Here is a 224298-nt window from a genome sequence, read left to right on the forward strand (position 1 = left end):
GCGCGGGCTGCACCCCGGCCAAGCGATGCTGGTGCAGGTCACTGGCCATGCCGAAGACGGCAAGGCCGTGCCCGTGACCGACCGCGTCTTGTTCAAAAGCCGCTATGCCATCATCACCCCCGGGGCCCCCGGCCGCAACATCTCGCGCCAGATCGAGGACGAGGAGGAGCGCGACCGCCTGGCTGGCATCGCGCACGAGGCGATGGAGGGGGCTGACGAGGCTGCCTTCGGGCTGATCTTGCGGTCGTCCGCCGAGGGCGCGGACGCCGACGATATCTATGACGATATTCAGGAAATGCTGGATCTGGCCATCGCTGTGATGGCCGATGCCGAGGGCGACACCCCCGAGGCGCTGACCGAAGGCGACGGCCCCCATACTGTTGCGTGGCGCGAATGGTCCGCCCCCGAAGTCGAGACAACCGAGGGCGGTTTTGCACGCAACGGCGTCGATCAAATGATCGACGATCTGGCGCGGCCCTATGTCGAAATCGGCGAAGGCACGATGTATGTCGAAACCACCCGTGCGCTGGTGGCGGTCGATGTGAACACCGGCGGCGATACCTCGCCCGCAGCCGCGCTGAAGGCAAACCTTGCCGCCGCGCGCAACCTGCCCCGCGCGCTGCGCCTGCGCGGCCTTGGCGGGCAAATCGCGGTCGACTTCGCCCCGATGTCGAAAGCCCACCGAAAGCAGGTCGAACAAAGCCTGCGCGCGTCGTTCAAGCTGGACGCGGTCGAAACCAGCCTTGTAGGCTGGACGACAATGGGCCTGTTCGAATTGCAGCGCAAACGCGAACGCCTGCCGCTGTCGCAACTATTGGGGGACTAAGCTTTGGCCAAATGTCCAATCTGCGCGAAGGACGCCGTCGCCGCCTTCCGCCCCTTCTGCTCGGCGCGATGCGCCGACGTTGATCTGGGGCGCTGGCTGGGTGGCAACTACCGCATCGCCTCGGAAGACGCGGACGAGCAGAAAGAGGCCCTGCAAGAAATGGACGCGCTGATCGAAAGCCAGCTGAACGCGACCAAACATTAAGCCGCGTTCAGGGCCGGGTTAGGCCCAATCCCACGTGATGGTAAATTTCGCCATCACGTCCCGCAGGACGGCTTCCTTTAGCGCGGGACCCTTGCCGATAAAGGCGACGAGGCCGCGCTTACGATCTTCTTCGACCGCAACCACGCTGGCATCCACCCCCTCGGCGGCGAAGGCGCGGTTCAGCACGCGGGCAATCGCAAGCTTGCGCAGCGCGGGTTTGAATACCTTGCCGACCGCTGTTTTCGGCAATTCCGGCAGAACCTCGATATATTTCGGCACGGCGGCCCGCTCGTGAATGGTGGCTTTGGCATGGGCCATCAAGGCCTCGACCGTCACGTCCGCGCCCGAAACCAGCTCCACATAGGCACAGGGCAACTCGCCCGCGTGGGGGTCGGGTTGGCCGATCGCGCCGACGAAAGCCACGTCGGGGTGCGCCGCTAGCGCCGATTCGATCTCGGCGGGGTCGATATTGTGACCGCCGCGAATAATCAGGTCTTTGGACCGGCCAGTGATGAACAGGTAGCCGTCTTCGTCCAATTTCCCCAAATCGCCGGTGCGCAAGAAGGCTGGCGCCCCCGTGCGATCGGGGTAATACAGGTCGGCGTTCTTGGCGGCCTCGGTATAGGTGTGGCCTCCATAGACGCCGGGGCTTGCGACACAAATCTCGCCCACCTCGCCGGTCACGCATTGCATCTGCGTGACGGGATCGACGATTTTAACCTGTGTATGCGGCACAGGCAGCCCAACCGAGCCCGATTTCTTCGGCCCGCGTGGCGGGTTCACGGCAATCAGGCAGGTCGCCTCGGTCATGCCGTAGCCTTCACAAATGCTCAGCCCGGCCGCCGCTTCGAACCGGCGGTAAAGTTCAACCGGCAGAGCCGCCGAGCCGGAAATCGCCAACTGCAAGCTGGAAATATCGGCGTTGACAGGCCGCTGCATCAGCGCCGAAATGGCGGTCGGGACGGTGATTAGGAAGGTCGCACGATAGCGTTCGATCAGCTTCCAGAAATTGTCGAACACGCCCTTGCCGCGATAGCCCGCAGGTGTCGGCATCACCAGTTCGGCCCCCGATGCCGTGGCCATCCCCAAGACGACAACCGCGCCAAACACGTGGAACAGCGGCAGTGGGCACATCATCACATCGCGTTCGTTGAACAAGATGTGCGCGCCAACCCACGCGTTATAAAGGATACCAGAAAAGCGTTGCTGCGCGACCTTCGGCAGGCCCGTGGTGCCGCCCGTGTGAAAATAGGATGCAACGCGGTCGGTGGCGGGCGCATCGAACGCCAGCTGCGTTCCCTGCCCCGCCAAAGCGGTAGGAAAATCAAGTACCTGCGCTTGGTGCGCCACATCCATCTTTGGCCGCATGAAGCCCGCGATGATGCGCTTGAACCATGGCAGATAGCGCGCCAGATCCACCTCGATCACATGGGTCACGTTAGGCACATCGCGCAGCGCGGCGGCAGTTTTTTGCGCGACATCCGCCCCCGGCATCGTCTTCAGCGTGACGACGACCTTCGCACCCGTCTCGCGCAGGATGCCAGCAATCTGTTCCGCCTCGAGCAGCGGGTTGATCGGGCAGACGATACCAGCCGCCTGCGCCCCGAAATAGCTGACAACCATTTCATTGCAATTGGGCAGCACCGTCGCGACCACGTCGGTTTCGCCAATACCCAAGCTGCGAAACAGGTTGGCCGCTTGCGCGACCTGGTCGCGCAGCTGCGCCCAAGTCAGCGTCTCGGCCCGCGCACGAGGGCCGGATGTCAGCTGGAACGTCACCCCGCGCCGTGCGCCAAAACGTGTCGCAGCGCGGTCGACCAGATGCCACGTCGTGGTCGGAAAATCGGTGGGCGGCCATGGGGTTTCGGCGGCAATCGCAACGGAATCCGCTGCCGATATGAATTGAACCATGGCTGGCCCTCCGGTCAGTGTCGTTTAGGCGGCGTCTGCGGCAATAAATTGCAGGCGCGCCAGACGCGCATAAAGCCCGTCTTCGGCGACCAAGGTATCATGCGTGCCCTGCGCGACAAGCTTGCCGCCCTCGAACACCAAGATACGGTCGGCGCGCTTCACCGTCGCCAGACGGTGCGCGACGATCAACGTGGTGCGCCCCTTGGCCAGATGGTCGACCGCACGCTGCACGGCAGCCTCGCTTTCGGCATCAAGGGCCGAGGTCGCCTCGTCCAGCAACAGCACCGGCGCGTCGCGCAAAATCGCGCGGGCGATGGCGATCCGCTGGCGCTGACCACCCGACAGCATAATGCCGCGTTCGCCCACATAGGTGTCATACCCCTCGGGCAGCGCCATCAGGAAGTCGTGCGCGGCGGCAGCGCGGGCTGCGGCCTCCACCTCGGCATCAGATGCTTCGGGGCGGCCAAAGCGGATATTCTCGCGCGCGGTGGCGGCGAAAATCGCAGGATCTTGCGGAACCAGTGCCATTTGGGCGCGAAAATCGGCCCGCTTCATCGCCCGCAGGTCGACATCGCCAAACCGGATCGCGCCGCTTTGCGGGTCGTAGAACCGCTCGAGCAGTTGGATCACGGTCGTCTTGCCAGCGCCCGACGGGCCAACAAGCGCCACAGTCTCGCCCGGTTGGATAATGAAGCTGACGTTGTCGAGCGACGCCGTATCGGGGCGGGCCGGATAGGAAAACCCGACAGCATCGAAATGCAGCGACACCGCGCCCAAATTGGGGGCGACCACCGGCTGTTCGGGGTCGTTGACGGTATCTTCGGTCTGAAGCAGCTCGACCAAACGCTCGGTCGCACCGGCAGCGCGTTGTAATTCGCCCCAGACTTCGGTCAGCGCGCCGGCGGCGCCAGCGACCATGATGGCCAGTACGACGAACTGCACCAGTTCGCCCACCGACATGCGCCCTGCACGCACGTCATGCGCCCCGATCCACAGCACACAAACAACGCCAGCAAAAATCAGGAACATGACCACGGCCGTCATCGCCGCGCGGGTGCTGATACGCCCGCGCGCTGACTGGAAGGCGGCTTCGGTCACGTCGCCGAATGCGGCGCGGCTGGGGGCTTCGTGCGTGAAGGTCTGCACGGTTTGCGCGGCCAACAGTTGTTCCGACGCCTGCCCTGCCGACTTTGCGATCAGCTCCTGATTCTCGCGTGCGAGACCGCGCAAGCGCCGCCCCAGCAACACGATCGGCACCACGACCAGCGGCACCACCAGCATCACCAGCAGCGTCAGTTTCGCAGCCGAGACAAACAGCAGCGCGAGGCCACCAACCAGCATAATCGCATTGCGCAGCGCCGACGAGACCGACCCGCCGATGACCGACTGGATCAGCGTCGTATCGGTGGTGATGCGCGACAGCACCTCGCCGGTCAGGATGCGCTCGTAAAACGCGGGGCTCATCGCGATCATGCGGTCGAAGACGGCCTTGCGGATATCCGCAATGACCCGCTCGCCCAGACGCGTGACCAGATAGAACCGCGCGGCTGACCCGACGGCCAACAACCCGGCAACGCCCAGCGCCAGCAGAAAATACCCATCCAGCACGGCGACGTTTTCGGCGCTGAACCCATCGACGACATTGCGCGCGGCAAGCGGCAGGGCCAGCGACACCAGCGCGGTCAGAACAAGCGCGCCCAGCGCCCCCAGCAACGCAGTGCGATAGGGGCGCAAGAACGGCCACAGCGCCCGCAGCGCCCGCACATTGCGCGACGTCGGGCGGTCGGGTTGGGGTCCGCGCGCCATTAGCCGGCCAGCCGTGTCAGGTCAGCCACACCCAGACAAATTGTCCGGATTCGGCTAAGCAAATTCAACCGGTTACGGCGCACGACCGTGTTGTCGCTGTTCACTTGCACGGCGGCAAAGAACGCGTCAATCGGGGCGCGCAGCGCGGCCATCGCTTGCATGGCGGCGGCAAAATCCTCGGCCTGCATCGCGAGGGCGATGGGCGCTTCGGCGGCATCAAGGGCCGCAAACAGGGCCTTTTCGCTGTCAACTTCAGCAAAAGCGGGGTCCGCGCCGAAGGAATATTCGACGCCATCCTTGGCCTCGGCCTGCGTCAGGATGTTGTTCGCACGCTTGAACCCTTGGACAAGGTTTTCGCCGTCGTCAGTCTTCATGAAGGCCTGCAGCGCACGCGCGCGGCGGACCAACAAATCCAGATCGTCGTTGCCCGGCATGGCAAGGCAGGCGTCGATCACGTCATGGGACAGCCCCTCGTCCTTCAGGAACACCTTGAGGCGGTCGTGGAAGAACGACAGCAGGCTTTCGGCGGTTGCGGTCGCATCACCTTGCGTGCCCAGCGCGGCGTAGTTGGCAGCCAGAGGCGCTTGCAGCGTGTGCAGCAGCGGCAGGCGCAGGCCGTTGACCAGTACCAGACGGATCACACCCAGCGCGGCGCGGCGCAGCGCGAAGGGGTCTTTCGATCCCGTCGGCTTTTCGTCCATCGCCCAGAACCCAGTCAGCGTGTCCAGCTTATCGGCCAGTGCGACGGCGACCGAGACAGGCTCGCTGGGCACAGCGTCATCGGGGCCAAGGGGCTGGTAGTGCCCCTTGCATGCATTCGCGACCGCATCGGGCAGGCCCGCCGCGCGTGCATAATAGCCGCCCATCGTGCCTTGCAACTCGGGGAACTCGCCCACCATTTCGGACCGCAGGTCGACCTTGGCGACACGCGCGGCTAGGGCGGCTTCGCCAGCGTCGGCGCCCACCACAGGGGCGAGTGCCGTGGCCAAGGCCTCGATCCGCGCGATGCGGGCGGCTTGGCTTCCCAGACGGTTGTGGAAAGTCACTTGCGCAAGACCCGCGCCCATCCCCTCCATACCCGTGCGTTCGATCACGCGCAGGTCGTTTTCCCAGAAGAACCGCGCGTCAGACAGGCGGGCTGACAGCACTTTGCCGTTGCCCTTCAAAATCGTCGCGCCCTCGTCTGCAGTCAGAATGTTGGCGACGGTGATGAACGCCTCGATGCGGCCGGTGGCGGGGTTGCGCACCGAGAAAAACTTCTGATGCTCGCGCATCGAGGTTTGCAGCACCTCGGACGGCAGGCCAAGGAAAGCCGCGCCAATCGGGCCCATCAGCACGACCGGCCATTCGACCAGACCGGCGACTTCGGCCAGCAAGCCCTTGTCCTCGACAACCTCCAGCCCTTGGGCGAAGGCGGCTTGGGTGGCGTCGTGCCAGATCGTCGCCGCGCGCTCGTCGGCGCGCAGCATCACGTGCGCGGCTTTCAGCTTTGCCTCGTAATCGTCAAAGCCCGTTACCGTGATCGCGCCCGGGGCCATGAAGCGGTGGCCGCGGGTGGTATTGCTGGCCACGATGCCGTCGATGTCTAGCGCGACCGACTGGCCGTCGAACAGGCAGATGATGGAATGCAAGGGACGCACCCAGCGCAAATTGCCCGAGCCCCACCGCATCGCCTTGGGCCACGGGAAGGTGCGAATGGCGTTTTCCAGCACTTCAGCGATAATCGCAGGCGCGGCGCGGCCTGGCTTTTCGGTCACAGCGTAATAGACTTCCGCGCCCTTTTCGGCGCGAACTTCCAATTGCTCCAACGCCAAACCGCTCGCGCGCAAAAAACCCTGCACTGCCGCATCAGGTGCGCCGACACGGGGGCCTTTGCGTTCCTCGCGCACGGCGCGCGATTCGGCGGTCAGGCCCGACAGGGTCAGAACCAGACGGCGCGGCGTCGAAAAGGCGGCGGCCCCTTCATACGTCAGGCCCGCATCGACCAGACCATCTGTGACCAGACGGCGCAAATCCTCGGCAGCGCGGGTCTGCATGCGCGCGGGGATTTCCTCGGAAAAGATTTCGATCAGCAAGTCAGCCATGGTCATACTTCCGGTGCAGGGGGGCAGCCTTCGGGTGCGGCTTCGCCGTCATACACGACTTCGCCGCAGTGGTTCATCTGTTGCCATGCAAAGGCGCGTCCATCGGGCATGATGGCGACAACGCGGTCGATGCCGTAGTGGATGTTTTCCTGCCACAGATAGGCCTGCGCGACGCCCGATTCCAACGCCTCGCCCACTTCGCGCGCGTCGAAACAGTCAAACCAGCTGGGCCCAACCAAGGGGGATGCCCCCTCGTACCGCGCGAAGCTGGCACTGATTTCCGCAGGCGGCGCCGAAGCGCTGAAACACGCCCGAAAGCGCAACGGGCTGGAATCGCTGTCGATGGCGCGCATACCAGTCACCGGCAGCTCGGCGGCGGTGCCGTCGACCTTCACCAGCATGACAGGGCCGACGTCTTCGGGGGCCAGCGTTTCGTAATAGGCGTAGACCTGCGTGTAGTACATGACCCCGCCGAAAATCAGGGCGAACAGCAGCATCCCGACCAATACGCTGCGGGCAACTATCTTGTTGTTCATGCTTGGAATCCTGCGGCATCGGTGCGCACGAAGGCATCGGCGCATGCCTTGGCCAATGCACGGACACGCCCGATATAGGCTTGGCGCTCGGTCACGGAAATCACGCCGCGCGCGTCAAGCAGATTGAAAAGATGGCTGGCCTTGATGCATTGGTCATAGGCGGGGTGCACCATGATGATCCGCTTGCCGGTTTTGGGGTCGATCTCGGGCTGATCCAGCAGCGCCTTACACTCGGCCTCGGCATCCTCGAAATGGCGCAGCAGCTTGTCGGTGTTCGCCGCATCGAAGTTGTGGCGCGAATATTCTTCCTCGGTCTGGCGGAAGACATCGCCATAGGTCAGCGGGACGGCGGCTGCAGGATCGTTGTACGGCATGTCCATCACGTGATCGACACCCAGCACATACATCGCCAGCCGCTCAAGCCCGTAGGTCAGCTCGCCTGGGACAGGTTTGCAATCATACCCGCCGACTTGCTGGAAATAGGTAAACTGCGACACTTCCATCCCGTCGCACCAGACTTCCCAGCCCAGACCCCACGCGCCCAGCGTCGGGCTTTCCCAGTCATCCTCGACAAAGCGCACATCGTGCAGGCCGGTGTCGATGCCGATCGCGTCAAGGCTGCCAAGGTACAGCTCTTGCAGATTGGCGGGGCTGGGCTTCATCAGCACCTGAAACTGGTAATAGTGCTGCAGACGGTTCGGGTTCTCGCCATAGCGCCCATCGGTCGGCCGGCGCGAGGGCTGCACATAGGCCGCAGCCCAAGGCTTGCTGCCCAGCGCGCGCAGCGTGGTTGCGGGGTGGAACGTACCTGCCCCGACTTCCATGTCATAGGGTTGCAGCACGGCGCAGCCTTGGGCCGCCCAATAGTTCTGCAGCCTCAGGATAATCTCCTGAAAGGATCGGGGGGCGCCGGTCTTTGTCATCGCAACCTCGGGATTTCTGGATGCATCGGGTCTTTGCACGCCGCGTGGCGCAGGATTTACAGCCGTTTCCATATTGCGCGCAGGCCAAAGGGTCAATGAAGCGCGCGCGTATCGCTGCTTTTGGGGCTGGCGGGGCGCGATCATCCGGCTAGATTGCCGCCACACCGACCCGAGGAATACCGATGCCCCCCCTGCGCGCCACTTCGCCCGACCTGTCCCGCCTTTGGCGCAAACTGGCCCTGTCGATCATCTTATGTGCAGCCGCGCTGCTGGCCGCCCACCGCGATGCGGCGGCACAAGATGGCCCCGCGTGGGTGCAGATCGAGGCGCAGCCGACCCTCGCCATGGCGCAGCAACGGGTGCGCGCCTATTCGGGCGGCCTTCCCGATGTATCGGGCTGGACGCTGCCCAGCGGGTGGTATGCCATCGTTCTGGGGCCCTACACCCGCAGCGATGCGACGGCCTACCTTGCCCAACTGCTGCGCGACCGCGCGGCCCCGAACGACAGCTACATCGTCGACGGCAGCCAGTTTCGCCAACAATTCTGGCCTATCGGCAGCGGCGCAGACCTCACGCCGCGCCCGCTACCGGCGGCTAGCGCTGTGGTGGCGCCGCCCCCTGCTGTGGAGCCTCCCGTAGAAACGGACCCTGCCGAGACGGTCGAGACCGCGTTGGCCAGTGAAAACCTGCTGGATCGCGCGGCCAAGCAGGCCATCCAGTCGGCTTTGGCCGACGCCGGTGTTTACAGCGGCGCAATCGACGGCCTGTTCGGGCGCGGCACGCGCGATGCGATGACCGCGTGGCAAACCCAGCGCGGCAGCGCCCCGACAGGCGTTCTGACCAGCGCCGAGCGTGACGCGCTGATCACCGATTACAACGCGATTCTCGCCCCGCTTGGCCTGACGCTGACGCGCGATACCGCCGCGGGCATTGAAATCGAGATCCCCACCGCAGTCGTCGCAGCGCGGGACGCAACGCCGCCCTTCGCGCTGTGGCAAGCGACCGACAGCCCCGCCGCAGTTCTGCTGATCTCGCAATCAGGCGACAGCGCGCGTCTTGCCAGCCTTGCCGCTGAACTGGGAGCGTTGCCCGTCGTGCCTGCGGGCGCGCGGGTACAGCGCAGCGGCCCGTCGCTGCTGATCGAGGGGGCGGACGCCCAGCGGCGGATTCATCTGCAAGCCACCGCGCGCGACGGGGTGATCAAGGGATTCGCGCTGGTGTGGCCGACAGGTGATGACCGTGTGTTCGGCCGGCTGCTGGCGCGTATGCAGGCCAGCTACCGCGTTCTGCCCGGCACGCTTGATCACGGGGCGACCAGCAACAGCACCACCCCGCCTGTAGACACGACAATCGATACGCCGCGCGTGCTGCAGGCGGGGGTCTACGTCAACGCGCAGGGCGAAGTTGCCACCGCAGCCGCGCCGTTGGCCCAATGCACCCGCTTTGTGCTGGGCGGCGACCGGCCCGCAACCCTGCGCCGCGCGGCAGGCGGTGTCGCGATCGTTGCCCCGGCGACGCCCAGCGCGCCCGCCGCTGTCGCGCGATTTGCAGCCCCCGCAGCAGGTGACACCGCCGCAGTCGTCGCGGGGTTTTCGGCGGGTACCGTCTTGGCGCAGGCCAGCACAACACCCGCGCGTGCGCAAATGCTGGCACAGACGGACACAACTGCGACGCAACTGCGGATATCCGCGCAAACCGGCAGCGGCGACATCGGCGGCCCCGTTCTGGACGGGGCCGGATCGGTCATCGGGCTGCTGGTGCCCACCAGCGACAACGCAAGCGGCGCTGCATCAGCGGTGTCGGCTACGACCGTCGCAGCCTTTGCCGGTGCGGCGCTGGATGCTGGCCCGCACCCCGCCATCGCCGCTGGCGCGGTGGCGCAAATTGCCCGCGCAATCACCGTGCAGGTGGCATGCTGGTAAGCGAGCCGCTTGACCGGCACGGTGGCACATGCCTAATGCGCCTATGGTTGACGAGCCCGATGCCCCACCCCCGCATGACACCAACGACGCGCCCCGCCCTGCGCGGCGGCGCAGCCGCACGGCCGCCCCTGCCGAAGGCGGATCTGAAAAAGTCGCGCCCGTGAAAAAGGCCTCCGCAAAAAAGGCTAGCCCGCGCAAGTCCGGCGCGCGCAAGGCAAGCAAGGCCCCGCCGCGCGCGGGCACATGGGCGCTGCGCGCAGCCAAGGCCATAGGCTTGGCGGCGGCGGGCCTTGTCGTCGTGTTTGTCGCACTGACCATGATCTTCGCAGTCGTTCGCCCGCCAACCACGCCCTACATGCTGGCCGAATCCGTCCGTCAGGGCGGCGTTCGCCATACATGGGTGCCGATGGACCGGATCGCCCCCGCCATGGCGCTGTCGGCCGTCGCAGCCGAGGATGCGAATTTCTGCCGTCACTGGGGCCTCGATCTGGACGCGATCCGCACCGCCATCGATTCGCGTCTGGGCGGCGCATCGACGATCAGCCAGCAGGTGGTGAAGAACGTCTTTCTGTGGCACGGTCGCAACTGGGCGCGCAAATCGCTCGAGGCGGTCATGACCCCCGTGGTCGAGCTGTTCTGGTCCAAGCGGCGCATTTTGGAAGTCTATCTGAACGTCGCCGAATTCGACACCGGCGTCTTCGGGGTCGAGGCGGCAGCGCAGCACTACTTTGGCCGCTCGGCGGCGGATTTGACCAACCGTCAAGCCGCTTTGCTGGCAGCCATTTTGCCCAACCCCAAAGAACGCTCGCCCGTTGACCCCAGCGCCTTCGTCAACCGCCGCGCCAACGCCATCGCCGACGGCGCTGCGACAATTCGCGGAACCGCACGGGCCAGTTGTTTCATGTAAAGCCGCCGCGCGCCTATTGATCGCGCGGCCCATTCGCTGCATTCAGTGCAGACCCGCCCACTGGAGTGCCCGATCCGCCATGACACGCTTGTATCATTTCCCCCTTTCGCCGTTTTGCCGCAAAGTGCGCCTGTGCCTGGGCGAAAAGCGTATCGAGGTCGAGCTGGTCGAGGAGCGCTACTGGGAACAATCGCCCGAACTGCTGCGACGCAACCCCGCTGGCAAAGTGCCGGTGCTGAAGTTGGAAAACCGCTTTCTGACCGAAAGCACTGCGATCTGCGAATATATCGAAGACATCTTCCCCACCCCGCCCCTGATGCCCCGAGACCCCGAGGCCAAGTACGAAGTGCGCCGCCTAATCGGCTGGTTCGACGACAAGTTCTACCAAGAGGTCACGAACAAACTGCTGACGGAACGCATCTTCAAAAAGGTGCAAGGCGGCGGCTACCCCGATTCGACGCGCATCAAGGAAGGCGCGCGGGCGATCAAATATCACATCGATTACCTGCACTGGCTGCTGGAAAGCCGTCGCTGGCTGGCCGGGAATGAAATGACGCTGGCCGATTTCACCGCCGCCGCGCATCTGTCCTGCCTCGATTACATTTCCGACGTCGACTGGAACCGGTCGGATCTGGTGCGCGAATGGTATGCCAAGATCAAATCGCGCCCCGCGTTCCGCGGTTTGCTGGCCGACCAGATCCCCAGCTTCCTGCCCGCCCCGCACTATGCCGACCTCGACTTCTGAAACCCTGAAACAGCGCCTGCATGCCGAGGCGCTGTCGGCGGGTTTCGTCGCCATGGGCATCTGCCGCCCCGATAGCGTCCGCAAAGATGGCGAGGGTCTGCGCGCCTTCGTCGCCGAAGGGCTGCACGGCGAGATGCAATGGCTGGAAGACCGAATCGACTGGCGCGCCGACCCTACTGCCCTGTGGCCGGAAGCCCGCTCGGTCATCATGCTGGCCGAAAGCTACGCCCCGACCTACAATCCGCTTTCGGCATTGGAAGACCCCACACGCGGCGCGATCAGCGTTTATGCACAGGGCAAAGACTACCACGATCTGGTGAAAAAACGCCTGAAGCGCGTGGGCCGTTGGCTGATCGAACAAGCGCCGGGCAGCGAAATCAAAGTCTTCGTCGACACGGCGCCGGTCATGGAACGCCCCCTTGCGCGCGAGGCTGGTTTGGGCTGGACCGGCAAACATGGCTGCATCCTGTCGCGCAACTTCGGCAACTGGGTGTTCCTCGGGTGCATCTTCACCACGTTGGAACTGGAGCCCGACGCCCCCGTGCGCCCCAGCTGCGGCAGCTGCACATCGTGCCTCGACATTTGCCCGACGCAGGCCTTCATCGGGCCGGGGCGGCTGGATCCGCGTAAATGCGTGTCATATCTGACGATCGAAAGCAGCCAGCCCGTGCCGCTGGAGCTGCGGTCGAAAATGGGCAACCGCATCTATGGCTGCGACGATTGCCTTGCCATATGCCCGTGGAACAAATTCGCCGTCGCCGCCAGCGATGCGCGCTATCACGGCGATGTCGGCAACCCGCCCTTGGCCGAGCTGGCGCAGCTGGATGACACCAGCTTTCGCGCGCGTTTTTCCGGCAGCCCGATCAAGCGCATTGGCGTGAATAAATTCCTGCGCAACGTGATGTATGCCATCGGCAATTCAGCCCGCCCCGAATTGATCCCCTCAGCGCAGGCGCATGTGCTGGCGGATGACCCCGTTCTGCGCGACGCCGCGCAATGGGCGGTTGCACGCCTGCGCGGCTGACCTTGCACCTTTGGCCGATGCGCCTTATAGGTCGGCCCCTATTATTTTGGCCTTTGGGGGATGCGTGGTGATTGAAACACCCTTCTACCTGATCGACCGCACGAAACTTTCGCGCAACCTTCAGATCATCAACCGCCTGCGTGCTTTGTCAGGTGCGAAAACGCTGCTGGCGTTGAAATGCTTTGCCACATGGCCGGTCTTTGACCAGCTGTCGGCCGAGATGGACGGCACCACGTCGTCCTCGCTGTACGAGCTACGCTTGGGCCGCGAGAAGTTCGGCAAGGAAACCCATGCCTATTCCGTCGCATGGTCGGATAACGAGATCAACGAGGCAGTCAGCTACGCCGACAAGATCATCTTCAACTCGATCGGCCAACTGACGCGGTTCGAGGCTGCCTCGGCCGGGATCGCGCGCGGCCTACGCCTGAACCCGCGTTTTTCGACCAGCGGTTTCGATCTGGCCGACCCCGCGCGCCCGTTCTCGCGCCTTGGCGAATGGGATGTGGACAAGATCCGCGCCGTCCTTCCGCTGATCTCGGGCGTGATGATCCATTACAACTGCGAAAACGGCGATTACGACCTGTTCGACAGCCAGTTGACGCGCATCGAGGCCGAGTTTGGCGACATCCTGCGCCAGTTGGATTGGGTCAGCCTTGGCGGCGGCATCCACTTCACCGGCGAGGGCTACCCGCTGGAAAAACTTGCCGCGCGCCTCAAGGCCTTTGCGCAGAACATGGGCGTGCAGGTCTATCTGGAGCCGGGCGAGGCGACCATCACCAACACCACCTCGCTAGAGGTGACGGTGCTGGACATCCTGAACAACGGCAAAGATCTGGCCATCGTCGACAGCTCGGTCGAGGCGCATATGCTGGATCTGTTGATCTACCGCACCACTGCCAAGATGGAGACATCGGGCCAATACGCCTATCAAATCGCCGGAAAATCCTGCCTCGCGGGTGATATTTTCGGTGACTTCACCTTCCCGCAGCCGCTGCAGGTGGGCGATCGCATTTCGATTGCCGATGCCGCCGGTTACACAATGGTCAAGAAAAACTGGTTCAACGGCGTGAAGATGCCGTCCATCGTCATCCGCGAACTGGATGGCAGCTTGACTGTTGCACGTGAATTCGGCTTTGCCGACTATGCCTCCAGCCTCGGCTGAGTGGGGCCCTTCCCTCTGTCCTTAAAGGAGACGGTTCGAAGTGAAAAAGAACGTCCTAATTATCGGCGCCGGTGGCGTCGCCCAAGTTGTCGCGCATAAATGCGCGCAAAATAACGATCGTCTTGGCGATCTGCACATCGCCTCGCGCACCAAGGCCAAATGCGATGCGATCATTCAAAGCGTGACCGACAAGGGCGCGATGAAGGTGGCGGGCAGCTTTACCGCGCACAGCATCGACGCGATGGACACGGCTGCCGTCGCCGCGCTGATCCGCGACACCGGCGCGCAAATCGTGATTAACGTCGGCTCGGCCTTCGTGAACATGTATGTGCTAGAGGCCTGCATCCAGACCGGCGCCGCCTATCTGGACACCGCCATCCACGAAGACCCCGCCAAAATCTGCGAGATCCCGCCGTGGTATGGCAATTACGAATGGAAGCGCCGCGCGGATTGCGCCGCTGCGGGCGTCACCGCGATTCTGGGCGTCGGGTTTGATCCGGGCGTGGTGAACGCCTATGCCCGTCTGGCCGCCGACGACTATCTGGATACGATCTACAGCATCGACATCGTCGACATCAACGCAGGCAGCCACGGCCGTTGGTTCTCGACCAACTTCGACCCCGAAATCAACTTCCGCGAATTCACCGGCACGGTCTATTCGTGGCAGAACGGCGCGTGGCAGACGAACAAGATGTTCGAGGTCGGCAAAGAATGGGACATGCCCGTCGTCGGCACCCAAAAAGCCTATCTGACCGGCCATGACGAGGTTCACTCGTTGTCGGCCCGCTACCCCGATGCGGATGTGCGTTTCTGGATGGGCTTTGGCGATCACTACATCAACGTGTTCACCGTGCTGAACAACCTTGGCCTGCTGTCGGAAAGGCCGGTGAAAACCGCCGAAGGGCTGGAAGTCGTGCCGCTGAAAGTGGTCAAGGCAGTGCTGCCTGACCCGTCCAGTTTGGCCCCCGACTATACCGGCAAGACCTGCATCGGTGACTTCGTGCGCGGCACCAAAGACGGCGCCCCCGCCGAGGTGTTCATCTACAATATCGCCGACCACGAGGAAGCCTATGCCGAGACCGGCGCACAGGGCATTTCCTACACCGCAGGCGTGCCCCCCGTGGCTGCTGCCCTGCTGGTGGCCGATGGCACGTGGGACGTGAAAACGATGGCCAACGTCGAGGAACTGGACCCCAAGCCGTTCCTGAACCTGTTGAACCAGATGGGCCTGCCCAACCGCATCAAGGATGCAAAAGGCGACCGCGCCCTCAGCTTCTGATACCAAAAGGCCCCCGCTTCGGGGGCCTTTTTTACATCCGCGTTTACAGCGGGTCGGTGCGGAAAAGCTGCACCTTCAGCCCGCCGTTAGCCACCACCGTCCCCGAAGGCAAGAACGGCAGCCCCGTCGCTTTGGCCAATCCGCTGTCCGACGTGATGATGCCAACCTGCCAGCCTTTGAAACGCTCGCTCAGCACCTTGCCCATCGCGCCGTACAGGCCGAACAGCGTCTTCTTCTCGCCAATGCGCGCGCCATAGGGCGGGTTGATGATGACCAAACCGGCAGGCCCCTCGGGCGGGGTGATGTCGGAAATGGATTTGGTCTCGAATGTCGTCACTTCGCCCACACCCGCGCGGGCCGCATTATCGCGGCTCATGCGGATGGCCCCAGCATCGCGATCGCTGCCATAGAAGCGCAAATCGGTGCGCCGCCCGCCCGCCTTCAGCCCCGCCAGCGCGGCGCGATCAAATTCGGCCAGTTGTTCAAAGGCAAAGCTGCGCGCGCGGCCAGCGGGCAGATCCATCGCCACCTCGGCCGCCTCGATCACCAGCGTCCCCGACCCGCACATGGGGTCCAGCACCGGCATCTGCCCGTGGTAGCCGCATTGGCGCAGGAACAGCGCGGCCAGCGTCTCGCGCATGGGGGCCTTGTTCACGGCCTGCTTGTGGCCACGCTTGTGCAGCGACTCACCCGTCGTATCGACGGAAATCGTCACCAGATCATCCTCGATCCGCACTTTGATGGTGATGGGCGCGTCTTGCGCAATGGGCGCGCCCAGCGTTTCGCGGATGGCGGTTTCCACGCGCTGCGCAGCGGCACCCGCGTGGTAAATCTTGGACTTTACGGTCACCGCCTCGACCTTGACGGGAACATCCGCGCGCAGCAGCTGGTCCCACGCGATTTTGCGGGCGCGCTTATCCAACTGCGCCAAGTGCATCGCACGAAACGACGCGATCCGCGCCAGCACACGCACGGCGCCGCGCAGCTTAACATTGGCCCGCCAAACTGCGGGCCAGCCGCCTTCCACCGTCACGCCGCCCGGAATGGTGCCCGTCACGTTCAGGCCCAGCGCGCGGGCCTCGTCGGCCAGCACGTCCTCAAGCCCGGGGGCAGTCACCAAGAATATTTCATCAATCGCAATCATGACAGCGCCGCCGTCACTTCGACTTCAACCAGAAACTCGGGGCGCGTGAACCCCGTGACGATCAGCAAGGTCGAGGCAGGTTTCACGGGCGCATCGGCCAGCCACTCGTCACGCGCTTGCATGTAGGCAGCAAAATCCTCGCGCCGGGTGACGAAGCCCGCCACGCGGATCGCATGCTGCGGGCCAAGGCCCGCCTCGGCCAAGATCGCGCCGCAGTTGGCAAAACAGATCCGCGCCTGTTCCAGCACGTCGGGCGGCGCGACATCGTCGGGGCCAACCCCCAGCTGGCCGGATGTGACGACCAGTTTTTGCGGCGCATCCACCGCCACACCCGATGAATAGTGACCAAAGGGCGGCCGGATCGTCTTGGGTTCTAGCGGTTTCATGGCATTCTCCAATTGAACGGGTGTCTGTGATGCGCCGCGCGCCAGAAATCAAGGCCCGTTGCGACACCGATGACAAATCAATCGCAGCGCGGGCGATCTGCACAAATTTTAACACCAGATCAGATGACTCGGTAGCAAGGCACCAGCAGACCTTGCGGCAGGCGTCATTCGCGTTCAATCAACATATAACCGACCTAACGCTCGATAATCGATCAAATGCCCTATAGATACTGGTCCGACCTGCGCGCACCCGACTTCACACCCGCTTTGGCAGGGGCCGTCGCGCTGCTGCCCGTGGGCGCGACAGAACAACACGGGCCCCACTTGCCGCTGAATACCGACACGCTGCTGGCCACCGAAATGGCGGAACTATCCGCCGCCGCCGCGAACAGCGCTGACGTGTTGATCCTGCCGACGATTGCCGTCGCCAAATCTGACGAACACATCCACTTCCCCGGCACGCTGACGCTGGATGGCCCGACGCTGCTGAGCGTGCTGGAGCAAATCGGCGCAAGCGTTGCCCGCGCGGGCATCAAGCGGCTGGTGTGCATCAACGCCCATGGCGGCAACGTGCCCGCGCTGCAGATGCTGGTGCGTAGCCTGCGCATTCAACACGACATACTGGCCGTCACTGCCGGTTGGATTGGAATGGGTTTTCCCGAAGGCACCGTATCACCGCGCGAGCAGGCCGAGGGGATCCACGGCGGTCTGGTCGAAACGGCAGCGATGCTGCATTTCCGCCCCGATCTGGTCGATATGACACAGGCGCAGCACTTCGTGCCCGCTTCGGCAGCGGTCGCGCAAAGCAATAGCGTGCTGCGCATGATGGGCAGCGTGACAACCGGATGGTGTGCCGAGGACCTGCACCCCGCAGGCGCTGCGGGCGATGCCGCCAGCGCGACGGCGGCCCTTGGGGCGCAGTTGGTGGCACATTCCGCCGCGCGTTTCGGAACACTTCTGGACGAAGTGGCCGCGCACCCGCTGCCCGGGAGTGCGGCATGAACCGCATTTTCCAAAACGCACGCATCCCCGCCGCGCTTTGCCCGAACCTGACCGGTACCGATGTCGGCGAGGGCCTGATCCAGCTGGATCTGCACATTGCGAACGGCCTTATCAGCTCCGAACCGGTTCAGGGCGAAACCGAGGATCTAAACGGACGCATCGTTCTGCCGTGTTTTGTCGATATGCACGTGCATTTGGACAAAACCTACACCGCCAAACGCGCGGGCGTCAGCAAAACGGGGCTAGAGGAAGCCGTGCAACTGGCCATGGCCGACGCCCCGAACCGCACCCGGGCCGATCTGGACGCGCGGCTGGAACGCGCCGCTGCCGCCGCCTACCAGCGCGGCACAATCGCGCTACGCTCGCACACCGACAGCATGTTGGCCCCCGCCGACAACCCCGCGTGGCAAGCACTGGTCGCGCTGCAAGATCGCTGGGGCGGCAAGCTCACCATCCAACCCGTCGCCCTCATGCGGATCGAGCGCGCGGCCTCGGACGATTTTGCCGACCGCTGCGCGCAGATTGCGGCCACTGGCGGCGTCGTCGGGGGGTATATCTCCTCGGACGCATGCCCGCCTGCGGTGATTGACCGCTTTTTCACCACCGCCGCCGCCGCGGGGCTGGATGTGGATTTCCACGTCGACGAGACCATCGACCCCGCCGCAAACGGGATCGAGGCGGTGCTGGACGCGCTGGACCGCACAGGGTTTACCGGTCGCGTTACCCTCAGCCACTGCTGCAAGCTGTCGGCGATTGCACCAGATGCTGCCCAACCCATCATCAACCGCATGGCCGACGCTGGCGTGCATGTCGTCAGCCTGCCCATGTCGAACGCCTTCCTGATGGGCCGCGCCCCCGGCCAACTGTCGCCCCTGCGCGGCATGACGCGCGTGCAGGAACTGCGCGCGGCGGGCATTCCGGTCAGCTTTGCATCGGACAACGTGCAAGACCCGTTCTTCGCCTACGGCGGCTACGACATGCTGGAGGTGATGCGTAACGCACTGCTGCTGGGTCAGCTAGAGGGCGCGCCGCAAAACTGGATCACCGCCGCCACTGCACAGCCCGCCGCGACTATGGGCCTGCCGCTGGGCACCATCCAGACAGGCCGCGCAGCCGATTTGATCATTTTCGACGCGACAGACTGGGCCGACCTGTTCTCGCGCGCGCACGAAGACCGCCGCGTGCTGCGCAGCGGCAGCCCGATTAGAAAGGACTTGGCATGAACCTCGACGCCTTCCGCGCCGCGATCGACGGGATCGAGGTCGAAGACCGCCCCAATATCGTGCGCCTGAAAAGCCGCGACTTTTTCTGGTATTCGCCGATCCTGAAACGCCAGTTGGACGGGTTTGTCGGCGATCTGGTGGTGTCCCCCAAGGACGAGGACGAGGTTGTCCGCATCCTCGCCGCCGCCTATGCAAATGACGTGCCAGTCACCGTGCGCGGCGGGGGCACCGGCAACTACGGGCAATCCATGCCGCTGCAGGGCGGCGTGGTGCTGCACACCAACAAGCTGGTCGGCATCACCCAGCTGGGCGAGGACACCGTCACCGCCCGCGCGGGCACCATCATCGAACATATCGAACACCATCTGCGCGAACACGGCCGCGAGATCCGCCTGTTCCCCTCGACTACGGCCTCGGCCAGCATTGGCGGGTTCATCGCGGGGGGATCGTCCGGCGTCGGCGCGATCCGGTGGGGCGGACTGCGCAACCCCGCAAACATCCGTCGCGTGCGGCTGGTCACGATGGAAGAAACGCCCCGCATTCTGGATCTGACGGGCGAGGATATTCACAAAGCCGCCCATGCGTATGGCGTGAACGGCGTGATGACGGAAATCGAAATTCCGGTCGATCCCAGCAGCGACTGGGTCGATGTCATGGTCACCACCCCCGATTTTGCGGGCGCGAATGATCTGGCGATCAGCCTTGGGGAAAACACGGCCGTCCTGCTGCGGATGCTGTCCTCCTTTGCCGCGCCCATCCCCGAGCTGTTCTTTCAGCGCTTCCGCCCCTTCGTCGGCACCGGCCGCGGCGTGATCGCCGCCATGGTTCGGCGCGAGGATCTGCCCGCCTTCACCGCGCATCTGGCCCAATGGCCAACCGCCGAACTGGTCTATCGCGCCGATCAGGCCGACCCTGCCCTGCGTCTGCCCGCCGTGTTTGAAATGGCGTGGAACCACACCACGCTGCGCGCCATCAAAACCGACCCCGGCCTGACCTATCTGCAAATGATGTTCCCGCGCGATGCGATGGCCGAAACCATCGCCGCGCTGGACACACATTTCGGCGACGAAATCATGCTGCACTTTGAATTCACCCGCTTTTCGGGCGTCGTCAGCCCCGTCGCCATGCCCATCATCCGCTTTAGCACCGAGGAGCGGCTGGAGGCCCTGATCGCCGCGCTGGAGCGTGATTTCGGCATTACCGTCTTCAATCCCCATCGCGTCACGTTGGAGGAAGGCGGCATGAAGCGCACCGATATTTCCCAGCTGGAGTTCAAGCGCCAAACCGACCCCAAAGGCCTGATGAACCCCGGCAAGATGATCGCCTGGACCCACCCCGATTGGCAGCCCGAAGCTGGCAAATCCTTCCTGTTCCAAGAGTAACGCCATGAAAGTTCACGTCATTTACGCCCACCCGCAGGAAGACAGCTTCAACGCCGCCCTGCACCGCACAGTGGTCGACAGCCTGCGCGAGGCCGGCCACGAGGTTGACGACCTCGACCTGTATAAAGACGGCTTCAACCCTGTACTGTCGCGGCACGACCGCGATACTTACCACGATGTCCCCGCCAACCGCGCGCTGGTCGATGACTATGTCCGCCGACTGGAAAGCTGCGATGCGCTGGTGCTGTGCCACCCTGTCTGGAGCTTTGGCTGGCCCGCGATTCTCAAGGGGTATATCGACCGCGTGTTTATCCCCGATGTGTCGTTCAAACTGCGCGACGGCCAGATGGGCCCCGGGTTGATGAACATCAAAAAACTGGCGACCGTGACGACATATGGCTCGAAAAAGTGGCGCGCGTGGTTCTTGGGTGACCCGCCGCGCAAGAACGGCACGCGTTTCCTTCGCGTCGTGTGTAACCCGCTGGTCAAGGTCAGCTACCATGCGCTGTATGACATGAACAACGTGACCCGTGCCGATACCGACGCCTATCTGGCCAAGGTGCGCCAAGCCATGCTGAAGTTCTAAGGGGGAATGCCCGTGACCGACCTAGCGACGGAAAAGCCAGATCTTGCCACGCTGGCCCTGCGTTTCGACAATGTGTCGATGCAATACCCTGATGGCACCGTAGCGTTGCAAGACGTCGACCTGACGATCCGGCGGGGCGAGTTCGTCTCTGTGGTCGGCCCGTCGGGATGTGGCAAGTCCACCTTGCTGAAACTGGCCTCTGGCCTCGAGGAACATACCGGCGGCGAGATCCGCGTCGACCGCTCGAACCTCGGCTACACGTTTCAGGATGCGACGCTGCTGCCGTGGCGCACCGTTTTGCCCAACGTCGAGCTGCTGATGGAACTGCGCGGCGTCCCCCCCGAGGAACGCCGCAAGATCGCGCTGGAACAGATTGAACTGGTCGGCCTGAAAGGGTTTGAAAACCACTACCCTAAACGCCTGTCGGGCGGCATGAAAATGCGGGCGTCGCTGGCACGGTCCCTGGCGCTGAACCCCGCTGTGTTCATGTTCGACGAACCCTTTGGCGCGCTGGATGAAATCACCCGCGAGCGGCTGAATGACGAGTTGATCGCCCTTTATCTGCGCAACGGTTTTACCGGCATGTTCATCACCCATTCGATCCCCGAAGCGGTTTACATGTCGTCGCGCGTGATCGTGATGAGCCGCCGCCCCGGCCGCATCATCGCGGATTTCGACATTCCCTTTGCCTACCCCCGCCAGCCCGAGCTGCGCTATGACCCCGAATTCAGCCGCATTGCCGGCGAAGTTTCGGTTGCCCTGCGCCACGCCATCGAGGATTGAGCCATGACCGATATCGCCCCCAAGATCCGCACCGAGGCCTATGCCCCCACCCCGGTCGCCCCGCCCAAAACCCCTGCGCAAAAGGTCATGGCGACTTTTCTGCCCCCGCTGATCATGGGGGTGATTGTGGTGGTGACCTATTGGCTGGTGCGTGAAAGCCTGCCTGCCCACCGTCAATTCCTGATGCCCTCGGCCATCGGCATGTGGGACAAGGCCCTGTCCCGCCCCGAAGTCTGGGCGGAACTCGGCAGCCGCAGCCTGACCACGCTGATCATCGCGCTGACGGGCCTCGCGTTCTCGATCCCGATCGGCATGGCACTGGGGATCATCATGTTCCGTTTTTACGTGATGGAACGCGCCGTCTATCCCTTCCTTGTCGCGCTGCAATCCATTCCGATCATGGCGATCATTCCGTTGATCCAATCGGCGCTGGGTTTCGGGTTTATGCCCAAGGTACTGATCGTGATCCTGTTCACCTTCTTCGCCATCCCCACCACGCTGCTGCTGGGCCTGAAAAGCCTCGACCAAGGCGTGCTGAACCTGTTCCGCCTGCAAGGCGCCAGCTGGACGACGATGCTATGGAAAGCGGGCCTTCCCTCGTCCGCCCCCGCGCTGTTTGCCGGCTTCCGCATCTCGACCAGCATGGCCGTCATCGCGGCTGTCACGTCAGAGCTGTTCTTTATGGCAGGTCGCGGCGGTTTGGGGCAGATGCTGGTCAACGCCAAGACCGACTTCAAATACGAACAGATGTATGCTGCGCTGATTGCCTCGGCCTCGTTGTCGATCGGGATTTTCGTGGTGTTCACGCTGGTCGGAAACAAGATTTTCGCCAGCTGGCACGAGACCGCTGAACGCAAAAGCTGACGAAAAGGCCCATTCGGGCGAAGACCTGAAGACCTCCCTCATCCAACAGGAAACGCTGATGAAACGCATTCTTACTGCACTGATGGCGACGACGACCGCTTTTGCGGGCGCTGCGGCCTCGGCTGGCGAATTTGCAACCGCCAATTACACCACCCCGCTGGCAGATGTCTGCCCCAGCCCGTTCTACATCCAAAAAGACTGGCTGGCGCAGGCTGAACACGGCGGCCTTTACCAGATGATCGGGTCGGGCGGCACGATGGAATCGGGCGTCTATCGCGGCCCGCTGGGCTCGACCGGTATTGAGCTGGCGATCCTAGAAGGCGGCGGCGGCATCGGCCTTGGCGATGGCGAGACGGCCTATTCATCGCTGTTCAACGGCAACTCGAAGGCGGGCGTCATTCCGCACCTCGGCTTCCAAGAACTGGATAACGCGTTCATCTTCTCGAACATGTTTCCGGTCGTGGGCGTTTATGTGCCGCTGGACATCGCCCCTTCGGGCCTGATCTGGGACGAAGGCACTTACCCTGAAGGCTTCCATTCGGTCGATGACCTGAAGGAATTCGGCGCGTCGGGCAAAGGCATGATCTATGTCTCGACCATCACGCGCACCTTCGGGCTGTGGCTGGTGAACCAAGGCGTCCCGCGCGAGGCATTCGTCGAGGGCTACCGTGGCGATCTGGAAAACTTCGTCGCCAACAACGGCACGTGGTTGAACCAAGGCTTTGTTACCACCGAGGTCTTCAACCTGTCGAACGGTATGAACTGGGCGAAGCCCGTAGATGCGGTCACTGTGAATGATCTGGGATATCCGGTGATCACGGGGATGCTGTCCGTCGCCCAACCGCGTTTGGAAGAACTATCGCCCTGCCTTGAAAAGCTGGTGCCGATCATGCAGCAAGCCGCGATCGACTACATCACCGACCCTGCCGAGGTGAACCAAGTGATCGCCGACTTCACCGAGGGTGGCTATTCTGCCAGCTGGTGGCGTTCGGGCGTTGATCTGAATGCCTTCTCGGCTGCGGCCCAAAAAGAACGCGGCATCGTCGGGAATGGCACAAACGACACCATCGGCGATTTCGATATGGATCGCGTGGCCGCCATGTTCGATCTGGTCAAACCCATGTTGGACGATCGTGCAAACCCCGATGTCACGATTGACGATGTCGTGACGAACCGCTTTATCGATCCTTCGATCGGGCTGAAGTAATGGCTGTGCTGCTGGATGGCGACGCATTGGCAGCCCGCCTGCGTCAGGAAATGGCTGCGCGCGTTGCCGCCAGCGGCATTCGTCCGGTCATGGCGACCGTGCTGGTCGGGACAGACCCGGCCAGCGAATCCTATGTCGCACGCAAGCACCAAGACTGCGCTGAAATCGGGATCGAGGCACTGAACATCCGCCTGCCAGAACAGGCGACCCCCGCCGATGTTCTGGCTGAAGTCGCGCGGTTGAACGCCGATCTGGATGTCGATGGCTTCTTCGTGCAGTTTCCCCTGCCCCCCGGCCACGATGAACAGGCGGTGGCGGCGGCCATCGACCCTGCAAAAGATATCGACGGGCTGCACCCCGAAAATCTAGGGCGACTGATTACCGGCAGGGGCGGCATTCCGCCCTGCACCCCGATGGCGGTGCTGGCGTTGCTGCGTGGCTACGGTATCGCTTTGGCGGGCCAGCATGTGGTGATCATCGGCCGTGGGCTGCTGGTCGGGCGCCCGCTGGCCATGCTGCTGTCAGCCCCCGGCATCGACGCCAGCGTCACCTTGCTGCACAGCAAAACGCCCGATCTGGCAACCTTCACCCGCAGCGCCGACATCGTCATCGCAGCGGCGGGCCACCCCGCGCTGGTGACCGCCGAAATGATCCGCGTTGGGGCGACGGTGGTTGGCGTCGGCATCACCTATGGCGATGACGGCGCGATGGTGTCGGACATTGCAGCCGATGTCGCGGGCAAAGCCGGTGCCGTCACCCCGCCCCATGGCTCGGTCGGGCCGCTGACGCGCGCTATGCTGCTGCAAAACGTCATCAACATCGCACAACAGCAGGCCGACCATGTCAGCGCTTGACGAAAACCGCGCCATGTTCGACGAGGACAAGGAAATCTCGCTGACCTTCGCGCGCGGCCTCGATCTGATCGAGGCCTTCGCTGGCGGCGAGCGCCGCCTGTCTATCCCCGAATTGGCGGCCCGCACCGATATGAACCGCACGGTCGTCCGCCGCCTTGTGCGCACGTTGGAAAAGAAGGGCTACGCCAAGGCCGATCGCGGCGTGTACGAGCTGACGCCCCACATCCTGCGCCTGATCCGTGGCTTTATCGAGGGGCGCAGCCTGCCTCAGATCGTACACCCCCTGCTGCGCGCCGCCGCCGAGGATATCGGCGAGAGCGTATCTTTCGCCATGTTGGATGATACCGAGGCCGTCTATGTCGCCCACGCCTTTCTGCCCGCGCGATTCACGTTGAACATGGTCACAGTGGGCAGCCGCGCGCCGCTGCTGCCCACCGCTGTCGGCCGCGTCATTCTGGCCTTCCTGCCTGATGTTGAACGCGCCAGCACCCTCGCCCGTCTGCCCAGCCAAGCGCACACGCCGCAGACCGAAACCGACGATGCAAAGCTGGCGCAGATTCTGGCCGACTGCCGCCGCTTGGGCTACTGCCTATCGGACGGTGAATATGTCGATGGCGTCGCATCATTGGCCGTGCCGGTGTTTGATGGCATGCGCCGTGTCACCGGCGCGCTGTCGATCATCTTCCCGACGAACGGGCACGACGCGGTGGAAATTGCAGGTCGACTGGCCCCCCGTATGCAAGCGACCGCGTCGGCCTTGGGCAGTGCGCTGCAATGACCACGATTTTCACAGGCTTCGCGCTGGCCGATAGTATTCTGGCCGATGTCGCCGCCGCCGTGCAGGCACTGGGGCGCGCCCCGGTTTGTGTCACGCTGCATGACCCCGCAAACGGCCCCGCCCGCGCCTATCTGGCCCGCCAAATCGATCTGGCCCGCGCGGCAGGCATTACCCTGCGCGCCGAAAGCTATGCCGACGCTCCGCTGGACCAGCTTGCCGAACTGGCGGCTGACCCCGGCCTCGACGCGGTGGCGACGCTGTTTCCGCTGCCCCCCGGACTGACCCCTGCCTTGGCCGCCAGTGCCATTGGGCCACAAAAAGACGTCGACGGGCAGCACCCGCTGCTGGCGGGGCCCCTGCTGCTGGGCGAAGGCACGCCGCGTCCCGCCGCAACCGCAATGGCCAGCCTGCTGTGCGCGCGCGCCATTTTGGGCGATCTGCGCGGGCAGAACGTTACAATCATCGGCGCCTCGCGCCTGATCGGGCGGCCGCTGTCGATGCTGCTGACTGATGCGGGCGCGACCGTGACGCTGTGCCATATCGACACGCGCGACCTGCCCGCCCACACGCGCGCAGCCGATCTGGTGATTTCGGCTGCCGGCGTCGCGGGCCTGCTGGGGCGTGACCACATCGCCCAAGGCGGCCGCGTGCTGGACTTGGCGATCATTCCCAAAGACGGCGGCTTGATCGGCGATGCCGATCTGGCCGACCTGATGGGCCATGCGGCGATTGTCTCGCATGTGCCGAACGGGGTCGGGCCTGTCACCGCGGCCTGCCTTTTAAACAACATCGTCGCGGCCGCGCGCGGCGGCGATGCGCTTTAACCCAATAAAACCAACAGGGACCAAAAATGAAAAAGCTGATTGCCCCCTTCATCGTCGCCGCCATGACAGCGGCCCCCGCCCTTGCCGCCGAAGTGCGCCCGGGCGTGTTCTTCGATGGCACGCTCGAGACCGAAGGCACCCAGCGTGCGACGATGCAGAACCTGATTTTCGACATCGCAACCGCATGGGCCGTTTGCGACCGCGACGCGATGGCCAATGCCATCACCGACGACGTGTCGTTCTCGTACCCGACCAGCGCGGTGAACGGCCGCGAGGCGATGATGGCCGACCTTGAGGCATTCTGCGGCGCCGCCACCGACACCAGCCTCTATTTCCCTGCCGACGCCTTCTACATCGACACCGAAACCGGCCGCATCGCCGCCGAGGTGCAGTTCCGCACCTTCCAGCGCGGCAACCGCCAAGTGGTGAACGATGTCTGGATCGCGCATGTGGCCGACGACAAGGTAAACGTCATCAAGGAATATCTGGATGGCCGCGTGAAAGACCTGCAGGCGCTGGGTGTGCTTGAGCTGGAAGAAAGCCCCGAATTCCTGACCCCATGGCCCTCGCGCACCGATAAATGGGCAAGCTGCTTCCCCATCGTGCGTGCCGCCCCGATCAACGACTGCGTGGAATAACGGCCTCGGCCCGCCTGCTATGCGTGGCGGCGGGCCACCACCAACCCCAGAATGATAACCAGCGCCCCGCCAAGGGTGTAAAGTGTGGGGATCTCGTCAAAAAAGGTGTAGCCCATGATGGTCGCGAAAATCAGCGACAGGTACCCTAGCGGCGCAAGCCGCGTTGCGGGCGCCAGTTGATAGCCCCGCAAATAGCAATACTGCGCGACCTGCGCGATAATGCCTATTCCCAACAGCAGCGGCAGCTGGCCGATTGAGACAGGTTGCCAGACCAACATCGCCGGAATGGCGGTAAACAGCGTCAGCCCCAGCGTGTAAAAGACCATCATCACTGTCGTATTCTCGCCCTTCAGCGCGCGGGTCTGGATGGTGGCCATCGCGCCGAACAAGATCGCGCCACCCGCAAAAAGGTAGCCAAGGCCAAGGTCTTCCTCGCCAAACCCTGTCAGCCGGGGCAGCAGCATGACGCCCACCCCCAACAAGCCCAGCGCCGCGCCGCACCACCGCCAGCCCGTCACCCGCTCGCCAAGTAAAAAGATGGCCATAACCATTACGACCAGCGGGCGCAAAAACCCGATGGCATTGGCCGTCGCCAGCGGCAAAATCGTCAGCGCCCCCCAGTTGCTCGATAGCGCGACGGCGTTGCAGGTCACGCGCAGCACATTGCGCTTGGCGTTACGCGTCTGCCGGATGGCCGCCCAGTTACGCCATACCAGCGGCAGCACCGCGACCAGCCCCACAAGCGAGCGGAAGAAGACCATCTGCACCGCCGGAAAATCGGCACCGCCCTTCTTCACCAGTACCGTCATGCTGCTGACCAAAGCCATATCCAGCAGAACCCATAGCATGCCCTGCCGCACGTCGGCGGCAGGGGTATCGTCAGCCATCAAGGGGCGCGCCTCGGCCATTTCAGGCAGGCTGGATCAGGTTCGCCATCAACCGGAACGCGCCGGGCACCAGACGATCCATCTGGTGGTGCAGCACAAGCGCACAATGCGTGTGCCGCCCTTCCCCGACGCGCCCTGTCACCAGCGACCCCAGCAGGGGTTGTTCATCAGGGTCGGACATCGCCAGCAGTGGCTGGTAGACGTCGTCCCACGACGACAGGAAGTAAAGCCCGCGTTCCTTATCCCAGCCGTCAAAATCGGCGTGGGTGATGGGGTTCGGGCCAGCCAGCAGGTCATGGTCAGGTTCGAGAATCGTCACTGGCGCATTCGGGCGAGTGACGCGCCACCGCAGCGACGGACTGTCGACGACCATGCGGGCGGGTGTTGTCTCGTCGGGCTTCCAGTTGTCCCACGGGCGGTGGTAGAGGGTCACCAGATTGCCCCCCGCCTGCACCCATTCCCGCAGATCAGCGGTCGCATCGGCCAAATCGGGGCGCAGACCAAAGGTGAAGATCCCGACAACAATCGTGTCGAAGCCCGCAAAGCCGTTCGCCCGCGCCAGATCAAAGGCGGCTACGTCCAGATCGACCACATCCGCGCCCATGCGTTGCAGCCACAATCCAACGCGGTCGGCCCCGCCGCCGACATAGCCAACGCGGCCCTCGGGCATCTTCAGATCAAGGGCCAGAATATCGACACCTGCGGGCGTCACTTGGGTGAGGCGACCGATGTGCGCATAGGAAATCGGCTTCGCCTGCCAGCCGGGCTGCCCCGCGACCGAGATCGGCAGGCGCAACTTGCCCGCCCCCAACGCGCCGGGCGTCAGCGTGACCTTGCCGTCCGCCGCCGCGACATTCAGGCCGTCGATCTGGCCGAACGCAACACCGCCGTCGGGCGCGTTGCCAGTCACCGCGAAGCTGACCGGCTGCGGCTGCGCCAGATTGATCAGCACAGCATCGGCCGAAGGCGTCACCGAATACGCCGGTTGCAGCAGCGGTTCTTCCTCGAGATCAAGCGGAAGGGTGAAGGCGATACTGTCGACCCGCAGGTTGATGCTGGCGGACAAAATGCCGTTGCCGCCCATGCGCGTCCAGCCGGGCAGATAGCGGCTGCTGGGCGACTGATCTGCGGGTACGGCCAGCGTGATCAGGTGCAGGCCATCAGCCTCGACCGCGCCGCCGCGTTGGGGAATACCCTCGGCACCCACGCCTTGCACTGTGGCAGCGCCGGGGTTGACCCACACGGCCAGTGTCGCGCTGCGGCCTGGCACCAGCGGGTCTTGCAGCCATGCGGTTGCATCAACGCCCGCGGCCAGCGCCAGCGCGGCCTCGACCTCGGCGATTTTGCGGGTGATGCGGTGGCCGTGGGCAGCGGCAAAGTCAGGCGCCAACGGCACGCTGAGCGCGGCATGCGCGGCGGCTAGCGCTGCAATCATCGGGCCTTCGTGCGGGAACGCGGCGCGGGCGGCGTCTATTTGCGCGGCGGCGGTCTGCAGCGTGTCGGGCGCGCCAGCGACGGCCGCCAGTTGCGCCAGAGTTGCGGGCAGATTGTCCAGCACGTCATCCTCGGGGGCGGCGCCGTGCAGCGGCCATTGCACACGCGGCAGCGCACGCCAGTGCCCCATACCTTGCGAGGCATGGTAGCCGCGCGAGACTTCGCCCAGCTGATCATAGCGCATGCCGGTAACGGGGTCGGTGCCCGGCGCATGCACCATCACCGTCGTCGCGGGAGGCGGCAGTTCATCGTCATATGTCTCGCCGCCGCCCGACCACGCGGGCAGGTAGAATTTCGCAACCTGCCACGGGGCAAGTCCGTCCATCTCGTAGGCGGGGTCGGCAGCCAGCGCGAGGGCGGCCTCGGCGGCCTCGGTCATGGCGCGGTGGTGGCCATGTTGGCCGGGCACATCAAGGAAGGTCGGGATCACGATGTCGGGGCGGTATTCGCGGTAGGCCCGCACCAGCCGGTCGATCACGCGCTGGCGACCCCAGCGTTCCAGCGTGTCTTTGCCGTCCTTGGAAAACCCAAAGTCGTGGACAGGATCAACCGGCCCATGCCCCAGCCATGCAACATCGGCGTCAATGGCGCGGGCCGCTTCCTCCATCTCGCGCGAGCGGACGAGGCCGAGCGCCGCGCCGCGTTCGGGCCCGAGCGCATTCTGCCCCCCCTCGCCGCGCGTCGAGCAAGCCACGACCACCCGCATCCCGCGCCCCGCGCTAAACCACGCGAGCAGGCCGGTTTGTTCGTCATCGGGGTGGGCACCCGTGTTCATCATCGTAACCGTCGATTGCAGGCGGCCCAGCGCGCGGGCAAGACGTGCCAGTCGCGGCTGCGCGGCGCGGCGGAAAAGGCGGGAACGGTCAGTCAGCATGGTCTTCTTCCTCAGGTCCTGTTGTCGTGCCGCAGTTCCGCGGCTGTATTATGATCAAGCAAAGGCATAGCCGCCGCGCCCAACGCGGCGGTATAGGGGCCGGTGTGCCCCAAAATGACCCGCGACAGGCTGCGCGCCTGACGGCTGGAAACGGTCACGGGCAAAGGGTTCAGATGGTCGATCAGCGCGTTCAGCACAGGGCGCGGCATCAGCCCACCCAAGGTGATCGTTTCGGGGTCGAACAGGTTTTCGACCAGCGCCAGCAGCGGCGACAGGTGGTCGGCGGCCTGACGCACCCATGCCAGCAGCGGCGGGTCGGTTTCTGGGTCAAGGCCCGTCAGCAGATCAAGGTCGGACACGTCCGGCCCGCGCGTCTCGCGCAGAAAGTCCCACAAAGCAAAGACCGAGGTGCGATCCTCGACCGGAACGGCGGGGCCACCGTCGCGCGGGGGCAGAACCAGCTGCCCAATTTCACCCGCGTTGCCGAACGCGCCGCGCAGCGGGCGTCCGTCGTGTATGATCCCAAGGCCCAGACCGACCCCGAAATAGACATGGCAGAAATCGCGCAGCGCCCGCCCTGCGCCGTGCAGGCTTTCGTAAACCGCGGCGGCGGTTGCATCATTTTCGTGCATCACGGTGGAAATGCCGGTCACATCACGAATCATCGCGGCAGGATCGCGGCCAGCCCACCCCTTCAAGGTTGCAGGGCCGACAGCGCTTATACCCTCAATCTCGAACGGGCCGGGCATCACGACGCCCATGCCGATAATCGCGGGCGATCCGGTCTCGGCCCCCAACAGCGCGATCTGCTGTTGCAGCGCAGCCATCACCGGGCCGGGGGTCGTGTCGGCCAGCGGAACAATGCTGCGCGCGCGCAGCCCCCCCGTCAGCCCCTGAAAAACGGTGACCAAGTGGCCCGCCGCAATTTCCACCCCCAAGCTGACAGGCCCCTGAGGATTCAAAGAAAACTGGCGTGCAGGTTGGCCACGGCCCGCCCGCAGGCGGCCCATTTCGATGACCAACCCTTCGTCCAGCAGTTCCTCGATAATATTGCCCACCGCCTGCTGGGTCAGGCGCGTGTGACGCGCCATGGCGGCGCGACCGATCTCGCCATGCTCGCGCAGCAGCCCCAGCACGAGGCTGCGGTTGTGGGCGCGGTTGCGCTCGGGGTTGGCCCCGATGGCACGCTGGGGCTTGGGCGGGTTGGCGTCGTCGGTTGTCATAGCGGAATTACCCCGGTTTTGCCGCGAGAATCACCGCGGTGCCCTGCCGTCTTGCCAATAAAGACAGATGCTTTGAACCCCGCGGCAGCAATTGCATTCCATTTGACTGCACCGCGAAAGGTATAGAATCACAAAAATAACTCAAGTGAATTAAGTTATTGACAAACGACCCGCCGATCCCCGACCATACCGCTTGGACTGGCCTCTTTTGCGGCCACCAACAACAACCTATGCCGGACCGAAATCTCGGAACCGGCTATTTCGGAGGAATGAAGACGATGCGTACACTGTCGAAGATCGCGGCGCTGGCCAGTGGCGTCAGCTTCCTGTCGGTCGGGGCAGCCTCGGCTGTCGAGATCGAATATTGGCAATATGTTTTTGATACACGCGTGGCTGCCGTCGATCAGCTGATCGAGAATTTCCAGGCCGCGAACCCCGATATCACCGTCAAACACGTCACCTTCCCCTACGCGGATTACCAAACCCGCGTTGTCGCTGGCACGATGGCCGGCCAAGGCCCCGACGTGATGCAGTTCTTCTACGGCTGGCTAGACAACTTTATCGCGCAAGATCTGGTCCAACCCCTGGACCCTGCTGTCTTCCAGACGGCCGAAATCGAAGCGGACTTCTTCCCGATCGTCTCGGCAATGGAACGTGATGGCGCGTATTATGGCCTGCCCACTGCTGTGCGTTCGCTGGCGTTGTTCTACAACAAAGACCGCATGGCCGCCTTTGGCCTTGACCCCGAAAGCCCCCCCGCCACGCTCGACGAGCTGATCGCCCAAGCGAAAGCCTCGACCGAGCGCGACGCAGCCGGCAACTACACCTCGATCGGCCTGACAATCGAAATGGGCGGGCAAGATCACCAATGGTGGCGCGAGGCGCTGGTGCGCCAATTCGGCGGCGAGCCCTATGACGCTGACGGCAACGTGGCCTACACATCCGATGCAGGCAAAGCGGCGTTCCAATGGTACACCGATTTGGCGAATGTCGAACATGTCGGCGCGCCGGGTTTCATGGACGAAGGCCAAGCCGCCTTTAAAGCGGGCCTTGCCACCTTCACCATCGACGGAACCTTCCGTCTGGGCGCGTTTGCACCCAACCCATTCGAATGGGGCGTGACCGAACTGCCCGCCAACGACGAAGGCGTGCGCGGCAACTATTCGTCCTACTTCGCCAACGGCATCGGTGCCGATGTCGAGGGCGAAGAGCTGGAAGCAGCCCAGAAGTTCTTGGCTTACCTGTCCTCGGACGAAGCCATGCAGGTGTGGCTGGACGTCGTGGGCGAGCTGCCCGCCCGCCGCGCTGCGGCCCTTACCGACGAAAATCTGGCAAACCCGATCTATGGCCCGTTCCTGCGCGGTCTGGAATACGCGCACACCACCCGCTTCTACGACGAAGCCGGTCAGCGCAAGGTCATGCTGGATGCGGCCAACCGCGTCTTCTTGGAAGGTATGAACCCGGGCGAAGCCCTGGACATTGCCGGCCGCGAAGAACAAGCCATCATCGACGAACTGCGCTAAGGCGAAGGCTAGATGTCAGTGACAGATCAAAAGGGGGCGGCAGAGCGCCGCCCCGGCCTCTGGAGCAATATGGGGATCCGCACAAAACACGTGCTGTGGGCTTGGGCTTTCCTTGCCATCCCCGTCCTGTTCTATGTCGTTATCCGCTTCTATCCCACGCTGGACGCGTTCTGGCTGTCGCTGACAGACGGCAACATCCGGCGGGGCCCGAAATTCATCGGACTTGAAAACTACACCAAGCTGTTTTCGGACCCTGCCTTTTGGAAAGTATTCAAAAACACCTTCCTCTATCTGATAATCGGCACGCCGATCTCGCTGCTGGTGTCGTTCACGATTGCCTACTACCTTGATCGTGTCCGGTTCATGCACGGCTTTATCCGCGCGCTGTATTTTCTGCCCTATCTGACGACCGCAGCGGCCATGGGCTGGGTGTGGCGGTTCCTTTACCAGCCGGTGCCGATCGGGTTGATCAACTCGTTCCTGACATGGCTGGGGTTTGACCAGCAACCGTTCCTGCGCTCGACCGATCAGGCGCTGTTTGCGGCGACCATTCCGGCCATCTGGGCGGGGCTCGGGTTTCAGATCATCATCTTTATGGCAGGTTTGCGGGCCATTCCGTCCTCGTTCTACGAGGCTGCGCGGATCGATGGCCTTGGCGAATTTGCAATCCTGCGCAAGATCACCCTGCCCTTACTGAAACCGACCACCATCTTCCTTGTCGTGCTGTCGTCCATCGGCTTCCTGCGCATTTTCGACCAAGTGCAATCGCTGACCGCGAATGACCCCGGCGGCCCGCTGGATTCGACGAAACCCCTGGTGATGATGATTTATCAGACCGCATTCTCCAGCTTCAAAATGGGCTATGCCTCGGCGCAGACGGTTGTTCTGTTCCTGGTGCTGCTGCTGATTTCGCTGCTGCAACTGTGGCTGTTGAGGGACAAGAAATGAGCGCGGCGACGCAAGAACTAGCGGCGAACACCCGCAACATCCGCCCCGGCCGGATCATCACATGGACGCTGCTGTTTTTGGGCGGCTTCGTTATGGCGCTGCCGATCCTTTACATGTTTTCGACATCGCTAAAGCCCGCGTCGGCCACGTTCGACCTGCGGCTGATCCCTGCGGTTCCGACGCTGGACAACTACATCGACATTCTGAAAGACGGCCGTTTTATCAAATGGTTCTGGAATTCGATGATCATTGCGGTGGCGGTCACGCTGTCGAACGTTTTCTTCGATAGCCTTGTCGGCTACACGCTGGCCAAGTTCGACTTCCGCGGCAAGAACATCGTCTTCATCGGCATCTTGTCGACCCTGATGATCCCCACCGAAATGCTGGTGATCCCGTGGTATATGATGTCGGCAAAACTGGGCTGGCTGGACACGCACTGGGGCATCATGTTCCCCGGTATGATGACCGCCTTCGGCACCTTCTTGATGAAGCAATTCTTTGAGGGCGTCCCGAACGACTTCCTAGAGGCGGCGCGCGTCGACGGGCTAAACGAGTTCACCATCTGGTGGAAAATCGCGATGCCCATGGTGGTTCCGGCCCTGTCGGCGCTGGCGATCTTCACCTTCCTTGGCAACTGGACATCGTTCCTGTGGCCGCTGATTTCGACGAAATCGCCCGATCTTTATACGCTGCCGGTCGGCCTCAACTCCTTCGCCGTGGGCGAGGCTGTGAAATGGGAACGCATCATGACGGGTGCCGCGCTGGCGACCATCCCGACCCTGCTGGTGTTCCTGGCGCTGCAACGCTTTATCGTGCGCGGCGTGATGCTGGCTGGTCTGAAAGGCTAACACGATGGCAAATCTGCAAGACCCGCGCCTGACCGACACATCGGGCTTCCCCGATCCGGTCTACAAAGAAACCGTGTTGCGGCCCCTGTTCGATGGGGCCAAGACGCACCACGTCGCCGCCTTTGGCGCCATCGACCGCGCCCATCTGGTGATGCTGGCCGAAACCGGCATCCTGACGCCCGAACAAGCCGGCAAGATCGCTGTCGCCCGCGCCGCGCTGGATGACGAGATCGACCCAGCCACGCTGGTCTACACCGGCGAGGTCGAGGATTACTTCTTCCTTGTCGAAAAGGAACTGAAGGTCCGCGTCGGTGCGGAATTGGGGGGGCGTCTACACACCGCCCGCTCGCGCAACGACATCGACCATACGCTGTTCAAACTTGGCCTGCGCGCGCGCCTGAACGTGCTGATCGGCCAAGCCATCGCGCTGCACGGCGCCATCGTGAAAAAGGCCGAAGCCGAGGCGGACACCCTGATCGTGGCTTATACCCACGGCCAGCCTGCCCAACCCTCGACCTTGGGACACTATCTGTCCGCCATGGCCGAAGTGCTGGCCCGCGACATCCAGCGCCTGTTCGAGGCGTACCGGATCGTCAACCTCTCGCCCATGGGCGCGGCGGCGATCACGACCTCGGGCTTTCCGATCAACCGCGAACGCGTGGCGGAGCTGCTGGGCTTTGCCGCACCCTTGCAGAATTCCTATTCCTGCATCGCGGGCGTCGATTACATCACGTCGACCTACAGCGCGATTGAACTGCTGTTCCTGCACTTGGGCCGCCCCATCCAAGACCTGCAATTCTGGACCAGCTTCGAGGTTGGCCAGATCTATGTGCCGAATGCACTGGTGCAGATCAGCTCGATCATGCCGCAAAAGCGCAATCCGGTGCCGATCGAACACCTGCGTCATCTGGCTAGCCAAACCGTGGGCCGCGCCCACACGATGCTGACCATCATGCATAACACCCCCTTCACCGACATGAACGACAGCGAAGGGGAAACGCAGGAAACCGGCTACCAAGCCTTTGCCACCGCCGCGCGCGTGCTGGAATTGCTGACCGCGCTGATCGCGCAAATCAGCGTCGACCCGGCGCGCGTTGCCAACAACATCCGCCGCTCGTGCATTACCATCACCGAACTGGCCGATAGCGTCGTCCGCCGCGAGGGGCTGTCCTTCCGCGAAGGGCACGAGATTGCTGCAGCCGTGGCCAAGGCTGTCGTCGCCGCGCAAGGTGATCTGGGAACCGATGGCTACGCGCCCTTCTTGGACGCCTTCCGTCACGCCACGGGCCGCGACCCCGAAATCGACGCTGCCGCCTTTGCCGAGATCACCTCGCCCGAATATTTCGTGGCGGTGCGTGATCGCACCGGCGGCCCTGCCCCCGCTGCGATGGCCAAGGCAATCGCGGGCTATAAGACACAGAACGCTGCCTTCGCGGCAGACCTAGAAACCTTTATCGCGACGCAAGCGGCCGCAGATGCCCAGCTTGCAACCGCGTTCAACCTGTTGAAGGAAGCTGCCTGATGGCCAAGATTGAACTGGAAGGTCTGGTCAAGGATTACGGCAAGGTTCGTGCCGTCCACGGCATCGACCTGCAGATCGAAGACGGCGAGTTCGTGGTGTTTGTCGGCCCCTCGGGGTGCGGCAAGTCGACCACGCTGCGCATGATCGCGGGGCTCGAGGATATCTCGGGCGGCGCGCTGAAAATCGGCGGCAAGGTCGTCAACCAGCTGGAGCCTAAGCAGCGCAACATCGCGATGGTGTTTCAAAACTACGCGATCTACCCGCATATGACCGTCGGCCAAAACATCGGCTTCGGCCTTTATACGTCAAAGTTGCCCAAGGCGGAAAAAGACCGCCTTGTCCGCGAGGCCGGCGAGACGCTGGGCTTGACGCCCTATCTGGACCGCCGCCCCGCCGCGCTTTCGGGCGGCCAGCGTCAACGTGTGGCTATCGGCCGCGCGATGGTGCGCAGCCCTGCCGCGTTCCTGTTCGACGAACCGCTGTCGAACTTGGATGCGCAGCTGCGCGGCCAGATGCGGATTGAGATCAAGCGCTTGCACCAGCGCCTTGGCACGACAATCGTTTACGTGACCCACGATCAGGTCGAAGCCATGACCATGGCCGACAAGATCGTCGTCATGCGCGACGGGCGTATCTTGCAGGTTGGCAGCCCACTGGATCTGTATGAAAATCCAGTCGATGTGTTCACCGCTCGCTTCATCGGCAGCCCGTCGATGAACGTGGTCGACGGTGTATCCGATGGTGCGAACCTGACGCTGGGCCAAAGCGTGCTGCAAGGCGCGGGCACGGGCGTTGCTACTGGCGCGGTCAAGGTCGGCCTGCGCCCGCACGACCTGAAGGTCGGCGTTCCGGGCGACATGCAGCTAGAGGCGACCGTAACCGCGATCGAACCCTTGGGCGCAGAAACGCTGGTGCACCTTGATGTTGCGGGCCAAGCGCTGATGGGTTCCGCCCCCGGCCGCAGCCTGCCGCAAGTCGGCAGCACCGTCACCGCATCGGTCGCACGCGGGGCGTTGTACCTGTTCGATGCGCAAACCGAAAAGGCGATGGGCCGCGCATGACTGTACTGAAGCGCGGCGACGGGGTGCTCTGCCTTGGCCGCATCTATGCCGACCTCGCCTTTGCCGACCTCGACGCCCCACCCACACCGGGGCGCGAGGTTTACGCAGACAGCTTCAGCCTGACACCGGGCGGGGGCGCCGTGATCACGGCGGCCCACCTGCTTGATTTGGGACAGCCGACGCACTTGCTGGCGCGTCTTGGCACCGACCCCATCGCAGAGGCCGTGGCCGCGCAGTTCCGCCCCCTCGGGTTGGATCTGACCTATGTCGAGCGCGCGCCCGACGCAGGACCACAGCTGACCGTGGCCATCGTTACCCCCGAGGACCGCGCCTTCATCACACGGCGGAGCCCGCGCGGTGTTCCGCGTGATGCGGTGGCAGCCCTAGGTACGCACGGCATCGGCCATTTGCATATCGCCGAATACGCGACTTTGGCCGAGGCGCCGGAACTGCTGGCTGCTGCAAAGGCCGCGGGCCTGACGGTGTCGGTAGACCCCAGCTGGGACGAAAGCCTGATCCGCGGCGACGGTCTGCTGGCCGCCTGCGCCGGCACCGACATTTTCTTCCCGAACATGGAAGAAGCCGTCGCCCTGACTGGCTTGTCGGACGCCACCGCCGCGCTGAATGCCTTGGCGGTGCACTTCCCGATTGTCGCGTTGAAATGCGGCAGTTCGGGCGCGATGCTGGCGCATGGCGGGCAGGTTTACACGGCAAGCGCGCCCAAGATCACCGTCGTCGACACCATAGGCGCGGGGGACTCGTTCAATGCAGGATTCCTGCAGGCATGGCTGGGCGGTGACACACCGCAGGGCTGCCTGAACCGTGCGGTTCAGCGCGGCACGCAATCGGTGATGGCAGCGGGTGGCACGGGCTGCATCGCGGTGCGCCCCGCCCCGACCGCAGTGGCGATTTAGATCGCCTTACCCCACGTGGATGCGCTCGTTCGGGTAGCGCACGCGTGGGGGCAATTGCGTGGCAAGGAAGAACCCCAGCGTCAGCGGCCCCAAGCGTCCGATGAACATGATTGCCATAATTACGGCACGCCCAAAATCATTCAGATCGCCCGTATAATTGCGCGACAGGCCGGTGGTGCTGAAGGCGCTGGCAACCTCGAACGCGATGTCCAGAAACTGGCCGTCATGCGATAGGCTGAGCAAAAACACCCCGCAGAAGACCAGTATCAAACTGACTGCAACCAAGGCCATTACCTTCAAAATCTGGTCATGGTCGATGCCGCGCCCGAAGATATGTAACTGCGTCTGACGGCGGAAAAACGCGATGGTCGCCAGAATCATCACGGCAAACGTCGTCACCTTGATCCCCCCCGCCGTCGAGGTCGCGCCCCCGCCAATTAGCATCAGCGCGATGAACAGCATGGATGTGCTGTCGTGAATGCCGCCGATGTCGACTGTGTTGAACCCCGCCGTGCGCGGCGTAACCCCTTGAAACCAGCTAGCAGCGATACGCGGCCATGTGCCATCCAGCGCACCCAGCGTCAGCGGATTGGTCCATTCCAGTGCGGCAAACATCACCACCGACCATGGGATCAGCACCGCCGTCCCGACCAGCATGATGCGCGTGTTCAGCGAAAACGCCCGCCAGCGCCGCCGGTAAATCACATCGTGCAGCACGAAATACCCGATGCCGCCCGTGATAAACAGCGCCGGCACGACGATGTTCACCACCGGATCATCAACATATGGCACCAGCCCCTGCCGAAAAATGGAAAAACCCGCGTTATTGAAAGCGCCGATCCCGTGGAAAATCGCAGCCCACAGCCCCGGCCAAAACCCCAGGTCGGGGATAAAGCTGAGGCAGAGCAGCGCAATCCCCACCCCCTCGAAAATGAAAACGACCCGCGCGATCTGCCGCACAAGCCGTCCGACCCGCCACAATGCATTCTGCTTCATATCCTCGCGCAAGTACGCCTCGCCGGTCAGGCCAACGGGGCGGCCCAGCACATCAAGGATCAAGACGGCAAAGGTCATTAGCCCCAGCCCGCCCAGCTGCACCAGCACCAGCAAAATCGCCTGTCCGAACAATGTCAGCTGGCTGCCCACGTCGATCACCGCAAGCCCGGTCACGGTTACAGCCGATGTCGCCATAAAGGCTGTATCAGACCACCGCAAACCACCGGTATGGGCGACCGGTAATTGCAACAGGGCCGCGCCCAGCGCGATCGTCGCTGCATATATTCCCGCCACGACAATAGGCGGCGGCAGCAGGAAAAAACGCGCAAGACCGCGCTGGATCGCCGGCGACATAACCGTCAGAGCCTATCCGAAAAAGCTTGCAGCGCGACGCGGCGCCCCAAAAGAACCAGCTTGTCCCCGCGCATCAGCTTTTGATCATGTTCGGTCATATCAAGCTGCGCAGTCCCGCGCATTATTGCCAGCAAGCGCGGCTCGTCCCGCCCGACCAGCCCCAAACTGCGCACCGAACTCCCCTCCAACGCTTGGGGCAGTTCGATGCTGACGACATTAAATCCGTTCCCCAGGCTGACATAGTCCTGCACGACGGGGTTGTTCAGCATCTGGGCAATGTGGCGGCCCATTTCCTGTTCGGGCAGAATGACGCGGTCGGCCCCCAGCTTGGCCAATATGCGGTGATGCACGCGGCTTGCAGCCTTCACCCACAGCGTCTCGACCCCCAACAAACGCAGGTTCATCGTCGCCAGAATGCTGGCCTCGATGCTGCTGCCGATAGCGACCAAAGCCACATCATAGCGGTCGATGCCTGCCTCGCGCAGGGCAGCCTCGTCTGTTGCATCCAAAATGACGACAGATGACAGAACAGGGGCCATTTGCGCCACGCGCCGCTCGTCCAGATCGACACCGATCACGCGGTTGCCGAACCGCGCCAGTTCCGATGCGACCGCCGCGCCAAACGCGCCCAGCCCGATCACAGCAAAAGCATGCTCTGTCCGTGCCACAATGATTTTCCTTATGGAATTTCGCCCTTACGCTAACGGCAATGTGCCGCTTTTACTGGGCAGTATCAACCTGCTTGGCAGGGATGCCCGTCGCATTCAGAACTTATAAGATGGTACGGGTGGTCGGACTCGAACCGACACTCCTCTCGGAAGCAGATTTTGAATCTGCCGCGTCTACCATTCCACCACACCCGCGTTATCAACGCATTTAGCCGCCCCCAGATCAGAGATCAACCAGATTTATCGCTATTCCCAGCATCCCAGCAGTTGACCATAGGTCTGGTGCGCCAACAGGCCGCGCAAGGCGGGCTGGTCGGTCGCATCCAGATAGGCCGCCGTGGCCGGGGCGATGAAAACAGGTCGCCAACCCGCGCAGCCCGCCTCGGTACGGGCGCAGGCGCTAAGGGCGATCACCGCTGCGGCGGATAAGGCCGCTTTTGAGCGCCAACGCCAGTAAATCGGTTTGGGTTGCAATCGCATCTTCCACCTCGTTGCGTTGGGTTTGGGCGCGGGTTACCGCCGCGGTGCGGGCAGCAGCAGCAGCGGCGCGCGCCGCGCGTACCCCGCGCCAATGCCCCCACACCGCGCCAACCAGCGCCAGAATCAGGCCCGTCAGAACGTCGCGCATCACGTGCGCCACCCAAAGCGCTTGGCGAGGGCATAATAGCCCTCGGCCGCAGCGGCGATGATCGCGCCCAGCGCGATCGCCAGCAGATCTGCCAGTTCGGGGTCGTTTGCGATCAGCATGGCGCCTTCGCGCGGGGCCAAGCCATAGGTGATCATGGCAGCTGCGATGTAGCGCAGCAAAATACGTGCAAGCGGCGCGGCATTCATGCGACTTTCCCTTTCATAAAGAAGCTCAACAGAACCGATATCCATGACACGCGGCGCGGGGCGGCATCTTGCAACGCCGCGTGGTAATCGCGCGCCAGTGCCGCGATTTCGTCTGCACGGTCGGTACCGTTCACAACGCGGCGCGCCCCGATGAAATCATGTCGCGCCGCGGTGATGAATTGGTCCAGCCGCTGGTTAGTAAACCAGCCCTCGCACATGCCGCGCACCAAGATGCGCGCCGCGATATCGGGCTGCATCGCCCGGGCGGGGTCGCGCGTCAGATCGCAGCCCAGCAAGTGCCCTGCTTTGCGATAGTTCGCCTCCCACGTCAGCTGTACGAAGCCGCGCCCGTGCCACGGATAATAACGCAGGTTTTTCCGGCGCCAGGTGTCGGATAACCAATAGGCCTCCTCGACAGGCAACATGGTTTTGTTCGTCTCCCACAGGGCGGTCGCCATCACGTAGGCGGTCTGCGCCGTGGTCAGCCGCGCCTTGCGGCAGTAGTCTAAAATACGCGCGCTCTCGCCGCGTGTCAGATCGACAGTCATCACCGCCCCCATGCGTTATGGGGAAAAACTAGCGGCCAGCCGTAAAAACCCGCCTGCCCGCCCGCGCGTTGCGCCAAACAACGGCTTTTCCTGCCCGACCACCCGACTTATAGAAGGGGCCTGAAACACTAACGCCGGATGAGCAAAATGACCTACACGCCAAAGTCGGATTTCCTGGCCGTGATGATCGAGCGCGGCTATCTTGCCGATTGCACCGATTTCGCCGCACTGGACGCAACCCTGACCCGTCAGGTTGTACCGGCTTATATTGGCTACGACGCGACCGCCGCGTCGTTGCACGTAGGGCATCTGCTGAACATCATGATGCTGCGCTGGCTGCAAAAGACCGGCCACAAGCCGATCACCCTGATGGGCGGCGGCACGACCAAGGTGGGCGACCCCAGCTTCCGCAGCGACGAGCGCCCCCTGCTGACCCCCGAAAAAATCGACGAGAATATCGCCGGCATGCAGCAGGTGTTCAGCCGCTACCTGCGTTATGACGACAGCGCCACAGGCGCGCTGATGCTGAACAACGCGGAATGGCTGGACAACCTGAACTACCTCGAATTCTTGCGCGATATCGGCCGCCACTTCAGCGTCAACCGCATGCTGTCGTTCGAATCCGTCAAGTCGCGGCTGGATCGGGAACAATCGCTGTCGTTCCTTGAATTCAACTACATGATCCTGCAGGCCTACGACTTCCTTGAGCTGAACGACCGCTACGGCTGCATGCTGCAGATGGGCGGCTCGGACCAGTGGGGCAATATCATCAACGGGATCGATCTGACCCGTCGCGTGTCGGACAAGGAAATCTACGGCCTGACCTCGCCGCTGCTGACCACGTCGGACGGGAAGAAGATGGGCAAGTCGGCCAATGGCGCCGTCTGGCTGCGCGGTGAAATGCTGTCGTCCTACGAATTCTGGCAGTTCTGGCGCAACTCGACCGACGCCGATGTGGGCCGTTTCCTGAAGCTCTACACCGACCTGCCCGTCGATGAATGCGACCGTTTGGGTAACCTTGGCGGGTCCGAAATCAACGCCGCCAAGATCATCCTCGCGAACGAGGTCACCACCTTGCTGCACGGGGCCGAAGCCGCCGCCGCCGCCGAGGCCACTGCTCGCGCCGTGTTTGAAAACGGCGGTGTTGGTGACGACCTGCCGCAGCTGGCCCTGACCGCCGCCGAAGTGTCCGACGGCATCAGCCTTGCGCAGCTTGTCGTTCGCTCGGGTCTGGCCAAAACGGGCAAAGACGGCAAACGCCTGATCAGCGAAGGCGGCTTGAAAGTGAACGACGAGACCTGCGTTGACGCAGGCCGCATGTTCACCGCCAGCGACTTTGCAACGCCGGTCAAACTCTCGGCCGGCAAAAAGCGCCACGCGCTGGTCAGCGTCGCTTGAACAGGGGGGATGCGCGATGCCACGTTCAATCTTGGCCCGATGTGAGGCCCAAGGCCTGCGCCTGACCGAGCAGCGCCGCACCATCGCGCGCATCCTCGAAACCGCCGACGATCACCCCGACGTGGCTGAACTGCACAGCCGCGCTGTGGCGATCGACGCGGGTATTTCCATCGCAACCGTCTATCGCACCGTCAAATTGCTAGAGGAATCGGGCATTTTGGAACGGCACGAATTCGGCGACGGTCGCGCCCGTTACGAGGATGCCGAGCGCGACCACCACGACCACCTGATCGACATCCACTCGGGCGAGGTCGTCGAATTCATCGACCCCGAAATCGAGGCCCTGCAAGAAGCCATCGCCCGCAAGCTGGGCTACCGCCTGATCGGGCACCGTCTGGAACTTTACGGCCTGCGCGACGATCAATCCCCCGAAAAGAAGAACTGAATTGAACAACTTCCACGCAGCGCTGCTGCTGACCCTCGCGATGGCGGGTTTCGCCATCGAAGACGCCATGTTCAAGGTTGCAGCGGCCGATCTGCCACAGGGAACCTTGCTGACACTGGTGGGCTTTCTGGGGGCGCTGCTGCTGGCCATCGTCGCGTGGCGCAAGGGCGAGCGAGTTATTTCGCCCACCTTCTTCCACCCTATCGTCATCATTCGCAATCTGGCCGAACTTGCCGGCACCGCTTGCATGGTGATGGCAATCACCACCGCGCCGCTGACACTGGCAACCGCGGTCGCCCAGGCGCTGCCGCTGGCGGTGATGGTGGGCGCTGCGATTTTCCTCGGCGAACAAATCGGCTGGCGGCGCTGGATCGCCGTCTGCGTCGGCTTTGCGGGCGTCATGGTGATCTTGCGCCCCGGCACCCACGGGTTCGACATCCACGCCTTATGGGCTGTGGGGGCCGTCATCGGCCTTGCAGTGCGCGATGTATCCACGCGGTGCATCCCACCGCATATTTCCTCGTCGGCGCTGGCCACGTGGGGCTTCACATGCTCGGGCTGTGCCGGCCTGATGATAGCCGCAGCGCAAGGGCAACTGCCGATGCCCCAAGGCACACAGTGGCTGCCGATCCTGCTGGCGGTCGTCTCGGGCATCGCGGCCTATCTGGCGCTGATCATCTCCTCGCGCATCGGCGAATTGTCCGCGGTCATCCCGTTCCGCTACACGCGGCTGCTGTTTGCAATGATTCTGGCGATCCTGATTTTCCACGAACGCCCCGACATCTGGACCCTTGTCGGATCCGCTATGATCGTCGGCTCGGGGCTCTACGCCCTCTACCGCGAGCGCAAACGGATGCGCAGCATGATGGGCTAAGCGCTAACGGTGCCGCGAAGGCACTTTTCTGCCCGCCCGATGCGCGCTAATGAACCTGCAACACAGGCGCCAACGGGAGTTTTTGCCATGAGCAGCATCGTCGACATCCAAGCCCGCGAAATTCTGGACAGCCGGGGAAACCCCACTGTCGAAGTAGATGTTCTGCTGGAAAGCGGCGCGTTTGGCCGCGCCGCAGTCCCCTCGGGCGCATCGACCGGCGCCCACGAGGCGGTTGAAAAGCGCGACGGCGACAAGTCGCGCTACGCCGGCAAAGGCGTTCTGGAAGCCGTCGCCGCCGTCAATGGCGAGCTGGCTGAAGAACTGATCGGCCTTGATGCGACCGAGCAAGAAGACATCGACGCCCTGATGATCGAAATTGACGGCACCCCTAACAAGGGCCGCTTGGGCGCAAACGCGATTTTGGGCGTCTCGCTGGCTGTTGCGAAAGCTGCATCGGAATTCACCAACCAGCCGCTCTATCGCTATATCGGCGGCACGTCGGCCCGCACCCTGCCCGTCCCGATGATGAACATCATCAACGGCGGCGAACACGCCGACAACCCGATCGATTTCCAAGAATTCATGATCATGCCGGTCGCCGCGGACAACATCCGCGACGCGATCCGCATGGGCGCCGAGGTGTTCCACACGCTGAAGAAAGAGCTGCACCAAGCGGGCCTGTCGACCGGCATCGGTGACGAAGGCGGCTTCGCCCCGAACATCGCCTCGACCCGCGAAGCGCTGGATTTCATCCTGCGCGCGATTGAAAAGACGGGCTACACCCCCGGCCGTGACATCTACCTTGCGCTGGACTGTGCCTCGACAGAATACTTCAAAGACGGTAAATACGTCCTGTCCGGCGAGAATCTGACCCTGACGCCTGAAGAAAACGCCGACTATCTGGCCAAGCTGGTCGCCGACTACCCGATCATCTCGATCGAAGACGGTATGGCCGAGGATGACTGGGCCGGCTGGAAACTGCTGACCGACAAAATCGGCAGCAAAGTTCAACTGGTGGGCGACGATCTGTTTGTGACCAACCCCGCTCGCCTGTCGGACGGGATCGATCAAGGTGTTGCCAACTCGCTGCTGGTCAAGGTCAACCAGATCGGTACCCTGTCGGAAACGCTGCGCGCCGTCGATATGGCCCACCGTGCCCGCTACACCGCCGTGATGTCGCACCGTTCGGGCGAGACCGAGGACACAACCATCGCCGATCTGGCCGTGGCCACCAACTGCGGCCAAATTAAAACTGGGTCGCTGTCGCGCTCGGATCGTCTGGCGAAATACAACCAACTGATCCGCATCGAAGAAATGCTGGGTGCGGGTGCAGTGTTCGCTGGCCGCAGCATCCTGCGCTGATGCGAGCCGAGGAGATCATCGCGACGCTTGGCCTCCAGCCCCACCCTGAAGGGGGCTGGTACCGCCAAACGTGGCGCAGCGACGTGACTGATGCTGATGGCCGCCCCACAGGCACCGCCATCCACTTCCTGCTGCAAGCGGGCGAGGTCAGCCACTGGCACAAGGTCGATGCAGCCGAAATATGGCTGTATCACGCTGGTGCACCGCTGACGCTGTCGATGGCCGCCGACACCAATGGCCCTGCGGTCGACCACACCCTTGGCGCCGACCTGCAAGCGGGCCAAGCGCCCCAATTGATCGTGCCGCCGCACCACTGGCAGGCCGCGCGCGCGCAGGGCGACTGGACGCTGGTCAGCTGCACCGTCAGCCCCGGCTTCAGCTTTGACCGCTGGGAACTGGCCGCCCCCGGCTTTGACATCCCCCGCTAGCGGATCCAGAGGCGACGCCCCGACGTCGCCTCGACCGTATCCAGCCGCAGCCCCGCATTGGTAATAATCCCTGCGACAGCACCGCTTGCGCGTAACACGGTTTTATCGAACACAGTGCAATCGCCCAGCGGCGGCAAATCATGCGCGGCGACAACAATATCAGCCCCCCCACAATCCTGCGCGGCCCGCGCCGCCACGGCTGTTGTCAGGTGCAAGACGCGCTGCCCCGCGACCACAATCGTCGCCCGCCCGTCACCCACCACCCAACCCACGCGCGCAGCTGCATCGGCCTGCGATATAATTTCGCCGTCAGACCGCAACCAGTTGGCGGCGGCATAGCCCGCCCCGCGCGGCTTTGAAAACACCCGACCCTCGGCCCCCAAAACAGCCACCGCCGCCCCGTCGCCCGCAATCAACAGCGCAGGCCGCGCGGTTAGCCCCCACAGGACCAGTGCAGCGGCAACCACCGGCAAACCCAACCACCTGCCCCACCCACGCCAGAGGATGACAAACAATCCGCCCAACGTCATCAGCGGCAATACCGCTGGCTGGGGCGTCTGCACCGCAGACACGGCAAAGGGCCAGCTGGCGATCCACGCCGCGACCCACAAAATCCACCGCGTTCCCTGCGCCGCGACCCACAGCGCTACAGGCCCCACCCCCAGCGGCCACAGCACCAGCGCCAGCACACCCGCGGGCATGACAAGAAAGCTCATCGCGGCCTCGGCCAGCATGTTTGCGGGCAGGCTGTAGTGCGATATCCGGTTGAAGCTGGCGGCCGCATAGGGCGCCGTGGCGACCCCCGCCACCAGCGACACGGCCGCTGGCAGCAGCACCCACCCCATCGCGCGCCAGCGGCGCAGGCCGGGCCAGCGGTGCTGCGTATGGCGTAGCGCATCGAACAGCACCACCAGCCCCACAACCGCCGCGAAAGACATCTGAAAGCCTGCGTTCAGCACAGCCTCGGGGCGCATGAGCAGCACCAGCGTCGCCGCGATGGCCACGGTGTTCAACGAGATGGCCCGCCGGTCGATCAACACCGCCCCCAGCGAAACCGCGACGGTGATGAAGGCGCGTTCGGTCGCAATGTCGCGCCCCGCCAAGGCCAAATAGAAAGCGGCGACCGGCAAGGCGACCGCAGCCGCGATCTTTTTCGACGACACCCGCAGCGCCAGCGGCGGCACCAGCGCAACAGCCCCCCGCACCAACGCAAAAACGAATGCCGCCAGCAGCGCCATATGAACGCCCGAGATCGACACCAGATGGTAAAGGCTGGTGTCGCGCATCCACTGGTTCACCTCGGGCGACAAGCCCTGCCGGTCGCCTGTCAACACCGCCGCCAAAAAGCCGCCCGCATCCCCCGCCACATGGGCGCGAATCGCGCCGGATAAGATCATACGCACCCGCTCGATCAGCAGCGCGCCGTCTTGCGGCGGATATGCGGTGACAGCGGGGGTCTGGGTGCTACCGACGGCACCCAGACCCTCGAACCACGCATAGCGGCGAAAATCGAAGCCGTGCGGCTCGGGGGGGCCGTTGGGCGGCGTCAAACGCGCGGTCATCATCACGACCGTCCCCGGTGTCTGTTGAAAGAACCCCTGCCGCCCAGCAAGGCTAATCCGGACCTGTGCGGGCACATCCTGCGGGGCAATCCTATCCAACACCACATTGTCCAGCGTCAGGCGCATCGCACCCGCCTGATTCGCGTCAATGTCGATGATGCGGCCCATGACAGGGCCGTAATAATCGCGCGTCAGCACCGGTGCAGCCACAAGGTGCCCCCGCACCCCCGCCAGCGCGAACCCGAGGGCCAGCAACAGCACGGCGACGCCGAACATTCGCGCTGCCCCGCGCGGCACGCACAGCGCGCCCGCCCCCAGAAGGCAGGCGGCGTAAAGCGCGACGGGCGGCTCGAACGGCAGGGCCAGCCATATGGCCATACCGGCCCCCAGCAGCACCGGCACCCACGGCAACAGACTGCCACGTTGTTCGTCGATCACGCGCGCCAGCGCATCGCGAAAGGCCGCGCCCCGCACTTGTTATCGGCCCCCAAGGTGACTATGCCCAATGGTGAAAACGCTAGTCCGTTCTTGGTTAGCAAATCCTTAACGCGCCTGCTGCGCAGCGAATAAAACAAGGCTGTCCCCGATGTCCGACACCAAACCCGTCGTCACCCGCTTTGCCCCCTCGCCCACCGGATCGCTGCATATCGGCGGCGCGCGCACGGCGCTGTTCAACTGGCTGTTCGCGCGCGGGCGCGGCGGTAAATTCCTGCTGCGGATCGAGGACACCGACCGCAGCCGCTCGACCCCCGAAAACACCGCCGAAATTCTGGCGGGCCTGACGTGGTTGGGGATCGATTGGGACGGCGAGCCGATCAGCCAGTTCGAGCGCGCCCCCCGCCATGCCGAGGTCGCGCGCGAACTGCTGGCGAGCGGCAAAGCCTACAAATGCTTTTCGACGACCGAAGAAATCGAAGCCTTCCGCGAACAGGCCCGGGCTGAGGGCAAGTCGACGCTGTTCCGCTCGCCTTGGCGCGATGTGCCTGAAAGCGAACACCCGGACCTGCCCTTCGTCATTCGTATCAAAGCCCCGCAAGACGGCGCCCAAACCATCACCGACCAAGTTCAGGGCGAAGTGACCATCGGCAATGACCAGATGGACGATATGGTCATGCTGCGCTCGGACGGCACTCCGGTCTATATGCTGGCCGTGGTGGTCGATGATCATGATATGGGCGTCACGCATGTCATCCGCGGCGACGACCACCTGACCAACGCGTTCCGTCAAAAGATGATCTACGACGCGATGGGCTGGGATTTTCCCGTCATGGCGCACATTCCGCTGATTTTCGGGCCCGACGGGAAAAAGCTGTCGAAACGGCACGGCGCGACGGCCGCCGCCGAATACCAAGCCATGGGCTACCCCGCCGCCGGCATGCGCAACTACCTGACCCGCTTGGGTTGGAGCCATGGCGATGCCGAATTCTTTACCGATGCCGAGGCGCGCGCTTGGTTCGATCTGGAAGGCATCGGCAAATCACCCGCCCGTTTCGACACCAAAAAGCTGGAACACCTGTGCGGTATGCATATCGCCCGCAGCGATGACGCCGATCTGGTCGCCCAAATCAAGGGATATTTGGCCAAAATCGGCGCCGCGCCCCTGACAGATGCGCAAGCCGACGGGCTGCTGCGCGCGATGTATACCCTGAAGGAACGCGCCAAAACCTTCCCCGAATTGCTGGAAAAGGCTCATTTCGTCCTGACCCAACGCCCTATCGTCCCCGACGAGAAAGCGGCGGCGGCCCTCGATACTGTATCCCGTGGCATACTGAACGAATTGACGCAGCTGTTGCCGGATGTTAGCTGGGAACGCGACACGCTTGAAACGCTGGTCGCCGAGGTTGCCGAAAAGCATGGAACCAAGCTGGGCAAGATTGCAGCCCCCTTGCGAACAGCGCTTGCCGGGCGCAGCGTAAGCCCAAGCGTATTCGACATGATGCTGATTCTGGGCCGCACGGAATCGACCGCGCGCCTGGCCGAGGCCTCGTCCTAAACAGGGGTTACTTTGCTTTGTGGCAGGGTAATCCAGCCACAGCTGCAGCAGGGCATTTCGCCCTGTCTGCAGTCCCAGCAAGGGGAACCCGAATGGCCGACAACAAGACTGCCAAGCTGACGATCGACGATCAAAGCTTCGATTTGCCAATCCTGCACCCGACCAGCGGGCCGGACGTGATCGACATTCGAAAGCTGTACGGCCAGGCGGGCGTTTTCACCTACGACCCGGGTTTTACATCAACCGCGGCCTGCGATTCCGCCATTACCTTCATTGACGGTGACAACGGCGTTCTGACCCACCGCGGCTACCCGATCGAACAACTGGCGACCGAATCCCACTTCCTCGAGGTGGCTTACCTGCTGCTTTATGGCGAATTGCCGACCCCCAAACAGCAACAAGATTTCGAGACCATGGTGACGCGTCACACCATGATCCACGAACAGATGCAGTATTTCTTCCGTGGCTTCCGCCGTGACGCCCACCCGATGGCCACGATGGTCGGTGTGGTTGGGGCGCTATCGGCGTTCTACCACGATTCGACCGACATCAACGACGCGCACCACCGCGAAGTCGCCTCGATACGGCTGATCGCCAAGATGCCGACAATCGCCGCGATGGCCTACAAATATTCGATCGGCCAGCCCTTCGTTTACCCGCGCAACGACTTGGATTATGCGGCGAACTTCCTGCACATGTGCTTCGCCGTCCCGGCCGAGCCCTATCAGGTAAACCCCGTCATCGCCCGCGCGATGGACCGCATCTTCACGCTGCATGCCGACCACGAACAAAACGCCTCGACCTCGACAGTGCGCCTTGCCTCCAGCTCGGGGGCGAACCCGTTTGCCTGTATCGCGGCGGGTATCGCATGTCTGTGGGGCCCCGCACACGGCGGCGCAAACCAAGCCTGCCTTGAAATGCTGCGCGAGATCAGCACCGTCGACCGCATTCCCGAATACATCGCCAAGGCGAAAGACAAGAACGACCCCTTCCGCCTGATGGGCTTCGGCCACCGCGTCTACAAGAACTTCGATCCCCGCGCGAAGATCATGAAGGAAACCGCGGACGAGGTTCTGGCCCTGCTGGGGGTCGAGAACAACCCGACCTTGCAAGTGGCCAAGGAACTGGAAGCCATCGCCCTGCAAGACCCCTACTTCATCGAAAAGAAGCTCTACCCCAACGTCGACTTCTATTCGGGCATCATCCTCGAGGCGATCGGCTTCCCGACATCGATGTTCACGCCGATCTTTGCGCTGGCGCGCACCGTCGGCTGGATTTCGCAGTGGAAGGAACAGCTGGCCGACCCGCAATTGAAAATTGGTCGTCCGCGCCAGCTGTACATGGGCGACGATGTCCGCAAGTTCGTCCCGATCAACGACCGCTAAAACAAAAAGGGCGCCGCGAGGCGCCCTTTTTTAACAGGATCGGCTACTTCAGCAGCTCGTCCAAACGCTTCTTCTCGTCCTCGGTCAACGGCGGTGCTGCCTCGGCACGCGCGCGGCGACGAATGGCGATGACAGCAACCCCCAGCGCCATCAGGAACATCGCGGGCGCTGCGCCCCACAGCACGTTGTTCATGCCCCCCATGCGCGGGCGCAGCAGCACATACTCGCCATAGCGTGCGACGATGTGGTCAATCGCCTCGGCATCGGTGTCACCGGCAACCAACCGCTCGCGCACTAGCAGGCGCAGATCGCGGGCAAGTTGCGCGTTGGAATCGTCGATATTCTCGTTCTGGCACACAAGGCAGCGCAAACCCGCGCTGATGTGGCGGGCCCGCGCCTCTAGCCCGGGGTCGGACAGCACCTCGTCCGGCTGGACGGCCCAGACGGGGCTTGCCACAGCGAGACACAAAGACAGGGCAAGAACGATGCGCTTCATTCCGCAGGTACCCCGCGCGGGCGAGCCTGCTTGGCCGCACCAGCGGCAACACGCAGGCGGCGGTCCGACAGCGAAATGCCGCCCCCGACAGCCATCAGCATCGCGCCCAGCCACAGCCAGTTCACGAAGGGCTTGATGTAGGTGCGCATGGCATGGCCACCATCAGCCTGCGGATCGCCCAGCACCACATAGACATCGCGCAGCAGGTTGCTGCTGATGCCAGCTTCGGTCGTGGGCATACCCGCAAATACATAGAAGCGCTTTTCGGGGTGCAAGGTGGTCACGGGGCGGCCGTCTTGGCTAACCTCGATATCCGCCATGCGAGTGATGTAGTTCGGGCCATCCAGATCATGCACGCCGGTCATGACGAAGGTGTAGTCACCGACGTTATAACTCTCGCCTACTTGAACGACACGGATGTCCTCTTTCAACAGCGAGAGGCTGAGGGCAATACCCAAAATAGTGACGCCGAATCCGATATGCGCAAAGGCTTTGCCCCAATCGGCGCGCGGCAGCCGCGTCAAGCGCTGCAAGCGCCCGCCAATCGTGCCACGCCCGGTACGGGCCCATGTGTCCAGCACCGTCGCCGCGACAACCCACGTGCCGATCAGAACGCCGACCGGCCCCAGCATCGAATGGCCACCCGTGACAACCCACGTCAGGGCCATCAGCGCAAAGGCCAACACAGCCGCGCCCCACAACTGCTGCAAGGCTTTGCTCAGCGTGCCACGCTTCCACGCCAGCACGGACCCGATGGGCAAAATCACCGAAAGGGCAATCATGAAAGGGGTAAAGGCGGCGTTGAAGAACGGCGGGCCGACCGACACCGTGCGACCGGCGATTTCGGTGATCAGCGGCCAGATCGTGCCTATCAGCACCACAAACGCGGCAACGGCCAACAGCACGTTGTTCATCACCAGCGCGGATTCGCGGCTGACCAAGCTAAAGATGCCCTTCGCCTCCATCGCACTGGCGCGGGCGGCATACAGCGTCAAGCCGCCGCCAAGGAAGAAGCCCAAGATCAGCAAGATCACCGTGCCGCGCGCCGGATCGGACGCAAAGGCGTGGACAGATGTCAGCGTGCCCGAGCGCACGATAAACGTGCCCAGCAACGAGAAGCCAAAGGCCAAGATTGCCAGCAGGATCGTCCAGCTCTTCAGCGCCTCGCGCTTTTCAACCACGATGGCCGAATGCAGCAGCGCCGCGCCGATCAGCCACGGCATGAAGGAAGCATTTTCGACCGGGTCCCAGAACCAGAAGCCGCCCCAGCCCAATTCGTAATAGGCCCACCAGCTGCCCAGCGCGATACCGACGGTCAGGAACGACCAAGCGGCCAGCGTCCACGGGCGCACCCAGCGGCCCCATGCGGCATCAACCTTCCCCTCGATAAGCGCTGCAATTGCAAAAGAAAACGCGATCGAAAAGCCGACATAGCCCAAGTACAGAAACGGCGGGTGGAACGCTAGGCCGGGGTCTTGCAGCAGCGGGTTCAAATCCTGCCCGTTCAGCGGCGCAATAGGCATCCGTTCAAACGGGTTCGACGTGAACAAGGTAAAGCCGTAAAACGCGACAGAGATCGAAGCCTGTACAGCCAAAACGCGCGCCTTCAGGCGTTCGGGCAGATATTGGCCAAACCACGCGACCGCCGCGCCGAAAATGGCCAAGATCAGCAACCACAGCAGCATCGAGCCCTCGTGGTTGCCCCACACGCCCGATATTTTGTAGATCAGCGGCTTGTCGGTGTGCGAGTTCATCACCACCAGCTTGACCGAGAAATCGGATGTCACGAACGCCCACGTCAGCGCAGCAAAGGCAAATGCCGTCAGCAGCACCTGCGCGGTCGCGGCAGGCGTTGCAAAGCGCATCCAGCCTTGCCAGCCTTTTTGCGCGCCAATCATCGGTACGATCATCTGCAAAACCGCCACGGCGAAGGCGAGTATCAGGGCAAATTGTCCCAGTTCGACTGTCATTGGATGTCCCCTACTGCCGCGGCTGCGTCAGCTTTCATTGGCGTCGTGATAGACACCTTGTTCTTTCAGCGCGTCCACGACTTCCTTGGGCATATAGCTTTCATCGTGTTTCGCCAAAATCTCGATCGCCTCGAAGCGCCCGTTGATATAGCGCCCTTGGGCGACCACGCCCTCGCCCTCGCCGAACAGATCGGGCAAGATGCCGGTATAGGCCACAGGCACCGCGGCGCCGCCATCGGTCACGCTAAATGTAATCGACGTGCCTTGTCCGCGCACTAGCGACCCTTCCTCGACCAGACCGCCGATACGGAACAGTTCATTCTCGGACGGGGGCTCGGCCAAAACCTGCGTGGGCGAGCGAAAGAAACTAATCCCGTCGCGCATGGCATAGCCGATCAAGCCCGTCGACAGCGCCAACGCGATTACCGCTACTGCGATAATCTGAATCCGGCGCTGCTTTTTCAGTCCTCTCATGCCAGCCATGACACAACCCTTTCGATTACGGAAAAATCGGGGCCAGCATCAGGCCCGTCGTCTCGTCCAGCCCCAACATCAGGTTGGCGTTTTGCACAGCCTGCCCCGAGGAGCCCTTGTTCAAGTTATCCAGCGTCGACACCACCAACACCCGTCCCGAGATACGGTCGGCGGTGACGCCGATGTGGCAGAAGTTCGACCCTTGCACATGCGACATCGCGGGCAGTTGGCCAAAGGGCAGCACCACGACGAACGGCTCGTCCGCATAGCGCTGCGCCAGCGCGTCATAAACGGCCTGCGCATCGCCCTTCAGATAGATCGTCGCCAAGATACCGCGATTAACGGGCACCAGATGCGGAGTGAAAACGATCCGCACAGGGCGACCGGCAATGGCCGAAAACTCTTGATCGAATTCCGACAGATGGCGGTGCTTGCCGCCTTGCGAATAACCGGCGACATCTTCCGAGCGTTCGGCAAACAGCATGTTTTCTTTCAGACTGCGGCCCGCACCCGAAACGCCGTTCTTCAAATCGCAGATGATCTCGTCCAGATCGATGACGCCAGCCTCGATCAGCGGGCGCAGCGCGAATTGCACGGTCGCGGCATTACAGCCCGTGCCGGCCACCAAACGCGCAGATTTGATGTCGTCGCGGTAAAATTCGGTCAGGCCGTAGACGGCCTCTTTCTGCAAATCTAGCGCCACGTGGGGGGCGCCGTACCATTTCTCATACTCAGCCGGATCGCGCAGACGGAAATCGGCCCCCAGATCGACGATCTTCAGATGCGTTGGCAGCTGCGCAACCAGCGCTTGGCTAAGGCCGTGCGGCAGCGCGCAGAACACCAGATCGATACCGGAAAAATCGATTTCGCCCGTTTGCACCAGTTGCGGCAGATCCAAGTGGCGCAGATGCGGGAACACGTCCCCCATCGCCATACCTGCCTTGCGGTCAGCCGACAGCGCCACAATACGCAGTTCGGGATGGGTGGCGATAATACGCACCAATTCGGCACCGGTATACCCGGATGCCCCCAAAATCGCGACGTTGAACGGCATGGCTTCCCCTTTGTTAGGCTGTGGCGGGCAGTTCTGCCCCCTGCATTACGTCAGCATGGTGCCCCCCGCAACCGCAGCGGGGCCACATTACCGTCAGGCTTTCTGAAAGTTGATCGGGCGATGCAAAAACTGAATCGCATGTGTCGACACCCGCGCTGGGTCGCCGGTGGTCAAAAATTTACTCTCTGTGCCGGGGCCAACCATTTCGGGATGGCGCGCCAGATAATCGGCCAGCGATTCGGCAACCAGCTTGGCCTGCGAGAACACCTCGACCCCCTCGCCCAGCGCGTCACGGAAGATATCCTCCATCAGCGGGTAATGGGTGCAGCCCAAAATGGCGGCATCGGGGCGCGGCATCTTGCGCTTCAGCGCCTCGACATGGCTGCGCACCAGCGCTTCGGCCAAGATCAGGTCACCCTCTTCAATCGCATCGACAACCCCGCCGCAGGCCTGCCCCTCGACATCGACGCCAATGGCGCGAAACGCCAATTCACGCTGGAACGCGCGACTTGCAACTGTTGCCGGCGTGGCAAACAGCGCGACGTGCTTTACGGCGACCTCGTGCGGGGGGGAATTGTCGCCCCACTGCCGCTCGGTCAGCGCCTCGATCAGGGGCACAAACACACCCAAAACCCGTTTACCCTCGGGGACCCAGTTTTCCTGCATCCGCTTCAGCGCCGCAGCCGAGGCGGTGTTGCAAGCCAAAATCACCAGATCGCAGCCTTGGTCGAACAGCTTTTGCGTGGCGGCGACGGTTAGGTTGTAGATGTCGTCCGATGTCCGCACGCCATAGGGCGCGTGGGCATTGTCGCCAAAATACACCAAGGGCAGGTCGGGCAATCGCTGCGAAATCGCATTAAGAACCGTCAAACCACCCAAGCCGCTGTCAAATACGCCAACCGCCATTGCTGCGCCCTCCATAGGCCAAACAGGGCCACATCTGCGCCCCGCAGCGCGGCCTTTTCGCACCACATATGCGCCTTGTGGCGGAAAATCCATCACCCCGCGCGCAACGCCTATCATGAATTCGCTGCCTTGACGTGGAAATCATGTTTTTTTCAGTGATTTCGACTATATATGCGTATCAAGAGGGAAAAGACGGGGGGAGGCGATGGACTGGGACAAGTTGCGGATATTTCATGCCGTTGCCGATGCAGGTAGCTTGACGCATGCGGGCGATACCCTGCACCTCAGTCAATCCGCCGTCTCGCGCCAGATCCGCGCGCTGGAAGAAACGCTAGGCACCACGCTGTTCCACCGCCATGCGCGTGGGTTGATCCTGACAGAACAGGGCGAGCTGTTGTTCGACGCCACGCGCAGCATGAACAAGCGGCTGGAAGCCGCCGCCGCCCGCATCCGCGATTCCGAGGATGGTGTCTTCGGCACGCTGAAAGTGACTACGACCACCGGCTTTGGTACGATGTGGCTGGCGCCGCGACTGGGTAAGCTCTACGCCCAATATCCCGACCTGAAAATCGACCTGATCCTTGAGGAGCGGATCCTTGATCTGCCCATGCGCGAGGCCGACGTTGCGATCCGGCTGAAAGAGCCAAGTCAAGCCGATGTCATCCGTAAAAGGTTAATGGCGGTGCGCATGCGCCTTTATGCGACCCCCGAATATCTGGCGAACATGCCGCCCATCAACCGGCTGGAGGATATCGCCCAGCACCGCCTGATCTGCCAGAATATCAACTCGCCCCAACCCGTGGCCGCCATCGCGCTGGGACAAAAGCTGTTGTCGTTCGAAGTGACATCGACCCTGACGGTCAACACCTATTACGGGGTTCTGCAAGGTGTGCTGGCAAACATCGGCATCGGCATTTTGCCCGATTACGTCACCGAGGACAGCCCTAACCTGTGCCGCGTCCTGCCCTATGTCGAATCGAGCGAGATCCCCGTCTTCATCGCCTACGCCGAGGAACTGCGCCAATCTCGCCGGATCGCCGCTTTCCGCGACTTCGTACAAGATGAACTGATCGCTCACCGCCGCAAGTTGCGCGAATCTGCGCCGCCAGCCGACGCGGTGCCCGATTAACCCCGCCCTTTCAGCAAAAAAGTGACATCTAAATGACAAGACACTTGCGCCAAGTGCATGGCTGCATTGCAGGAATGCACTAGCCCGACCCCTTGCCCATTCATACTTCGCCACCTATTTCATCACTCGAAGGCGATGGTGCTGCAAGGCTCATCATCTTCATACCTCCCTGTTGGACTGAGCCGGGCCTATTTATAGCCCGGCTTTTTTTTGTCTTGTTGACGCTGGGCGCTTCCCCTTTGGGCCTCCCTCGCCTAATAGGCCTGCATGCAGCAGCCTTGGGGGAAGTACCATGACGGCCGAGCCAACAATCACACCTGAACTGATCGCATCCCACGGGCTGAAGCCCGATGAATACGACCGTATTCTGGAGATCATCGGCCGCACGCCCAGCTTTACAGAACTCGGCATTTTTTCGGCCATGTGGAACGAGCATTGCTCGTACAAATCCTCGAAAAAGTGGCTGCGCACACTGCACACCACGGGCAAACAAGTCATCTGCGGCCCGGGCGAAAACGCGGGCGTGGTCGACATCGGCGATGGTCAGGCGCTGGTGTTCAAAATGGAAAGCCACAACCACCCCAGCTATATCGAGCCCTACCAGGGTGCGGGCACCGGGGTTGGCGGCATTCTACGCGACGTGTTTACCATGGGCGCGCGCCCGATGGCCGCGATGAATGCCCTGTCGTTCGGCACGCCGGACCACCCCAAAACCCGCCAGCTGGTCGAAGGTGTGGTCGCGGGCATCGGCGGCTATGGCAACGCATTCGGCGTGCCCACTGTGGCCGGCGAAGTGCGCTTTGACCCCGCCTATAACGGCAACTGCCTTGTGAATGCGTTTGCTGCGGGCCTTGCCGATGCCGACCGTATTTTCTACTCGGCGGCCTCGGGCGTAGGGATGCCGGTGGTTTACCTTGGCGCAAAGACCGGCCGCGACGGCGTTGGCGGCGCGACCATGGCCAGCGCGGAATTCGACGACACGATCGAGGAAAAGCGCCCCACCGTCCAAGTCGGCGACCCCTTTACCGAAAAGCGCCTGATGGAAGCCTGTATGGAGCTGATGGCATCGGATGCTGTCATCTCGATCCAAGACATGGGCGCGGCGGGCCTGACGTGTTCGGCAGTGGAAATGGGCGACAAGGGCGGCCTTGGCATTCGCCTTGACCTTGAACTGGTCCCCGTACGCGAAACCGGCATGACCGCGTATGAAATGATGCTGTCCGAAAGCCAAGAACGCATGCTGATGGTGCTGAAGCCCGAAGGCGAGGCCGAGGCCCGTGCGATTTTTGAAAAGTGGGATCTGGATTTCGCCATCGTTGGCGAGACGATTGCCGAAGACCGCTTCCTCATCATGCTGAACGGCGCCATCAAGGCCGACCTGCCGCTATCCAAGCTGGCCTCTAGCGCGCCGGAATACGACCGCCCTTGGGTGCCCACCCCCGCCGCAGCGTCCTTGGCCGATGTGCCCGAAATCACCCCCATCGCGGGCCTGACCGCGCTGATCGCATCGCCCAACCACGCCAGCAAGGCATGGGTCTGGTCGCAATACGACCATCAGGTCGGCGCAGATACCATCCGCGTGCCGGGCCTTGGCGCGGGCGTCGTGCGTGTGCACGGCACCACCAAAGCCGTCGCTTTCACTTCGGATGTGACGCCGCGCTATGTCAAAGCGAACCCTGTCGAGGGTGGCAAGCAGGCCGTTGCCGAAGCCTATCGCAACCTGATCGCCGTCGGTGCAACCCCGCTAGCCACCACCGACAACCTGAACTTCGGCAACCCTGAAAAGCCGCAGATCATGGGGCAGCTGGTCGGCGCAATCGAAGGCATCGGTGCCGCCTGCCGCGCGCTCGACTTCCCGATCGTGTCGGGCAACGTGTCGCTATACAACGAAACCGACGGCAGCGCGATTTTGCCCACCCCCACCATCGGCGGCGTCGGTCTGATCGCCGACATCGACAAGATGATCACTGGCCCCGCGCAGGCGGGCGATGTGCTGATCATGGTGGGTCGTCACGGCCACCACCTCGGCCAATCCGCCCTGCTGCTTGAGGCGTTCGGACGCACCGACGGCGACGCCCCCGAGGTTGATCTGGACGAGGAAGCCCTGCACGGCCAGTTCATCCTGACCCACCGCATGCGCATCCGCGCCTGCACCGACATCGCGGACGGCGGCCTTGCGCTGGCTGCATTTGAAATGGCAGCAGCAGCAGGTGTCGGCGTTGACGTTGCTGCCGAAGAAACCGGACTGCTGTTCGGTGAAGATCAGGGCCGCTACTTGCTAGCCGTGCCGCGCGACCAAGTGGCCGCGCTGGTCGATGGCGCCGCAGGTGACGGAATTCCTTGCGTTATTTACGGCCACTTCGGCGGCGACAAGGTCACCTTCGGCACCGATAGCGCGCCGCTGGCCGCACTGGTCGACACCTATGCCACCAGTTTTGCCGCTAAACTCGGCCTCTAAGCCCATTGCCCGAAGCCCGGCTGATCCCTAAATTGGGATCAGCTAACATGCAGGAGCCCGCCATATGGCCATTGAAGCACCGGAAATCGAAGCGCTGATCCGCGCATCCTTTCCTGCCGCACAGATCACCATCACCGATCTGGCCGGAGACGGAAACCACTGGGCCGCCGAAGTCATCGATGAAAGCTTCCGCGGCCTCAACCGCGTGCAGCAGCAACGCGCAGTATACGCCGCCTTGAAAGAGCAGATGGAGGGGGCGAACGGCGCCCTTCACGCCCTTGCCCTGACCACCAAGGCACCGGACTGAGGCCAAAAGGCCCCGCACCCACACACAGGATACCCAAGATGAGCGACGAAGCCCTTAACCAGATCCGCCAGACCATTGCCGACAATGATGTCGTGCTGTTCATGAAGGGCACCAAGATGATGCCGCAATGCGGGTTTTCCAGCCGCATCGCCAGCGTGCTGAACTTCATGGGCATCGAATATGCCGATGTCGACGTGCTGGCCGATGCCGACATCCGCCAAGGTATCAAGGATTTCTCGGACTGGCCGACCATCCCGCAGCTTTATGTCAAAGGCGAATTCGTCGGCGGCTGCGACATTGTCACCGAAATGGTGCTGTCGGGTGAACTCGATACCCTGTTCGACACCCAAGGCATCGCCTACAACAAAGACTCGGCGAACAAGATCCGCGAAGCGAACGCCTAAGGTCTTCGCGATACGCACCTATGTAAAAGGCCGGGCATGACCCGGCCTTTTTTACGCCTGCTGCGCAGCGATGCGGCCTTCGGCCTCGCGCACAATGGCTTCGACCCGATCGACCAGCGCCTCATAGGCGGCGATCATATCCTCGGGGATCACCTCGACCTGCACTTCGACGGGGACTTCAACAGGCACCGGCACTTCGACCTGAACCTCGACAGGTACCTGCACCTCAACGATCCGCTCGACCTCTACCTTCTCGACGCGCGCGGGGGCGGCCAGACGGGCCTCCAGCGTGCCGACTTGATGGCGCAGGGACACCAGCTCATCCTCTAGCGCGCCGGTGCGGTCGGCCAGCATCAGGCCCGCCATCAACAGCATCCGCGCTTCGGGCATGCGGCCCAGCTGCGCGGCAAAGGCCTGCGCTTCGGCATCCAGCCGCGCGCCGGCGCTGGTGACGAACTGTTCCTCGCCCGCGTTGCAGGCCACTTCGAATTGGCGATTGCCGACGGATATCACCACGTGCGACATCAGTTTTCCTCCTCGGCATCAAGCTGGCGCGGCGCGCTACGGCCCGCGTTGGCAACCAGCGGGCGCAACCCCGCGATCACGGCAGAAACTTCGGCCAGATCGGCAGCACGATTGGCCTGCAATGCGGCAATTTCAGCCTCCATCGCGCGGTTGACCAGCGCGGGATCGGCCACATTCGCGGACAGGCTGGCCCGCAATTCTTCGGTAATGGCGCGCAATTCGGCGTTCGATTGGCGCAAACGATACAGCTCGTCGTCAATCTCGGCCAAACGCCCGCCTTGCGCGGCAAGTTGCTGCTCGACCACAGCCAGACGCTCGCGCTCGGCAGCAAGGTGCGCTTCCAGCCGCGCAACGCGGCTTTCGGCGTCATAAAGGGCGGCCTCAATCTCGGGGGTATCGGCGGGGTATGCAGGCGCGGGGGCACGGTCCATCAGCTGCGCCATACGCGTCAGTGCAGCGTTCACACGCCCCACAGCGGCGGCGATGCGCTGTTCCCCCGACAGCAGCGGGCGATCGTCACTGTCTTGTATCATCCCTGCCCCTATCATCCCTGACCCGTGTTCCATTTCAGCGTGTGATGCAGCATTCGGGCGGCCTTCAACTTCAGCATTCAAGTCCTTGCATTAGATCATGATTGCCACGGCCGCGCAAACCCCGCCAGCATTGTGCGCGCAGTTTGGCATGCTTTTGCGACAGGATCAAACTGCGGTTACCCTTGATCTGCGCCCGCTGGCTGGTATGACGGTTGGAACGCCGTTCCCCGATGTAAGGATCACTGCCTTGGATATCGCAGCCCTGCGCGCCGCACACCCTGACCACTGGATGAAGGCCGCCGCCATCCGTACCCTGACGCTGGATGCCGTCGCCGCCGCCAACTCCGGCCACTCCGGCATGCCGATGGGCATGGCCGACGTCGCGACCGTTCTGTTCGAAAAGCACCTGCGCTTTGACCCCAAAGCCCCGCGCTGGGCCGACCGCGACCGGTTCATCCTGTCTGCTGGCCACGGCTCTATGCTGGTCTATGCGCTGATGTATCTGACCGGCTACGAAGACATTACCTTGCAGCAAATCAAGGACTTCCGCCAATGGGGCGCCCGCACCGCCGGCCACCCCGAATACGGCCACGCCGCCGGGATCGAAACGACGACCGGCCCGCTGGGTCAGGGCATCGCCAATTCGGTCGGCTTCGCCATCGCCGAAGAACACCTACGCGCCCGTTTCGGCACCAGCCTGATCAACCACTATACCTATGTCATCGCGGGTGACGGCTGCCTGATGGAAGGCATCAGCCAAGAGGCGATCGCCCTGGCCGGCAAGCAAGAGCTGTCGCACCTGATCGTATTTTGGGACAACAACGGCATCACTATCGACGGCAAGGTCGAAATTGCCGACATCACCAACCAGCCTGCCCGCTTTGCCGCATCCGGCTGGCATGTGCAGGAAATCGACGGTCACGACCCCGTTGCCATCGACGCGGCCATTATCGCGGCGAAAAAGGACAAGCGCCCCTCGATGATTGCGTGCAAAACGCATATCGCGCTGGGCTCGTCGGCTCAGGACACATCGAAAGGCCACGGCGCGCTGACCGATGCCAAGCTGATCGCCGACACCAAGGCCGCCTATGGCTGGACAGCCGCCGCTTTCGAAGTTCCCGCGCCCATCAAAGCCGAATGGGAAGCCATGGGCGCGCGCGGCGCAACTGCCCGCACCGAGTGGGAAGCCCGCTTCAACACCCTGTCCGACGCCAAAAAGGCCGATTTTGAGCGGATCTTCCGCATGGAAGCCCCCAAGGCGCTGTCGGCCAAGATCCGCGCCCTGAAAAAAGACGTCAGCGCCAGCGCCCCGAAAGTCGCGACGCGCAAGTCTTCGGAAATGGTCCTCGAGGTCGTGAACCCGATCATGAAGGAAACCATCGGCGGCTCGGCCGACCTCACCGGGTCGAACAACACGCTGACCAAAGATCTGGGCACGTTCGGCCCCGACAATCGCAAGGGCCGCTACGTCTATTTCGGCATCCGCGAACACGGCATGGCCGCCGCGATGAACGGCATGGTCTTGCACGGCGGCGTGCGCCCGTATGGCGGCACGTTCATGGCGTTCACCGACTATGCCCGCGGCGCGATGCGTTTGTCGGCACTGATGGGTGTACCGACGATCTACGTCATGACGCACGATTCCATCGGCCTTGGTGAAGACGGCCCGACCCACCAACCGGTCGAACATCTGTCGATGCTGCGCGCAACGCCGAACACCTATGTCTTCCGCCCCGCCGACACGGTTGAAACCGCCGAGGCTTGGGAAATCGCGCTGACCTCGACCACCACCCCGTCTGTGCTGGCGCTGTCGCGTCAGAATCTGCCGACCGTGCGCACGGCCCATACCAGCACCAACCTGACCGCCAAGGGCGCCTATGTGCTGGCCGAAGCGACCGGCAAGCGCCAAGTCATCTTGATGGCGTCCGGCTCGGAAGTAGAAGTCGCGATGGCGGCCCGCACGCAGCTGGAAGCGGCTGGCATCGGCACGCGCGTTGTCTCGGTACCCTCGATGGAACTGTTCCGCGCGCAGGACGAAGCCTACCGCAAGCGCGTGCTGCCCGCAGGCCCCGCGCGCATCGCGATCGAGGCTGGCGTGCGCCAAAGCTGGGACTGGTTGCTGCTGGGCGAGCGTGGCCGCGAGGCGAAAGCGGCTTTCGTCGGGATGGAGGGCTTCGGAGCCTCGGCCCCGGCCGAGCTGCTGTTTGAAAAGTTCGGCATTACGGCGGCCAATGTCACCGCAAAAGCCAAGGCCCTGCTGGGCTAAAAAAACGGCCCCGCGCATCACCTGCGCGGGGCCTTTGCTTTAGTGGGCCTTGCGCAGGAACGGCGCGGTGACGGCCACCACGACCAACCCGACTGCTAGGCCGATGATACCATCAAGCAGCGCGGTCACGAGCCATTCCACAAACCCTTGCGCTGCCGACAGCGCCTGCCCCGCAGCGACCGCCGCGTGGTGGATAGCATTGTAGACCACCGGCCAGCCCATTTCAGACGCGCCATGCGTCAAAATATTGCCGCCCACCCACAGCATCGCCAACGTCCCTACGAAGGACAGAACGCTCAGCACCTTGGGCATACCGCGCAGCAAGGTGCGGCCAAAGGCGCGCGTCGCCGCCAGACGGCCATTGCGGTTCAACGCCGCGCCGATGTCGTCGGCCTTCACAATCAGCGCCACGCCGCCGTAGACAAGGGCCGTAATCGCCAAACCGACGGCGGCCAGAATCACGGCCTCCATCCAGATGGTGTCGGTTTCCAACACGGAAAGCGAGACGACCATGATCTCGGCCGAGAGGATCAAGTCGGTTTTAATCGCCCCCGCGACGCGGGTTTCCTCTAGCTGGGCCGGATCGCCGCTGTCGACCTCGGCCTGGGCATGATCGGCGGCGGGGCGGAAGTAGTGCAAAACCTTCTCGGCGCCCTCATAGCACAGATACAACCCGCCCAGCATCAGCAGCGGCGTGATGATCCACGGCGCGAAGTAGTTTAGCACCAACAAAATCGGCAGCAAAATAACCAATTTGTTACGGATCGACCCTTTGGCGATGCGCCAAATCATAGGCAATTCGCGGCTGGCCGAAAACCCGTGAACATATTTCGGCGTCACCGCAGCATCGTCGATCACCAACCCGGCTGCCTTCGTCCCCGCCTTTAATGACTGCGCCGCCACATCGTCGATCGAGGCAGCAGCCACCTTGGCAATGGCCGCCACATCATCCAACAAAGCCAACAATCCGCTCATGCCTGCGCTCCGTTTCAGATAAAATTCACAAAGGGTGCAATTGACTGCAACTCCTCCTTCCCCTCAGCTTGGCATCGCGCGTAAAAGAAAGCCATGACGAACAAACTCGCCATCATCTTCGGATCGGTCATTCTGCTGTTGTTGGCCGCGGATCTTCTGTTCAATCAGGGGATTGCGACGATTTTTCTGGGGCGGCGCTTCCTTGATCTGCTGCACTGGGTCGAGTTTTGGCGTTAACATGGGGCGCAAGACGCCCGCGCGGTTGACCTTTCGCAGGAAATCGCAAAGGTGACCGCAACGCGGGCATTCCGCCCGCTGCTACCGTCAAAAGAGGGTTCAAAATGGCTGTGAAAGTGGCGATTAACGGCTTCGGCCGCATCGGGCGCAACGTCTTGCGGGCGATCATTGAATCGGGCCGCACCGATATCGAGGTTGTCGCGATCAACGACCTTGGCCCGGTCGAAACGAACGCGCACCTGCTGCGTTACGATTCGGTCCATGGCCGCTTCCCCGGCACCGTGACGACCACCGCCGACACGATCGACGCCGGCCGTGGCCCGATCCGCGTGACCGCTATCCGCAACCCGGCCGAATTGCCCTGGGGCGATGTCGACATCGCGCTGGAATGCACTGGCATCTTCACCGACGCCGACAAAGCCAAGATCCACCTTGAAAACGGATCACAGCGCGTGCTGGTTTCGGCCCCCTCGACCGGTGCCGACAAGACCATCGTGTTCGGCGTAAACGATGCCACGCTGACCGCCGAAGACCTGATCGTGTCGAACGCGTCGTGCACCACCAACTGCCTGTCGCCTGTCGCCAAAGTGTTGAACGACACCATCGGTATCACCAAAGGCTTCATGACCACGGTGCACAGCTACACCGGTGACCAGCCGACGCTGGATACCATGCACAAAGACCTGTACCGCGCACGCGCAGCGGCGCTTTCAATGATCCCGACCTCGACCGGCGCGGCCAAAGCTGTAGGCCTGGTGCTGCCCGAACTGAAGGGCAAGCTTGACGGCGTATCGATCCGCGTGCCGACGCCGAACGTGTCGGTCGTCGACCTGACGTTCGAAGCCGCCCGCCCGACCACCGTCGAGGAAGTGAACGCCGCCATCATCGCCGCCGCTGACGGCCCGTTGAAGGGCATTCTGGGCTACACCCACGAGCCGCTGGTCTCGAGCGACTTCAACCACGACTCGCATTCGTCGGTTTTCGCGCTGGACCAAACAAAGGTGCTGGACGGTAACATGGTGCGCATCCTGTCGTGGTACGACAACGAATGGGGTTTCTCGAACCGCATGTCGGACACGGCTGTCGCCATTGGCAAGCTGATCTGAGACCGGCGCTAGGGTGTCTTGCGGGGCACCCTAGCCCAACTTTTCCCGCAGCGCTTGCGCGACGCCTGCGGGGACAAACGCGGTGACATCGCCGCCTAGCCGCGCCACCTCTTTCACCAAACGCGATGCGACGGCCTGATGCTGCGGGGCGGCCATCAGAAAAGCGGTTTCAATCGCAGGCGACAGCACGGCGTTCATGGCGGCCATCGGCGCCTCGTATTCGAAATCCGCACCCGAGCGCAGCCCGCGTATGATTACCTGCGCCCCTACATCGCGCGCGAAATCCACCAACAACGTCTCGAACGGTTGCACGGTAATGCGCGCGGCTGCGCCATCCGGCAAATCCGTAACCTCGGCCTGCAGCAGCGCCACGCGTTCAGCCAGCGTGAACAACGGCCCCTTGCCCGCATTCACCGCCACGCCGATCACCAAATGATCCACCACGCGCAGCGCCCGCGTGATGATGTCGAGATGCCCGAATGTGACGGGGTCGAACGTGCCGGGGTACAGGCCTGTGCGCATGGGTGCCTCTCTGTCTGACAGCTTGTTGCTACTGCACTGCGGGCGGCGCTGCAACTTCGGGCAGCGCCGAAGCCGACGCTGCGGCACATCCCGTGAATCTGTGGACTTATCCCGCAGGGGCCGCCAACATACCCGCGACGGGCGCGCCGCGCCCTACGGTATATCATCGCAGAACGCACGAGGGTTTCATGAAGGCGATTATCATTGGTGCGGGCATGGGCGGCCTCTGCGCCGGCATCGCGCTGCGCCGCATTGGTCACAACGTCGAAATCTATGAACGCGTGCGCGACATTCGCCCGGTTGGCGCGGCCCTTTCGCTGTGGTCGAACGGCGTGAAGTGCCTGAACTATCTGGGGCTGGAACAGCAGGTCCGCGCTTTGGGGGGCCAGATGGACAGCATGGCCTACCTCGAGGGGCACAGCGGCCAAACCATGACCGCCTTCGACCTGTCGCCGGTTTATAACACCGCCGGCCAGCGCGCCTACCCCGTGGCCCGCGCCGAGCTGCAATCCATGCTGATGGACGAATTCGGCCGAGACAACATCCACCTCGGCCGCGCCGTGACCGAGGTCTGGCAAGAGGGCGACACGGTTTTCGCCCGTTTTGCCGATGGCGAAATAGTCAGCGGCGACTACCTGATCGGCGCCGATGGCGCGCATTCGATTATCCGCAGCCATGTCTTGGGCGAAGTGCTGCCGCGCGATTACGCGGGCTATGTCAACTTCAACGGCCTTGTGGCGATTGACGAAACCATCGCCCCCGCCGACCGCTGGACGACATTCGTCGCCGAGGGCAAGCGGGCCTCGGTCATGCCCGTGTCCGAGGGGCGGTTCTACTTTTTCTTCGACGTGCCGATGCCCGCCGGTGTCGCGATGGACCGCAGCGCCTATAAAGACGAGCTGCGCCAGCAATTCGCCAAATTCGCGCCGCCCGTTCAGCGGCTGATCGACGCGATCGAACCCGAACGCACCAACCGTGTCGAAATTTTCGACATCACGCCCTTCAACACATGGACCAAGGGGCGCATCGCGCTGCTGGGCGATGCCGCGCACAACACCAGCCCCGACATCGGGCAAGGCGGCTGCATGGCGATGGAGGACGCCGTCGCGCTGGCGATTTCGCTGCAAACCAATACGCTGGGTGTCGAGGATGCGCTGGTGCGTTACCAGAACCGCCGTGCGCCCCGCGCGGGCGAATGGGTGCTGCGCGCCCGCCGCCGCGCCGCCGAAACCCACGGGTTCGACATGGCCGTCACGCAGCAATGGTACGATGGTCTTTGGAAGGAAGACGGCAGCCGCATCATGAAGGGCTTGCTGTCCAATATCGAGGGTGGCCCGCTCGACTAAAATGGAAAGGGGCGCCATGGGCGCCCCGATAATCGTTAGTCGGCAAATGCGTCGGGGTTCGCGGCGCGGGCCATATGGTCCAACACGGCGTTCACGAACCGTGCTTCCTTGGGATCATCGGCAAACGCCGTGGCGATATCCATATATTCCACGATCACCACTTTGGGCGGCGTCTCCTTCAGCATCAACTCGGCCCCGGCGGCGCGGAACAGCGCCCGCAAGGTCGGGTCGATACGTGCGATCGGCCATTTAGTCACCAGCGCGCGGTCGGTCATCTGGTCGATCTGCGCTTGGTTGGTCACCGCATCATTCACCAAGGTGCGGAATAGCGGCGCATCGCCCTCGACGAATTCCTCGCCGTCCAGCTCGGCGCCGAAACGGAAATCTTCAAACTCGCGCGTCACGCGCGCGGCGGAAATATCGGCCGCTTCCATCTGGAACAACGCTTGCACCGCGTACAGCCGCGCGGCCGAGCGCATCCGGCGTTGTTCATCACGATTCGTGCTCACGGGATACCTCTTTGCGTCAATCCTACAGGGGCCGTCCCTTGCCCCATTCGGCAAGCAAGGTCAACGCCCGGCACCCGCCGACCAGAAGCTTTGTCCAGAAATGAACCCGGCCAGCCCTGCTGCCGCCATCACCTCGCGCTCGTGGTCGGTCTCGCCGATCATCAGCACGGCATCGCCGGGCAGGCCTTGCGCCATCAACCATCCTTTCATGTCGCCGCGCATCTGCCCCCAGCTTTCGCCAAAACGTGGCAGGTCAAGCTGCGATACCGCCCCCATCCGCGCCGCCAGCCCGTCAATCATGCGGCCAGACAGCCCCAGATGCGGCTGCGCAGCGCTGGCGCGCAGCTGCCCCAACTGTACGGGCTCGATCGCTTGGCCCGTGCGGAACACGCCCAGCGCGTTCGATGAATACAGGAACGCCACCAAATCGCGCCCCGTCGTGGCCCGCACACCGGCATAGGTTTTATAGGGAAGCCCCAGTGCCTTGGCGCGCGCAACGCGCTGGCGCACGACCTCAATCGGCAGGGCGCCGCCGCCCAGCAATTCGCGCCGCGCAGCGCGCCAGCAGTGGCGTAGAAAACCGTCGCCCTGCGCCGGGCCGCCGTTGTGTCCGATACCCGCCATAATCGATTACTTCCCTCTAAACCAGCGCGACATCCCTGCCCGCCGCGCGTCGACACGCTTGTCCAGACGATCCAGCGCCGGCTTCAGGCGCCGGTCGCGGAAACGAATAACGCGGGCAGTGATCGCCCAAACGACCGCAACCAGCAGCGTCAGGAAGATAATATTGAACCACGGGATGATTCGCGTATCGGGCCCAGGCACTTCCCAAACCTTCACGGCGTTCGGGAAGATGGTCAAAAACTGGTTACGCCAACCATAGTGGCGCACAGCCACCCATCGCGGCGCGTCGGCGGTAGAGACCATATTCGCGACCTGCGCCTGCATATCGAAGGCGCTGAATTTGTAATACGGCGGCCAGCCCCAGCCGGTGTCTTCGTTGCGGAAGACCTTCTCGCGGCCGTTGGGCAGGGCCGTGTTGATGAAGAACACGTCCCTCACCTCGCGCGAGCCGCTGCCCGGCTCGGCATTCGACCAAAAAATCGCATTCATACCCGGCGTGACACGGCGGTTTTCGGTGCCGATCACCCGCACGATATCGTGGCGCGGCAGGTTGTAATGCAACACCCCGCCGACCATTAGGGCGAGCAGCAGGACCAACACCCACTTCACTATTTTCAGCATTGCTCGCCCTTCCTTCAGCCGTTACCCGCGCCCCGAAACCGAAGCCAGCTCGTCAGCGCGGTGACCGGACTCGCCATTGAACAGCTCTTCGGGGGTGATGATGTAAGGGGCGAGCTCGATCCCGCGGTTGGCCATCGCGGCCCCTTCGATCCGAACCGATTCGTTATAGCTGCGGATAATCACGCGGGTGCTGTTCGGCACCATCTCATACAGGTGGATGATGTCGTGGTTGAATAGGCGGATACAGCCGGCAGAACCCGAATTACCAATCGATTCCAGATCGTTGGTGCCGTGAATACGGTAGTAGGTGTCGCGGCCACCGCGATACAGATACAACGCGCGGGCCCCCAGCGGGCTGGCCAGACCACCGGGCACGCCGCGGCGGAAGGGTTCGTACAGTTCGGGATCGCGGCGCAACATGTTGGCGGTCGGCGTCCAACCCGGCCACTTGGCCTTGCGCTGGATCACGGTCTCGCCGCGCAGGCCCAGACCTTCGATACCGACGCCAATCGGATAGCGCCATGCCATGCCGTCGGGCAGTACCCAGTAAAGAAACTTTGCGTTCGGGTCGATTTCGATCGTGCCGGCGCGCTGCGTTCCCGGATATGCGATCAGCATGCGCCGGTTAACACCTTGCAGATAGCGCGGGGGAATCGGCGGCAGACGGAAGCCCTCATCCTCAAGCAATCCATATCCCTCGACGATCTGGGACACGGGAATACCGGCGATCTGTTCTTCAGGTTGCGCTGCAATTTCAGGCACTTGCGCGCAAGCGGCCACGAGGGAGAATCCGCCGAGTGCGGCCAAAGCCGACCGACGGGAGAAAACGGGCTGTGCAAGTGTCATACGATCTCGCCTTGGACTAGGTAACGACTCGGTTAATATCAAGTTACGCGTCGGCGGCAAACCGCGGTAGTGACGGCTTGCCAACGTATCCCGTGCCAGAGTCTTGTCGGCACAAGATGGCCTATCAGTTGCCATGATTGCAAGAACTTGATTTTCAGCCGTTTTTAAAGCGCCAGCCAGTCAGTTGCACCATCACTCAGGCTCGGCCACGCCCGCACGCCGGCGCGCGGCGAAAAATCCGCGCAGCAGCGCCTCGGCCTCGGGCGCAGAAAAATCGCCATATATTTCAGGGCGATGATGGCACTGTGGGTGTGAAAACACTCTCGCGCCATGCACGACACCGCCCGATTTCGGATCGTCGGCCCCGTAATAAAGCCGCGCAATACGCGCCGCCGCAATGGTGCCCGCGCAGATGGGGCATGGCTCTAGTGTCACGTAAAGGTCATGCCCCACCAAGCGCTCGGACCCGATCTGCGCGCATGCCGCGCGGATCGCCAGCACCTCGGCATGGGCGGTCGGGTCCGAAAGTTCGCGCGTGCGATTCCCTGCGCGCGCCACAACTTGCCCTGCAGGGTCGATCACAACCGCCCCAACCGGCACCTCGCCGCGCATCGCGGCCAAGCGGGCTTCCTCCAGCGCTAGGCTCATGTAAGATCGGAACTGCATTCTTTCTTCATGACCCCACGCGGATCGCTCTGGCAAGGGCAAAGACAAAGCAGTAAGAGGCGCGAATGAATCAGGACCCCACCATTCCCCCGACAGATACCCCTGCAGCCGCAACCGACGCCACGGAAACCCCCAAGGCATCGGACACCAAAGCGACAGCAGAAGACGCCGCCCCCGAAGGCGACCGTATTGCAAAGGCGCTCTCGCGCGCGGGCGTTGCCTCGCGCCGCGATGTTGAGCGTATGATCATTGACGGCCGCGTCAGCGTCAACGGCAAGGTCATCACCTCGCCCGCGACCAACGTGACCGCCCGCGACCGTTTGGCCGTCGACGGCCAGCCCGTTGCCGCTGCCGAGCCGCCGCGCCTATGGCTTTACCACAAGCCCAGCGGCCTTGTGACGACCAACAAGGACGAACTGGGCCGCGACACCGTTTTCGACCACCTGCCCGAAGACATGCCCCGCGTCATGACTGTCGGCCGCCTTGACCTGACATCCGAAGGGTTGTTGCTGCTGACCAACGATGGCGAGGTGAAGCGCAAGCTGGAGCTGCCGACGACCGGCTGGCTGCGCCGCTACCGTGTGCGTATCAACGGCGACGTGACCGAGCCTGATCTGGCCCCCCTGCGCGCCGGCATCACCGTCGATGACGTGGTCTACCAGCCGATGGAGGTCGCCCTCGACCGCAAGCAGGGCGCGAACGCTTGGCTGACAGTTGGCCTGCGCGAAGGCAAGAACCGCGAAATCCGCCGCGTGATGGAAGCCATCGGCTTCGTGGTGAACCGCCTGATCCGCGTATCGTACGGGCCGTTCCAGCTCGGCACGCTCGAGCCCGGCGCCGTGCAGGAAGTGCGGCGCAAGATCCTGCGCGATCAGCTTGGCCTTGATATGGACGAGCCCGAATTGCAGCGCGACCGCCGCGTGATGCGCAATGGCCAGAAGCCTGCCCCCGCCGCCAAGGGCCGCCGCCCCGCGCCGGTCGATGACGGCGAGGAAGGTTTCAGCCGCCCGGGCTTCAGCCGTGGCAGCGCATTCTCGTCGCGCACCGCGACCCCGCGCCCCCCGCGCGAGGATGACGACCGTGGCCGCGGCGGCTACGACCGCAAGCCGCGCAGCGATCGGCCGAGCGGCGATCGGTTTGGTAATGACCGGTTTGGCAGCGATCGACCCCGTGCTGAGCGCCCCACAGGCGACAGACCGCGCTTCGACAAACCCCGCGGTGACCGCCCAACGGGCGACCGGCCGCGTAGCGACAAGCCGTTCGGCGAACGCAAGTCCTTCGACAAGCCGCGTTTCGACAAGCCGCGCGAAGATCGCCCCTATGGCGAGCGCCCCCGCTTTGACAAACCCCGCGACGAGCGCCCGCAGGGCGAGCAATCGCGTTTTGGCAAACCGCGCTTCGACCGTAAACCCGACGGCGACCGGCCTTATGGCGACCGTAATCGCGAGGGCGGCAATCGCGATTTCAAACCGCGTGGAGACCGGCCCACAGGCGACCGCCCGTTCGGTGACCGTAACCGCGAGGGCGGTGACCGTGGTTTCAAGCCGCGTGGCGATTTCAAACCGCGCGGCGACCGGCCCACAGGCGACCGCCCCTTCGGTGACCGTAACCGCGAAGGTGGTGACCGTGGCTTCAAGCCGCGTGGCGATTTCAAACCGCGCGGCGACAAACCCACAGGCGACCGCCCCTTCGGTGACCGCAACCGCGAGGGCGGCGACCGTGGCTTCAAACCCCGTGGCGAGTTCAAGCCGCGCGGCGACAAACCCGCAGGCGACCGCCCCTTCGGTGACCGCAACCGCGAGGGCGGCGACCGTGGCTTCAAACCCCGTGGCGAGTTCAAGCCGCGCGGTGATGGTGACAAGCGTGGGTCGTTCAGCAAGGGCCCCCGCAGCGATGGGCCCCGTTCTAACGGCCCACGTCAAGATGGCCCGCGCACCGACGGGCCGCGTCGCCCGCCCAAGCCGCGTAGCCGCGACTAAATACAAAAGGCACCCTTCGGGGTGCCTTTTGTGCGTAAAGGCGCCAATTTACGCATGATGTGCCTTGCCGTTTCGCCGTAACACCCTAATTTCGAAACATGAGTGGGCGCTGGCCCCGCAGGGTGAGGACGACGAATGCCACGGACTTTACGAACAGCCTGTTACGGACTGCTGGTTGCACTGCTGTTTGGCGTCTCCCTCGGCTGGATCGGGGGCTGATTATGGCACGTGAATACGGTGGAAAATACTCGCCCACGCCCCATGATGACGACAAGATCCCCGGCGCGAAAGCCGCGCTGCGCGACGCACGCGCCGAAACCCGGCGCGTCGACAAGGCGGGGGCACGGGCGAACGTGCTGTTCATCCCGGCGTTTATCGTCGCGATTTTGTCGCTAGGGCGCGGTGCGCTGGGGATGGCTGCGGGCCTGTCGGGTGCCGCGTTCATCTTGCTGGCCGCTTGGCTGATGCGCGAAGGGCTGCGCGCCGAAGCCGCCTACGATGCCCGTACCATCGCGCGCCGCCCCGCAATCCCGCGCAAGATCATGGCGGCGGTGGGCTTTGGCCTTGGCACGGCGTTGATGGCAATCTCCGCCGGCACGGCGCCAGTATTCGGCGTAGTCTACGGCGTGATTGCCAGCGTACTGACGTTGGGCGCGTTCGGCGTTGACCCGCTGCGCGACAAGCGCGCCGAAGGGATTGATGCCTTTCAACAAAACCGCGTGGCGCGCATCGTGGACGAGGCCGAAAGCTACCTCGGCGTGATGCAGGGGCAGATCACCACGTTGAACGACCGCGCCCTGACCGCCAAGGTCGAGGGGGTCGCCCTGTCCGCTCGCCGCATGATCCGCACGGTCGAGGAAGACCCGCGCGATCTCACGGCTGCCCGCAAATTCTTGGGCGTCTATCTGATGGGTGCGCGTGATGCGACGGTGAAATTTGTCGACCTCTATCGGCGCACACGTGATACAACTGCCCGCACCGATTACGAGACGTTGCTGGACGACCTGCAGACCCAATTCACCGCCTCGACCACGCGCATGCTTAGCGATGGCCGTGCGGATATGGATATAGAAATCAAAGTCCTGCGCGAGCGGTTGCAGCGCGAAGGCATCCCCACCGAATAACCCCCTTGAACGAGGTTCCCATGTCAGAAACCATCCGCGAGGCCGCAGCCGCGACGCTGCAAGATGTAGCGAAAGTCACTGCGACCATCCTGCCCGAGCCCGCTGCCGAGATTGTCCCCTTGGCCCAAGCAGACAGCGCGAAATCGGACGAGATCCGCAAGCGTATGGCCGAAATCGACATGACGGAAACGCAGTCGATCATCGGTTTCGGCTCGCGCGCGCAGGCTGAACTGCAAACAATCAGCCAAGCCATGCTGCAGGGCGTGAAGAACAAAGACGTGGGCCCCGCAGGCGACAGCCTGCGCGATATGGTGACCACCATCCGCGGCTTTTCGGTCAGCGAGCTGGATGTGCGACGCGAGCAAAGCTGGTGGGAAAAGCTGCTGGGCCGCGCCGCGCCGATGGCCAAATTCGTTGCCCGCTTCGAGGAAGTCCAAGGCCAGATCGACAAGATTTCCGATGATCTCCTCAAGCATGAACACGTGCTGCTGAAAGACATCGAGAGCCTCGACATGCTCTACGAGAAGACCCTCGATTTCTATAACGAACTGGCGGTTTATATCGCCGCAGGTGATGAAAAGCTGGCCGAGTTGGACAGCACCGTCATCCCCGCCAAAGAGGCCGAGGCCAACGCCGCGCCCGAGGATCAAGCCATCCTGAAAGCGCAGGAACTGCGCGACCTGCGCGCCGCCCGCGACGATCTGGAACGCCGCGTGCACGACCTGAAGCTGACACGGCAGGTCACGATGCAGTCGCTGCCCTCGATCCGCCTTGTGCAGGAAAACGACAAGTCGCTGGTCACAAAGATCAACTCGACCTTGGTCAACACAGTGCCCCTGTGGGAAACCCAGCTGGCGCAAGCCGTGACGATCCAGCGCTCATCCGAGGCTGCGAAGGCCGTCAAAGCCGCGAACGATCTGACCAACGATCTGCTGACCAAGAACGCCGAACACCTGCGCGAGGCCAACAAGGCGATCCGCACCGAGATCGAGCGCGGCGTCTTCGATATCGAGGCTGTGAAGGCGGCGAACGCCAACCTGATCGCCACGATCAACGAAAGCCTGCAAATCGCCGACGAAGGCAAAGCCAAGCGCGCCGCAGCCGAGGCTGACCTGCAGCGCCTCGAGGCGGATCTGCGCGATACGCTGGTGTCGGCCAAAGCCCGCACGGCCCCGACGGCCTGATGCAAACGCGCGGGCGGCCTTTTACCTATGGGATGGCAGGGCTTCTGGCCCTGCCTTTCGTTGCCGCCTGCACCCCCACCCCCCCTGCGCCCGAGGCACCGCCCACCCCTGCGGTCGCACCCGCGTTGCCGCCTGCGCGCCCCGCGCAACCCGCCGTCGTCGCCCCATCGGCGACCAGCCAGGCGCTGGCGCAATACTATCGCCGCCTGCAAAACGATCTGCTGGCGCGCAACCTGCTGCGCACCGATGGCGGGCCCGAGGTCGATATTACCGACACGATTCTGGCCCGTAACTTCATTCGCATCGCGCTTTACGACGAATATGCCGACCTCGGCAGCCGTTTTTCGCCAAACACGACAGAATCGCGCCTGCGTCGCTGGGAACAGCCGGTGCGCTACCAGATGGTTTTCGGCCAAACCGTGCCAAGGGCGCAGCGCAACAAGGATCAGGCCGAGGTATCGGCCTATTTCGGGCGATTGCAAAATATCACCGGCCTTCAGATCGAACAGTCGGACGACCCGAACTACCTTGTGATGTTTCTGGGCGAGGACGACAGACCGGGCGCGGCAGCCCAACTGCGCACATTCATTCCCGGCATCAGCGAAAGCGCATTGCTGGCACTGATGCACCCCGACCGCAGCACGCTGTGTCTGGTGATCGCGTTTGCCGATGCCTCCAGCAACTACACGTACAGCCGCGCCGTCGCCCTGATCCGCGCCGAACACCCCGACCGTATGCGCAGCGCCTGCATCCACGAGGAGCTGGCCCAAGGCCTTGGGCTCGCCAATGACGACGTGACCGTGCGCCCGTCGATCTTCAACGATAGCGAGGAATTCGCCCTGCTGACCCTGCAGGACGAAATGATGCTGAAAATCCTGTACGACCGCAGGCTGCGGCCCGGCATGACCATCGATCAGGCCACGCCCATCGTGCGCCAAATCGCAACCGAGATTATCTCGCCGCCCCCGGTTTGAAGCCGCGGCGCAGACGCAACCGAAGGAGACCCCCATGGGCATTCTTGATTTCCTGTCCGGCCAGTTCATCGACGTCATCCACTGGACGGACGACACCCGCGACACCATGGTCTGGCGTTTCGAACGCGAGGGCCACGAGATCAAATACGGCGCCAAGCTGACGGTGCGCGAAGGGCAGTCGGCGGTGTTCATCCACGAAGGGCAGCTGGCCGATGTGTTCGGCCCCGGGCTTTATATGTTGGAAACCAACAACATGCCCATCATGACCAGCCTGCAGCACTGGGATCATGGCTTTAAGTCACCCTTCAAAAGCGAAGTCTATTTCGTCAATACGACCCGCTTCAACGACCTGAAATGGGGCACCAAAAACCCCATCATGTGCCGCGACCCCGAGTTCGGCCCGGTACGTTTGCGCGCATTCGGCAGCTTCTCGATGCGGGTCAGCGACCCCGCCAAATTCATCCGCGAGATCGTCGGAACCGACGGCGAGTTCACCACCGATGAAATCAGCCTGCAAATACGCAACGTTGTGGTGCAGGCGGTCAGCCGTATTTTGGCGGGCAGCCAGATCCCTGTGCTGGACATGGCCGCAAATACGGCTGATCTGGGCAAGATGATCACCAACGCCATCGCCCCGATTGTGGCCGAATATGGGCTGATCATCCCCGAGTTTTATATCGAAAACATCTCGCTTCCCGAAGAGGTCGAGAAGGTGCTGGACAAGCGCACCTCGATGGGAATCGTCGGCGATCTGAACCGCTATGCCCAGTTCTCGGCGGCCGAGGCGATGACCGCTGCCGCATCAAACCCCGGCGCTGCCGGTGCAGGCATGGGCATGGGGATCGGCATCGGCATGGGGGGCGGAATCGCTGGCCCGTGGGGCACCGCGCCGCAGGCCACTACGGCTGCGCCGCCCCCGCCGCCGCCCGCCGATCAGGTCTGGCACTTGGCTAAAAACGGCCAGACAACGGGCCCGTTCTCGCGCGCCGATCTGGGGCGCATGGCCCAAAATGGCGAGCTGACACGTGAAACACATGTTTGGACCGCCGGCCAAGACGGCTGGAAACGCGCCGAGGAGGTCAACCAGTTGGCCCAGCTGTTCACCATCCAACCGCCGCCGCCCCCACCCGGCGTCTAACATGTTTCGGCGGGCGGTCACGCCCGCCACCCCCAACGACGCAGCCAGATCATGACCGACATTCCCAATATTCCGCGCCGCGGCCGCAGCACTGCCCCTGATTCCGCCCCCGAGGAGCACCGCTTCCCATGCGAGCAATGCGGCGCGAACCTGACGTTTGCCCCCGGCCAAACCGAACTGCGCTGCGCGCATTGCGGGCACGTGCAGCGCATCTCGCACACCGGTAATTTCGAAGAAGCGCTGCGCGAACTGGACTATAACCTCGTCATCAAAAATCTGGTGCGCGACGCCGAATTCGAAGTCACCAAATTCATCACCTGCCCCAATTGTGGCGCGCGCAGCGAATTCAAGGAAGGCACGCATGCGGCGCTGTGTCCGTTCTGCGCAACCCCCGTGGTCACCGATACCGGCAGCCACCGGCAAATCAAACCACAGGCGCTGGTGCCCTTTGCGCTGGATGAAAACGCAGCGCGGCAGTCGATGACGAAATGGCTGGGTAGTCTCTGGCTCGCCCCCAACGGCTTGCAGGAATACGCCCGCAAAGGGCGCGCGATGTCGGGCATCTATGTGCCCTATTGGACATTCGATTCGAACACGCACAGCCAATACACCGGACGCCGCGGCGATATTTATTACGAGACCCGCACCGTCATGCGCGACGGCAAACGCCAGACCGAACAGGTCCAGAAGATCCGCTGGACGTCTGTGCGCGGGCGCGTCGCGCGCAGCTTCGACGATGTGCTAGTGCTGGCCGAAAACGCGCTACCCCGTGCCTATACCGACGCGCTCGAACCATGGGACCTGTCGGCGCTGGTTCCTTATGATCCGCAGTTTCTGTCGGGCTTTCGCGCCGAGGGATACGAGATCGACCCCGAGGGCGGCTTCAGCATCGGGCAACAAAAGATGCGCAACGTGATCGAACAGGACGTGCGGCGCGATATCGGGGGCGACCGCCAACAGGTCGATCAGCTGCACACCGAATTCAACGATGTCACATTAAAGCATATTCTGCTGCCCATCTGGGTTGCGGCTTACAAATACCGTGACAAAACCTATCGCTTCGTCGTCAATGCCCAAACCGGCAAGGTCAAGGGCGAGCGTCCATGGTCGCCGTGGAAGATCTTTTTCCTTGTGCTGGGGCTGGCCATTCTGGCCGCCGGCGTCGTTTATCTGGGCCAGAATAGTTGAGGCAAACATGATCCTGTGCTGCGGCGATTGCCTGATCGACATGCTGCCCACCACCGACACGGCGGGCCGCGATGCCTATGTGCCGACGGTTGGCGGCGCGGCCTTGAATACCGCCATCGCGCTGGGGCGGCTGGGCACGCCGGTCGGCATGTTTACGGGCCTATCGCATGACCCCTTCGGGCAGATGCTGCACGACCATGCCACTGGCGAGGGGGTCGATATGCGCCACGCCGCTCGCCGCCCGCTGCCGACTACGCTGGCCTTTGCCCACCTAATCGACGGCCGCGCCGTCTATTCCTTTCACGACGAAAACACCGCCGGCCGCATGATCGCGCAAAGCGATATCCCCAGTGCCCCTGCACGCGCCTACCTGTTTGGCGGCATCTCGTTGGCCTACGATCCCTGCGGCGCGGTGTTCGAGGCGTTTCAGGAACAAGTGTCTGCGACCGCCGTAACCATGCTGGACGTCAATATCCGCCCCAGCCTGTTCTCCTCGGGCCTTGTCACGGATGAGGCAGCCTATCGCGCGCGGCTGGATCGCATGATCGCCCGCGCCGATATCGTCAAGCTCAGCGAGGACGATCTTGCTTGGCTTTCGGGCCCTGCCGATGTGGCAGCCGAGGCGCAGCGCATTTTGGACATGGGCCCGAAACTGGTACTGCTGACAATGGACAGCCGCGGGGCGCGGGGCTTCAGCGCCTGCGGTGGCCGCGTCGCCGTGGCCGCCCTGAAGATTGCACAGGTGGTCGACACCATCGGCGCGGGCGATACCTTCAACGCGGGCGCGCTGGCCTATCTGTTCGATGCGGGCCTCCTCAGCAAAGAAGGTCTTGCCACTTTGTCGGCCGAGGATTTGCACGCCGCGATGCTGCAGGCCAGCCGCACGGCCGGCTACTGCGTCTCGCATGCCGGCGCGAACGGCCCGACGCGGGAACAGCTATGCGCGCTGTAATCCAACGCGTCAGCGCCGCAAGCGTCAGCGTCGATGGATCTGTCATTGGCCAGATCGAAGCGGGCTTGCTGATTCTGGTCTGCGCGATGAAGGGTGACGACGATACCGCCCCCGCGCGCCTTGCGGCCAAAATCTCGCGGTTGCGGGTGTTTCGCGATGATGCAGGGAAGATGAACCTGTCGCTGGCCGATACGGGCGGCGCGGCGCTGATCGTCAGTCAATTCACACTCGCCGCGAATACCGCCAAGGGCAACCGCCCCGGCTTTTCCGATGCCGCCCCGCCCGAGCGCGGCAATGCGCTCTACGAATCGTTCGTGACAGCCTGCCGCGCGCTGCAAATACCCTGCGCGACGGGCCAGTTTGGGGCCGACATGCAAGTCAGCCTGACCAATGACGGCCCCGTAACCTTCTGGGTCGAGGTTTAGGCAGTCAGCCCCTCGGGCTCGGGCAAAGCGTGGCGGCGGCAAAAAGCCGTCAGCGTGTTTGCCAGCAGGCACGCAATGGTCATCGGCCCGACACCGCCCGGAACAGGCGTAATCGCACCGGCCACGGCGGCGCAGCTGTCGAAATCGCAGTCGCCCACCAGTTTGGCCTTCTCGGCGCCGGCAGGTTGGACGCGGTTGATCCCCACATCAATAACCACCGCGCCGGGTTTGATCCAATCGCCTTTGACCATCTCGGGGCGGCCCACGGCGGCAACCACAATATCGGCACGGCGGACAACATCGGGCAAGTTCGCGGTGCGTGAATGGGCCACTGTGACGGTACAGCCATCGCGCAGCAGCAGGTTCGCCATCGGCTTGCCGACGATATTGCTGCGCCCGATGACCACCGCGTCGCGCCCTTCCAGCGTGCCCAGCGTATCGCGCAGCAGCATCAGACAGCCCAGCGGCGTGCAGGGCACCATGGCCTTTTGGCCCGTCACCAGCTTGCCCACGTTATCGATATGAAACCCGTCCACGTCTTTTGCGGAATCAATCGCATTAATCACCGCCTCGGCGTTCATATGCGCCGGCAGCGGCAGCTGGACCAATATCCCGTCGACGGCCGGATCGGCGTTCAACTGCGCGATCAGCGCCAGCAGATCGGCTTCCGCAGTCTCGGCGGCGAGCTTGTGTTCAAAGCTGTTCATGCCAACTTCAACCGTCTGGCGGTTCTTGTTGCGCACATAGACCTGACTGGCAGGGTCTTCGCCGACCAGTACCACCGCAAGGCCGGGCACCTGCCCTGTCGCGGCTTTGGCGGCAGCAACTTGCGTCGCTACCTGCGCGCGCACAACGGCCGCAAAGGCCTTTCCGTCGATGATCGTGGCGCTCATGCCCCGTCTCCCTTTCCCAGAACAACCTCTTCACGCGCGATCGACCAATCGATCAACCGCCGCCAGAGGTCCTCAACCAACGCGTCATCCAAGCCTTTTGCGCGCGCATGCGCACGCACATTGCGCACAACCTCTTCCACACGCGCATCAATGCGGGCGGGCAAACCCTCAGTGGGCTTCAGGACGACGGCGCGGTCGATCAGCGTGGCGCGATACGCCAAATCGGCCACGATCTGCGCATCCAGCCGATCAATCTCGGCCCGCAGCGCGCGCATGTTCGTAAGGGTAACCGGATCTTTCATCTGTCCCTCGGCCCTGCCTGATGTTGTCTTCCCCTAGCGCAGGCACGCGACGCGGACAAGAAAAAGGGCCGCGTAAAGCGGCCCTTTGTCATCAAGCGGTCGGTTCGGGTTCAAGCCCCGTGTCGTTTTCACGGCGCGGGCGGGTTTTAGGCACAGCCGTGACCGAGGATGGTGCCGGGCCGGTGCCGTCATCATCACTGCCGCCAATCGGCAAGCCACGCATCACCCGCCCGATCTCCTCGCCGGTTAGCGTCTCATGCTCCAACAAGCCGTTCGCCAAGCGGTCGAACTCCTCGTAGTTATCCAGAATGATCTGGCGCGCATTGACGTAACCTTCGTCGATAATTCGCTTCACCTCTTCCTCGATCAGCTCTTTCGTATGAGCCGAAATCGAGAGGCCACCTGCACTACCGCCACCTTGGTAGCCGGCATGTGCCTCGGCGTAGTCGATGTTGCCGACCTTGTCCGACATGCCCCAACGCATCACCATGGCGCGCGCCAGCGACGAGGCCTGCTGAATATCACCCGCAGGGCCAGAGGAGACGTTTTCCTCGCCATACTTGATGATCTCGGCAGCTTTGCCGGCCATCGTCATAGCGATTTTCTGTTCGGCTTCTTCCTTGTGGTAGTTCAGCTTGTCGATTTCGGGCAGGCTGACGACCATCCCCAGCGCACCGCCACGCGGCACGATTGTGGCTTTATAGACAGGGTCACACTTCGGCAGCTTCAGCCCGACGATCGCGTGGCCAGCCTCGTGGAAAGCGGTCTTTTCCTTCTGGTCCTGCGTCATCGCCATCGAGCGACGCTCGACACCCATCATCACCTTGTCCTTGGCGTTTTCGAAATCGATCATCCCGACAAAGCGGCGGCCAGCGCGCGCGGCCAGCAGTGCCGCCTCGTTCACCAGGTTCATCAGCTCGGCCCCTGAGAAACCGGGCGTGCCGCGCGCGATGATGCGCAGGTCGACATCTGGGCCCAGCGGCACCTTGCGGGCGTGAACCGACAGAATCTTTTCGCGGCCTTTGATGTCGGGGTTCGAAACATGGATCGTCCGGTCGAAACGACCCGGGCGCAGCAGCGCAGGGTCCAGCACATCGCGGCGGTTGGTCGCGGCGATGATGATGATGCCCTCGTTAGCCTCAAAACCGTCCATCTCGACCAGCAGCTGGTTCAGGGTTTGCTCGCGTTCGTCATTCCCGCCGCCATAGCCCACGCCGCGCGCACGGCCGACGGCGTCGATTTCGTCGATGAACAAAATGCAAGGCGCATTCTTTTTGGCTTGTTCGAACATGTCGCGCACGCGGCTTGCGCCGACACCCACGAACATTTCGACAAAGTCCGACCCCGAAATACTGAAGAACGGTACACCAGCCTCGCCCGCAATCGCGCGCGCCAGCAGCGTTTTACCGGTACCGGGCGGGCCTACCAGCAGGGCACCCTTGGGAATTTTGCCGCCCAAGCGGCTGAATTTTTGCGGATTGCGCAAAAATTCGACGATTTCTTCCAGCTCTTCTTGCGCTTCGTCGATACCGGCAACATCGTCAAACGTCACGCGCCCCTGCTTTTCGGTCAGCAGCTTGGCACGCGACTTGCCAAAGCCCATCGCACCGCCTTTGCCGCCGCCTTGCATGCGGTTCATGAAATAGATCCACACACCGATCAGCAGCACAAACGGCAGCATCGACAGCAGGAAAGCCTGCAGGGTCGATTGTTCTTGGCTGCGCGCCTCGAACGGGATGTTCTTTTCCAGCAGCATTTGCGTAGTCTGCGCATCGGACGGGCGGATCGTACTGATCTGACGGCCATCCGTGGTGCGATAGACAACTTGTTCGCCGTTCAGCGTCACGCTGGTGACATTTCCGGCGTCGACTGCCGCGACAAAATCGGAATAGCGCGGGCTGTTCGCCGCACTGTTGCCGTTGTCGCCTTGAAACACTTGAAACAACCCAAGCAGCAACAGGAAGATAACGACAATAAAACCGATATTCCGAGCGTTACCCAAAAACCTTCTCCCTTGATCGCAGCCTTGGCGCGCAATTGCCCCGGCCCAGTAATTGCTGCTTAAGATAAGCCTGCAGAACCGATGTTCAATGCGAAACCCGCGTCATTCTGAAGTTGCGCACCAGTTCGAGGGTCCATTTCGCCTCTGGTTGTAACAATGGGGCGGCAATCATCCGCCCATCTTGCCAGATTGCAGGGCCGCTAATCAGCGCCGCACGGGAAAACCCGCTGCGGCGCCACGCCGGAAATTGCGAAATCGCTGCGCCCAAGGGCGCGATAACTTCGTCGCCCAGCGAAGACGCGGGTGTCACTACACCCCACCTGCCATCGAAAACTTGGCCGAGCGGGACCGGTCCGGCTGCCACCGCAGCAGGTTCCCGTGCGATTCGCAGAACGCGCGCGCCCGATGAAAAGACGCACCCGCCCAAGGTGCGGCGCCCCGCCCCATCCGCCAATGCTTGCGCCACCGCCGACAGCGCCGCGCCGCGCGGCGGGTAGCCTGCACCCGCGATCCAATCCACGGCCTGCATCAACAGGCGGCGGCGTAGCGCGTCGGGCAGACTGCGGTAGGTATCCAGCGGCACCACTACCTCGCCCGCCGCAGTCGTCGCATCGCCGATAGCCGTACCCAGCGCCCAATCCAGCGCGGCGCGTTCAGACGACAGATGCGCGGCGGTGCTGGCGATGCTGGCCGCATCGATACCCGCCTGTTCCAGTGCGGGCAAAACTTGCCGCACTTTGACGCGCTGGTAATGCGGGTCGGCGTTGCTCGGATCATCCACCCACGCTTGCCCCTGCGCTTGCAGCCACGCGCGCAACGCGGTGCGGCTGCAACCCAAAAACGGGCGATAGAAGGTGACGCTGCCCTGCGTCCAGCTATCGCGCATTGCGGCCAGACCGTCGATGCCCGCGCTGCGCCCCAGATTCATCAAAAATGTCTCGGCCAAATCCTCACGGTTGTGGGCGACGACAACGGCTGCGATCCCTGTGCGCTGCGCCCAACCCTTCAGCAAGGCATAGCGCGCGGCCCGCGCGCGGGCCGACAAATTGCCCGCGCCGTCGTCAGCGTTCCACGACAATATCTGATGCTGGATGCCACGCGCCGCGCACAGCCTACCCACACCCTCGGCTTCCGCCAGCGATGCGGCGCGTAGCCCATGGTCTACGGTCGCTGCAAAAACGCGCCCGGCTGCCACCGCGTGCAGCGCCAGCAGCGCCGCCAGCGAATCACCGCCGCCCGACACCGCGACGCCTATCGGCCCGCTGTGGCCGGCCGCAAAATCCGCAGCCGCCCGCGAGACAGCGCGCAGGCCAGCCTCGTCAGCCACAGTTCAAGGTTTGCATAGCGGATTGCGCATCGGCGATTGCAGGATCGCCCGGAAAGCGCGTTGCGACTTCGGCCAGCGTCAGGCACGCATCCGCGCCCTGCCCGATACGCCCCAATGCTTGCCCAAGCCGAACCAAGGCTTGCGGCGCTGTGCCGCCATCAGGCGCACCGGCGAAGCTTTCCAGATAGGCGCGGGCGGCATCGCTCAGCTGGCCCATGCCTTCCAACGCCTCGCCCTGCTTCAGCATCGCCTCGGCAGTCAGTTCCCCACCCGGGTAGGCCGTGACATAGGCCGCAAAACCGTCAGCGGCCGTGCGAAAGTCACCTTGCGCGAGCGCCTCCGACGCCCGCGCGAAATCGGCCTGTTCGCCAACGGCCATTTGGCCGGACCCGCCAGACGGTGCGGTTTGGGAAGGTGTCGTTGCAGACGGCGCATTGCCACCCAGCGGCGGCGTCGCGCCAAGACTGCCGATGTCGCAGTTCGGCTCCAGCTCGCACAGGCGGAATTCCAGATCGCCGATGCGGTTGGTGCCATCGCTGACAACACGATTGATGCGGTACTCCAGCTCCTCGCTCTTGGCGGTGACCTGTTGCAGCGCTTGTTCGATCGAATCCATCCGCGCCAGCGGCGTGCTGCCCGCGACACCGCTAGTCAGCGCGCCCGAGGTCGCCAATTCCGACCGCAGGCTGGACACTTCAGCCGACAAAGCCGTCAACTGCTGGCGAATATCGCCCAGTGTCGCCGCGTCTTGCGCGGCGACAGCCAACGGCGCTGCCGTCAAACACATGGCTAATGCTGCAGAACGCAACATATCGCTTGCCCCTTTCGGCCTAGCTGATGCCACCGGCCGAGATCACCGTCACGGCGCGGCGGTTCTGCGAATAGCAGCTTTGGTCCGAACACAGCGCAACCGGGCGCTCTTTACCGTAGCTGACGGTGCGGATGCGGTTTGCGCTGATCCCGCGCGAGATCAGGTATTCGCGGACCGAGTTGGCGCGGCGCGCGCCCAAGGCCACGTTGTATTCGCGCGTGCCCTGCTCGTCGGCGTGACCTTCGATGACGATGCCGTACTGGCTGTTGGTCGACAGCCACTGCGCTTGGCCGTTCAGCACCTGCATCGCCTCGGGCGAGACGCTGGACTGGTCGACGGCAAACAGCACACGGTCACCAATGGTCTGCGCGAAATACGCGGTGCTGCGCGGGTCGCTGGCATCGCCCAGACCCGATTGGCCGACGCCACCCGCGCCATAGGCGCCGTTCGCACCATAGGGGCTGTTCGCGCTGCCATCATTGGCGAAACGGTCGGGGCGGGTACAAGCAGACACGGCAAGGGCCGAAATCATCAGGCCGGCGATCAGGAATTTATTCATAACGTTAACCTTTTTTGCGGCACTTTCCCGACCGCGTGAAGAAGGATAGCGCGGACAGGTTAGCATAGCTGCACCCATCCGCAAAGACGCATCACGGCTGCAGCGGGCCCCAGCTGGGGTCGGACGCAAAGCCGCCTGTCGCCACTTGGCGCAAGTTGCGTCCCGAAATATCAACCGAATAGATCGAAGGGCCACCGTTTTCGCCCTGCGTTTCGCGCGTAAACATCAATACGCGGCCGTTAGGGGCCCATGTGGGGCCTTCATCCAGGAACGACGATGTCAGCAGGCGCTCTTCCGAGCCATCCGTGCGCATCACGCCAATGTGAAAACGACCACCCTCTTGTTTGGTAAACGCGATCAAGTCTCCGCGCGGACTCCAGACCGGGGTGCCGTAGCGGCCACTGCCGAACGAAATGCGCTGCGCTTCGCCGCCGTTGGACGACATGATGTAAAGCTGGCTTCCGCCCGAGCGGTCACTCTCGAACACGATCCGGCTGCCATCGGGCGAGAAGGACGGCGATGTCTCAATCGACGGCGCATTGGTCAGGCGGGTATGGGCGCCATTGCGAATATCGGTGCGGAAAATGTCGGTATTGCCGCCATTGGCCAGCGAATAAATCACGCTGCCACCATCCAGCGAGAACCGCGGCGAGAACGCCATTTCACCCGCTTCGGTCGGCAGTTGGCGCGCGCTGGCGCTGGCCACGTCCAACAGGTTAATCCGCGGCGAGCCAGACTGGTAGCTGGTGTACAAGATGCGATCGCCCGTCGCCGAGAAGCGCGGTGCCATCACCAGCGCGCTCGCGTCGGTCAGGTACTGCACGTTCGCGCCGTCGTAATCCATGATGCCGATGCGCTTGGCGCGGTTGTTTTTCGGGCCGCTTTCCGAGACGAACACAACACGGCTGTCGAAATAGCCGGTCTCGCCCGTAATACGGCTGTAGACGGCATCCGCGACCTTGTGGGCCATCCGGCGCCAGCCTTGAACGCTGCCGTTGAACTGCAGCCCCTGCCCCTGTTCGACACCCGAATAGATGTCATAAAGGCGGAACTTCACCGTCAACTGACCACCACTAACCGACACGGCACCGGTGATCAGGCCCTGCACGTTGATCGCGCGCCAATCGGGGTAGGCTACGGCCTGATCGAACACGCTGTGCTGGCTGATAAAGGACGATGGCGGAACTTCGCGGAACAGGCCGGAATTCACCAGATCCTGCGCGACAAGACGGCTGATCTGGTTGGCGACATCAGCCGCACCACCGGTTTCGGCCTGAAAAGTCGGCACCGCGATCGGCAGCGGTTCGATCACACCCTGAGTGATGGTGATCCGCAGCGGAGACTGCGCCATCACCGGCACGGCAGCCAGCGGCCCGGCGAAGGCTGCGGCCAATACAAGCGCCATGAACTTGTTCATACTGCGTTTCCTCACTAACCCGCGCACATGGCGGGCACCTTACATTTCACGTTACCGCAGCCGCATCTGGCTGGGGTCGAAATCCATCACAATATTCTGCCAACTCTCGTATTTGTCAGCAGGCATCCGGTATCCGTCGCCTTGGCAGCGCAAAATCGCGCGTCGCGCGGCCTCGAAGGCGGCCTGTTCGGCGGCCCCGCTGCCGTTGCTTTCGACCAGACGCACCTGATTGCCAACCACGCGCCCGCTACGGTCCAACTCGAACGCGACGGCGACGGTGACTTGCCCCGACATTGCGCCAGCATCAACACTCCAGCAGCCTTGCACGGCAACGCGCAGGGCATCCTGCTCGGCACCCGTCAGCGGGGCGGCGCCCGGGGTCGGCGATGCGGCGGGGGTATCTTGCGCGGCATTCAGCGCGGCCATGATGTCGTCGTTGCTGGTGCTGGGCGCAGCGGCGGTCGACTGGGGCGGCGTAGCAGCGGCCGATGATTGCGTGCTTGTCGTCTCGCTTTGCGTTGGCGCCGTGGCAATCTGGCGCGGGCGGTTCTGCGGGCGCGGCACGTTCACAGGGGCCGCGGCGGGGCGGTCAGCCTCTGTCACGGTTTGGGTCGTGGCTTCCTCGGGGGCGGTCTGCTCTTGCGCCTCGGTCACCTCGGTCGGCGTCGCGGCATCGGGCGAGACCGCCTGTTGCACCTCGGGCGCAGTTTGCGCGTCAACGGGGGGCGCAGGCGCAGCCTCGGGGGCGATGCGCTGCGCGGGGCGCGGCACCGGACGCGGTGCGACGGCCGCATCTGTGGCACCCGCGTCGGGCGCGGGCGGCGTCGGCTGCGATTCCACCACCTGCGGGGCGACCTGCGGCGCGGTGGGCGTCGCATCGGGCACCGGCACGGCGGGCTGCGTCACTTGGGGCGCCAGATCGGGGGTTGGCACGGCCTCGGGGGCGGCCTCGGGCGTCGGGACAGCCTCGCTAGGTGTGGGTGCGGGGGCGTCGACCGGCGGGGTATCGGGGCGCGTGGGCGGCACCGGCGCGGTGGGCGAGACAGGCTCGCTGCTCGCCGCTTCGGTCTGGCCGACCTCGGTTTGCACCTGCGGGACGCTGTTGGCCACCATCTGGTCGAACTGCTCGCCCGAAATCACCGAGACATCGGGAAAGGTGAATTCCAGCGGATCGGACGCCAAGCGCAGGCCGAACACCATCCAGACGATCAGGCCAACGTGCCCGACCACCGAAACCTTGGCGCCGATTGTATTGAAGCCCAGACGCTCCACCAGATTGATCCGTTTCTACTCGGACGCGGGGGCGAAAGTGGTGCCGCCCGTGTCGGTCACAAGGCCAATATTCGAGAACCCGCCCGCATTGAGCGCGCCCATCACCTGCGCCACCATATCCCAGCTGTTCGCACCATCGGCGCGCAGATAGATCCGGTCGCTGGCGCGTTCACCCGCAATTGCCTGAAGGCGGGCAACCAGTTCCGAAGGTGCAACTTCGGTATTCTGGATCATCACCAAACCATCCGAGGTGATGGTGACGGACAGCGGTTCTTCTTGCTCGATCGGCAGGGCCGAGGCTTCCGTCTTGGGCAGTTCAACCGGCACACCCACCGTCATCAGCGGGGCCGCCACCATGAACACGATCAGCAGCACCAACATCACGTCGACGAAGGGCGTGATGTTGATCTCGGACATCGTCCCACCGCGGCGATGGCGCCGTCCACGCCGACCGCCCCCGCCGCCACCCGATTTCATGACACCCGCGCCCATCGATCAAGCGTCCAATTGGCGCGAAAGGATGGTGGCGAATTCATCGGCGAACACTTCGTGCGTCGCCGTAATCCGGTCGGCATCGGTCGAGAATTTGTTGAAGAAGATCACCGCCGGAATAGCCGCAACCAACCCCAGCCCCGTCGCGAAAAGCGCTTCCGAGATACCGGGCGCCACAACGGCAAGGTTGGTATTCTGCTGCTCGGCAATTTCCACAAAGGCGTTCATGATGCCCCAGACAGTACCGAACAGCCCCACGAATGGCGCGGTCGAGCCGACGGTGGCCAGAACGGGCAGACCTTTTTGCAGCTTTTCGGATTCTTTGCCGATAACCACATCCATCGCGCGTTCAATCCGCTGCAACGCGCCGGGGATCAGCGCACCATCAGTGCGATGGCTGCGCCGCCATTCACCCATACCGGCCGCAAAAATACGCTGGCTGGCGCCATCGGGGTTCGGGCCAATCTGCTGATACAGCATATCAAGCGGTTCGCCCGACCAGAACGCGCGGTCGAAGGCGTCAGCCTCGGCCTTGGCGCGGTGGTACTGGATGTATTTGTCGATAACGACCGCCCAACACCAGACAGAGGCCACTACCAGCAAGACCATCACAAGCTTGACGATCAGCGTCGCGCGGGCGAACAACGCCCACATCGTAAGGTCGGATGAAATTTCCATGTCTCTGCTCTGCTTACAGCGGGGTGCAGCCATCTTCGGGCCAGCTTGCCTTCGTATATAGCGTAAAGACGCGCCGCAATCCAATGGACAAAAGCGAAACCGGCAGGCATTCGCGCAAATGTCAGCCCGCGCTACAGCGCCGCACGCAAGGCTGCGGGCAAACGCACCGGAGCACCGCGCCCGTCCATCGCCACCAAGGTGACCCGCGCCTGAAACAGCGCGGCATCCGCACGGCTGACGGTTTGATCCAAGACCAGCCGCGCCGGGGTCACGGCATGCAGCGCTGTGGTAACCGTCAGTTCATCCTCGAACCGCGCGGGGGCCAGATAGTCGGCCTCGATGCGCCGCACGGCAAAGACAACACCCGCCTCGTCCTTCAACTGGCGCTGGTCGACGCCAAGGCTGCGGACCCATTCGCTGCGTGCACGCTCGATAAATTTCAAATAGTTAGCGTAGTAGACGATACCGGCCATATCCGTATCTTCATAGTAAACGCGGCAATGGAACTGATGCATCCTAAGCCCCCAAGCGCGCGGCCAGCCGCAGCGCATGGCTGGGGTCGCGCGCAACATCGGGCATGACCGGATCATAGGCGGCGCGAATGACGCCAGCCAGATGCGGGTGCACGACCAACCCTGTCCCAGCCTCGGCCAATGTCGTCGCCAAGGCCCCATCGGCCCACGGCAAAACCGCGCGCACCGCCTGATCCAACGCCAGCGCCTCGGCCGAGGGGCCCTCGCCATCTGCGCCAATGCGCAAAAATGCGAAACAGGCGCGAATCGCCCCGTCCGGTTCGAATCGGAACAGGCGATAGGCACCGGCGTCTTGCGCAATCAAACGCGGCAACACGTCCGCCAACTCGGGAATCAACGCGGCGATCTCGGCGGATTCGGCCAGTTCCGCCCAATCGCGCAGCACGAACAGCATAAAGTTCGCGCCCTGATCTGGGTCGGTTTCCGCAAAACCGTGACCCGCCAATGCGGCCACAACCTCGATCGCGCCTTTGAATACCGGCAGGCTTTCATCCGCCAACCCGAAAATCACCGGCACCCACGGGCGACGCCAGCGGGCAAAAGCATAGGTGCCATCGGGACGGGTGAACAAAGGTGCAATGTCAGTCATATCAGCCAAACAGATCAGATTGCGGGCGCGGCGGTTCCAGCCCGATGTGCCGCCACGCGGCCAAAGTCAACATGCGCCCGCGCGGGCTGCGCTGGATCAAACCTTGCTGCAGCAGATAAGGCTCGATCACCTCCTCAATCGCGTCGCGGCTTTCCGACAGCGCAGCGGCGATAGTTTCGATCCCTACCGGCCCCCCGGTAAACGTGTCGCCGATCATGTTCAGATAGCGCCTGTCGGCCCCGTCCAACCCCAGATCATCAACCCCTAGTCGCGTCAGGGCCATATCGGCCAGTTCGCGGGTGATGCGACCATCCCCCTCGACCAGCGCGAAATCGACGACACGGCGCAGCAACCGCCCCGCGATGCGCGGCGTGCCGCGAGCGCGGCGGGCGATCTCGCGCGCGCCGTCTTCGTCTGCGGGCACACCCAACAGACGCGCGCCGCGCCGGACAATCAGATTCAGTTCCTCGATGGTATAAAACTCCAACCGCGTCGGAATCCCAAAACGGTCGCGCAGCGGCGTGGTCAGCAGGCCCAACCGCGTCGTCGCCCCCACCAGCGTAAAGGGCTGCAAATCGATCCGCACCGTCCGCGCAGCCGGCCCCTCGCCGATCACCAGATCGAGGGCGAAATCCTCCATCGCGGGGTAGAGCACTTCCTCGACGACCGGCGAAAGGCGGTGGATCTCGTCAATAAACAGCACATCGCGCGCCTCGAGGTTGGTCAGAATCGCCGCCAGATCGCCGGGCTTGGCCAACACCGGCCCCGATGTCATGCGAAACCCCACGCCCAATTCGCGCGCCATAATCTGCGCCAGCGTGGTCTTCCCAAGGCCGGGCGGCCCGTGGAACAGGGTGTGGTCCATCGCCTCGCCACGGCGGCGCGCGCTTTCGATGAAAATACGCAAGTTCGCCCGCGCCTCGGCCTGCCCCACGAATTCATCCAACCCCTGCGGACGCAAGGCGCGGTCGGGCGCATCGTCAGGCAGCGGGTCGGGGCGCAAGGTGGGGTCGGATTCGATCATCACTTAAACCTTCGCGCTTAGGCCTTGGGGGCCAGCAATTTCAGGGCCGCGCGAATCAGCGCGGCGCTGTCGGCGTCGGGCGCCTCGCCCGCGGCTTGCGCGACGGCGGCGGCGGCATCAGATGGCCCGTAGCCCAAATTCCCCAGCGCCGACAGCGCATCACCCTGCGCGTTCACGGCATCCGCCGCCGGTTTTGCCGCGCGTCTGGGCTTGGTGGCGGGTGCCTCATTCTCGATCACCTCGGCCAATGGGGCAGTATGACCGCCGCCCATCGCCATGACCGCAGGGGCTTTGCCCTTCAGTTCCATCACGACGCGCTGCGCTGTTTTCGGGCCGATCCCCTTGGCTTTGGCAATGCTGGACCAATCGCCAAGCGCGATGGCCCGCGACAGGCCGTCACCGCCCAGCGCGCTCATAATCGCCAGGGCCGCTTTGGCACCCACCCCCTGCACGCCCATCAGCAAGCGATGCCATTCCTTTTCCACGCGCGAGGTAAAGCCGAACAGCTGCAACAGATCCTCGCGCACCAGCAGATCGGTATAAAGCGCGGCTTCCTCGCCCACGCCCGGCAGCGCAGTCCGCACCCTGTCCGAGACATAGACTATGTAGCCGACGCCCCGCACATCCAGCAGAATATGATCCAGCTCTTTCTCGATAATGCGCCCAGACAGCCAGCCAATCATCCCCGCACCCTTGCGCTATCGCGCGATTGCGCGCGTGAAATTGCGGCCTGCAAATGGCCCGCACTTTGCATGTGATGCGCGTGGCAGATGGCAATGGCAAGCGCATCGGCGGCGTCCACCCCCTTCAGCTGCACGCCAGGCAGGTGCAAACGCACCATATGTTCGACCTGCGCCTTATCGGCATGGCCAACGCCGACGATGGCTTTCTTAACCGCATTGGGGGCGTATTCGCCCACCGTCAGCCCCGCCTGCGCGGGGACCAACAGCGCAATGGCGCGGGCCTGCCCCAGCTTTAGCGTCGCGACGGCGTCGCGGTTGACGAAGGTATTCTCGACCGCGGCGGTATCGGGCGCATGGGCGGCAATGACGGCGGTCATCTGATGGTGCAGCGACAACAGCCGCGCGGCCAAATCATCGCCAGCCGAATGGCAGATCCCGTTGGCCACATGGCTGATCCGCGTCCCCTCGACCGAGATGACACCCCACCCCATGTTGCGCAGGCCCGGATCGATCCCCAATACACGCATACCACCGCCCTGTCTTATGTCCTGAATGATGACTAGCACAAATAGCGAACACAGGCCAAGGCGCGAAATGGCCCATCCGCAAGCCTTTGATTCCACAACCCATCACAGAGCGTGATGTGTCGTATAAATTTCGCACAGTATTTACACGATGATATGCAAGGCGTGCATAATAACTATGCGGTTTAAGAACTAGTCGCCTGCACAGATCCGCACTATCTCGGCGCCATCAAAGGAACACAACATCGCCGCAGCGCGGCACCCATCGCAGGCAAATCGGCCTGCACACACAACACAGGATCAAGGCCATGGCCGCTACGCAAATCAACACCGCTTATGTCTCGGGCAACTCGAACTTCTTCGCACGCTTGGTGCAACGGATCGCTGCTTGGAACGAAATGCGCCAAACCCGCATCGCTCTGATGTCGCTGTCGGACCACGAGTTGGCTGACATCGGCCTGACGCACGCCGACATCGACGCCATCGTCAGCGGCAAGCTGGCCCGCTAATCGCGCGCCACACGCCCGAGCATTTAAGCTCAAAAAATTCAAGGCCGCTCCCTTCGGGTGAGCGGCCTTTCATGTTTTTAACCCTTACAGATCCAGCATTTCCTGCAATCGCGCATAGGTCTGCTGGGTCTCATCCGTCCAATCCGCCCCCTTGGCGCGGAATAGCGTCGCCTGACTGGCCAGAATCGGCGGCTCGGACAGGATTTTCAGGCCATTCGCACGCAACGTCTCGCCGGTCGAGGTGATGTCGGCGATCGCCTCGGCGGTCTCGTTCTTGACCGTCCCCTCGGTCGCGCCTTGGCTGTCGACCAGTTGGTAGTCGGCAATATCATGCAGCTGCATGTATTCACGCACCAAGCGGTGGTACTTGGTGGCGATCCGCAGGCGAAAGCCATGCTCGCGGCGAAAGGCGGCGGCAACCGAATCAAGGTCGTCAAGCGTCTCGACATCGACCCAGTGGCTGGGCACGGCGATAATCAGATCGGCATGACCAAAGCCCAGCGGTGCCAATTCCTCGACCTGTGCCGGCCAATTGGCCACCTTTTCGCGCAGAACGTCGGTGCCAGTCACACCCAGATGGATGCGGCCCGCCGCCAATTCCTGCGGAATCTCGCCCGCAGATAGCAACACAACCTCGACCCCGCCCAAGCCTTCGGCGACGGCGGCATAGTCGCGATCCGACCCTGCGCGACGCAAACGCAAGCCGCGCGCGCCGAACCAGTCAAAGGTCTTTTCCATCAGCCGCCCCTTGGACGGCACACCCAATTTCAGTGCCATACCCTAGGCCCCCTTCAGCCCGACGATGATTTCGGGGCGAATCACGCCGCCCACGGCGGGCACGGCGCGGCCCTGCCCCAGCACGCGGGTCAGCGCGTCATAGCGCCCCCCCGTGGCCACCGGCGGAAAATGACGCCCAGCGGCATAAAGGCCAAAGACGAAACCGTCGTAATACTCCAGCGCGGTGCGGCCAAAGGTCGTCTCGAACGCCACCTCGGACAGATCAACCCCGCGCGCGGTCAACGCATCCAAACGCAACGCGAGCCGATCGACCGCAGCCGCGATGCCGTCAAAGCGGGCGGCAATCGCGCGCAACTCGGCCAACGCTTGCGGAACGGGGGCGGCTACGGCCAGAATCTCGTCAAACAGCGCCATTTGATGGGCCGGAATCGGCGGGGTCAGCGCGTCTTCGCGCAGCGCATCAAGGCGGTCGGTGACCTCGTCCGCACCGCGCAGGCCAAAGGCGGCGGGCGCACCGGCCAGCGGATCGGCCTGCGCCAGCAGCGCCTGCATGTGGTCGGGCATCGCCTGACGCCCGCCAAACCTGTCCAGCAACAGCCGGAAGCGGCGGGGCCGCCAAACATGACGCAGCAGGGCAGCTTTGCGCGCATCACTGGTTTCCAGCGCGCGCACGGCCGACAGCAAAATGCCGATATCGCCCATGGCGGCCTGCAAGCGCAGATCGCCCAAAGCGGCGGTGATGGTGGCGTAAACCTCGGCATCAGCGGCGGCTTCGTCAGCGTCACCGAACAACTCGAACCCGACCTGAATAAATTCGTTCGGGCGGTCGGCGCTGATTTCCTGCCGGCGGAACACCTCGCCCGCATAAGCATAGCGCCCCAGCCCCGCACCCGCCGCCATGTGCATCTGCACCAGCGGCACGGTAAAATCGGGGCGCAGCATCATCTCACCCCGCAGCGGGTCGGATGTCACATAGGCGCGCGCGCGAATATCTTCGCCATAGAGGTCCAGCAGCACATCGGCGGGCTGCAAGATGGCGGTCTCGACCACCTCGGCCCCGGCGCCGGTAAAGGCGGCCAGTATCCGGTCCGCCTCGACCCGCGCGGCGGCTTTGCCTGCGAACATCATGCCTGACCTGCCAAGATCGCCTTCACGCGGGCCACCATGTCGGCGCGGGGCACCTCGTACTGGCTGGGGCGGTCTTTCCATTCCTCAAGGCTGGCCGAGGCCGCGATTTGCGCGCCCAGCACCAAATCCTTGATCTGCACGACGCCGCGCGCTTTCTCGTCCCCGCCTTCGATGATGGCGACGGGCGAGTTGCGCTTGTCGGCGTATTTCAACTGGTTACCGAACTGCTTGGGGTTGCCCAAATACACCTCGGCGCGAATACCGGCGCGGCGCAATTCGGCCACGATGGATTGGTAGTCGGCCATCCGGTCACGGTCCATCACGGTTACGACGACAGGGCCTTGCGCGGTCTTTTGCCCCATCCGGCCCTTGGCGCGCAGCGCGGCCAGCAGGCGGTCGACACCAATCGAGACGCCCGTAGCGGGCACTTCCTGCCCCGTAAAGCGTTTGACCAGATCGTCATAACGCCCGCCGCCCGAAACCGAACCGAATTGGCGCGGGCGGCCCTTTTCGTCCAGAATTTCAAAGGTCAGCTCGGCCTCGTAAACGGGGCCGGTGTAGTAGCCAAGGCCGCGCACAACGGCAGGGTCGATCATAATGCGGTCGGGGCCATAGCCCTGCGCGTCCAGCAATTCGGCAATCGTCTCCAACTCGTCCACGCCGGTCGCGCCAACGGCGGAACCTGTCACCAACTCGCGCAAGCGGGCCACCGTAGCCGCGCCGGTATCGCGGCGCGCGAACATAAAGCCCATGACAATCTCGGCCTGTTCATCCGACAGGCCCGCGCCCTTGGTGAAATCGCCCGAATCGTCCTTGCGGCCCGCGCCCAGCAGCGCGCGCACGCCCGCATCGCCCAAACGGTCGAACTTGTCGATCGCGCGCAGCACGATGCCCCGCTCGGCCATGAATTTCTCGGGGTCGCTCGGGTCCAGAACGCCAGCCACTTCCATGACGCCGTTCAGGACTTTGCGGTTATTCACCTTGATCTGGTAATCGCCGCGCGGAATACCGACAACTTCCAGCGTGTCCGAGAGCATGGCGCAAATCTCGGCATCGGCCGCGACGGACGGCGCGCCGACGGTGTCGGCATCGCATTGATAGAACTGGCGGAAACGACCGGGGCCCGGCTTTTCATTGCGCCAGACGGGGCCCATCGCATAGCGACGATAGGGCGTCGGCAGATCGTTGCGGAACTGTGCGTAGACGCGGGCCAGCGGCGCGGTCAGATCATAACGCAAGGCCAGCCAGTCGGCATCCTCGTCCTGCCAGCCGAATACCCCCTCGTTCGGGCGGTCGACGTCGGGCAGGAACTTGCCCAGCGCCTCGACCGTTTCAACCGCCGATGTTTCCAGCGCATCAAAACCATAGGCATGATAGACACCCGCGATTTGATGCAGCATCTCGGTACGCTCGGTCACTTCGGCGCCGAAATAATCGCGAAAACCCTTGGGGGTCTCGGCCCGCGGGCGGGCCCTTGTCTTGTCCTTGGCCATGGTCTGGTCCTGCTTTTTTAGGCTGCAACAGGCTTTAAACCGCGCAAGCCCATAGGGCAATGCGCCGGACGCCCCTTTGCAAAAACTTCGCGACCTGCGATCATGCCGCCATGAACACTGAAAACACGCAAACCCTGCTGGAAGAAAAGATCGCCCATCTGACGCGGATGGTCGAAGACCTGTCCGATGTCGTGCACCGGCAAGACCAAGAAATCGTCCAACTGACGCGCCGCGTCCACTTCCTGATCGAACGCGAAGCCACGCGCGAGGCCGAGCTGATGGAGGCCCCTGCCGCCAACCAGCCGCCCCCGCACTGGTAACTAGACCTCAATCACTTCCTGCACACCCGTCACCGCGCGCAAGGCCGCGCGGATCTGGGGGTTCAACGGGTAGGTCTTGGGCGCGTCGATCTTTACCTCGCCCAGATCGGGCAACATGATCTCGAACGAGATATGCCCGCGCGGGGCGCGCACTTTGGCCGCAATCGCGTTTTCCAGCACCGATGACACCTGCGACAGTGCCTCGGGGCGGTCAACGTAGATGCGGTAGCCCTCGATCCCCGTATCCACCTCGCCTGCCGCGCTGAACGACCGCGCCAGCAGTTTCAGCTGGTCGGCCTCCAGCGTCGCCTCGGCTTGCAAAATTACCTGCGTCCCTGCCTCTAGCAACGGGCGCGCGGCCTCGAGGACATCCGAGAATATCGTCACCTCGTATTGCCCCGACGGGTCGGACAGCTGCGCAAAGGCAAAGCGGTTGCCGCGCGCGGATTTGCGCTCCTGCCGCCCCGCTACAACCCCCGCCATACGCGCCAGAAACGCACCGTTCTGGGCCTTGCCCTCGACTTCAGCCAAGGTCAGCACGCCCTTGCGGCGCAGGCCCGGCATGGCATCGTCCAGCGGGTGGCCCGACAGATAGAAGCCGATAGCCTTGAATTCCTCGCCCAACCGCTCGGCGGCCAACCAATCGGGGACGTTGGGCAAGCGCGGCTCGGGCAGGTCGTCGCCCCCCTCGCCAAACAGCGAAACTTGGTTCGAGGCGCGCTGTTCGTGCACGGCGGCCGAATAGGCCACCAGCGCATCCAGCGATTCCAACACGCGGCGGCGGTTGCCATCCAGCACATCAAACGCGCCCGCGCGGGCCATCATTTCCAACGGGCGCTTGCCGACACGCTTCAAATCGACACGGCGGGCCACGTCGAACAGTGTCACGAAAGGCTTGTCGCCGCGCGCCTCGACCACCAACCGCATGGCATCGACGCCCACGTTCTTCAGCGCGCCCAGCGCGTAAACCAGCTTGCCGTCGACCACATCGAACGTCGCCAGCGACCGGTTCACACAAGGCGGCACCGTGCCGATCTTTAGGCCGCGCCGCACCTCTTGGAAATAGACGGCCAGCTTGTCGGTCAGGTGAATATCGCAGTTCATCACGCCGGCCATGAATTCGACCGGATGGTTCGCCTTCAGCCACGCCGTCTGATAGCTGACGACCGCATAGGCCGCCGCGTGCGATTTGTTGAACCCGTAGTTCGCGAACTTCTCCAGCAGGTCGAAAACCTCGCCTGCCTTCTTTTCGTCGATATTATGGGTCTCTTTCGCGCCAGTGGTGAATTTCGGACGCTCTTTCGCCATTTCCTCGGCGATCTTTTTACCCATGGCGCGGCGCAGCAAATCGGCACCGCCCAGGCTATAGCCCGCCATGACCTGCGCAATCTGCATCACCTGTTCTTGGTAAACGATGATGCCCTGCGTCTCGGCCAAAATCCCGTCAATCGTCGGATGGATCGAGGCAATCTCGCGCTGGCCGTTCTTCACCTCGCAATAAGTGGGAATGTTTTCCATCGGGCCCGGGCGGTAAAGGGCCACCAGCGCGACGATATCCTCGATACAGGTCGGCTTCATGCGCTTCAGCGCATCCATCATCCCCGTCGATTCTACCTGAAAGACGGCGACGGTCTTCGCATCGGAATACAGCTGATAGGATTTCGCATCGTCCAGCGGAATCGCCCCGATGTCGTTTTCCGCGCCCTTGGGCGGGGTATACAGCACGGTGCCGTCCGCCGCCTCGTGCAACTGCCGCCCCGATTTGCGGATCAGGTTCACCGCGTTCTGAATGACGGTCAGCGTCTTCAGACCCAGAAAGTCGAACTTTACCAAGCCCGCTTGCTCGACCCACTTCATGTTGAACTGCGTGGCAGGCATGTCGGACCGCGGGTCCTGATACAGCGGCACCAGGTGGTCCAGCGGCCGGTCGCCAATCACCACCCCCGCCGCGTGGGTCGAGGCATTGCGCAGCAGCCCCTCGACCTGCCCCGCGTAATCCAGCAGGCGCGCGACCACAGGCTCGCGATCGGCTTCCTCGCGCAGGCGCGGCTCGTCCTTCAGCGCTTGTGCGATCGAAACAGGCTTTACCCCCTCCACGGGGATCATCTTGGACAGGCGATCAACCTGCCCGTAAGGCATCTGCAACACGCGGCCCACATCGCGCACGGCGGCCTTCGACAAAAGCGCGCCGAAGGTAATAATCTGCGCCACGCGGTCGCGGCCGTATTTACCCTGCACGTACTGGATCACCTCCTCGCGGCGATCCATGCAGAAGTCGATATCAAAGTCGGGCATCGAAACGCGTTCGGGGTTCAGAAAGCGTTCGAAGAGCAGGCTGTACCGAATCGGGTCAAGGTCGGTAATCGTCAGCGCATAAGCGACCAGACTGCCAGCCCCCGACCCCCGCCCCGGCCCGACGGGAATGCCGTTATCCTTGGCCCATTTGATAAAATCGGCCACGATCAGGAAGTATCCGGGGAAGCCCATCTTCTCGATGATGTTCATCTCGAATTCAAGGCGATCCCAATAGACATGTTCCTCGGCGGCATGGGGAATTACGGCTAGCCGGTCGGTCAGCCCCTGCTTGGCCTGACGGCGCAGTTCCTCCACCTCGTCATCGGCAAAACGCGGCAAAATCGGCGCGCGTTTATAGGCTTTGAACGCGCAGCGCTTGGCGATTTCGACCGTGTTTTCCAACGCTTCGGGCAGATCGGCAAACAGGGTGGCCATCTCGGCCTGCGACTTGAAATAATGCTGCGGCGTCAGCTTGCGGCGCGGTTCCTGCTGGTCGACATAGGCGCCCTCGGCAATGCAGATCAGCGCGTCATGGGCCTCGTAAAACCCCTCGGCGGGAAAATGGGCGTCGTTCGTGGCCACCAAGGGCAGATCCAGCGCATAGGCCCATTCGACGAAAGGCCGCTCGGTCTGGGCCTCGGCCTCGGGCAAGCCGTCTTCGCCGGGGTGGCGCTGCAGCTCGACATACAAACGCTGGGGATAGATGCTGGCCAAACGCTCCAGCAAGATCCTCGCAGCCCCTTCTTGCCCGGCGCGGATCAGGCGGCCAAGGGGGCCGTCGGGGCCGCCGGTCAGGCAGATCAACCCGTCGGCATGTGCGGCCAAATCGGCGACAGTTACCTGCGGCAACTGCCCGCCTTTGTCCAGATAGGCACAGGAATTCAGCGCCATCAAATTGTTATAGCCAACCTCGGACTGCGCCAGCAGCACGATGGCGGCCGGGTCTTCGGCGCGGCGGCCCGCCTCGGCTTGCAGATAAGTGACGCTGATCTGGCACCCGATGATCGGCTGAATGCCGACCTTGCCCGCCTTTTCCGAAAACTCCAGCGCGCAGAACAGGTTGTTGGTGTCGGTCACTGCAACGGCGGGCATCCCTGCCTTGGCGGCCATCTTCGGCAGGTCACCCGCGTGGATCGCCCCTTCCAGCAGCGAGTATTCGGTATGCACCCGCAGATGAATGAATTTGGGATCAGCCATCGCCCCCTCCTGCAAGATCGCGTCCGCCCATGCTAACGCCGCAGCGGTCGCGGGGAAAGACCTAGCGCCGACGCGACAGAATATGTTGAATCGTGGGGATGATGACGAAAACCATCGCGGTCACCATGAAAGGCGCGATCAACAGATTGCGCGCCCAAATCGGCCATCCGCCTGTAATCGGGGCGACGATATAAGCCAGCAGCGTGATCAGCGGATAGACACCGCAAAACACCATGAATGCAAACAGCAAGCGCGACGGACGCGGCGCGGTCGGAGGAGTGGACATTGCGATTTCACCAGTGGGACTGGCACCCAGTATTCGGACTGCGTGCATCAAATAAGCATACTATGCGGAATTGGAGCGGGTAGCGGGAATCGAACCCGCACCATTAGCTTGGAAGGCTAAGGCGCTACCATTACACCATACCCGCCGCTCTGGCCCCATATAGGCGAGGGTTGGGGAAAAGGGCAAGGGGGGTGAAACCCTTGCCTGCTACGTAAGTTGGGCCTGTTACGTAAGTTGGGCCTTACCGAACGGCCCGCAACATCACGGCGCCGTCGCTACCGCGCAGCTCCAGCGCGCCGTCATCGGCGATGGTGAAGGTCTTTGCGGTGCGCAGGGTCTGCAGAAACTCCGGCTCGCGGTAATCTGCCCCCGCCCCGCAAATCATCAGGGTCGACGCCAGATGCCCCATCGACAGCCCTTCGGCCCCGATTTCATACGAGCCGATGAAATTGTTGCAGAACGACTTTCCGCTGACGCTGCCATCGGGCGCAAAGCGGATCACCCCGTCTCCATCGCTAGGTACGCCCTTGCCCAGCAGGTCGACAACCTTCCAATCGGCCCCCTGCAACAGCACCGCCGGATCACCGCCGCAGCCTTGCAAGGCGGGGCCGTCGCCCAGCGTTAGGCTGACCGTTTCAGGGTGAGGCATGCCGTCCGCGCCGGTGCAAATCGCCTGCGTCGTGCGCAGCGTCATCCCAGGGTCGGCGACATCCCAAACCACCGCGCCATCGCGCCACTGCGGGGCGGGAAGCACGCCGACAACGTCATCCTCGCCGGTGCGGGTCAGGGTGTAATTGTCGTCCGATACGTCAATGCCCCATTCGCCCGCGCCATCGTGCGCGGTGCCACCTGCGTGCCACGGCGCGGCCTGCGCTTCGGCAACGCCCGCACATTCGGTCAAAATCCCGTCGATGCGCATCGTCGCGTTTTCGCCCTTGTTCCAGAAAAAGGTCTGGTCGGGGTTATCGGGGTCAGCGAATTTCGCCCCCGAGGCGGCAATAACCTGAGGCAGCACCCGCTGGCTGCCATCGGGCAGCGTCAGAACCACCGAATCGTTCACGAACCCAGCGCCAACAATTTTCCCCTCGCAGTTGAACTGCGATTCAAACCCCGCCGCGACATAGGGCGTGGCGACAATTGCGCCCAGCGCCACATCATCCGTACCGGCAGCAATGTCGATCTGCGGGGCTTTCCAGCGCGGCTGCCCTTCAAACGCAATCGCAAGCGTCAGGCGCGCAGCGACATCTTGCGCGATCTCCAGCGTGAAGGGCAGCGGCACCTGCGCGCCGTTGGTCGGTATTTCGGCCTCAGCCAAAATCACATCATGGGGGCCGTGCACTTCGGCTTTCAGGGCGGCACCTTCGGGCAACGCGATGCGCTGCAAATAGGTCAATTCGCCCGACAAGTTGCGGGTTCCTTCGGCCAACGCTGGCGCGGCAACCGAGGCAAGCAAACTGGCGATCAGGGCAAGGTTACGGGTCATCTGGACACTCCCATTGCGGTCGCCCCAAGATAGCGCGCCCCCGCGCACTGACCAGCGAAAAGAAGAGAAGGGGCGCTGTTGCACCCCTTTCCCGTTTTATATCAGCGCGCTAACAGCATCACTTCACGGTGATACGGCCATCGGTATATGGCGCATAGGGGCCATTCTCGGCCAGATACTCGGCCACAACATCGGCCAGATCGGGGCCGAAGTCATAAGCGTTTTCGGCGGTCACAAAAGCCGCAAAACCATCGCCACCGTTGCGAACATAGTTGTTGGTCACCGCACCATAGGTCGCTGCCGGATCAATCGGCACCCACCCGCCATCGGCCTGCACCATCACGTCCGAAATGCGGCTGCCGGCGGGCGCTGCGGGGTCGACGGTGTATTTCAGGCCCGCGACCTGCAAGAAGCGGCCTGCGACATCTTCCATTTGGCTCGCGCCGTTTTCCAGCGCGTCGATGACGCCCTGCCCCGACACGGTAAAGGTCGCCAGCGTGTTCTGGAACGGCAGCACCGTCAGAACCTCGCCCATGGTCACCTCGCCCTCGTCGATATCGGCGCGGATCCCGCCCGAGTTCGCAAGGCTGATCGTCACACCCTGCCCTGCCACACGGGCCAACTGCGCATCGGCAATCAGGTTCCCCATCGAACATTCCTGCAGGCGGCACACGTTGCGATCGCCGACCAACTGGCCGCCGCTGGTGGCGACAACCTCGTTGCGGATCTCGTCTAGCGGGATCGCAAGTTCGGCAATACGGGCGACAACGGCCTCATCCTCGGGGACGGCATTGTCGATCAGAAGCGGCTCGCCAGTGGCCGAGACCAGCTTGCCCGCGTCGTCGAACACCACGTTCAACTCGCCCAAGAACTTGCCGTAGGCATAGGCCTGCACAATGGCCGTGTCGCCAACCATGACCGGATAAGGCCCCTTCGCCCCCTCGATCGTGTTCGACAGCAGCGAATTGTCGTGCCCGCCAACGATCACATCGACGCCGGTGGTGTTCGCCGCCACATCCATGTCGACATTCAAGCCCGAGTGCGACAGCACGATAATCTTGTTCACGCCATCTGCCGTCAGCAGATCAACCTGCGCCTGCACCGATTCGGCGGGGTCGGTAAAGATCACGTTCGGGCCGGGGCTGGCCAGCTCGTCAGTGTCATGCGGGGTCAGACCGATCAGGCCGATCTTCTCGCCCGCCACTTCGATCACGATCGACTTCTGGATCTTGTCGGCCAGCTGCGGCTCTTGCGAGATGTCGGCGTTCGACATCAGGATCGGGAAGTTGATCTCGGCGATAAACTTCGCCAGTTCCTCGGGACCATCGTCGAATTCGTGGTTGCCCACGGTCATCGCGGTGTAACCCAGCTGGTTCATGAACTCGGCCGCCATGGCGCCCTTATAATAGGTATAGAACAGCGTGCCTTGGAACTGGTCGCCGCCATCCACCAGAATGCTGTTTTCGGCCCGCGCTCGCGCATCCGCCACCGCATTGACCAGACGTGCCGTGCCGCCAAAACAGCTGCCCTCGGCATTCGCCGATGCCGAACACGTCGAATCCGAGCTAGAGATAGGCTCGTAGCGCGCGTGGAAATCGTTGGTGTGCAGGATGGTCAGGTTGAAATCGGCGTAAGCCGCGGTCGTGCTAAGGGCCAGCACTGCCGCGCCGGTCATAAAACGGGCCAGCATGAAAAGTCTCCCAATTGGTGATCTGTGGGTATCGTGGCGTATCAAACCGCAAGCTGTCAAAGCCCGAGGGCTGATCAAGCCGTAAATTCCACATGCATCCCCCCCGCGACGCAGCCAGACGCCCAAGGCTTCACCGCTTCGGGCGCATCGGCGCGCAGCTTAAGGCTTGACCGCACGCCCATCCCCGCGCATCACAGCCGCATCATGCTTATCTATAAAATCCTGCGCAAAGACGAATGGGCCGCCTTTCAGGCTGCCGGTGAAACCCAAGGCGCGCCGGTCGATCTGGCCGACGGCTACATTCATTTCTCGACCGCCGAAACGGTCGCAGCCACGGCGGCGAAGTATTTCGCCGGCGAAGACGGGCTGTGGCTGCTGGCAATCGAATCGGACACGATCGCCGATGCCCTGAAATGGGAACCGGCCCGCGGCACGCTGTTCCCACACCTCTACCGCACGCTGCGCATGGCCGAGGTCACCTTGGCCGTCGCGCTGCCGCTGGGGCCGAACGGCCATATCTTCCCGGCCCTCGCATGAGGGTGCTGGAAACCTTGGGGCTGGCCGCCCTGCGCAAAACCGACCCCGAATTCGCCCACGGCGCGGCGCTGAAGGCGCTGCAACTGGGCCTTGGTCCCAAGGGTGGCCCCGTCACCAGCGCCCGCCTTGCCACGCAAGTCGCAGGCCTACGGCTGCCCAACCCCATCGGCCTTGCCGCCGGTATGGATAAAAACGCGACCGCGCTGCACCCGCTGGCCCGCACCGCCTTCGGCTTTCTCGAGGTTGGCGCCATCACCCCGCGCGCCCAGCCCGGCAACCCGCGCCCGCGCCTGTTCCGGCTGAGCGAAGACCGCGCCGCGATCAACCGCTTTGGCTTCAACAACGAGGGGATGGAGGCCGCAGCCGCCCGCCTGCACGCCCGCCCGAAAAACGCGACCATCGGCCTCAACTTGGGTGCCAACAAAGATTCCGAGGATCGCGCCGCCGATTTTGCCCGCGTTCTCACCCATTGCGGCGCCGATCTGGACTTTGCGACGGTCAACGTCTCGTCCCCGAACACCGAACGGCTGCGCGATCTGCAAGGCCGCGCGGCGCTGACGGCCCTGCTGGCAGGCGTGATGGAGGCGAACCACACCCTCGCCCGTCCGCTGCCGATTTTCCTGAAAATCGCGCCCGATCTGACGGCGGACGAATTGCAAGACATCGCCGCCGCGGCCGAGGAAACCGGCGTTGCCGCCATTGTCGCAACAAACACCACATTGGCGCGCGACGGGCTGACCAGCCCCCACCGCGCCGAAAAAGGCGGCCTGTCGGGCGCGCCCCTGTTTGAAAAATCGACGCGCGTGCTGGCGCAACTATCCACCATGACCCACCTGCCGCTGATCGGCGTCGGCGGCATTTCCAGTGGCGCGCAGGCCTATGAAAAAATTCGCGCGGGGGCCTCGGCCGTTCAGCTTTACACTGCGCTGGTGTTTGGCGGCATATCGATGGTCGAGCAAATCGCGCGCGATTTGGATGCGCTGCTGGCGCGCGACGGGTTTTCCACCGTGGCCGATGCGGTGGGCACCGGCCGTAGCGACTGGCTTTAGCTAGCTTGCTCGGGCATCATGAAATGCCCGATCGCCTGCGCAAAGGGGCGAGTTTCGTCATCTTGCCATGCCGCGACCGAAACAGTGGCATAGCGCCGCCCCGCCCGCGTCACACTGGCGCGGGCGTAACTGTCTTGCGACAGGCCCGGGCGTAGATAATCGACCGACAAATCCAGCGTGCGCGGCCATGCCGTCAAATGCACCCCCTGCGTCACGCTGACGTCATGCATCAGCGTGGACAACGCCGTCACCTCCAAAAACGCCATCGTGACACCGCCGTGCAGCGCAGGGGGCTGGGGCACACCGATCAAATCATGCGAAAACGGCAGCAGGCCGCGCAGCCCATCGCCGTCGCGCTCCAACGTTATTCCCAAAAACGCGGCATAGGGCACCCGCGCCAGCATATCTTGCAGCCAATCGCTCATCTCAGGCCCCTTTCGCGGCAGGGGTGGCAACGGCAGTGAACACGGCGGTGGCCGTCACCACGGGATTGTCGCCATCCGCGTCAAACGCTTGCGCCTGCACGAACGCAACCGAGCGTTCCACCCGCAGCACCCGCGCCGTCACCGTAATGTCCTGCCCCGCTGTCGCAGCGCGCAAGTAATCCAGCCGCAAATCCAGCGTCGCAGTAACTTGCCCCAGCGCCGGGTGGCTGACGGCCGCAACACCGCAGCAAGTATCGATCAGCGTGGCAATCGCACCGTTATGCAGCACACCTGTATCTGCATCGGCAACCAGACGGGCGGCATAGGGCAGCCGCATCTGCGCCATCCCTTGCCCGACATCCAGCACCTGCAATCCCAGCGCGCGCGCTTGCGGCAAGCTGCCCATGAACCCCTGCGCAATGGCCACATACTTGTTGCCCGATACCACCTTGCTCTCGCCCTCAGCCACGGGCCTCTCCTTTTTCCGCATACGGGCAAACGCGGTCCGGCGCGCCCGTGATATTCGCCATCAAAAGCTGCCGCTTGCCTCGGCGCAATGAAACCGTTACGTAACGTCGCGCAGAGCCGTTTCCCATGTTAGTAAAATGACCGTTGCCCGTTTATCATTCAAAGAAATGTGCGCCGCCTTTGCGGTTACACCTCGCACACTACGCTATTACGAATACATCGAACTGTTGTTCCCCGAAAAGCAGGGCCGCAACCGTTTCTACAGCAAGCAACAACAAACCCGCATGAAGCTGATCATGCGCGGACGCAAATTTGGCTTCAGTCTGGAAGACATACGCCGCTGGTTGCAAATGCACGACAAAGACGGAATCGAGGCGCAGATGCGCTATTGGATCGATGCCGCCGGTAGCCAACTGGCCGCACTGGAAAGCAAACGCAGCCAGCTGGAAGCTGCGATAAACGAGCTGCGGGCCCTGCGCGAGCATTCACTTTCCGTTTTGAAGCGCTAAGACGCGCAAAAAGCCGCCATGACCCAGCTGGAAGCAGTTGTGTCATAGAATCTTTTGGGCTAACCGAGCGCCTCATCGCACCGGCCTTCCCGGACGCCGCGACACCCTAGCCCTAGGGCGCAGGACAGTCCGGGCCGCCAGTGCATTCCAGCGCGCAAGCGAAAACAAGTTTTTAATCCCCGCGCGGGCCCTTTCCCGCGTTTGCAAGGTATGACTGCAATGACCGAGACGATGACCATCCGCGAGATGTGCGAAGCCTTCGACGTGACCCCGCGTACGCTGCGCTTCTACGAGGCCAAGGAACTGCTGTTCCCGATCCGCCAAGGCACCAAGCGTTTGTTCACCCGCAGCGACCGCGCCCGCCTGAAGCTGATCCTCAAGGGCAAGAAATTCGGCTTCAGCCTGGAAGAAATCCGTCAGCTGCTGGAACTGTACAGCCTGAACGACAACCAACTGACCCAACTGACCCGCACCCGCGAACTGGCGCTGGTGCACCTGGCCGAGATGGAAGCCCAGCGCGCCGTGCTGGATGCCGCCATCACCGAACTGCGCGGCGAAATCGCATGGGGCGAAGAAGAAATCGCCCGCCGCAGCACCGCCAACGCCGCCTGATCCCAAAATCCGCAGCCCGCGGGGCGCGATTGGCACGGCGGCCCAAGTTCCGCCTGTCAAAACGCGCCCCGACGCGGTAACCTGCCCCAAAATCCGAGCAGGTCCCATGACGGCACTACAGCAGTACGCGCGACTAGAATCTTTTGGCAAATGGCGCCCTAGTGCCGACCACGCCTTTCGCGATGTTGTTGTATCGTTCGGCGATGCGACGCTGGTTCTGGTCGATCCCGCTGGCCGCCCACTCGCCCACTGGTCGCTGCCCGCGATTCGCGCGCTGGACCGCGCCCCCGATGCGCCCGCGACCAGCCAAACCTATACTCCCGACAGCGACGGCGACGAATTGCTGGAACTGGACGACGCCCTGATGATCGAGGCGCTGGCCAAAGTGATGACCGCCCTGCAAACACCACAAACGCGTCGACTGCGCCTGCGGTTGGTCGTGCTCGGCACGATGCTGACTTTGGCGCTGGCCGCGATGCTGTTGTTGCCGGTGCTGGTGCGCAATCAGGCTTTGTCCGTCGTACCGCTGGCGAAACGCGCCGAACTTGGCGTGTCGATTCTGGGGCATATGCAAAACCAAACCGGCCCCAGTTGCCGCGACCCTTTCGGCGTGCGTGCGCTGGAACAGCTGCGCCAGCGCGTGCTGGGCCCGGGCTGGCCCGGGCGCATTGTTGTTTTGCCAGGCGATGCCTTTGCGCCCACCGTTCTGCCCGGACGCACCATCGTGCTGTCGCACCACGCGCTGATCAACGCCGCCGACCCTGCCGAACTGGCAAGCCTGATCGCCGCGACGGCCCAAACCCAGACCCAAACCGACCCCCTGCGCCCGCTGCTGGCCGACAGCGGCTTTGCCGCCACCGCAGCGCTGCTAACAACAGGCGATCTGCCGCAATCGGCGCTGGTGGATTACGCGCATAAAATCCTCGCGCGGCCCGCGGGCAATGCGGCCAGCGCGCCCGCGCCTACCGGCAACGTGCTAAACGACAATGACTGGGTGGGCCTGCTGGGGATCTGCAACAGCTGACCCCAGAGGGTCACTTACTGGGGAATAGCATCGGTGAACCCGATCCGGCGGGCGCGTTCCAACGCGGCTTGCAGCGCGGCTTGCGATGCAAAGGGCCCTGCGGCCACGCCCCGCATCGGCGTGCCATTCACGACCAGATCAGACACGGCTACGGGCCAGCCCTCCGCCGCCAAGCGCGCCGCCGCGCGGTCGGCATTCGCCGCGCGCGCAAACGTGCCGACCTGCACGTAACGGTCCTGCGGCCCTGCACGGCGCAGCGCGGCGCGCGGGGCAACCGCAGGGCGCGCCGCGGTTGTCGGGGCGGGGCGCGCGTCGGGGCACCACGGCGCCCCGTCGGGTGTCAGGACAGGCGCCCAAACCACCTGCCCGCCCACGTCGGCGCGCAGCAAACGGCACCCCGCATCATCCGTGCGCGCACGCTCCACCGGCTGCGCGGCGGCAGCCAGCGGCACGATCGCGCAGCACATTATGATAGCCCAACGCACCATCGGCTTACTTGGTGCCGAACATACGGTCGCCCGCATCCCCCAGCCCCGGCACGATATAGCCATGATCGTCCAGATGGCTGTCGATAGAAGCAGTCACAATCGACACATCGGGGTGCGCCTCTTGCAGACGCTTGATCCCCTCGGGCGAGGCCAGCAAGCACAGGAAGCGAATGTCCTTGGCGCCCGCCTCTTTCAGCAAATCAATCGCCGCGACGGTCGAATTGCCGGTCGCCAGCATAGGGTCGACGACGATGGTGGTGCGCTCCTCCATATGCTGGGGCACTTTGAAATAGTACTGCACGGGTTGCAGCGTGTCGGGGTCGCGGTAGAGGCCGACGAAGCCCACGCGCGCGGCGGGGATCAACTCCAGAATGCCATCCAGCAACCCGTTGCCCGCGCGCAAAATGGAAATCAGCGCCAGCTTTTTGCCGTCGATCGTCGGGGCGTCCATCGGCTGAATGGGGGTCTCAATACGGCGATTGGTCATCGGCAGCTCGCGCGTGACCTCGTAGGCCAGCAGCAGGCTGATCTCGCGCAGCAGCTTGCGGAACGACGCGGTCGAGGTTTCTTTCTCGCGCATCAGGGTCAGCTTGTGCTGCACCAGCGGGTGGTTCACAACCGTTACAGGTGCACAGGTGGTCTCGGTCATTGTTGCTCCAATCGTGTCGCGAGTTTGGCCTTCGTCTTCGCATCACAGAAGGCGGCGTCAAGCGCTGTCCGGTTCAGATCGGCAAAATCGTCGGGTCCCCAGCCGAAATAGCGGGCCAAAGCGTCATATTCATCGCTCATCGTCGTCAGGAAATAGGGCGGATCGTCGGTCGAGACGGTCACCTTCACGCCGCGATCGCGCAGCCGCGCGATGGGATGAGCGTTCCAATCGGTCACCGCCTGCAAGACCACGTTGGACCCCGGGCAGACCTCTAGCACCGTTCCGTTTTCGGCCAGTTGATCGACCAAAGCCAGATCGTTGATCGCGTTGATGCCATGGCCGATACGGCTGACTTTCAGATCGCGGATGGTTTCGGCAACCATATCCGGCCCGCCCCACTCGCCCGCATGGGCGGTCAGTTGCAACCCCGCCTCGCGCGCGGCATCAAAGGCCCATGTGTAATCTCCGGGCCGCCCCATCATCTCGGCCCCCGCCAGACCAAATCCGGTGATGAAATCGCCCGCCGTCTCGGCTGCGACGCGGGCGGTGTTGCGCGACTGGTCGGGGCCCAAGTGGCGAATGGCGGTGATGATGCCGCGCATGGTGATACCAAACTTCGCTTGGCCCTCGGCGGCAGCGGCCTCCATCGCGGCCAGATAATCGCGCCACGCCACCAGATCACCGCCCCCGCAGAAATCGGGCGAAAGGAAGCTTTCCATGTAGATCACGCCGTGGCTGGCGGTTTCTTCCAGCACCGCCAAAGTCAGGCGGTGGAAATCCTGCGGCGATTGCAGCGTGGTGCACGCGGCGTCATAGACCTTCAGGAAATGGTCGAAATCGCGGAAGGTATAATTGCCCTGCGCGTCAAAAATCCCGCTGATGTCGATGTTCTTCTCGCGCGCGAGGCCGCGGATGAACGCGGGCGGGGCCGATCCCTCAAGGTGGGTATGTAGTTCGATCTTGGGCAGATCACGAAACTCGGACACACGGCTCACAGGAAACTCCTTCCAATACCATTGGGAGGCAGCCCCAACTTTTCCCCTATTGTGGCAGCAATATCGACGAAATCCAACAGCCCCAGCGGACGTGCCCCCAGGCCATGCACCAAAACCGGCACCCTCTCGCGCGTGTGGTCAGACCCGACCCATGTGGGGTCGTTGCCGTGGTCGGCGGTGACGATCAGCAGATCGTCGGGCCGTAGCGCCGCAATCACACGGCCCAGCGCGGCATCGAACCATTCCAGATGGCGCGCATAGCCCGCCACATCGCGCCGATGGCCGTATTCGGTGTCGAATTCGACGAAATTCGCAAAAACCAGCGCCCCGTCCGCCGCATCCGCGACGCGCTCATACAGCGCCTCCATCAGGGTCGCATCGCGCCCCTTGGCGCAATCATCAATCCCCCGCATCGAGAATATATCCCCGATTTTTCCAATCGCATGCACAGGGTGCCCCGCCGCATGCGCCCTGTCCAAGATGGTCGGCGCAGGCGGCGCTATGGCAAAGTCACGGCGATAGGGCGTGCGCGTCCAACCCGTATCTGGCGTCCCCACAAAGGGGCGCGCGATCACACGGCCCACGCGCATGGCGTGCAACATCGGCGCCAAATCGGCGCATAGTTGTAACAGGCGTTCGCGTCCAAAGGTCTCCTCGTGCGCGGCGATCTGCAGAACGCTGTCGGCGGATGTGTAGCAGATCGGCCAGCCGGTGCGGATGTGCTCGGCGGCGAATGCGTCGATCACCGCCGTACCCGAGGCATGGCAATTCCCCAAAATCCCCGCCGTCCCCGCCAGCGCGCAGATCCGCGCCGTGACATCTGCGGGAAAGGCTGGCTGCGTATCGGAAAAGTAAGTCCACTGCCACGGCACCGGCACGCCCGCCATTTCCCAGTGCCCGGATGGGGTGTCTTTGCCCGGCGACACCTCGGTCGCGGCGCCCCAAGCGCCGGTGGGCGCGGCGCCCGACAGCGGCACCCCGCCGCCCGATGCCAGCGCGATCGCGCGCCCCAGCCCCAACCCGTCCATAACCGGCACCGCAAGTGGCACGGCCTGCGCGATATGCCCGATGGTATTCGCGCCGGTGTCGGGGTGCAGGCCGTTGAAGAACTGCCCTGCATCGGGCGCGCCGCCAATACCTGCGCTGTCCATCACCAGCAAAAAGACGCGCGCCACCTCAGGCCACCTCGCCCAAAATCAACGCATGCTGCGGCGCGGCATCGCCTACCGTCAGCGCGCGCAGGTAGCTGGTGGCGGCCGCATCGGCCTCAGCAACACTGGCCGCATGGACTTGCGCCACCGGCTGACCGGCCTGCACTTCCGTACCCAGCGGCAAAATACCGGCATATCCCACGGCAGGGTCGATCCGGTCGGTCTCGACCCGCCGCCCGCCGCCCAAAGCGACCACTGCCAGACCCAAATCCACGCCCGCAAACCCCGCAATGACACCGCCATGCGGAGCCGCGATGTCGCGCACCACGGGGGCGACGGGCAAGTACCCAGCAGCGTTCTCGACAAAATCCACCGGCCCGCCTTGCGCCGCCACCATGCGGCCAAACACATCCAGCGCCCGCCCGTCATCAATGGCAGCAGCCAAACGGGCCGCACCATCCGCCTGCCCCGCCAGCGCCAGCAACCGCGCACCCAACGCCAGCGTCACATCGCGCAACCGCCCCGCCTGCCCGCCAAGGGCATCCAGCGCGGCGCGCACCTCTAGCGCGTTGCCCATCGCGGGGGCCAGCGGCTGGTTCATGTCGGTGATCAAGGCCGCCGTCGGGCAGCCCGCGCCATTGGCGGTCGCCACCAAACTTTTGGCCAGCGCCTCGGCATCGGCCATCGTACGCATGAATGCGCCTGATCCGACCTTCACATCCAGCACCAACCCTTGCAGCCCAGCCGCCAGTTTTTTCGACAGGATCGAAGCCGTGATCAAATCCAAACTCTCGACCGTGCCCGACACATCGCGAATTGCGTAAAGGCGCTTGTCCGCAGGCGCGATCCGCCCCGAAGCCCCCACAATCGCGCAACCGACGCTATCGATCAGGCCGCGCAGCCGGGCCTCATCCCCCGCAACCGAAAGGCCGGGGATCGCCTCAAGCTTATCCAGCGTGCCGCCCGAATGGCCCAAGCCCCGCCCCGAGATCATCGGAACCGCCACCCCGCAGGCCGCCAGCGCAGGCGCCAGCACCAAGGATACACAATCCCCGATCCCGCCGGTCGAGTGCTTGTCCAGAACGGGCCGGTCCAAATCCCAGCGCAGCGTGTCACCTGAATCGCGCATCCCCTCGGTCAGCGCGACGCGGCCCGCGGGGCCTAGGCCGCGCAGCAAAACGGCCATGGCAAAGGCACCGGCCTGCGCATCCGACACACGGCCGTCAGCCAGCCCCAAGGCAAAAGCACGCACCTGCCCCGCCGACACGTCTTGCCCGTCGCGCAGCGCGACGATCAGCCCCCGCGCGTCCATGGAACCCTAGTCGCGCTGCATATGGGCGACGGTGAACACACCCGGCAGAATCTGCCCGACCGTGGTTTGCAGCGTTTTCCCCGCCATCGTGGCTAGCGTCACGGGCACATCGGCATCGGCAAATTCGGCCAGCTTCTGCCGGCACCCGCCGCAGCAGGGCACAGGCTCGGGGCTGTCGGCAATCACCGCAACTTCGGCGATGCGCGTATCGCCACCCGCGATCATCGCGGCAATCGCACCGGCTTCGGCGCACGTCCCTTCGGGATAGGCCACGTTTTCAACGTTTACGCCCACATAGACCTTACCCGATGCAGCGCGGATCGCCGCCCCAACCTTGAAGTTCGAATAGGGCACATAGGCGCGATCCCGAATCGCGCGCGCTTCGTCTACCAGCGACATGATCGCCTCCGTTTGATCTTTTGGTCAGATTGGCGGGGCCGCCCGCGCGTTGCAAGCGCCTAAAGCGCGCCGCGCGCCCACGGCGGGGATGGCGCGCAGTAATCCAGTCCGCCCTGCCCGTCAAAACCCGCTATCGGCACGCCAGCGGGACCTGCGTGCACCACAACCGCTTGCGCCCCCAAATCGGGCGCGATTTCGGGGTCAATTGCGCACAGGTTGACCGCAACATCCGCGTCGCGCACCGGCTCCGCAGGGTCGCGCCCCAGCACCAGCCACAGCGTGCCCGCACCCAGCACCGCCAGCACCACCGCCGGCATCGCAAATGATGATAGTACCGCCCAGCCCCAGCGCATAGCACACCTCACACAGCCCCCTGCGATACTGCAGGGAAAATGTGACAACGGCGCATGAACTCGGCGTGAGCCGCACCCCAGCCGGCCAGTTTCAGCCACCACCAAAAACGCGGCTTAAAATTCAGGCGAATTGCTCGGAAATCAGGCGTTCTTCCAGCCCATGGCCGGGGTCGAACAAGATCCTGTGCGACACGGCGGGCTCGGATTGCATCTCGACCACCGCAATATCGGTAAAAGGTTGCGAATCGGCGTTCGCCATGACGGGGCGCATGGCGGGGTCGATCACCTCGATCCGCACAACGGCTGCGCGGGGCAGTACGGCCCCCCGCCAGCGGCGCGGGCGAAAGGGTGCGATGGGCGTCAGCGCCAAAACCTCGGACCCGATGGGCAGAATCGGCCCCATCGCAGAATAATTATACGCGGTCGACCCCGCGGGGGTGCTGACCAACGCCCCGTCGCAAACCAGTTCGGGCAAGCGCAACCGCCCGTCGACATACACCCGCAACTTGGCCGCCTGCGGCCCCGACCGCAACAACGACACCTCGTTGATCGCCAACGCCTCGGATACCGCGCCGCGCACATCCACCGCCCGCATGCGCAGGGGATGGATCACCTCTTGCTCGGCCGCGGCAACGCGGGCGTGTACCCCTTCGGCGCGGTAATCGTTCATCAAAAACCCAACCGTCCCGCGGTTCATACCATAGACAGGCAACCCGTGGCTTTCCTTGGCGTGCAAGGTGCTCAGCATAAAGCCATCGCCCCCCAGGGCCACAATCGCATCGGCATCCGCCATCGGATGCTGACCATAAAGGCCGACCAATTCGGACAAAGCCGCTTGAGCGATGGGCGCGCGGCTGGCCGCGAAATGAAGTCTGGGCTGCGTCATTTTCATGTCCGAAAGCGATATGGCCCAATTTCTGGGCGGCGCGCGCGCGAAAGGCAAGCGCGCCCTGCCCCCTCGTGGCGTTTTTCCCTTCTATTCGCCCCTTCCTTCGGGGTAGGAAACCCGCAAAACCCGCCGCCATAGTTCCCAAGAACAGTTACCAAGGATTGGCCACGATGACCGACACAACCGCGTTCTTCACCCAAGACCTCGCCACCGGCGACAGCGCCGTTTTCAACGCCGTGACGCTGGAACTGGGCCGCCAGCGCGACGAGATCGAGCTGATCGCCTCGGAAAACATCGCCTCGCTGGCCGTGATTCAGGCGCAAGGCACGATCCTGACGAACAAATACTCCGAAGGCTACCCCGGCAAGCGCTACTACGGCGGCTGCCAATACGTCGACATCGTCGAAACGCTGGCGATTGAGCGCGCGAAAGAACTGTTTAACGTCGGCTATGTGAACGTGCAGCCGAATTCGGGCAGCCAGATGAACCAAGCGGTGTTTCTGGCGCTGCTGCAACCGGGCGACACGTTCATGGGCCTCGACCTGAACTCGGGCGGTCATCTGACGCATGGCTCGCCGGTGAACATGTCGGGCAAGTGGTTCAACGTGGTCAGCTATGGCGTGCGTCAGCAAGACCAGATGCTGGATATGGACGACATCCGCGCCAAAGCCCTGGAACACAAGCCGAAGCTGATTGTCGCGGGCGGCACCGCCTATAGCCGCGTGTGGGATTGGGCGGCCTTCCGCGCCATCGCGGACGAGGTTGGCGCCTATCTGATGGTCGACATGGCCCACATCGCAGGCCTTGTTGCCGGCGGCCAGCACCCCTCGCCGGTGCCGCATGCCCACGTGGTCACCAGCACCACCCACAAATCGCTGCGCGGCCCGCGCGGCGGCATGATCATGACCAACGACGAAGCAATGGCCAAAAAGATCAACTCGGCCGTTTTCCCGGGTCTGCAAGGCGGCCCGCTGATGCATGTGATCGCCGCCAAGGCCGTCGCTTTCGGCGAAGCGCTGGCCCCGTCGTTCAAGGATTACGCCGCCCAAATCGTGAAGAACGCCAAAGCCATGGCGGACGAGCTGCAAAAGGGCGGCATCGACATCGTCTCGGGCGGCACCGACAACCACCTGATGCTGGCCGACCTGCGCCCCAAATCGGTCACCGGCAAAGCGGCCGAGGCCGCACTGGGCCGCGCCCACATCACCTGCAACAAAAACGGAGTGCCCTTCGACCCTGAAAAGCCCTTCGTCACCAGCGGTATCCGCCTTGGCACCCCCGCAGGCACCACGCGCGGCTTCAAGGAAGAAGACTTCCGCCAGATCGCCCGCTGGATCGTCGCCGTCGTCGACGGGCTGGCCGCACATGGCGAAGACGGCAACGGTGAAATCGAATCACGTGTGAAGGCCGAAGTCGAAGCGCTGTGCGCCCGCTTCCCGATCTACCCCAATCTGTGATCACACAGATCCTGTAATGTGATCACAAGGGTGCTGCTCATTGTCGCGGGCAGCACCCTTTTTTATGGCCAGCTGATCGGCGCAAATGTTAACCGCGGGTCAGGCGCCACAAGATCAGCAAGGCCAGAATCGCCAGCACCGCCAGCGCCATCGTGCCCAAAAATCCCAACACGCGGCCCCATAGCCGGTCCAGCGGGTTGATCGATTCCAGATGGTCGCGCACCAACGCAACGGCGCGGTTTGCATGGTCGAAATCAACCATTTTCAATAACTTGGGGTTCTTCGCCAATTCCGACACCTGCGCCAGATACCACGCCTCGGTGCGGATGGCGCGCGGCAGCAAACGTCCACCACGCTGCAACTGCCGCTGCAGGCTGGCCCCGCGCAGCCCATGCTTTTCACGCATCAGCTGACGGATCTCTTCGGTTTGTGTCAATAATTGGTCCTGTGTCATAAAGCTGCTTTACCCTTGCGGCGCGGCGCGCTCAACGTCTCTGGCGCGATGGATATGCGATGGGATAGAAGTGCTGCATGTTGAACACGATCACACACGGTGAACCGGGGCCACGCCGCCCCATATTGATAGCGCACGGCTTGTTCGGGTCGGGGCGGAACTGGGGCGTGATCGCCCGCCGACTGGCCGACGAAGGCCGGCAGGTCATCGCCGTGGACATGCGCAACCACGGGGCCAGCCCGTGGTACCCCGACCATAACTACTTCGCCATGGCCCAAGATCTGGCCGAAGTGATCGAGGACAAACTTGGCTCGCGCGCGGATGTGATCGGCCATTCGATGGGCGGCAAGGCCGCCATGATGCTGGCCCTGACCCGCCCCGAACTGGTGCAGCGCCTTGTCGTCGCCGACATCGCGCCCGTCACCTATACCCACAGCCACATCGCCAGCATCGATGCGATGAAAGCCGTCGACCTGCAGGCCGTCACCACCCGCGCCGAGGCCGCCGCCGCCCTGAACATGGATACGGCGACCACGAACCTGCTGCTGCAAAGCCTCGACATGGCGAATCACCGCTGGAAGCTGAACCTCGATACGCTGGGGCGCGAGATCAAAACCATCGCCGGCTTCCCGCAGACCGGCCTGCAGTACCACGGCCACGCCCTGTTCCTGCGCGGCGCCGAATCGGATTACGTGCAGCCCGAACACCGCGAAACCATCCGCACCATGTTCACGCGCCCCCACTTCGCCAAAATCCCGGGCGCGGGCCACTGGCTGCAGGCCGAAAAACCGGCCGAGTTTTTCACCGCCGTCTCGGCCTATCTGTGCAAGGATTTCGAGGTCGAACACCCCCGCACCCCCGCCTTGGCCTGATCGCCCGGCGCAAAGCGGAAAAATGCGTGAAACACCGCTGTGCGGGCGCTTGACGGAATCCCAAATCGCCCTCATAGCAGCGCCATGACCGATCTTGATCACATCCGTAACTTCTCCATCGTGGCGCATATCGACCACGGCAAATCCACGCTGGCCGATCGCCTGATTCAGGAGACCGGAACCGTCGCGGGCCGCGATATGAAAGAACAACTGCTCGACTCGATGGATATCGAGCGCGAGCGGGGCATCACGATCAAAGCCAACACCGTCCGCATTGATTACAAGGCGGACAACGGCGAAGCCTATGTGCTGAACCTGATCGACACCCCCGGCCACGTCGACTTCGCCTATGAAGTCAGCCGGTCGATGCGCGCTGTCGAAGGCTCGCTGCTGGTCGTCGATTCGACCCAAGGGGTCGAGGCGCAGACGCTGGCCAACGTGTATCAGGCGCTGGACGCGAACCACGAAATCGTGCCCGTCTTCAACAAGATCGACCTGCCCGCATCCGAACCCGACCGCGTCGCCGCGCAGGTCGAAGACGTGATCGGCATCGATTCCTCGGACGCGATTCTGGTGTCGGCCAAAACCGGCGTCGGCATCCACGAGGTGCTGGAGGCCATCGTCCACCGCCTGCCCGCCCCCAAAGGCGACCGCAACGCCCCGCTGAAGGCCATGCTGGTCGACAGCTGGTACGACAGCTACCTTGGCGTCGTGGTGCTGATCCGCGTGATGGAAGGAACCATCAAAAAGGGCGACCGCATCCGCATGATGGCCACGAATGCCGTCTACGGCGTCGACCGCTTGGCCGTGCTCAAGCCGCAAATGACCGACATCGCCGAGCTTGGCCCGGGCGAAATCGGGGTGTTCACCGCCAGCATCAAGCAAGTGCGCGATACCCGCGTCGGCGACACCATCACGCATGAGAAAAAGGGCACCCAGACTGCCCTGCCCGGCTTTAAACCCGCGCAACCCGTAGTGTTCTGCGGCCTGTTCCCCGTCGATTCGGCCGAATTCGAAGACCTGCGCGACGCGATTGAGAAGCTGGCGCTGAACGATGCGTCCTTCAGCTACGAGATGGAAACCTCGGCCGCGCTCGGCTTCGGCTTCCGCTGCGGGTTCTTGGGGCTGCTGCACCTTGAAGTTATCCGCGACCGGCTGGAACGCGAATACAACATCGACTTGATCACCACGGCCCCGTCGGTGGTTTACCACGTCTTTATGCGCGACGGCACGCAGATGGACCTGCACAACCCCGCCGATATGCCCGACCTGACACTGGTTGACCACATTGAGGAGCCGCGCATCAAGGCCACCATCATGGTGCCCGACGACTACCTCGGCGACATTCTGAAGCTCTGCCAAGACCGCCGCGGCGTGCAGTTGGACCTGTCCTACGCAGGCAGCCGTGCCATGGTCGTCTACGACCTGCCGCTGAACGAAGTGGTGTTCGACTTCTACGACCGCCTGAAATCGGTGACCAAGGGCTACGCCAGCTTCGACTACCAACTGTCCGGCTATCAGGAAGACAGCTTGGTCAAGATGTCGATTCTGGTGAACGAGGAACCAGTCGACGCGCTTTCGATGATGGTGCACCGCGACCGCGCCGACATGCGCGGCCGCGCCATGGTGGAAAAGCTGAAAGAGCTGATCCCCCGTCACATGTTCAAAATCCCGATCCAAGCCGCCATCGGCAGCAAGGTCATCGCCCGTGAAACGCTGTCGGCCATGCGTAAAGACGTGACCGCCAAGTGCTACGGCGGCGACGCCACGCGGAAGCGTAAACTGTTGGACAAGCAAAAGGCCGGTAAGAAGAAGATGCGCCAGTTCGGCAAGGTGGACATCCCGCAAGAGGCGTTCATCTCGGCCCTGAAAATGGACAGCTAAAGATCACAACATGTTCAGCATCAGGGGCGACCGTTGTCTGGTCGCCCTTTTTGCGTCATAATGGATAAAAAAGGGGCAGTATCATGCGCGTAAAACCCATCGTGACCGGAATCATGGCCGCGACGGCGGCTTTGGCACTCGCAGGGTGCGGGCCCCGTGGTGCGATTTCCGACGCTTGTATGGCGGGCGGCCGCTCGGCGGCGAATTTGCACCTGTGCTCTTGCGTGCAGGGCGTTGCAAACCAAACCCTGTCTGGGTCAGACCAGCGCCGCGCGGCGGGCTTCTTTACCGAGCCTGACAAAGCCCAGCAAACCCGCGCCTCCAGCAGCACTGGCGACCGCGCATTCTGGGGCCGCTATCGCGACTTCACCAACACCGCCTCCAGCCGCTGCGGCTGATACGCGCGAAACAGCCGCCCATTGGGCGGCTTTTTTGTACGCGGCGTGGCTTGCGGGCACGCAACCGCCCAAAAACAAAAAAACCCGGCCAAACGGCCGGGCTTTTCGTTTGGTCTGAAAGACCGCTTAGGCAGCTGCAGCAGCAGTAGCCTTGGCGATTTCTTTCTTCAGCTTCAGCGCATCGGCCGACAGCTCTTCGTCTTTGGCGCGGGCCAGATAGGCGTCCAGACCACCACGGTGGTCAACCGAACGCAGGCCAGCAGCCGACACGCGCAGCGTGAACGAACGGCCCAGAATGTCCGACTGCAGCGTGACATCTTGCAGGTTCGGCAAGAAACGACGCTTGGTCTTGTTGTTCGCGTGGCTTACATTGTTGCCCACCATCGGGCCTTTTCCGGTCAATTCGCAACGGCGCGACATGGTTTTAGTCCTTCGTATCAAGGCCATACGACGCTTGATGCGGCGCGATTGGCACAACGGTTCATTGGGGTAGCAAACCTGCGGTCAGGCGGACTACCAAATCAGCTTTGGGCAGTTAAGGGGAATCCCAGCCAAGGTCAAGCCGATTCCCCGCTTTCGCCATCACCCGCAACCGCCGGCAAAGCCGCCGCGCGCGTCGCGGCAAAGGCGGCAAGGGCGTCATGCCCCGTGCGCGCCGCACGCTGCGACAACCGCTGCCAATACCCTTGCGACAAAGGCCGCGCAGCGCGGTGGGCGGCCTGCACGGCGGCCACATCGTCACCTGCTAGCGCGGCTGCGCGCTGCAACCACCACTGCCCCCGCACAGCGCGCAAACTGCGAATGGCCGGATGCCCGCCAAAGGGCAGCACCACACGCTGCAGGCGCGGAAACGCGCGCCCGATCAGCGCGGCGTGCAACCGATCCTCGGGCACGAACGGGTCGAACACCAGCATACCGCCAACCGCCGCGTTAGCGGCCAATACGCCCGGCATCGCGGGGTAGCGCCCCTCGAACGGCACCACGGCAGGGTCCAGCGCATATTGCGGCGACACCACCACAGCCCGATCCGCCCGCAGCGCGCTGGCAAAACGCAGCGCGCCAAATCCCCCCATCGAATACCCCAGCAGATGCACGCGCTGATACCGCGCAGCCAGCGCGGGCAACACCGCCTCCAGCGCAGCGGTATCGGCGTTCATATACCAGTCGTTGCGCGCGGTGCGGATGGACAGCTGCCCGTACCCCTGCCGCGCGAAACTGCTGGAATGCGTCGCCGCCGAAAACCCCGCGCGCCCCTCTTTGCGATAGTCGAACACCACCATCAGCTGCTGCCCGTTCACGCCGCTTCCGCCCGCAAAATGCGTCGCGCGCAGATGCGCGCCCTCGAATATACTCTCGGGGATCAGAATGCGTTTTCCGGTGACGGGCGGGCTGGTCATGCGCCCCTCTGGCATGAAAACCGGCCTCTGGTCAAACAGCGCCGCAGCGGGGATAAGCGGGGCCATGACCCTGCCGATCGACCCCCTGCTGCCCGACCTGATCACCGCCTTACGCGACGCGGGCCGCGCCGTGCTGCAAGCGCCGCCCGGTGCGGGTAAAACCACGCGCGTGCCGCTGGCAATGCTGGCGGCGGGCCTGACCACGGGCCGCATTGTCATGCTGGAACCCCGCCGCCTTGCCGCGCGCGGCGCCGCCGAACGCATGGCCGAAACGCTGGGCGAAAAGACGGGCGAAACCGTCGGCTACCGCATGCGCGGCGACAGCCGCACCGGCCCCGCCACCCGCATCGAGGTGGTGACCGAAGGCGTCCTGACCCGCATGATCCAATCCGACCCCGAATTGACCGGCGTCGGCGCGGTGATCTTCGACGAATTCCACGAACGCTCGCTGCAGGCCGACCTCGGCCTCGCCCTGATACAAGAGGTCCGCGCCGCGCTGCGCCCCGACCTGCTGCTGCTGGTCATGTCGGCAACGCTGGATGCCGCGCCCGTCGCCGCACTGCTGGACGATGCCCCCATTCTGACAGCCGAGGGGCGCAGCTACCCCGTCGAAAACATCTACCTCGACCGCCCGCTGCCCGCGCAAACCCGCTTTGAAACCGCCCTCGCCGACCTGATCGCCAGCGCCGCGGCCGAAACCACCGGCGACATTCTGGCCTTCCTGCCGGGCGAGGGCGAGATTCACCGCACTGCGGGCCTCCTCTCGCGCCTCGGCGACGGCTTTGCGATCCGTCCGCTGTTTGGCAATATGCCCTTCACCGATCAACGCGCCGCGCTGGCCCCCGACCCGCAGCGGCGGCGCGTGGTGCTGGCCACCTCGATCGCGGAAACGTCGCTGACCATCGCGGGGATCACCGTCGTCGTCGATGGTGGCCGCGCCCGTCGCGCGCGGTTCGACCCCGGCAGCGGCATGTCGCGCCTGATGACCGAACGCGTCACCCGCGCCGAGGCCACCCAACGTGCTGGCCGCGCGGGCCGCACCGCCCCCGGCCGCGCCTATCACCTGTGGACACGCGGCGAAGACGGGGCGTTGCAAGCCTTCCCCCCGCCCGAAATTGAAAGCGCCGACCTGACCGCCCTTGCGCTGGAACTGGCGCTGTGGGGCGACGACCGGCTGCCCTTCCTCACACCCCCACCCGCCCCCGCATTGGCTGAGGCACGCGCCCTCCTCGGCAACCTTGGGGCGCTGGATGGCCGTAGCATCACCGCCCATGGGCGCGCCTTGGCCGCGCTGCCGCTGCACCCGCGCCTTGGCCATATGCTGCTGCGCGCAGGCCCCAAAGCCGCCCCGCTGGCCGCGCTGATGGCCGACCGCGACCCCCTGCGCGGCGCAGGCGCCGACCTGCACCCCCGCCTTGCAGCCCTGCAACGCGGCGACACGCGCGCCGATCCGGCTACCCTTGCCCGCATCCGGCAGGAGACAAAGCGCCTCGCCCCCATGGCGGGCCCGCCACAGCTGGACAATCCCGCCCAAATGGCCGCACTGGCCTACCCCGACCGTATCGCCCAGCGCCGCCCCGGCGATCAGCCGCGCTTCCTGCTGTCGGGCGGCAAAGGGGCCATCCTGCCCGACGACGACGCGCTGGCCAGCCAGCCATGGCTGGTCGTCACCGATACCGACGGCAACCCGCGCGAGGCCCGCATCCGCAGCGCCATCGCCATCACCGAAGCCGACATCCGCGCGCTGTTCGCCGACCAAATCACCACCCATCACATCACAGAATGGGACAGCCGCAACGGCCGCGTCATCACGCGCCAGCGCGACATGCTGGGCGCGCTGATCCTGTCGGACAAGCCTTGGCCCAACACCCCGCCCGACGCGATCGCCCGCGCCATGCTGGCCGGCGTGCGCGAGATGGGCCTAAACTGGACCGACGCCGCCCAGCGCTTTCGCGCCCGCGTCGCGCTGCTGCCCACCCTACCCGCGATGGACGATGCAACGCTGCTGGATCAGGCCGACGACTGGCTGCTGCCCCACATCAGCGGCCTGCGCACCGCCGCCGATTGGAAACGCTTCGACATGCTGAACGCCCTGCGCGCGCGGCTGGACTGGGGCCAGATGCAGCAACTCGATACCGCCGCGCCCAGCCACTTTGTGACCCCGCTGGGCCGCCGCACCCCCATCGACTACAGCGGCGACATCCCCACGATCGAGGTGCGCCTGCAGGAAATGTTCGGCACCGCCCGCCACCCGACCATCGGGCACACCCCGATTCGCATCACTCTGCTGTCACCGGGCGGCAAACCCGTGCAGGTCACCACCGACCTGCCGGGCTTTTGGGCGAACACCTACGCCGACGTGCGCAAAGACATGCGCGGCCGCTACCCCCGCCACCCGTGGCCGGACGATCCGTTGCAAGCCGACCCAAGCGTGCGGGCAAAACCGCGCGGAACCTGATCGGCGGTTGACATGCGCGCACGATCCGGCAGGTTCACCGGAACTGAAAGGAAGACGCCGCCCCATGTCCGTCCAGATCCCGCCGCGCAAAGGGCGCATTGCCCAGCGCAAAAGCCAGCTGGAACGTACCCTCAGCACCGGGAAACTGGGCAAATCGCCCTTGGGCGGCATGGTCGGCCACGCCGACCCGCTTTACCATCAGGTGGGCGCGCTGTGCTGGCGCAAAACCCCAAAGGGGCGCGAAGTTCTGCTGGTTGCGGCATCGTCGGGGCGCTGGATCATCCCCAAAGGCTGGGCGATGCCCGGAAAATCCCACGCTGCCGCCGCCCTGACCGAGGCCTGGGAAGAAGCCGGCGTCAAAAAAGCCAAGGCCAAGAACAAACCCATCGGGCACTATATGGCTATCAAACGCACGCTGGGCGGCGATGACGTGCCGGGCATCGTCTATGTCTTTGCCGCCAAAGTGCGCAAAATGTCCGACACCTACCCCGAGGCGACGAAGCGCGCCCGCCAGTGGCTGCCGCCGGCCCGCGCCGCAGCCCTTGTCGACGAAGACGGCCTGCGCGCACTCCTCCTCGCTTTCGACGGCACGCCCGACGCCGCACTCTGACGCGATCACAATCCCACGTGGTCGCCTGCAAAAGCGTCGACATCCCGCGCCGCAACGTCCACTCTGGCCCTATCGACACGCCTGAACCAGAACGGACATATGACAGACAACATCCCCCCACGCCCTACGCCGCCGATCCCGCCGCAAAAGACCAGCCTTGCGCAGGTCCTGCGTAGCATCGCCGATGGCAGCCAAGACGAGCGGATATCGATCCGCATGCTCCTCGAGGCGATGGATGGGCGGGCCTTCGGCGCGCTGCTGCTGCTGTTCGCGCTGCCCAACGTGCTGCCCGCACCGCCGGGCACGTCGGGCATCCTCGGGCTACCGCTGATCTTCCTGACGCTGCAAATGATGCTGGGCCGCGACCCGTGGCTGCCCAAAGTCATCGCAGACAGGTCCATGCCGCGCACGGGGTTCGTCTCGTTGGTCGACCGCATCAACCCCTGGCTCGACCGGGCCGAGAAGCTGACCGCGCCGCGCCTGCAATCGCTGATGAACGACCGCACCGAACAGATCATCGGCGGCTTTTGCCTGATCCTCGCCATCGTGCTGGTGCTGCCGATCCCGCTGGGCAACATGATGCCGTCGTTCGCCATCTGCCTGATCGCCCTCGGTCTGCTGGCGCGCGACGGGCTGTGGGTGCTGGCGGGGCTGCTGACGGGGGTGGCATCGCTGGTTATCGTCAGCGGCGTCGTCTACGCGCTGATCAAGGCGGCGCTGTTCATCATCATGAAGGCCTTCGCCGGATAAAGAAAAGGCGGGGTCACCCCCGCCTTTCAACTTACTTTCCCAAACACCACCGCATGACGGCCTTTTGCGCATGCAGCCGGTTCTCGGCCTCGTCGAAGATGACCGAATGCGGCCCGTCCATCACGCTGGATGTCACTTCGTCCTCACGGTGGGCGGGCAGGCAATGCATGAACAGCGCATCAGGCTTGGCCTGCGCCATCAGCACATCGTTCACCTGATAGCCACGCAGCTGGTTGTGCCGGCGTTCCTTGGCCGAGGCCGGATCGTGCATCGACACCCATGTATCGGTCACCACCAGATCGGCCCCCTCGACGGCGGCCATCGGGTCACGCTCGATCACCACATTCGCGCCAGCGGCCTGCGCCTCGGCGATGATGGCGGCCTCGGGGTCCAGCGGTTGCGGGCCAGTGAAGACCAGATCAAAGTTGAACTTCGCCGCCGCATGCACGAACGAATGGAACACATTGTTCCCGTCGCCCGACCAAACCACCTTCTTGCCCGCAATCGGGCCGCGATGTTCTTCGTAGGTCAGGATATCAGCCATGATCTGGCACGGATGCGTGCGGTTGGTCAGCCCGTTGATCACCGGAACAGTAGCGTATTCAGCCATCTCCAGCAGGGTTGCTTCCTCGAACGTGCGGATCATGATCATATCGACATAGCGCGACAGCACGCGGGCGGTATCGGCAATCGTCTCGCCATGACCCAGCTGCATATCGGCGCCCGACAGCACCATCGTCTGCCCGCCCATCTGGCGCACGCCCACATCGAACGACACCCGCGTGCGGGTCGAGGGCTTTTCGAAAATCAGCGCCACCATGCGACCCGCAAGCGGCAGGTCGCTGTCGGGGGCGCCCTTGGGCAGACCCGCACGCGCGTTCTTCATCGTCTTGGCGCTGTCGATCATCAGCCGCAAATCGGCGGCCGAGGTCGCATTGATATCCAGAAAATGTCTCATCTTATTTGCCTGTCTCCAGCGTGCCGGCAATGGCATCCAACCGCCGCAGGCCCTCGTAAATATCTTCGTCGGGAATGTTCAGGGCGGGCAGCAAGCGCACCACATTATCGGCAGCACTCACGGTCAGCAGCTGGGCCGCATAGCCCGCATTCACCATCTCGCCCGCCGGCGGCTTGCACTTCAGCCCCAGCATCAGGCCGCTGCCGCGCACCTCCTCAAACACTTCGGGGTGCGAGGCGACCAGCCCCTCCAGCCCCTGCCGCAGCAAACCGGCCTTGCGGTTCACCTCGCCCAAAAATTCGGGCGTTGCGACAACATCCATCACCGCACCACCAACAGCGCAGCCCAACGGGTTGCCGCCATAGGTCGACCCGTGCGTGCCAGCCGTCATGCCTTGAGCGGCGTTTTCGGTGGCCAGCAGCGCGCCCAGCGGAAAGCCCCCGCCGATGCCCTTGCCAACCATCATCACATCGGGCGTCACACCCGACCACTCATGCGCAAACAACTTGCCCGTCCGGCCCATGCCGCACTGCACTTCGTCCAACACCAGCAACACGCCAGCCTCGTCGCACAGCGCGCGAATGGCTTTCATATCGGCGTCGGGCACGGGGCGAATACCACCCTCGCCCAGCACAGGTTCAAACATCACGGCGGCAATATCATCGGCGAAAATGTGTTCGCGGATCGCGTCAACACTGCCCCACGGCAATTGCGTAAAGCCCGGCAGCAGCGGGCCAAAGCCCTTCACCATCTTTTCCGACCCCGCCGCCGCAATCGCCGCCGAGGACCGACCATGGAACGCCCCCTCGAACGTCAAGATCCGCACCCGCTGGGGCGCGCCCTTCACATACCAATACTTGCGCACCATCTTGACCGCCAACTCGGCCGCCTCGGTGCCCGAGTTGGTAAAGAAGCACGTGTCGGCAAAGGTCGCATCAACCAGCTTTTCCGCCAGCGCCTCTTGCTCGGCAATGTGGTAGAGGTTCGAAGTGTGCCACAACTTGTGCGCCTGCGCGGTCAGCGCGGCCACCAGTTCGGGCGCCGCATGGCCCAGCACATTCACCGCGATCCCCGCCGCGAAGTCCAGATAGCGTGTGCCGTCCGTCGCGGTCAGCCAGGATCCTTCGCCGCGCTCGAAGGTCAGGGGTGCGCGGTTATATGTCGGCAAAATGGGCGAGATCATCACGGGTTTCCTATGGATCAAGGCCTTTTGGTGCCGCAGCGAAACGGCCAAGTCAACGCCGGAAAGCACATGGCATGCGCCCCAAATACGTGAACCTGACCCGACAAAGCGGCCAAAGCGGCAAATTTTTCAAGAAGACGGGGGCTGATTGGCCATCAGCAGGGCATGACGGGGCAGTCGCTGAAAATCAGCGTCGGCGTCGCAGTGCGGAAATGATCACGGTTACGGTTGTCATACGCCCCGCATAGCGCGCGGCCCCGCGCCATGCAACGGCAAATCGCGTGCTTTGCGCAGGTGCAAGGGTTGCCTTCCCCCTTTCGCAAGTAGTATCTAGTCGCACCGCAGCCCTAGCGCCCCCCCGCCGTGCCAGCCACCTTGCACAGGCCGGACGCGTGCCTATCTTACGTGGCTATGGTTTTCATTGTCGCCTTGAACAGGTGGCCCTTGCCGGAGGTGAACATGTCCTGGACCGACGAGCGTGTCGAAACGCTCAAGAAAATGTGGAACGAAGGCCTGTCCGCCAGCCAGATCGCCAAGGAATTGGGCGGCGTCACCCGTAACGCGGTGATCGGCAAGGTGCACCGCCTCGGCCTGTCGAACCGCACGACCGGCGAAGAGGCAGCCCCCGAAACCGCCGCAGCCCCCGCCGAGGCCCCGCGCCCCGCAACGCCGCCCCCCGCAGCAGCGCGCCCCGCGCCGCGCCCTGCCGCGACACCCCGCCCCGCGGCGCGCCCCACCACAGTCGAAGTGGATGTCGAGGTCGAAGAAACCCTGCGCGCCGTGCCCGATGACAGCGACGACGATATCGACGACGCGCTGGACGACGAGGACGACGAAGACGAAATCCCCGGTGCCGCTATCCGCCGCGCCATCGTTCCCGCTGGCCAGCCGCTGCCGCCGCAGCCTTCGGCCAATGAAATCAGTGCCGAAGCCCTCGCCAAAGTATCCGAGGTCGAGAAGGTCTCGCGCAAGCTGACGCTGATGGAACTGACCGAAAAGACCTGCAAATGGCCAGTGGGCGATCCCGCAACCCCGCATTTCTGGTTCTGCGGCCTGCCCGTCCAATCGGGCAAGCCCTATTGCGAGGCGCACGTCGGCGTCGCGTTCCAACCGATGAACACCCGCCGCGACCGCCGTCGCTAGGGACACCCCACTAAAATGGCCGCGTGGAAAACCACGCGGCCATTTTTTCATAGGCGCGCCATGCTTAGCGGCGCGACAAATACCGCGCCAGCCGATCACCCGCGAATTGCACGGCGCTGACCAACACCACCAATATCACAATCACAACGACCATCACCGTCGTATCGAACCGCTGATAGCCATAGCGGATCGCCAAATCCCCCAAACCACCCGCGCCCACGGCCCCCGCCATCGCCGATGCGCCGATAATCGTGATCAACGTCACCGTCATCCCGCCCACCATCGCGGGCAGCGCCTCGGGCAGCAAAACATGGCGGATTATCTGGCCGGTGGTACAGCCAAACGACTGGGCGGCCTCAACCAAACCCCTGTCGACCTCGCGCAGCGCCACCTCGGCAATCCGCGCGAAAAACGGGATCGAGGCGACGCTCAGCGGCACAATCGCCGCCCAAACGCCGATCGTCGTGCCCACGATCAGCCGCGTAAACGGGATCAGCGCGACCAACAGCACGATAAACGGCACCGCGCGAAAACAGTTTACCACCATTCCCACCGCGCGGTTCAGGCGCGGCAGCGGATGAATACCGCCTGGCGCGGTGACAATCAAAAACAGCGCCAACGGCACGGCAAACAGCACCGTCACCACCGCCGATACGCCCACCATCAGCAAAGTATCGAAAAACGCCTTCCACAGGCGGTCAATCATCTGCGGCGACATAGCCGATCACCTCTGCCCCGTCCGGCAGTGCCGCATCCTGCGGCAACGCCAAAACCAAATGCCCCACCGTGTGCCCCTGTATCGGGTCGACATGCCCCGCGACCAACCGTGCCCCCGCAGGCAACGCAACAGCCCCCTGCCGCCCGTCCAGCGGCAGCCGCACAATGCGCACCCGCCCCGGGGCCGCCGCGCCAAAAACCGCTTGCGCGGCAACAGGCTGCAGCGGGGCCAGCAACGCCCGCGTCGCATCATGCGCAGGCGCCCCGAAGACCTGCCACACCGGCCCGATTTCAACCATCCGGCCCGCCTCCAACACGGCAACGCGGTCGCAAACATCGCGGATCACAGCCATCTCGTGCGTGATCAAAACAATCGTCAGCCCCAAGCGCCGGTTGATGTCGCGCAGCAGCGCCAAAATCGACATCGTCGTTTCGGGGTCCAACGCCGATGTCGCTTCGTCGCACAGCAACAGGTCGGGGCCGCTGACCAAGGCGCGGGCGATGCCGACGCGCTGCTTCTGCCCACCCGATAACTGCGCGGGATAGGCCCCGCCGCGCCCCTCTAGCCCGACAACCTGCAGCACCTCTGCCACACGCGCCATACGCGCGGCGCGCTGCACGCCCGCAACCTCCAAAGGCAGCGCCACATTCTGCGCCACCGTCTTGGCCGAGATCAAATTGAAATGCTGGAACACCATGCCGATACGCCTGCGCAGCCCGCGCAAACCCGCGCCGTCCAGCGGCGCAATATCCGCGCCATCGACCAAAACATGGCCGGTGCTTGGGGCCTCCAACCGGTTGATCAGCCGCAGCAGGGTCGACTTCCCCGCCCCCGACCGCCCGATAATCCCAAAAACCTCGCCGCGCGCGACGGCAAAATCCACATCATCCAGCGCAGCTATGGGGCCGGCGGGGCCAGCAAAAACCTTGCCAACCCCCCGCACCTCGACCGCAGGTGTCACTCGGCCGCGTTCAGCCACGAGAAAGCATAGAGGTTGGCGTCACCAACGTAGGCCGCATCAACCGCCGCCCGCACCGCATCGGCCGTGTGGAAAATCTCGATGAACCGGCGCACGTCGGCATCATCGGTATTGTCGGCCCGCGTGACAAACCGCATCGCAAACAAATCCTCGTCCGCAGGCGACAAGACCAAGGGCGCGACGGCCTTCTCGGGCAGACCCGCGTTGACCAGCAGCGACGGATAAGCCTGCACCAGATCCAGATCGTCCATCGCGCGGATCAGCTGCGGGCCGTCCACCTCGACAAACCGCAAATTGCGCGGGTTCCCGACCACATCGTCGGGCGTCACGTCGTAACCGTCCTTGCCCAGCGTGATCAGCCCCGCGCTTTCCAGCAAACGCAAGCCGCGCCCCTGATTGGTCGGATCGCTCGCCAGCCCCACCTGCGCCCCATCGGGGATCGCATCCAAACTGTCGTAGCGGTTCGAATAAAGGCCCAAGCGCGACAGCACGCCAATATCAATCGCCTGCAACGTGAACCCCGTCGCGGTGTTCACATCACCCAGAAACGGCAGATGCTGAAAATAGTTCATATCCAGATCGCCCGCATCCAGCGCAACGTTGGGGGTCGTCCAGTCCAGAAACTCGACCACCTCGACATCCATTCCCTCGGCACGGGCAACTTCAGCCGCCGCCTCGATCGAATCGGCGATCATGCCGGGAATAACGCCAATCGTCAGCGCTGCCGCAGGCCCACCCGCGACTATCAGACCCGCGACAATCGCACCCGCCATCCATTTCGGCTTTGCACTAAAAGCAGGCATCCGCACCCTCGTCCTGTGAAAATTCCATCATCGGCAACCTACACATCAGGCCCAGAAAGAAAAGCCACAGCCCACGGTAACATGGTATCATCCCCTAAAATGCGGCATTTCGCCTCTTACACATGGGTTTCACATGGTTTCATTCTGGCTCAGCGCCCTTCGACTTCTGAAAGCCATCTTGCGCGCCGGCAAAAGCGAGCTTTTCCGCGGCGCCTTTTTCCTGACGGCACTGATTCTGCTGTCGGGCACCCTCTTCTACCACGGGGTCGAGGGCTGGAGCTGGGTCGACTCGCTCTACTTCAGCGTCATGACCATCTCGACGATCGGCACAGCCGACATGGCACCCACGACCGACTTCAGCAAACTCTTCACAATCGTTTACGTTTTCGTCGGCGTCGGGGCGATCTTCGCGCTTTTCGCCCTGATCGCCCGTGCCCTTATCGTGGATGAACCTGACGAAAAGCGCACTAAATCCGAAAAGAAGGCCCTGTAAAAACAAGAGCCTCGGGCAATCCAATAGGCGGAAAATGACCTGTTTTCACTTTTTCGCGTGGCCCGCCCTAGGCAAAGCCAAAACCCGCACCTACCTTGACAACACGGACAACCAAATCTCTCTAACTCTCAAAGGAGTGAAGACATGAACTGGGATATCGTAAAAGGTAAATGGGCCCAATTGACCGGCGACGTAAAAGCCAAATGGGGCGAATTGACCGATGATGATCTGACGCAGATCAATGGCGAGCGTGAAAAGCTGGCCGGCAAAATTCAGGAACGGTACGGTATCGCTAAAGACGAGGCCGAAAAGCAGATCGATGCGTATCTGAAAGACAAATAAGCCTTTCCTACCAACAACAAACGAGGCGTCACATGAAGGGCATCATAGCCTGGTTACTGGGCGTTCCAGTCTTTGTTATCGTGATTTTCTATTTGGTTGGTGTCTTCTGACACCAACCTCATTCACCGCCCGCCCGCATTCCCAATGTCCCTTGGGCGCGGCGGGCGGTGTCAATTTACAGGCGCTGCAATAGCGCCTTGGCCGGAAATCAATTCTCGATTTCATCCATTAATGCGCGCCAGTCCAAATAGGCCTGATCTTGGTCTGCATAAGCAATCACAGACCCGCCATACCCTTCCAGAACCGTAATTAGCTTATCACTACGTGCCTGCGCATTATGGCAGGCATTGGGCGTATCCAGATAATCGAAAGCAGGCGTTGAATAACCGGTTTCCAACGCATCAGTCGTCAGATCCAAAACGCCGTACCCCAGCAGATAGGCGCTATCGATCACCAACGACGACATCTCCTCGGTATAGGTCACGCCCGAACAATTCATCATCAGCACGTTCACCATAAAGGCCTCGCGCAGCAGCCCCTCGGCACGCGCGCTATCCCCCTCCAGCGCGGTAAAATCCGGAAGCGGCACGAAAATCTTGCCATCCGCCTGCGCTGCACCCGCCAAAACCGCGCCGCCCAAAATCGCTGCCAGTAACGCCCGCATCGCCGCCCTCCGCTCATGATGCCTGTAGCCGCTGCGGGACTCGAACCCGCACGGGGGGTACCCCGACGCATTTTAAGTGCGTTCCGTCTACCATTCCGGCAAGCGGCCACGCGCCTCTTCTATAATGTCCGATCCCGCAAGCCAATGGCAGATCAGGCGAAACCTTCATCCTTCACCGCCTGCATCGCAACATACGTCGATGTCGAGGCCACGTGCGGCAGCGTCGAAATCGCCTCGGCCAACACGCGGCGATACTCGCGCATATCATGGGTGCGTACCTTCAGTAGGTAGTCAAAACTGCCCGCAATCAAATGACATTCCTCTATCTCGCGCACCTTGGCGACAGTCGCGTTGAACCGCGCCAGCGCGGCCTCGCGGGTGTCGGTCAACTTCACCTCGACAAAGGCCACATGGTCCAACCCCAGCCGCACGGGATCAAGCAACGCGCGATAGCCGCGAATAACACCGCTTTCCTCCAGCCGCCGCACGCGGGCTTGGGTGGGGGTTTTCGACAACCCGATGCGCTCGGCCAACGCCGTCAGCGACATCCGCCCGTCGACCGCAAGGGCCGACAAGATCTTTTGGTCATATCCGTCCAGTTCTACCGCATCATCCGTCATGGATTTTCCATTTCTTTAGTCGATTTACCTTATCAAACCCACATAGACAGGCAAATCGTCTTTTCGCTTCCAGATAAGATGCGCCGTCAACCTTCCCACGAGTCGCATCATGTCATCGTCCTTCCCTGCCCTGCGTACCGCTATCGACCAAGCCAATATGATGGACGAGGCCCTGGCCATCAGCCAGCTCAGCACCAGCGCCAACCTCACGCGCGAGGCCCGCGCGGCGATCGTCACCGACGCCGCCGCCCTCGTCCGCCAAATCCGCGCACAAAAGAACCCCGGCTTGATGGAAACCATCCTCGCCGAATACGGCCTCGGCAGCGACGAAGGTCTGGCCCTGATGAGCATGGCCGAAGCCCTGCTGCGCATCCCCGATGCCGCCACCGCCGACGCGCTGATCGCCGACAAAATCGTGCCAGCCAATTGGGCCAGCCATAACGGCAAATCGCCCGCGCTGCTGGTCAACAGCGCCACCATCGGCCTGATACTGACCAGCAACGTGCTGAACACCAACGAAAAAGGGGCGATCCGCCGCGCTATTCGCCGCCTCGGCGCGCCGGTCATCCGCGCCGCCGTCGGCGTCGCCATGCGCGAAATGGGCAAACAATTCGTTCTGGGCCAAACCATCGAAGAAGGCCTGAAAAACGCCGAACCCTTTGAAAAGTTGGGCTTCACCAACAGCTACGACATGCTGGGCGAAGCCGCGCGGACCCAAGGCGATGCCGACAAATACTTCCGCGATTACGAAAAAGGCATCGCGGCCATCGCCACGCGCTGCACGCACGGCTCGTTCAAACTGAACCCCGGCATCTCGATCAAACTCTCGGCGCTGCATCCGCGCTATGAAATCGCGCAGCGCGACCGCGTGATGGCGGAACTCGCCCCCCGCGTGCTGGAGTTGTGCCGTCAGGCCAAAGCCGCCGACATGGGCCTGTCGATCGATGCCGAGGAAGCCGACCGCCTGCAACTCTCGCTCGATGTGATCGAATGGGTGCTCTCCTCGCCCGATCTGGCGGGCTGGGACGGTTTCGGCATCGTCGTGCAAGCCTATGGCAAACGCGTTGGCGCGGTGATCGACTATCTGTACGCGCTGGCCACCGCGCTTGACCGTAAAATCATGATCCGTCTGGTGAAAGGCGCCTATTGGGACGCCGAAATCAAACGCGCGCAGGTCGAGGGGCTGGTCGACTTCCCCGTCTACACCCGCAAACACCACACCGACATTTCCTACATCGCGAACGCCCGCAAGTTGCTGGGCATGACCGACCGCGTCTACCCGCAATTCGCAGGCCACAACGCGCACACCGTCACCGCCATCCTGCATCTGGCCAAGGCCGCCAATGCCGCGCCCCAGCAGTGGGAATTCCAGCGCCTGCACGGCATGGGCGAATCGCTGCACAAACTGCTGCGCGAAAACAACGGCACCAGTTGCCGCACCTACGCCCCCGTCGGCAAACACGTCGACCTGCTGGCCTATCTGGTGCGCCGCCTGCTGGAAAACGGCGCGAACTCCAGCTTCGTGAACCAGATCGTCGATGAAACCATCCCGCCCGAAACCGTGGTCACCGACCCCTTCGGCATCCACCCCGCCGGCGTCGACCTGCCCGCAGGCCCGACCCTGTTCGGCCCGCAGCGCAAAAACTCGGCCGGCTTCGATCTGACCGACCTGCCCACATTGGCCGAGATCGAGGCCGCCCGCGCGCCCTTCGAAACCGCCCAATGGACGGCCGCCCCGCGCTTGGCCAACGGCACAGGCACCGGCGCGACAAAACCCGTGCTGAACCCCGCCACGCTGGCCGAAATCGGCACCGTGACCGAGGCTGACGCTGCCACCTGCGCCGCAGCATTCGACCAAGCCGCCATCTGGGATGCCCCCGTCGCCACACGCGCCGCCGCCTTGCGCCGCGCCGCCGACCTGTATGAGGAAAACTACGGCGAATTCTTCGCCCTGCTGGCGCGCGAGGCGGGCAAAACCCTGCCCGACGCCGTGGCCGAGCTGCGCGAAGCGGTCGATTTCCTGCGCTACTACGCCAACGAGGCTGAAAACGCGGGCGATCGTGCGGCGCGCGGCACGTGGGTCTGCATCAGCCCGTGGAACTTCCCGCTGGCCATCTTCAGCGGCCAAATCGGCGCCGCGCTGGCCGCAGGGAACGCGGTCATCGCTAAACCCGCCCCGCAAACCCCGCTGATCGCCGACAAAGCCGTCGCCCTGCTGCTGCAAGCCGGCGTCCCCGCCAGCGCGCTGCAACTGATGCCGGGCGGGGCCGAAACCGGTGCCGCGCTGACATCGTCGCCCCGCCTTGCGGGCGTGGCCTTCACCGGCTCGACCGGCACCGCGCAAGCGATCCGCCGCACCATGGCCGAAAACGCCGCCCCCGGCACCCCGCTGATCGCCGAAACCGGCGGCATCAACGCGATGATCGTCGATTCCACCGCCCTGCCCGAGGCTGCCGTGCGCGACATCGTCGCCAGCGCCTTCCGCAGCGCGGGCCAGCGCTGTTCGGCGCTGCGCGTCCTTTATGTGCAAGAAGACGTGGCCCCCCGCGTCACCGAAATGCTCAAAGGCGCGATGGAGCAACTCTCGCTCGACAATCCGTGGGATCTGGACAGCGACGTCGGCCCGCTGATCGACGGCACTGCGCAGGAAAAAATCGCGGCACATGTGAACGACGCGCGCCTCAAGGGTCGCCTGCTGCACCAAACCACCGCCCCCGCAGGCGGCCACTTCCTCGCCCCCGCGATGATCCAAGTCAGCGGCATCACCGCGATCGAGCGTGAGATATTCGGCCCTGTGCTGCACGTCGCTACCTTCCGCGCCGACCAGCTTGATCAAGTCGTGACCGACATCAACGCCTCGGGCTACGGGCTGACGTTCGGGCTGCACACCCGCCTGCAATCGCGGGTGGAATCGCTGTCGCGCGCCATTCATGCGGGCAATATCTACGTCAACCGCAACCAGATCGGCGCGGTCGTCGGCAGCCAACCCTTCGGCGGCGAGGGGCTGTCCGGCACCGGCCCCAAAGCAGGCGGTCCGAACTACCTGCCGCGCTTTGCCGCGCCCACCGCGCCCAACGCAGGCGTGCTCGACACCCTGCTACCCGGCCCGACAGGCGAATCGAACGAGATGATCCTCAGCCCGCGCGGTGCGATCCTCTGTGCTGGCCCGACACCCGCCGATGTCAGCGCGCAAGTCGCCGCTGTCACCGCGCTTGGCGGGCTGCCTGTCACCGGCCCCGCCGATCTGGTGCACGACCCGCTGGCCGCCGTGCTGTTCTGGGGCGAGGCCGACGCGGCCCGCGCGATCGAGACCCAACTGGCCCAGCGCCCCGGTGCCATCGTGCCCCTGATCGCCAGCCAGCCCGACATCGCCCATGTCATGCACGAACGCCATATCTGCATCGACACGACGGCAGCGGGCGGTAACGCCCAACTACTGGCCGAAGTCTCGGGCCCCAAAAAGGCCGCATAAAACGAAAAACCCCGCCAGATCGCTCTGGCGGGGTTTTTTAATGTGATTTCCGCGAAACTTACGCTTCGGGCAGGGCAGCTTCGGGGCGCGCGCGTACCAGCTTGGCGAAGCGATCAAAAATCTCGCCATTGGCGGCCACCACATCGCCATGCACCAGCGGGTCATGGTCGTCGCGGATCGGGCCTGCAAAACCGCCAGCTTCCTGCACCAGAATGATACCGGCCGCAATTTCCCAAGCCTTGGTCTCGCGCTGCCAATAGCCCTCGTAACGGCCGGTCGACACATAGGCCATGTCCAGCGCCGCCGAACCGCTGGCGCGCACGCCCGAGGATTCCGGCATGATCCGCGCCAAGTCTTGCAGCATCGCAGGCAGCGTGCGCTGCTTGCCCGACGGCACGCCGGTCGCGAACAGCGATTCCACCAGCCGGGTACGGGCCGACACGCGGATGCGCGTCTGGTTCATCCACGACCCGGCACCCTTTTCAGCAAAGAAGCACTCGTCCTTGACGGGGTCATACACGACACCGGCCACAATCGTGCCCTTGTGCTCGAGCGCGATCGACACTGCCCAATGCGGCAGACCGTGCAAATAGTTGACGGCCCCGTTCAGCGGATCGACCAACCAACGACGGGTCGGATCTTCGCCCTCAATGGCAACCTCGGGGGCGCTGAAGCCATAGCTCGGGCGCGCCTCGATCAGCTCGTCGCGCATCGTCTCCAGCGAACGTTTGTCGGCGCGCGTGGTGAAATCACCCGTCCCGCGTGCCGAGGATTGCAGATTTTCGACTTCGCCGAAATCCTTGACCAACGCGCGGCCTGCCTTGCGGGCAACTTTGATCATAATATTCAGATTGGCGCTGCCGATAGCCATCACGCACTCCAGCTTTAATTCATACGGGGGTCAGGTGGTCGCTATAGGCGCTTGACCGCAGGCGGACAAGGGCTTTCCGCATGGCTCTCTCCCTCAGCCGGGCGCAAAACTGTCACCTAAACCCTGTTGCAACTTCTCGGCCTCGCCCCGCGCCAGCCGGACCAGCTCTTGCACAAAGGGGCGCTCGGCGTCGCCCTCGCGCACGGCGGCATAAAGGCGGCGCGATATGCCATGCTCGGTCAAGGGGCGCATGACGTAATCGGCCTTGTAGCGCTGCTGGTGCACGACCCAATCCGGCAACACCGCCACACCGCGGTTGGATGCGACCAGCAACAGGATCATCGCGGTCAATTCAACCTGCCGGATATGGGCGGGCTCGACCTTGGCGGGGGTCAGCAGCTGGGAAAACACATCCAGCCGCGCCCGCTCGACCGGATAAGTGATCAGCACCTGATCGCGAAAATCCTCGGCCGTAATATAGGGCCGCGTCGCCAGCGGGCTTTGGCAACTGGCGACAAAGGTCGGCGCGTAATCGAACAGCGGCAGAAAGATCACATCGTCCATCTCCTCGGGGTCCGAGGAAATGACGACATCCACCTTCTCGCGGCGCAGCGCGGGCAAGGCACCAAACGCCAACCCCGGGCGAATATCCACATCCACATCGGGCCACAGCTTGCGGAACTGTTCCATCACCGGAAACAGCCATTCGAAACAGGCGTGGCATTCGATGGCGATATGCAGCCGCCCCGCACTGCCACCGGCAAGGCTCTCGAACTCGGCCTCCAACGCAGCGATCTGCGGCAGGATGCTTTCGGCCGCCGCCAACAGGCGCTTGCCCGCCGCCGACAGACGCAGCGGTTTTGACCTGCGCACGAACAGTTCGACCCCGGCCTGATCCTCGATATTCTTGACCTGATGCGACAGCGCGCTTTGCGTCGTGTTCAGCAGATCGGCCGCCTTGGCCAAGCCGCCCGCATCATGGATGGCCTTGATCGTGCGCAGGTGCCGAAATTCGATATGCATATGCGACTGGACTCATGGTAATAGCGGGGGCAGTCAAAATAGTCCCACATGCACGCCCAGCACACAAGGGCCGCGCATGTGACGCGACCCCTACGGGATACCCCGCATGACCGCGCCGCCCCCGCTGATCAGCATTCTGATCCCCGCCTATAATCTGGGGCCGCATATACTGGCTGGCCTGACCGCGCTGGGGCCAATCCCCCCGCAAGCCGAGGTGCTGATCTACGACGACGCCTCGGGCGATGATACGGCGGCGCTGGCAGAACGCTGGGCCAGCCAGACCCCGCAAGCCCGCGTCTTGCGCGGGGCGGTGAACGGCGGCGTCAGCCATGCGCGCAACCAGCTGCTGACGGCGGCGCGCGGCGGCTATGTCTGGTTCATCGACGGCGATGACACTTTGGCAGCGGGCGCTTTGCAAACAGTGGTGGATGTGCTGCGGGCACAGCACCCCAACGTCCTGATCGTCGATTTCACCCGCAGCGGCCCGACGGGGGAAAACCATGGCAAAGCCTTTTACGGGCCGGAACGGATGCTAAGCTACGACAAAGCTCAACTGCTCGCCGGAACGTTACGCGCGCAGTCGATGCACCTGTGGGCGCGGATCTACCGGCGTTGCCTTAACGCACCGCACGCCTTCCCCGAGGGGAAGATCTACGAGGACATGGCCGTCCTGCCGCAAATTCTGGCCAGCGCCACCAGCTTTTATTACCTGCCCGAGGCCCTGATCACCTATCGCCACCGCCCAGACAGTCTGGTGACCCAAGTTACCCCCGCCTTGCTGGTCGACCAATTCACCGCCTTGGCGCGCCTGTGGGACGGCCCTGCAACCCGCGGCTGGACGCCGCCGGACAGAGTGCTTTTGGAATATCAAATCTTTCTGGACCGCACGTTGCGACGCGTGCTGAAACACCTGCTGCGCTGCCCCGTGGGCGATGATAGCCGCGCAGCTTACGCGCAAATCATGGCCGCCTATGCGAATGCGACGACGCCAATGGCGCGGCGGCGCGCGTGGGTCGAACTCTGGCGCGGCAACCTGAACGAGGTGCGGCGCGGCGCGCGGACACGGCGCAAGGCCGCCCGAGTGTTCAGCTAACCCCCGCGCCCGCACGCGAAAACGGCGGGGTTTCCCCCGCCGTTTGTGTGTTAGCCGATTTCGGCCAGCCGGTCGTAGGCGGCGCGCATCTGCGCCTCCTCGGCCTCGCGCAGAGCCAGATTCTCGCGCACCTCGTCGACAACCTCCTCGGGGGCGGATGCCACGAAGTTGGGGTTGTTCAAGCGCCCGCGCAGGCCGCCCAGTTCCTTGGCCAGCTTGTCCAGCGCCTTGCCGATGCGCGCCTTTTCGGCGGCGACGTCGATAATATCGGCCAGCGGCAGGGCAAAAGTCGCGCCGGCGGTGGGCACGGTGATGGCCCCCTTGGGGACAACCGCTGTCTCGGTCAGGCTGTCGATCCGGGCCAGACGCTTGATCAGCACTTCATTGCGCGCCCACGCGCCGCGCGCGGCGTCGTCAGCCTCTAGCTGCAGCACCGGCACTTGCAGACCCGCAGGCACGTTCATCTGCGCCCGCACCGAACGGACGCCTTCGATGACCGAAATCACCCACGACATTTCGTGATCGGCGGCAGGGTCGACCAGATCGGCGGCGCCATAGGTCGGCCAATCCGACAGGGCCAGCAAGCGGCCACGCGCGCCGGTGGTCTGCCACAATTCCTCGGTCACGAAGGGCATGATCGGGTGCAGCAGGATCAGGCACTGGTCCAGCACCCATGCCATGGTCGCGCGGGTTTCATCGCGCGCGGCGGCGTCATCGCCCGACAGCAGCGGCTTTGAAAACTCGACATACCAGTCGCACACCTTACCCCAGACAAAGGCGTAAAGCGCGTTTGCAGCGGCATCAAAGCGGAAGGCCCCCAATGCGGCGTCGACTTCCTCGCGCACGCGGGCGGTTTCGCCGATGATCCAGCGGTTCACCGTTTGCGTCGCCTTGGGCGCCAAACCGTCGGCAGGGCGCGCGGCAAAGACGTCGTTCATCTCGGCAAAGCGGTGGGCGTTCCACAGCTTGGTGCCGAAGTTGCGGTAGCCCGCGATGCGCTGGGTGGACAGCTTCAGGTCGCGCCCCATGGCGGCCATCGCCGTCAGGGTAAAGCGGACTGCATCGGCGCCGTATTCGTCGATCAGCACCAGCGGATCAAGGACGTTGCCCAAGGACTTGGACATCTTCTTGCCCTTTTCGTCGCGCACCAGCGCGTGCACGTAGACCGTCTTGAACGGCACATCGTTCACCACCGCCAGCTGCATCATCATCATGCGGGCGACCCAGAAGAAGATGATGTCGAACCCGGTGACCAGCACGTTCGTGGGGAAATACTTGGCCAGTTCCGGCGTCTGTTCGGGCCAGCCCAGCGTGCCGATGGGCCACAGGCCCGACGAGAACCACGTATCCAGCACGTCGGCATCGCGCCAGACGGGGTAGACCAGCGCGGTCGGGTCTTGCGTGACGTTATACTGCGCCAAACTTGCGGCCAGCGCTTCGATGGCGCTCGCGCGGTCGGCCACCTCGATCACGCGGGCATGGGCCAGCGGCACCGGCGTGTCGGCGATCTCGTCGCGGAAGTTCTCGATCACACCGTCGAAATCGGCGGCGCAGTGATAGACGACACCTGCGTGCACCAGACGGTCGGCGGCCAGCAGGCGGAAGATTTCGACCTCGTCCAGCGCACCATCACCTTCGTCATCGCGGAAGTTCGACGCGCCCAAATCCAGACCGTACCACACCGGAATCTGGTGGCCCCACCACAGCTGGCGGCTGATGCACCACGGCTCGATGTTTTCCAGCCAATGGAAATACACCTTGGCGTCCCGCTCGGGCAGGATCTGGGTATCGCCGTTGCGCACGGCGTCAATCGCGGGGCCGACGATCTTGCTGGTGTCGACGAACCATTGGTCGGTCAGCATCGGCTCGATCACGACTTTGGACCGGTCGCCGAAGGGCTGCATGACCGGCTTGTTGTCGACCAGCGGCTGCAAGGTCAGATCCTCGGAGCCGGTTTCTTTGTCGATGGTCTTGACCAGACGGGTGACGGCCAAGCCCAGCGCGCCGATGTCGGCGATGATGGCCTTGCGCGCCTCGAACCGGTCCATCCCGCGGTATTTTTCGGGGACAAGGTTCAGGCTGTCGATTTCTTCTTCGCTGGCGGGGCTGCCTGCGGCGATTTCGGCCGCGCGGGCGGCGGCTTCGACATAGGGCAAGCCGTCGGCACGCATCGCGGCCTTGGTGTCCATCAGGCGATACAGCGGCAGGTCGTGACGCTTGGCGACCTGATAGTCGTTAAAGTCATGCGCGCCGGTGATTTTCACCGCGCCCGAGCCGAAGGTCGGGTCGGGGTATTCGTCGGCGACAATCGGGATCAGGCGGCCGGTCAGCGGCAGCTCGACCAGCTTGCCGACGATGGGGGCGTAGCGTTCGTCGCTGGGGTGCACGGCAATCGCGCCATCGCCCAGCATGGTTTCGGGGCGCGTGGTCGCAATCGAGATCCAGTCGCGGGTCTCGCGCAGAGTCACGGTGCCGTCTTCGTCTTTCTCGACGTATTCATAGGTCTGGCCGCCCGCCAGCTTGTATTTGAAGTGCCACATGTGGCCCGCAACCTCGACATTCTCGACCTCGAGGTCGGAAATCGCGGTTTCGAAATGGGGGTCCCAGTTCACGAGGCGCTTGCCGCGGTAGATCAGGCCCTTGGCGTACATCTCGACAAAGACCTTGATCACGGCCTTTTGGAAATGTTCGTCCATGGTGAAGGCGTTACGATCCCAGTCACAGCTGGCGCCAAGGCGCTTCAGCTGCTGAATGATCGTGCCGCCCGATTGTTCCTTCCACTCCCACACCTTCTCGAGGAAGGCTTCGCGGCCCATCTCGCGCCGGCCGGGCAGGCCAGCTTTGGCCAGATCACGCTCGACCACCATCTGGGTGGCGATGCCCGCGTGGTCTTGGCCCGGCTGCCACAGCGTGTCGAAGCCGCGCATGCGGTGCCAGCGTGTCAGGATGTCCTGCAGCGTGTTGTTGAAGGCGTGGCCCATGTGCAGGCTGCCGGTGACGTTCGGCGGCGGGATGACGATGGAAAATGTCTCGGGGCGGCTGGCATTTGCCCCCGCCTTGAAGGCACCGGCCTGTTCCCATTCCGCGTAAAGGCGCGCCTCGGCGCTGGCGGCGTCAAAAGTCTTTTCCATCGGCATATCGGTCGCCTTTGCTACACATCACGTTGGGGTCATCCCTTACCCGCTGGCGGCGGCCATGGAAAGGGTCTGCTGTTGCGCAGGGGGCGCGCCCTACGCTAGGCATGGGGCGACACTTGCAAAGGCACCGCCATGACCGATCCGCGCCTGACACCGCTTGCCGCCAGCCTGCCGGCCACCGTGCCCTTTGTTGGCCCCGAAACGCAAGAACGCGCGGCGGGGCGCGCCTTTACCGCCCGCATCGGCGCGAACGAGAACGTCTTTGGCCCCTCGCCCCGCGCGATCCACGCGATGGAGGCCGCCAGTGCAGAGGTTTGGAAATACGCCGATCCCGAGAACTTCGATCTGCGCCACGCGATTTCGCACCACCACGGCGTGCCGCCCGAAAACATCGCGATTGATGCGGGGATCGACACCCTGCTGGGGCTGCTGGTGCGGCTGACGGTGACTGCGGGCGACAAGGTGGTGACATCGGCGGGGGCCTACCCGACCTTCAACTTCCACGTCGCGGGTTTTGGCGGCGAATTGGTCACCGTGCCCTATGCCGATGACCACGAAGACCCCGCCGCGCTGATTACAAAGGCGGTCGAGGTCGGGCCGAAGCTGATTTATATTGCCAACCCCGACAACCCGATGGGCACATGGCACAGCGCCGAGGTGATCCAGCGCATGATCGACGCGGTGCCCGCAGGCAGCTTGCTGGTGCTGGACGAGGCCTACATCGAGTTCGCCCCCGAGGGCACCGCCCCTGCGCTGGATGTGCACGACACCCGCGTGATCCGTCTGCGGACGTTTTCCAAGGCTTACGGGATGGCGGGGGCGCGTGTGGCCTATGCCATCGGCGCGCGCGATCTGATTGCCGCGTTTGACCGCGTGCGAAACCATTTTGGCATGAACCGCACGGCGCAGATCGGCGCGGTGGCGGCCATTCAGGACCAAGGCTGGATCGACCACGTGCGCAGCCGTGTTGGCGTAGCCCGCGACAAGATTGCCGAGATCGCGGCGGCGAACGGGCTGGTCTGCCTGCCATCAGCGACGAATTTCGTGGCGATCGATTGTGGGCAGGACGGTGCCTTTGCCCGCCGCGTGCTGGACGCGCTGGTCGCGGCGGGAATCTTTGTGCGGATGCCCAGTGTCGCGCCGCTGAACCGCTGCATCCGCGTATCGGCTGGCACGCCGAGCGATCTGGATGCGTTCGAGTTGGAATTACCCAAAGCGTTGGCGAAGGCGCGGGCCGGTTGACGGCCCGCTGCGAGTTCAGGCGGTAGCGCTGGTCGCGTCGGCGATGACGGTCACAGCTGCCTCGAGCGCGCCGCGGCCGTGCGGGATGTTCAGGGCCTTCAGCCCCGCATCCATCGCGCCCAGCACCCCCAAGATACCGTGGGCATTCACGTGGCCCATATGCGCGACACGGAAGTAATCGTCGCCCTGTTCGCGTCCGATGCCGACACCCAAGGTGACGCCGGTGAAGGTTTCGGTCCAGTTGCGCAGGCGCAGACCGTTGCCCGGCCCCGCGATGGCCGATGTGACCGCATGGGCGCGCAGGGCCGGATCGGCGACGCAGAGCGCGACGGGGCCTTGTTCTGCCCACACGTCGAACGCGGCCCAGACGCTGCGGGCCAGAACGGCATGGCGGTTCAGCACGTTATCCAGCCCCTCGGCCATGATCATATCAAGCGCGGCGCACAGGCCGTGCAGGTGCTGGACGGGCGGGGTTCCGCCAAAGCGCCAATGAAAGGGGTTGTCGGGCAGACGGGTTTGCACGTCCCAATAGGCGGGCACCACGCCCAGCGCGCCGCGCGCGGCGATGGCCTGCGGCCCGAAGTAGACGAAGCAAATACCGGGGGGCACCATCAGCCCCTTTTGACTGGTGGCGACGACGACATCGACGCCCCATGCGTCCATCTCGAACCGGTCGCAGCCCAGCGAGGCGATGCAATCGACCATGAACAGCGCGGGGTGGCCCGCATCATCCAGCGCCGCGCGGATTGGCGCGACGGGGTTGCACAGGCCGCTGGCGGTATCGACATGGCTGAGGAAGACCGCCTTGTAGGGCGTTTTATTCTGCGCCAGATCGGCGGCCAGCGCATCGCGGGTGCGCGCGGGGTCGGCGCCGTCGGTCAGGCCGAAGTCGATCACATCCACATCGGCGCCCATGCGGCGCGCCTGATTGGCCCACCCTTGCCCGAACAGCCCCGTCGAGAGGACGAGGACGCGGTCGCCCGCCTGCAGGGTGTTGGCCATCGCAGCCTCCCATGCGGCGTGGCCGTTGCCGACGTAGATGATGGGTTCGGCCACCGTGGTCATGGCCAGCGCCTTTAGCGCGGGGTAGATCGTATCGGCCATTTTGGCCATGTCGGCCCCGTAGATGTCGTCGGACGTGCGGTGCATGGCACGCAGCACCGCGTCGGGCGAGATGGACGGGCCGGGGATAGCTAGATGCGTTCTGCCGTTGGCAAACATGGAAATAAAGTCCGCGCTAAGAAAGTGGCTGTAAGGTGGGTCAACCCATGTGCCACCAGCGCCGCTACGTCAATGACCCTGTGCACGTCATCGGCCGTTTTCTACGGACTGCCATGATGATGTTACATCAGGCTTTTACGCATCAGGCGCGATTGAGCGAGCAATACAGATGCGACAGGATTTCGTGCCGGACTACGCAGGCGCACACGGCCAAGACATGGTCGGGCGAGAGCTGATTGACCCAGAGTTGATCGATATTGCCAACGTCGCGCGGCCACGGTCGTTGTTGGCGCGGCTGGATGTGTTGTTTCGCGACCATGCGATCTTGCGGTTCAGTTGGGCGAATGCGCACCAGATTTGCCCCGGTGTCTGGCGCGCGAACCACCCCGTTTGCGGGCGGCTGCGCCATCTGCGCAAGCAGGGGATCACGTCTGTATTAACGTTGCGCAGCAGCAAGTTAAGCATTCCGACCTGTTTTACCGCTGCGACCTGCCACGAATTGGGGCTGAAACTGTATGCGGTGGGGTTACAGGCCCGCAGCGCACCCACGCGCGCGTCGGTGCTGCGCCTGTTTAACACCTTTCGCCAGATCGAGCGGCCGTTTGTGATGCATTGCAAATCGGGGGCGGATCGGTCGGGGTTTGCGGCGGCGCTTTATTTGATGGCGTTCGAGGGGCAGCCGCTGGCGGTGGCGCGCAAGCAGTTATCGCTGAAGTATCTGCATGTGCGGTCCTCGCGCGCGGGGGTGCTGGATCATATATTGGATCTATACGCAGCCGATACGGCAGATGCGCCGATGGGGATCGAGGCGTGGTTTGCCACCCGCTATGACGCTGCCGCCGCGCACGAAAGCTTTTTGCGCACGCGCGGGCGTTGACCGGCTGCCCGCTGTCGACCCTGCGCGGTGGGGGGTATATGGTGGCAACACCCGCACGGTTGGAGACATGGAAATGAGCGATGCACGTCAGGTTTTTGCGATCACCGGCAGTGACCGGTTGGGGTTTTTGCAAAATCTGGTGACGAACGATCTGCGCAAGGCCGAAGGCGCGCTGGTTTATGCCGCGCTGCTGACCCCGCAGGGCAAGTTCATCGCCGATTTCTTTGTCCACGAGACGGGCGATATGATGCTGCTGGATGTCTCGGCCGCGCTGGCGCCGGTGCTGGTGCCGCGGCTGAACATGTATCGCCTGCGCGCCGATGTGCAGATTGCGCCCAGCCCGATGGTTGTCTCGCGCGGGACGGGACCTGCGCCGGTGGGGGCCCTGCCCGACCCGCGCGATGCGCGGTTGGGCTGGCGGCTGTATGGCCCAGAGGATCTGTCGGACGCGACCGATTGGGATGCGCTGCGTGTGGCGCTGCTGGTGCCGGAAGCGGGCATCGAATTGACGGGCGACAGCTATATTCTGGAACAGGGGTTCGAGCGGCTGCACGGCGTCGATTTTCGCAAGGGCTGTTATGTCGGGCAGGAAGTGACCGCCCGCATGAAGCACAAGACCGAGCTGCGTAAGGGCTTGGCCCGTGTGGAAATTCACGGCGATGCTGCCCCCGGCACGCCGATTATGGCGGGCGATCGCGAGGCGGGCACCTTGCTGACACGGGCGGGCGATCAGGCGATTGCTTATTTGCGGTTCGACCGCGCCGAGGGGCCGATGCAGGCGGGTGATGCGGTGGTCACGCGCCTGCCCGATTGACGCGCGCTAGTTGCCCGCCAGTTCCTTGGCATCGGCCTGCAGAAAGCGGAACCGGTCGGCGACAAGCTGCCAGATGTCTTCGTTCGCGGCGGTCACCAGATAGCCGTGGCGGCGGGCGACGTTGTAATCCTCGCCATCGATAAAGCGGGCGACGCCGCCGGCCCCGCGCACGGCGACGACGCCTGCGGCGTGGTCCCACGGGTTGGGGATGTGGTGGCTGACCAGAAATTCGGCCTGCCCGCGCGCGATCATGCGGTATTCATGGCACGAACAGCGCAGCGCGGTGGCGCCGGCAAAACCGTCCATCGCGGCGGTCACGGTTTGGCGATGATGGCGGGCCATAATCTCGAAAGGGACGAAGCCTGTCATGCAGGCGATGTCGGTTTCGGAGGAGGTTTGCGTGGTCTGGCTGAAGCCATCGGCGGTGACAAAGCGCGTGGGCTGGCCCGCGTGCGCAACGACCCAGTCTTGCGTAACAGGATCGTAGAGCACGCCGAATTCGGGCACCTGCCCCCGCGCGACGGCTAAGATCATTCCGAACAGCGCCACGCCTTTGGTGAAGTTCCACGTGCCATCGACAGGGTCGAGGATCACGCAAGGGTCCGCACGGCCGATGTCGGCACGCAGGGCGGGGTTTTCGGAAATCGCTTCCTCGCCCACCACCAGCGCGTCGGGCATGACGGTGGGGATTTGCGCGGTCATCATGCGTTCGGACAGGATGTCGGCGGCGGTCACAAGATCGCCCGGGTGGGATTTGGTCGCGATCTCGGATGATTTGAGGTTGCGGAAGCGGGGCAGGATCTCGGCTGTGGCGGCGGCGCGCATGATCGCGATCAGATCATGTTCCAGTTGGGGGGAAACGGGCATGGCTCTCTCGTGCTGCGGATATGCTAGTCTGACCATGAAAAAAGGCCCGGCGCTAGTCGCACCGGGCCTTTTGCAGACAATTGCGGCGATCAGGCGCGCTCGGAATATTCCATCGTCTCGGTGTTGACGATGATCAGCTCGTCTTGGCCGACGAAGGGGGGCACCATCACGCGCACGCCGTTATCCAAGATGGCGGGCTTGAAGCTTTTGGCGGCGGTTTGGCCTTTGACGACAGGCTCGGTCTCGGCGATGCGGCAGGTGACTTTGGGGGGCAGCGCGACGTTCAGGGCTTCCTCGCCGAAGTATTCGATCATGATGGTCATGCCGTCTTGCAAGAACGGGCGGCGATCACCCAGCAAGTCAGCCGACAGTTCGGTTTGCTCGAACGTTTCGGTGTCCATAAAGGTCAGGATGCCGTCGGTTTCATAGAGGAACTGTTGGTCCTTGCGTTCCAGGCGGACGCTGTCGACCTTGTCTTCCGACCGGAAGCGTTCGTTCAGCTTGCGGCCATCGCGCAGGTTTTTCAGTTCGACCTGCGCAAAGGCACCGCCCTTGCCCGGCTTGACGTGGTCGACCTTGACCGCAGCCCACAGGCCCCCGTCATGATCCAGAATGAAGCCGGGTTTAATCTCGTTTGCGTTGATCTTGGCCATGATGCTCTTTGCGCGGAAGGGGGTGCGGGTTGAACCGCCATGAGCCGCGCCTATATCGAGGGCACTGGCGTCTGACAAGCATTTGCCGAAAGGTCAATCGTTCGCGAACTGCCCAGTTTGCGTGCAAGTTATGCACCCAATGCATGACAGGCATGCAAAATAAAAATCCCTGATTCGTGCCACACTGGCGTAATCGGGGGGTCCTGAGAAGGAAGTTCTAATCAACCGAGGGGAAAGAGATGAAGGAATTCGTCGACAGCACCGCTTACAACAACGAACAAGGCAACCGTGCGCGGAAGCTGTTCGCCGCTGTTGTGCTGGCGGCCCTCGATGACGCAATCGCAGATGATAAGAAATACGGCAATGGCCCCGAACAGATCGCCCGTTGGGCGCGTTCGCGCGATGGGCGCGAAGTTCTGTCCTGTGCCGGCATCGACCCGAACGAACGTGTGGTTTCTGGGCTGATGGATTTCGTATCGAAGGGTGTTCGCACATCCGTCGCGCTGTCGCGCGAGGAAAGCGAGCGTCGTCACGCCGCCGAAGAAGAAGCCCGCGCCGCCTAAGGCCAGGGTTGTTTCACCGGGCTGCTAAGGCCGGTGCATGAAAAAGCGTGGCCCCCTGCCGGGGACCGCGCTTTTTACGTTTTGCGGGGTTGTTAGCGAGCGGGCTGCAAGATGGCGGGCAGCGGCATCAGCGGGATCGGGCCATAGCGCAGCACCCCTTGCGAAACGGTTAAGGTCAGCGACAGCGACTCACCCTGCCCCAGCGCGCCCAGCAGCATTGCCAGTTGGTCGGCCCGTTCGGGCAGCAGGGCGCCTGCGGCAACCGCCAGATCGATCAGTTTGCGCCAGCCGTTCAGGGTGACGGCGACCTCGCCCTCGGCGCGGCCGGTGGCGTCGGGGTGCAGTGTGCCGGTGGCCGTTAGTTGCACATCGCCCCATTGCAGGTGGACGCGGCGCAGGTTCACGCTGTCCAGCGGCGGCATGGTGGTCAGGTGGCGGTCGATCGGCGCGGCCAGTGCGACTTGCAGGTCGATGTCGATGGCGGCGATGGCAGGGGGCAGCGTATTTTGCGGGTCAAGCGCGGCGCGGATGCCCGCGGGCAGCACAAGGTTCTGCACCCCAGCATAGGTATCGTAGACCGGCAGGTCGGTTTGCGGGGCGGCTGCGCCATCTTCAGTCTCGGGTGCGGTGCGCATGGCCACCAGCAACCGGTCGAGGCGCGCCTGCCAGCCGAAATCGGATGTCAGCACCAGATCGCGCCCGTCGATTGTGGCTTCCTCGAGCGGAAGGTCGGTCGAGAGGCCGATGCGGCCCGAGCCCATCATGCTGCTGCTATCGACGGCGATCGGCTGGCCGAACAGGGTGATTTGCTGCGTTTGCGGCCAGCGGGCGACGATTTTATGCGGTTGGTACGAGATCGCGTAGACTTTGAACGAGGGCGTTTGCCAGCCCAGATCCTGCGCGGGGTTATAGAGGTTCAGGTTGGTGACCGTCGTATCGAAGCGCGACGGGAATCCCACGGTATCAAGCGTATCGTAGTCGATCTGCCAGCCATAGGCGGGCAGGTTTTTGACCAACGCGTCGATGCGCTGTGTTAACTGCGCGTGCCCGACGAACCAGTAGCCGCAATACAACGCCAATGCGGTCAGCACGACCACCAACATCCAAACCAGACGCAAATCGGCCTCCTTCGGGGGACAAGTTGCCCCCTTCCTAACCCGTCGGGCGACAAAGAGCCAGATTGCGGGGACAATCACGCGAAAAGGCGTTCAAATCCGCAGGATTTGCGCCTATTCCTTGGCGGCAAGTCCAACCGACAGAAAGACGCGATTGATGGAACTGAACTCGGCTGCGGCGAAGTCCCGCTTTTCGCAACCGCTACAGCAATTGCTGGCGATGCTGGTGGTGGTCTTGTTGGTGGCGGCGGGCTATTGGTTCGTCCACACCACGATTGAGGGGATTTTCTGGACCAACCCCTATTTGAACGGTTTGATCGCGGCGGTGTTTGTGGTTGGGGTCGCGGCCTGTTTCTTGCAGGTTTTCGCGCTGATGCGGGCGATTTCGTGGATCGAGACCTTTGTGCGGCTGCCCGCGGGCGTGCCCGAGCGCACGCCGCTGCTGCTGGCGCCGCTGGCCGCGCTGCTGAAGTCATCGCGCAACCAGCGTTTGCAGCTGAGCCCTTCGTCCAGCCGGACGATTCTGGAGACGGTGGGGCAGCGCATTGACGAGGCGCGCGAGTTCAGCCGCTATTTGGCGAATACGCTGATTTTTCTGGGCTTGTTGGGCACGTTCTATGGTTTGGCGACGGCTGTGCCTGCGCTGGTCGACACGATCCGGTCGCTGAACCCGCAAGGGGACGAGACGGGCGCTGCGATTTTCGCGCGTCTGCAGGCGGGCCTCGAGACGCAGTTGGGCGGCATGGGCACGGCGTTTTCGTCGTCGCTGCTGGGGCTGTCAGCCTCGTTGATCATTGGTTTGCTGGAGCTGTTCGCAGGGCGCGGGCAGAACCGGTTCTACAATGAGTTGGAGGACTGGCTGTCATCCTTCACGCGGGTCACCTATTCGGGCGCGACCAGCGGCGAGGATGGCACCGAGACATCCGTGCTGGCGCTGGTGATGGGCCAGTTGACTGACCAGTTGGCCAAGCTGCAGGGCCAGATGACCACATCGCAAGAGGCGAGCGAGACGACCGCGGCCCAAATGCAGACCATTGCCACCAGCCTGAGCGGCCTGATGGGCCGGATGGAAGGCGAGGCCACCGCTTTGGCCCGCATCGCCGAGGGGCAGGACAAGCTGGTGACCCTGTTGGCCCAGCGCGAGGGGGTGGCCGATGGGTTCGACCCCGAAAGCCGGATGCGGCTGCGCTCGATCGACGGGCAGATGAACCGCGTGATCGAGGAGTTGACCGCCAGCCGTCAGGAATCGATCGCCGAGCTGCGCGGCGACATTGCCACCTTGACGCGCACCCTGCGCGAAGTGGCGAGCTGATCCGATGGCGCTGCGCCGCAATACCGAACGGTTCAATACGAATGTCTGGCCGGGGTTCGTCGATGCGATGACCGGCCTATTGCTGGTCTTGCTGTTCGTGCTGTCGATTTTTACCGTCGTGCAGTTTGTGCTGCGCGAGGAAGTTTCGGGGCAAGAGCAGCAGCTGGGGCAACTGAGCACCGATCTGGCCGCGCTGAACGCGGCGCTGGGGTCCGAGCGGAGCCGCAGCGCGACGCTGTCGCAGTCGCTGGCCGAGCGTGACGGGCAGATTGCCAATTTCGAGGATCAGGTGGCCGCCCTGCTGGCCAACCGCACCGACCTGCAAGGGCAAGTCGACAGTGCCGCCGAGGAGGCGCGTTTGGCCGAGGCCCGCCGCGCCGCGATGGAGGCGTTGATTGCCAGCCTGCAGGACGAGCGCGACAGCGTCAGCACTCGCGTGTCGGATTTGGAGGCGCAGCAACTGCTGGACGCCGCCGCCGCGGAGGCTTTGCGCGCGCGGCTGGAGGATTCGGATGCGCAGTTGACCGCCATGAGCCTATCGTTGGAGGCCGAGCGCAAGCGCGCCGAGGACACTCTGACCCTGCTGGCCGCCGCCCGCGCCGCGCAGGCCGAGTTGGAAGCCGCCCAGACCGGGGCGCTGACCGACAGCCAGCGACAGGCCGCGCTGCTGGCCTTGGCGCAAGACCAGTTGGCGCAGCAAGAGGCGATCTCGGCGCAATCGCAGTTGCAGGTCGAGGCGCTGAACGCGCAGGTCTCTGCGCTGCGGGCCCAGCTGGGGGATTTGCAGGGGCTGTTGGATGCATCAGGCGCGGCAGATAGCGCGGCGCAGGTGCAGATCGAAACGCTGGGGACGCAGTTGAATGCCGCCCTCGCCCGTGTTGCGGCCGAGCAAAGCCGTGCCCGCGCGCTAGAGGAAGCCGAGCGGCAGCGGCTGGAGGAGGAAGCCGCCCGCCTTGCCGCCGAGGCCGAGAGCTTGGAGCAGTACAAGTCGGAATTCTTTGGCAGCCTGCGCACCTTGCTGGACGGGCAAGAGGGCGTGCAGATTGTGGGCGACCGCTTTGTATTCTCGTCCGAGGTATTGTTCGAGCCGGGCAGTGCGACTCTGTCGGCCGAGGGCGAGGCCGAGATTGCCAAGGTGGCTGTGATGCTAAAGCGGATTGCGACCGAAATCCCACCCGGGATCGATTGGGTGATCCGCGTGGACGGGCACACCGACAACACCCCCCTGTCGGGCACCGGCGAATTTGCCAACAACTGGGAACTGTCGCAGGCGCGCGCTTTGTCGGTCGTGCTGTATATGATCAACAGCCAAGGCATTCCGCCGAACCGGCTGGCGGCCAACGGGTTTGGTGAATACCAGCCCCTGAACCCCGCCAACACGCCCGAAGCGCGGGCGCAAAACCGCCGGATCGAACTGAAGCTGACCGAGCGCTAGGCCCCCAGCAGCGCATCGGCCGCCGCGCCGATATGCTGTTGCAGCACCGCGACGGCGGTTTGTGCATCGCCCTGCGCAAAGGCCAGCGCCAGCGCATCGTGGTCGGCCAGCCAGCGCGGGGTATCGCTGGCGAGGGTGTCGTAGCCGCTGGCGTGGATCGTGCAAATCCGGCGCAAGTCGCGCACGAGGGCGCATTGGCGCGGGCGCGCGGCAGGCGCGTAGAGGGCTGCGTGGAAGTCCCAATCACCCGCGGGCCAGCCTGTTTTGCCCGCCGTCAGCGCGGTGCGGCGCAGAGCATATTCGACATCGAGCCGCGCGACGGCATCGGCTGCGGCGATGGCGCGCTGCAGCAAATCGCATTCCAGCAACAGGCGTAGATCATAGACCTCGCGCAGGGCGGCGGGGTCGAGGTGGATGACCCGCGCCCCCTTGCCGGGGACGACCTCGACCAGTTTTTCGGCGGCGAGGGCTTGCAGCGCGTCGCGCACGGGGATGCGGCTGACGCCGTAGTCACGCGCCAGATCGCTTTGCGACAGCACGGTGCCGGGCGGGTGGGTGCCGAGCAAGATCGCCTCGCGCAGATGTTCGACAATATCCATTTCGCCCCTGCCCTTCTGTGTGTATACCCGTATACAGCGAATCTTTATGGCGGGGCAACGGGTGGATCACAGTTACAGCACGCGCGTCATTTGGACGGGCAACACCGGCAGCGGCACGGCCACTTATGGCGGCTATGCGCGCAGCTGGGACATCGCCGCGCCGGGAAAGCCGGTCGTGTCGTGTTCGAACGACCCGCTGCTGGGTGGTGACCCCACCAAGATGAACCCCGAGGATTTGTTGCTGAGCGCTTTGGCCGCCTGTCACATGCTGTGGTATCTGCATTTCGCCGCCGAGGCGGGCGTTGTGGTGGTGCGCTATGTCGATAGCCCAGTGGGGGTGGGCACCGTCGGCAACGGGGGCGCGGGGCAGTTTACGGCGGCAACCTTGCGCCCGCATGTCACGGTAAAGGCGGGCACCGATCTGGCGGTAGCAACGGCGCTGCATGGCAAGATCGGTGCGGTGTGTTTTATCGCGCGGTCGGTGAACTTTCCGGTTCACCACGCGCCGCGCTTTAGCATCGAGGGGTAATTACTGCGTCGCTGTGAACTTGCCCATCAGATACGGGCCGGATTCGACCGGCGGATAGGCATCCGAGCCGTCGAGCGGGGTGATCGTCGCCTGCCAGTCGGGTTGGTGGAAAAAGGCGAGGCTTTGGCGGGCGGGTTGGTTGGGGATGACCACGACGCGGTGCAGGGTCGAGACCCAGCGGTCGGCTGTCCAGCGGGCCATCAGATCGCCGATATTGATGACGAAGACGCCCGGCTCGGCCGGCACCTCGACCCAGCTGCCCGAGGGGTGGAAGATCTCGAGGCCGCGCGAGCCCGCCTGCGGCAGCAGGATCGTCAGCGAGCCGTAGTCTGTGTGCGCGCCCGCGCGCTGCTGCGCGGCAAGGGCGGTGACGCCCGTGGTGGCGGGGTAGTTCAACGCGCGCAGGGCCGAAACAGGATGTTGCAGGAACTGGTCGAAATAGTCGGGCGCCAGATCCAACGCCTCGGCAAAGGCGGACATGACGCGTTTAGCCAGATCCTCGAGGGCGGCGTAATAGGCCTGCCATGCGGGGCGGAAGGCGGGCATATCGGGCCAGAGGGTGGGCGAGTAGCAGAATTTGACTGCCTCGGGCGGGGCATTTTCGGGCATGGAGAGCGGGCCGCCGTTGAAGCTTTCCTTTAGGTCTGGCGGGGTATCTTCGCCTTTGGATTTGGCCAGCGCCTCGGCATTAGGGCCAAGCCAGCCGTAGGGGTAGCCGGGGTATGGCGCCTTGACCTTGGCTTTATCGGCGGGGCTTTGGGCGAAGAACGCTTGGGCCGCCGTCCAGACGGCATCGATCACATCGGGTGCGACGCCGTGCCCGCGCAGGATGAGAAAGCCGGTTTCGCGGCAGATACGGTCGATTTCGGCGGCGCGGGCGCGGCGGTCATCGCCGGTGGCAGATTCGAAGGCGGCAAGGTCAAAGGATGGGAATTGCGACATATTTCTGGGGCCCTGTTGGTTATTATATGCAGCGACGATGCGCTGGCGCGAAACGCATGACAAGCTGGCGCGAAAGCCCTATGCAGTTTTTCAACGAATAGCCCCAAGACGAAGCGGAGTTTGCCCATGCCCCACCCGATGCTTGAACTATATGGTGTCCACCGCAGCCGCGCGACGCGCAACGTGTGGCTGGCGCTGGAGGCAGGGATCGACCTGCAGATCGTTCCCGTGGAACTGGCGGGGCGTGTTGCCGACCCGCTGGCCGCAGATGCACCGCTGAACACCAAGAGCCCCGCGTTTTTGGCGATTAACCCGATGGGTGGTGTGCCGGTTTTGAAAGATGGCGATTTGGTGGTCAGCCAGTCGTTGGCGATCAACCTGCATTTGGCGCGCGCTTATGGCGGCGATTTGGGGCCGCGCGATTTGACCGAAGCCGCGCAGATCGACCAGTGGACGCTGTTTGCCGCGACCGACGTCGAGGCCCACACCCTGCGCATTCAGACGCTGGTCGGCAAGGGAGCGACGGATGACGCGCTGGCCGAGGCCGCCGAGAAATACGCCCGCCCCCTGACCGCGCTGGAGGGGTATCTGGCGGATCACAGCTATCTGGTGGGCGACCGTTTCACCGTGGCCGACATCAACCTGTGCGAGATTTTGCGCTATGCCACCGCGATGAAAGGGGCCTATGCCCCCTACCCCGCGACGCAGGCCTATCTGGCCCGCCAGCAGGCCCGCCCTGCATTCAAACAGATGTGGGCGCTACGCGAGGCCGAAGGGCGCGCAGCCGCGGGCCATTAGCGTCGGCAGCGACAGGGGAAGCGGCGACGGAAGCGGCGGCGGGGCCTTCTATTCCGGTCGCCGCTTTGTCATAATCAGGCAAAGCAATCGAGTGAGGTGATACATGGCGGACGACCTTCTGGCCGGAAGCGGGGCGCAGGGCAATGAATACAACGCCGCCTCGATCGAGGTACTGGAAGGGCTGGAACCTGTCCGCAAGCGCCCCGGCATGTATATCGGCGGCACAGACGAGCGCGCGCTGCACCACATGGTGGCGGAAATCCTCGATAACTCGATGGACGAGGCGGTGGCTGGGCACGCCAACCGGATCGAGGTCGAGCTGCACGCCGATTATTCGGTTACCGTGCGCGATAATGGCCGCGGCATTCCGGTCGACCCGCACCCGAAATTCCCCGATAAATCCGCGCTAGAGGTGATTTTGTGCACCCTGCACGCGGGGGGTAAATTCTCGAATAAAGCCTATTCGACATCAGGCGGGTTGAACGGCGTCGGATCGTCGGTCGTGAACGCGCTGTCGGATTTGATGCGGGTCGAGGTCGCGCGTAACCGCGAGCTTTACGTCCAAAGCTTCTCGCGCGGGGTGCCGCAGGGGCCGGTGGAAAAGGTCGGCGCGGCCCCGAACCGCAAGGGCACATCGGTCACCTTCCACCCTGATGCCGAGATTTTCGGCTCGCTCAAGCTGAAGCCTGCCCGTCTGTTCAAGATGGTGCGATCCAAGGCCTATCTGTTTTCGGGCGTCGAGATTCGCTGGAAAACCGCCATCGACGACGGCGAGACCCCTGCCGAGGCGACATTCAAATTCCCCGGCGGTCTGGCAGATTATCTGGCCGATGTGCTGAAAGACACTCAGACCTATGCCGAGAAGCCCTTTGCCGGGAAGGTGAGCTTCGAGGAGAAGTTCAGCGTTCCGGGCAGTGTGGAATGGGCGATCAACTGGTCGGCCATGCGCGACGGGTTCATCCTGTCCTACACCAACACCGTGCCGACGCCCGAGGGTGGCACCCACGAGGCCGGTTTCTGGGCGGCTGTTTTGAAGGGCGTGAAATCCTATGGCGAGCGGGTAAACAACCGCAAAGCCAAGGACATCACCCGCGAGGATTTGTTGACGGGCGGCTGCGCGCTGCTGTCGATTTTCATTCGCGAACCCTCGTTCGTGGGGCAAACCAAGGATCGTTTGTCGACCGAGGAAGCCGCGAAATGGGTCGAGCTGGCCGTGCGCGACCACTTTGACAACTGGCTGGCCGCCGACCCCAAATCCGCGCGCGAGATTTTGGACTTCCTTGTGCTGCGTGCCGAGGAACGCTTGCGCCGCCGTCAGGAAAAGGAAACGCAGCGCAAATCGGCCACCAAGCGGTTGCGCCTGCCCGGCAAGCTGACCGACTGTTCCGCCAAGGTGCGCGACAATACCGAACTGTTCTTGGTCGAGGGTGACTCGGCTGGCGGGTCGGCCAAGGGCGCGCGATCACGCGAGACGCAGGCTATTTTGCCCCTGCGCGGCAAGGTGCTGAACGTGATGGGCGCCGCTGCGGGCAAGCTGAACCAGAACCAAGAGCTGAGCGATATTTGCGAGGCGCTGGGTGTGCAGATGGGCAGCAAGTTCAACACCGAAGACCTGCGGTACCAGCGCATCATCATCATGACCGATGCTGACGTCGATGGGGCGCATATTGCCAGCTTGCTGATGACGTTCTTTTTCACCCAGATGCGCCCACTAATTGAAAAGGGTCACCTGTTCTTGGCCTGCCCGCCGCTTTATCGCCTGACCCAAGGGGCGAACCGGCTGTATGTCGCCGATGATGCCGAAAAGGATTATTGGATGCAAAAGGGCCTTGGCGGGCGCGGCAAGATCGACGTGCAACGGTTCAAAGGTTTGGGCGAGATGGACGCCAAGGACCTGAAAGAAACCACGATGGACCCCAAGACCCGCAAGCTGATCCGCGTGACAATCGCGGATGAAGAGCCGGGCGAGACATCGGATCTGGTCGAGCGGTTGATGGGCAAAAAGCCCGAGCTACGCTTCCAATATATTCAGGAAAACGCGCGTTTCGTCGAGGAACTGGATGTCTGACCTTGCCCTTGACCACATCGCCGTCTGCGCCCGCACGCTGGACGAGGGCTGCGATTGGGTCGAGGCGCGGCTGGGTGTGCGCCCGCGCGCGGGCGGCAAGCATGCGCGCTATGGCACGCACAACGCCCTGCTGGGGATGGGCGAGGGGTTCTATTTCGAAGTGATCGCCCCCGACCCCGAAGCTGCGGTTTCGGGGCCGCGCTGGTTCGGGTTGGACCACCCGCCCGCCGTGCCCTGCATCGGCAACTGGATTTGCCGCACGCCGCGAATTGACGCGCTGGACACGCCGGTGCCTGCGGGCAATGTGATCGCGCTGGAACGTGGCGCGTTGCAATGGGATATTACCGTGCCGCCCGATGGCAGCCTGCCGCTGGACGGTGCCTTTCCCACCTTGATTGCGTGGACGGCGGGCACCCACCCTGCCCTGACCTTGCAAGATAGCACACTGCGTCTGCAGCGGCTGCACATAAGCCACCCGCAGATCCATCTTGTGCAACCGTGGTTAAACGTGCATCTTGCCGATCCTCGAGTCGTCTTGCACGCGGGCCCTGTGGGGATGCGTGCCGATTTTGCCGGACCGAAGGGCGATGTAACGCTGGGCTAGTGTTACAGCCGTCTGACGTGGAATTCATTGGACGACCGTAACCCCCTTGTAAGAAAAGCGCGCATGTCAATTTGGTCCCGCATATCAGAAGCTTTGGCCGCCCTTGCCCATGGCGAGGGGTTGTTTGCCGCGCTGGAACGCTTGCGCACGCCGCCCGAGCAGTCGGTGGCGTTCACCATCGCCGTGATTGCGCTGGGGGCCAAGATCGCCAAGGCCGACGGTCTGGTAACCCGCGACGAAGTATCCGCGTTTCGCGATGTGTTCGAGATTGGCGAGAACGACTGTGCGCAAGTCTCGCGCGTGTATGATTTGGCGCGGCAGGATGTGGCGGGGTTTGATGCCTACGCCCACCGCGTGGCCGATATGTTCGCCGGAAACCCCGATACGCTGAAGGACTTGCTGGAAGGCCTGTTCCACATCGCTATCGCCGATGGGGATTATCACCCGGCCGAAAACCTGTTCCTGCGCGAGGTGGCGCAGATTTTCGGGTTTAGCGAGTCGGAATTCGCCTGCCTACGCGCGCGGGTGCTGCCCGCAGATTTTCCGGGGTCGGATGATGACCCCTACCATGTCCTGGGTGTACCGCCCGACACGCCGATGGATGACATCCGCGCTGCGTGGCGGTCGCTGGTGCGCGAAAACCACCCCGACCGCCTCAGCGCGCGCGGGGTTCCCAACGAGGCGGTGAAGCTGGCCGAGAAGCGGCTGATCGCCGTGAACCGCGCGTGGGATATGATCAGTGGCAAATCCGCCCCGCAGGTGTTGCACCCCGCCTAAGCGGGGTCGCGCCAGCGGTTCACGATGGGGTAGCGGCGATCCAGCCACAGCGCGCGGCGCGACAGTTTCACCCCCGGCGCGGACTGGAACCGTTTGTATTCGCTGATCGCGACCAGATGTTCGACCCGCTTCACCGTGGCGTGGTCATAGCCCGCCGCGACGCAATCGGCGACCGAGGCGTCGCGGTCGACCATCATATCCAAGATCGCGTCCAGCACGGGGTACGGGGGCAGCGAGTCTTCGTCTTTCTGGTCGTGGCGCAGCTCGGCGCTGGGGGGGTTTGGTGATGATGCGCGGCGGGATGACCTGCCCTGCGGGGCCCGCCATCCAGTCGCGGTGGTTTTCGTTGCGCCAGTGCGAGACGGCAAAAACGCGGGTCTTGAACAGGTCTTTGATCGGGTTGTAGCCGCCGTTCATGTCGCCGTAGATGGTGCAGTAGCCGACGCACATCTCGCTTTTGTTGCCGGTGGTCAGCAGCATTTCGCCCAGTTTGTTCGACTGGGCCATCAGCAGCAGGCCGCGCATGCGGGACTGCAGGTTTTCCTCGGTCACATCGGCGGGGCGGCCGGCGAACAGGTGCGCGAGCGCGGCCTCGGCCGCTGCGACGGGGCCGCCGATTTCGACCGTATCCAGCTGAATGCCCAGCGCAGTGGCAACGCCCTCGGCGTCGGTCAGGCTGCCGGTTGACGTGTATTGCGAGGGCAGCATTACCCCGCGCACGTTTTGCGGGCCCAGCGCATCGGCGGCGATGGCGGCGACCAGCGCCGAATCGATCCCGCCCGACAGGCCCAGCAGCACGCGGCTAAAGCCGGATTTGCGGACGTAATCGCCCAGCGCCAGCACCATGGCCTGGTAATCGAGCTCGTGTTCATCGGGCACATGCGCAAGCGTTTGGCGCTGGGGCTGCCAGCGCCCGCCCTGCTGCACAAAGTCGACATGGGCAATCTGTTCGATGAAGAACGGCAACTGCCCGACCAGCGCGCCGCCTTGCGCCAGCACGAATGATCCGCCGTCAAACACCTGATCGTCCTGCCCGCCCACCATGTTGACATAGACCAGCGGCAGGTCGTTTTCGGTCACGCGCGCCACCATGCGCTGGATGCGCACGTCGTATTTGCCGCGTGAATAGGGCGAGCCGTTTGGGACGACCAGCAGTTCGGCCCCTGATTCGGCCATAGCCTCGGCCACGTCGGGGAACCACGCGTCCTCGCAGATCGGCAGGCCGATGCGGGGGCCGCCCTCGAATGCGACGGGGCCGCTGATCGGGCCTTGCGTGAAATAGCGGTGTTCGTCGAAGACACCATAATTGGGCAGTTCGTGCTTGCGGATGATCGCCTGCACTTTGCCGCCCGCCAGCACGGCGTAGGCGTTGAACAGCGCGCCGTGTTCGGCCCATGGCAGGCCGATGCCCAGTGCGGGGCCGTCGGCCGTGTGCGCGGCCAGATCGTTCAGCGCGGCCGCCGCGTCGCGTTGGAATGCGGGGCGCTGCACCAAGTCTTGCGCCTGATAGCCGATCAGGAACATCTCGGGCAGCACGACGAAGTCGCTGCCGTCGCTGCGGGCCTGTTGCCACACCGCCAGCGCACGCGCGGCGTTCGCCGCGATGTCGCCCACGGTTGGATTAAGTTGGGCCATGGTCAGGCGGAAACTGTCGGCCATTCGTCGATCCCTTATGCGCGTCACCTTAGCATGCGATGTATCAGATAAGCCGCCAAGCGAAACCCGCGATGATTTTCGCCCATTGCGAGGCCGGTCGCGGGGGAAAGTTGTCAGCCGCCCCTTCCCCCGCTAGTGTCGCGCCGATACTGTTGCCCCAGACGACCCCACTACAGCACGACGGACATACCAGATGCATCGCAACGCCCTGCGCATTCTTCCCCTGATCGGCGCCCTGTCGGCCAGCCTTGTTGCGCAGGCCGCCTTCGCCCAAGGGGTCGAGGTGAAGCAATACGCGAATGGCGGCGTCTATGAGGGGCAATTCCTCAACGGGCGCCAGCACGGTCAGGGCACATACCGCCTGCCCAACGGTTATGAATACACCGGCCAGTGGTTCGAGGGTGAGATCCGCGGCGACGGGCGCGCGACATTCCCCGGCGGCGATGTGTATGAAGGCACCTTTGCCAGCGGCAAGCCCGAAGGGACCGGTACCATCACCTATGCCGACGGCAGCACCTATACCGGCGAGTGGGTGGACGGAAAGCTGGAAGGCACCGGCGTGCTAACCTATGCCGATGGCAGCAAATACGACGGCGGCTTCCAGAACAACATGCCGTCGGGCGACGGTACGCTGACCATGCCCGACGGGTTCAGCTATACCGGCGGCTGGGTCAACGGCGTGCGCAACGGCACCGGCAAGATCACCTATGCCGATGGCGCGACCTATGATGGCGGCGTGAATGCGGGCCTGCCCGAGGGCGAGGGCGTCTTGGTGCAGGCAGACGGCACCCGTTACGATGGCGCGTGGGCCGCTGGTGCGATGACAGGCCAAGGCGTGATGACGCTGGCCAATGGCGACAGCTACACTGGCGGCTTTGCGAATGGTTTGTTCGACGGCACCGGCACGCTGACCTATGCGAACGGCGATGTTTACGAGGGCGGCTTCAGCGCGGGGCAGCGCAGCGGCCAAGGCATGTTCAGCGGGGCGAACGGCTATCTGGCTGAAGGGGTCTGGGCCGATGGCGCGCTATCGGGCGTTGCGACAGTGACCTACCCGGACGGCGCTGTGCTGGTGGCCAGTTTCGACAACGGGCTGGCCGAGGGGTCGGGTAAGATCACCTATTCCGATGGGGCTTTTTACGATGGTGACTGGCAGGGCGGCGTCATGGCTGGCCATGGCACCGTCACCTTTGCCAATGGCGAAAGCTATGTCGGCGATTTTGCGGGCGGCAAGATGCATGGCACCGGCAAGATGACCGGCGCGGATGGCAGCAGCTATGACGGCGCGTGGGCCAATGGCCTGCGCGAAGGGCAAGGCACCGCGCAATATGCCGATGGCAGCAGCTACACCGGCGCGTTTGTCGCCGGCCAGCGCGAAGGCCAAGGCACCCTGACCATGGCCGACGGGTTCAAATACGACGGCTATTGGGTCGGCGGCCTGATGGAAGGCCAAGGCACCGCCACCTACCCCGGCGGCGAGATTTATGAGGGGAATTTCAAGGCGGGCCGCCGCGACGGGCACGGCCGCCTGACCTACCCCGATGGCACGGTCGAGACCGGCGAATGGCAGGACGGCGCGATGGTCGAGCCTGCTGTCGTTCCTGCACCGGCTGCGGGCGAGTAGTTTTTCCAGCGCCCGCTTTTTATGCGCGTTTGCAAAGATTTCGCTTTTACTGCCTGACAAGCTGGTTATATTGCGCAGCATGAACACGCTTGGTTTCAACATTTCTGTTCGCGTCCTGTCGGGCGCAGCGCTTTCGGGGCTCCTCCTCCTTAGCCGCCTCTGAGCGTGCCATTTGGCGCGACCGCTCAGAGGTATGCACGCGCCGGATAGCCCTCTCAAACAGAAAAGTTTCCAGTTATGCCCCAGAACAATTTTGTCGCCGACAAGAACCGCGTCCTGATTTTTGACACCACGCTGCGCGATGGTGAACAGTCGCCCGGCGCGACCATGACCCATGCCGAAAAGCTGGAAATCGCCCAACTGCTGGATGAAATGGGTGTCGATATTATCGAGGCCGGTTTCCCCATCGCATCCGAAGGCGATTTTCAGGCTGTCAGCGAAATCGCCAAGATCACCAAGAATGCCACGATTTGCGGGCTGTCGCGCGCCAATATCCGCGATATCGACCGCGCGTGGGAAGCGGTGAAACACGCCGCCAGCCCGCGCATCCACACGTTTATCGGAACATCGCCGCAGCACCGCGCCATTCCGAACCTGACGATGGATCAGATGGCCGAGCGCATCCACGATACCGTGACCCACGCCCGCAACCTGTGCGACAATATCCAGTGGTCGCCGATGGACGCGACCCGCACCGAGCATGACTACCTGTGCCGTGTGGTCGAGATTGCGATCAGGGCCGGTGCCACCACGATCAACATCCCCGACACCGTCGGCTACACAGCCCCCAGCGAATCCGCCGATCTGATCCGCATGCTGCTGGAGCGCGTGCCGGGTGCGGACGAGGTTGTTTTTGCAACGCACTGCCACAACGATCTGGGCATGGCGACGGCGAATTCGCTGGCGGCTGTCGGCGCGGGCGCGCGTCAAATTGAATGCACGATCAACGGGTTGGGCGAACGAGCGGGCAACACCGCACTGGAGGAAGTCGTCATGGCGCTGCGCGTGCGCCACGACATCATGCCCTTTACCACGCGAGTCGACACGACCAAGATCATGCATATCTCGCGCCGCGTCGCGACTGTTTCGGGTTTCCCCGTGCAGTTCAACAAGGCGATCGTCGGCAAGAACGCATTCGCGCATGAATCCGGCATCCACCAAGACGGCATGCTGAAGTCCGCCGATACGTTCGAGATCATGCGCCCAGCCGATATTGGACTGGCCGGCACATCACTGCCCTTGGGTAAGCATTCGGGCCGTGCAGCCCTGCGCGCCAAGATGAAGGAACTGGGGATAGAACTGGGCGACAACCAGCTGAACGACCTGTTCGTCCGCTTTAAGGCGCTGGCCGATCGCAAAAAGGAAGTTTACGACGACGACCTGATCGCGCTGATCCAAGACGCTGACACGAACGAGGTGCACGACACGATTCAGGTCAAGCGCCTGCGCGTGATTTGCGGCACCGAGGGCCCGCAGGAGGCGCTGCTGACGCTGACGGTCGATGGGGTCGACAAAGCGGCCGACGCAACCGGCGACGGCCCCGTTGATGCGGCCTTCAGCGCGATCAAGGCGATTTATCCGCATGACGCCAAGCTGCACGTCTATCAGGTGCATGCGGTGACCGAGGGCACGGATGCGCAAGCCACCGTATCGGTGCGGATCGAGGAAGATGGCCGGATTGCCACCGGCATGTCGGCCGATACCGATACGATCACCGCGTCGGTCAAGGCCTATGTGAATGCGCTGAACCGGCTGATTGAACGGCGCAAGAAGACCGCGCCCCGGGTTGATGCCCGCGATGTCAGCTACAAAACGCCCGCCGAGGCGTGATCACTTCTTTTAAAAAGGGCCCCTACGGGGGCCTTTTTGCTGCCTTTGCCCTTCGCAGAAGGCCTTGTCTTCCTTATATCTTTGGCATGGACATATTTGCCCGACGCCCCGCCGCCCTGCTGCTTGCCCTAATCGGTGCCCTTTGGGGTGCCGCGCCGCTGCAGGCGCAGATCCTGACGCCCACCGCAATAGCCATTGCCGCATGGGAGGAAGACCGAACCATCGTAATCGACGCCGAGGGTTTGGACATGGCCGAGCTGGCTTATGTGGCGCGGCTTTTGGTGGTGTTTGCCGATAGCGCCGCGCAGCCGCAGTTTCAGCGCCAACTGGAATTGCTGGCCGAAGACCCAGAAAGTCTGGCGATACGCGATGTGATGGTGATTGCCGACACGCGCCCTGCCGATGGCAGTGCGATCCGCCGCCAGCTACGCCCGCGCGGGTTCAGTCTGGTGTTGGTAGAAAAAGACGGGCGCGTCGAATTGCGCAAGGCCGACCCGTGGAACCTGCGCGAAATCGCGCGGCAGATCGACAAAATGCCCCTGCGTATTCAAGAGATTAACAACGCCCTTGGCCGCAACTAGGCCCGAAAAAGCCGCCCTTCGATGAAGGGCGGCTTTCGCGATTGATACCGGATTAGCGGTAGCAGTTCGGGGCGTTCGGGGCGACCGAGCAGCTGACGGCACCAGCAGCGCCACCGATCAGCACGCCTTTGGTCACGCTTTCGCCGGTGACCGATGCAACTGCACCACCGATGAGGGCGCCGGTTGCGCCGCGTTCGATGTCGGTTTGGCCGCAAGCAGCCAGCGTAGCCGCGATGGCTGCAACGCCGACGAATTTCATCATGCTCTTCATGTTTTTCTCCTGCACAAGGGCCCGTTCATGCGGGACCTGATTATAAAGCCTGTTCGTATTGGCCCGAGTGTATCGCAGCCAAACCCCAACGCAAGGGCCGCTGTACGCGCGCGCAAGCGTGATCGGATCCTTGCCGATGACGCTGCGGCAGGGCGGTCAGTCGATGAGGCCGGGGAAATTCGCGCGGATTTTGTCGGGGTCCAGCTGCAGCATCGCCTCGTAGCTGGCGGGGTCGAAGTCTTCCTCGGCGGGGACTACTTCGCGCCCCAGCACCCAAGACAGTCGCCCTGCATCTAGGTTGCCACGCTCGAACGGCTCGTCGCCGAAATGCTCCCACAGCGCCAGCAGGAAGCCACGGTCGGCCTCGCGGTCGGCGGGGCGGCGGTCGGCAAAACGCTCGCGCGGGACGATTTTTGTCGCGCCATCGGCGTTGCCACGGCGGATGACGAACTGGAAGTCGGTGCCGGTCAGGCGTCCGGGAAAACCACGGTGTTTTAGCATGTCAGAATAGTCCCCATTCACAGGCGCCGTCGATCACGTCGAAGCCTTCAAAAAATTGCGGCACGTCCGATGTCGTATCCCCGAAATCCACCGGCGTGGCGGACAGGGAAATGACGATCTGCCCTGCGGCGGCCCCGTTTGCGGCCAGCGCCGGTAGCGCCAGTGTGCTGCACAGCCATTGCGCATCGTCCGTCAGGTCAGACGGCGGCGCGTCGGCGCCAGCCAATGCGGGCATCGTCAGGCGAAACCGCGCGATGTCGGCGTCGATCCGCACATCGTAAAGCTGCGCGGCACGCCCCGACGGGGCGGTTACATCCTGCGCTGCCAGCGGCCCTGCGGCCAACAGCAATGCGATTGCCAGACCATATACGCGCATACCCGCCCCCAAGGCCCCTACCCCGACATCATAGCGCGCCTGCGCGCGCTGCGCCACGGGGGGAGTGGGGATGAAAAATGCGGCCGCGCCGGTGGGCGGGCCGCATTTTTGGGCCGTCAGGCGCGGTTTAGCTGGCGGCGTATTCGGCCATCAGCTCGTCCGACGCTTCGATATTGCTGGTGACGTTTTGGACATCGTCGTCATCTTCCAGCGTTTCGATCAGCTTCATCAGCTTTTGCAGCGTTTCGAGGTCGGTGATCGGGGCGGTGGTTTGCGGACGCCAGACCAGCTTCGCGGTTTCCGATTCGCCAAGCGCTGCTTCCAGTGCCGAGGACACTTCGTTCAGGTCGGTATCGGCGCAATAGATCCAGTGGCCTTCTTCGTCCGATTCGACATCGTCGGCGCCCGCTTCCAGTGCGGCCATCATGACGGTGTCGGCATCGCCGACCTCGGCCTTGTAGGCGATTTCACCCTTGCGGTCGAACATGAACGAAACCGAGCCGGTTTCGCCCAGGTTGCCGCCGTTCTTGGTGAAGTACGACCGCACGTTCGACGCGGTGCGGTTGCGGTTGTCGGTCAGCGCCTCGACGATCACAGCCACGCCGTTCGGGCCGTAGCCTTCGTAGCGGATCGAATCGTAGGTTTCGGCATCGCCGCCTTGCGACTTCTTGATCGCGCGGTCGATAACGTCCTTGGGCACCGAGCTGGACTTGGCTTCCTTGACCGCCAAACGCAAACGCGGGTTCTTTTCGGGGTCAGGGTCGCCCATCTTTGCTGCGACGGTGATTTCCTTGGCAAGCTTCGAGAACAGCTTCGAGCGGATCGCGTCCTGCTTGCCCTTGCGGTGCTGAATGTTAGCCCATTTGGAATGGCCGGCCATGGTTCTGCGTATCCTTAAGGGAATTGATCGGCGTTTCTATATGCCAGCGGGCGCTTGTCCGACAAGCCCGCCACGGGGAAAAAGGGCCTAAAGCGGCCCGCTTTGCTGCAAACGGCCGCCTTGGCGGACCATTTCGATACGTGTGGCCTTGCCGGTGCGGTCATCGGTTTCGACGTAAAGGCCCGACAAAGTGGCCTCGCCCTCGGCCGGGGTGAAGCGGTCGCGCGGCATGCCGGTGATGAAACGGCGCATCGGTTCGGTCTTCTCCATCCCGATGACCGAGTTGTAGTCGCCGCACATGCCCGCATCGGTCATGTAGGCCGTGCCGCCCGGCAGGATTTGCGCATCGCCCGTCGGCACATGGGTGTGGGTTCCCACCGCGATCGAGGCGCGCCCGTCGCAGTAATGGCCGATGCCCATCTTTTCGCTGGTTGCCTCGCAGTGGATGTCGATCAGGCTGGCCTGCACGAGGCCGCCCAGCGGGTGCGTTTTCAGCACCGTATCCAGCGCGGAAAACGGATCGTCAAAGGGGCGCTTCATGAAGACCTGTCCCAGCACCTGCGCGACCAGCACTTTGCGGCCGCCGCGCGCGTCGAACACGCGGGCACCTTTGCCGGGGGCGACCTTGGAAAAGTTCAGCGGGCGGATCACGCGCGGTTCGGTTTCGATGAACTGCATCATGTCTTTTTGGTCGAAGGCATGATCGCCCAGTGTGACCACATCGGCCCCTGCCTCGAGGAAGCTTTTGCAGTGCGCGCCGGTCAGCCCCATGCCGCCGGATGCGTTTTCGCCGTTCACGACGACGAAATCCAGCCGCCATGCCTCGCGCAGGCGGGGCAGGTTTTCGGTTATGGCCCGGCGTCCAGCGCGGCCAACGACATCACCAAGGAATAATATCTTCATATCCGCCGCGTAAACCTGCGCGCGCGGGGCTGCAAGGGCTATCCGCGCAGGTCGATGATGCGGGTTTCGGTCACGATCAGGTCAAGCGGCTGGTCGTTGGGGTCGATCGGCAGGTCTTCGTCCAGCTGCGCATCATAGGCAAAGCCGATGGCGATGACGGGGCCTGCCGCGCGCAGGGCATGCAAGGTGCGGTCGTAAAAGCCGCCGCCATACCCCAGCCGCCGCCCGTCGGTCGCAAAGGCCAGCAAGGGCAGCACGACCACATCGGGGCGCACGAACGCGCCTTCGGCTGGCTCTTGCGTGTTCAGCGCGCCTGCTGCCAGCGCGCCGCCCGGTTGCCACGCACGAAAGCGCAGCGGGGTGGCGGGAGCGTCGATCACCGGCAGGCAGATGGTGCTACCTGCGCCATGCGCGGCTAGCAGCGCGGGCATCAGGTCGATTTCGGTGCGGATCGGCACATAGCCCGAGATGGTTTGCCCCGCAAAGTCCGCCAGTACGCTTTGCAGGTGCGCGGCGGCATCGGCGGGGGCTGCGGCATGCGCATCGGCGCGGCGCTGGGCGGCGGCGGCACGGGCGGCCGCCTTCATGTCGTCTGTATGTGTCATAGCAAGATCAGCGTCGCGATTCCAAGGAACGAGAAGAAGCCCACCATATCGGTGGTTGTGGTGACGAACGTGCCCGACGCCAGCGCCGGATCAAAGCCCAATTTATCCAGCAGCACCGGCACCAGCACCCCTGCCAGCGCCGCGACCACCATGTTGGTGATCATCGCCAAGGCCAGCGACAGGCCGAGCAAGCTGTTGCCGTAGCCAAACGTGCCGACCGCCGCCATGATCGCGGCAAAGACGAAGCCGTTGAACAGGCCGACGAACAGTTCGCGCCGGATGACGCGCAGCGCGTTGGACGAGGTGAGGTCATGCGTGGCCAGCGCGCGCACCGCCACCGTCAGCGACTGCGTGCCCGCCGACCCGCCCATCGAGGCGACCACCGGCATCAGCGCGGCGACCGCCACAACGGCGGCAATCGTGTGGTCGAACAGTCCCACGATCAGCGCGGCCAAGTTGACGGTGAACAGGTTGACGATCAGCCACGGGAAACGCTGCTTCACGGTTTCGAACGTCGAATCACTGATGGTTGCGCTTTCCCCGACACCGGCCAGACGCAGCATGTCCTCGGCGTGTTCTTCGTCCAGCACGTTCATGGCGTCATCGATGGTGATGACCCCGACGAGCCTTTCATTGGCATCGACCACCGGCGAGGAGATCAGGTGGTATTGGTTGAACGCGCGGGCGATGTCGCCTTCGTCATCGGTCACTTTGAAGGTGATGAACGTATCTTCGACGATGTCTTTCAGCAACGCATCGCGCCCCGATGACAGGATGCGCCCCAGCGTGGCCTGCCCGACAGGCCGCATGCGCGGATCGACCAGCACCAGATGGTAGAACTGGTCGGGCAAGGTGGGGCTGCTGCGCAGGAAGTCGATGGCTTCGCCCACGCTCCAATGCTCGGGGGCGCGGGCGACCTCGACCTGCATCAGGCGGCCGGCGGATTCCTCGGGGTAGGCCAGCGCCTTTTCGACCGCGACACGGTCGGATGCGGGCAGCGCGTCCAGCACCGCCTCTTGTTGGGCGGTGTCGAGGTATTCGACCAGATCGACGACGTCATCGGATTCCAGATCGCGGACGGCTTCGGCCAGTTGTTCGGGCGCCATCTGCGGAATAACCGCATCGCGCAGGTTTTCGTCCAGTTCCGACAGCACATCGCCGTCAACAGCCGAAGGCGCCAGTTCCAGCAGCGCGCGGCGGTCGCGGCCATCCAGCTGTTCGATAAGGTCGGCGATGTCGGCGGGGTGCAACGGGTCCAGCAGGGCTTCCAGCGCGGGGGCGTCTTCGGCCTCGATCGCGTCCAGCGCCTGATCGAAAATGCGGGGACTGAGGCCGAAGTTGTCCTCGGACTCGAGGGTCTTGTCTTCGGTCTGGTCCATGGGCCGCTCCTTCTGCCGTTCGCGCAAGCATAAAGCACCGTTTAGGGGCAGCAAGAGCGCTGCGGTGATTTACGTTTCAGGCGTGTGTGCATAGAGTTGTTTTATGACAAAACAACTGCTTCTTGGTCAGGTGCTGTCGTTTGACGGCAACCCGTTTGAAACCGAATGGGCCAGCGTGGCCCGCCACATCCGCCACGGCGGCGTTCTGGTCGAGGGCGGGGTGATCCGCGCCGTTGGCGAGGCGGGGGATTTGCGTGCCGCGCACCCCGATGCGCGCGTGACCGATTACGGGGCCGCGCTGATTTCGGCGGGGTTCATCGACACGCATATGCACTACCCGCAGACGGGCATTATTGCCAGCTGGGGCAAGCGGCTGATCGACTGGTTGAACACCTATACCTTCCCCGAAGAATCGCGGTTTGCCGACCCTGCCTATGCCGCGCAGATGGCCGAACAGACGCTGGATCTGGCGGTGGCGCATGGCACGACCACGCTGGTCAGTTATGGCACGATCCACCCCGCCAGCGTGGACGCGTTTTTCACCGCCGCCGCGCGGCGCCAGATGCGTGTGGTCGCGGGCAAGACCTGCATGGACCGCCTAGAGACTACGCCGGACTTTTTGCGCGATACCGCCCAATCAGCCTATGACGACAGTAAGGCGCTGCTGGACAAATGGCACGGTACGGGCCGCGCGCTTTATGCGATCACGCCACGCTTTTCGCCGACCTCAACCGAGGCACAGCTGCGCGCCTTGGGCGATTTGTGGCGCGAACGGCCCGAGGCGCTGATGCAGACCCATCTTTCCGAACAGGTGGACGAGGTGGAATGGGTCAAGGGCCTTTACCCCCAATCGCGCGATTATCTAGACACCTACGAGGCCTTTGGCCTGCTGGGTGAAGGCGCAATTTATGGCCACGCCATCCACCTGACCGCGCGCGAGATTGCCCGCATGGCCGAGGTCGGCGCGGGCCTGGCCCACTGCCCCACGTCAAACACCGTGCTGGGGTCGGGGTTGTTCGACATGCCTGCGCTGGCGGCGCAGATGCGTGTGGGGATTGCGACAGACACGGCAGGGGGCAACAGCTTTTCCATGCTGCGCGTGATGGCCGCGACCTACGAGATCGCCCAGTTGCGCGGCACCGCCTTGCACCCCGCGCAGCTGATGTGGCTGGCGACCGAGGGCGGCGCGCGTATTTTGCGCCAAGAGGGTCGCATCGGGCATCTGGGCGTCGGGGCAGAAGCCGATCTGACAGTGCTGGATCTGTCCTCGACCCCCGCCATCGCCCAGCGCGCCGCCCGCGCCGGTGATTTCTGGGAAGCGCTGTTCCCCACCCTGCTGATGGGCGATGACCGCGCCATTACAGCCGTGTGGGTGAACGGACAGCTGCAGCCTCAGCCCAGCGCGTAGGGGGTTTCGCCCTCGTGTTCATAGCGGAGCGCGATGGCGTTCAGCGCGTCCATGACGTGGTCTCGGATCAGGTCCGAGGCGATTGAAACCGGCCGGTTGCGCGGGCGCAACAGCCACAGGTCGAGGTGCTCGACCGGCCGGATAAGACGGCGCAACACGCGCGTTTCGTCGTATTCCATGCCTGCAAACGGCGGCACGATGCTGAGGCCGACATTGTTCGCCACCATCAGCGCGGCGGTTTCGGAATGGGGGGCCTCGACCCTGCGGCTGACCGATACGCCGCGCACTTGGAACGCGCGGCTGGCGTTGCTGAAGGTGCAATCGCCCGTCGGCAGCGAAATGAAGGGCTGTTCGCGCAGGTCGTCGATGTCGAGGATGGCCTTGGCGCCCAGCGGGTGCCCCACGGGCAGCAGGCACACCAAGGGGAAACTGCGGACATGTTCCACGTGGATATCGGGGTGATCCACCGCCATCGAGGTCAGGCCGATGTCCACCTGCCCCGCCGCGACCAGATCGGTCACCTGCGGCGAGGATCGTGATAAAATCTGCAGATGCAGATCGCTGAGGTCGCGAATCCCCTGCGCCAGCACCTGCGGCAGAAAGCGTGTCGCAAGTGCGGGCGGTGCTGCAAGCGACACCTCGCCGACCTGATTGTTGCGGATAGCGGTGATAAATTCAGCAATTCTGCGGCTTCCCGAAAAAAGTCGCGCGACCTCCAGCTCGAGCAGTTGGGCCTCGCGCGTGGGGACAAGTTGGCCGCCGCGCCGCTGAAACAGGCCGAAGCCGCATTCGTCCGACAGCGCCTTCATCAGCTTTGAAATTGCAGGCTGTGTAATACTTAGACGTGCCGCCGCGCGGGTGGCCGATCCGGTTTCCATCACGGCGTGGAATGCTTCCAGCTGACGAATGTTCATCGCGGGCAATATATCCTTTGGTTATATTGACTGTCGAATAATGAATTTGACTTTCATGTTACACGAAAAAAAGAATGGATTACCAACAAAAATAACGTGCGGGTGCGGTCGACGCCGTGAACCGCATGCTTTCACAACCGTGCATTCAGGGAGCATATGAATGAAAAAGACATTCGCCATGGCCGCCGCGCTGGCAGCCCTGTCGGCACCGGCCTTTGCCGGAACGCTGACGGTCTGCCTTGAAGGCTCGCCCGAGATTTTCAACCCGCAACTGACCAGCAGCGGCACCACATCGACCGTTCTGGGCCAGATTTACGACAATCTGGTCGAGGTCGAGCGCGGCGGATCGCAGATCGAGCCTGCACTGGCCGAAAGCTGGGATGTCAGCGAAGACGGGCTGACCTATACGTTCCATTTGCGCCAAGGTGTGAAGTGGCAGTCGAACGACGCCTTCAATCCGACGCGCGATTTCAATGCGGACGACGTGGTCTTTACCTTTGCGCGCATGATGGACGATGCGAACCCGTACCATTCGGTCAGCGGCGGCAGCTACATCACTTTCAACACCAAGCTGGCAGATGCGCTGGCCAGCGTCGACAAAATCGACGATTACACCGTTGCCTTCACGCTGAAAGCGCCGCTGGCGCCGTTCATCGGTATCATGGCGCACGGGTCGATCGCGATGACCTCGGCTGAATATGCCGACGTGCTGCTGGCCGCGGGCAAGGCCGATGATTTCGACCGCAACCCGATCGGCACCGGCCCGTTCCAACTGCAGGCCTATCAGACCGATGCGATCGTGCGGCTGATCCCGTTCCATGACACATGGGGCGAGGCTGCGGGCATTGCCGAGAACACCCCGATGGTCGATGCCATCATCATGGCGATCAGCGCGGATGCATCGGTGCGGGTGCAGCGCGCGCTGGCGGGCGAATGTGCCATCGCCTACTACCCCAACCTTGCCGACGCCCCGCTGATCGAAGACAGCGAGACGGTCGATCTGGTGCCGGCCAAGGTGGCCTCGTCGGGGTTCATCACGTTCAACCAGACCGTGGACAAGTTCCAGGACATCCGCGTGCGTCAGGCGCTGGCCCATGCGATCAACATGGAACCGCTGGTCGAGACGGTGTTCAACGGTATGGGTCACCTGACCGGCGCCGTCATCCCGCCGACCTTCTGGGGTGCGGCCGATCTGGCGCCCTATAGCTACGACCCCGAACTTGCCAAGCAGCTGCTGGCCGATGCGGGTTTCCCCGATGGGTTCAGCACGCAGATTTGGGCCATTCCCGTCTCGCGGCCCTACATGCCCAACGGGCGCCGCGCGGCCGAGATGATCCAAGCCGACTGGGCAGCCATCGGCGTGAACGCCGAGATCGTCACCTATGAATGGGCCGAATATATCCAACGCTCGCGCGCGTTCGAGGCGGAAGTCGGCATGTTCGGCGGTATCTGGGACTTCCCCGATCCCAGCCAAATTCCGAACAACTACTTCACTTGTAACAGCGAAGGCACGCCCAGCCCGTCGAACATCGGCCACTGGTGCAACCCTGAATTCATCAGCGCCATGCAGCGTGCTGGTGAGATTACCGATCAGGACGAGCGCGCCGCGCTTTATGTGCAGGCGCAGAACATTCTGTACGATGACTTCGCCGCGGTGATGTTCGGCGGCGCAGATCAACTGATGGCTGTATCGAAATCGGTATCGGGTTTTGTCCCGGCAGTCTTCGGCTCTAGCCGCATGTCGGGCGTTACGGTCGAATAACGGTTTGCGGCCCGCGCTACTGCGTGGGCCGCGCCCGCCCCGGCGGATTTTCCGGGAAACACAAGGAAATTGAAGATGCGCGCAATTGTAATTGGCGCGGGCATGTTCGGGGCGAGTACAGCCCTGCAACTGGCCCGTCGCGGTGTTCAGGTCACGATTTTTGACTTTGCCCATCAGGGCAAGGCCACCATGGCGGGGGCGGGTATCGTTTGCCCGTGGGCGACCCAGGTCGAGGAGCCCGAATGGTACGAGATGTACGCCGCCGGTGCCCGCTTTTACGATACGCTGATCGGCGATCTGACCGCCGCGGGCGAGGTTGATCTGGGCTACCGCAAGGTCGGCGCGCTGGTCACATCACAAGATGCTGGCGACATGCAGGCCGCTGGCGAACGCATTGCGCGCCGCACCGCCAACGCCCCCGAGGCAGGTGACGTGCGCTTGCTGAGCGCGCGCGAGGCGCAAGAGAAATTCCCCATCCTGCGCGACAATCTGGAAGCATGGCTAATCCCCGGCGGCGCGCGTGTTGACGCGCGGCTGCTGTCGGCCGCCATGATCCGGCAGGCCATCGCCCATGGCGCGGTGTTCCACAACGATTACGTGACACTTGTCGCCAAAGGCGACGGCTATGTCGTGCGCGACGGCACCGGCACCTTGCACGAAGCGGACGAAATCATCGTCGCAGGTGGCGCATGGGCCTCGCAGATCCTGTCGCCCATCGGTGTGGCGCATCCCGTCAAGCCGCAAAAAGGCCAGATCGTTCACCTGCGTCTGGCTGGCGTTCAGACCAAGGAATGGCCCGTACTGCTGCCCATGACCAGCCACTATATGCTGGCCTTTGATGACAGCCGCGTCGTTGTGGGCGCCACGCGCGAAAACGACATGGGCTTTGATTACCGTGTCACCGCCACCGGCCAAGCCAGCGTGCTGGAAGCAGGCATGGCCATCGCCCCCGGACTTGCCAATGCGGAAATCATCGAGACCCGCATCGGCTTTCGCCCCGCTGGCCCGTCGATCAAACCGATCTTCGGCCGCGTTCCGGGTGCACAGGGGCTTTCGGTTGCCAACGGCCTTGGGGCTGGCGGCATCTCGATCGGGCCGTTCGCGGGCAAGTTGATGGCCGATGTGGTCACCGGCGCCACGACCGAAGTGCCCGTCGCCCCCTATGCCCCCACCCTCTGATAAAGGAAAAACCATGATCAAGCATTTTCGCAAATCCGCCCACCTGCATGGCGCAGTCCAACACAACGACACGCTGTACATCAGTGGTCACGCCGCCCATGATCTGACGCAAGACATGGCAGGTCAAACGCGCGAGATTTGCGACAAACTGGATGCACTGCTGGCCGCCTGCAACTCGGACAAGTCGCTGCTGCTGCAGGCCCGCATCTATGTGACCGACATGAGCCAGAAAGAGGCCATGAACAAGGTCTGGCTGGATTGGCTGGACGGGATCGACCTGCCCACGCGCGCCACCATTGGCGTGTCCGATCTGGGCGACCCGCGCCGCCTGATCGAAATTGCCACGGTTGCAGCCGTGCGCGAAGCGTAAGGATACCTGACGGCTCATGCTCCGCTTTCTTTTCCGCAAGCTGGTGGTGATCGTTCCCGTCTTAATCGGGATCACGATCGTCTCGTTCGGCTTCGTCCGCATCCTACCGGGCGACCCTGTCATGCTGATGGCAGGAGAGCGGGGCTTGACGCCAGAACGTCACGCCCAGTTGATGGCCGAATTCGGCTATGACCGGCCACTGCTGGTGCAGTATTTCGACTACCTTGGAAACGTGCTCACGGGCGATTTTGGCAATTCGCTCATCACCAAAAAGCCCGTGCTGTCCGAGTTTCTGACACTTTTTCCCGCCACAATCGAACTCGCTATTGTCGCTGTGGTTCTGGCCGCGTTGATCGGCATTCCGTTAGGGGTGCTGGCCGCCGTCAAGCGTGGGTCGTGGTTCGACCAAATCGCCATGAGCGTCGCGCTGACAGGCTATTCCATGCCCATTTTCTGGTGGGGCCTGCTGCTGGTCATCCTGTTTTCAGGCACGCTGGGGTGGACGCCCGTATCGGGGCGTATCGGGCTGCAATACTATTTCCCCAACCCTAGCGGATTCATGCTGTGGGACGCGGCAACATCAGGACAAAAAGGGGCGCTAATCTCGGCTATACGGCACCTGATCTTGCCCTCGGTCGTGCTGGCCACCGTGCCGATGGCCGTTTTGGCGCGCCAGTCACGCTCGGCCATGCTCGAGGTTCTGGGCGAAGATTACGTCCGCACCGCCCGCGCCAAGGGCCTGTCGCCGCTGCGCGTGGTCGGACTGCACGCGCTGCGCAACGCGCTGATCCCCATTGTCACCACGCTGGGGCTGCAAATCGGGGCGCTGCTGACAGGGGCGATCCTGACCGAGACGATCTTTTCATGGCCGGGCATTGGCAAGTGGATGGTCGATAGCATCTCGCGCCGCGACTATCCGGTTGTGCAAGGCGGGCTGCTGCTGATCGCCGCCATCGTCATGGCCGTCAATCTGTTGGTCGATGTGCTGTACGCCGTCATCAACCCGCGCATCCGCCATAAGTGAGGCTGACATGAGCGAGACAACCGTTTCCCCCGCCAAACCCGTCGGCCCACTGCGCGAGTTCTGGTTCGGCTTTTCGGCAAACCGTGGCGCGGTGCTGGGGCTGATCGTCTTTGCGCTGCTGGTGCTGGTCGCGATTTTCGCACCGCTGGTCGCGCCGCACGATCCGACCCACCAATACCGCGACGCCTTCCTGACCCCCCCGTTCTGGCAAGAGGGCGGGCGCGCCGAATTTCTGCTGGGCACCGACGCCGTCGGGCGGGATATTCTGTCCCGCCTGATCTGGGGCGCCCGCTATTCGCTGTATGTCGGCCTGCTGGTCATCACCATTGCGCTGCTGTGCGGCGTGTGTTTGGGCATGATAGCGGGCTATGTCGGCGGCTGGGTCGATACCGTCATCATGCGTGTAATGGATGTGATTTTGGCCTTCCCGTCGCTGCTGTTGGCGCTGGTGCTGGTGGCCATTTTGGGGCCGGGGCTGACCAATGCGATGATTGCCATCGCGCTGGTGTTGCAGCCGCACTTCGCCCGCCTGACGCGCGCGGCCGTGCTGTCGGAAAAGGGGAAAGACTATGTCACCGCGCTGCGTGTGGCGGGCGCATCGCCCCTGCGCCTGATGTTCGTCACCATTTTGCCGAACTGCCTGTCGCCCGTTGTGGTGCAAGCCACCCTGTCGTTTTCTACCGCGATTTTGGATGCGGCGGCGCTGGGCTTTCTGGGCATGGGCGCGCAGCCCCCAACCCCCGAGTGGGGCACAATGCTGGCCGATGCGCGCGAGTTTATTTTGCGGGCGTGGTGGGTTGCGACCTTCCCGGGCCTTGCCATTCTGGTGACTGTTCTGGCGATCAATCTGGTGGGCGATGGCCTGCGCGATACGCTTGACCCCAAGCTGAAGAAAGGGTGAGGCCATGGCGTTGTTGGACATCCAAAACCTCTCGGTCACGTTTCCGACGGCGGCGGGGCCGTTCAAGGCGGTCGACGGCATCGACATCCGCGTCGAGCAGGGCGAGATTCTGGCCATCGTGGGCGAGTCCGGGTCTGGGAAATCGGTCTCGATGCTGGCGGTGATGGGGCTGCTGCCGCCCGCCGCCAAAATCACCGCCGACCGGATGCTGTTTGATGGGCAAGACATGCAGGCCCTGCCCGCAAGGGCACGGCGCAAGATCATCGGGAAAGACATCTCGATGATTTTCCAAGACCCGCTGTCGTCGCTGAACCCCAGCTTTACCGTCGGTTTCCAGCTATGTGAGGTGCTGCGCCTGCATCTGCGCCTGTCGCGCAAGGCCGCTGCCGACCGCGCGGTGGAATTGCTGCAGGCCGTTGGCATCCCCGACCCAGCCGCCCGCATGTCCAGCTATCCGCACCAGATGTCGGGTGGGCAGTGCCAGCGCGTGATGATCGCCATGGCCATCGCCTGCCGCCCCCGCCTGCTGATCGCGGACGAGCCGACCACCGCGCTGGATGTGACGATCCAAAAGCAGATCCTTGATCTGCTGGGCAACTTGCAACGCGAAACCGGTATGGGGCTGATCATGATTACCCACGATATGGGGGTTGTCGCCGAAACCGCCGACCGCGTCGTCGTCCAGTACAAGGGCCGCAAGGTCGAGGAACAAGGCGTGCTTGAGCTGTTTTCCACCCCGCGCGCGCCTTACACCCGCGCGCTGCTGGCCGCCCTGCCCGAAAACGCCACCGGCCTGCGCCTGCCCACGGTCAGCGCCCTGATGGAAGGGGATGCGAAATGAGCGATATCGTTCTGAAGGCCGACGGGCTGATCCGCGAGTACACTTCCGGCGGGGTTTTTGGCGGTAAAAAGGTGAACCGCGCCCTCAAAGGGATCAGCCTGCAACTGGAACGCGGGCGCACTTTGGCGGTTGTGGGCGAAAGCGGCTGCGGGAAATCCACCCTCGCCCGCATTCTGACGATGATCGATGCGCAGACCGACGGAACGCTGCAAATTTGCGGGCAAAACGTTGATCTGCGCCAGCACAAGCCCGATGCCGCGCTGCGCCGCAAGGTGCAGATCGTGTTCCAAAACCCCTATTCATCGCTGAACCCGCGCCAGAAAATTCTGAACGCCCTCACTGAACAACTCTATCTGAACAGCGACGATACGGCGGCCCAGCGCCGCGACAAAGCCCTAGCGATGTTAGATCGCGTTGGGCTTGGTCCCGAGGTTGCCAACCGCTACCCGCATATGCTGTCGGGCGGTATGCGCCAGCGTGTGGTCATCGCCCGCGCGCTGATGGTGCGCCCTGAAATCGTAGTGCTGGACGAGCCTGTTTCGGCACTTGACCTGTCGGTGCAGGCGCAGGTGCTGAACCTGCTGCGCGACCTGCAGGATGAAATGGGCCTCAGCTACGTGTTCATCAGCCATGACCTGTCGGTTGTGCGCTATCTGGCCGATAGGCTGATCGTGATGAACGCAGGCGAGATTGTCGAGGAAGGCCAAGCCGCCGATATTTTCGCCGCCCCGCAACACCCCTACACCCGCAAGCTTTTTGCTGCGACGCCCTCGGCCAGCGTGGAGGCTATCCGCACCCGCCTGACGATGCGCCACAGCGCAGGACAAAATGCATGAGCACCACACCCATCGATAACCGTTACGCCACGACCCAGCGCTTTACCACCAACACCGGCATTCGCCGCGCCGCGCGGCAAAACTGTTCGGACGAGGTCTGGAACTATCTGAACTGCGGCACCGGCGACGAGGTCACCTTGCGCGCCAACACCGCCGATTTTGACAAGTTGCAATGGAACACGCCCCTGTTCGCCGGTGTCGCGCATCCCGACACGACGACTGAATTTCTAGGGCATCGCCTGTCGTTTCCGGCGTTGATCGCGCCCTTTGGCGGCGGCGAATACATGCTGGATGCCGAGGGTCACCGCGCCACCGGCCGCGCCGCCCGCGATGTCGGCATTCGCCAGATCGTCCCCGTGGCCGCGGCCCATACGCTAGAGGATATCGCCCAAGCCACCGGCGTCGCGCAGATGTTCCAGATCACGTTCGTGGGGGATGTCGGCGCGGTGGTCGACATGATGCACCGTGCCAAGGCAGCCGGATACGAGCAGATCGTTGCAACCTATTCGCCCATCCGCCAATGGCGCGAGCGGATGATGGAAGACCGCACCCGTTTCGCGGCCGGTAAAAGCGATGCGAACTTTGGCCCCGGCCTGTCAGACCCCGCGGCGCTGCACGAACAGCTCGCCTTCACGCGCCCCCGCTGGGGGTGGGCCGAGGCGCGCGAGGCGATCGCCCGCGCCCCCCTGCCAATCATCGTCAAAGGGGTGATGACAGCCGACGAGGCGAAACAATCTCTCGATGCCGGTGCGGCGGGGCTTTACGTGTCGAACTACGGCGGGCGGTCGATCGACCGGCAGCGCTCGGCCATTTCGGCGCTGCCGCATGTGCGCGCGGCGGCGGGGCAGAACGTGCCAATCATTTTCGACAGCGGAATCCGGCGCGGGTCGGACATTGCGGCAGCTGTTGCGCTGGGGGCGAATGTCGTCGCACTGGGGCGCGCCGTGGGTTACGGCCTGGCCGCCGACGGCGAAGCAGGCGCGCGCCGTGTGTTAGAGTTGCTCCGCGACGAATACTGGACAACACTGGGCCATCTGGGCTGCGCCACCACCGCAGACCTTGGGCCGGCCTGCTTTCTTTGACGTTTTACACCAGAAGGGATCACATCGTGAAATCCATCCTGCGCCTTGATATTGATGACGCGCGTATTCTGATTGCGGGCGCGAATGCCGCAGCTGACGAGATCGGCGTGCCCATGTGCATCGCCATTATGGACGAAGGCGCCAACCTGCTGGCGTTCGAGCGGATGGAGGGCGGGAAAGTCTCGTCCAGCACCATCGCGATCGACAAGGCTTTCACCGCCGCTGCGGCCAAGCGGGCGACCCATGAATACGGCGCCGCCAGCCAACCCGGCGCGCCTGCATACGGCATCAACAGCGCCATCGGCGGACGGCTGATGATTGTCGCGGGTGGCGTGCCGGTGGTGCACGAGGGCGAGGTGATCGGCGCGATTGGCATTTCCTCGGGCACGCCTGCGCAAGACCGTGCTGTCGCCGAAGCCGCCATCGCACACTGGCTTGCCCGCTAAGACAGGCTTGTCCGGTAAGATTGCGCGTTAGCTGGCGGTCGACAAGATCGCCAGCGCCTCGGCGTGGATCTGGGGATTGGCGGCGGCCAGAATGCGCCCGCCCTGCCACGCGGGGCCCCCTTGCCAGTCGGTGACGATACCGCCTGCGGCCTCGATCACCGCGATGGGGCCTTGCACGTCGTAGGGCTGCAGGCCCGCCTCGATCACCAGATCGATCTGACCGGCGGCCAGCATGGCATAGGCGTAGCAATCCATCCCGTAGCGCACCAATTGCGCGCGCGCGGCCACGGCTTGAAAGGCAGCGCCTTCGGTGGGGGTGCCGACTTCGGGGAATGTGGTCATTACGATAGCCTCGGCCAACGCGCGCGGGGCATGGGTTTGAAGCGCGCGCGTGCCATGCGGACCTGCGCATTCGGCTTGCCCGAAACCGCCTGCAAAACGCTCGCCAATATAGGGTTGGTCGACGATACCGAACAGCGGGCCCTGATCATCCGATACTGCGATCAGCACGCCCCAAGTGGGCGCGCCCGCGATATATGCGCGAGTGCCGTCAATCGGGTCCAGCACCCATGTGAGGCCCGTTGTGCCCGCTTTGGGGCCGAATTCTTCACCCAAGATCGCATCATCGGGGCGTAGACGGGCCAGAATGTCACGCATGGCCTGTTCGCTTGCACGGTCGGCAATGGTGACGGGGTCGTAAGCCATCCCGCGCAGCGCGCCTTTGTTATCTGCCGCGACTGCTGTGCGGAAGTATTGCAAGGTGACGGGCCGCGCCGCATCTGCAAGGCTGTGGGCCACCCCCCGCAATTCGGCCGAGAGTTCGGGTGTGATCCGATGTGTCATGGGCGCTCCTCCGACAGGGTTTTCCTAGCCCTATCGAAGCGTGCCGGAGGGGTCAATAAAGGCGGGCTAGGCTGCGTCGGACAAGACACGCGCCAGTTCGAAAATATGGCGGCGCTGTTCTTCGGGGATCGCGTAATACGACCGCAGCAGCTCCATTGCCTCGCGGCCCCACAGTTCCTCGTCGACGGGATGTTCATCAACTGCGGCATCGCTCATCCCCTCGTAGAAATACGAGATCGATGTGCCAAGGGCATGGGCGATTTCCCACAGGCGCGAGGCGCTGACGCGGTTTGCCCCGGTTTCGTACTTTTGGATCTGTTGGAATTTGATGCCGACATGTTCGGCCAACTGCTGCTGTGTCATGCCGATCAACCAGCGCCGCTGCCGGATGCGTTTCCCGACGTATACATCAACCGAATGTGCCAAAGGCGTTCTCCAACATTTCAACTATCACGTGTTCCGGCCTGATAACCCAAGCGAAACGCACAAAATTCGAGTCACCTTCTCGCACTTAACGCATGACGGCGTCATCATAGCTTTTTGTACAACTGGCCCTGTCTGGATGGCCGAAAATCGCTTATAAATAGGCGATTTATCGCGCAAATCCGGTAGGAAATATGTGCAAATGCCGCTTGTATTGGCAGATCAACCCACCGCGTAGGCGCGGCGGATCAGATCAACCAAAGCGGTAACAACAGCCCCCTCGCCATGCACCGCATGATAGAGGTTAATGTTGAAAGCACGTAGTTCCGGCAGGGCGCCGTTGTGGGCAATACGCTCGAGGTGCGGCGGCTCGGCCCCCTCGATATAGGTATGCACCGCCAGATCGGCACTGACGGTCGCTTCAATTGTCCGTGTGGATTCGCTGCTGACCACCATCTGCCAATCGATGCTGTTGGCATCCAAGCGGCGCTGCACGAAAGACCGGAAAATGCAGGCGCGTTCAAACGCCAAGGGCAGCGGCCTGCGGGTCCACGCCGACCCGCCCGGTGCGCCGACCCAGATCAGCTCGCGCTGGGCCAGCGTCTCGCCGCCCTCGCCCAGCTCGTCCTCGGTCGTCAGCATCACGTCGATTTCGCCGCGGCGGAACTGTTCTTTCAGCATCAGCGTGAAGTTCGAGATCAGGTGAATTTGCACGCGGGGAAAATCGCGGGCGAATTGCTGCAAGACGCGCGGGATGACGGGGTAGATCACGTCTTGAGGCACGCCCAGCGTCACCTCGCCCTCGTAGGCACCGGCGTTCAAGCGGGCGTATACCTCGTCGTTCAGGGCGATCAGGCGGCGCGCCTGCGACAAAAGCTGATCGCCCGCCCCTGTCAGCGCCAGCCCGCGCCCGGCCCGTTCAAACAGCGACACGCCAAGGCTGTCTTCCAGCCGCCGCAGCTGCATCGAAACCGCCGATTGCGTCAGGTTGAGCAGCCCCGCCGCACGCGTGACGCCGCCATTTTCGGCCACCGCCACGAACGAGCGCAACGCCGTAAGATCCAGATTGCGCGACATATCACGATTCCTGATTCAACACCTGACAAACATTCATTTTATTTATGTCAGCCGTGACGTTAGAGCAAGCATGCGGAATTTGCCGCAGCCATCCATAAGGAATCACGACATGGCACTGACCCATGCAATCGCCAGCTCTCTTCCCGCCAGCCGCGGCTTTTTCGCCCGTATCGTGCTTGCGCTGCGCGTGCGCCAGGAACGTCGCCATCTGGCTGAACTGGATGATGCGCTGCTGGCCGACATTGGCCTGACCCGGACGCAGGTGCAAGACGAGGCGAAGCGCACGATGTGGGATTTGCCCTATCAGCGCAGCCCCCGCTAATACCGCGATAATCCAGAAAAATATGCAAAATGCCGCCATTGATGGGCGGCATTTTTGTTAACGTTGCGCCACTTCACGATTCGTTACGAAAAATCCGGCGGATTTGGCCTGAAATTCTTGAAATGACAGGCTGCATCCCCGATATTACTGGCGTAGCGCCAGAATCCCCTAGTGGGCCTGGCGCATATGTATTGTTGCGCGATTTTGGCTGGAGGACTCTATGGCACAATTCGACACGATCCGCACCACGGCGGGTGTACGCGCCGGTGTGATCGACCAGGGCCTTAAGGCCCACATGAATAAAGTTTACGCGACCATGTCGATTGGCATGATCATCACCGGTTTGGCCGCTTGGGCCGTATCGGGGTTGGCTGTCACCAATGTGGCCACGCAGTATCAGCTGGGTACAGGTCGCTACCTGACCGAGTTTGGCTATGCCCTGTATGCGACCCCGCTGAAGTGGGTGATCATGCTGCTGCCGATCGGGATGGTCTTTGCCTTTGGCGCGCTGATCAACCGCCTGTCCACCGCTGGCGCGCAGCTGTTCTTCTATGCCTACGCCGCCGCGATGGGTCTTTCGCTCAGCTCGATCTTCCTGGTGTTCACGGGCACCTCGATCGTGCAGGTGTTTCTGGTGACGGCAATCGCTTTCGCGTCGCTGTCGCTGTACGGCTACACGACCAAGCGCGACATCTCGGGCTGGGGCACCTTCCTGATCATGGGCGTTGTGGGTCTGCTGCTGGCCTCGATCGTCAACATCTTCTTGGGCTCGGGCCCGCTGCAGATGGCGATTTCGGCCTTGGGCGTTCTGATTTTTGCAGGTCTGACCGCCTATGACACGCAAAACATCAAGAACACCTATGTGCAGCACGCTGTGCATGGCGACACCGAATGGCTGGGCAAAGCCGCTATCATGGGCGCGCTGAACCTGTATCTGGACTTCATCAACATGTTCATGATGCTGCTGCAACTGTTCGGCAACCGTCAGGAATAACCTGCGGGTCATTGAATAGGAAAGGCCGGGCATTTGCCCGGCCTTTTTTATTGTATCACAGGCTTGCGGCAAATCCGGCGAGGAAGGCTTGCAACTGCTCGCGCACCTTGTCGTCTGTCAGGTTGCCGTCGGCGTCGAACGATCCGCCCGCGCGCGATACCATCAGCTTCGCCTCGTACCACGGTTGCATCCCCAAGGCGCGCATGACGGGTGTCCAGTGCGCTTGCGCCAGCACCGTGCCAAAGCCCCCCGGCGATGCGCCGATCACGGCCACCGGCTTGCCTTTGAAATACCCCAGGCCCGGGCCGCGCGACATCCAGTCCAACGCGTTTTTCAGCACGCCCGGAATACTGCCGTTATATTCGGGCGACACCAGCAGCAGCCCGTCGGCGGCGGCCAGCGCCTCTTGCAGGACCTGAACCGAGGGCGGCAGGCCTTCCGCAGCCTCCAAATCGCCATCGTAAAGGGGCACATCGGCGATATCGCCCGCAGTGATCTGCACGCCATCCGGCGCCCCGTCGATAGCCGCGCGCAACAGCCCCGCGTTGAACGACGCGCGCCGCAAGCTGCCTGCGATTCCCAAAATGCGGGTCATATGTTCCCCTCGTCAGCAGTGGTTGATGTTCGTAAGATAGCCGGACTGTGTAGACGTTGAAGGACAAATGCAATGCATGGCGAATACAAGGTTCCGGGTGGAAAACTGGTGGTCGCAGATCTGACCGTGGCCGATGACAAGCTGGTCGATGTGCACATCTCGGGCGACTTCTTTCTGGAACCCGCCGAGGCGCTGGAGGACATTATCGCGGCGCTGACCGGCCTGCCGGCGGATATGTCCGCCAGCAAGATGACCGCCGCCATTGAAGATGGCCTGCGCCCCGGCGCGGCGCTGGTCGGCTTTGCCGCCGGTGATATCACGACAGCGGTGCGCCGTGCGCTCGGCCTCAGCAAGACGTGGCTGGATTTTGACTGGCAGATCATCGACGGCGCGCCCGAATCGCCTGCCATGCATCTGGCGCTGGACGATGTGCTGGCGCGCGAGGTCGCTGCCGGTCGCCGCAAGCCGACGCTGCGCTTTTGGCAATGGGATCGCCCCGCCATCATTATCGGTAACTTCCAGTCGCTTTCGAACGAAGTCGACTTGGAGGCGGCCGATGCATTGGGGATTCAGACGGTGCGGCGCGTAACAGGCGGCGGCGCGATGTTCGTCGAGCCCGGTTCGGCCATCACCTATTCGCTCTACGCGCCCGAATCACTGGTGTCGGATCTGGATTTTGCCGGATCTTATGCGTTTTTGGACAGCTGGGTGCTGAAGGCCCTGAACGCGCTGGGCGTGGATGCGTTCTACAAACCCCTCAACGACATCACCAGCGCCAAGGGCAAGATCGGCGGGGCCGCGCAAAAGCGGTATTCGGGCGGGGTGGTGCTGCACCATGTCACAATGTCCTACGACATGGACGCCAATAAAATGCTGCAGGTTTTGCGCATCGGCCGCGAGAAAATCTCGGACAAGGGGATTACCAGTGCGGCGAAACGGGTCGATCCTGTGCGCAGCCAGACCGGCCTGTCGCGCGATGCGGTGATCGACAGCATGAAGCAGACCTTCCGCACGCTGAACGGCGGCAGCGACGGGGCCATCACCCCTGAGGAGCGCGCGGCGGCCGAAAATCTGGCCGAAACCAAGTTTTCTGACCCCGCTTGGCTGCGCCACGTCCCTTGAAAACCACATAATTGCGCTGTGGCCGTCGAGTCACGTTGCCGCATGGTGCGCGCAACGTCTTGACGTGCGGCAGTTCTGCGTCAATAAGGGCGCCGTCAAGCGCGTGTGCGGGCGTGGCGAAATTGGCAGACGCAGCAGATTTAGGTTCTGCCGCCGAGAGGCGTGGGGGTTCAAGTCCCTCCGCCCGCACCATCTTAGCGCTTTGACAAGCAAGTTTCCAAATTGCCCCATTTTGAAGCTTATTTGCCTATTTTTTAGGCATCACCCAACGCATCACCTGTGATTTATGGGCTGTTTTCATCGCGACAGATTGAGGCGGAACCGCCCTTGTGATCTTGCATAAGTAGCAAGTTTAGACGGGAGCCGAACATGAAAAAGATCGAGGCGATCATCAAGCCTTTCAAGCTGGATGAGGTGAAAGAAGCGCTTCAGGATATCGGCGTCCAAGGGCTTTCTGTCGCTGAAGTCAAGGGGTTCGGGCGCCAGAAAGGTCACACTGAACTGTACCGCGGCGCCGAATATGTCGTCGACTTCCTGCCCAAAGTGAAAATCGAGGTGGTGCTGCCTGACGAACAGGTCGAGGCTGCGATCGGCGCGATTATCACCGCTGCCAAGACCGACAAGATCGGCGACGGCAAAATTTTTGTCTCTCCGGTTGAACAGGCCATTCGCATCCGCACTGGCGAAACCGGCGACGACGCGCTCTAACTATCGGCATTGCCGGGGCGCGAATCCAGGCCCCGGGATATATCTTCCGAAAGGATATCGAAGATGACCACTTACAAGCTTCTGGAAATGATCAAGGAAGAGGATGCGGCTTACGTCGACGTCCGCTTTACCGATCCCAAGGGCAAACTGCAGCACGTGACCGTCGTTGCCGATCTGGTGGACGAGGATTTCATCGAAGAAGGCTTCATGTTCGACGGCTCGTCGATCGCTGGCTGGAAGTCGATCGACCAGTCGGACATGAAACTGATGCCCGACAGCGACAGCGCCTATGTCGACCCCTTCTACGCCGAGAAAACCATTGCAGTGCACTGCAACGTGGTCGAGCCCGACACCGGCGAAGCTTATTCGCGCGACCCCCGTTCGATCGCGCTGAAGGCTGAAGCCTACCTGAAGTCCTCGGGTATCGGCGATCCGTTCTACTGCGGCCCCGAAGCCGAATTCTTCCTGTTCGACGATGTCCGCTACTCGGTTACCTCGAACAAGGTTTCGTTCCAGGTCGACGGCGTTGACGCCGCATGGAACACCGACACCGAATATGAATCGGGCAACATGGGCCACCGTCCGGGCGTCAAGGGCGGCTACTTCCCCGTGAACCCGATTGACGACGCGCAAGACCTGCGCAGCGAAATGCTGTCGACGATGAAGCGCATCGGCATCAAGGTCGACAAGCACCACCACGAAGTGGCATCGGCACAGCACGAGCTGGGCATGATCTTTGGCGGCCTGACCGAACAAGCCGACAACATCCAGAAGTACAAGTACATCATCCACAACGTGGCCCACGCCTACGGCAAGTCGGCCACCTTCATGCCCAAGCCCATCTCGGGCGATAACGGTTCGGGCATGCACGTGAACATGTCGATCTGGAAAGACGGCAAGCCGCTGTTTGCTGGCGACAAGTATGCCGACCTCAGCCAAGAAGCCCTGTACTTCATCGGCGGCATCCTGAAGCACGCCAAGGCGCTGAACGCGATCACCAACCCGTCGACCAACAGCTACAAGCGTCTGATCCCGGGCTTCGAAGCCCCCGTTCTGCGCGCGTACTCGGCCCGCAACCGCTCGGGTTGCGTCCGTATTCCGTGGTCGGAATCGCCCAAGGCCAAGCGCGTCGAAGCTCGCTTCCCCGATCCGTCGGCGAACCCCTATCTGGCCTTCGCAGCCCTGTTGATGGCTGGCCTCGACGGGATCAAGAACAAGATCGACCCGGGCGCTGCGTCGGACAAAGACCTGTACGACCTGCCGCCGGAAGAACTGGCCGAAATCCCGACCGTTTGCGGATCGTTGCGCGAAGCGCTGACCGAACTGCAAGCCGACATGGACTTCCTGACCGCTGGTGACGTGTTCACCAAGGACCAGCTGGAAGCCTATATCGACCTGAAGTGGCAAGAAGTGTACGCCTACGAGCACACCCCCCACCCGGTCGAATACAAAATGTACTACAGCTGCTAATCCGCAGCCGGTTTACGGGAAAGGGCGCCGCAGGGCGCCCTTTTTCATTGCCCACAGGGGCCGCGGCGCTTATGACGCGGCCATCCCCTACCAACCAAAGGCCCGCCGATGATCCCGCGCTATTCCCGCCCCGAAATGGTTGCTATTTGGTCGCCCGAGACCAAATTCAAAATCTGGTACGAGATCGAGGCCTATGCCTGCGACGCGCAGGCCGAGTTGGGGGTGATCCCGAAGGCCAATGCCGAGGCTGTCTGGCGCGCCAAGGATGTCGCTTTCGACGTCGCCCGCATTGACGAGATCGAGGCTGTCACCAAGCACGACGTCATCGCCTTCCTGACCCACTTGGCCGAACATATCGGCGCCGAAGACGCCCGCTTTGTTCACCAAGGCATGACCAGCAGCGACGTGCTGGACACCACGTTGAACGTGCAATTGGTACGCGCCGCCGACATTTTGTTGGCTGATATGGACAAAGTGCTGGTCGCGCTCAAGCGCCGCGCCTTTGAACACAAAGACACCGTCCGCATCGGCCGCAGCCACGGCATCCATGCCGAGCCGACCACGATGGGCCTGACCTTCGCCCGCTTCTACGCCGAGATGGACCGTAACCGCGCCCGCCTGCAAGCCGCGCGGGCGGAAGTTGCAACTGGCGCAATTTCGGGCGCAGTCGGCACCTTTGCCAACATCGACCCCTATATCGAAGAACATGTCTGCAAAATGCTGGGCCTGACGCCAGAGCCGATTAGCACCCAAGTCATCCCGCGCGACCGCCATGCGATGTTCTTCGCCACGCTGGGCGTCATCGCCAGCAGCATCGAAAACGTCGCGATCGAGATTCGCCACATGCAGCGCACCGAGGTGCTGGAGGCCGAGGAGTTCTTCAGCCCTGGCCAAAAGGGCAGCTCGGCCATGCCACACAAACGCAACCCCGTGCTGACCGAAAACCTGACCGGCCTTGCGCGCCTTGTGCGCATGTCGGTCACGCCCGCGTTGGAAAACGTCGCCCTTTGGCACGAACGTGACATCAGCCACTCCTCGGTCGAGCGGGCGATTGGACCCGACACGACCATCACGCTGGATTTCGCGCTGAACCGCTTGGCCGGCGTCATCGAAAAGCTGGTGATCTACCCCGAGAACATGCTGAAAAACATGAACAAGTTCAAAGGTCTTGTCATGTCGCAGCGCGTATTGCTGGCGCTGACGCAGGCCGGTGTCTCGCGCGAGGATTCGTACCGCCTGGTCCAACGCAACGCGATGAAGGTTTGGGAACACGGCGCGGACTTCAAAACCGAACTGCTAAACGACCCCGAAGTCACCGCCGCGCTGACACCTGCCGAAATCGAGGAAAAATTCGACCTCGGTTACCATACCAAACACGTCGACACGATTTTCCGGCGCGTTTTCGGCGAAACGTAACCACGCCTTAACCTTGCGGGGCGCAGGATGGACGAAAGTGTCCCAATCCGGTGCCCCGCAGTGCAACACATCGACCACTATTCCCGCGCCAGTAAAGCAGCCATCGTTGTGCAGGCCCTACTGCGCGAGGGGCAGACGCCCCCCCTCGCCCGCCTGCCCGAAGATGTGCAGGTGCGATTGACCCACGAAATCAGTAACTTGCGGCTGGTCGATCGTGCGACCGTCAATGCTGTTGTCAGCGAATTCATCGACGAGTTGGAAGGGCTGGGGCTGGCTGCGCCGACCGATATGGAAGGCACGCTTGCCGCCGTGGCCCAGCACCTCAGCCCCGGTGCCGCAGCCCGCCTGCGGTCCGAGGCTGCGGCCCGCGTTGGCAGCGACCCTTGGGCTCAGATCCGCACCATGAAGTCGGACGAATTGGCCGCCCCCCTCACCCGCGAGAGCATCGAGATCGCCGCCGTTATCCTGTCGCGCCTGCCCGTCAACCGCGCGGCCGAGGCGCTATCGCTAATCCCGGGGGATCGGGCGCGGCGCGTGGCCTTGGCCTTTTCGCGCGCGAACCATGTCAGCCCCTTGGCGCTGCACCGCATCGGACAAGCCATCGTGCGCGACTATTGCGCGGTCGAAGCCCCTGCATTTGACCGGCCGCCTGACCAGCGCGTCGGGGCGATTCTGAACGCCAGCACCCAGCGCACACGCGATAGCGTGCTGAAGGGGCTGGGCGAGGACGATCCGGCCTTTGCCGATCAGGTCCGCAAGGCGATCTTTACCTACGCGCACATCCCTGCGCGCCTGCACCCGACCGACGTGCCCAAGATTTTGCGTAAGATTGACCCGCCAGATCTGGCGTTGGTCATCGCCGCAGCCGATGCCGATACACCAGAGGCGCAAACAACCGCCTATTTGCTGGCCAACATCCCCCAGCGCTTGGCGGATTCCCTCCGCGAGGAAGCTGCTGCGCTGGATGCCCCGCGCAAGTCCGAGGTCGAAAAAGCCATGGGAATCATCGTCTCGACACTGCGCGAGGCGGCGGATCAGGGCGAGATCAGCCTAATGCGGAAGGGCGACGAGGATGAGGACGCCTGAGGCTTGCACTTGGGGCTATTCCTTGCGTATCACGGGGGCACATTAACGGCGGACCCCCATGGCCAAGACCCAATCATCCGATGTGCCCGAAGGTACTTTTGCCGACCTAGCGACAGACCGGACGTTGCGTGCGCTGTTGGCGCTGGCCCGCGCGCTGCCCTATGCGCGGCGCGTGGCGATGATGGGGTGGATTACGCGGCATATCATTGGCCCTTTGGCAGGTTACCGCAAGCGGGCGCTGGTCAATCTGGCGATGATTTACCCCGAAATGCCGCCCGAACGCCGCCGCGAGATTGCCGATACGGTGCTGGACAATATGGGCCGCACCCTAATCGAGAACTACTCCAGTGGCGCGTTGGACAAGCAACTGCAAAGCACCCAGATCACCGGCGAGGGGCTGGCTGCACTGGCCGAGGCAAAGGCTGCAGGGCGGCCCGTGCTGTTCCTGACAGCGCATTTTTCGAATTACGAAGTACCGCGCCATATCTTGCATCGGATGGGCTACACGATTGGCGGCATCTATCGCCCCATGCGGAACCCGTATTTCAACAGCCACTATGTCCAAACGATGGAAGGTGTGTCCGGCCCCGTCTTTCCGCAGGGACGCCGTGGCACGATGGGCTTCGTGCGCCACCTGCGCGCGGGCGGCATGGCGACACTACTGTTCGACGTACATGACCTGAATGGGACGCAGATTTCTTTTTTGGGTCAACCCGCGCTGACATCGCTGTCGGCGGCGGAAATGGCGCTGAAATTCGATGCACTGCTGATTCCTTACTTCGCGACGCGCACTCCCGATGGGTTGAACTTCACCGCCGTGCTGGAAGCCCCCATCCCCCACAGCGACCCCGTCACGATGATGACGATGGCGACCAAACGGCTGGAGGCGCGAATTGCTGCGACCCCCGGGCAATGGTTCTGGGTTCACCGCCGCTGGAAGGCGCCTAAAAGCGCATAAAGCGGCGCAGGAATCGGGTCAGCTGTTGGGCGCTGCGCATTTGTCGGCCACCGCCCGATTTGCGTGCCAAGATGGGCAGTAGGATGCGCTGCGCCAACATCATCAGAATTCGCGGCATTTCACTCCTCCTCGAGGATGGTTTCGTCTGCCTTGTTCGTGACGATAGGCGGCAAGCGGCTTTCCAGCAATCCCGCCGCGCGCATTTCCTTCAAATCCGGCAGATCACGCGCGGTTTCCAAGCCGAATTGGTCCAAAAACGCCTCGGTCACGATATAGGTGACGGGGCGACCCGGTGTCATGCGACGGCGGCCAACACGCACCCATTCCAGCTCGATCAGTTGATCGAGCGTGCCTTTGTTCACCGAAACGCCGCGGATCTCTTCGATCTCGGCGCGGGTGACGGGCTGGTGATAGGCGATGATGGCCAGCGTTTCGATCCCCGCGCGCGAGAGTTTGCGCATCTCCTCGACCTCTTCGCGCATCAGATGCGACAGGTCGGCAGCGGTGCGAAAGGCCCACGCCTCGCCCACGCGCGTCAGGGTTACGCCATGGCCGGTATAGCGCGCCTGCAGCGTCGCCAGCGCGCCCGCAATATCGACGCCTTCCGGCAGGCGGGCGGCCAGTTGGCGGGCGTTCAGGGGCTTGCGCGCGGCAAACAAGATCGCCTCGACCATGCGTTCGGCGCTAGAAATCTCAGCCATGGGCCCCTCGTTTACGAATTTCGATCGGGGCGAAGCTGCTATCTTGGCGCAGCTCGGCCCGCCCCTCCTTTACCAGTTGCAGCGCTGCGGCAAAGGTTGCCGCCGTCGAAGAACGCCATTTTTCTGGCGTTTCGCGCCAATCTGCCGGCAGATAGCCGCTGATCTCGGTCCAATCGCCGGTAAAGCCGATCAGCTTGCGCATCCGCTCGAGAGCTTGATCCATCGTCATTACGGCTTCGCGTTCCAACGCAAAGGGGCGGAATTCCTCGCGGGTGCGCAGGCGGGCATAGGCCTGCATCAAGTCGGTGAGCGTGGCATACCATTTAACCGTGCGGTTGCGTTGGATCTGGCCAGGGTCGCCGCGCACAAAACGTTCGCGCCCCAACTGATCGCGCGCCATCAGCTTGGCGGCGGCCTCGCGTATGGCTGAAAGGCGTTCCAGCTGGAAGGCCAGATGCGCGGCCAGTTCCTCGCCCGATGGCCCTTCGGCCTTCGGGTCGGCGGGCAACAGCAGGCGAGACTTCAAGAAGGCAAGCCACGCCGCCATCACCAGATAGTCGGCAGCCAGTTCCAACCGCAATTCCTTGGCTGCGGCAATAAAGGCCAGATATTGTTCGGCCAGCGCCAAAATCGACACCTGCCGCAGGTCAACCTTTTGGGTGCGCGACAGCGTCAGCAACAAGTCAAGCGGCCCTTCAAACCCGCCGACGTCTACGATCAGCGCCTCAGCCTGAAGACGCAGGTCCAGATCGCTGACCGGCGCGCCCCCGAACGGTTGTCCGTCAGACATTGATCAGGCCTTGCAGTTCATCCCACAGCGCATCCAGATCGGCCGCGTCGGGGGTGCGTCGCTGCCCCAGCGCACGTGCGGCGCGCGCGACGGCGGCAACGGTGACACGGGGAACGGCGCCGGCCACGGCCTCCATCTCGACCATATCGCCATTGCAATGCAGCGCCAGATCGACACCCGCCGCGACGGTGGCGGCAGCGCGCTGCGCAATCGTCCCCGACAGCGCATTCATCGAGACGTCATCGCTCATCAGCAGCCCATCGAAGCCGATGGTTTGCCGGATCAGCGCAATCATCGCCGGCGACACGGTGGCGGGCAATTCTGGGTCGATAGCCGTATAGACGACGTGCGCAGTCATGCCCATCGCCATATCGCGCAATTCGATGAAGGGCGCGAAATCGCGGGCCAGCAATTCATCCAGCGGCGCGGTCACGGTGGGCAGGTGCAGGTGGCTGTCGACATTGGCGCGGCCATAGCCCGGAATGTGTTTCAGCACTGGCAGCACGCCGCCCGCCAACAGGCCGTCCGCCGCCGCATTGGCCGCCGCGACAACGCCCGCAACAGTTTCGCCATAAAGGCGACCGCGCAGGGATTCGTGGGTCTCGGGCTCGACCAGATCGGCCAGCGGGGCGCAGTTCACATCGATGCCGACGGCAGCAAGGTCAGCGGCGATCAGGCGGTTGCGCAGCCACTGCGCGCGCAGCGCGTCGCTGGCGCGTTCCATTTGTTCAAGCGCGGGCAGGAAGGCGCGCCAATGGGGCGGGCGCAAGCGCTGGACCCGGCCACCTTCTTGGTCGATCAGAATCGGCGCGTTCCACCCAACGGCAGCGCGCAGATCGCCGGTCAGGCGGCGCAGCTGTTCGGGCGATTCGACGTTGCGGCCAAACAAAATGAACCCCCACGGCTGCGCCGCGCGGAAGAAATCGGCCTCGGCCTGTGACAGTTTGGGGCCTGCACAGCCAAAAATAACAGCGGAATGGGGCATGGCGCGGTTCGCACTCGGGTTGAAGGGCTGCGGTTAACGGAGAAGTGGCCTTAGCTGGCCTGCACGGGAATGCAAGCGCCGTTCGCCGCAACCATCAGCGCACAGAAGCGGCGTGCATCATCCAGATCGGCAAAGCCAGATGCGCGCAAGCGATAGATCACGTTGCCGCCATTGGTCGCCTGTTGGATGACGGGCGTTTTTCCCCGCAGAAAATCGGTGAAGTTGCGGCTGAGGCGCTCCCATTCGGCGGTGGCCCCTTGGGTCGAGGGGAAGGCCCCAAGCTGCACCAAGGGGGTGCCCGCAGCTACATCGGACGCGATGGTTTGCGGGGCGGGGGCGACGGGCGTTGCAGCGGCGGCAGCATAAACGGCGCTGCGCGGGCGGGGCTGCGGGCGCATGACAGCAGGGCCAGATCCTTGACCAGACCCTTGGGCGGCGGGCGGCGCAGCTTGTGCGGTTGCCCCCTCAACCACGGGGGGGTTGATCAGCTGTGCCAGCAGATCGTCAATCGAATCGACCGGCGCATCGTCACCGGCGATCTGCAGAACATCGCCCGCGGACAAAACCTCGTCAGGCATTCCGTTGGGCAGCGCACCCGCGCCCGACATGTAGCGCGACTGCTGCGACAGATCTTCCCGCGTAAGGCCGGCGGATTGCGGCGCCAAAATCACCACGTCACTTTCCGAGGCAGCATCGGGGTTACGCGCCAAAACGGCATTCACCGACAGCCCGATGTTTTGCGCCAGCGACCCGCCGGGTGCTGTGGGCGCTGTACGCACCGGCCCGCTGCTGGCGTGGACCATGGGCGTTCCGGCAGCCTCGCGCAATAAAAGGCGATAGCCCCACAGGCCCACGGCGACCATCGTCCCCAACGAGATACATAGCCAGATCATCTGCAACGCCGCTTTGCGCCGCCCGCGTTGCGGCGGCGGGGGATCACGGCGGGTTTCACCCTCGGTGATGGATGCCATCAGCCTGTGCCTCGCTCTGGCGGGGCACCCGTGCGGATGCACCCGTCTGAATTGCCCGATCGCGCGGCCCGCGGTGCTTGTTCGTCAGCGCGCTTTTATCAGCGCAATTCCTCGGCCGGCGTGACCCCGAGGATACCAAGACCCGCAGAAATCACAACAGCCACGGCGCGGATGAGGGCGATTTTCGCCTGTGACGTTTCGGCGTCCCCCTCTTGCAAGAAGCGCAGCGAGGTATCGTCGTTGCCACGGTTCCACAGGGCGTGGAAATCCGATGCCAATTCATACAGATAGAAGGCAATCCGGTGCGGCTCGTTCCCGCGGGCGGCGATTTCGATCAGGCGGGGCCATTCGGCCAACTGGCGCATGACCTTCAGCTCGGCCTCGTGCCCGAGGCGCGACAGATCGGCGCCGATCAGCGCGGCATCCGACACATCCAACCCCGCATCGCGCGCGCGGCGCAGCACCGAATGCACGCGGGCATGGGCGTATTGCACGTAGAAAACGGGGTTGTCCTTGGATTGCTCGAGCACTTTGTCGAAGTCGAAATCCAGCGGCGCGTCGTTCTTGCGGGTCAGCATGACGAAGCGGGTGACGTCCGCCCCAGCTTGTTCGACCACATCGCGCAGCGTGACAAATGTGCCCGCGCGCTTCGACATCTTAAAGGGCTCGCCGTTTTTGAACAGCTTGACCAGCTGGATCAGCTTGACGTCCAGCGGCACCTTGCCCCCCGACAGCGCCGAAACAGCCGCCTTCATGCGTTTGACATAGCCGCCATGGTCGGCGCCGAACACGTCGATCAGCAGGTCAAAGCCGCGCTCGACTTTGTCGTAGTGGTAGGCGATGTCGGGCGCAAAATACGTCCATTGCCCGTCCGACTTCTTGATGGGGCGATCAACGTCGTCGCCATGCAGGGTCGAACGGAACAGCGTTTGCTCGCGCGGCTCCCAATCCTCGGGCAACTTGCCTTTCGGCGGCTCCAGCACGCCTTCATAGATCAGCCCTTGGGCTTCCAGCTTGGCGATGGCCGATTCGATCTTGCCCGTGCCATACAGCGCCTTTTCCGAGGAAAAGACGTCCATTTTCACATTCAGCAGCGCCAGATCGGCGCGGATCATATCCATCATCTGCTGCGTGGCGAATTCGCGCACGTCCAGCAGCCAGACGGATTCGGGCTGGTCCAGCAGGCTGTCGCCATACTTGTCTTTCAGCGCCTGTCCGACCTCAATCAGGTAATCGCCGGGGTAGAGCCCCTCGCGGATGTCGGGGGTCAGGCCGTTCGCCTCGCGGTAGCGTTCAAACGCAGATCGCGCCAGCACGTCGACCTGCGCGCCGCCATCGTTGATGTAGTATTCGCGCGTGACATCATAGCCAGCGTAGGACAGCAGCGATGCCAGCGCATCGCCGAACACCGCGCCGCGTGTGTGGCCCACGTGCATCGGCCCCGTCGGGTTGGCAGAGACGTATTCAACGTTCACCCGCTGCCCTTGCCCCAGCGTCGAGCGACCAAAGCCCGCATCCGACAGTACGGCGCGCAGTACCTCTTGCCACACATCGGCGGCCAGACGCAGGTTCAAGAACCCAGGGCCCGCGACTTCGGCCTTTTCGACACGCGGATCTTGCACCAGCTTTGCGGCCAGCGCATCGGCGATCACGCGCGGCTGGACACCTGCGGGTTTGGCCAGAACCATTGCGGCATTCGTGGCCATGTCGCCGTGGCCGGCGTCTCGCGGGGGTTCGACCGTGACATTATCGGTCGCCAATCCCGCCGGGATCACACCTTCCGTTACAAGCTGGTCAAGGCAGGCAATCACAAGCGCCCGCATCTGGGTAAACAGGTTCATTTCAGTCCTTCGGGCGGCCCGCGCCGCCTTGGCTGGTTGATCAGAATTCCCTGCGGTTTACCACGGACGGGCCGCGCGTCAACGTGCCCCTCCTGCAAAGGTGCCACAATCGCGCGCAAAAACCCTGCAATGATTGACGCAAAGACCCAATTCAGATAATTGCCCTTGACCCCGCATACGGCGGGTGAACCGACGGGACGCTCAGACCCATGCGTCCCTTTCTTTCATTCTTGCGGGGCCGTTCCCGCAATGACAGGACGCGAATGACCGAATTTTCCGATCTGAACCTCGACCCGAAGGTTCTGCAGGCCGTTGCCGAAGCAGGCTACACCACACCGACCCCGATCCAAGCGGGCGCGATCCCCGAGGCGCTGGCCGGGCGCGACGTGCTGGGCATCGCCCAGACCGGCACCGGCAAAACCGCCAGCTTCACGCTGCCGATGATCCAACTGCTGTCGCAAGGCCGCGCCCGCGCGCGCATGCCGCGCAGCTTGGTGCTGTGCCCCACGCGCGAGCTGGCCGCCCAAGTTGCCGAAAACTTCGACATGTATGCGAAGTATACCAAGCTGACCAAAGCCCTGCTGATCGGTGGCGTTTCCTTTAAAGACCAAGAGGCGATGATCGACCGCGGTGTCGACGTGCTGATCGCCACCCCCGGTCGTCTGCTGGACCATTTCGAACGCGGCAAACTGCTGCTGACCGGCGTGCAGATCATGGTCGTGGACGAAGCCGACCGCATGCTGGACATGGGGTTCATCCCCGATATCGAGCGTATCTTCCAGCTGACGCCATTTACCCGCCAGACGCTGTTCTTCAGCGCAACCATGGCCCCCGAGATCGAGCGGATCACCAACACCTTCCTCTCCGCCCCCGCGCGAATAGAGGTGGCCCGCGCTGCCACGACCAACCAGAACATCACCCAAGGCGTCGTTCTGTTCAAAGGCAGCAACAAAGAGCGCGAGCCGTCGGAAAAACGCGCCGTCCTGCGCGCGCTGATCGACGGCGAGGGCGAGGCGCTGACCAATGCCATCATCTTCTGCAACCGCAAGCTTGATGTCGATGTCGTCGCGAAATCGCTGAAGAAATACGGCTACAATGCCGAGCCGCTGCATGGCGATCTAGACCAATCGCAGCGGATGCGCACACTGGACGGCTTCCGCGACGGGTCGGTGAAGTTCCTCGTCGCCTCTGATGTTGCGGCGCGCGGGCTCGATATTCCGTCGGTCAGCCACGTGTTCAACTTCGATGTGCCCAGCCATGCCGAAGACTACGTCCACCGTATCGGCCGCACGGGCCGCGCAGGTCGCAAGGGTTCGACGCTGATGATCTGCGTGCCGCGCGACGAAAAGAATCTGGCCGCTATCGAAACGCTAGTCCAGCAAGAGATCCCGCGTGTCGAGAACCCGCTGAAAGACATGCCCGCCGTGCCTAAATCGCGAAGCGAGCGGAACGCCAAGCGCGCCGACGCCCCCGCGACCACGGCGGCAGAGGGCAAGAGCAGCGAAGGTAAGCAAGTCGAGCGTTCGCGCCGCCGCAAGCCCCGTCGCGAGGAGGCCGTCGCCGCCCCGCAGGCTGACGCCCCGCAAGATGTAGCGCAAGCCGCACCCAAGACTGCCGATACGACGGCGCACGATGACCGCCGCACCCGCGAAGACCGTGCCCCGCGTGAAGAGCGTGCCCCTCGCGAGGAACGTCGCCCACGCGAAGACCGCCGCAACCGCGACGATCGCCACGACGCACTAGGCAACGGGGGCTGGGGTGATGACATGCCGGACTTCATCCGCTATAGTTTTGCCGAGCGACGCAAAAAGGCTTAAGCAACGCTATGAAACGCACAGCAGCCGCAGCGGTGGTTGTTTTACTCGCCCTGCCCTTCGCAGGGCCTGCGGCGGCGCAGGATCAAACCTGCACCGCCCATGTCAATGACCAGCACCTCATCATCGTTGCGGGCACCGTGACCGACAGCTCGGCCGGTTGGCGCGAACGGATGACAAATTCCTGGAACGGTCGCGGCCGTGCCGAGGGCGACTACCCCCCCTGCGATTCCGAGGTCACGATCGCCTTTATCGGCGGCATGATGGGCCTAGAGGATACATCCGGCTACTGTTTGACCCGCACGGACGAGGACAGCGCGTGGTTGCTGGCACCGGGCGCGCGCAACTATCGCGGCGAATGCCGCAAAACCACCTGCGAATACGTCAATATGGCCGCCGACACATCGGGCGACATCCTGCGGCGCGGCGCTGAAATCGCGACCGGGCGCGACATTGATGATGTTGGTGATGGTGTGACCGCTGTGGCAGGCACAGCCGGCACATTGATGATGACCGGACAAGCCAGCAGCGTCATGCAAGCTTTGGGCGCGGGCGCACAGGCGTTGACGGCTGCCGTGTCGGGCCCTGCGCTGCTGGCGGCTGGCGCGGTCACCATCGTCGGCGTCGGCGGCGCCGTATATTTGTGCCGCGACTGAGATCAGCCGCGGCACTTTTTTCTTAGACCAAACGCGAGATAATCACGGTCACTTCGGGCTTGTGGCCGACTTCGCTGTTGGCCGTATTGCGCGTGATCTTGCGCAGTTCTTTCTCCAGCGCATCGTCATTCAGCAGCGTCTTATCGTCGGCGCGGCGCAGGTATTTGGTCAGCTCGGCCTCCAACACCTCGACCAGCGGGGCGTTGCCGCGGCCCAGTTCAGGCAGGCCCATGGCTTCGCACCACGGATCACCCAGCGGCTCGTCATGTTCGTCGATAATCAGCGTGACGGTGACATGGCCGTTCAGCGCCATACGAATGCGGTCGCGCACGACGCCATCCATCGCGCCGATCTGGACCGAGCCGTCCAGATAGGTGCGGCCGGTATCAATGTATTCCGCAACCTTCGGGCGATCGTCCGTCAGGTCCAGCATCATGCCGTTCACGGCCAAGAAGCCGGGAATATTGCTTTCCTCTGCCAACTTCACATGCTCGCGCAGGTGGCGGTGTTCACCGTGCATGGGCACGATCAGCTGCGGGTTGACGATGCGGTGCATAGTCTGCAGATCGGGGCGGTTTGCGTGGCCCGACACGTGGTAGCGCCCGCCTGCGTCGTCGACGATATCGACGCCCTTTTCCGACAGCATGTTCATAATGCGGATCACGCCGCGCTCGTTCCCCGGAATGACCTTGGACGAGAACAGGAACAGATCGCCCTCTTTCAGCTTCAGGCCCAGATAGCTGCCGTTCGCCAGTTGCGCGGATGCTGCGCGGCGTTCACCCTGCGACCCAGTGACCAGCAGCAGAACTTTGTGGCGCGGCATGTCGGCGGCTTCCTCGGGCGAGATCACGGCGGGGAAATCGGTCAAAAGGCCGGTTTCCAGCGCAGCCTCGACCATGCGGCGCATGGCGCGGCCCAGCAGGCAGATACGGCGGCCGGCAGCGGTAGCTGCATTCGCAATCGTCTTCAGACGCGCAACGTTCGAGGCGAACGTCGTAGCCACAACCATGCCGTCGGCGCTGGCGATCAGCTTCTCGACCTCGGGGGCGAGGGTCGATTCCGAACGGCCCGGGGCGGGGCTGAACACGTTGGTCGAATCGCACATCAGCGCCTTTACGCCCCCTTCGGCTGCACGCTTCCACAGTGCATCGTCAAAGGCCTCGCCAACGACCGGATCACGGTCGATCTTGAAGTCGCCGGTGTGCAGGATGCGTCCCTTGGGCGTGTCGATGATCAGACCCGCGCTTTCGGGGATCGAGTGGCTGATCGGCAGGAACCCCACGCTGAACGGGCCCATGGTGATTGTCTGCGCGGGCCACGGCTCGACGATATGCAGCACGGATTTGATCGGAGCGCCGCTTTCTTCCAGCTTGGATTCCGCAATGCGCCCCGTGAATTTGCGCGCATAAATAGGCGCGCGCAGACGCGGCCACAGGTGCCCGATGGCCCCGATGTGGTCTTCGTGCGCGTGGGTGATGATGATGCCTTCGATCCGCTCGCGGCGTTCTTCCAGCCATTTCACATCGGCGAAGATCAGATCAACGCCGGGGGTGGTGTCCATATCGGGGAAGGCGACGCCCAGATCTACAACGATCAGCCGCTCCTCGCCGGGTTTGCCGTAGCCGTAGACATAGGCGTTCATGCCGATCTCGCCCGCGCCGCCGAGGGGAAGGTAGATCAGTCGATCCTGAGACATTGAGTTTCCTTGATTTGTTGAAGGGATGCAGGTGCCGTAAAGGCAACCCGCGACTGAGGGATCACACGCGATCCGGTTGCAATGCACATCGCCCTCCGCGCGCGGGGATGCAAGCCCCCACGCGGATATTTTACACCGACAGCTGCGGATGTGCGGCTATCAGCCGCCGAAATGCACCTCGGCGGCGGCGATGGTGCGCAGGCCCTGCGGGGTGCGCAGCAGTAGATTGCCGTCGTCGTCGAGGCCCTCGAACGTGCCTTCATGTGTAGCGTTGGGCAGGCGGGCGACGATGGGTTTACCCAGCATGACGGCGTGATCCAGCCACATTTGGCGGATCGGGCCAAAGCCGTGGGCGGCAAAAAGCGCCTCTTGCGCGGCGAAGGCGCGGGCCAGTCGCGGCAGAAATTCCTGCGGGCTGGGCGGCGCCTCGCCCAGTGCAACGGGGGCAAAGACGCTGCCGTCGGGATCGGGCGCGCTGGCCAGATTGACGCCAATACCGATGGCCAGCCAATCGACCTGCGCCCCAGCCGTGCGGCTTTCCAGCAAAATCCCCGCGACCTTGCCGCCATCCAGCAGCACATCATTGGGCCACTTCAGCCCGAGCCGCGTGGGCGCCACGTATTCGGCCAGCGCCGTGCGCAGCGCGTTCGCCATCAAGAACGACCGCAATCCGGCGGCGTGTGCATCGCCTGCGGGCCGAAACACGATCGTGCCCGCGAAATTCCCCAGCGGGTGCCGCCACGCCCTACCCCGCCGGCCGTGGCCCGCTGTTTGTTCCAACGCAAGGATCCACGTCGGCTGCGTCAGGCCCGCCTCGGCCATGCGGCGCGCCTCGAACATAGTGCTGTCGATACGGTCGTGCACGACCCGCCCGACACCAGCGGGCCATTCTTCGTCAAGTACGGTCATCAGGGGATGAGGGATTGCGCTGCGATGGCGGCCAAGGGTTCCAGTCCAAACAGGTTAAGCGCACCCAGCGCCGTTGCCAGTGCCGAGACGGCCAGCGCCACCCGCAGCGGCCAATCGGCAGGGGCTTGCAAATCCCCCTCGGCCGGCACGAAATACATCAGGTAGACGATGCGCAGATAGTAGAACGCCCCGATGACCGAGGCAACCACCCCCGCCGCTGCCAGCCAGATCAGCCCTGCGTCAATCGCTGCCTGCAAGACGTAAAGCTTGCCAAAGAACCCGATGAAGGGCGGTATGCCCGCCAAGCTTACCATCAGCACCAGCACCGCCAACCCGCGCGCGGGCTGCGCCCAGCCCAGCCCCTTCAGTGCGTCAAGCTGGCTGATCGGCGCACCGTCGCGCACCATCGACAAGATAAAGGCGAAGGCCCCGATGCTCATGATGGCGTAGAGTGCCATGTAGACCAGCATCGCTTCGACCCCGAAGGCGGTTCCGGCGGCAAGGCCGAGCAGCGCATAGCCCATATGGGCAATCGACGAATACGCCATCAGCCGTTTGATATCGCGCTGCGCAATGCCCGCGATGGCCCCAAGGAACATAGACAGCAGCGACAGTACCACGATGATCTGTTGCCAGTCGGCCAAGATGGGGCCGAAGCCGCTGTGCACAATGCGCGCCAGCATAGCCATGGCCGCAACCTTGGGCGCGGCTGCCATGAATGCGGTGACGGGGGTGGGTGCGCCTTCGTACACATCGGGCGTCCACATGTGGAACGGCACGGCCGAGATTTTGAACGCGACCCCGGCCAGCAGGAATACCAGCCCGAACAGCAGGCCGATGCTGGCCCCCTCGGCCGCTTGCGCGATGCCGGCGAAACTGGTGGTGCCCGCAAAGCCGTAGGTCAGCGACGCGCCATACAGCAGCAGGCCCGACGACAGCGCCCCGAGGATGAAATATTTCAGCCCCGCCTCGGACGAACGGGCGTTTTCGCGCCCGAATGCGGCAAGGATATAGAGGGCGAGCGACTGAAGCTCGAGCCCCATATAGAGGGTGATCAGGTCGCTGGCGCTGACCATGACCAGCATGCCAAGCACCGCCAGCGCGACCAGCACGGGGTATTCAAACCGCAGCATCGCACGGTCCGCCAACCAGCCTTGGCCAATCGCCAGAACAGCCGCTGCCGACAGTAAAATAACCGCCTGCGCAAAACGGGCGAAGCCATCGATCGTGATCAGGCCGCCAAAACCCACGCCATCGGCGCGGAACATCACAACCAGCCCCAGAATGGCCAGCACCCCCGCTGTCAGACTGTGCAGCAGCGGTGCCAGCTTGTCGTGCCCGCCAAAGGCCCCCCAGATCAGGGCGGCAATCGCGAACAAAGCCAAGGCAATTTCAGGCGAAATCAGCGCGAGATCGGCAGACATGCTAGTATCCTCCGGCAGCGGCGATTTCGGCGGCCACATGGTCGACCAAACGCTGCACGCTAGGGCCGGTGATGTCGGTGACAAGGCTGGGGTAGACCCCCAGCAGCAGGGTCATCACGACAAGCGGCACAAAAATGGCGATTTCGCGGGGGGTCAAATCTGCAATCGCCTGCAACGGCTTGTGCGTGATCGCCCCCATGATGACACGGCGGAACAGCCAAAGCCCGTAGCCAGCCGACAGGATGATACCAGTCCCCGCGACCAGCGCGACCCAGCTATTGGCCTGATACGCGCCCATCAGTGCCAAAAACTCGCCCACAAAGCCAGACGTGCCCGGCAAGCCGATGTTGGCCATCGTGAACAGCAAAAACAGTGCGCCATAGACGGGCATACGGTTCAGCAGTCCGCCAAAGGCCGCAATCTCGCGCGTGTGCATGCGGTCGTAGATGACGCCGACGCACAGGAATAGCGCGGCAGAAATGAAGCCGTGGCTGATCATCTGGAAAATCGCGCCGTCAATCCCTTGGCGGTTCAGCGCGAACAGGCCCATGGTGACGAAGCCCATATGCGCCACCGACGAATAGGCGATCAACTTCTTCATGTCGGTCTGCACCAGCGCGACCAACGAGGCATAGACCACCGCAATCGCCGAAAGCCACAGCATCAGCGGGGCCAGCATTTCACTGGCCAGCGGAAACATCGGCAGGCTAAAGCGCAAGAAGCCGTAGCCGCCCATTTTCAGCAGCACCGCCGCCAGCACGACCGAGCCTGCGGTTGGCGCTTGCACGTGCGCATCGGGCAGCCATGTGTGCACGGGCCACATCGGCAGCTTCACGGCAAAGCTGGCCATGAACGCCAAGAACAACAGCACCTGCATGCCCCCTGCCATCGGGAAGCTGTAGTTCAGCAGCTCGACCCCGCCTTCGCCGCACGCGGCGATACAGGTTGTGCCCGCATCCCAGTACATCACCAGCATAGCGACCAGCATCAGCACTGATCCAAGGAAGGTGTAGAGGAAGAATTTGAACGCCGCGTAGACGCGGTTTTGCCCGCCCCAGACGCCAATGATCAGGAACATCGGGATCAGGCCGGCCTCGAAGAACAGGTAGAACAGCACCAGATCCAGCGCCGCGAACACGCCGATCATCAGCGTTTCCAGCAGCAGCCACGCGATCATCAGCGTGCGGGCGCGCTCGCTCACCTCCCAACTGGTTAGGATCACCAGCGGCATCAGGAAGGTGGTCAGCATGATGAACAGCACCGAGATGCCGTCGACGCCCATGCGATAGGAAAGGCCCATCACCCAAGCGCGATCCTCGACAAACTGGAAACCGTCGTAGGCGGGGTCGAACCCGAACAGGATGAACAGCGAGGCAACGAACGTCGCAACCGTTGTGCCCAGCGCCACCCAGCGGGCATTTCGCTGGGCTGCAGGGCCTTCGCCGCGCAAAAACAGCGCCAACACCAGCGCGCCGATGGCCGGTAGAAACGTGACTAAGGACAGCAACATTCAGCGCCCCCCTGCAAACAGGAACAGCCACAGCAGCAGGATGACAACACCGATCACCATCGCAAAGGCATAGTGGAAAAGATAGCCGGTCTGCGCGCGCGACAGCGCCCGCGTGGCCCGTGGGATCAGCCCCATGGCGACACCGTTCAGGGCGCCGTCAATCACCGCCTCGTCCCCGCCATGCCACAGCGCGCGGCCGATCGCCTGCGCGGGGCGCACGAAAACGCGGTCGTAAAGCTCATCGAAATACCAGCGGTTCATCAGGAACGCATGCACCCCACCCCAGCGCGCGGCCAGTTGCGCGGGCAGCGCGGGGCGGGTGATGTAGAACACGACCGCGACGGCAAGGCCCAGCAGCATCGCCACAAAGGGCGCGACTTTAACCCAAGCTGGCACAGCGTGGGCGTCGTCCAGCACATGGTTATCGGGGGCGATGAACAGTGCGCCTTGCCCCGGTTGACCGGTAAACGCGTAGTGGTGATGGCCCGCATCTGCCACGGGAATACCGAAGAACGCCCCGACCTGATCGACATGGCCAAAGAAATCGCCCACCCAGATCACACCCGCCAGCACCGCACCCACAGCCAACACCGCCATCGGCACCAGCATGACGAGCGGGCTTTCGTGCGGGTGGTGGTGGCCATCGCCCCGCGCCTTGCCGAAGAATGTCAGGAAAATCAGCCGCCAGCTGTAAAAGCTGGTCAGCGCCGCAGCAACGACCAGCACCGCGAAAGGAAGGAAGCCCGCTCCTGCAAAGGCGCTTTCGATCACTGCGTCTTTTGACAGGAAGCCCGCGAAACCGATTTGCGTCAGCGGGATACCGACGCCCGTGATGGCCAGCGTGCCGATCATCATCATGGCAAAGGTGAACGGGATCTGACCGGCGAGGCCGCCGTAATTGCGCATATCCTGTTCATGGTCTGTCGCGTGAATGACCGAGCCCGCCCCAAGGAACAACAGCGCCTTGAAAAAGGCGTGGGTGAACAGGTGGAACATTGCAACGCCATAGGCCCCCACCCCGACCGCCACAAACATGTAGCCCAGCTGCGAACAGGTCGAATAGGCGATGACGCGTTTGATGTCGTTCTGCACCAGCGCCACTGTCGCCGCATAGAACGCAGTGGCGGCCCCGATGACGACCACAAAACCGGTGGCAATTGGCGCAAACTCCAAAATCGGCGACATGCGGCACAGCAGGAACACGCCCGCCGTCACCATCGTCGCGGCGTGGATCAGGGCGGACACGGGGGTCGGCCCCTCCATCGCGTCGGGCAGCCATGTGTGCAGGAACAGCTGGGCGGATTTACCCATGGCCCCGACGAACAGCAGCAGCGCGGCAAGTTCGGTCACGCTCCAATCGCGCCACAGGAAAGGGATGCCGCTTTCGGCCAGCGCGGGCGCGGCGGCGAAAATATCGGCGAAGTTCAACGAGCCTGTCGCCAGAAACAGCACCATCATCGCCAGATACAGGCCCAAATCGCCCACGCGGTTGACGACAAAGGCCTTCATGGCAGCCGCGTTCGCGCTGTCTTTGCGAAAGTAAAACCCGATCAGCAGGAAGGACGCGAGGCCCACCCCCTCCCAACCGACGAACAGCTGCACAAGGTTGTCGGCCGTCACCAGCAGCAGCATCGCAAAGGTGAACAGCGACAGATAGGCAAAGAAGCGCGGGCGATAGCTTTCGCCATGGGCGAAGTTGTCGTCATGCGCCATGTAGCCCAGCGAATAGAGGTGCACCAAAGCCGAGACCGAGTTTATCACCACCAGCATGATCGCGGACAGCCGATCCAGCCGGATTGCCCAATCGACCTGCAGCGTGCCTACATCGATCAGGCGCAGCAGGTGGATCACCTGCGTATCGCCCGCAAACCGGAAGAACACGACCCATGACAGCGCGGCCACCAGCAGCATGATGCCCGTGGCCACCCATGTCGCCAACTGCTCGCCCAGCGCGCGCCAGCCGAAACCGGTCACAACCGCGCCGACCAAGGGGGCCAGAAGGATGATGTGCTCCATCAGGTTACCCCTTCATCACATTGGCGTCTTCGACGCCGATCGCGCCGCGCCGCCGGAAGAACGTCACGATAATCGCCAGCCCGATGGCCGATTCCGCCGCGGCGACCGTCAGCACGAACAGGGTGAACACCTGCCCCGTCAGATCACCCAAGTAGCTGGAAAACGCGATGAAATTGATATTCACCGCCAGCAAGATCAGCTCGATCGACATGAGCAGAATGATCACGTTGCGGCGGTTCAGGAACAGGCCGAACACGCCGATCACAAACAAAATCGCCGCGACGCCCAAGTAATGGCCCAGCGTGATGGTCATCATGCGTCATCCTCCAACCCTTGGCCCGGCTTGGGGTTCACCATGCGAATAGCCTGCGCCGGATCGCGCATCATCTGCTGCATCACATCCTGCCGTTTCACATCCTGGCGGTGGCGCATCGTCAACACGATGGCCCCGATCATGGCGACCAGCAGCACAAGGCCGGCCAGCTGGAACGCAGGGAAGTAGCGGTCGTACAAAATCGCGGCCAAGGCCTGCGTATTATCCACTGTAGCCGGCACCGGCGCATCCAGATTGGCAGCGGCGCTTGGGGCAAAGCCCCAATTTCCGAACACGACCACAAGCTGCGCGGCGATCACCACCCCGATCAGGATCCCCACGGGCAGATAGGCCCCCGCATTCGCGCGCATCGCCGCGAAATCCACATCCAACATCATCACTACAAATAGGAACAGCACCGCAACCGCCCCGACGTAGACGATCATCAGAATCATCGCGACGAATTCGGCGCCCAGCAGCACGAACAAACCCGCAGCCGACAAAAACGCCAAGATAAGCCACAGCACGGCATGGACGGGGTGGCGCGCGGTGACGGTCATCAATCCGCCCGCCAGAACACCCGCCGCAAAAAGGTAAAAGATAAAGGCCATGCTATCCCTTTACCGATACGGCGCGTCGGCGGCGAGGTTGCGGGCAATTTCGGCTTCCCACTTGTCCCCGTTCGCCAGCAGGCGGTCTTTGTCGTAGAACAGCTCTTCACGCGACTCGGTGGCGAATTCGAAATTCGGGCCTTCGACGATGGCATCCACGGGGCAGGCCTCTTGGCAGAAGCCGCAGTAGATGCACTTCGTCATGTCGATGTCATAGCGCGTGGTGCGGCGGCTGCCGTCGTCGCGCGGCTCGGCATCAATCGTGATGGCTTGGGCTGGGCAGATCGCCTCGCACAGCTTGCAGGCAATGCAGCGTTCCTCGCCCGAGGGGTAGCGGCGCAGCGCGTGTTCCCCGCGGAACCGCGGCGACAGGGGCACTTTTTCGTGCGGGTAGTTCACCGTGGGGCGCGGGCGGAAGAAATACTTCATCCCCAAGCGGAAGCCGTCCCATACATCCTTGAGCAGAAAGTATTTCGCAGCGCGGGTATAGTCGATTTGCGACATGCCTCTAGCCTCCTGTTGCCCAGCGGGCCCATGCGCCGCCCAGAACTTCGAATTTTGCAAGGAATGCCACGATGACGACCCAGCCCAGCGACATGGGCAGGAAAACCTTCCAGCCAATGCGCATCAACTGGTCATAGCGATAGCGCGGCACTGTGGCTTTCACCAAAGCGAAGATGAAGAAGCATGCCAAAACCTTGATAATAAACCAGATCACCCCGTCAGCCACCCCAGGAATGGGCGACAACCACCCACCAAGGAACAGCAGAGTCACCAGCGCGCACATCAGCGTCACGGCCGTCAGCTCGCCAATCATGAACAACAGGAACGGGGTGGAGGAATATTCGACCTGATAGCCCGCCACCAGTTCTGACTCGGCCTCGGGCAGATCGAACGGCGGGCGGTTTGTTTCGGCCAACGCCGAGACGAAGAACAGGAACAGCATCGGGAAATGCACGACCCAGTACCACGAGAAGATCCCGTAGGGCCCGTTTTGCGCATGCACGATGTCCGACAGGTTCATCGATCCGGTCGAGATAATGATCCCGATGATGATCAGGCCGATCGACACCTCGTACGAAATCATCTGCGCCGCCGACCGCAGCGCCCCGAGGAACGCGTATTTCGAATTCGACGCCCAGCCCCCCATGATCACGCCGTAGACCTCAAGCGAGGAAACCGCGAAGATATAAAGGATCGCCACGTTGATGTCGGCCACGACCCAGCCGTCGCTGAACGGGATCACCGCCCAGCCCGCCATGGCCAGCACAAACGACATCATCGGGGCCAAGAAGAAGACAAATCGGTCCGCACCTGCAGGGACGATGATTTCCTTGACCACGTATTTCAACAGGTCGGCAAAGCTTTGCAGCAGCCCCCACGGCCCAACCACGTTTGGCCCGCGCCGCAACTGCACGGCTGCCCAGACTTTACGGTCGGCATACATCAAAAACGCCAAAGCCAGCAGCACCAAAACCATGACCAGCAAGCTTTGCAACGTGATCAGCAGCACGATGCCGACGGGGTTCTGGGTCAGAAATGCAATCATGCTCTACTCCGCCGCGATGGCCCGTCGACTGACACCCGCCGCCAACTGCCCCATCAGGGCGGAGGCACGCGCAATCGGGTTTGTCAGATAGAATTCCGTCACCACGGCGGGGAAAGTCCCTTGCCCCAGTGGGCCCTGCGCCAAGGCGGGGGCCGGATTTTCCGGCACCACGTCCAACAGGCCCAGATGCGGGTGCGCCTGCACCAGATGCTGGCGCAGCGCGGCCAAAGTATCCCACGGCAAGGGCGCGCCCAACGCCGACGAAACGGCCCGCAGCACGGCCCAATTCTCGCGCGCCTCGCCCGGGGGGAAGCCTGCGCGCAAAGCCAGTTGCGGACGACCTTCGGTATTCACGAACAGGCCGGATTCCTCGGCATAGCAGGCCGCCGGCAGGATCAGATCGGCACGATGCGCACCGCGATCGCCGTGGCTGCCCTGATAGACCACGAATGGCCCCTCGGGCAGGTCAATCTCATCGACGCCTAGCGCGTAAATCAGCCCCGCGCCCTGCAACGCAGCATCAAGGCCGCCCTCGGTCGCGGCGCCGACATCCAGCGCGCCGACGCGCGCGGCGGCGGTGTGCAATACCAGCACCTTACCGCCCTGTGCCGCCGCCAAGTCAAACGCCGCCGCTAAGGTTGCGCCGCCATCCATCAACGCGCCCTGCCCGATGATGATCAAACCACCCTCGACCGGATCACGCGGCAAATCCGCGATGGCGGCGGCGCTGTCGCCTGCATGGTGAACCGCGTAAGTCAAATCGGCGGGCGTACCCACCATCGTCACCTCGGCCCCCGCCAACCATGCCTTGCGAATGCGGGCGTTCAGAACGGGCGATTCGACCCGGGGGTTGGTGCCGATCAGCGTAATGTGGCGCGCATGGTCGATATCGTCGATCCGCGCGGTGCCGGCATAACCGCCCCGTTCCAATGGCAGCGCCGCGCCATCCAGACGCGATTCCACCTGACCACCCAGCGATTCCACCAGTAGTTTCAACGCATAAGCTGCCTCGACCGAGGCCAAATCGCCCACCAGACCGGCCACTTTCACGCCCGTCGCTTTCTGCGCCAACAGGGCCAAAGCCTCGGGCCACGAGACAGGGCGCAACCGGCCATCTTCGCGGATATACGGCCGATCAAGCCGTTGCCGTCGGATACCGTCCCAAATGAACCGCGTCTTGTCCGAGATCCACTCCTCGTTCACGCCGTCATGGTTGCGGGGCAAAATACGCATGACTTCGCGCCCGCGCGTGTCGATACGAATATTGCTGCCCAGCGCATCCATCACGTCGATGCTGGGGGTTTTTGTCAGCTCCCACGGGCGGGCGGTAAAGGCGTAGGGTTTGGATGTCAGCGCGCCAACGGGGCATAAGTCAATGATATTGCCTTGTAAATTCGAATCCAGCGTCTGCCCGAGGTATGACGTCACCTCGGCATCCTCGCCGCGGCCCGTCTGACCCATTTGGGTGATACCGGCAACTTCGGTCGTAAACCGGACACAGCGCGTACAACTGATGCAGCGCGTCATATGAGTCTCGACCAGCGGCCCCAGATCGATATCGTCCGAGGCGCGCTTGGGCAGGATGAACCGGCTTTCACTGCGACCATAAGCAAAGGCCTGGTCTTGCAGATCGCACTCGCCCCCTTGGTCGCAAATCGGACAGTCCAGCGGGTGATTGACCAGCAGGAATTCCATCACCCCCGCCCGCGCTTTTTGCACCATCGGGCTTTGTGTCAACACCACCGGCGGCGCACCTTCGGGGCCGGGGCGCAGGTCGCGCACCTGCATCGCGCAAGAGGCCGTAGGTTTCGGCGGCCCGCCGACCACTTCGACCAAACACATGCGGCAGTTCCCCGCAATCGAGAGGCGTTCGTGGTAACAGAATCGCGGAATTTCGACCCCGGCGGCCTCACAGGCCTGTATCAGGGTCATGGCGGCGGGGACTTCTACTACCCGCCCGTCGATGCTGATCTTGCGTAGGTCGTTCATACCTGCGTGCCCTTGGATTCTTACGGATTTTTCCCATAAGCGGCCTTAGAATCAGCCTATCCAAATCGCGCAGCAGACACCAGCGTAAACCGCGACAAATAGTCCAATTTAACTTCTGAAAGTGACTATTTTCATCGCCTTAAATTTCGAATCAGTGCAGCAGGCGACCGATCTGGCTACCGGCTGCGATTTGGCTGCGCCCAACCGCGCAAAACGTCTCGGGTTGGCCGTCAATCGCACCCAAATCCCGCAAGCGCCCGCGCGCGACGTCTTCCAGATTCCGCTTCTGCGTGCGGTCATCGACAAAGCTATCAATCTCGACGCTGCTATAGCCGAGGCCCCGCGCGGTTGATTTAATTCCGTTCAGATACCCGATGCCGCGCAGCAGACGAATATTGACCGCCCCGCACACACGGCTGATTTCATAGGCCATCGCGGCGGTGATCAGTGGCTCGGTCACTTGCGCCACTTGCCCCAAGGGCGGGCGCGCTTGGGCCAGTGCCATGGACGGCATTAGGGTCGTGACCATCATTGCTAACATAAAACGCCGCATTTTCCGCCTCCAACCGCTTGCCATCAAAGTGTGCGGCGGGCCGCCAAGGTTCAAGGGGCGCGTGAAATTGCGCGCTTATTCGGCGGCAATCCGGCTTTGGCGCAAGCGGGCCTCAACCTCGGGGCGGAAGTGACGCACCAAACCCTGAATGGGCCAAGCCGCCGCATCGCCCAAGGCGCAAATCGTGTGGCCCTCGACCTGTTTGGTCACTTGGATCAGCATGTCGATTTCGGCAGGCTCGGCCGTGCCCAAAACCAGCCGCTCCATCACGCGCATCATCCAACCCGTGCCTTCACGACAAGGGGTGCACTGGCCGCAGCTTTCGTGCTTGTAGAACTTCGACAACCGCCAGATCGCTTTGACGATATCCACCGACTGGTCCATCACGATGACCGCCGCCGTCCCGAGGCCCGACTGCTGACCGCGCAGCCAGTCGAAATCCATGATGGCCTCGTCCATCACAGCGGCAGGCAAAACCGGAACCGACGATCCACCCGGGATCACGCCCTTCAGGTTATCCCAGCCGCCGCGAATGCCGCCGCAATGCTTGTCGATCAACTCGCGGAACGGGATCGACATTTCTTCCTCGACCACGCAGGGGTGGTTCACGTGGCCGGAAATGGCGAAAAGCTTGGTGCCCGCATTGTTCGGGCGGCCAAAGCTGCTGAACCAGCTGGCCCCGCGCCGCAAAATCGTGGGCGCGACCGAGATGGATTCGACGTTGTTCACCGTGGTCGGACAGCCATACAGCCCCGCGCCAGCCGGAAACGGCGGCTTCATGCGCGGCATGCCCTTTTTACCTTCAAGGCTTTCCAGCAGCGCAGTTTCCTCGCCGCAGATATAGGCGCCCGCGCCGTGGTGCAGGTACAGGTCAAAATCCCAGCCCGACCCCGCCGCGTTTTTGCCTAGCAGGCCCGCGTCGTAGCATTCGTCGATGGCGCGCTGCAGGGCCTCACGCTCGCGGATATATTCGCCGCGAATGTAGATGTAGGCGGCATGGGCACCGATGGCATAGGACGCGATCAGGCACCCTTCGATCAGCGTATGGGGTTCGTGGCGCAGGATTTCGCGGTCTTTGCAGGTGCCAGGCTCGGATTCATCGGCATTCACCACCAAATAGGCAGGGCGGCCACCGGTATCTTTGGGCATAAAGCTCCACTTCAAGCCGGTCGAAAACCCTGCCCCACCGCGCCCACGCAGCCCCGAGGCCTTCATTTCTTCGACGATCCAGTCCCGCCCCTTCGCGATAATGGCGGCAGTGCCGTCCCAATGGCCGCGCATCTGCGCACCGCGCAAGCTGCGGTCGTGCTGGCCATAGATGTTCGTGAAGATACGGTCCGAATCGTGCAGCATCGCTACTTTCCCGCCTCGTTCTGGCGCGCACGCCACAGTTGAAACACGCCCCACAGCACCCAGCCGAAGCCCGCAAGGGCGATCAAATCCAGCAGGGCGCGTACGCGGTTCGACAGGCCCATCGCGCCGCCGATCCATGTGGCCAAAATCCAGTAAACACCAACCGCAGCCATCGCGATGGCCAAGCGCTGGCCTTGCTCGGCCGATTTGCGGTCATTCTCAGTCGTCATTCTATCGTCTCGCCTCGGGGATGGCGCAGCGGCACTTCGGTGCCGTCAATGCGCTTGATGGTATCTTTGATGGTATCGGCCAGCGCCATGCTGGCGTTCAGCGGCTCGGCCGCGCCGGGTGTGTCTTGCAAAACCGTCGCGCCGCCCAAGGGCTCGGACGAGAAGCGGCCGTTCTGCGGGCCTGCGACCGGCACCTCGCCCGCGCGCAGGCGGTCGATCAAATCGGCCAGCCCCTCGGCGGTTAGGTCTTCGTAGTAATCTTTGCCAATCTGCGCCATCGGGGCGTTGGTGCACGCGCCAAGGCACTCGACCTCTTCCCACGACAGCTTGCCGTCATCCGACAGCGCGTGCGGTTGATCGGCGATCTTTTGGCGGCACACCGCCATCAGATCTTCTGATCCGCACAGCATGCACGACAAGGTGCCGCAGATCTGCAAATGCGCGACCGACCCCACGGGCTGTAGCTGGAACATGAAGTAGAACGTCGCAACTTCCAGCGCGCGGATGAAGGGCATGTCGAGCTGCGTCGCGACATGTTCAATCGCGGCGCGGGTCAACCAGCCTTCCTGTTCCTGTGCGCGCCACAGCAACGGGATGATCGCGCTGGCCTGCCGCCCGGGCGGATATTTTGCAATCTGCAATTCCGCCCAGGCCTGATTGGCCGGGGTAAAGGCAAAACTTGCGGGCTGATCAGGGTGAAGTCTGCGAAGCATCTGCCCTCTCCGGCTGGCGCGGGCCTAGTTAGGCACAGCGCGGGGTTATAACGCGGATTGTTCCGCTGGGGGTGACCTCGGCCCGGCCGGACGAGGCCAGCTGCGGGGCAAGTTCCATCAGTTGTTGCTGTGTCAGGTTCGCGCGCAACAGAACGCTGGCAACATTGCCCTGTTGCAGGATGCAACCCTCGGATTCGATCGAGGCCAGCAGGCGGTCAGCCGGCGCCAGATTCGACGCCGGCGGGGTTTGGGCGGCGGGCGCGGTTTGCGTCGGCGTCTGCTGCGCGCGGGTCAGCGAGGGGAACATATCGCTGGTGCAGCCTGCCAAGACACCCAGTGCAGCAAGCAAAGCGACGGGCTTGATGGTATCGATCAACATTTCACAATCCTTCTTTCGTGCAGGTCATCGCCATCAGATTACCGATCAACCTCGCCGAATACGATATCAAGTGTGGCAATAATCGCCGTGACATCGGCAAGAAGATGCCCTTTGCTCAGGTGATCCATCGCTTGCAGATGCGCAAAACCCGGCGCGCGCAGCTTGACGCGGTAGGGTTTGTTGCTGCCGTCGCTGACCAGATAAACGCCGAATTCGCCTTTTGGGGCCTCGACAGCGGCGTAAACCTCGCCTGCGGGCAGGTGGAACCCCTCGGAATATAGTTTGAAGTGATGGATCAGTGCCTCCATCGAGCCCTTCATCTCGGCCCGCGGGGGCGGCGTCAGCTTGCCGCGCGCCAGCACATCGCCGGGGCTGCTGCGCAGTTTTTGGCAGGCCTGCAGAATGATTTTGACCGATTCGCGCATCTCGGCGACGCGGCACAAGAAGCGGTCGTAGCAATCGCCGTTGGTGCCGACAGGAATGTCGAAATCGAATTCGTCATAGCGTTCATAGGGCTGCGCGCGGCGCAAATCCCACGCCATACCCGAGCCGCGCACCATCACCCCCGAAAACCCGAGGCTGACCGCCTCCTCTTTCGAGACGATGGCGATGTCGACCATGCGTTGTTTGAAGATGCGGCTTTCAACCAACAGCCCCGCCAGATCGTCGACGAAGGCGGGGAAGCCCTCGGCCCAAGCTTCGATGTCGTCGATCAAGTCGGGGGGCAGATCCTGATGCACGCCGCCGGGGCGGAAGTAGGCCGCATGCAGGCGCGCGCCGCAGGCCCGCTCGTAAAACAGCATCAGCTTCTCGCGTTCCTCGAAGCCCCACAGCGGCGGTGTCAGGGCGCCGACATCCATCGCGCCGGTTGTGAGGTTCATCAGGTGGTTCAGCACGCGGCCGATCTCGCAAAACAAGACGCGGATCAGGCTGGCACGGCGCGGCACGGTGATGCCGGCCAGCCGCTCGATCGCCAGACACCACGCGTGTTCCTGATTCATCGGGGCGACATAATCCAGCCGATCAAGATACGGCAGGTTTTGCAGATACGTGCGGCTTTCCATCAGTTTTTCGGTGCCGCGATGCAGCAGGCCGACGTGCGGGTCGCAGCGCTCCACCACTTCGCCATCCAACTCCAGCACAAGGCGCAGAACGCCGTGGGCAGCGGGGTGCTGCGGGCCGAAGTTGATGTTGAAATTACGCACCTTTTGCAGGTCGCTTTGGTGGTCGTCAAACCCCTGATCGACCGGCATAATCGGCGCAACTTCAACGGTTTGATGGCTCATTGCGATAACTCCTCCTCGGGCTGGGCAGCGGAAACCTCGCGGGTTTCGGGCAACCAGCTGGCGGGCATCTCGCCCAGTATTTCGGCAACGGCGTCGTATTGGTCGCGCAACTGCCAGCGCGCGGCGGCCATCATGGCTGGATCCATACCGGCGTAAGACGGCTGGAACACGGGCTCGTCCGCAGGCACCCCCGCAGGGGCGATCTTCAGCGCGCGGCAAAGGGCGGCGACGCCAGTGGCACACAGGGCTTGTTCGGCTACCAGAACATACAAGCGCCCGCGCGGCACGACAGCCTGCAAGCGGCGCAGGGCGCTAGCATAATCGCCCCGCATCATGATGTGCCCCTCGAGGCCCTGCAGCGCGCGGCGCAGGATGAAATTGGCCTTGGCATCCAGATCATCGCCCGCGCGCAAGCGCCGCGCGGCGTTCATGCGCACATGCGCCCACAGCCGCGCCACGGGGTCGCACATGATGAACAAAAACACGCTGCGGCTGGAAAAGGCGACGGCGCGCTCCAGCTCGGCAATGGATAACATACTGTAACTGGGGGTGAAATCCATCGCGTAGGCACCCGCGTGGTCAACCAGCGCAGCGGCCAGATAGGCGTGATAGGCCGCATCATCAGTGCGGTCGTATTCCAGCACCGCGGCCAATTCTGCCAGATCGAGGCCGGGGCCGTCCAGCCCGTGGCGCTCGGTCATCAGCTCGGCCCGCGCATTCAGCGCCTGCACGTGCTCTTCCGCATCGCGTGGGGCGAAGGTATCCCAGTAGTGCAGCTCCTCTAGCGGTAGGCTACGCACATCGGGGCTTTGCGCCAGCGCGTTGAACAGCCAGCTTTGGCCCGCCTGCGCCGCCCCCATGCCGAAAATCACCGGAAGATCGCTCATACACCCTCACCTTTATGTTCGGTTTCATCCCCCGGAAGGGTATGATCCATCCCCTCCCATGGCGAGAGGAAATCGAACTGGCGGTAGGATTGCACAAGCGAGACGGGCGTATGGACGACCCGCTTTTCGACCTCGTCGTAGACGACCTCGGTATAGCCTGTCGTTGGAAAATCTTTGCGCAGCGGGTGGCCGGAAAAACCATAATCGGTCAACAGGCGGCGCAGGTCGGGGTGGCCGCTGAACAGCAGGCCGAACATGTCGAAGACCTCGCGTTCGAACCAATCGGCGGCGGGGTAGACAGGGATCACCGACGGGGTAATCGCACCATCGGCCACGGGGGTATGAATGCGAATGCGGTGGTTTTTCGTCATCGAGAGCAGATGGTAGACCAACACAAAACGCGGCGCGCGGGCGGGGTAGTCGATGGCTGTAATATCGACCAGCGTGCCAAAGCGGCACTGCGGATCGTCGCGCAAAAACGCCAGCAGTGCGGGCAGATCGGCGGGGGCAGCGGTCAGGGTCAGCTCGCCGTAAGCGATCTGGGTCTGCACGTTGAAAGCCGCAGTGATGTGATCTGCCAGCGCCTGCATCTGTTACCTCACGATCGTGCCGGTTCGGCGAATTTTGCGCTGCAGCTGCATAATGCCATACAGCAGCGCCTCGGCGGTGGGGGGACAGCCCGGGACGTAGATGTCGACCGGCACAATGCGGTCGCACCCGCGCACGACGGAATAGCTGTAGTGGTAATACCCCCCGCCATTCGCGCACGACCCCATGCTGATGACATAGCGCGGCTCGGGCATCTGGTCGTAAACTTTGCGCAGCGCGGGGGCCATTTTATTGGTCAGCGTGCCCGCGACAATCATCAGGTCGGCCTGACGGGGGCTGGCGCGCGGGGCCGTGCCGAAACGTTCCAGATCGTAACGTGGCATCGACAGCTGCATCATCTCGACCGCGCAGCAGGCCAAGCCGAAGGTCATCCAGTGCAGGCTGCCCGTCCGTGCCCAGTTCACCAGATCGGCGGTCGAGGTGACAAGGAACCCCTTATCCTGCACCGCCCGCCCCAGCACCAGCGCGGCGTGGTCGGCATCGCTGCCAGCGGTATTGGGGCCGGTTTGCAGACTGTTTACTGCCATTCCAGTGCCCCCTTGCGCCATTCATAGACAAAGCCGGCCGTCAGCACGGCCAAAAACACCATCATCGACCAGAACGCCGCCATGCTCATCCCCGCGAATGACGCCGCCCACGGAAACAGGAACGCAACCTCGAGGTCGAAGATGATGAACAGGATCGACACCAGATAGAAGCGCACGTCGAACTTCATCCGCGCATCGTCAAATGCGTTGAAGCCGCATTCATAGGCCGACAGCTTTTCAGGGTCGGGGTTGCGCACGGCGACAACCACCGCAGCCAGCAGCATCGCGCCGCCAAGCACAACAGCCAGCCCCAAAAAGATCAGGATCGGCAGATAGTCCCGTAACAGATCCCCCACGACGTGCCTCCTTAAGGTGCGAGCGATGGGCGACGCGAGGTGAATCGCGACTGATTGTCACACCTTACCAGACGATCCGGCAGGGTCAACAAAGGCTAAAGGCGTAATTGCGTAATCACCGCAGAAAGCTGGGAATAATCGGGCAGGACAGCCTCGGGCTGCAAGGCGGGCACATCGGCCGCGCCGGGGCCAAAGGTGACCAGAACCGCCGGCAGGCCCGCCGCGCGGGCGGTTTCGCGGTCGGTCACGGTGTCGCCCACCAGACAGCCGCGCGTCAGATCGCCCCCAAGGCGGCGGATCGCTTCAAACAACGGGGCGGGATCGGGCTTTTTCACCGGCAGCGTATCGGCCCCCACCAGCGCGCCGAACAGATCGCGCACGCCCAAGCGGCGCAGCAGGTCATCGGCAGGCCCTTGCGGCTTGTTGGTGCAAACGCCCACGGCATACCCCGCCGTGCGCAATTCCTCGATCGCGTCGGGCACGCCGGGGTAGAGCGCGCTGTGCGTATCCAGTGCACCGCGATAGGCCTGCAGGAAAATAGGGTAGTGCTTCGACTGCACCGGCTGGTCGCGCCGCCCTGCCCGCGCAAACCCCAGCCGCAGCAGCGCCATGCCGCCCGTCAGTGCAACGCCGGCATCGCCCGCGTCCAGCACCTCGTCCATTCCCAGCGCGCGCAGCGCCCCATTGCCGGCGACGATCAGATCCAGGCTGGTGTCGGCCAAGGTTCCATCCAAATCGAAAATCACGCTGCGCATTACTATTCCTTCCCTCGTTGCGCCCCAGACTAGCCCATACGCCGCCAAAAGAAAGGAACAGCTTGAGATCGCGGCCCCTCGGGGTAAAAGCAGGCATAATCTTTTGCCGGAGGCCCCATGCCCACACATTTCATTATTCTGGCTGCCGGCAAAGGCACGCGGATGGAATCCGACCTGCCCAAAGTCCTGCACGAGGTGGGCGGTGCCCCGCTGATCGCCCACGCCCTGCGCGCAGCCGACAGCCTGATCCCCGAACGCGTCATTGTGGTCACCGGCTACGGCGGTGATGCCGTGGCTGCCGCAGCCCTGCGCTGGAACCCCGAGGCGATCATCGCGCGCCAAGACGAACAGCTAGGCACCGGACACGCCGCACAAATGGCGCTGCCCGCCCTTGGCGGCGCGGCTGGCGATGTGTTCGTCACCTTCGGCGACACGCCTTTCATCCGCACAGCGACGCTCGAGGCGATGCAGGCCGCACGCGCCGCGCATGACATCGTCGTCCTCGGGTTCGAGGCCGCCGACCCCGATGCCCGCTATGGCCGCCTTGTCACAGATGGCGACAGCCTGAATGCCATCGTCGAATACAAAGACGCCGATGCCGCGACGCGCGCGATTCGCCTGTGCAATTCGGGCGTCATGTGCCTATCGGCTCGCAAGCTTCCCGACCTGCTGGCCCAACTGACGAACGACAATGCCGCAGGCGAATTCTACCTGACCGACATCGTCGCCATCGCGCGCGCGGCGGGGCTGACCGCTGGCGTCGTCACCTGCCCCGAGGAAGAAACCCTTGGCATCAACAGCCGCGCCGAACTGGCCGCTGCCGAGGCCATCTTCCAGCGCCGCGCCCGTGCCGATGCGGTCGAGGACGGCGTGCAACTGATCGCGCCCGACACCGTCCATTTCGCGTTTGATACCTTGCTGGGCCGCGACGCGGTGATCGAGCCCTATGTGGTTTTCGCCACCGGCGTGACGGTCGAATCGGGCGCCCGCATTCGCGCGTTCTCGCACCTTGAAGGCGCGCATGTTTCACGTGGGGCGATCGTCGGCCCCTACGCCCGCCTGCGCCCCGGCGCAGAACTGGCCGAAGACGTACACGTCGGCAATTTCGTCGAGATCAAGAACGCCACAATTGGCGAAGGCAGCAAGGCCAACCACCTGACCTATATCGGCGACGCCGATGTGGGCAGCGGCACCAACATTGGCGCGGGCACGATTACGGTGAATTACGATGGGGTCTTCAAGCACCGCACCACCATCGGCAACCGCGCTTTCATCGGGTCGCACTCGACCCTGATCGCCCCCGTAACAGTAGCCGACGAAGGCTTCACCGCCGCCGGATCGGTCATCACCCATGATGTAGCGGCGGGCAGCATGGCTATCGGCCGCGCCCGCCAAGTCGACAAACCGGGCTTTGCCCGCTCGCTGATGGCGCGCCTGCGCGCCAAGAAAGACGCTAAATGAGCCTCCCCCCCGACCTGCAATCCCGCCTTGTCACCCTCGAGGCCGAACTGCGCGCCGAGGGCTGGGACCCGACGCCCGCCGAAATGATCGACTGGCTGGCCCGCGAAATGCGCCCCGCTGCCAGCGTCGAAGACCGCTTGGCACAGGCGCGCGATCTGTGGGCCTTTGGCACGGCATCCGCGCAAATTTTGGCCGGCAAGTTGCTGACGCAGGCGCGAATCGCCGATGACGACGCGATTTGGGAGACGCTTTGCGCGTGGCTGGAAACGTTGGAGGATGACGACTGGCCCCTGATCGAAACGGTCTGCCGCGCACTCGAGCGGCGCCTCGAGGCCGTCCCGGCGCGATTCGATGCAATCTTGCCGTGGGTCACCGCGCCGAAAGCCAGCCTGCGCGCGGGCTTTATTCTGGTGAACCGCCCGAAATTGCGGGTGAAAGTCCCCAAAGCGGCCGACCTTGTCCGCCGTGACGTGTTCTTGGATGCCGCCGCACCGCTGACGGCCGATCGCAGCCAAATCGTGCAGCGCGCGCTGGCAGGCGCCCTGCGCGATCTGGCAAAGCACGATGCCGCGCGCGCCACTGCCTTTTTGCTAGCCCACGGCAACGCAATGGTGCCATGGGCCCGCGCCGAGGCTATCGGCCGCCTGCAAATCGAGACCGACGCGCGCGGGCGGATCGTTACCGCCTAGGCGCGCGCCGCCGACGCATCAGCGCTTTTTCTTGCCGCCGTGCCCGCTGGCACTGCGTGCCGCCGCAGCCGCCGCCAAGATCTCCTCGGCGATCTCCTCGGCTTCTTCGGGGTCGAAATCCATCGGGATTTCGACCGTTCCAGCCTCGATGAAAATGCGCACCATACCGCGATCGGTCGGGCCGATCTGGATGTTCGCTTCGATGTCGCGTTCGTTATTGATGCCCATCTCTGCACCCCTGAATGATTGTCAGCCTTTCAGCTAGTCGCAGTGGCGGATCATTGCAAGCAGCGCCAACCTCCCGCTACGTCGCGGGGAATTCCCTATTGCAATCATGCCGCGCCGCGGGTAATTCCCCACGCAGTGCCGCCTTAGCTCAGTTGGTTAGAGCACCAGATTGTGGATCTGGGGGTCCCCCGTTCGAGCCGGGGAGGTGGTACCATTCTTCCCATTATTCAGCGCCGCACCCGATAGGCTTTTCGATGACGGAAAGCTATGTGCGGATGTCGTGCTGAACGCAGCAAAGCCCCTCGAATGCAGCAGCAAGGCGATGGGCTAGAGCCTCCAAAAAATTAATAGATTGCGGGCGCCAGCGAATCCTCGCAGTTTTCCGCTATGCAAAAAGCTAATTATACAAGGCGTATGACGATAGCGGCCAGCATTAGCCGACGCTGGTGCACAGGATTGGGTTGCATCGCATATCTTAACACGCGAACATGCTTCGGAAAGTTTCAAGAAGGGCGATGTCCCGCCGCCCCTTGCGCGCAGATCGTTGCGCCGAACACATCCGATCTTCGGCGCCCCCCCTCAAGCGCGTTTCTCATCCGCACTACGCTTGGAGTATTAGATGGCCGATGACTTCCGACGCCCACCAATTGAAGTAATGCATATGCCCGCATTTCATGACGGGATATCGTACATTGGACGCGATCCGAACTGGATCATTCGCCCCGCCCAGTCATCTACATTTCGCATGTTCGCTGCGAGCGACAATGAAGAATTGCGCGGCCGCCAAGACCGCATGCTCAATCAGGTGACGCGCGCGCTACCCAAGGGCGCGATGGAGGTCAATGCATTGCCCGTCGTGCTAGACAACGCCCGCTTTGCAGGCGGCCTTGTGCAGATCGATAACCGGTTTTGGCTGAACGGCGCCTCGGGCGGCCGTGTTCGCAGCAAGTTCGAGCGTGAAAACGCCAAGCCGGAATGGCGCCTTCAGCGATATCTGGGCGCATTTCGGCGCGCACGTGCAACTGGGGCCGCGCTGATCAATAACGTCAGCAGTGCCGAAGCAGACGCGTTGGATATCGCGATCGAGTTGAAAAACGGCTTCAACTACTATCACTTCACCACCGAGACGCTGGGGTCGCTGGCACACTTCGTCGACGACGGCACAGACGCACCGATCTCGCTACAATTGCCCAGCGGTGACGTCAAAAGCTTCCAGCAGCGCTTCATCGAGGCGATCTACCCCAGCCTGGCCCATCGCGTGAACTTTGTTGCGCGCCCCAAAGCCTATAATCGCATCAGGTCAGTCTACAGCCATCAGCACTTTCTGTATCAGGTCACTGACGAGCGGGTTGATCGCGCGCTGGCCGCGCCCGATGTCGACAGTCGCTGGGAAGATGTCATTTTCGGCCCCAGCGATGCCAAGCTGGTCGCAATGATGTCGTATGACAGCAGCCTGCGCAAGTTGCGCAAAGAAGCGCTGAAGCAGATCAGAAAAGGCCAGAAACGTGCCTATCCCCGCCTGATCTGGCTAGGACGTGATGAAGAGGGTGCCGACGCCCGCGCGCGCGGCATTGAAGGGCACGAGCCACTTCTCGAGGCGCTGACTGAACGCGGGTTCGAGGCCTTCGCCTTTGAAAACCTGACCCCATTGGAGCAAATCGAAGCCATGAACGGGGCAGACATCGTGATCGCGCCCCATGGCGCGGGTCTAGCCAACATGATTTATGCGAAAACCAACGCTTTGGTGATCGAAATCGGAACACGTCAGACCCAACTGCACCGGTGGGGCGATTTCCTGAAGTGCGCGCACGTATCAGGCTGCCGATACGACACCGTTTTTGCCGATATCGCCGGCCTTGAAGACCTGTCGGTCGTGCCGGGCATGTTCGAAGGACACCGCGGGATTCGTGTCAGCGAAATCGCAACGTGGAAGATCCTGGAGATCGTTGACGAAGAGCTTTCCCGCATGAAAGCTGAAAAGCGCAAGGCCCGCAAAGAGGGCGAAAAGTCAGCCCCCCGGAACACCAAACAAACCGCCGACGAGGACGACTAAACGGGCGGGGCAAAGCCCCCCGCCCTAAACCTCGTCAATCAACATCGGGTCGACCGAGACGGCGCGTTTTAGGGCGCGCAGGCCGAATGTGGTGCGCGAATGCTGGATGCCGGGCGTGCGGTATAGCTTCTCGCGCAGGAAACGCTCATAGTGTTCCGTTCCCGATACAGCCAACTGGATCAGGTAGTCGTAATCGCCGGTCACCAGATGCGCCTCGACCACCTCGGGCATGCGCAGCAGCGCGGCGCCGAATTCTTCCAGCGCTTTGTCGTCATGCTTGTTCAGCGTCACCTCGACAAACACGGTATTGCCCAGCCCGATCACCTTGTGGTCGATCAGCGCGACATAGCCCGCGATGGCACCGCTTGCCTCTAGCCGTTTCACGCGCGTCCAGCACGGCGAGGCCGACAAGTTTACCTTCTCGGCCAGCTCGCTCATGGTCAGGCGGCCGTTTTCGCGCAGCGCCGACAGTATTTTACGGTCCATATGATCCATAGATGCATTCCCCAAAGGAATAGAATAGCTGTCCTGCAAAATGCTACTACACAGAACCAATGTCCCGCCATATCGCCATATTTTCGAAAATGCAGCAAGAATTTCGCTGCCATTTGGGTGAAATTCCTGCCCACACGATGCATGCGATTCGACTGGAGACCCCGCGATGTTCACGAAGACAGATCAG

At 63.2% G+C, this 224298-nt stretch carries 228 protein-coding genes, 5 tRNA genes and 1 pseudogene (2 of these 234 cut by a window edge); 107 read left to right on the plus strand and 127 right to left on the minus strand.

The genetic code is table 11. The features are described 5' to 3' along the window. Positions 1–826 carry the 3' portion of a ribonuclease E/G gene (locus tag BVG79_RS08245; protein WP_085786460.1) on the plus strand. The gene continues 206 nt to the left of window position 1, outside the view, so only the last 826 of its 1032 coding nucleotides appear in the window; its start codon lies off the left edge, out of view; its stop codon occupies positions 824–826. 3 nt (positions 827–829) lie between these two features. Next, positions 830–1030: a DNA gyrase inhibitor YacG gene (locus BVG79_RS08250; protein WP_085786461.1), complete on the plus strand. Its 201-nt coding sequence runs from the start codon at positions 830–832 to the stop codon at positions 1028–1030. Positions 1031–1048: 18 nt separating this feature from the next. On the opposite strand, the gene BVG79_RS08255 is transcribed toward BVG79_RS08250, so the two are convergent. Genes BVG79_RS08255 through BVG79_RS08275 form a run of 5 tightly spaced genes read right to left on the minus strand, consistent with a single transcriptional unit; the run spans position 1049 to position 8290 of the window. Continuing rightward, the gene (locus tag BVG79_RS08255; protein WP_085786462.1) at positions 1049–2941 is read right to left on the minus strand and encodes an acyl-CoA synthetase; all 1893 of its coding nucleotides are present in this window, start codon (positions 2939–2941) and stop codon (positions 1049–1051) included. Between the two features lie 24 nt (positions 2942–2965). Then, positions 2966–4747 carry an ABC transporter transmembrane domain-containing protein gene (locus BVG79_RS08260; protein WP_085786463.1) on the minus strand — a complete coding sequence of 594 codons (1782 nt, stop codon included), beginning with the start codon at positions 4745–4747 and terminating at the stop codon, positions 2966–2968. Then, positions 4747–6831, minus strand: coding sequence for a glycine--tRNA ligase subunit beta (gene glyS / locus BVG79_RS08265; protein ID WP_085786464.1), 2085 nt, complete (start codon positions 6829–6831; stop codon positions 4747–4749). The genes BVG79_RS08260 and glyS overlap by 1 nt, the downstream gene beginning before the upstream one ends. A gap of 2 nt (positions 6832–6833) precedes the next feature. Next, a complete protein-coding gene (locus BVG79_RS08270) occupies positions 6834–7367 on the minus strand; it encodes a DUF6446 family protein (RefSeq protein WP_085786465.1) in 534 nt (177 codons plus the stop codon). Then, positions 7364–8290, minus strand: a complete 927-nt coding sequence (locus tag BVG79_RS08275; protein WP_085787326.1) for a glycine--tRNA ligase subunit alpha — start codon at positions 8288–8290, stop codon at positions 7364–7366. The genes BVG79_RS08270 and BVG79_RS08275 overlap by 4 nt, the downstream gene beginning before the upstream one ends. Before the next feature lie 182 nt (positions 8291–8472). On the opposite strand from BVG79_RS08275, the gene BVG79_RS08280 reads away from it, so the two are divergent. The 6 genes from BVG79_RS08280 (at position 8473) to BVG79_RS08305 (ending at position 15329) form a co-directional block, all read left to right on the plus strand. Next, positions 8473–10212, plus strand: a complete 1740-nt coding sequence (locus tag BVG79_RS08280; RefSeq protein ID WP_085786466.1) for a peptidoglycan-binding domain-containing protein — start codon at positions 8473–8475, stop codon at positions 10210–10212. Between the two features lie 28 nt (positions 10213–10240). Continuing rightward, positions 10241–11119: a monofunctional biosynthetic peptidoglycan transglycosylase gene (mtgA, locus tag BVG79_RS08285; RefSeq protein WP_335617547.1), complete on the plus strand. Its 879-nt coding sequence runs from the start codon at positions 10241–10243 to the stop codon at positions 11117–11119. Positions 11120–11198: 79 nt separating this feature from the next. Then, a complete protein-coding gene (gene fzlA / locus BVG79_RS08290) occupies positions 11199–11864 on the plus strand; it encodes an FtsZ-binding protein FzlA (protein WP_085786468.1) in 666 nt (221 codons plus the stop codon). Next, the gene (gene queG, locus BVG79_RS08295) at positions 11845–12888 is read left to right on the plus strand and encodes a tRNA epoxyqueuosine(34) reductase QueG (RefSeq protein ID WP_198167830.1); all 1044 of its coding nucleotides are present in this window, start codon (positions 11845–11847) and stop codon (positions 12886–12888) included. The genes fzlA and queG overlap by 20 nt, the downstream gene beginning before the upstream one ends. A gap of 67 nt (positions 12889–12955) precedes the next feature. Next, entirely contained in the window at positions 12956–14050 is a 1095-nt protein-coding gene (locus BVG79_RS08300) for a carboxynorspermidine decarboxylase (protein ID WP_198167831.1), read from the plus strand. A 40-nt stretch (positions 14051–14090) separates the two neighbouring features. Next, positions 14091–15329 carry a saccharopine dehydrogenase family protein gene (locus tag BVG79_RS08305; RefSeq protein ID WP_085786469.1) on the plus strand — a complete coding sequence of 413 codons (1239 nt, stop codon included), beginning with the start codon at positions 14091–14093 and terminating at the stop codon, positions 15327–15329. Between the two features lie 43 nt (positions 15330–15372). Here the strand turns inward: BVG79_RS08305 and BVG79_RS08310 are convergent, their stop codons facing one another. Both BVG79_RS08310 and BVG79_RS08315 read right to left on the minus strand, forming a co-directional pair. Beyond that, positions 15373–16473, minus strand: a complete 1101-nt coding sequence (locus tag BVG79_RS08310) for a THUMP domain-containing class I SAM-dependent RNA methyltransferase (protein WP_085786470.1) — start codon at positions 16471–16473, stop codon at positions 15373–15375. Further along, positions 16470–16859, minus strand: a complete 390-nt coding sequence (locus tag BVG79_RS08315; protein ID WP_085787329.1) for a RidA family protein — start codon at positions 16857–16859, stop codon at positions 16470–16472. Before BVG79_RS08315 ends, BVG79_RS08310 begins: the two co-directional genes overlap by 4 nt. Before the next feature lie 216 nt (positions 16860–17075). On the opposite strand from BVG79_RS08315, the gene BVG79_RS08320 reads away from it, so the two are divergent. Genes BVG79_RS08320 through BVG79_RS08370 form a run of 11 tightly spaced genes read left to right on the plus strand, consistent with a single transcriptional unit; the run spans position 17076 to position 27000 of the window. Beyond that, positions 17076–17861 (plus strand): creatininase family protein, encoded by a 786-nt coding sequence (locus tag BVG79_RS08320; RefSeq protein WP_085786471.1) that lies wholly within the window; start codon positions 17076–17078, stop codon positions 17859–17861. Continuing rightward, positions 17858–19084, plus strand: a complete 1227-nt coding sequence (locus tag BVG79_RS08325; RefSeq protein WP_085786472.1) for an amidohydrolase family protein — start codon at positions 17858–17860, stop codon at positions 19082–19084. Before BVG79_RS08320 ends, BVG79_RS08325 begins: the two co-directional genes overlap by 4 nt. Then, positions 19081–20466 (plus strand): FAD-binding oxidoreductase, encoded by a 1386-nt coding sequence (locus tag BVG79_RS08330; protein ID WP_085786473.1) that lies wholly within the window; start codon positions 19081–19083, stop codon positions 20464–20466. Before BVG79_RS08325 ends, BVG79_RS08330 begins: the two co-directional genes overlap by 4 nt. 4 nt (positions 20467–20470) lie before the next feature. Next, positions 20471–21052: an NAD(P)H-dependent oxidoreductase gene (locus BVG79_RS08335; RefSeq protein WP_085786474.1), complete on the plus strand. Its 582-nt coding sequence runs from the start codon at positions 20471–20473 to the stop codon at positions 21050–21052. 12 nt (positions 21053–21064) lie between these two features. Then, the gene (locus BVG79_RS08340; protein ID WP_236951339.1) at positions 21065–21835 is read left to right on the plus strand and encodes an ABC transporter ATP-binding protein; all 771 of its coding nucleotides are present in this window, start codon (positions 21065–21067) and stop codon (positions 21833–21835) included. A gap of 3 nt (positions 21836–21838) precedes the next feature. Continuing rightward, positions 21839–22699, plus strand: coding sequence for an ABC transporter permease (locus BVG79_RS08345; RefSeq protein WP_085786476.1), 861 nt, complete (start codon positions 21839–21841; stop codon positions 22697–22699). A gap of 58 nt (positions 22700–22757) precedes the next feature. After that, on the plus strand, positions 22758–23906 hold the full coding sequence (locus BVG79_RS08350) for a hypothetical protein (protein WP_085786477.1): 1149 nt from the start codon (positions 22758–22760) through the stop codon (positions 23904–23906). After that, entirely contained in the window at positions 23906–24760 is an 855-nt protein-coding gene (locus BVG79_RS08355) for a bifunctional 5,10-methylenetetrahydrofolate dehydrogenase/5,10-methenyltetrahydrofolate cyclohydrolase (protein WP_085786478.1), read from the plus strand. Before BVG79_RS08350 ends, BVG79_RS08355 begins: the two co-directional genes overlap by 1 nt. After that, the gene (locus BVG79_RS08360) at positions 24747–25538 is read left to right on the plus strand and encodes an IclR family transcriptional regulator (protein WP_085786479.1); all 792 of its coding nucleotides are present in this window, start codon (positions 24747–24749) and stop codon (positions 25536–25538) included. The genes BVG79_RS08355 and BVG79_RS08360 overlap by 14 nt, the downstream gene beginning before the upstream one ends. Further along, the gene (locus BVG79_RS08365; RefSeq protein ID WP_085786480.1) at positions 25535–26362 is read left to right on the plus strand and encodes a bifunctional 5,10-methylenetetrahydrofolate dehydrogenase/5,10-methenyltetrahydrofolate cyclohydrolase; all 828 of its coding nucleotides are present in this window, start codon (positions 25535–25537) and stop codon (positions 26360–26362) included. Before BVG79_RS08360 ends, BVG79_RS08365 begins: the two co-directional genes overlap by 4 nt. Positions 26363–26388: 26 nt before the next feature. Then, the gene (locus BVG79_RS08370) at positions 26389–27000 is read left to right on the plus strand and encodes a nuclear transport factor 2 family protein (RefSeq protein ID WP_085786481.1); all 612 of its coding nucleotides are present in this window, start codon (positions 26389–26391) and stop codon (positions 26998–27000) included. 17 nt (positions 27001–27017) lie between these two features. Here BVG79_RS08370 and BVG79_RS08375 read toward each other — a convergent pair whose 3' ends face one another. Genes BVG79_RS08375 through BVG79_RS08385 form a run of 3 tightly spaced genes read right to left on the minus strand, consistent with a single transcriptional unit; the run spans position 27018 to position 31478 of the window. Beyond that, positions 27018–27887, minus strand: coding sequence for a DMT family transporter (locus BVG79_RS08375; protein WP_157115660.1), 870 nt, complete (start codon positions 27885–27887; stop codon positions 27018–27020). 22 nt (positions 27888–27909) lie between these two features. Beyond that, on the minus strand, positions 27910–30255 hold the full coding sequence (locus BVG79_RS08380; RefSeq protein WP_085786483.1) for a PIG-L family deacetylase: 2346 nt from the start codon (positions 30253–30255) through the stop codon (positions 27910–27912). An 11-nt stretch (positions 30256–30266) separates the two neighbouring features. Beyond that, the gene (locus tag BVG79_RS08385) at positions 30267–31478 is read right to left on the minus strand and encodes an ROK family transcriptional regulator (RefSeq protein ID WP_085786484.1); all 1212 of its coding nucleotides are present in this window, start codon (positions 31476–31478) and stop codon (positions 30267–30269) included. Positions 31479–31756: 278 nt separating this feature from the next. Here BVG79_RS08385 and BVG79_RS08390 point away from each other — a divergent pair, with 278 nt between their 5' ends. The 6 genes from BVG79_RS08390 to BVG79_RS08415 are packed head-to-tail and all read left to right on the plus strand — an operon-like array spanning position 31757 to position 38294. Next, positions 31757–33001 carry an extracellular solute-binding protein gene (locus tag BVG79_RS08390; RefSeq protein ID WP_236951340.1) on the plus strand — a complete coding sequence of 415 codons (1245 nt, stop codon included), beginning with the start codon at positions 31757–31759 and terminating at the stop codon, positions 32999–33001. 12 nt (positions 33002–33013) lie between these two features. After that, on the plus strand, positions 33014–33949 hold the full coding sequence (locus BVG79_RS08395) for a carbohydrate ABC transporter permease (protein WP_085786486.1): 936 nt from the start codon (positions 33014–33016) through the stop codon (positions 33947–33949). Then, positions 33946–34797 carry a carbohydrate ABC transporter permease gene (locus BVG79_RS08400; protein ID WP_085786487.1) on the plus strand — a complete coding sequence of 284 codons (852 nt, stop codon included), beginning with the start codon at positions 33946–33948 and terminating at the stop codon, positions 34795–34797. Before BVG79_RS08395 ends, BVG79_RS08400 begins: the two co-directional genes overlap by 4 nt. Before the next feature lie 4 nt (positions 34798–34801). Beyond that, the gene (argH, locus tag BVG79_RS08405) at positions 34802–36319 is read left to right on the plus strand and encodes an argininosuccinate lyase (protein WP_085786488.1); all 1518 of its coding nucleotides are present in this window, start codon (positions 34802–34804) and stop codon (positions 36317–36319) included. Further along, entirely contained in the window at positions 36319–37380 is a 1062-nt protein-coding gene (locus BVG79_RS08410) for an ABC transporter ATP-binding protein (protein WP_085786489.1), read from the plus strand. Before argH ends, BVG79_RS08410 begins: the two co-directional genes overlap by 1 nt. Beyond that, positions 37377–38294 carry a carbohydrate kinase family protein gene (locus tag BVG79_RS08415; RefSeq protein ID WP_085786490.1) on the plus strand — a complete coding sequence of 306 codons (918 nt, stop codon included), beginning with the start codon at positions 37377–37379 and terminating at the stop codon, positions 38292–38294. Before BVG79_RS08410 ends, BVG79_RS08415 begins: the two co-directional genes overlap by 4 nt. Positions 38295–38300: 6 nt before the next feature. Here BVG79_RS08415 and BVG79_RS08420 read toward each other — a convergent pair whose 3' ends face one another. The 7 genes from BVG79_RS08420 to BVG79_RS08445 all read right to left on the minus strand — a co-directional run bounded on the left by BVG79_RS08420 (position 38301) and on the right by BVG79_RS08445 (position 41694). After that, the gene (locus BVG79_RS08420) at positions 38301–39644 is read right to left on the minus strand and encodes a TrkH family potassium uptake protein (RefSeq protein ID WP_085786491.1); all 1344 of its coding nucleotides are present in this window, start codon (positions 39642–39644) and stop codon (positions 38301–38303) included. A 5-nt stretch (positions 39645–39649) separates the two neighbouring features. After that, the gene (locus tag BVG79_RS08425) at positions 39650–40312 is read right to left on the minus strand and encodes a potassium channel family protein (protein WP_085786492.1); all 663 of its coding nucleotides are present in this window, start codon (positions 40310–40312) and stop codon (positions 39650–39652) included. A gap of 111 nt (positions 40313–40423) precedes the next feature. Next, a tRNA-Leu gene (locus BVG79_RS08430) sits at positions 40424–40507 on the minus strand. 51 nt (positions 40508–40558) lie between these two features. After that, positions 40559–40726 carry a hypothetical protein gene (locus tag BVG79_RS13660; RefSeq protein WP_198167832.1) on the minus strand — a complete coding sequence of 56 codons (168 nt, stop codon included), beginning with the start codon at positions 40724–40726 and terminating at the stop codon, positions 40559–40561. Beyond that, a complete protein-coding gene (locus BVG79_RS08435) occupies positions 40713–40940 on the minus strand; it encodes a hypothetical protein (protein ID WP_085786493.1) in 228 nt (75 codons plus the stop codon). Before BVG79_RS08435 ends, BVG79_RS13660 begins: the two co-directional genes overlap by 14 nt. Beyond that, entirely contained in the window at positions 40940–41146 is a 207-nt protein-coding gene (locus tag BVG79_RS08440; RefSeq protein WP_085786494.1) for a hypothetical protein, read from the minus strand. The genes BVG79_RS08435 and BVG79_RS08440 overlap by 1 nt, the downstream gene beginning before the upstream one ends. Next, entirely contained in the window at positions 41143–41694 is a 552-nt protein-coding gene (locus BVG79_RS08445) for a carboxypeptidase (protein WP_157115661.1), read from the minus strand. The genes BVG79_RS08440 and BVG79_RS08445 overlap by 4 nt, the downstream gene beginning before the upstream one ends. A gap of 147 nt (positions 41695–41841) precedes the next feature. Here BVG79_RS08445 and tyrS point away from each other — a divergent pair, with 147 nt between their 5' ends. From tyrS to BVG79_RS08470, 5 genes are all read left to right on the plus strand, one after another. Beyond that, on the plus strand, positions 41842–43092 hold the full coding sequence (gene tyrS / locus BVG79_RS08450; protein WP_085787331.1) for a tyrosine--tRNA ligase: 1251 nt from the start codon (positions 41842–41844) through the stop codon (positions 43090–43092). 16 nt (positions 43093–43108) lie between these two features. Beyond that, entirely contained in the window at positions 43109–43537 is a 429-nt protein-coding gene (locus BVG79_RS08455; protein WP_085786495.1) for a Fur family transcriptional regulator, read from the plus strand. Position 43538: 1 nt separating this feature from the next. Next, positions 43539–44411: a DMT family transporter gene (locus BVG79_RS08460; RefSeq protein ID WP_085786496.1), complete on the plus strand. Its 873-nt coding sequence runs from the start codon at positions 43539–43541 to the stop codon at positions 44409–44411. An 87-nt stretch (positions 44412–44498) separates the two neighbouring features. Further along, positions 44499–45773, plus strand: coding sequence for a phosphopyruvate hydratase (gene eno, locus BVG79_RS08465; protein ID WP_085786497.1), 1275 nt, complete (start codon positions 44499–44501; stop codon positions 45771–45773). After that, complete coding sequence (locus BVG79_RS08470) at positions 45773–46201, plus strand: cupin domain-containing protein (protein WP_085786498.1); 429 nt, start codon at positions 45773–45775, stop codon at positions 46199–46201. The genes eno and BVG79_RS08470 overlap by 1 nt, the downstream gene beginning before the upstream one ends. Here BVG79_RS08470 and BVG79_RS08475 read toward each other — a convergent pair. Beyond that, positions 46198–48237 (minus strand): ComEC/Rec2 family competence protein, encoded by a 2040-nt coding sequence (locus BVG79_RS08475; protein ID WP_085786499.1) that lies wholly within the window; start codon positions 48235–48237, stop codon positions 46198–46200. The two genes, BVG79_RS08470 and BVG79_RS08475, sit on opposite strands and share 4 nt — an antisense overlap. Positions 48238–48349: 112 nt before the next feature. Here BVG79_RS08475 and gltX point away from each other — a divergent pair, with 112 nt between their 5' ends. Both gltX and BVG79_RS08485 read left to right on the plus strand, forming a co-directional pair. Next, the gene (gene gltX, locus BVG79_RS08480) at positions 48350–49756 is read left to right on the plus strand and encodes a glutamate--tRNA ligase (protein WP_085786500.1); all 1407 of its coding nucleotides are present in this window, start codon (positions 48350–48352) and stop codon (positions 49754–49756) included. A 92-nt stretch (positions 49757–49848) separates the two neighbouring features. Then, positions 49849–51141: a citrate synthase gene (locus tag BVG79_RS08485; protein WP_085786501.1), complete on the plus strand. Its 1293-nt coding sequence runs from the start codon at positions 49849–49851 to the stop codon at positions 51139–51141. A gap of 43 nt (positions 51142–51184) precedes the next feature. Here BVG79_RS08485 and BVG79_RS08490 read toward each other — a convergent pair whose 3' ends face one another. From BVG79_RS08490 to murI, 5 genes are all read right to left on the minus strand, one after another. After that, the gene (locus tag BVG79_RS08490) at positions 51185–51637 is read right to left on the minus strand and encodes a cytochrome c-type biogenesis protein (protein WP_085786502.1); all 453 of its coding nucleotides are present in this window, start codon (positions 51635–51637) and stop codon (positions 51185–51187) included. Next, a complete protein-coding gene (locus BVG79_RS08495) occupies positions 51634–53607 on the minus strand; it encodes a heme lyase CcmF/NrfE family subunit (RefSeq protein ID WP_085786503.1) in 1974 nt (657 codons plus the stop codon). Before BVG79_RS08495 ends, BVG79_RS08490 begins: the two co-directional genes overlap by 4 nt. 27 nt (positions 53608–53634) lie before the next feature. Next, complete coding sequence (ccmE, locus tag BVG79_RS08500) at positions 53635–54081, minus strand: cytochrome c maturation protein CcmE (protein ID WP_198167925.1); 447 nt, start codon at positions 54079–54081, stop codon at positions 53635–53637. Positions 54082–54106: 25 nt separating this feature from the next. Further along, positions 54107–55135 carry an N-acetyl-gamma-glutamyl-phosphate reductase gene (gene argC, locus BVG79_RS08505; protein WP_085786505.1) on the minus strand — a complete coding sequence of 343 codons (1029 nt, stop codon included), beginning with the start codon at positions 55133–55135 and terminating at the stop codon, positions 54107–54109. Positions 55136–55228: 93 nt separating this feature from the next. After that, positions 55229–56041, minus strand: coding sequence for a glutamate racemase (murI, locus tag BVG79_RS08510; protein ID WP_085787332.1), 813 nt, complete (start codon positions 56039–56041; stop codon positions 55229–55231). Positions 56042–56246: 205 nt separating this feature from the next. Here murI and BVG79_RS08515 point away from each other — a divergent pair, with 205 nt between their 5' ends. From BVG79_RS08515 to grxD, 4 genes are all read left to right on the plus strand, one after another. Next, positions 56247–57170, plus strand: coding sequence for a LysR family transcriptional regulator (locus BVG79_RS08515; RefSeq protein WP_085786506.1), 924 nt, complete (start codon positions 56247–56249; stop codon positions 57168–57170). A 292-nt stretch (positions 57171–57462) separates the two neighbouring features. Beyond that, positions 57463–59628, plus strand: coding sequence for a phosphoribosylformylglycinamidine synthase subunit PurL (gene purL, locus BVG79_RS08520; protein WP_085786507.1), 2166 nt, complete (start codon positions 57463–57465; stop codon positions 59626–59628). A gap of 64 nt (positions 59629–59692) precedes the next feature. Next, positions 59693–59935, plus strand: coding sequence for a BolA/IbaG family iron-sulfur metabolism protein (locus BVG79_RS08525; RefSeq protein WP_085786508.1), 243 nt, complete (start codon positions 59693–59695; stop codon positions 59933–59935). Positions 59936–59973: 38 nt separating this feature from the next. Continuing rightward, on the plus strand, positions 59974–60339 hold the full coding sequence (gene grxD, locus BVG79_RS08530) for a Grx4 family monothiol glutaredoxin (protein ID WP_085786509.1): 366 nt from the start codon (positions 59974–59976) through the stop codon (positions 60337–60339). Positions 60340–60390: 51 nt separating this feature from the next. Here the strand turns inward: grxD and BVG79_RS08535 are convergent, their stop codons facing one another. Next, entirely contained in the window at positions 60391–60864 is a 474-nt protein-coding gene (locus tag BVG79_RS08535) for a cell division protein ZapA (protein ID WP_085786510.1), read from the minus strand. Next, positions 60864–61397: a hypothetical protein gene (locus BVG79_RS08540; protein WP_085786511.1), complete on the minus strand. Its 534-nt coding sequence runs from the start codon at positions 61395–61397 to the stop codon at positions 60864–60866. Before BVG79_RS08540 ends, BVG79_RS08535 begins: the two co-directional genes overlap by 1 nt. Positions 61398–61644: 247 nt before the next feature. Between BVG79_RS08540 and tkt the strand changes: the two genes are divergently transcribed. After that, a complete protein-coding gene (tkt, locus tag BVG79_RS08545; RefSeq protein ID WP_085787333.1) occupies positions 61645–63663 on the plus strand; it encodes a transketolase in 2019 nt (672 codons plus the stop codon). Between the two features lie 39 nt (positions 63664–63702). Here the strand turns inward: tkt and BVG79_RS08550 are convergent, their stop codons facing one another. Next, a complete protein-coding gene (locus BVG79_RS08550) occupies positions 63703–64638 on the minus strand; it encodes a DUF808 domain-containing protein (protein WP_085786512.1) in 936 nt (311 codons plus the stop codon). A 93-nt stretch (positions 64639–64731) separates the two neighbouring features. Here BVG79_RS08550 and BVG79_RS13665 point away from each other — a divergent pair, with 93 nt between their 5' ends. Then, a complete protein-coding gene (locus tag BVG79_RS13665; RefSeq protein ID WP_198167833.1) occupies positions 64732–64875 on the plus strand; it encodes a hypothetical protein in 144 nt (47 codons plus the stop codon). 104 nt (positions 64876–64979) lie between these two features. Then, the gene (gene gap / locus BVG79_RS08555) at positions 64980–65981 is read left to right on the plus strand and encodes a type I glyceraldehyde-3-phosphate dehydrogenase (protein WP_085786513.1); all 1002 of its coding nucleotides are present in this window, start codon (positions 64980–64982) and stop codon (positions 65979–65981) included. Positions 65982–66011: 30 nt separating this feature from the next. Here gap and coaD read toward each other — a convergent pair whose 3' ends face one another. Further along, positions 66012–66503 (minus strand): pantetheine-phosphate adenylyltransferase, encoded by a 492-nt coding sequence (coaD, locus tag BVG79_RS08560; protein WP_085786514.1) that lies wholly within the window; start codon positions 66501–66503, stop codon positions 66012–66014. Positions 66504–66691: 188 nt separating this feature from the next. Between coaD and hpxO the strand changes: the two genes are divergently transcribed. Then, on the plus strand, positions 66692–67849 hold the full coding sequence (gene hpxO / locus BVG79_RS08565; RefSeq protein ID WP_085786515.1) for an FAD-dependent urate hydroxylase HpxO: 1158 nt from the start codon (positions 66692–66694) through the stop codon (positions 67847–67849). A gap of 35 nt (positions 67850–67884) precedes the next feature. Here the strand turns inward: hpxO and nusB are convergent, their stop codons facing one another. From nusB to BVG79_RS08590, 5 genes are all read right to left on the minus strand, one after another. After that, the gene (gene nusB / locus BVG79_RS08570) at positions 67885–68328 is read right to left on the minus strand and encodes a transcription antitermination factor NusB (RefSeq protein ID WP_085786516.1); all 444 of its coding nucleotides are present in this window, start codon (positions 68326–68328) and stop codon (positions 67885–67887) included. Between the two features lie 90 nt (positions 68329–68418). After that, on the minus strand, positions 68419–68982 hold the full coding sequence (locus BVG79_RS08575; RefSeq protein ID WP_085786517.1) for a hypothetical protein: 564 nt from the start codon (positions 68980–68982) through the stop codon (positions 68419–68421). A gap of 6 nt (positions 68983–68988) precedes the next feature. After that, a complete protein-coding gene (locus BVG79_RS08580; protein ID WP_085786518.1) occupies positions 68989–69603 on the minus strand; it encodes a DUF1523 family protein in 615 nt (204 codons plus the stop codon). Between the two features lie 21 nt (positions 69604–69624). Next, positions 69625–70449: a L,D-transpeptidase gene (locus tag BVG79_RS08585; protein WP_085786519.1), complete on the minus strand. Its 825-nt coding sequence runs from the start codon at positions 70447–70449 to the stop codon at positions 69625–69627. Between the two features lie 192 nt (positions 70450–70641). Next, entirely contained in the window at positions 70642–71115 is a 474-nt protein-coding gene (locus tag BVG79_RS08590; RefSeq protein ID WP_085786520.1) for a nucleoside deaminase, read from the minus strand. Between the two features lie 65 nt (positions 71116–71180). Here BVG79_RS08590 and BVG79_RS08595 point away from each other — a divergent pair, with 65 nt between their 5' ends. From BVG79_RS08595 to dtd, 8 genes are all read left to right on the plus strand, one after another. Beyond that, complete coding sequence (locus BVG79_RS08595) at positions 71181–73094, plus strand: pseudouridine synthase (RefSeq protein ID WP_085786521.1); 1914 nt, start codon at positions 71181–71183, stop codon at positions 73092–73094. Positions 73095–73315: 221 nt separating this feature from the next. After that, positions 73316–74218 carry a 5-bromo-4-chloroindolyl phosphate hydrolysis family protein gene (locus BVG79_RS08600; RefSeq protein WP_157115662.1) on the plus strand — a complete coding sequence of 301 codons (903 nt, stop codon included), beginning with the start codon at positions 73316–73318 and terminating at the stop codon, positions 74216–74218. A 20-nt stretch (positions 74219–74238) separates the two neighbouring features. Beyond that, entirely contained in the window at positions 74239–75402 is a 1164-nt protein-coding gene (locus BVG79_RS08605) for a toxic anion resistance protein (RefSeq protein ID WP_085786523.1), read from the plus strand. Then, positions 75402–76376, plus strand: coding sequence for a DUF2927 domain-containing protein (locus tag BVG79_RS08610; RefSeq protein WP_085786524.1), 975 nt, complete (start codon positions 75402–75404; stop codon positions 76374–76376). Before BVG79_RS08605 ends, BVG79_RS08610 begins: the two co-directional genes overlap by 1 nt. A gap of 34 nt (positions 76377–76410) precedes the next feature. Further along, positions 76411–77514 carry an SPFH domain-containing protein gene (locus BVG79_RS08615; protein WP_085786525.1) on the plus strand — a complete coding sequence of 368 codons (1104 nt, stop codon included), beginning with the start codon at positions 76411–76413 and terminating at the stop codon, positions 77512–77514. 51 nt (positions 77515–77565) lie between these two features. Next, positions 77566–78702 (plus strand): primosomal protein N' (replication factor Y) - superfamily II helicase, encoded by a 1137-nt coding sequence (locus BVG79_RS08620; RefSeq protein WP_085786526.1) that lies wholly within the window; start codon positions 77566–77568, stop codon positions 78700–78702. A gap of 7 nt (positions 78703–78709) precedes the next feature. Beyond that, positions 78710–79654: a carbohydrate kinase family protein gene (locus BVG79_RS08625; RefSeq protein ID WP_085786527.1), complete on the plus strand. Its 945-nt coding sequence runs from the start codon at positions 78710–78712 to the stop codon at positions 79652–79654. Continuing rightward, a complete protein-coding gene (dtd, locus tag BVG79_RS08630) occupies positions 79642–80079 on the plus strand; it encodes a D-aminoacyl-tRNA deacylase (RefSeq protein ID WP_085786528.1) in 438 nt (145 codons plus the stop codon). Before BVG79_RS08625 ends, dtd begins: the two co-directional genes overlap by 13 nt. Here dtd and folD read toward each other — a convergent pair. From folD to ruvC, 15 genes are all read right to left on the minus strand, one after another. Next, positions 80076–80972 carry a bifunctional methylenetetrahydrofolate dehydrogenase/methenyltetrahydrofolate cyclohydrolase FolD gene (gene folD / locus BVG79_RS08635; protein WP_085786529.1) on the minus strand — a complete coding sequence of 299 codons (897 nt, stop codon included), beginning with the start codon at positions 80970–80972 and terminating at the stop codon, positions 80076–80078. The two genes, dtd and folD, sit on opposite strands and share 4 nt — an antisense overlap. Beyond that, complete coding sequence (locus BVG79_RS08640) at positions 80969–81274, minus strand: chorismate mutase (protein WP_085786530.1); 306 nt, start codon at positions 81272–81274, stop codon at positions 80969–80971. The genes folD and BVG79_RS08640 overlap by 4 nt, the downstream gene beginning before the upstream one ends. 91 nt (positions 81275–81365) lie before the next feature. Beyond that, positions 81366–83276, minus strand: a complete 1911-nt coding sequence (gene ftsH, locus BVG79_RS08645; protein ID WP_085786531.1) for an ATP-dependent zinc metalloprotease FtsH — start codon at positions 83274–83276, stop codon at positions 81366–81368. An 85-nt stretch (positions 83277–83361) separates the two neighbouring features. After that, a complete protein-coding gene (tilS, locus tag BVG79_RS08650) occupies positions 83362–84603 on the minus strand; it encodes a tRNA lysidine(34) synthetase TilS (protein WP_085786532.1) in 1242 nt (413 codons plus the stop codon). Beyond that, complete coding sequence (gene ybgF / locus BVG79_RS08655) at positions 84596–85414, minus strand: tol-pal system protein YbgF (protein WP_085786533.1); 819 nt, start codon at positions 85412–85414, stop codon at positions 84596–84598. The genes tilS and ybgF overlap by 8 nt, the downstream gene beginning before the upstream one ends. A 19-nt stretch (positions 85415–85433) precedes the next feature. Then, positions 85434–85973 carry a peptidoglycan-associated lipoprotein Pal gene (pal, locus tag BVG79_RS08660; RefSeq protein ID WP_085786534.1) on the minus strand — a complete coding sequence of 180 codons (540 nt, stop codon included), beginning with the start codon at positions 85971–85973 and terminating at the stop codon, positions 85434–85436. 91 nt (positions 85974–86064) lie between these two features. Beyond that, on the minus strand, positions 86065–87390 hold the full coding sequence (tolB, locus tag BVG79_RS08665; RefSeq protein ID WP_085786535.1) for a Tol-Pal system beta propeller repeat protein TolB: 1326 nt from the start codon (positions 87388–87390) through the stop codon (positions 86065–86067). A gap of 51 nt (positions 87391–87441) precedes the next feature. Next, the gene (locus BVG79_RS08670; RefSeq protein WP_085786536.1) at positions 87442–88662 is read right to left on the minus strand and encodes a chemotaxis protein CheA; all 1221 of its coding nucleotides are present in this window, start codon (positions 88660–88662) and stop codon (positions 87442–87444) included. Between the two features lie 15 nt (positions 88663–88677). Continuing rightward, complete coding sequence (locus tag BVG79_RS08675) at positions 88678–89154, minus strand: ExbD/TolR family protein (protein ID WP_085786537.1); 477 nt, start codon at positions 89152–89154, stop codon at positions 88678–88680. Between the two features lie 3 nt (positions 89155–89157). Next, entirely contained in the window at positions 89158–89832 is a 675-nt protein-coding gene (tolQ, locus tag BVG79_RS08680) for a protein TolQ (RefSeq protein ID WP_157115663.1), read from the minus strand. Positions 89833–89963: 131 nt separating this feature from the next. After that, the gene (gene ybgC / locus BVG79_RS08685) at positions 89964–90347 is read right to left on the minus strand and encodes a tol-pal system-associated acyl-CoA thioesterase (RefSeq protein WP_085786539.1); all 384 of its coding nucleotides are present in this window, start codon (positions 90345–90347) and stop codon (positions 89964–89966) included. Between the two features lies 1 nt (position 90348). Next, positions 90349–90954 (minus strand): hypothetical protein, encoded by a 606-nt coding sequence (locus BVG79_RS08690; RefSeq protein WP_085786540.1) that lies wholly within the window; start codon positions 90952–90954, stop codon positions 90349–90351. Between the two features lies 1 nt (position 90955). Then, positions 90956–91978, minus strand: a complete 1023-nt coding sequence (ruvB, locus tag BVG79_RS08695) for a Holliday junction branch migration DNA helicase RuvB (RefSeq protein ID WP_085786541.1) — start codon at positions 91976–91978, stop codon at positions 90956–90958. Between the two features lie 17 nt (positions 91979–91995). Then, on the minus strand, positions 91996–92661 hold the full coding sequence (gene ruvA, locus BVG79_RS08700; protein WP_085786542.1) for a Holliday junction branch migration protein RuvA: 666 nt from the start codon (positions 92659–92661) through the stop codon (positions 91996–91998). Next, positions 92658–93188: a crossover junction endodeoxyribonuclease RuvC gene (gene ruvC / locus BVG79_RS08705; RefSeq protein ID WP_085786543.1), complete on the minus strand. Its 531-nt coding sequence runs from the start codon at positions 93186–93188 to the stop codon at positions 92658–92660. Before ruvC ends, ruvA begins: the two co-directional genes overlap by 4 nt. Before the next feature lie 305 nt (positions 93189–93493). On the opposite strand from ruvC, the gene BVG79_RS08710 reads away from it, so the two are divergent. Beyond that, complete coding sequence (locus BVG79_RS08710) at positions 93494–93694, plus strand: DUF1127 domain-containing protein (RefSeq protein WP_085786544.1); 201 nt, start codon at positions 93494–93496, stop codon at positions 93692–93694. A gap of 84 nt (positions 93695–93778) precedes the next feature. On the opposite strand, the gene hisG is transcribed toward BVG79_RS08710, so the two are convergent. The 3 genes from hisG to hisS are packed head-to-tail and all read right to left on the minus strand — an operon-like array spanning position 93779 to position 97053. Further along, a complete protein-coding gene (gene hisG / locus BVG79_RS08715; RefSeq protein WP_085786545.1) occupies positions 93779–94471 on the minus strand; it encodes an ATP phosphoribosyltransferase in 693 nt (230 codons plus the stop codon). 3 nt (positions 94472–94474) lie between these two features. Beyond that, entirely contained in the window at positions 94475–95560 is a 1086-nt protein-coding gene (locus BVG79_RS08720) for an ATP phosphoribosyltransferase regulatory subunit (RefSeq protein ID WP_085786546.1), read from the minus strand. Next, positions 95557–97053 carry a histidine--tRNA ligase gene (gene hisS / locus BVG79_RS08725; RefSeq protein WP_085787334.1) on the minus strand — a complete coding sequence of 499 codons (1497 nt, stop codon included), beginning with the start codon at positions 97051–97053 and terminating at the stop codon, positions 95557–95559. The genes BVG79_RS08720 and hisS overlap by 4 nt, the downstream gene beginning before the upstream one ends. A gap of 110 nt (positions 97054–97163) precedes the next feature. On the opposite strand from hisS, the gene BVG79_RS08730 reads away from it, so the two are divergent. Then, positions 97164–97373: a SlyX family protein gene (locus BVG79_RS08730; RefSeq protein WP_085787335.1), complete on the plus strand. Its 210-nt coding sequence runs from the start codon at positions 97164–97166 to the stop codon at positions 97371–97373. Here BVG79_RS08730 and dnaE read toward each other — a convergent pair whose 3' ends face one another. The 5 genes from dnaE to BVG79_RS08755 all read right to left on the minus strand — a co-directional run bounded on the left by dnaE (position 97374) and on the right by BVG79_RS08755 (position 104324). Then, the gene (gene dnaE / locus BVG79_RS08735) at positions 97374–100865 is read right to left on the minus strand and encodes a DNA polymerase III subunit alpha (RefSeq protein WP_085786547.1); all 3492 of its coding nucleotides are present in this window, start codon (positions 100863–100865) and stop codon (positions 97374–97376) included. A 61-nt stretch (positions 100866–100926) separates the two neighbouring features. Next, positions 100927–101151, minus strand: a complete 225-nt coding sequence (locus tag BVG79_RS08740; RefSeq protein WP_085786548.1) for a putative antibiotic biosynthesis monooxygenase — start codon at positions 101149–101151, stop codon at positions 100927–100929. A 71-nt stretch (positions 101152–101222) separates the two neighbouring features. Continuing rightward, positions 101223–101296 (minus strand) — tRNA-Gly (locus tag BVG79_RS08745). 96 nt (positions 101297–101392) lie between these two features. Further along, positions 101393–102634, minus strand: coding sequence for an META domain-containing protein (locus BVG79_RS08750; protein WP_085786549.1), 1242 nt, complete (start codon positions 102632–102634; stop codon positions 101393–101395). Between the two features lie 118 nt (positions 102635–102752). Further along, positions 102753–104324, minus strand: a complete 1572-nt coding sequence (locus tag BVG79_RS08755; RefSeq protein WP_085786550.1) for a bifunctional metallophosphatase/5'-nucleotidase — start codon at positions 104322–104324, stop codon at positions 102753–102755. 204 nt (positions 104325–104528) lie between these two features. Here BVG79_RS08755 and BVG79_RS08760 point away from each other — a divergent pair, with 204 nt between their 5' ends. Both BVG79_RS08760 and BVG79_RS08765 read left to right on the plus strand, forming a co-directional pair. Next, positions 104529–104861, plus strand: a complete 333-nt coding sequence (locus tag BVG79_RS08760; RefSeq protein WP_085786551.1) for a DUF952 domain-containing protein — start codon at positions 104529–104531, stop codon at positions 104859–104861. Continuing rightward, positions 104858–105910 (plus strand): quinone-dependent dihydroorotate dehydrogenase, encoded by a 1053-nt coding sequence (locus tag BVG79_RS08765; RefSeq protein ID WP_085786552.1) that lies wholly within the window; start codon positions 104858–104860, stop codon positions 105908–105910. Before BVG79_RS08760 ends, BVG79_RS08765 begins: the two co-directional genes overlap by 4 nt. On the opposite strand, the gene BVG79_RS08770 is transcribed toward BVG79_RS08765, so the two are convergent. Together BVG79_RS08770 and BVG79_RS08775 are read right to left on the minus strand one after the other, a co-directional pair. Continuing rightward, positions 105907–106335, minus strand: coding sequence for a PaaI family thioesterase (locus BVG79_RS08770; RefSeq protein WP_085786553.1), 429 nt, complete (start codon positions 106333–106335; stop codon positions 105907–105909). The two genes, BVG79_RS08765 and BVG79_RS08770, sit on opposite strands and share 4 nt — an antisense overlap. Before the next feature lies 1 nt (position 106336). Then, positions 106337–106804, minus strand: coding sequence for a PaaI family thioesterase (locus tag BVG79_RS08775; protein ID WP_236951341.1), 468 nt, complete (start codon positions 106802–106804; stop codon positions 106337–106339). A 136-nt stretch (positions 106805–106940) separates the two neighbouring features. Here BVG79_RS08775 and BVG79_RS08780 point away from each other — a divergent pair, with 136 nt between their 5' ends. The 3 genes from BVG79_RS08780 to BVG79_RS08790 all read left to right on the plus strand — a co-directional run bounded on the left by BVG79_RS08780 (position 106941) and on the right by BVG79_RS08790 (position 108948). After that, positions 106941–107312 (plus strand): MerR family transcriptional regulator, encoded by a 372-nt coding sequence (locus tag BVG79_RS08780; RefSeq protein ID WP_085786555.1) that lies wholly within the window; start codon positions 106941–106943, stop codon positions 107310–107312. A 219-nt stretch (positions 107313–107531) separates the two neighbouring features. Then, positions 107532–107924 carry a MerR family transcriptional regulator gene (locus BVG79_RS08785; protein WP_085786556.1) on the plus strand — a complete coding sequence of 131 codons (393 nt, stop codon included), beginning with the start codon at positions 107532–107534 and terminating at the stop codon, positions 107922–107924. A 106-nt stretch (positions 107925–108030) separates the two neighbouring features. Then, positions 108031–108948, plus strand: coding sequence for a hypothetical protein (locus tag BVG79_RS08790; protein WP_085786557.1), 918 nt, complete (start codon positions 108031–108033; stop codon positions 108946–108948). A gap of 14 nt (positions 108949–108962) precedes the next feature. Here BVG79_RS08790 and BVG79_RS08795 read toward each other — a convergent pair whose 3' ends face one another. The 8 genes from BVG79_RS08795 to BVG79_RS08830 form a co-directional block, all read right to left on the minus strand. Further along, on the minus strand, positions 108963–109415 hold the full coding sequence (locus BVG79_RS08795; RefSeq protein ID WP_236951342.1) for an SPOR domain-containing protein: 453 nt from the start codon (positions 109413–109415) through the stop codon (positions 108963–108965). Positions 109416–109440: 25 nt separating this feature from the next. Then, positions 109441–110085 carry a uracil phosphoribosyltransferase gene (upp, locus tag BVG79_RS08800; protein ID WP_085786559.1) on the minus strand — a complete coding sequence of 215 codons (645 nt, stop codon included), beginning with the start codon at positions 110083–110085 and terminating at the stop codon, positions 109441–109443. Continuing rightward, positions 110082–111080: an adenosine deaminase gene (locus tag BVG79_RS08805; protein WP_085786560.1), complete on the minus strand. Its 999-nt coding sequence runs from the start codon at positions 111078–111080 to the stop codon at positions 110082–110084. The genes upp and BVG79_RS08805 overlap by 4 nt, the downstream gene beginning before the upstream one ends. Beyond that, positions 111077–112255 (minus strand): phosphopentomutase, encoded by a 1179-nt coding sequence (locus BVG79_RS08810; protein ID WP_085786561.1) that lies wholly within the window; start codon positions 112253–112255, stop codon positions 111077–111079. Before BVG79_RS08810 ends, BVG79_RS08805 begins: the two co-directional genes overlap by 4 nt. A 1-nt stretch (position 112256) precedes the next feature. Beyond that, the gene (locus tag BVG79_RS08815) at positions 112257–113543 is read right to left on the minus strand and encodes a thymidine phosphorylase (RefSeq protein ID WP_085786562.1); all 1287 of its coding nucleotides are present in this window, start codon (positions 113541–113543) and stop codon (positions 112257–112259) included. Positions 113544–113549: 6 nt separating this feature from the next. Beyond that, complete coding sequence (locus BVG79_RS08820; protein ID WP_085786563.1) at positions 113550–113942, minus strand: cytidine deaminase; 393 nt, start codon at positions 113940–113942, stop codon at positions 113550–113552. A 59-nt stretch (positions 113943–114001) separates the two neighbouring features. After that, entirely contained in the window at positions 114002–114295 is a 294-nt protein-coding gene (locus BVG79_RS08825; RefSeq protein WP_085786564.1) for a hypothetical protein, read from the minus strand. A 121-nt stretch (positions 114296–114416) separates the two neighbouring features. Then, complete coding sequence (locus BVG79_RS08830) at positions 114417–115181, minus strand: NAD kinase (RefSeq protein ID WP_085787336.1); 765 nt, start codon at positions 115179–115181, stop codon at positions 114417–114419. Positions 115182–115354: 173 nt separating this feature from the next. On the opposite strand from BVG79_RS08830, the gene glyA reads away from it, so the two are divergent. Next, positions 115355–116641, plus strand: coding sequence for a serine hydroxymethyltransferase (glyA, locus tag BVG79_RS08835; protein WP_085786565.1), 1287 nt, complete (start codon positions 115355–115357; stop codon positions 116639–116641). A gap of 88 nt (positions 116642–116729) precedes the next feature. Here glyA and BVG79_RS08840 read toward each other — a convergent pair whose 3' ends face one another. Beyond that, positions 116730–117077 carry a hypothetical protein gene (locus BVG79_RS08840; RefSeq protein ID WP_236951343.1) on the minus strand — a complete coding sequence of 116 codons (348 nt, stop codon included), beginning with the start codon at positions 117075–117077 and terminating at the stop codon, positions 116730–116732. A 95-nt stretch (positions 117078–117172) separates the two neighbouring features. Between BVG79_RS08840 and BVG79_RS08845 the strand changes: the two genes are divergently transcribed. The 3 genes from BVG79_RS08845 (at position 117173) to BVG79_RS08855 (ending at position 120249) form a co-directional block, all read left to right on the plus strand. Next, positions 117173–117967, plus strand: a complete 795-nt coding sequence (locus BVG79_RS08845; protein WP_085786567.1) for an alpha/beta fold hydrolase — start codon at positions 117173–117175, stop codon at positions 117965–117967. Positions 117968–118051: 84 nt separating this feature from the next. Further along, complete coding sequence (lepA, locus tag BVG79_RS08850; RefSeq protein WP_085786568.1) at positions 118052–119851, plus strand: translation elongation factor 4; 1800 nt, start codon at positions 118052–118054, stop codon at positions 119849–119851. Positions 119852–119934: 83 nt separating this feature from the next. Then, the gene (locus BVG79_RS08855) at positions 119935–120249 is read left to right on the plus strand and encodes an arginine transporter (RefSeq protein WP_085786569.1); all 315 of its coding nucleotides are present in this window, start codon (positions 119935–119937) and stop codon (positions 120247–120249) included. Positions 120250–120375: 126 nt separating this feature from the next. On the opposite strand, the gene rpmB is transcribed toward BVG79_RS08855, so the two are convergent. Beyond that, entirely contained in the window at positions 120376–120669 is a 294-nt protein-coding gene (gene rpmB, locus BVG79_RS08860) for a 50S ribosomal protein L28 (protein WP_085786570.1), read from the minus strand. A 137-nt stretch (positions 120670–120806) separates the two neighbouring features. Then, positions 120807–121646, minus strand: coding sequence for an alpha/beta fold hydrolase (locus BVG79_RS08865; protein ID WP_085786571.1), 840 nt, complete (start codon positions 121644–121646; stop codon positions 120807–120809). Between the two features lie 64 nt (positions 121647–121710). Here BVG79_RS08865 and hrpB point away from each other — a divergent pair, with 64 nt between their 5' ends. From hrpB to BVG79_RS08880, 3 genes are all read left to right on the plus strand, one after another. Further along, positions 121711–124104: an ATP-dependent helicase HrpB gene (gene hrpB / locus BVG79_RS08870; protein ID WP_085787337.1), complete on the plus strand. Its 2394-nt coding sequence runs from the start codon at positions 121711–121713 to the stop codon at positions 124102–124104. Between the two features lie 64 nt (positions 124105–124168). Beyond that, positions 124169–124714 carry an NUDIX hydrolase gene (locus tag BVG79_RS08875; RefSeq protein WP_085786572.1) on the plus strand — a complete coding sequence of 182 codons (546 nt, stop codon included), beginning with the start codon at positions 124169–124171 and terminating at the stop codon, positions 124712–124714. A gap of 99 nt (positions 124715–124813) precedes the next feature. Beyond that, complete coding sequence (locus BVG79_RS08880; protein ID WP_085786573.1) at positions 124814–125464, plus strand: exopolysaccharide biosynthesis protein; 651 nt, start codon at positions 124814–124816, stop codon at positions 125462–125464. A 31-nt stretch (positions 125465–125495) separates the two neighbouring features. Here the strand turns inward: BVG79_RS08880 and argF are convergent, their stop codons facing one another. Together argF and BVG79_RS08890 are read right to left on the minus strand one after the other, a co-directional pair. Continuing rightward, positions 125496–126422: an ornithine carbamoyltransferase gene (gene argF, locus BVG79_RS08885; RefSeq protein ID WP_085786574.1), complete on the minus strand. Its 927-nt coding sequence runs from the start codon at positions 126420–126422 to the stop codon at positions 125496–125498. Between the two features lies 1 nt (position 126423). Continuing rightward, positions 126424–127605, minus strand: a complete 1182-nt coding sequence (locus BVG79_RS08890) for an aspartate aminotransferase family protein (protein WP_085787338.1) — start codon at positions 127603–127605, stop codon at positions 126424–126426. 459 nt (positions 127606–128064) lie between these two features. On the opposite strand from BVG79_RS08890, the gene BVG79_RS08895 reads away from it, so the two are divergent. After that, complete coding sequence (locus BVG79_RS08895; protein ID WP_085787339.1) at positions 128065–128748, plus strand: GcrA family cell cycle regulator; 684 nt, start codon at positions 128065–128067, stop codon at positions 128746–128748. A 64-nt stretch (positions 128749–128812) separates the two neighbouring features. Here BVG79_RS08895 and BVG79_RS08900 read toward each other — a convergent pair whose 3' ends face one another. From BVG79_RS08900 to BVG79_RS08910, 3 genes are read right to left on the minus strand one after another with little or no spacing between them, the layout of a single operon-like run. Continuing rightward, a complete protein-coding gene (locus BVG79_RS08900) occupies positions 128813–129466 on the minus strand; it encodes a methionine ABC transporter permease (protein WP_085786575.1) in 654 nt (217 codons plus the stop codon). Then, complete coding sequence (locus BVG79_RS08905) at positions 129447–130427, minus strand: methionine ABC transporter ATP-binding protein (RefSeq protein ID WP_198167834.1); 981 nt, start codon at positions 130425–130427, stop codon at positions 129447–129449. Before BVG79_RS08905 ends, BVG79_RS08900 begins: the two co-directional genes overlap by 20 nt. Continuing rightward, complete coding sequence (locus tag BVG79_RS08910; RefSeq protein WP_085786577.1) at positions 130424–131248, minus strand: MetQ/NlpA family ABC transporter substrate-binding protein; 825 nt, start codon at positions 131246–131248, stop codon at positions 130424–130426. Before BVG79_RS08910 ends, BVG79_RS08905 begins: the two co-directional genes overlap by 4 nt. A gap of 133 nt (positions 131249–131381) precedes the next feature. On the opposite strand from BVG79_RS08910, the gene BVG79_RS08915 reads away from it, so the two are divergent. Together BVG79_RS08915 and BVG79_RS08920 are read left to right on the plus strand one after the other, a co-directional pair. Further along, positions 131382–131741: a potassium channel family protein gene (locus BVG79_RS08915; protein WP_085786578.1), complete on the plus strand. Its 360-nt coding sequence runs from the start codon at positions 131382–131384 to the stop codon at positions 131739–131741. A 144-nt stretch (positions 131742–131885) separates the two neighbouring features. Next, on the plus strand, positions 131886–132083 hold the full coding sequence (locus BVG79_RS08920; RefSeq protein ID WP_085786579.1) for a CsbD family protein: 198 nt from the start codon (positions 131886–131888) through the stop codon (positions 132081–132083). 208 nt (positions 132084–132291) lie between these two features. Here BVG79_RS08920 and BVG79_RS08925 read toward each other — a convergent pair whose 3' ends face one another. From BVG79_RS08925 to BVG79_RS08935, 3 genes are all read right to left on the minus strand, one after another. Further along, positions 132292–132747: a hypothetical protein gene (locus tag BVG79_RS08925; protein WP_085786580.1), complete on the minus strand. Its 456-nt coding sequence runs from the start codon at positions 132745–132747 to the stop codon at positions 132292–132294. Between the two features lie 25 nt (positions 132748–132772). Further along, a tRNA-Leu gene (locus BVG79_RS08930) sits at positions 132773–132855 on the minus strand. 44 nt (positions 132856–132899) lie between these two features. Further along, positions 132900–133367, minus strand: coding sequence for an Lrp/AsnC family transcriptional regulator (locus BVG79_RS08935; RefSeq protein WP_085786581.1), 468 nt, complete (start codon positions 133365–133367; stop codon positions 132900–132902). 109 nt (positions 133368–133476) lie between these two features. On the opposite strand from BVG79_RS08935, the gene putA reads away from it, so the two are divergent. Continuing rightward, a complete protein-coding gene (gene putA, locus BVG79_RS08940; protein ID WP_198167835.1) occupies positions 133477–136839 on the plus strand; it encodes a bifunctional proline dehydrogenase/L-glutamate gamma-semialdehyde dehydrogenase PutA in 3363 nt (1120 codons plus the stop codon). A 58-nt stretch (positions 136840–136897) separates the two neighbouring features. Here putA and BVG79_RS08945 read toward each other — a convergent pair whose 3' ends face one another. After that, complete coding sequence (locus BVG79_RS08945; protein ID WP_085786582.1) at positions 136898–137710, minus strand: inositol monophosphatase family protein; 813 nt, start codon at positions 137708–137710, stop codon at positions 136898–136900. Positions 137711–137803: 93 nt separating this feature from the next. After that, positions 137804–138733, minus strand: a complete 930-nt coding sequence (locus BVG79_RS08950) for a LysR substrate-binding domain-containing protein (RefSeq protein ID WP_085786583.1) — start codon at positions 138731–138733, stop codon at positions 137804–137806. 106 nt (positions 138734–138839) lie between these two features. Here BVG79_RS08950 and BVG79_RS08955 point away from each other — a divergent pair, with 106 nt between their 5' ends. Next, the gene (locus BVG79_RS08955) at positions 138840–139826 is read left to right on the plus strand and encodes a glycosyltransferase family 2 protein (protein ID WP_085786584.1); all 987 of its coding nucleotides are present in this window, start codon (positions 138840–138842) and stop codon (positions 139824–139826) included. A gap of 50 nt (positions 139827–139876) precedes the next feature. Here the strand turns inward: BVG79_RS08955 and BVG79_RS08960 are convergent, their stop codons facing one another. Further along, positions 139877–142963, minus strand: a complete 3087-nt coding sequence (locus BVG79_RS08960; protein ID WP_085786585.1) for a valine--tRNA ligase — start codon at positions 142961–142963, stop codon at positions 139877–139879. Between the two features lie 132 nt (positions 142964–143095). Between BVG79_RS08960 and BVG79_RS08965 the strand changes: the two genes are divergently transcribed. Continuing rightward, positions 143096–144205, plus strand: a complete 1110-nt coding sequence (locus tag BVG79_RS08965; protein WP_085786586.1) for a pyridoxal phosphate-dependent aminotransferase — start codon at positions 143096–143098, stop codon at positions 144203–144205. A gap of 15 nt (positions 144206–144220) precedes the next feature. On the opposite strand, the gene BVG79_RS08970 is transcribed toward BVG79_RS08965, so the two are convergent. After that, positions 144221–145426, minus strand: a complete 1206-nt coding sequence (locus BVG79_RS08970) for a pyridoxal-phosphate-dependent aminotransferase family protein (protein ID WP_085786587.1) — start codon at positions 145424–145426, stop codon at positions 144221–144223. A gap of 169 nt (positions 145427–145595) precedes the next feature. Here BVG79_RS08970 and BVG79_RS08975 point away from each other — a divergent pair, with 169 nt between their 5' ends. Next, entirely contained in the window at positions 145596–146303 is a 708-nt protein-coding gene (locus BVG79_RS08975) for a phosphatase domain-containing putative toxin (RefSeq protein ID WP_236951344.1), read from the plus strand. A gap of 73 nt (positions 146304–146376) precedes the next feature. Beyond that, positions 146377–147117 carry a CAF17-like 4Fe-4S cluster assembly/insertion protein YgfZ gene (gene ygfZ / locus BVG79_RS08980; RefSeq protein ID WP_236951345.1) on the plus strand — a complete coding sequence of 247 codons (741 nt, stop codon included), beginning with the start codon at positions 146377–146379 and terminating at the stop codon, positions 147115–147117. 6 nt (positions 147118–147123) lie between these two features. Here ygfZ and BVG79_RS08985 read toward each other — a convergent pair whose 3' ends face one another. Both BVG79_RS08985 and efp read right to left on the minus strand, forming a co-directional pair. Beyond that, the gene (locus tag BVG79_RS08985; protein WP_085786588.1) at positions 147124–147984 is read right to left on the minus strand and encodes an inositol monophosphatase family protein; all 861 of its coding nucleotides are present in this window, start codon (positions 147982–147984) and stop codon (positions 147124–147126) included. Positions 147985–148073: 89 nt separating this feature from the next. Next, positions 148074–148637, minus strand: a complete 564-nt coding sequence (gene efp, locus BVG79_RS08990; protein WP_085786589.1) for an elongation factor P — start codon at positions 148635–148637, stop codon at positions 148074–148076. 239 nt (positions 148638–148876) lie between these two features. Here efp and BVG79_RS08995 point away from each other — a divergent pair, with 239 nt between their 5' ends. Next, positions 148877–149200, plus strand: a complete 324-nt coding sequence (locus tag BVG79_RS08995) for a DUF6280 family protein (RefSeq protein ID WP_085786590.1) — start codon at positions 148877–148879, stop codon at positions 149198–149200. A gap of 92 nt (positions 149201–149292) precedes the next feature. Here BVG79_RS08995 and BVG79_RS09000 read toward each other — a convergent pair whose 3' ends face one another. Then, positions 149293–150318: a DUF2125 domain-containing protein gene (locus BVG79_RS09000; protein ID WP_236951346.1), complete on the minus strand. Its 1026-nt coding sequence runs from the start codon at positions 150316–150318 to the stop codon at positions 149293–149295. A 154-nt stretch (positions 150319–150472) separates the two neighbouring features. Between BVG79_RS09000 and BVG79_RS09005 the strand changes: the two genes are divergently transcribed. After that, on the plus strand, positions 150473–151627 hold the full coding sequence (locus BVG79_RS09005) for a biopolymer transporter ExbB (RefSeq protein ID WP_085786592.1): 1155 nt from the start codon (positions 150473–150475) through the stop codon (positions 151625–151627). 4 nt (positions 151628–151631) lie between these two features. Beyond that, on the plus strand, positions 151632–153062 hold the full coding sequence (locus BVG79_RS09010) for a peptidoglycan -binding protein (RefSeq protein ID WP_085786593.1): 1431 nt from the start codon (positions 151632–151634) through the stop codon (positions 153060–153062). On the opposite strand, the gene BVG79_RS09015 is transcribed toward BVG79_RS09010, so the two are convergent. After that, positions 153059–153661 carry a GntR family transcriptional regulator gene (locus tag BVG79_RS09015; protein WP_085786594.1) on the minus strand — a complete coding sequence of 201 codons (603 nt, stop codon included), beginning with the start codon at positions 153659–153661 and terminating at the stop codon, positions 153059–153061. The genes BVG79_RS09010 and BVG79_RS09015 overlap by 4 nt on opposite strands. 61 nt (positions 153662–153722) lie before the next feature. On the opposite strand from BVG79_RS09015, the gene BVG79_RS09020 reads away from it, so the two are divergent. Continuing rightward, on the plus strand, positions 153723–154190 hold the full coding sequence (locus BVG79_RS09020; RefSeq protein WP_157115666.1) for an OsmC family protein: 468 nt from the start codon (positions 153723–153725) through the stop codon (positions 154188–154190). Here BVG79_RS09020 and BVG79_RS09025 read toward each other — a convergent pair whose 3' ends face one another. Further along, positions 154191–155132 (minus strand): isopenicillin N synthase family dioxygenase, encoded by a 942-nt coding sequence (locus BVG79_RS09025; RefSeq protein WP_085786596.1) that lies wholly within the window; start codon positions 155130–155132, stop codon positions 154191–154193. Between the two features lie 126 nt (positions 155133–155258). On the opposite strand from BVG79_RS09025, the gene BVG79_RS09030 reads away from it, so the two are divergent. The 4 genes from BVG79_RS09030 to BVG79_RS09045 all read left to right on the plus strand — a co-directional run bounded on the left by BVG79_RS09030 (position 155259) and on the right by BVG79_RS09045 (position 159379). After that, on the plus strand, positions 155259–155930 hold the full coding sequence (locus BVG79_RS09030; protein ID WP_236951347.1) for a glutathione S-transferase family protein: 672 nt from the start codon (positions 155259–155261) through the stop codon (positions 155928–155930). Between the two features lie 103 nt (positions 155931–156033). Continuing rightward, positions 156034–157998, plus strand: a complete 1965-nt coding sequence (gene parE / locus BVG79_RS09035; protein WP_085786597.1) for a DNA topoisomerase IV subunit B — start codon at positions 156034–156036, stop codon at positions 157996–157998. Next, on the plus strand, positions 157991–158602 hold the full coding sequence (locus BVG79_RS09040) for a VOC family protein (RefSeq protein ID WP_085786598.1): 612 nt from the start codon (positions 157991–157993) through the stop codon (positions 158600–158602). The genes parE and BVG79_RS09040 overlap by 8 nt, the downstream gene beginning before the upstream one ends. Before the next feature lie 63 nt (positions 158603–158665). Then, a complete protein-coding gene (locus BVG79_RS09045) occupies positions 158666–159379 on the plus strand; it encodes a J domain-containing protein (protein WP_085786599.1) in 714 nt (237 codons plus the stop codon). Here the strand turns inward: BVG79_RS09045 and BVG79_RS09050 are convergent. After that, positions 159376–161038, minus strand: a pseudogene (locus tag BVG79_RS09050) (NAD+ synthase). The gene BVG79_RS09045 and the pseudogene BVG79_RS09050 sit on opposite strands and share 4 nt — an antisense overlap. 190 nt (positions 161039–161228) lie before the next feature. Here BVG79_RS09050 and BVG79_RS09055 point away from each other — a divergent pair. From BVG79_RS09055 to BVG79_RS09065, 3 genes are all read left to right on the plus strand, one after another. After that, on the plus strand, positions 161229–162659 hold the full coding sequence (locus BVG79_RS09055; RefSeq protein WP_236951348.1) for an MORN repeat-containing protein: 1431 nt from the start codon (positions 161229–161231) through the stop codon (positions 162657–162659). Positions 162660–162896: 237 nt separating this feature from the next. Then, positions 162897–164489, plus strand: coding sequence for a 2-isopropylmalate synthase (locus tag BVG79_RS09060; protein WP_085786600.1), 1593 nt, complete (start codon positions 162897–162899; stop codon positions 164487–164489). 86 nt (positions 164490–164575) lie between these two features. Further along, complete coding sequence (locus tag BVG79_RS09065; RefSeq protein WP_085786601.1) at positions 164576–165070, plus strand: DUF4174 domain-containing protein; 495 nt, start codon at positions 164576–164578, stop codon at positions 165068–165070. Positions 165071–165122: 52 nt separating this feature from the next. On the opposite strand, the gene BVG79_RS09070 is transcribed toward BVG79_RS09065, so the two are convergent. The 7 genes from BVG79_RS09070 to mgtE all read right to left on the minus strand — a co-directional run bounded on the left by BVG79_RS09070 (position 165123) and on the right by mgtE (position 169985). After that, on the minus strand, positions 165123–165341 hold the full coding sequence (locus BVG79_RS09070) for a hypothetical protein (protein ID WP_085786602.1): 219 nt from the start codon (positions 165339–165341) through the stop codon (positions 165123–165125). A 156-nt stretch (positions 165342–165497) separates the two neighbouring features. Continuing rightward, entirely contained in the window at positions 165498–165842 is a 345-nt protein-coding gene (locus BVG79_RS09075) for a hypothetical protein (RefSeq protein ID WP_085786603.1), read from the minus strand. A gap of 1 nt (position 165843) precedes the next feature. Continuing rightward, positions 165844–166218, minus strand: coding sequence for a DUF6497 family protein (locus tag BVG79_RS09080; protein WP_157115667.1), 375 nt, complete (start codon positions 166216–166218; stop codon positions 165844–165846). A gap of 127 nt (positions 166219–166345) precedes the next feature. Then, positions 166346–167098, minus strand: a complete 753-nt coding sequence (locus BVG79_RS09085; RefSeq protein WP_085786605.1) for a YebC/PmpR family DNA-binding transcriptional regulator — start codon at positions 167096–167098, stop codon at positions 166346–166348. 87 nt (positions 167099–167185) lie between these two features. Continuing rightward, positions 167186–168001, minus strand: a complete 816-nt coding sequence (locus BVG79_RS09090) for a TIGR00282 family metallophosphoesterase (protein ID WP_085786606.1) — start codon at positions 167999–168001, stop codon at positions 167186–167188. Between the two features lie 38 nt (positions 168002–168039). Further along, positions 168040–168606, minus strand: coding sequence for a 5-formyltetrahydrofolate cyclo-ligase (locus tag BVG79_RS09095; protein WP_085786607.1), 567 nt, complete (start codon positions 168604–168606; stop codon positions 168040–168042). Then, positions 168603–169985 (minus strand): magnesium transporter, encoded by a 1383-nt coding sequence (gene mgtE, locus BVG79_RS09100; RefSeq protein ID WP_085786608.1) that lies wholly within the window; start codon positions 169983–169985, stop codon positions 168603–168605. Before mgtE ends, BVG79_RS09095 begins: the two co-directional genes overlap by 4 nt. 103 nt (positions 169986–170088) lie before the next feature. On the opposite strand from mgtE, the gene guaD reads away from it, so the two are divergent. Further along, entirely contained in the window at positions 170089–171393 is a 1305-nt protein-coding gene (gene guaD, locus BVG79_RS09105) for a guanine deaminase (RefSeq protein ID WP_085786609.1), read from the plus strand. Here the strand turns inward: guaD and BVG79_RS09110 are convergent. After that, positions 171378–172307, minus strand: coding sequence for a LysR family transcriptional regulator (locus tag BVG79_RS09110; protein ID WP_085786610.1), 930 nt, complete (start codon positions 172305–172307; stop codon positions 171378–171380). The genes guaD and BVG79_RS09110 overlap by 16 nt on opposite strands. 160 nt (positions 172308–172467) lie before the next feature. Here BVG79_RS09110 and BVG79_RS09115 point away from each other — a divergent pair, with 160 nt between their 5' ends. From BVG79_RS09115 to BVG79_RS09155, 9 genes are all read left to right on the plus strand, one after another. Continuing rightward, positions 172468–174069, plus strand: a complete 1602-nt coding sequence (locus BVG79_RS09115) for an ABC transporter substrate-binding protein (RefSeq protein ID WP_085786611.1) — start codon at positions 172468–172470, stop codon at positions 174067–174069. Positions 174070–174144: 75 nt separating this feature from the next. Beyond that, on the plus strand, positions 174145–175248 hold the full coding sequence (locus BVG79_RS09120) for an NAD(P)/FAD-dependent oxidoreductase (protein WP_085786612.1): 1104 nt from the start codon (positions 174145–174147) through the stop codon (positions 175246–175248). Positions 175249–175261: 13 nt separating this feature from the next. Next, entirely contained in the window at positions 175262–175618 is a 357-nt protein-coding gene (locus BVG79_RS09125; RefSeq protein ID WP_085786613.1) for a RidA family protein, read from the plus strand. A gap of 16 nt (positions 175619–175634) precedes the next feature. After that, positions 175635–176642 (plus strand): ABC transporter permease subunit, encoded by a 1008-nt coding sequence (locus tag BVG79_RS09130; protein ID WP_085786614.1) that lies wholly within the window; start codon positions 175635–175637, stop codon positions 176640–176642. 7 nt (positions 176643–176649) lie between these two features. Beyond that, positions 176650–177543 (plus strand): ABC transporter permease subunit, encoded by an 894-nt coding sequence (locus BVG79_RS09135; RefSeq protein ID WP_085786615.1) that lies wholly within the window; start codon positions 176650–176652, stop codon positions 177541–177543. 4 nt (positions 177544–177547) lie between these two features. Continuing rightward, on the plus strand, positions 177548–178384 hold the full coding sequence (locus BVG79_RS09140) for an ABC transporter ATP-binding protein (RefSeq protein ID WP_085786616.1): 837 nt from the start codon (positions 177548–177550) through the stop codon (positions 178382–178384). Beyond that, positions 178381–179220, plus strand: coding sequence for an ATP-binding cassette domain-containing protein (locus BVG79_RS09145; RefSeq protein ID WP_085786617.1), 840 nt, complete (start codon positions 178381–178383; stop codon positions 179218–179220). Before BVG79_RS09140 ends, BVG79_RS09145 begins: the two co-directional genes overlap by 4 nt. Next, complete coding sequence (locus BVG79_RS09150; RefSeq protein WP_085786618.1) at positions 179217–180302, plus strand: alpha-hydroxy acid oxidase; 1086 nt, start codon at positions 179217–179219, stop codon at positions 180300–180302. The genes BVG79_RS09145 and BVG79_RS09150 overlap by 4 nt, the downstream gene beginning before the upstream one ends. A 26-nt stretch (positions 180303–180328) precedes the next feature. Then, on the plus strand, positions 180329–180748 hold the full coding sequence (locus BVG79_RS09155) for a GlcG/HbpS family heme-binding protein (RefSeq protein ID WP_085786619.1): 420 nt from the start codon (positions 180329–180331) through the stop codon (positions 180746–180748). 27 nt (positions 180749–180775) lie between these two features. Here the strand turns inward: BVG79_RS09155 and BVG79_RS09160 are convergent, their stop codons facing one another. The 3 genes from BVG79_RS09160 to BVG79_RS09170 form a co-directional block, all read right to left on the minus strand. Further along, positions 180776–181591 carry an inositol monophosphatase family protein gene (locus BVG79_RS09160; protein WP_085786620.1) on the minus strand — a complete coding sequence of 272 codons (816 nt, stop codon included), beginning with the start codon at positions 181589–181591 and terminating at the stop codon, positions 180776–180778. Between the two features lie 66 nt (positions 181592–181657). Continuing rightward, complete coding sequence (locus BVG79_RS09165) at positions 181658–182017, minus strand: helix-turn-helix domain-containing protein (protein ID WP_085786621.1); 360 nt, start codon at positions 182015–182017, stop codon at positions 181658–181660. 219 nt (positions 182018–182236) lie between these two features. Then, the gene (locus BVG79_RS09170) at positions 182237–183091 is read right to left on the minus strand and encodes a LysR family transcriptional regulator (protein WP_085786622.1); all 855 of its coding nucleotides are present in this window, start codon (positions 183089–183091) and stop codon (positions 182237–182239) included. Positions 183092–183200: 109 nt separating this feature from the next. Between BVG79_RS09170 and BVG79_RS09175 the strand changes: the two genes are divergently transcribed. Next, complete coding sequence (locus BVG79_RS09175) at positions 183201–183413, plus strand: DUF1127 domain-containing protein (protein WP_085786623.1); 213 nt, start codon at positions 183201–183203, stop codon at positions 183411–183413. A gap of 220 nt (positions 183414–183633) precedes the next feature. Continuing rightward, entirely contained in the window at positions 183634–184407 is a 774-nt protein-coding gene (locus tag BVG79_RS09180) for a Bax inhibitor-1/YccA family protein (protein ID WP_085786624.1), read from the plus strand. Positions 184408–184462: 55 nt separating this feature from the next. On the opposite strand, the gene BVG79_RS09185 is transcribed toward BVG79_RS09180, so the two are convergent. Further along, on the minus strand, positions 184463–185002 hold the full coding sequence (locus BVG79_RS09185; protein ID WP_085786625.1) for an NADPH-dependent FMN reductase: 540 nt from the start codon (positions 185000–185002) through the stop codon (positions 184463–184465). Between the two features lie 72 nt (positions 185003–185074). On the opposite strand from BVG79_RS09185, the gene BVG79_RS09190 reads away from it, so the two are divergent. From BVG79_RS09190 to BVG79_RS09220, 7 genes are all read left to right on the plus strand, one after another. After that, entirely contained in the window at positions 185075–186124 is a 1050-nt protein-coding gene (locus BVG79_RS09190; RefSeq protein WP_085786626.1) for a lipoyl protein ligase domain-containing protein, read from the plus strand. A gap of 107 nt (positions 186125–186231) precedes the next feature. Then, a tRNA-Leu gene (locus BVG79_RS09195) sits at positions 186232–186316 on the plus strand. A gap of 177 nt (positions 186317–186493) precedes the next feature. Continuing rightward, positions 186494–186832: a P-II family nitrogen regulator gene (locus BVG79_RS09200; protein WP_085786627.1), complete on the plus strand. Its 339-nt coding sequence runs from the start codon at positions 186494–186496 to the stop codon at positions 186830–186832. Positions 186833–186895: 63 nt separating this feature from the next. Further along, complete coding sequence (glnA, locus tag BVG79_RS09205) at positions 186896–188302, plus strand: type I glutamate--ammonia ligase (protein ID WP_085786628.1); 1407 nt, start codon at positions 186896–186898, stop codon at positions 188300–188302. A gap of 108 nt (positions 188303–188410) precedes the next feature. After that, on the plus strand, positions 188411–189718 hold the full coding sequence (purB, locus tag BVG79_RS09210) for an adenylosuccinate lyase (protein ID WP_085786629.1): 1308 nt from the start codon (positions 188411–188413) through the stop codon (positions 189716–189718). Between the two features lie 60 nt (positions 189719–189778). Continuing rightward, the gene (locus BVG79_RS09215) at positions 189779–190804 is read left to right on the plus strand and encodes a flagellar motor switch protein FliG (protein ID WP_198167836.1); all 1026 of its coding nucleotides are present in this window, start codon (positions 189779–189781) and stop codon (positions 190802–190804) included. Between the two features lie 58 nt (positions 190805–190862). After that, complete coding sequence (locus BVG79_RS09220) at positions 190863–191762, plus strand: lysophospholipid acyltransferase family protein (protein WP_085786631.1); 900 nt, start codon at positions 190863–190865, stop codon at positions 191760–191762. On the opposite strand, the gene BVG79_RS13840 is transcribed toward BVG79_RS09220, so the two are convergent. The 6 genes from BVG79_RS13840 to argS form a co-directional block, all read right to left on the minus strand. Continuing rightward, entirely contained in the window at positions 191749–191880 is a 132-nt protein-coding gene (locus BVG79_RS13840; protein WP_257789401.1) for a hypothetical protein, read from the minus strand. The genes BVG79_RS09220 and BVG79_RS13840 overlap by 14 nt on opposite strands. Position 191881: 1 nt before the next feature. After that, positions 191882–192463 (minus strand): SMC-Scp complex subunit ScpB, encoded by a 582-nt coding sequence (scpB, locus tag BVG79_RS09225; protein ID WP_085786632.1) that lies wholly within the window; start codon positions 192461–192463, stop codon positions 191882–191884. Next, positions 192456–193253 carry a segregation and condensation protein A gene (locus BVG79_RS09230; protein ID WP_085786633.1) on the minus strand — a complete coding sequence of 266 codons (798 nt, stop codon included), beginning with the start codon at positions 193251–193253 and terminating at the stop codon, positions 192456–192458. The genes scpB and BVG79_RS09230 overlap by 8 nt, the downstream gene beginning before the upstream one ends. Then, positions 193246–194238, minus strand: a complete 993-nt coding sequence (locus BVG79_RS09235; protein ID WP_085786634.1) for a glycoside hydrolase family 3 N-terminal domain-containing protein — start codon at positions 194236–194238, stop codon at positions 193246–193248. Before BVG79_RS09235 ends, BVG79_RS09230 begins: the two co-directional genes overlap by 8 nt. A gap of 50 nt (positions 194239–194288) precedes the next feature. Then, complete coding sequence (locus tag BVG79_RS09240) at positions 194289–195209, minus strand: SPOR domain-containing protein (protein WP_085786635.1); 921 nt, start codon at positions 195207–195209, stop codon at positions 194289–194291. 98 nt (positions 195210–195307) lie between these two features. Beyond that, on the minus strand, positions 195308–197050 hold the full coding sequence (gene argS, locus BVG79_RS09245) for an arginine--tRNA ligase (protein WP_085786636.1): 1743 nt from the start codon (positions 197048–197050) through the stop codon (positions 195308–195310). A gap of 263 nt (positions 197051–197313) precedes the next feature. Here argS and BVG79_RS09250 point away from each other — a divergent pair, with 263 nt between their 5' ends. Both BVG79_RS09250 and BVG79_RS09255 read left to right on the plus strand, forming a co-directional pair. Further along, complete coding sequence (locus BVG79_RS09250) at positions 197314–198867, plus strand: DEAD/DEAH box helicase (RefSeq protein ID WP_085786637.1); 1554 nt, start codon at positions 197314–197316, stop codon at positions 198865–198867. Between the two features lie 8 nt (positions 198868–198875). Then, complete coding sequence (locus BVG79_RS09255) at positions 198876–199520, plus strand: hypothetical protein (protein ID WP_085786638.1); 645 nt, start codon at positions 198876–198878, stop codon at positions 199518–199520. A 22-nt stretch (positions 199521–199542) separates the two neighbouring features. Here the strand turns inward: BVG79_RS09255 and BVG79_RS09260 are convergent, their stop codons facing one another. The 21 genes from BVG79_RS09260 to BVG79_RS09360 all read right to left on the minus strand — a co-directional run bounded on the left by BVG79_RS09260 (position 199543) and on the right by BVG79_RS09360 (position 219185). Then, entirely contained in the window at positions 199543–201216 is a 1674-nt protein-coding gene (locus BVG79_RS09260; protein WP_085786639.1) for a ribonuclease J, read from the minus strand. 159 nt (positions 201217–201375) lie between these two features. Then, positions 201376–202125 (minus strand): biotin--[acetyl-CoA-carboxylase] ligase, encoded by a 750-nt coding sequence (locus tag BVG79_RS09265; RefSeq protein ID WP_085786640.1) that lies wholly within the window; start codon positions 202123–202125, stop codon positions 201376–201378. Further along, entirely contained in the window at positions 202125–203549 is a 1425-nt protein-coding gene (gene nuoN / locus BVG79_RS09270; protein WP_085787343.1) for an NADH-quinone oxidoreductase subunit NuoN, read from the minus strand. Before nuoN ends, BVG79_RS09265 begins: the two co-directional genes overlap by 1 nt. Before the next feature lies 1 nt (position 203550). Further along, a complete protein-coding gene (locus tag BVG79_RS09275) occupies positions 203551–205059 on the minus strand; it encodes an NADH-quinone oxidoreductase subunit M (RefSeq protein ID WP_085786641.1) in 1509 nt (502 codons plus the stop codon). Then, entirely contained in the window at positions 205060–207075 is a 2016-nt protein-coding gene (gene nuoL / locus BVG79_RS09280; RefSeq protein WP_085786642.1) for an NADH-quinone oxidoreductase subunit L, read from the minus strand. 4 nt (positions 207076–207079) lie between these two features. After that, entirely contained in the window at positions 207080–207388 is a 309-nt protein-coding gene (nuoK, locus tag BVG79_RS09285) for an NADH-quinone oxidoreductase subunit NuoK (protein ID WP_085787344.1), read from the minus strand. Further along, on the minus strand, positions 207388–207999 hold the full coding sequence (locus BVG79_RS09290; protein WP_085786643.1) for an NADH-quinone oxidoreductase subunit J: 612 nt from the start codon (positions 207997–207999) through the stop codon (positions 207388–207390). The genes nuoK and BVG79_RS09290 overlap by 1 nt, the downstream gene beginning before the upstream one ends. A gap of 9 nt (positions 208000–208008) precedes the next feature. Beyond that, the gene (gene nuoI, locus BVG79_RS09295; RefSeq protein ID WP_085786644.1) at positions 208009–208503 is read right to left on the minus strand and encodes an NADH-quinone oxidoreductase subunit NuoI; all 495 of its coding nucleotides are present in this window, start codon (positions 208501–208503) and stop codon (positions 208009–208011) included. A 4-nt stretch (positions 208504–208507) separates the two neighbouring features. Further along, a complete protein-coding gene (nuoH, locus tag BVG79_RS09300; RefSeq protein ID WP_085786645.1) occupies positions 208508–209548 on the minus strand; it encodes an NADH-quinone oxidoreductase subunit NuoH in 1041 nt (346 codons plus the stop codon). A gap of 3 nt (positions 209549–209551) precedes the next feature. Further along, positions 209552–211537 (minus strand): NADH-quinone oxidoreductase subunit NuoG, encoded by a 1986-nt coding sequence (nuoG, locus tag BVG79_RS09305; protein WP_085786646.1) that lies wholly within the window; start codon positions 211535–211537, stop codon positions 209552–209554. Positions 211538–211688: 151 nt separating this feature from the next. Further along, positions 211689–212090 (minus strand): DUF5333 domain-containing protein, encoded by a 402-nt coding sequence (locus BVG79_RS09310; RefSeq protein WP_085786647.1) that lies wholly within the window; start codon positions 212088–212090, stop codon positions 211689–211691. A 75-nt stretch (positions 212091–212165) separates the two neighbouring features. Further along, on the minus strand, positions 212166–213443 hold the full coding sequence (gene nuoF / locus BVG79_RS09315; RefSeq protein WP_085786648.1) for an NADH-quinone oxidoreductase subunit NuoF: 1278 nt from the start codon (positions 213441–213443) through the stop codon (positions 212166–212168). Positions 213444–213445: 2 nt separating this feature from the next. After that, the gene (locus tag BVG79_RS09320; RefSeq protein WP_085786649.1) at positions 213446–213673 is read right to left on the minus strand and encodes a DUF5337 domain-containing protein; all 228 of its coding nucleotides are present in this window, start codon (positions 213671–213673) and stop codon (positions 213446–213448) included. After that, positions 213670–214386, minus strand: coding sequence for an NADH-quinone oxidoreductase subunit NuoE (nuoE, locus tag BVG79_RS09325; RefSeq protein WP_085786650.1), 717 nt, complete (start codon positions 214384–214386; stop codon positions 213670–213672). Before nuoE ends, BVG79_RS09320 begins: the two co-directional genes overlap by 4 nt. A 28-nt stretch (positions 214387–214414) precedes the next feature. Then, positions 214415–214765 (minus strand): hypothetical protein, encoded by a 351-nt coding sequence (locus BVG79_RS09330; protein WP_085786651.1) that lies wholly within the window; start codon positions 214763–214765, stop codon positions 214415–214417. Between the two features lie 38 nt (positions 214766–214803). Further along, positions 214804–216018 carry an NADH-quinone oxidoreductase subunit D gene (locus BVG79_RS09335; RefSeq protein ID WP_085787345.1) on the minus strand — a complete coding sequence of 405 codons (1215 nt, stop codon included), beginning with the start codon at positions 216016–216018 and terminating at the stop codon, positions 214804–214806. Between the two features lie 29 nt (positions 216019–216047). Continuing rightward, the gene (locus tag BVG79_RS09340) at positions 216048–216938 is read right to left on the minus strand and encodes a hypothetical protein (protein WP_085786652.1); all 891 of its coding nucleotides are present in this window, start codon (positions 216936–216938) and stop codon (positions 216048–216050) included. Then, positions 216935–217528 (minus strand): NADH-quinone oxidoreductase subunit C, encoded by a 594-nt coding sequence (locus BVG79_RS09345; RefSeq protein WP_085786653.1) that lies wholly within the window; start codon positions 217526–217528, stop codon positions 216935–216937. The genes BVG79_RS09340 and BVG79_RS09345 overlap by 4 nt, the downstream gene beginning before the upstream one ends. A gap of 3 nt (positions 217529–217531) precedes the next feature. Next, on the minus strand, positions 217532–218074 hold the full coding sequence (locus BVG79_RS09350; RefSeq protein ID WP_085786654.1) for a NuoB/complex I 20 kDa subunit family protein: 543 nt from the start codon (positions 218072–218074) through the stop codon (positions 217532–217534). Then, a complete protein-coding gene (locus BVG79_RS09355) occupies positions 218065–218430 on the minus strand; it encodes an NADH-quinone oxidoreductase subunit A (RefSeq protein WP_085786655.1) in 366 nt (121 codons plus the stop codon). Before BVG79_RS09355 ends, BVG79_RS09350 begins: the two co-directional genes overlap by 10 nt. A 95-nt stretch (positions 218431–218525) precedes the next feature. After that, complete coding sequence (locus tag BVG79_RS09360; protein ID WP_085786656.1) at positions 218526–219185, minus strand: HAD-IA family hydrolase; 660 nt, start codon at positions 219183–219185, stop codon at positions 218526–218528. A gap of 117 nt (positions 219186–219302) precedes the next feature. On the opposite strand from BVG79_RS09360, the gene glmU reads away from it, so the two are divergent. Further along, positions 219303–220646, plus strand: coding sequence for a bifunctional UDP-N-acetylglucosamine diphosphorylase/glucosamine-1-phosphate N-acetyltransferase GlmU (gene glmU, locus BVG79_RS09365; RefSeq protein WP_085786657.1), 1344 nt, complete (start codon positions 219303–219305; stop codon positions 220644–220646). Next, positions 220643–221335 (plus strand): DNA alkylation repair protein, encoded by a 693-nt coding sequence (locus BVG79_RS09370; RefSeq protein ID WP_085786658.1) that lies wholly within the window; start codon positions 220643–220645, stop codon positions 221333–221335. The genes glmU and BVG79_RS09370 overlap by 4 nt, the downstream gene beginning before the upstream one ends. A gap of 18 nt (positions 221336–221353) precedes the next feature. Here the strand turns inward: BVG79_RS09370 and BVG79_RS09375 are convergent, their stop codons facing one another. Further along, a complete protein-coding gene (locus BVG79_RS09375) occupies positions 221354–221563 on the minus strand; it encodes a DUF6324 family protein (RefSeq protein WP_085786659.1) in 210 nt (69 codons plus the stop codon). Positions 221564–221700: 137 nt separating this feature from the next. Between BVG79_RS09375 and BVG79_RS09380 the strand changes: the two genes are divergently transcribed. After that, positions 221701–221777 (plus strand) — tRNA-His (locus BVG79_RS09380). Between the two features lie 447 nt (positions 221778–222224). Next, complete coding sequence (locus tag BVG79_RS09385; protein WP_198167837.1) at positions 222225–223616, plus strand: glycosyltransferase family 61 protein; 1392 nt, start codon at positions 222225–222227, stop codon at positions 223614–223616. A 24-nt stretch (positions 223617–223640) separates the two neighbouring features. Here BVG79_RS09385 and BVG79_RS09390 read toward each other — a convergent pair whose 3' ends face one another. Then, positions 223641–224111 carry an Lrp/AsnC family transcriptional regulator gene (locus tag BVG79_RS09390; protein WP_085786661.1) on the minus strand — a complete coding sequence of 157 codons (471 nt, stop codon included), beginning with the start codon at positions 224109–224111 and terminating at the stop codon, positions 223641–223643. A gap of 166 nt (positions 224112–224277) precedes the next feature. Here BVG79_RS09390 and BVG79_RS09395 point away from each other — a divergent pair, with 166 nt between their 5' ends. Continuing rightward, positions 224278–224298 carry the start of a thiamine pyrophosphate-binding protein gene (locus BVG79_RS09395; RefSeq protein WP_085786662.1) on the plus strand. 1662 nt of this gene lie beyond the right edge of the window, so only the first 21 of its 1683 coding nucleotides appear in the window; it begins with the start codon at positions 224278–224280; the stop codon falls past the right edge of the window.

Source organism: Ketogulonicigenium robustum, assembly GCF_002117445.1.
GTDB classification, from domain to species: Bacteria; Pseudomonadota; Alphaproteobacteria; order Rhodobacterales; family Rhodobacteraceae; genus Ketogulonicigenium; species Ketogulonicigenium robustum.

Bases quoted from the DNA above. Each gene is read 5' to 3' on its own strand.
- nusB (WP_085786516.1), bottom strand. From the start codon at position 68,328: ATGCGCTCGGCCGCGCGGCTGTACGCGGTGCAAGCGTTGTTCCAGATG.
- hrpB (WP_085787337.1), top strand. From the start codon at position 121,711: ATGACCCTGCCGATCGACCCCCTGCTGCCCGACCTGATCACCGCCTTA.
- hisG (WP_085786545.1), bottom strand. From the start codon at position 94,471: ATGGCACTGAAATTGGGTGTGCCGTCCAAGGGGCGGCTGATGGAAAAG.
- BVG79_RS08985 (WP_085786588.1), bottom strand. From the start codon at position 147,984: ATGCCCGTTTCCCCCCAACTGGAACATGATCTGATCGCGATCATGCGC.
- gap (WP_085786513.1), top strand. From the start codon at position 64,980: ATGGCTGTGAAAGTGGCGATTAACGGCTTCGGCCGCATCGGGCGCAAC.
- glyS (WP_085786464.1), bottom strand. From the start codon at position 6,831: ATGGCTGACTTGCTGATCGAAATCTTTTCCGAGGAAATCCCCGCGCGC.
- BVG79_RS08585 (WP_085786519.1), bottom strand. From the start codon at position 70,449: ATGACACTTGCACAGCCCGTTTTCTCCCGTCGGTCGGCTTTGGCCGCA.
- BVG79_RS09340 (WP_085786652.1), bottom strand. From the start codon at position 216,938: ATGAGCGATCTTCCGGTGATTTTCGGCATGGGGGCGGCGCAGGCGGGC.
- BVG79_RS08490 (WP_085786502.1), bottom strand. From the start codon at position 51,637: ATGAAGCGCATCGTTCTTGCCCTGTCTTTGTGTCTCGCTGTGGCAAGC.
- BVG79_RS08740 (WP_085786548.1), bottom strand. From the start codon at position 101,151: ATGTCCACTCCTCCGACCGCGCCGCGTCCGTCGCGCTTGCTGTTTGCA.
- BVG79_RS08515 (WP_085786506.1), top strand. From the start codon at position 56,247: ATGGACTGGGACAAGTTGCGGATATTTCATGCCGTTGCCGATGCAGGT.
- BVG79_RS08375 (WP_157115660.1), bottom strand. From the start codon at position 27,887: ATGGCTGACGATACCCCTGCCGCCGACGTGCGGCAGGGCATGCTATGG.
- BVG79_RS09060 (WP_085786600.1), top strand. From the start codon at position 162,897: ATGCCCCAGAACAATTTTGTCGCCGACAAGAACCGCGTCCTGATTTTT.
- BVG79_RS09170 (WP_085786622.1), bottom strand. From the start codon at position 183,091: ATGTCGCGCAATCTGGATCTTACGGCGTTGCGCTCGTTCGTGGCGGTG.
- BVG79_RS08920 (WP_085786579.1), top strand. From the start codon at position 131,886: ATGAACTGGGATATCGTAAAAGGTAAATGGGCCCAATTGACCGGCGAC.
- ruvB (WP_085786541.1), bottom strand. From the start codon at position 91,978: ATGATCGAATCCGACCCCACCTTGCGCCCCGACCCGCTGCCTGACGAT.
- argH (WP_085786488.1), top strand. From the start codon at position 34,802: ATGGCAAATCTGCAAGACCCGCGCCTGACCGACACATCGGGCTTCCCC.
- BVG79_RS08330 (WP_085786473.1), top strand. From the start codon at position 19,081: ATGAACCTCGACGCCTTCCGCGCCGCGATCGACGGGATCGAGGTCGAA.
- BVG79_RS09360 (WP_085786656.1), bottom strand. From the start codon at position 219,185: ATGCGCAGCGTGATTTTCGATTTGGATGGAACCTTGGCCGACACCAGC.
- BVG79_RS08690 (WP_085786540.1), bottom strand. From the start codon at position 90,954: ATGACTGACATTGCACCTTTGTTCACCCGTCCCGATGGCACCTATGCT.
- BVG79_RS09230 (WP_085786633.1), bottom strand. From the start codon at position 193,253: ATGTCTGACGGACAACCGTTCGGGGGCGCGCCGGTCAGCGATCTGGAC.
- BVG79_RS09190 (WP_085786626.1), top strand. From the start codon at position 185,075: ATGCATGGCGAATACAAGGTTCCGGGTGGAAAACTGGTGGTCGCAGAT.
- efp (WP_085786589.1), bottom strand. From the start codon at position 148,637: ATGGCCAAGATCAACGCAAACGAGATTAAACCCGGCTTCATTCTGGAT.
- BVG79_RS09120 (WP_085786612.1), top strand. From the start codon at position 174,145: ATGCGCGCAATTGTAATTGGCGCGGGCATGTTCGGGGCGAGTACAGCC.
- BVG79_RS09290 (WP_085786643.1), bottom strand. From the start codon at position 207,999: ATGGCCTTTATCTTTTACCTTTTTGCGGCGGGTGTTCTGGCGGGCGGA.
- BVG79_RS08845 (WP_085786567.1), top strand. From the start codon at position 117,173: ATGTTGAACACGATCACACACGGTGAACCGGGGCCACGCCGCCCCATA.
- BVG79_RS09015 (WP_085786594.1), bottom strand. From the start codon at position 153,661: ATGGATATTGTCGAACATCTGCGCGAGGCGATCTTGCTCGGCACCCAC.
- BVG79_RS09135 (WP_085786615.1), top strand. From the start codon at position 176,650: ATGAGCGAGACAACCGTTTCCCCCGCCAAACCCGTCGGCCCACTGCGC.
- purL (WP_085786507.1), top strand. From the start codon at position 57,463: ATGACGGCCGAGCCAACAATCACACCTGAACTGATCGCATCCCACGGG.
- argC (WP_085786505.1), bottom strand. From the start codon at position 55,135: ATGCCGTTCAACGTCGCGATTTTGGGGGCATCCGGGTATACCGGTGCC.
- BVG79_RS08825 (WP_085786564.1), bottom strand. From the start codon at position 114,295: ATGCGCTGGGGCTGGGCGGTACTATCATCATTTGCGATGCCGGCGGTG.
- BVG79_RS09090 (WP_085786606.1), bottom strand. From the start codon at position 168,001: ATGAAGATATTATTCCTTGGTGATGTCGTTGGCCGCGCTGGACGCCGG.
- BVG79_RS08925 (WP_085786580.1), bottom strand. From the start codon at position 132,747: ATGCGGGCGTTACTGGCAGCGATTTTGGGCGGCGCGGTTTTGGCGGGT.
- BVG79_RS09175 (WP_085786623.1), top strand. From the start codon at position 183,201: ATGGCACTGACCCATGCAATCGCCAGCTCTCTTCCCGCCAGCCGCGGC.
- BVG79_RS09005 (WP_085786592.1), top strand. From the start codon at position 150,473: ATGGAACTGAACTCGGCTGCGGCGAAGTCCCGCTTTTCGCAACCGCTA.
- tyrS (WP_085787331.1), top strand. From the start codon at position 41,842: ATGACCTACACGCCAAAGTCGGATTTCCTGGCCGTGATGATCGAGCGC.
- BVG79_RS09345 (WP_085786653.1), bottom strand. From the start codon at position 217,528: ATGCAGGCGCTGGCAGATCACATCACTGCGGCTTTCAACGTGCAGACC.
- BVG79_RS09235 (WP_085786634.1), bottom strand. From the start codon at position 194,238: ATGCCCCATTCCGCTGTTATTTTTGGCTGTGCAGGCCCCAAACTGTCA.
- BVG79_RS08350 (WP_085786477.1), top strand. From the start codon at position 22,758: ATGAAACGCATTCTTACTGCACTGATGGCGACGACGACCGCTTTTGCG.
- BVG79_RS08325 (WP_085786472.1), top strand. From the start codon at position 17,858: ATGAACCGCATTTTCCAAAACGCACGCATCCCCGCCGCGCTTTGCCCG.
- ruvA (WP_085786542.1), bottom strand. From the start codon at position 92,661: ATGATTGGCTGGCTGTCTGGGCGCATTATCGAGAAAGAGCTGGATCAT.
- eno (WP_085786497.1), top strand. From the start codon at position 44,499: ATGAGCAGCATCGTCGACATCCAAGCCCGCGAAATTCTGGACAGCCGG.
- BVG79_RS08435 (WP_085786493.1), bottom strand. From the start codon at position 40,940: ATGCGCGACGTTCTGACGGGCCTGATTCTGGCGCTGGTTGGCGCGGTG.
- murI (WP_085787332.1), bottom strand. From the start codon at position 56,041: ATGGCGGTTGGCGTATTTGACAGCGGCTTGGGTGGTTTGACGGTTCTT.
- BVG79_RS08455 (WP_085786495.1), top strand. From the start codon at position 43,109: ATGCCACGTTCAATCTTGGCCCGATGTGAGGCCCAAGGCCTGCGCCTG.
- putA (WP_198167835.1), top strand. From the start codon at position 133,477: ATGTCATCGTCCTTCCCTGCCCTGCGTACCGCTATCGACCAAGCCAAT.
- BVG79_RS09010 (WP_085786593.1), top strand. From the start codon at position 151,632: ATGGCGCTGCGCCGCAATACCGAACGGTTCAATACGAATGTCTGGCCG.
- nuoI (WP_085786644.1), bottom strand. From the start codon at position 208,503: ATGTCGCAAATCGACTATACCCGCGCTGCGAAATACTTTCTGCTCAAG.
- BVG79_RS09275 (WP_085786641.1), bottom strand. From the start codon at position 205,059: ATGTTGCTGTCCTTAGTCACGTTTCTACCGGCCATCGGCGCGCTGGTG.
- BVG79_RS09030 (WP_236951347.1), top strand. From the start codon at position 155,259: ATGCCCCACCCGATGCTTGAACTATATGGTGTCCACCGCAGCCGCGCG.
- BVG79_RS08895 (WP_085787339.1), top strand. From the start codon at position 128,065: ATGTCCTGGACCGACGAGCGTGTCGAAACGCTCAAGAAAATGTGGAAC.
- BVG79_RS08890 (WP_085787338.1), bottom strand. From the start codon at position 127,605: ATGATCTCGCCCATTTTGCCGACATATAACCGCGCACCCCTGACCTTC.
- BVG79_RS09025 (WP_085786596.1), bottom strand. From the start codon at position 155,132: ATGTCGCAATTCCCATCCTTTGACCTTGCCGCCTTCGAATCTGCCACC.
- BVG79_RS09220 (WP_085786631.1), top strand. From the start codon at position 190,863: ATGGCCAAGACCCAATCATCCGATGTGCCCGAAGGTACTTTTGCCGAC.
- BVG79_RS09040 (WP_085786598.1), top strand. From the start codon at position 157,991: ATGTCTGACCTTGCCCTTGACCACATCGCCGTCTGCGCCCGCACGCTG.
- BVG79_RS09080 (WP_157115667.1), bottom strand. From the start codon at position 166,218: ATGCGCGTATATGGTCTGGCAATCGCATTGCTGTTGGCCGCAGGGCCG.
- BVG79_RS09045 (WP_085786599.1), top strand. From the start codon at position 158,666: ATGTCAATTTGGTCCCGCATATCAGAAGCTTTGGCCGCCCTTGCCCAT.
- BVG79_RS08620 (WP_085786526.1), top strand. From the start codon at position 77,566: ATGACCGACATTCCCAATATTCCGCGCCGCGGCCGCAGCACTGCCCCT.
- BVG79_RS08945 (WP_085786582.1), bottom strand. From the start codon at position 137,710: ATGGCTATCGGCAGCGCCAATCTGAATATTATGATCAAAGTTGCCCGC.
- BVG79_RS08365 (WP_085786480.1), top strand. From the start codon at position 25,535: ATGACCACGATTTTCACAGGCTTCGCGCTGGCCGATAGTATTCTGGCC.
- BVG79_RS08765 (WP_085786552.1), top strand. From the start codon at position 104,858: ATGAGGGTGCTGGAAACCTTGGGGCTGGCCGCCCTGCGCAAAACCGAC.
- BVG79_RS08415 (WP_085786490.1), top strand. From the start codon at position 37,377: ATGACTGTACTGAAGCGCGGCGACGGGGTGCTCTGCCTTGGCCGCATC.
- BVG79_RS09375 (WP_085786659.1), bottom strand. From the start codon at position 221,563: ATGGGCATCAATAACGAACGCGACATCGAAGCGAACATCCAGATCGGC.
- BVG79_RS09260 (WP_085786639.1), bottom strand. From the start codon at position 201,216: ATGTCTCAGGATCGACTGATCTACCTTCCCCTCGGCGGCGCGGGCGAG.
- BVG79_RS08270 (WP_085786465.1), bottom strand. From the start codon at position 7,367: ATGAACAACAAGATAGTTGCCCGCAGCGTATTGGTCGGGATGCTGCTG.
- BVG79_RS09140 (WP_085786616.1), top strand. From the start codon at position 177,548: ATGGCGTTGTTGGACATCCAAAACCTCTCGGTCACGTTTCCGACGGCG.
- coaD (WP_085786514.1), bottom strand. From the start codon at position 66,503: ATGCGCACAGGCCTGTACCCCGGCACGTTCGACCCCGTCACATTCGGG.
- BVG79_RS08390 (WP_236951340.1), top strand. From the start codon at position 31,757: ATGCGTACACTGTCGAAGATCGCGGCGCTGGCCAGTGGCGTCAGCTTC.
- BVG79_RS09185 (WP_085786625.1), bottom strand. From the start codon at position 185,002: ATGACCCGCATTTTGGGAATCGCAGGCAGCTTGCGGCGCGCGTCGTTC.
- BVG79_RS08380 (WP_085786483.1), bottom strand. From the start codon at position 30,255: ATGCTGACTGACCGTTCCCGCCTTTTCCGCCGCGCCGCGCAGCCGCGA.
- BVG79_RS08720 (WP_085786546.1), bottom strand. From the start codon at position 95,560: ATGATGTTCGCAGGCAAAGCCGCCGCGCGGGTCGAGGCGGACCGGATA.
- ygfZ (WP_236951345.1), top strand. From the start codon at position 146,377: ATGAGCGATGCACGTCAGGTTTTTGCGATCACCGGCAGTGACCGGTTG.
- hpxO (WP_085786515.1), top strand. From the start codon at position 66,692: ATGAAGGCGATTATCATTGGTGCGGGCATGGGCGGCCTCTGCGCCGGC.
- nuoE (WP_085786650.1), bottom strand. From the start codon at position 214,386: ATGCTTCGCAGACTTCACCCTGATCAGCCCGCAAGTTTTGCCTTTACC.
- BVG79_RS08820 (WP_085786563.1), bottom strand. From the start codon at position 113,942: ATGTCGCTGGTAGACGAAGCGCGCGCGATTCGGGATCGCGCCTATGTG.
- BVG79_RS08710 (WP_085786544.1), top strand. From the start codon at position 93,494: ATGGCCGCTACGCAAATCAACACCGCTTATGTCTCGGGCAACTCGAAC.
- BVG79_RS09255 (WP_085786638.1), top strand. From the start codon at position 198,876: ATGAAACGCACAGCAGCCGCAGCGGTGGTTGTTTTACTCGCCCTGCCC.
- BVG79_RS08360 (WP_085786479.1), top strand. From the start codon at position 24,747: ATGTCAGCGCTTGACGAAAACCGCGCCATGTTCGACGAGGACAAGGAA.
- BVG79_RS08535 (WP_085786510.1), bottom strand. From the start codon at position 60,864: ATGTCGCACGTGGTGATATCCGTCGGCAATCGCCAATTCGAAGTGGCC.
- BVG79_RS09200 (WP_085786627.1), top strand. From the start codon at position 186,494: ATGAAAAAGATCGAGGCGATCATCAAGCCTTTCAAGCTGGATGAGGTG.
- grxD (WP_085786509.1), top strand. From the start codon at position 59,974: ATGAGCGACGAAGCCCTTAACCAGATCCGCCAGACCATTGCCGACAAT.
- BVG79_RS08815 (WP_085786562.1), bottom strand. From the start codon at position 113,543: ATGGACGCGCGGGGGCTGATCGTCGCGCTGCGCGACGGGCAAGACGTG.
- folD (WP_085786529.1), bottom strand. From the start codon at position 80,972: ATGAGCGCCACGATCATCGACGGAAAGGCCTTTGCGGCCGTTGTGCGC.
- BVG79_RS08730 (WP_085787335.1), top strand. From the start codon at position 97,164: ATGAACACTGAAAACACGCAAACCCTGCTGGAAGAAAAGATCGCCCAT.
- nuoH (WP_085786645.1), bottom strand. From the start codon at position 209,548: ATGATTGCATTTCTGACCCAGAACCCCGTCGGCATCGTGCTGCTGATC.
- mgtE (WP_085786608.1), bottom strand. From the start codon at position 169,985: ATGGACCAGACCGAAGACAAGACCCTCGAGTCCGAGGACAACTTCGGC.
- dnaE (WP_085786547.1), bottom strand. From the start codon at position 100,865: ATGGCTGATCCCAAATTCATTCATCTGCGGGTGCATACCGAATACTCG.
- BVG79_RS08260 (WP_085786463.1), bottom strand. From the start codon at position 4,747: ATGGCGCGCGGACCCCAACCCGACCGCCCGACGTCGCGCAATGTGCGG.
- pal (WP_085786534.1), bottom strand. From the start codon at position 85,973: ATGAATAAATTCCTGATCGCCGGCCTGATGATTTCGGCCCTTGCCGTG.
- BVG79_RS08395 (WP_085786486.1), top strand. From the start codon at position 33,014: ATGTCAGTGACAGATCAAAAGGGGGCGGCAGAGCGCCGCCCCGGCCTC.
- BVG79_RS13840 (WP_257789401.1), bottom strand. From the start codon at position 191,880: ATGCCGCGAATTCTGATGATGTTGGCGCAGCGCATCCTACTGCCCATC.
- BVG79_RS09320 (WP_085786649.1), bottom strand. From the start codon at position 213,673: ATGACGACTGAGAATGACCGCAAATCGGCCGAGCAAGGCCAGCGCTTG.
- BVG79_RS08400 (WP_085786487.1), top strand. From the start codon at position 33,946: ATGAGCGCGGCGACGCAAGAACTAGCGGCGAACACCCGCAACATCCGC.
- BVG79_RS08960 (WP_085786585.1), bottom strand. From the start codon at position 142,963: ATGCCGATGGAAAAGACTTTTGACGCCGCCAGCGCCGAGGCGCGCCTT.
- BVG79_RS08445 (WP_157115661.1), bottom strand. From the start codon at position 41,694: ATGACTGTCGATCTGACACGCGGCGAGAGCGCGCGTATTTTAGACTAC.
- BVG79_RS09125 (WP_085786613.1), top strand. From the start codon at position 175,262: ATGATCAAGCATTTTCGCAAATCCGCCCACCTGCATGGCGCAGTCCAA.
- BVG79_RS08970 (WP_085786587.1), bottom strand. From the start codon at position 145,426: ATGTTTGCCAACGGCAGAACGCATCTAGCTATCCCCGGCCCGTCCATC.
- BVG79_RS08495 (WP_085786503.1), bottom strand. From the start codon at position 53,607: ATGACAGTCGAACTGGGACAATTTGCCCTGATACTCGCCTTCGCCGTG.
- BVG79_RS13665 (WP_198167833.1), top strand. From the start codon at position 64,732: ATGACGAACAAACTCGCCATCATCTTCGGATCGGTCATTCTGCTGTTG.
- BVG79_RS09310 (WP_085786647.1), bottom strand. From the start codon at position 212,090: ATGCGGCGTTTTATGTTAGCAATGATGGTCACGACCCTAATGCCGTCC.
- BVG79_RS08580 (WP_085786518.1), bottom strand. From the start codon at position 69,603: ATGCTGAAAATAGTGAAGTGGGTGTTGGTCCTGCTGCTCGCCCTAATG.
- tolQ (WP_157115663.1), bottom strand. From the start codon at position 89,832: ATGGAAATTTCATCCGACCTTACGATGTGGGCGTTGTTCGCCCGCGCG.
- BVG79_RS08760 (WP_085786551.1), top strand. From the start codon at position 104,529: ATGCTTATCTATAAAATCCTGCGCAAAGACGAATGGGCCGCCTTTCAG.
- BVG79_RS09150 (WP_085786618.1), top strand. From the start codon at position 179,217: ATGAGCACCACACCCATCGATAACCGTTACGCCACGACCCAGCGCTTT.
- nuoL (WP_085786642.1), bottom strand. From the start codon at position 207,075: ATGGAGCACATCATCCTTCTGGCCCCCTTGGTCGGCGCGGTTGTGACC.
- BVG79_RS09110 (WP_085786610.1), bottom strand. From the start codon at position 172,307: ATGAACATTCGTCAGCTGGAAGCATTCCACGCCGTGATGGAAACCGGA.
- BVG79_RS09330 (WP_085786651.1), bottom strand. From the start codon at position 214,765: ATGTTGATCGATACCATCAAGCCCGTCGCTTTGCTTGCTGCACTGGGT.
- BVG79_RS08605 (WP_085786523.1), top strand. From the start codon at position 74,239: ATGTCAGAAACCATCCGCGAGGCCGCAGCCGCGACGCTGCAAGATGTA.
- BVG79_RS08830 (WP_085787336.1), bottom strand. From the start codon at position 115,181: ATGACGCAGCCCAGACTTCATTTCGCGGCCAGCCGCGCGCCCATCGCT.
- BVG79_RS08610 (WP_085786524.1), top strand. From the start codon at position 75,402: ATGCAAACGCGCGGGCGGCCTTTTACCTATGGGATGGCAGGGCTTCTG.
- BVG79_RS08865 (WP_085786571.1), bottom strand. From the start codon at position 121,646: ATGACCAGCCCGCCCGTCACCGGAAAACGCATTCTGATCCCCGAGAGT.
- BVG79_RS08975 (WP_236951344.1), top strand. From the start codon at position 145,596: ATGCGACAGGATTTCGTGCCGGACTACGCAGGCGCACACGGCCAAGAC.
- BVG79_RS08255 (WP_085786462.1), bottom strand. From the start codon at position 2,941: ATGGTTCAATTCATATCGGCAGCGGATTCCGTTGCGATTGCCGCCGAA.
- BVG79_RS09160 (WP_085786620.1), bottom strand. From the start codon at position 181,591: ATGACACATCGGATCACACCCGAACTCTCGGCCGAATTGCGGGGGGTG.
- ybgF (WP_085786533.1), bottom strand. From the start codon at position 85,414: ATGTTGCGTTCTGCAGCATTAGCCATGTGTTTGACGGCAGCGCCGTTG.
- ruvC (WP_085786543.1), bottom strand. From the start codon at position 93,188: ATGCGTGTATTGGGGATCGATCCGGGCCTGCGCAACATGGGGTGGGGT.
- BVG79_RS08785 (WP_085786556.1), top strand. From the start codon at position 107,532: ATGACCGAGACGATGACCATCCGCGAGATGTGCGAAGCCTTCGACGTG.
- guaD (WP_085786609.1), top strand. From the start codon at position 170,089: ATGACAAAACAACTGCTTCTTGGTCAGGTGCTGTCGTTTGACGGCAAC.
- dtd (WP_085786528.1), top strand. From the start codon at position 79,642: ATGCGCGCTGTAATCCAACGCGTCAGCGCCGCAAGCGTCAGCGTCGAT.
- BVG79_RS09350 (WP_085786654.1), bottom strand. From the start codon at position 218,074: ATGGCAGTAAACAGTCTGCAAACCGGCCCCAATACCGCTGGCAGCGAT.
- BVG79_RS08755 (WP_085786550.1), bottom strand. From the start codon at position 104,324: ATGCTGGCCCGTTTTATGACCGGCGCGGCAGTGCTGGCCCTTAGCACG.
- BVG79_RS08965 (WP_085786586.1), top strand. From the start codon at position 143,096: ATGACCGATCCGCGCCTGACACCGCTTGCCGCCAGCCTGCCGGCCACC.
- glyA (WP_085786565.1), top strand. From the start codon at position 115,355: ATGACCGACACAACCGCGTTCTTCACCCAAGACCTCGCCACCGGCGAC.
- BVG79_RS09055 (WP_236951348.1), top strand. From the start codon at position 161,229: ATGCATCGCAACGCCCTGCGCATTCTTCCCCTGATCGGCGCCCTGTCG.
- BVG79_RS08615 (WP_085786525.1), top strand. From the start codon at position 76,411: ATGGGCATTCTTGATTTCCTGTCCGGCCAGTTCATCGACGTCATCCAC.
- BVG79_RS08470 (WP_085786498.1), top strand. From the start codon at position 45,773: ATGCGAGCCGAGGAGATCATCGCGACGCTTGGCCTCCAGCCCCACCCT.
- BVG79_RS09075 (WP_085786603.1), bottom strand. From the start codon at position 165,842: ATGCTAAAACACCGTGGTTTTCCCGGACGCCTGACCGGCACCGACTTC.
- BVG79_RS08355 (WP_085786478.1), top strand. From the start codon at position 23,906: ATGGCTGTGCTGCTGGATGGCGACGCATTGGCAGCCCGCCTGCGTCAG.
- parE (WP_085786597.1), top strand. From the start codon at position 156,034: ATGGCGGACGACCTTCTGGCCGGAAGCGGGGCGCAGGGCAATGAATAC.
- queG (WP_198167830.1), top strand. From the start codon at position 11,845: ATGCCGACCTCGACTTCTGAAACCCTGAAACAGCGCCTGCATGCCGAG.
- BVG79_RS09070 (WP_085786602.1), bottom strand. From the start codon at position 165,341: ATGAAGAGCATGATGAAATTCGTCGGCGTTGCAGCCATCGCGGCTACG.
- nuoG (WP_085786646.1), bottom strand. From the start codon at position 211,537: ATGAACGACCTACGCAAGATCAGCATCGACGGGCGGGTAGTAGAAGTC.
- ccmE (WP_198167925.1), bottom strand. From the start codon at position 54,081: ATGAGAGGACTGAAAAAGCAGCGCCGGATTCAGATTATCGCAGTAGCG.
- BVG79_RS08385 (WP_085786484.1), bottom strand. From the start codon at position 31,478: ATGACAACCGACGACGCCAACCCGCCCAAGCCCCAGCGTGCCATCGGG.
- mtgA (WP_335617547.1), top strand. From the start codon at position 10,241: ATGCCTAATGCGCCTATGGTTGACGAGCCCGATGCCCCACCCCCGCAT.
- BVG79_RS08770 (WP_085786553.1), bottom strand. From the start codon at position 106,335: ATGAGCGATTGGCTGCAAGATATGCTGGCGCGGGTGCCCTATGCCGCG.
- BVG79_RS08275 (WP_085787326.1), bottom strand. From the start codon at position 8,290: ATGACAAAGACCGGCGCCCCCCGATCCTTTCAGGAGATTATCCTGAGG.
- BVG79_RS08335 (WP_085786474.1), top strand. From the start codon at position 20,471: ATGAAAGTTCACGTCATTTACGCCCACCCGCAGGAAGACAGCTTCAAC.
- BVG79_RS08600 (WP_157115662.1), top strand. From the start codon at position 73,316: ATGGCACGTGAATACGGTGGAAAATACTCGCCCACGCCCCATGATGAC.
- BVG79_RS09335 (WP_085787345.1), bottom strand. From the start codon at position 216,018: ATGCCGGTCGATCAGGGGTTTGACGACCACCAAAGCGACCTGCAAAAG.
- BVG79_RS08910 (WP_085786577.1), bottom strand. From the start codon at position 131,248: ATGCCTGCTTTTAGTGCAAAGCCGAAATGGATGGCGGGTGCGATTGTC.
- BVG79_RS08780 (WP_085786555.1), top strand. From the start codon at position 106,941: ATGACCGTTGCCCGTTTATCATTCAAAGAAATGTGCGCCGCCTTTGCG.
- BVG79_RS08855 (WP_085786569.1), top strand. From the start codon at position 119,935: ATGCGCGTAAAACCCATCGTGACCGGAATCATGGCCGCGACGGCGGCT.
- BVG79_RS09385 (WP_198167837.1), top strand. From the start codon at position 222,225: ATGCCCGCATTTCATGACGGGATATCGTACATTGGACGCGATCCGAAC.
- BVG79_RS09065 (WP_085786601.1), top strand. From the start codon at position 164,576: ATGGACATATTTGCCCGACGCCCCGCCGCCCTGCTGCTTGCCCTAATC.
- BVG79_RS08410 (WP_085786489.1), top strand. From the start codon at position 36,319: ATGGCCAAGATTGAACTGGAAGGTCTGGTCAAGGATTACGGCAAGGTT.
- glnA (WP_085786628.1), top strand. From the start codon at position 186,896: ATGACCACTTACAAGCTTCTGGAAATGATCAAGGAAGAGGATGCGGCT.
- BVG79_RS08280 (WP_085786466.1), top strand. From the start codon at position 8,473: ATGCCCCCCCTGCGCGCCACTTCGCCCGACCTGTCCCGCCTTTGGCGC.
- BVG79_RS09130 (WP_085786614.1), top strand. From the start codon at position 175,635: ATGCTCCGCTTTCTTTTCCGCAAGCTGGTGGTGATCGTTCCCGTCTTA.
- hisS (WP_085787334.1), bottom strand. From the start codon at position 97,053: ATGGCCAAGGACAAGACAAGGGCCCGCCCGCGGGCCGAGACCCCCAAG.
- BVG79_RS08320 (WP_085786471.1), top strand. From the start codon at position 17,076: ATGCCCTATAGATACTGGTCCGACCTGCGCGCACCCGACTTCACACCC.
- gltX (WP_085786500.1), top strand. From the start codon at position 48,350: ATGTCCGACACCAAACCCGTCGTCACCCGCTTTGCCCCCTCGCCCACC.
- scpB (WP_085786632.1), bottom strand. From the start codon at position 192,463: ATGGCTGAGATTTCTAGCGCCGAACGCATGGTCGAGGCGATCTTGTTT.
- BVG79_RS08950 (WP_085786583.1), bottom strand. From the start codon at position 138,733: ATGCATATCGAATTTCGGCACCTGCGCACGATCAAGGCCATCCATGAT.
- BVG79_RS08540 (WP_085786511.1), bottom strand. From the start codon at position 61,397: ATGATACAAGACAGTGACGATCGCCCGCTGCTGTCGGGGGAACAGCGC.
- BVG79_RS09390 (WP_085786661.1), bottom strand. From the start codon at position 224,111: ATGGATCATATGGACCGTAAAATACTGTCGGCGCTGCGCGAAAACGGC.
- ybgC (WP_085786539.1), bottom strand. From the start codon at position 90,347: ATGCATCAGTTCCATTGCCGCGTTTACTATGAAGATACGGATATGGCC.
- argS (WP_085786636.1), bottom strand. From the start codon at position 197,050: ATGAACCTGTTTACCCAGATGCGGGCGCTTGTGATTGCCTGCCTTGAC.
- BVG79_RS08310 (WP_085786470.1), bottom strand. From the start codon at position 16,473: ATGATTGCGATTGATGAAATATTCTTGGTGACTGCCCCCGGGCTTGAG.
- BVG79_RS08575 (WP_085786517.1), bottom strand. From the start codon at position 68,982: ATGGCGGGTATCGGACACAACGGCGGCCCGGCGCAGGGCGACGGTTTT.
- glmU (WP_085786657.1), top strand. From the start codon at position 219,303: ATGCCCACACATTTCATTATTCTGGCTGCCGGCAAAGGCACGCGGATG.
- BVG79_RS08370 (WP_085786481.1), top strand. From the start codon at position 26,389: ATGAAAAAGCTGATTGCCCCCTTCATCGTCGCCGCCATGACAGCGGCC.
- BVG79_RS09145 (WP_085786617.1), top strand. From the start codon at position 178,381: ATGAGCGATATCGTTCTGAAGGCCGACGGGCTGATCCGCGAGTACACT.
- BVG79_RS09085 (WP_085786605.1), bottom strand. From the start codon at position 167,098: ATGGCCGGCCATTCCAAATGGGCTAACATTCAGCACCGCAAGGGCAAG.
- BVG79_RS09265 (WP_085786640.1), bottom strand. From the start codon at position 202,125: ATGACCGTACTTGACGAAGAATGGCCCGCTGGTGTCGGGCGGGTCGTG.
- BVG79_RS09115 (WP_085786611.1), top strand. From the start codon at position 172,468: ATGAAAAAGACATTCGCCATGGCCGCCGCGCTGGCAGCCCTGTCGGCA.
- BVG79_RS08955 (WP_085786584.1), top strand. From the start codon at position 138,840: ATGACCGCGCCGCCCCCGCTGATCAGCATTCTGATCCCCGCCTATAAT.
- BVG79_RS08315 (WP_085787329.1), bottom strand. From the start codon at position 16,859: ATGAAACCGCTAGAACCCAAGACGATCCGGCCGCCCTTTGGTCACTAT.
- BVG79_RS09370 (WP_085786658.1), top strand. From the start codon at position 220,643: ATGAGCCTCCCCCCCGACCTGCAATCCCGCCTTGTCACCCTCGAGGCC.
- BVG79_RS08640 (WP_085786530.1), bottom strand. From the start codon at position 81,274: ATGAAAGATCCGGTTACCCTTACGAACATGCGCGCGCTGCGGGCCGAG.
- fzlA (WP_085786468.1), top strand. From the start codon at position 11,199: ATGACACGCTTGTATCATTTCCCCCTTTCGCCGTTTTGCCGCAAAGTG.
- BVG79_RS09240 (WP_085786635.1), bottom strand. From the start codon at position 195,209: ATGGCATCCATCACCGAGGGTGAAACCCGCCGTGATCCCCCGCCGCCG.
- BVG79_RS08440 (WP_085786494.1), bottom strand. From the start codon at position 41,146: ATGAATGCCGCGCCGCTTGCACGTATTTTGCTGCGCTACATCGCAGCT.
- rpmB (WP_085786570.1), bottom strand. From the start codon at position 120,669: ATGTCGCGCCGTTGCGAATTGACCGGAAAAGGCCCGATGGTGGGCAAC.
- BVG79_RS08485 (WP_085786501.1), top strand. From the start codon at position 49,849: ATGGCCGACAACAAGACTGCCAAGCTGACGATCGACGATCAAAGCTTC.
- BVG79_RS08750 (WP_085786549.1), bottom strand. From the start codon at position 102,634: ATGACCCGTAACCTTGCCCTGATCGCCAGTTTGCTTGCCTCGGTTGCC.
- BVG79_RS08915 (WP_085786578.1), top strand. From the start codon at position 131,382: ATGGTTTCATTCTGGCTCAGCGCCCTTCGACTTCTGAAAGCCATCTTG.
- BVG79_RS08590 (WP_085786520.1), bottom strand. From the start codon at position 71,115: ATGCAGTTCCGATCTTACATGAGCCTAGCGCTGGAGGAAGCCCGCTTG.
- BVG79_RS09250 (WP_085786637.1), top strand. From the start codon at position 197,314: ATGACCGAATTTTCCGATCTGAACCTCGACCCGAAGGTTCTGCAGGCC.
- tolB (WP_085786535.1), bottom strand. From the start codon at position 87,390: ATGAACAAGTTCATGGCGCTTGTATTGGCCGCAGCCTTCGCCGGGCCG.
- nuoK (WP_085787344.1), bottom strand. From the start codon at position 207,388: ATGACCATCACGCTGGGCCATTACTTGGGCGTCGCGGCGATTTTGTTT.
- BVG79_RS08790 (WP_085786557.1), top strand. From the start codon at position 108,031: ATGACGGCACTACAGCAGTACGCGCGACTAGAATCTTTTGGCAAATGG.
- BVG79_RS08995 (WP_085786590.1), top strand. From the start codon at position 148,877: ATGAAGGAATTCGTCGACAGCACCGCTTACAACAACGAACAAGGCAAC.
- BVG79_RS08345 (WP_085786476.1), top strand. From the start codon at position 21,839: ATGACCGATATCGCCCCCAAGATCCGCACCGAGGCCTATGCCCCCACC.
- BVG79_RS08550 (WP_085786512.1), bottom strand. From the start codon at position 64,638: ATGAGCGGATTGTTGGCTTTGTTGGATGATGTGGCGGCCATTGCCAAG.
- BVG79_RS08880 (WP_085786573.1), top strand. From the start codon at position 124,814: ATGACAGACAACATCCCCCCACGCCCTACGCCGCCGATCCCGCCGCAA.
- nuoF (WP_085786648.1), bottom strand. From the start codon at position 213,443: ATGCTGCACGATTCGGACCGTATCTTCACGAACATCTATGGCCAGCAC.
- BVG79_RS08900 (WP_085786575.1), bottom strand. From the start codon at position 129,466: ATGTCGCCGCAGATGATTGACCGCCTGTGGAAGGCGTTTTTCGATACT.
- BVG79_RS08420 (WP_085786491.1), bottom strand. From the start codon at position 39,644: ATGTCGCCGGCGATCCAGCGCGGTCTTGCGCGTTTTTTCCTGCTGCCG.
- argF (WP_085786574.1), bottom strand. From the start codon at position 126,422: ATGAGACATTTTCTGGATATCAATGCGACCTCGGCCGCCGATTTGCGG.
- BVG79_RS08675 (WP_085786537.1), bottom strand. From the start codon at position 89,154: ATGGGCGCGGGTGTCATGAAATCGGGTGGCGGCGGGGGCGGTCGGCGT.
- lepA (WP_085786568.1), top strand. From the start codon at position 118,052: ATGACCGATCTTGATCACATCCGTAACTTCTCCATCGTGGCGCATATC.
- BVG79_RS08875 (WP_085786572.1), top strand. From the start codon at position 124,169: ATGTCCGTCCAGATCCCGCCGCGCAAAGGGCGCATTGCCCAGCGCAAA.
- BVG79_RS08625 (WP_085786527.1), top strand. From the start codon at position 78,710: ATGATCCTGTGCTGCGGCGATTGCCTGATCGACATGCTGCCCACCACC.
- purB (WP_085786629.1), top strand. From the start codon at position 188,411: ATGATCCCGCGCTATTCCCGCCCCGAAATGGTTGCTATTTGGTCGCCC.
- upp (WP_085786559.1), bottom strand. From the start codon at position 110,085: ATGACCGAGACCACCTGTGCACCTGTAACGGTTGTGAACCACCCGCTG.
- BVG79_RS08795 (WP_236951342.1), bottom strand. From the start codon at position 109,415: ATGTGCTGCGCGATCGTGCCGCTGGCTGCCGCCGCGCAGCCGGTGGAG.
- BVG79_RS09180 (WP_085786624.1), top strand. From the start codon at position 183,634: ATGGCACAATTCGACACGATCCGCACCACGGCGGGTGTACGCGCCGGT.
- BVG79_RS08525 (WP_085786508.1), top strand. From the start codon at position 59,693: ATGGCCATTGAAGCACCGGAAATCGAAGCGCTGATCCGCGCATCCTTT.
- BVG79_RS08935 (WP_085786581.1), bottom strand. From the start codon at position 133,367: ATGACGGATGATGCGGTAGAACTGGACGGATATGACCAAAAGATCTTG.
- nuoN (WP_085787343.1), bottom strand. From the start codon at position 203,549: ATGTCTGCCGATCTCGCGCTGATTTCGCCTGAAATTGCCTTGGCTTTG.
- BVG79_RS09095 (WP_085786607.1), bottom strand. From the start codon at position 168,606: ATGACACATACAGACGACATGAAGGCGGCCGCCCGTGCCGCCGCCGCC.
- BVG79_RS08595 (WP_085786521.1), top strand. From the start codon at position 71,181: ATGAATCAGGACCCCACCATTCCCCCGACAGATACCCCTGCAGCCGCA.